Here is a 221,309-nt window from a genome sequence, read left to right on the forward strand (position 1 = left end):
CTCTCTTATTTCAAGGCTGTCTCTAAAGGTCTCCCTTTTGCCCTTTACCTCAACCTCCTTTAGCAACACCTCCTGTGCGAAGGCTGGAAAGCTAAGAACCGCTCCTAAAAGAAGTGTCTTCTTCATGTCTTACCTCCTTACCAAGATATAATTCTCACTCTTTCCTCAGAAAGTAGCCCAAAAACCATGTCAGGCTTGCCAAACTCCGCACCCTTTACAAGCTCTTTAACTCCTAACATATTGGCACAGTGCGGACACACATAGACCTTTCCACCCTTTGAGATAAACTCTTGTAGTGCCTTGCTTGCCTCAGAAGATTTTGCCTTTGCGTCCGCAAGCCTTACGCCCTCAGAGTTAAGCCATATTACAGTGGGATTACCCCTTTCAAGGGATATGGTAGCAAACCTTATAGCCATAACTGCAGAAGGTGCTCTGTCCCTTGTTAGGTTAACTACCACGGTTATGTTATCCTGAGCCTGAACTTGATGTTGATGCATATGTCCCTCGTGAGCCCATGAAGGCATACCTACAAGAGGCATAAGCCCGACAAATGCAGTAAATATTAGGTGTTTCATTCTCATGAATTTACCTCCAATTTAGCGTTATAATTAACATTATAGAATAGATCATGACCTTTGTCAAGTTTGAAAGGGTTAACGATTACTTATAGACCTTCCTTCTAAATAGGTCTTTGGAAGAGACAAGCCTTTCAATAAAAACCTTACCATCAAGATGGTCTATTTCATGTTGAATAACCACCGCCTCAAAGCCTTCTGTATCAAACTCCACAAGGTTTCCCCTTTGGTCAAGGGCCCTAACCCTTATCCAATAATGCCTTTTTACGTTGCCTGTGTAGTCTGGCACGCTTAGGCAACCCTCTCTTACCACAAGCTCGCCATCACGCTGGACTATCTCGGGGTTTATTAACACCATCAGCCCATGGCTTAGCTTGTTTTCCTTATGCTTAGAATTAGAGGTGTCAACCACTATTATCCTTTTGTGAACACCTACCTGCGGAGACGCAATACCAACGCAACCTGGAGAGGTTTTCATGGTGTATATTAGGTCTTCAACAAAACTATCCAACTCCTTGTCAAAGGATACAACCTCAAGGGAAGGGACTTTTAACCTCTCATCGGGATAGGTTATTATAGGTAGTTTTCTCATAGCCTTTCCTCTTCCTCCCTCTCTACGCTTATGTCAACACCCAACAAATCCTTTAACTTCTCAAGCTCAAGTCTCAAAATATCCTCTACATCCTCTTGCCCTTCCGCTTCTATAACCATCACATATAGGCTTCCCCTCTTTTCCGTTCTAAGGTCGCTTATATTTAAGCCAAGGTCTGCAAGGATTGAAGAAACCCCATAGACTATCCCAGGCTTATCAGAGCCAAAGACTACAATCCTATAAATAGCCTCCGCCTTAGGATAAACCACTTTTTCCAACTCCCTACATACCATAAAAAGCTCGTATTCCTGCCCTACCTCTTGAAGGTTTTGGAGTATATCCTCCGCACTTATATCCCTTTCGGAAGCTACTATGAGCATTATGGTAAATTCACCGTTGAGCCTTGTCATTGAGGAATCTTCAAGGTTCAAACCCATCTTGTATAGGGCTTTTGAAACCCCTGCCACTATGCCAGGTCTGTCTTTGCCAAAGAGGGAAAGGATAAAAAACCTCATGCTAAGATTTTAATATGGATGAGTTAGGATTTCACATATCACAGGTAGCAAAAATCCTCGGTCTTGCACAGCCTATGGGTTTTATGCTCTCCTATGAGTTTGGAGATATATGGATAGATGTTTATATGGAAAAAACTCCCGAAGGTTGGACTGGTAGAACCTATACCATAAGCGTCCCTAAGGAAAAATTTGGAAGACTCACAGAACTTGTGGAAAGTATGGGTGGACTGGCTGAAGATGTATTTTTGGATTTTGAAAGGGCATATGTAAGTCTTTCACAGGAAGACTGGGAATCCGCGAGCCCTGTTATAATGAACTTACTATGAGAGTAGGTTTTATAGGACTTGGAAGTCTTGGAAAGGCTATAGCAAGGAGGCTTTCAGAGCAGGGTGTAGAGCTTTTACTTTGGAACAGGACAAAAGAAAAAGCCCTTGAGCTTGGTCTTCCCGTTGCGGACAGCCCCGCACATCTAATAAGTCAAGTGGACAGGGTTTTCCTTATAGTTTTTGACTCTCATGCTTCTGAAGAAGTAATATTTGGAAAAGATGGGCTTGTTGAGGGTGGAGTAGAGGGTAAAACCATAATAGACATGACTACAAACCACTACGCTTATGCAAAGCTCGCATATGAGGAGCTAAAGAAAAGAGGAGCTTATTATCTTGATGCACCCATCTTAGGTAGCATAATACCCGCACAGAAGGGAGAGCTTACAGTCCTTGTGGGAGGAGACAAGGAAAAGTTTGAAGAAAACAAAGCCATATTTGAGAAGTTTTGCAAGAAGATTTTTTACGTGGGTCCTTCAGGAAATGCAAGCAAGCTAAAGTTGATAAACAATATGGTTCTTGGTGGCTTCATGCAGGTGCTTTCTGAAGCTATAGCTATTGGAGAACTTGCAGGCTTTGAGAGAGAACTTCTCGTGGATATCTTAGAAAGTGGTGCTGGAAAATCTTACCTTTTAGAGGTGAAAAAGAAAAAGCTCCTCCAGAGGGACTACTCGGTTCACTTTTCCGTTGACCTCATACACAAGGACCTCCATTATGCGGAGGATATGGTAAAGGATTTGGGAGCTTTCAGCCTTAGTCTTCAAAATGTTAAAAATGCATACGCCCTCGCCAAGTATTTAGGTATGGGAGGCGAGGACTTTTCGGTCCTCGTGGAGCTATATAAAAGGCTTAGAACTCAAAGTCCTTGAGATACTTAGCCCTTGCTGGATGTCTTAGCTTTCTTATGGCTTTTGTCTCAAGTTGACGAATCCTCTCTCTTGTTACATTGAACATCTTACCTATCTGCTCAAGGGTATACTCTATGCCATCCACAAGCCCATACCTATACATGAGTATTTCCTTCTCCTTCTCTCCGAGAGTGCTTAAGACCCTTATGAGCTGTTCTCTGAGAAGTCTTCTTGAAACTTGTTCCTCCGGTGATGGGACGCTTTTGTCTTCTATAAAGTCTCTCAGGTGTGTTTCCTCGTCATCTCCTATAGGTGTCTCAAGGGATACAGGCTCTTGGGAGACTCTCATTACCTTTCTGGCTTTTTCTGGTGATATACCAAGATACTTGGCTATTTCCTCTGCGGTTGGCTCTCTACCCAGCTCTTGGAAGAGCTTTTTGTGTGCCTTTGTTATGTCGTTTATGGTTTCTATCATGTGAACAGGTATGCGTATGGTTCTCGCTTGGTCTGCTATAGCCCTCGTTATTGCCTGACGGATCCACCAAGTGGCGTAGGTTGAGAACTTGTAGCCCTTTCTGTAGTCGTACTTATCCACTGCCTTCATAAGCCCTATGTTGCCCTCTTGAATAAGGTCAAGGAAGTGAAGACCTCTGTTCACATACTTTTTGGCTATAGATACCACAAGCCTTAGGTTGCACTTTACCATAACTTGCTTTGCTTGAGTCACCTTTGTCCTTCCTTCTTTTATTATGTGTATAACCCTTTGAAGCTCCTCAGGAAGTATACCCATCTCTCGCCTAAGGTCCTCTATTTCCTTTTTGAGAGTAAGGTATTCATCCCTTAGCATTTGAAACCTTGCAAAGCCATAACCCGCCCTCTCTGCCTTTTTCTGTAAGGTGGCGTCTTGGTCATATTTTTCTATAAGCTCCTCTATATCTGGATGTATACTCTCTAACTTCTTTTTCCTTACCTCAAACTCCTTTGACTTTCTTGTGTATTTGTTATAAAGGTTTAAAAGCTCGTCCGCTATGCGTTCAAACTTGGAATGCTTGAGTTTCATATCCTTGAGGATTCTGTTCATCTTAGCATGTCTTCTTAGATATTCCTTTTTGTATTCTGGCGTTGCGTAGAAAAGATAAGAGTCTCTCCAATAGATTGCTTCCTTGTATGCCTTTGCTAGTTCAAAACCCTTTTCTATAAAGTATCTTTCCAAATGTTCGTGGCTTTCTTCGTATTCTTCTATGGTCTTACTGTCATCTACCGTATCCATAAGGTCTGTAGCCTTGAGCTTGCCATTGCATACCTCTCCCCAGTCTCTCAAAACCCTGTCAATGAGAAAAGAGGTTCTCAAAAGCCCCCTTCTCATCACCTTTCTTCCCATCTCTATCTGCTTTGCATACATTATCTCCTCTTCTCTCTTGAGTAGCGGTATCTTACCCATGTCTTTAAGATATAGCCTTACCGGATCTCCATCTTTACCCGTAAGGAGTAAGCTCTCGGTGGAAACTGTAAAGGCATCTTCCTTTTCCATCTCCTCCACAGACTCTTCCGTTTCCACTATCTTTACTCCTCTCTCCTGAAGAAAGTCCATTATCTCTTCGTAGAGCTCCGTATCCACAAGCTCAGGTCCAAGAAGCTCGTTGATTTCGTCGTAGGTTACATAGCCCTTTTCACTTACATCAATTAGCTTTTTCATGAGCTGTTTGTATATCATCCAAAACCTCCTGTATGTATATTCTTCTCAGATGTTGTGCATTCCTTGGGATTTGGAAGCTGACCCGCTATAATGTATGTTTCAGCGACTATATTCAAACTCCTAAGCTCAGACCCCATAACTTTCTAAAATATATTTACCACTCTCCCCTCTGGCAACCTAAATTATGGTGAATATGTCCTCTATGCTTCTCCTTGGTATTGGTATTGGTTCTTCTGCTGGATATCCAACTGTAAGGATAGCTATGGGCTTCCACTCCCTGGGTGTGGAAAGGGAGGTTTTCAGTCCAGCTTCTTCAAAAGCACCCACCCAACAGGTGCCTAATCCAAGTGCTACCGCAGAAAGCTGAGCGTAAGCACAGGCTATGGTAGCATCTTGTATGCAGTAGAGCTCCGCACCCCTTTTGCCATACTTTACCGCACTTCTTGAAGGATTGGCAAAGAAGACGAAGACCGCAGGAGCTTCCGCTATAAACCATTGGCTCAGAGCCCAGCGGGCAACCTCTGTCTTTTTAACTTCATCAAGAACCACCAACACCTCATAAGCCTGAAGATTCCCCGCAGAGGGTGCACTCCTTACTGCTTCCATTATAGCCCTTATCTTTTCTTCTTCAACGGGTCTCTTCTGGTAACTTCTTACAGAATGTCGTCTTCTTAGAACCTCAAAGAACTCCATCTTTCAAAAGCTCCTCTACTTCTGAATCCTCCACTTGCCTGAAGTCTCTATAGAACATGCCAACCGCAAAGCTACCCCTCTCGGAAGTATGCAGACAATAGACCTCATCCGCGTGTTCCTTTAGCCTCTTAATGCTTTCCAGAGGACATACGGGCACAGCTACTAAGACCTTCTTAGCACCTTTTCCTTTTAGATACTCCACTCCAGCTATAACCGTCTGCCCTGTAGCAATCCCATCATCAACTACAAGAACCGACTTATCCCTCACATCCACTTCCTTACCCTTTAAAAACTTTTCTTCCCTTTCCCTTATCTTTTTTAGCTCCTCCTCCGCCACTCTCTTTATTTCTTCCTGGGAAAGCCTAAAATATTCTACGGTCCATCTGTCCGTGTATATGCGACCTTCTGGGTCTATGGCTCCAAAGGCTAGCTCAGGATTTGAAGGAACCCCGAGCTTTCTCACTATTAGAAGACTCATGGGCACATGGAGAACCTTTGAAACCTCCTTTGCCACTACAACACCACCCCTTGGAATGCCAAGAACTAAGTCAACTTCAAGCCCCTTCACCTTGAGGTACTCTCCAAGAACCTTACCTGCTTCTTTCCTGTTTGAGAAAACCACCATATAATTTTAAACTATGGCAAAGCACAGAAAAGCCAAAGTAAAATTAGAACACCACCTCTTAGAGGGCTTGGAGGAGTATTTAGAAAGGCTATCTAGCATGGACTGTGTAAAGTCCATAATACCTGGGAGGATAAGCAGGCAAAACGGAGGAAGAGGCTCAAAGGGGCTTTTTCTAAAATACAGAACCAATTCAGGCTACAAGCTCCTTTATAAGATGGGCACTTCCGTGCAAGAAGTTTTTGTGGTTTGCGAAGACCCACAAGCCTTTGAGAAAGCCTTTAAGGAGAGTATGACACTATGAGGACTTTGACCCTGCTTCTGTTTTTCATAAACCTTTTGGTGGCTCAGGAGGTAAGGGTCTCCGCTATAGTGCAGGGTAAAGTAGAGAAGGTTTTTGTGAGGGAAGGTCAGAGGGTAGAGAAGGGAGAAGTGCTCGTGCGGATAGACCCCGTTCTTTACACAACTCAGAAAGATACCCTACAGGCTCAGGTCAACTTTCAGAGGATAAATCTTGAGAAGGTGGAGAGGGATTTCAAAAGGTATGAGGAGCTTTTTAACAGAGGGCTTCTTTCAAGGAGCGAATACGAAGACTGGAAAAGCAAATATGAAAAGGAGCTTGCACAATACGAAGCCCTCAAGGCTCAGCTTCAGAGAACAGAAAAACTAATAGAATATTGCAGTATAGCGTCTCCTGTGAGGGGTGTAGTAAAAAGACTTTTTGTGAGAGAAGGTGTTTTCATAAACGGTAGTCTCACCCCCGAGGTGCTTCTTATAATTGAAGAGAAGTAGCTATTTGACCACTTCCCACTCAGTTATGAGATGGCTACCTCTTCTAAAGTGAGACCTTAGTCTTAGGTGTAGCAGGTTCTTTAGGCTCTTAAAGCCCTCACCACCCACAAGAGTAGGAACATTCTCTCCACCCACTATCACTGGCAGGTGTATGAGCCTTATCTCATCTACAAAGCCTCTTCTGATAAACTCCCAGTTAATAGAAGCACCGCCTTCCACCATAAGGCTTCTTATGCCCTTCTCATAGAGAATAGGCATAAGCCTCTCAAAGTCTACAAGGTCTTCACCTACCACAAGCACCTCTGCACCCGTTGACCTTATCTTTTGCACTCTCTCTTCTGGAGCTCTGCTTGTGGTAACTATTATGGTTGGTGCATCCTTTGAGAAAATGTTGGCATCCAGTGGCATGTTGGCAGTGGAGCAAGGTATTATCCTTGTGGGGTTTTTGCCCTCTACATACCTGACTGTCAAGCTGGGATTGTCCGTCCTGACAGTCTCACACCCTACCATTATGCCATCCACCTTTGCCCTTATTTCATGAAGATATCTATAGGCTTCTTGGTCCATAAGGGTCATTAGCTCCTTACTGGAAGCACCTCTATACAGGGTTAGCTTTCCGTCAACGCTAACTTCAGAGACAATTATCACATAGGGTCTCATTCGTATTCCCTCCCATAGTGCTTATACAGGTATAAAATTCTTAAAAGTAGGGAAGCCATGGTAAGCACTGCTATGAGCTTTATCCCAAACTCAAGACCGAGGGGCGCATGAAATCTTTCCAAAATCGTAAAGATAATAAGCGTAATGTGAGTTTCTGGTCTTCCAAAAAAGCCTACACCTTCAAGGGGGTCTCTTATCTTGCCCTTGACCTTTTCCTCATAGCCTATTTCTGCGTATACCACTGGCTTTATAAAGGAGTGGAGCATGGATGCGGTCACCACAGTAATTGCAGTAAGGGGTCCTGCGTAAAAGTATCCCACGGTTCCCAATACAAAGCCGTCCACCCATTTGTCCGCAAGCCAGTCAAAAACCGCTCCAAACTTTGACGCCTTGTCTGATAGCCTTGCCACCATACCATCCGCAAGGTCAAAGAGACCAGAAAGCAAAAGAAGGCTCGCAGCGGTGAGAAACTTCCCGTGATAAAAGGCATATGCAGAAGCCATACCAAGGGCAACAGACATAAGGGTTATAAAATTAGGGGGAAGGTGGAGCCTATAGAGGGCAACACCCACCGGCTGATAGACCTTTTTTAGGCTTTCCCTTTTCTTTGTGAGGTTCATTTAAGCTCCTTTCCTGTAATCCAAGGCATCATGCGTCTTAACTCTTCACCCACCCTTTCTATAAGATGATGCCTGTCCCTTTCAAGCAAGGCATTAAAGACTGGTCTTCCTGCTTGATTCTCCAGAATCCACTCCCTGGCAAACTCACCCTTCTGTATTTCCTCAAGTATGCCCTTCATGAGAGGCTTGACCGCATTGTATATCCTGTCTCCTCTTGTCACATCTCCATATTTGGCGGTGTCAGAGATAGAGTATCTCATACCTGCTATTCCATATTGGTATATGAGGTCCACGATGAGCTTTAGCTCATGGAGGCATTCAAAGTAAGCTACCTCTGGCTGATATCCAGCCTCTACAAGGGTCTCAAAGCCTGCCTTTATAAGTGCAGTAACTCCACCACATAAAACTGACTGCTCTCCAAAGAGGTCTGTTTCTGTTTCTTCTTTGAAGGTGGTCTCTATTACACCTGCCCTTGTGGCACCAAGACCCTTTGCGTATGCAAGGGCTTTTTCTTTGCAAGTGCCGGAGGCATCCTGATAGACCGCAATTAGGGCTGGAACTCCCTTGCCCTCTTCATACATCCACCTTACAAGGTGTCCTGGACCCTTTGGTGCTACCATAAACACGTCCACATCCCTCGGTGGGACTATCTGTCTGAAATGTATGTTGAACCCATGAGCAAAGGCAAGGCTCTTTGAGCTGTCAAGAAAAGGCTCAACACTTTCTCTGTATAGCTGTGGCTGGACTGTGTCTGGGGTTAGGAACATTATTATGTCCGCCTCTTGGGTTGCTCTCTCTGGTGGCAAAACAGGAAAGCCATCCGCTATAGCCTTTGCCTTAGACCTACTGCCCTCATAGAGACCTATAACAACCCTTATACCGCTATCTCTGAGATTGAGTGCATGGGCATGCCCTTGGCTTCCATAACCAAGTATGGCAACAGTTTTTCCAATTAGAGGTTCAAGGCTTGCGTCTTGGTCATAATAAACCTTTGCCATTCTTGTCCTCCATCGCTTTTAAGAGCATTATACACTACTTTTCAAACTTGAAAAACACAGAAAGGTAGTCCTTTCCTATCTTGTATCTGTTTATTAGGAGCTTCTCTCTAAATTGCTTGGGTATCTTTTCGTAAGTTTCAGTAAGAACTACCGCAGGCATTACATCCAAACCCAAATACTCACCATTCCAGCTAAAGGCTTCTAACTTCTGTAAATCCTCAATACCATTCCTTGAAAGCACCTTGAAAAAGACCCATTGCCTTGAAGTCTCCCTATCCTTTTTAACTTTACGGTCAACTTCAGAAAGTCTTATCTCCTGAGTCTTATTGAAAAAGAGCACCTTCTTTCCCTTGAGAATCCTTAGGATACCGTCTCTTATGTCAAACTCAAAACCCGAGTATGCCCTACTTAGCTCTTCTGCACTTAGCTTTATTTCAAGCTCGGCGTCTATTAGGTTGCCAAAGTTCAGTAGGTCTTCAATGAATATGCCCATGGATATAAAATATATCTAAGGGGGGAAAAATGGATAAGTGCAAACTCTATAGAAAAATAACGAGAGGGCTACCTCTCAATGACGATGAGGTCAAGTTACTCGGGGAGATAATAAGGGAGGAGTTAAAGTTTCTTATAAGAAATAACATACTGCCCACGCCAAGAAACTATGAAAGGTGGTTTTTGGTCTTCTGCCATCTGATTGAAAAGGGTAAACTTCCTCCAGATGCGGAGCTCGTGGAGATATATCATACCATATACAACGGTGAAAAGATAAGCGATGTGAAGTTTGATGTGGAATTGACCCTTGAGGTGCTGAGCAAGCTAATTGAGGAATTCCATAGGCTTATAAGGGAACACAAAGAGTATGCGGATAAGAAGGAAGAGGAGCTTTCCAACATTGAAAAGAAGGCCATCGAGGGCGAGCTTACACCACTGATACTGGAACTCCTCATACACATAAGGGACATAAAGGCTCAGAATGAAAGGTTCCTTAAGAGGATAGAAGAACAACAACATATGATAGAGGAACTTAAGGAAAGACTACAACAAGCAGAAACAGAAGCTAATATAGACTATCTTACAAATACCTTTAATAGAAGGTCCTTTGAAAGGGCACTTAGGGAAGCTTTTGAGGAGTATAAAAAAAGACAAGCCATATTTTCCCTTGTCCTTATTGACCTTGATGGATTCAAAAGGGTAAACGACCTCTACGGGCATTCCGCTGGGGATTTGGTGCTTAGACGCGTAGCCCAACTACTGAGGCAGAGCCTCAGAGCTAAGGATATATTGGCAAGGTGGGGTGGTGATGAGTTTGCTGTGCTTATGTCTGGGACGAGGAAAGAGCAGGCGATAGCGGTAGCGGAAAGGCTCAAAAAAGCTGTAGAGGACTTAGAAATAGTTGTTGAGGGTGAAAAGGTTAGTTTATCCTTTAGCTATGGAGTGGTTGAGTCAGAGGACAGGTTTTCCAGCTTGGAAGAAATGATAAAAGAGGTGGACTACCTTATGTATCAGCGAAAGAAAAGCAAAAACTCATAAGTTTTTCTTTATCTCTCTCTTGTAAGCCCAGTAGAAGATTATAGCTCTGAGGGTAGTTTCAATACTCATGAACACCCAAAGGATTATTGGGCTGGGTAGCAATTTCAGAAATATAATAGAGGGGATTATTCTAAAGAACCAGAAGGAAGATAGGTTTATCACGAGGGGTATGTGGGTTTTACCCATGCCTTTTAGAGAGCCTGAGAATATGCTGGCGTAAGCCATCTGAGGTTGAGAGAGGGCTACTATAACAAGATAGTAAACCGCATAGCTTATCACCTCTTTGTCTCTTGTAAATATGAGGGAAAAATACTGAGGAAACAGGGCTATCAGAAGTCCTATAAGCCCCATTATAAGGGCGGTAGTGTGTGCACTTACTTTAACTCCATAGTCAAGCCCCTTAAAGTTCTTTGCACCGTAGTTCTGTCCTGCTAAGGTGGTGGAAGCTATCATCATACCAAACCCTATCATAAAAGAAACGCTTTCTACTCTTAGTCCTACTTGATGAGCTGCAAGAGCCTTGTCTCCAAACTGGGCAACAAGACCCACAAAGATGTTAAAGGAAAGGCTTGTAAAGCCTCTCTCTATGGCTGTAGGTGTGCCTATGCGGAGCATCTGAAGAAGTATGTCTTTTCTTAGGCTTAATTTGACAGGAAAGGGTTTTCTATGCTTTGCGTAAAGGTAAATATAGAACATAAGACCCACTACTTCTGATAAGGCTATACCCCAGCCTGCACCTGCAACTTCAAGTCTTGGAAAGCCAAACTTACCGTATATGAGAAGGTAAGCAGAGCTTATGTTTACCACGTTCATAAGAAGGGCAACCTTGAAGGGTGTTTTTGTGTCTCCGTATCCGTTATAGCCTGCATATATGGCGTTGGTGATAAAGCCAACGGTTATAAAGAGAAAAATAGGTTCTAAATATTCCCTCGCAAGGTCTACTACATTCTGAGATGCTCCAAAGGTAAGCATAAGATAGGAAACCAAGTCCTTACCCCAGAAGGTAAGAGGGAGTGCTATAAGGAAGGAAAGGATAATGCCCCAAAGGAGTGCAGGTGATGGGTCTTTGCCAGCTCCAACCCTTTGGGCTACAAGCACAGATGTCCCTGTATAGGCAAGGGACATAAGGGAGTATATGAACCAGAGCATGCTGGAGGAATACCCAACTGCAGCGACCGCAGAGGCGGATAGTCCGGAAACCAAAATTACAGAGAAGGCACTCTCTACTGTGTATAGCAAGTTTGACAAAATTATGGGGAATGCCAGCTTTAGAACTTTACGTGCGACCTTTAACTTACCTTCTGAAGGGTCTATGAGCACTCTGTTATGGGACATAGGTTCTCATTACCTGCATGGTTTTTTCGTAGCCAAGCTTATATAGCTCATCCGCTTTCAAAAGGCTAAGTGGCGAATAAGAGTATAGTTCAGGCTCTATTAAAACATTACATAGCTCCTTTCTTTTGTCTGCGTTAGACCTAACCGCCAAAAGGAAACTCCGCACAAGAACTTGAAAGATATTTCCCACCTTTTCCAGTGGCGTATTTGGGTTCACATCAACACCCACGAGCAACCCTTCCATCCCAAGAAGAGGTTCAACAGGTAAGTTGTTGGTTATGCCACCATCTACGAGAAGGTAATTCTTATACCTTATAGGTTCAAATATGCCAGGTAAAGCACAGCTACCTAACAAAACTGGAAACAGGCTCCCACTTTTAAAATACAAGGTTTTACCACTCTTGAGGTCTACCGCACCGATAAAGAGCCTTTTCTTTAACCCTTCTATACTGTCTGTAGAAAGCATATTTCTAAGATACTTTTCCGCATCCCTAAGGGATATTAGCCCAAGCCTCGGCACAGTGGGTCTAAGGTATCTGAGCCAGTCCCTTGACTTTACAACCCTTAGCATTTCTTCTGGAGTGTATCCATCGCAGTAAAAGGCACCCACCAAAGCTCCAGCACTTACACCGCTCACCGCAGATATCTCAAAGCCCAGCTCCTCAAGAGCCTTTATTACGCCTATATGTGCTATGCCACGAGATGCTCCACCAGAAAGTGCAAGGTTAACCTTCATGTATTAAAAGGATAGTGCAAAAACAGGCAATCCCGTCTTCTCTACAAAACCCTTCTCTTGTCTTTCCCTTTATTGAAATGTTCTCCGGTGCTATTTCCAGCATCCTTGAGAGGTTTTCCTTTATGGCATTCTTGTAAGGTGCTATCTTAGGTTTGTCCGCCACAATAACACAGTCAAGGTTTATAAGGCGATAACCTTTTTGCCTCATTCTATTTATAGCCTCTTGGAGAAAAACCTTAGAATCCGCCTTTTTCCACCTTGGGTCCTTATTGGAGAATATCTGCCCTATGTCGGGTTCACCCAATGCACCAAGTATGGCGTCAGTTATAGCGTGGAGCAAAACATCTGCGTCTGAATGTCCCTTTAGTCCAAGAGGGAAATCAATAACTACACCACCGAGCTTTAATGGTTTGCCTTCTTCAAAAGCATGTGAGTCAAAGCCAAGTCCTATTCTTATGTTCATCGGTTAAGGAACTGCATAAAGTAGAAGATAAGCCAACCCGTCACAGCCACGTATATCCAAACGAAAGCGGTTATAGGAGCAATTTTCTTGTGCCTCTCAAACAGCCCCTTAAAGGCATATCTAAGGGTTATAACCGCAAGAGGAAAGTTTACTATAGCGAGGGCGGTATGAGACCAGAGAATAAAAAGAAACAGCTCTTTGTACGGACCTTCGTACTTTCCAATGGGCACAAGCCCTTGAGCCTGAAGCATATTTCTGAGGATATAGAGGAAAACAAATATAAGGGCAAATACTGAAGCGGTTATCATAGCCTTTTTGTGAGCTTCTCTTTTGCCAGACTTTATGAGAAATATGCCAAGAACTATGGCAACTCCACTTACAGATATGGTAAGCATACTCAAAAGAGTTATAAAAGTGGTAAGCATGGTTTCTATTATACAACTACTTGGTGCTTTCTTCAGCTTATGTTAAAATCTTAGCATGTTTCATATAGAGCTAAACGGTAAGACCGCCCTTATAACTGGTTCTACTCGTGGAATAGGAAAAGCCATAGCCCAGTATCTTGCAAAGGCAGGTGCAAGGGTAATAATAACAGGGAGAGACCAAGGCAGAGCGGAAGAGGTAGCTAAGGAGATAGCACAAACTTACAGAGTAGAAACTCTTGGTGTTGCCATGGATATGTCCGAAAAGGACTCCATAACCTCTGCCTACGAAAGGATAGAGTCCCTTTTTGGTGGAGTAGACATACTCGTAAACAACGCAGGCATAACAAAGGATAAGCTCTTTTTGAGAATGTCCCTTGAGGACTGGGAAGAAGTCCTTAGAGTAAACCTTACGGGAACTTTTCTTATAACCTCCCTTGCGATAAAGGGTATGCTTAAGAAAAGATGGGGTAGGATAGTAAACATATCCTCTGTGGTAGGCTTTACCGGCAACATAGGGCAGGTAAACTACTCCTCTACAAAATCTGCACTTATTGGGTTTACCAAAAGCCTTGCCAAGGAGCTGGCAAGCAGGAACATAACTGTCAATGCGGTAGCACCAGGCTTTATAGAAACGGACATGACTTCAGTGTTAAACGATGAGCTAAAGCAAGCCTATCTAAAGAGCATACCACTTGGCAGGTTTGGAAAGCCAGAGGATGTGGCGGGTGCGGTGGTGTTTCTGTGTTCAGACTATGCCAGCTATATTACCGGTGAAGTTCTGCACGTAAATGGTGGTATGTATTAACCTTTTTTTATGCCTTTATGCTATATAGCCTTTGGGAGCAACGTAGAGGACAGGGTCAATCACATAATAAAAGCCTTGGAGCTTCTAAAGGGCTATGGCTCAATAAAAAAGGTCTCCACACTATACCTTAGCCAGCCATGGGGCAAGACAGACCAGCCAGTTTTTATAAATGGCGTCCTTGAGTTTGAAACAGAGCTTAACCCTATAAGGCTTCTTGAGGTTTTGAAAAACATAGAAAGACAGGCTGGTAGGAAACCAAGAGAAAGGTGGGGACCAAGAGAGATAGACCTTGATATATTACTCTATGAAAACCATATTTTGATGCTTAGCTTTCTCCGTATCCCGCACCTCTACCTTACAGAAAGAGACTTCTTCCTATTTCCACTTCTTGAGCTAAAACACGACCTTATACATCCCGTAAGCAAGGTCAAACTTCAAGAATACGCAAGTAGGCTTGAAAACAACCTTACTCCCTTTGCCTGCCTTTTACCATTTTAATTCACTCCTTTTGGCATAAGTCTGAGGTTTTGCTTGGAAAAAGTCCGTCTTTGTGTCATTTATAGTCCTAAACTGGTCTATCCATTTCATAGGGTTTTCTGTAACTTCGGGATAGAGTGGCTTGTAGCCAAGTTGAGTAAGCCTAAGGTTAGAGAGATACTTTATATACCTGTCTATAAGATAGTCATTAAGACCCAGTATCTGGTTCTGGGTGACATACTTACCCCACTCTATTTCCTTCTCTGTGGCAAACTTGAAAAACTCATAGACCCACTTTTCAATCTCTGGAGTGAAAAGCTCAGGCTGTTCTTCTTTGAGGGTTAATATGATATTCCTAAAGAGGGTCACATGGGTTAGCTCGTCTCTGTTTATATACTTTATCTGCTGAACGGTGTTTCTTACCTTTCCCTGTCTTCCAAGGGTATAGAAAAAGGCAAAGCCAGAGTAAAAGTATAGGCTCTCAAGCACATAGTTGCCAAAAACCGCCTTTATAAAGTTTTCCTCATTGGGTTTTTTTATAAACTCGTTATAAAGCTCTGCGACTACACTATTTCTCTCCATAAGAACCTTGTCCTGTCTCCAGTAGTTGTATATCTCGTCTGCAACCCTTGGGTCCACAACGCTTTCGAGGATAAACTGGTATGAATAGCTATGCAGTGCCTCCTGAAACTCTTGAGAGGTGAGAGCCATAACGAGCTCTGGTGCGGTAATATAGCGTGCAAACTCCTTTAACATGTTTACCTGATAGGAGTCAAGAGCTATCAGAAAGGACAATACCATTTCGTAGGCTCTCCTTTCATACTCAGAGAGCTCTTTTTCATACTGCTTCCTATCCTCGTGCATAGGAATCTCTTCTGGTATCCAGAAGTTGGTAAAGCCCATGGTCTTATAAAGGTCAAAAGCCCACTGATACTTGACGCTGTTTAGTTCCATTATGTTGGTAGGGTTTCCAAAGACCATTTTCCTTCTTGATGGTTCTCTGTCACCTTCAGGGTTGAAGATTATAGTCCTCTCCATTTTTTTACCTCCTTAGGTGGAACAGCTTTCGCACTCTTCTATATCGGTCATAGACTTGCTCCTTGTGTAATAAAGGGTTTTCAAACCCAGCTCCCATGCAAGCTCGTAAAGTTTAGAGAGCTTAGGACCATCTATGTTCTCTGGGTCAATGAAGAGGTTAAGAGATTGTGCTTGGTCTATCCACTTCTGCCTTACCGCACCAGCTCTTATGACCCACTCCTGGTCTATGTTGTAGGCACTTTTGTAGTGCCAGAAGTACTTATCTATCTCTGGTGGCACCTGAGGAAGTATTCCAGACATGTTCTCTTCCTTGTAATACTTGGCGAATATGGGGTCTACCGATGGTGTTGCTCCCACGATGAGGGAGGTAGAGCCTGTGGGCATCACCGCAATAAGGTAGGCGTTTCTCATACCGTAGCTTTTGACCTCCTGTGCAAGACCTACCCAATCAAAGCCATTCTTAGAAATCCTTGTATTTTCCTCCGCACTCCTGCCAAAGAACACTCCTTTACTCCATTCTGAGCCTTCAAAAAGCTCATACCTTCCTCTTTCCTTTGCCAACTGCATTGAACCCTTTATAGCATAATAAGCCAACCTTTCAAATAGGGTATCTGCAAACTCAAGGTGCTCCTCTGACTCCCATTGTATGCCATGCTTTACAAGACAGTAATGGTAGTTGCTTACCCCTATGCCTATTGACCTGTATCTTTTATTTGTCCATTCCGCCTCTTTTATGGCGTAGAAGTTCATACTTATCACATTATCTAACATCCTCACAAGCAGTGGCACAACCCTTTCCATGTCCTCCTTTGTGTAGACCTTGCCAAGATTAACAGACCCAAGATTACAAACTACCACATCTCCAGCCTTTTTCTTGTGAACTATAATTCCATCCTCTGTAAGCGTATCCTCTATGTGGATAGTTGTGGACATGTTTTGCACTATCTCATGGCACAGGTTAGAGCTGTATACCATACCACAATGCTTGTTGGGGTTTAGCCTATTTGCAGTATCTCTAAAGAATATGTATGGCTCACCAGTTTCAAAAATCACCGTCAAAAGCCTTTTCCAAAGTTCAAAGGCGTCCACTTCCTTCTTTGCATGTGCTGGCAGTTCCCTTTCTAATTTCTCGTAAAGCCTTTCAAATTCCTCTCCATAAAAGTCCTCAAGATTTTTCCCATCCTTTACATTTTTACAGTAATAGGGGTCAAGTAAGGTCCAATTTTGCCTGCTTTTAAGCCTTTTCATAAAAAGGTCTGGTATTGAAATGGCAGGATGTATATCGTGAGCCTTTTTCCTCTCATCCCCTACGTTGGTCTTCACCTCAAGGAAATCCAAAACATCCTTATGCCATATATCAAGGGTTATGGAGGCAGAGCCCTTCCTCATACCAAGCTGGTCTACATATATCATCACATCGTTTAGAATCTTCACCACAGGAAGCACTCCAGAGCTTGCACCTTTGAACTTTCTAATAGGAGCACCCGTTGCCCTTATTTTGCCCAGGTATATACCAAGACCGCCTGCAAACTTGGATATCTGCCCCGCCTTTTGCACATTGTCAAAGATATCATAAAGGTCATCGTCTACAGTTAACACAAAGCAAGAGCTAAGCTGTGTATGTGTCCTGCGTGCATTCATAAGAGTAGGAGTTGCCAGAGATATCTCATGCTTACTCATAAGGTCATAAAAGAGCTTTGCATACTTTAGCCTTTCCTCCTTCTTCTCCGGTATAGCCAAGGTCATAGCCACAAGCATATACATTTCCTGAGGAAGCTCCACTATGTTTCCCTCCTCGTCCCTTACCAAATACCTGTCTGCGAGCACCTTTATGCCCGTGTAGTTGAAAAGCAGGTCTCTATCAGGGTCTATATACCTTGCAAGTTGATTGAAGTCTTCTTCTGTGTATTCTCTTAGGAGATAATCTCCGTATATACCCCTATCCGCATAGGTCTTAACAAGCCTGTAAAAGCTATCTGGGTTATAGGGTTTGTATTTACCGTTTATCTTGTCCTTTACCTTATAACCTCTGAGATGCCCCACGTCTTTGTAAAGGTCGTAAAGAAGTAGCCTTGCCGCTACATATTGCCACTGCGGTGTTTGAGGTGAAACCTTTTCTGCTGCAGTCCTTATAAGGAGCTGTTGTATCTCCTTTGTGCTTATTCCATCTCTGAACTGTATCTGTGCATCCAGTTCAAGCTCCATAGGGTCTACATCTATCTCCTTGCAAGCAAAGTCAATAACTATGCGTATCTTGGATATGTCCAAGGATTCCTTCTTTCCGCTCCTTTTGAGGACGTACATGAGTTTACCTCCTTTCCTTGTATTCTTCGGATAGCAAAGGTCTTAGTTTACGACCAAGGATAACACATGGCAAGCTCAGAGGTCCTTGAAAAGTCATAACCTCCTTTTCCACGCTCTTAGTATGGGTTCTTCCATAAAAACGTTTCCAAGGTGCTTCATTCCAGCCTAAGGTAAGCTATAGCCTCAATATGGTAGGTATTGGGAAAATTATCCACCATCCTTACACCAAGCAGGTTATAACCACCTTTTACCAAAACCTTTAGGTCTCTTGCCAAGGTCGTAGGTTCACAGGAGACGTAAACCATCTCCTTAGGTTTATTCTTCAAAATAATCTTTGCCTCGCCTTCAGAAAGACCCGACCTTGGAGGGTCAAGAAAGAGCAAATCTATAGGCTCTCCCGCATGCTTTTTTAAGGCTTCAAGACCGCTTTCGTGCTGAAAGCTCACATTACCTACGGAGTTTATCTTTGCGTTGTATTCCGCATCTCTTATAGCAGATCTGTTAGTGTCGTAAGCAAGAAGGAAGTTAGACCTTTCAGACAAGAAAAAGCTAAAAAATCCTATACCGCAGTGTAATTCAAGCACATGGTTATATCTTTCTTTTGGCACTGCAGAGCTAACAAAGGCTTCCCAAAGAAAGTGGTTAACCTGAATAAAGGAATCCATACTTACCCTATACTTGTATGGACCTACCTTTACAAAGGTAAAATCCCTACCAAGGCTGTAGAGTCTATTCTCTATATACACACCTACACCTACCACTCTTTTAGGAAGGATGTTATCTGTGAGCTTTTTTAGTTTTTCCTTTGGAAAGGGCTTTTCTAAGAGGAGTTTTATCAGAAATTCTCCTTCATGAGGAGAGTAAAAAACGTGTATCTCCTTTAGACCATCCACTTTCTTCACGAGCTCTTTGAGAGAAGGGACAAGGTCATTTATGGCAGGATGAGCAACAAGGCATTCTTTTATCTCCACTATATTATGGCTTCTCCTTTCAAAGAATCCCAACTTCCCCTCAGAAACCTTAAACTGAACCCTTACCCTATAGCCAAACTCCTCAGAAAATAGAGAGGGTTCAAGCCTCTTTAGCTCCAGTTTGCCTATTCTGTTTAGAGTCTCAAGAAGTATGTCTTCTTTTGACCTTACCTGAGCTGGATATTCCATATGTTGAAGTTGACAACCTCCACAGACTCCAAAATAGGGACATGGCGGTTCTCTTCTTGTGGAAGACTGGAGTATTACCCTCTTTGCCTTTGCAAGAAGATAGTCCTTCTTTTCCTGAAGGGTTTGAATTTCCACTATCTCACCAGGAAGGGCATAGTCCACGAAAATGGTTTTTCCTTCCTTTTGTGCAAGACCATAACCGCCATAAACAAGCTTCTTTATGTAGAGGCTTTCCTGTAGGTTCATTAGAGTCTCATGAGGGCTTCAAAGTCTTCCTCAGACATAACATCTATATGCCAGCCTGTAATCCTGTTTGCCAATTTCACATTTACACCATGCCTACCTATAGCAAGAGAGAGCTTTTCTTTTGGCACTGCTACCTCAGCTTTCTTATTCCTTCTGTCAAGCCTTATCTTTGACACAGGGGCAGGAGAAATACTTCTTCTTATTAGCTCTTCATCGTCTGAGGTCCACTTTATCACATCTATTCTCTCACCAGAAAGCTCTTCGGAAATAGGAACTATCCTTGAACCTCGTATACCCACCACCACACCCACAGGGTCTATCTTGGAGTCCTCAGAATGTACAAGCACCTTTGCCCTCTCTCCTGGCTCTCTTACTATGGCTTTTATTACCACATCACCTCTTGCAACCTCTGGAACCTCATGCTCTATGAGCTTTTTTAGAAACTTAGGATGGGTTCTGGAAAGTATTATCTCGTATTTACCCTTTCTTCTACTTACGCTTAGAAGCAAAGCTTTAAGCCTACTTCCTTGCTTGTATTCTTCCTTTCTAATTTGCTCCCTCTTGGGTAATATTCCTAAAACCTTGCCAAGGTCTACTATTACATCTCCTTCTTCTGTTATTTTTCTCACTATACCAAATACTATCTCTCCTTCTCTTTCTAAATATTCAAGGTATCCCCTCTCTTCCTCTGCCTTTTCCAACTCCCTTAAGAATTCTTCCTTAGCTGCATAAGCTGCTATTCTGTTTACATCTTCTGTTGATATATCCAAGGGGAGTTTTACTATCTCACCGTTTTTCTTTCTCACTATGCACACTCTTATGTGGTCATCTTCAAGGTGCACCTCAAGGTCTTCCCTTACTCTTCTATCCTTTTTTATTGCGAGGGCTATGGCGTTTTTGAGAGACTTTTCCACAACCCACTCTGGAAGGTTCTTGTCCTTTGCCACCTGTTCTATGAGTTTCTTGAGGCTCTTTACCATCTTTCTATCTCCAAGTTAGCCCTTGCAATTAGGGAAAGAGGAATATAATATTCCTTACCCGTTTCCTTTTCTCTAAGTTGAAGAATGCCTTCTTTAATACCCTGTATGTATCCCTTCATATCCCTATTACCTTCTATAGGCTCTCTTAGGATAACCCTTATAAGCCTTCCTTGGAAAAACTCAAAGTGAGAGGGCTTGGTAAGCTCCCTAGTGAGCCCAGGCGAAGATACTTCAAGCACGTAAGACACAGGTATTATATCCTCCACGTCCAGCAAGGCACTTATTCTCTTGCTCACTTCCTCGCAATCCCCGAGGGTTATGCCGCCTTCTTTGTCCAGGATTACCCTTAACACCCATCCCCTTTCAGACTTGAACTCTACATCAAACAGTTTATAACCCATGTTTTTCACTATAGGCTCTATCATCTCCTTCACCTTTCCCGCTATGAGCTTTTCTTGTAAATGCATGATTCTACAATTATAGCACTGTATAATGTTCTTAGTATGGAAGTTGAAGCAGTTATATCAGAAGTAAGGAGGGTGCTCAAGGGGAAGGACGAAATAGTAAAATACTCTCTGGTATGCCTTCTCTCTGGTGGACACCTTTTGTTGGAAGATGTGCCGGGCGTTGGAAAAACCACCCTTACCCTTTCTATAGCAAAAGTCTTAGGCTTGTCCTTTGCAAGAATTCAATTTACAAGTGACCTACTACCCTCAGACATACTCGGCGTGAGCCTTTACGATCAGTCAAAGAAGTCCTTTGTTTTCAAAAAGGGACCAATATTTAACAACCTCATACTTGCGGATGAGATAAACAGAGCTACACCTAAAACACAGAGTGCATTGCTTGAGGCAATGGCGGAAGGAAAGGTTTCTGTTGATGGAATAACTTACGAGCTTCCTCAGCCCTTCTTCGTAATAGCTACCCAAAACCCCGTGGAACAGCATGGCACGTATCCCCTACCCGAGTCTCAGCTGGACAGATTCAGCATGAGGCTTAGCCTCGGATACCCAGACATGGAAACGGAAGCCCAGATACTTAGAGGAGAAAACCCTCTTGAAAGAGTTGAAAGGCTAAAAACGATGATAAAGACAAATGAACTTATATCTTTTATGGAAAACATAAGAAACTGTTATGTATCTCCAGAAGTGGCCTATCTTGCAGTAGAAATAGCCTATAATACTAGACATCATCCAAATATACTTCTCGGCGTTTCCACAAGGGGTCTGATACACCTAATAAACTGTGCCAAAGCACTGGCTTATACCAAAGATAGGGATTTTGTAGTTCCAGAGGACATCTTTGAGCTTGCACCTTTCTGTCTTTCTCATAGGATAGTGACAAGGGACGGACAGCAGGCAGACCAAATCATAAGGAGTATAGTTGAAAGCCTCAAAGCAAGGTTTAAACCTTAACAATTTTTTCATGAAAAACGATGTATAATATAAACATCAAGAAAAGGAGGTGGCGACATGAGGAAAATTGCACTTGCTATGGCATTAGCTTCAGGCTTTGTAATGGCTCAAGACAAGCAAAAGCCCATGGACCCCTGTGGAAGTCCAAAAGAGGTGTTCAGCAAGTATATGTTGGACAAGTGCTATAAGAACTATTTTGATGCCATAGTGGAGAGTAAGAGGCTGGCAGAAGATGCAAGCAAGAAGGTTAATGACCTTGAAGGAAGGGTTAAAAAGCTTGAAAACACTGCAGAAGACCACGAGAGACGTCTAAGGGCTCTTGAAGGCAGAGCATCACCAACACCCGCACCAGCACCTGCTCCTAGGAAAGAAGATGGTGTCGGTCCATATAAGTGGCAACTTGAAGAAGTAGGTGTTGTTTTCTTTGACTTTGACAGGTTCAACATAAGACCTTCTGAGGCAAGAAAACTTGATGATATGGTTGGAAAACTAACAGGAGATAACCGAGAAATACTAATAGTAGGCTTTGCGGATACAAGAGGAAGTAGCAGATACAACTTCAACCTCTCCATGTGGAGAGCACAGATGGTTGCCAGCTATTTAGCAAGGAAGGGTGTGGATATAGGAAGAATAAGGATAGCAGCTTACGGTAAGGAAGTTGCGGACCTTCTTGGTCCAAGCCATGCACAACAGAGAGCTGTAAGGATTTATCTCATAAAGTAATCTCTTATCCTTCTGGCACCCTCTTGCAGGGTGCCCCCATCTTTTGCAAAGGATATTCTTATAAATTTATCTGTATTGTTATTCCCGAAATCTACGCCAGGTGTAACAGCAACTTTAGCTTCCTTTAAAAGTTTCTGTGATAGACTATAGCCATCAAGACCATACCTTTCTACCCTTGCCCAAAGATAGAAGGCTCCCTCCGGATATGCGTCAATATCAAAAATATCCTTCAGCTTTTGGTATAGAAGGTCTCTTCTTCTTCTGTAGGTTTTCCTAACCTTTTCAAGGTATTCGTAGTCAAAGGCTCCAAGGGCAGAGTATTGACTTAGCGTGGGTGCGGATATGAAGAGGTTTTGTATAATGAGCTCTGCCCTTCTTACCATACCTTCATCTGGAAGTATAACCCAGCCAAGCCTAAAGCCTGGCATACAAAAGGCTTTTGAAAAGCCATTTATAACTATAGCCCTATCACTGAACTCAAGAGCGGTTCTTTCTTTTCTATCGTAAACAAGCCCGTGGTATATTTCATCGGATATAAAGTATTTACCTCTCTCCTCGCAGTATTCTATCAAGGACTTTAGGTTTTCATCGCTATAAAGAGTGCCTGTAGGGTTCGCAGGAGATGATATATGAACTGTGGTAAAGTCTCCGACTTCTCTAAGATGGTCTACAGTTATCTGATATCCTGTGCTTTTGTCTACCCTTATAAAGACTGGTTCTGTGTTAAGCAAATAGGCGAAGTTTTTATAGCACGGATAGGAAGGGTCAGAGAGCACAACCTTTTGCCCTGCGTCCATCAATATGGCATAGACTACGAGGAAAGCCCCCGATGTTCCAGTAGTTATAACAACCCGAGAGGGTGAGACATTTACTCCATAATACTGGTAATAGTGCTGTGCTATACGCTCTCTTAGCTCCCATATACCAAGACTGGGTGTGTAGTAGAACCTCTTTTCTTTGATAGCTCTCTCTAAGGCTTCCATAACTGAGGGTGGAGGCTCAAGGTCTGGTTCACCTATCTCCATGTGAACCACATCGCCCATGACTTGGGCTTCTTTAAGAATGTCCATAACTATAAACGGGCTCACTCTATCAAGTCTTCCCATCTCTCACATTATCAAGTATAAACTTTGCTATACCCATACCTCCAGCCTCTGCCAGTTTCCTGCTAATGTTTTCAAGGAATATATCGTAGTATAGCTTAGTATCAAAGGTTTTCCCTTCAAGCATAGGTCTAAAGGCTTCTTTCAGAACTTCTTTTAGAAGTATCGCCTCAAACTCAACTGCGACAGCCTTCTTGTCTCTTTTTATAGTATCTATGTAATTCATCCCTTGAGTAGAAAATAGTACCTTTTTGTCAAGCCCCATTGCTAAAATTATACTATGCTCTTACTTATTCTTTTCCTCTTTTTACCACTAAGCCTCTCCGCACAGGTTTTTATAACGTCCAACTACCCGTTGAGGAAGAGCAATATGGAAAAGGTCATTAACGAGCAAAATTACAGGGAAATGGTGGATATCATAAGAAATATAGAGGATGTGAAGGATGTCTACCTTATGGAAAGTGAAGAAGGAATATACATCTACGTGGAAAGATTTCCTATAATGAGGTCTATACGCGTAGAGGGAAATGTGGCACTTATCAGAGATGAGATACTATCTTATCTTGGCTTTTATGAGGGAATGCCGGTGAGAGGTCCAGAGTTCAATGAATTGGATGTAGAAGAAAGGGTCAAAAGGTTATACATGGATAGAGGCTTTCTTGACGCGTCTGTAAGGGTTACATTAATAAGGGATGAAGATGGCTACATAGACCTATATATGGGAATAGATGAAGGACCTGTCTACTTTACAGATGGAGGGGTATATAGAGGATCAAGCTATCCATATTCCATCTTGGATGAAGCTATAGGACTTGTAAGAGGTAGGGTAATAAAGGAGAGTTTTTTCAGAGAAAGCGTGTTTCAGCTTCAGGACTTCTACATTGAGGAGGGCTTCTGGGACAGCTTTGTGTATTACGAAGGGCTGGAAAAGTTAAGACTAAACAGACCCTTCTACCGTGTCCTTATGCCTATGGATGGGAGGATAAAAAGAAGCCCCTTTAGGCTTCTTGGTTCTCTCTCTGAGGGTATTTCAAACCTTTTCAGTCATCCCATTGCCACCTTCAGAGCCATAACGGGAAGGGGCTTTGTTGCGAGACCTGTATTTCAGATAATTGAAGGCAGGAGATACAAAATTAACCAGGAAGGAGCAAATTTCTTTACAGAAAAAGAGCTTACCGCTATAAGCGGTCTACAAAGCAAGGGCGTTGACCCCTTTTCCCTTGAGGAGGCAAGAGAAAACATAATAAGAGCGTATCATAAAAAGGGTTTCTTTGATGTGAAAGTTGAATACGAAAGGATAGGAGAGGTTATAAATTTCAAAATACATGAAGGATATAGATATAAAATCCTCGGAGAAGGCTTTGAGGAAGAGTTTTATGATGAGGATATGTTAGAAAGCCTCCTTAAGTCTAAACTGGAAAAGTTATACAAAGAAGGCTATACACTTGTGGATGGTAGATTAAAAAAGGAGGTCCTTAGGGACAAAAAAGAGGTAAAGGTAGAGTTTGATATAAATCCGGGAAAAAGACAGATACTAAAAGATGTAAAGTATGAAGGGGAAAACAAGGATATAAAGAAACTATTTAGCAAACATAAAGATAAACTGCCTGCTATATTTAATACAAACCTGATTGAGGACCTAAACATAGACTTACAAAACTACTTCCTCAAAAAGGGTTTAATGGATGGCAATTTTGACATAGATGTTAAGGTTCAAGAGGACGAAGAAAACATCCTTTACACATACATATACAGAGTGGAAGAGGGACAGGTCTACAAGCTTGGTGATACTATTTACTACGGCTATGAAAAGACGTCGTCCAGAGAGCTTTCTTATATGACAAAAAAGGCACAGAATTACTCACAGAATCTTGATGATGAAACATTACACAACATGTTGACAAGTGGTATATTTAACGGTGTATCCATAGATACCTTTGTTGACAAGGAAGAGAAAGTGGTCCACCGTCTAATTCAGTTATCAGAAGATAAAAGAGGCATTCTTGACCTCTCTATTGGATACAACACGGAAGAAAACATATCTCTCGAAGGTTTTATCGGTTTAAAGAATTTGTTTGGAGTAGGTCTTTCTTCTGGCTTAAAATATAGAAAAACTGGTAAAAGAGAGCTCTATGAACTTAGCCTTTCTGATAACTTCTTGTTTTCAAGCAAATACTGGTTCAAATCTAATCTGTTTAAAACCTACGAGGAGCATAAAAGCTATAGCCTTGATTCATATGGCTCTAACCTTCAATTAGGCTATAGGATAACGAGGAATACATCTGTAGGTCCTGTTTTTAGCTTGCTCAGAAACGAAGTTGATGGGCAAAAGTATAACATCAGAAAATATGGAGTTTTTCTGCTTAGAGAGTTCAAGGATGACATCTTCTCACCGAGCAGAATACATTACGATAGCGTGAACTTTAGCCTCGCAGAAGGCGATGCGCGTTATTCTAAGTTTGACCTGTCTACCTTTTATCTCATACCATTGCCAAAAGATTTCAAGCTTAGCTTCAAGGTAGCAGGAGGTGCAGTTTGGGGCGATGCACCTATATTTGACAGGTTTTTCTTAGGTGGTCTTAGAGACCTAAGGGGCTACTCCTACGAAGAAATAGGTCAGCCCAATGGTGGTAAATACTATACCTTTGGAAGGCTTGAGTTCATATTCTCTTTAAGAGAGTCCTTTGTGGGAGCTTTTTTTGGAGATGCTGGAAGTGTTGCTAATAAACCCAAGGACTTATTCAAGGATGTTAAAGCTAACGCAGGTGTAGCATTAGGCGTAAACACACCAATAGGGCCTATAAGAATTGATGTAGCCTTTCCCTTTGAGAATAATTGGCTAAGTAGATTTAAAGTGTATTTGTCTGTAGGCTACTATTATTGAGGTCTTCTCTTTTCAATTTTATGCTTGTATTGGTCTATCTTCTCCTTTCTGTATTGAGGGTTTGTAAAGTAGAGGGCACTTATAAGAAAGGAGGCAACCGCGAGTAAAAAAAGTGCTAAAAGGGCTACTGTTTTTTTCATGTTTTTAAAAGGGGCGAAAGCCCCCATAAGATTTTATTGTTTTTTGTGCTGTTTTTCAAGCCACTCGTAGTTGTAGGGGTCCCAGTCTTCTGGCATGTGAGGTGTCTTGTCAAAGTTGTGAGGCGGTGGAGGAGAAGGAATAAGCCACTCAAGAGATGGAGACTGCCAAGGGTTGTCTTCTGCCTTCTTGCCAAATTTTGTAGAAAAAACCAAGTTTAGAACAGCCACTGCTATGCCTATACCAAGAATCATAGCACCTACGGTTTGGAGCTCATGCAGTCTCACCCAGCTTTCTATTGCAGGATAGTCCGCATATCTTCTTGGCATACCCTCAAGACCTACTATAAACTGAAGGAAATAGAAGAGGTTCGAACCTATCATTATGAGCACAAGAGCAACCTTTGCCCAGAGCTCGCTATACATCCTACCTGTATACTTGGGATACCAGTAGTAAAAGCCTCCAAAGGCTGCAAGGGTAAGAGCCATACCAAGCACATAGTGGAAGTGTGCTACAACAAAGTGGGAGTCATGAACTGCAATATCAAAGGCAGGAAGACCAAGAGGTATACCAGTAAGACCACCTATGAGGAACATGAATATGGCACTTAGGATATATAGCATTGGTGTAGTAAACCTAATAGAACCCTTATACAAGGTAAATATCCAGTTGAATATCTTTATACCTGTTGGCACACCTATGAGAACTGTAGTGTAAGAGAAGACTATTCTTATCCAATCTGGCACACCGCTGGTAAACATATGATGTATCCAAACCATAAAACCGAGAATAGCAATTCCCCATATGGCAAATATCATAGATGTTCTTCCGAATATCTCCCGTCTTGAGAAGGTTGCCACTATCTCAGATATAACACCAAAGGCAGGCAGGATCATAACATAAACCACAGGATGAGAATAAAACCAGAAAAGGTTTTGATACAGAAGGGGGTCTCCTCCCCTTGTGGGGTCAAAGAAAGCTGTGTGGAAGTATTTATCCATAAGGAGCATAGTTACCGCACCTGCAAGGGCAGGCACGCCCAAGATTTGAATTACGTTCATTGCCAAGAAGGAATGCAAAAAGAGGTTCATCTTCTTAAGGGTTATACCCGGTGCCCTCATAGTAAGGTTTGTTACCACCAAGTTTATAGCACCCGCCAAAGAAGAAGCACCAAGAAGGTGGATTATAAGAGCGTAAAAGGCTACAGGTCCAGCGTTTTCATTGAGGGAGAAGGGTGGATAACCCGTCCATAGCATTCTTATGTGATTGCCCGGGAGGAGTGTTATAAGGGCTAAAACGCTCGCAGCAAAGAAAAACCAATAGCTAAGAGCATTAAGCCTTGGAAAAGCCACATCTCTTGCTCCTATCATTAAAGGCAGAAGATAGTTTCCAAAGGAACTCCATATGCCCACCGCCCACCAAAATTGCATGAGAACGCCATGAATAGTAAGAGCCTTATTGTAGGTGTCTTCTCCCATATATTGAAGCCCGGGCTGGTAGAGCTCCATCCTTATGGCAAGAGCGGAAAGACCGGCTATAAGGAAGAACACAAGGCTGGTCACTCCATACATAATGCCTATCTTTTTGTGGTCTGTGGTGAATATCCATTCCTTAAGACCGGCACTGAAATACGGCCTATAGCTTATAGCGGCCATGGTGATGCACCTCCTTTAAAGGTTTTGTTTATATGAAGTGTTGTTTGTTTGCATACCTTCGTTAAGCCACTTTTCAAATTCTTCCTTTGGAACTACCTTTAGCACTGCGGCCATTTTTGAATGCTGCGTTCCGCAGTATTCTCTACAAAATGCCCAGTATTCCCCGGGTTTGTTTATCTGAAACCACATATGGGTTATCCTACCTGGGACACAGTCTTCTGTAACCTTTGCCGGGTGCACGTAGAAGGAGTGTATCACATCCCTTGAGGTACAGAGAACTTTAATAGGCGTGTCCGCAGGTATGTATGCCTTAAACATATCGTTCACCTCTTCTGGCTTAAGATATGCATTAGTCTCTGGGTTTATCACACTGTTGAAGAAGGAAAATACTTTTTTACCATTTGGATACTCAAACTCCCAACCCCACATGAAAGCTGTGACCTTTATTTCCATGGCATTTTCAGGAGCATTTCTTTGGATTCTATAAAAGGCAAAGCTCTGTGTTGCTAAGTATATGACAACTATTGTGGGTATTATAGTCCAGAGAACTTCAAGAGCTTTGCTTTCGTGCACATGCTGTGCCTTTTCGTTAACACCTTTTCTGTAGCGGTATTTAACGAGAAAATATGCTCCGGGTATGAAAACCACAAGGTAGATAACCACCGCTATAAACAGCCATATCTCATACATGGTCTGCCAATAGTTGGCAGGATAGGCAAGCACTTCTTTCATGGGTGCACCTCCTTTTTATTTCTACTATAAAAATATGCAAGAGTAAAAGTCCCTATAACACCAAGTATACCAATGCCTGCAAATATTAGCGTTGGGTCTATAACATACCTACTTCTCGTATGGTCATATCTATAGCATGCAAGTATAGCAAGGTCTACGATATTGTTAACAGAAGGCTTTTCTCTCTGAGCGTCCACAAAGGCAAGGCTTATGTCCTTGTCTCTAAGGAAAGCACCGTAGAGGTAACGCATGACCTTTCCATCTGGAGATAGGAATATGGTGACGTTTGGATGTATGAAGATTCTGTCCCTGTCTATGTAGTAGAACTTATAACCTACAGACTGGGTTATTTTCCTTATGTCTTCTTTGGAAAGCATTCCTACAAGCCAGTTATCGGGTAAGTTAGTCGTGCCAAAGTTCTTTTGCACAAAATCCTTCATGGTGTTAAGGTTATCCTTCTCGTCAAAGGAGAGAATCACATACCTGTAGTCTTTGGAGAGATTTTTTGATTGTTTATAGAGATTTTCCGCAGTTATGGGGCAAACCGTATCACAGGTATAATAGGCAAAGAGCAGAGCAGTGGGCTTGCCTTTTATGAATTCCTTGAGCTGAGTCTCCCCATTGAGGGTTTTTACCCTAACATCCGCAACTTCCTTACCGATGAACAACTCCTCTTGAATTTTTACCACGCTAACGTCCTGCTCTCCATAATAGCTTGTATATCTACCATATTCGTAAGGCTCTCTTGCAAAAATCATAGAAAGAATCATCATGGAAAGCAAAAGCAGACTCATGCTAAGCTACCGATAAGATATGCACTGCTTGCCACGAGAAGCCACATGATGTCCACAAAATGCCAATACATGGTTATGGCTTTGATGTAAGTATGACCCTTGTGTTCGTTCGCTTTACCACTTAGGAGCAAAAATACCGCAACCAGCATAGTAAGTAGACCAACCACTATGTGAGAAGTGTGTATACCAGTAAGCATATAAAAGCCAGTACCATACATGTTGGAGCTTAGGGTAAAGCCTTCATGCCATAGATGTAGCCACTCCATAATGTGTATGACCATAAAGGCAGAGCCCAAAGCTATTGTAAGTAAAACGAAGATAGCGGATAGCCCATTCTTACCCTTCTCAAAAAACTTCTCTGCAAGGGCTATTGTGGCACTTGAAGCCCAGAGGATAAAGGTAAGTATTACGGGTATTGTTAGGTTCATACCCTTTGGAACCCACTGGGACCATACATCTGCATGGGTCACCCTTGCCATGTAAAACCCAGCAAAGATCGTCCCGAATATAACTACCTCAGACACTATGAAAAACATCATGGCAGGCATACCAAGCCCTTCTTCGTGACCCTTGGAGAAGAACTCATGAACCCAGCCAGCTATACCAAGCACAAAAAGGACAAGACTTACACCCCCAAAGATAAGAGCCAACATGGGCTTTTGCCAAACGAAAAAGGCTATAAAGGTAAGAGGGACAAGAAGCACTGCAAGACCCACAGGCAGGGGCCAGTAGCTATACTCGTGCTCTCCTAAATGGTGGTGCACCTCGTGCTGTGCCATTATTTACCTCCTCTTATGCTTCATAAGAATAAGAAGAAAATTTAATAATTCTGGAGGGGTGAAATCAATAAACAACTGCTTATATGATTATAAGAAAAATTTATACTATTTGAGCGTCATCTCCTTTATCTTCTCCCTTTCCTCTTTCCAGCTTAGCTTCCTTTGAATGCTTAGTTTTAAGCTCTTGACCTCATGCCAAGGAAGTTCAATGTAAGTGGGGACTCCATATACTAGAGCATTCCTTGCCTGATAGGACAATACTCTGACTATTTTAGAGGACTCTCCATTGGGCAATTCTGCATCTACTATGATATATAGCTTGGGGTCTCCTTGGTCGGCGGTGGGGAGGTTGTGAGGAATTCCTATGTTGGTTACTTTTAACCTGAGGTTCTCTTCCCTTTCCAGCTCAATTTTTATGTCTTCTGATTTTGCTATGCCTACTGGAAAGCTGTGGTCATGTCTTGGCTTTTTACTGTGGAAGTATTCAAAGGGAAACTTCTGGACAAGCCTTTTATCTCCCATAGAGGGCATATGGCAATCCTGACAGGACTTTTGAACCTTCGTCAAATGCCATTCTTTGTATGTTTCCTGATGGCATCCAGCACAGAAAAAGGATTTCGTATAGTTAAAGTCTTGCTTTGAAGGATGGGGTGGAGACCATACCTTGTGTGGTCCGTGCATGGCTTTTGTTTGTTCCTTAAAGTGGCATGCGACACAAGAAACTCCATCTTCTCTAAACTCAACTCTAAGTGATGGTTTTATTTCTGGGTCAACCTGATGTGGAGCATGACAGGAGAGACATTTTGTCTTGGTGTATTCCTCACTTTCAAGCTTGAACTTTTCGCTCTTCCACGCCATAGCATGCCTACTCTTTTCCCACTCCTTGAATATCTCCGCATGGCAGTCGGAACACCGTTTCGCTTGTGGCCTTTCAAGCAAGTCCTTTTCCACAAACACATCTCCACAGGAGCTTATAAAGGCAAAGAGGACAAAAAGAATTATCATTTTTCCCTCCTTGGATATATAATATTATCTTCATAGGCCCGGTAGCTCAGTTGGTAGAGCACCCGGCTGAAAACCGGGGTGTCGGCGGTTCGAATCCGCCCTGGGCCACTTTCAAAAGCTCAACCCTTATCCTGTAGTCTATGAGTATATCCAAGGGTTTGCTTTTGAGTGTGGGGTCAAGAAAGGGTATGGCATAGGGAGAGGTGCTTAGCTTTCTTTTCTCTTCTTCTGATAGGCTCTCCTCACACAGAAGGCAGGCTTTTGTTCCACCTCTTTTCCTTCCCACACTTTTAGTGGTGCGTATTCTAAAGCCGAGCTCCTTTAAGGCTTTTCTCACAGGCAGTGATGAGGTGTAAGAGACCCAAACGCCCTCTGGGCTGATAAGCCTCTTTATCTGAGACAGAAAGTCAAAGGTCCAAAGCTCGGGGTTTCTGTAGGGAGAAAAGCCATCGTGAAAAACCGCATGTGCAGAAAACTCAGAAATCTCTAATATGCTTTGCCTTGCATCTCCAAGGTATAGCCTAAAGCGTATGCCATCCCTTTCAAACTCTGGAAGACTGTCCCACAGAAGCCTGTGATACTTGGTAAACTCCTCTGGGAGGGGTGGGAGGCTTTGAGGAAGTTCTCTTTCAAAGGAAAGAACCTTTATTTCCACAGATGGGTTTATGTCTTTTAACCTCTTTATGGCTACTGCCACGTTGTAGCCAAGTCCAAAGCCTATGTCAAGAATACGAACCTTTTTGAGGTTTTCTGCCCTTTGCAGTAGACCAGAGGGCTCAAGGAACTTTTCAAGACATTCTCTAACAGCACCTGCGGATATGCTATGGTAGGGCTCTCCATATAGAGGGTGAACAAGCGTATAGTCACCAGAACTGGTCTGAACTACACCCTTTTCCTCAACAGAGGGCTGTAGCCAAGCCTTTAGCTCAAGGACTATGTGCCTTATGTTATCCTGAGATAGACCAACTGCCCTTAGTCTTATACGCTCCTCTAAGAGGTCATTCAGATCCACAGTATAAAATTTAAGGTAAGCATGCGAGGTTTTGAATGGACGCCTCACAGAATACTCCTCGTTTCCTACCTTGGGGTCATACTCGTTGGGTCTTTCCTCTTATACCTTCCACCTTCTACCACAAGAGATATAAGCTATCTTGATGCTCTGTTTACCGCAACCTCAGCTACTACGGTCACAGGACTTGTTGTTTTAGATACAGAAAAGGATTTCACCCTTTCGGGAAAGTTCATTATCTTTCTTCTCGTACAGCTTGGTGGGTTAGGTTATATGACCTTTACTACCTACTTTCTCATAGCACTAAGGAAAAAATTAGGGTTGAGGGAGAGGCTTATATTAGCCGAATCCTTTAACTATCCTGGTATGCACGGGCTTGTAAGGTTTGTAAAGAGGATGATTCCTGTAGTTTTCCTCATTGAATTTCTTGGTGCTCTTGCCCTGTTTCCTTCCTTTCTTTTTAAACTAAAAGACCCTGTGGATGCTCTCTTTGCCAGTGTTTTTCATGCCATTTCCGCCTTTAACAACGCTGGCTTTTCTACTTTCTCGGAAAACCTTATGAGCTTTAGGAGAGACCTCTGGGTCAATATGGTAATAAGCCTTCTTATTGTAATTGGAGGTATAGGCTTTTATACTATCTATGAGCTAATACTTTACAAAAAAGGAGAGGTCAAAAGACTCTCCACCCACACAAAGCTCGTCTTTTTATCCTCCACAGTGCTTATAGTCCTTGGGTTTATGGTGCTCCTTTTTGATATATGGAGGTTTAAAGATTTACCGATGGAGGAGAAAATATTGGCAAGTTTGTTTCGTAGCATATCTGCAAGGACTGCAGGCTTTAACACCATAGACATAAGCAAACTGTCGGAAGCTTCCCAGTTTGTGCTTGTAAACTTAATGTTCGTGGGTGCATCACCCGGTGGGACAGGAGGTGGTATAAAGACCATAACCGCAGTGGTTGTATTTCTTGCTGTTCTCTCTTACGTTAGGGGTAGACCAGATGTGGTGGTCTTTGGTAGGAGGCTTATAGATGCACAGGTGCACAGGGCGATGGTGGTGCTCAGTCTTGCCTTTGCTTACAACACCTTAATGGCAACACTTTTGGCTGAGCTTGAAAACATAAGGCTTCTCCCAGCTCTTTTTGAGACGGTTTCTGCCTTCTCCACCGTTGGGTTTTCCCTCGGTAATCCCAAGGGACTTAGTCTCTCCGCAGACTTTTCACCGCTTGGTAAATTCCTTATAATTCTAACCATGATAGCAGGAAGGGTGGGCGTGCTTGGCTTTATGCTTGCACTTGTTGGTAAAGAAAAGCCAAGTCATGTGAAACTTCCCGAGACGAGGCTCTTGCTATGAAAAAGGTCTTTGGAGTTATAGGGCTCGGTAGGTTTGGTTTTAATGTGGCAAAAACCCTTGCAGAAGGCGGTGCGGAAGTTATAGCTTGTGATATAGATGAGGAGAAAGTCAAACAAATATCGGAGCTTGTTCATCAAGCCTTTATATTAGATGCAACCGATGAGAAAGCCCTCAAGGAGTCTGGTATTGCCAATGCAGACACGGTGATAGTGAGCATCGGAGAGAATATAGAAGCGAGCATATTGGTGGTAGTCCAGCTTATGGAGTTAGGAGTAAGGGAGATAATAGCCAAGGCGGTAAACCCTCTACATGGAAGAATACTTGAAAGGCTTGGAGTAAGCAGAGTTATACACCCTGAAAGGGATATGGCTGTAAGACTTGCCCATTCCCTTCTTGTGGGCGGGTTTATAGAGGAGATACCCATAGCGGAAAACTACAGTATATTTGAGATGAAACCTCCACAGAGATTGCATAACAAAAGCCTTAGAGAGCTTGACTTAAGAAGAAAATACGACATGACAGTCCTCGCCATAAAGAGAGGAGACAAGTTCATAGTAAACCCATCAGCGGAAGAGGTGATAGCTCAAGACGACATTTCAGTGGTGTTAGGCAGAAGAAAAAAGATAGGAGTTTTATGATAATATAACAAGCATGAAAAAAGTTCTCATGGCTCTTCCTTTTATTTTTGGTGCGGTGTTAGTGCTTTATTTTGCGGTAAGGGTAAATAAAGAAAATTATGCGGTGGTTAAAGAAGAGGAGGTTAAAACCCTTGTGTATGGCTCTGGCTATGCAAAAGCGGAAAACTACGTGGTAGTAAGGGCGGAGGTCTCTGGCTACATAAAAGAAGTCTTCGTAAAAGAGGGGGATTTTGTAAGAAAAGGACAACCCCTCACCACTATTGATTCAAAAACCATAGACGCAAGCATAAAAGAAGTGTCCGAGAGGATAAACCTTGTGCGTGAAAGGTTAAGAGAAGGCTCTCCATACCTAAAAAGCCTTGAAAGTGGTATTGAATCTGCAAGGATAAACATGGAAAACAGCAAAAGCCTTTTTGAAAGAAGAGAAAGGCTTTTCTCTCAGGGTCTTATACCAAAAGAAGCATACGAGCAGAGTAAAACTCAGTATGAGGTAAGCAGGAGAGAATATGAAAGATTAAAGAGCAACTATCAGGATGTCATAGTTTCTCTTAGGTCTGAGGAAAGGGTGCTGTTGGCGGAAAGGGAAAAACTATTGAGAGAAAAGGAAAAGTATGTTATAAGAAGCCCTGTAGAGGGATATGTCCTCAAAAAGTTTGTAAACCCAGGGGACTACATAAACCACATGAGCCAAGAAAACAGGCTTTTCTCAGTAGGCTCAAAAGGTTGGGAGGTTTGGCTTGAGGTGGACGAAGAGTATGCAGGCATGCTAAGGGAGGGACAAAGGGTTATCCTTAGAGTAGACGCTTACCCTAATGAGAGGTTTGAGGGGAAAGTCCTTCAAGTAATAAGGGAAGTGGACAGAAATAGAAAACTTATTACTGTGAAAGTTTATGCTGAGCTACCTGAAGGCCTTCCCAACGGCTCAACGGTGGACGGTCAGATAGAAGTAGAAAGCAAGAAAGCAGTCCTTATCCCAGCAAGTGCTTACCAAGATGGTCATGTGCTTTTGTATGATGGTGTTAGAAGAGTCAAAGTCCCTGTAAAGGTTGGCAGAAGATACGGAGAATATCTTGAAGTCTTGGAGGGGCTAAAGCCCGGAGACAAAGTAGTAATGCCATGACGCATGTGCTTTTTGTGGCTTTTAATCTTCTACTTCAGAGGAAAAGGCAGACCCTCGTTTCTGTGCTTGGCGTTTCCATAGGTGTCTCTGCCTTTATAGTTATGAGTTCTCTCATGCTTGGCTTTCAAAACTACTTTATACAACAAGTGATAGACCTTGAGCCACACATAAAGATAAAGCCAAGAGAAGAGACACAGCAGGTAGAAGCCAAGGCAGTTTTACTTGGAGAAAAGCCAAAGGAAAAGGACAGGATACTGGGCTGGCAGGATATAGTGCAGGAGGTAGAAAAACATCCAGAGGTCTTAGGTGTATCACCAAGACTTGTAAGCAGAGGCATCCTAAAGTATGGAGTAAAGGACAAGCCAGTAACCCTTTTGGGCATTGACCCTCAGAGAGAGCCAAAGGCATCCATAATAGAGAAGTTTTTGGTGCATAAAAACCTACACAGACTGGAGACAAACAGAACGGGAGTTATCATAGGAGTCCTCGTGGCAAAAAGTCTTGGTATAAAGGAGCTTGGCAAAAAACTTCTCTTAGTGGCACCCAACGGACAGACTCTTTTAGTTACAGTAGAGGACTTTTTTGAATCTGGCATAACCAACATAGATGACGCAAGGGTATACATAAACATAAAGACCCTACAGAGCCTTTTGGAAAAGCAAGGGGAGGTCAACGAAATAGTGATAAAAATAGTAGATGTAAACCATGCGGAAAAACTCTCAAGAGAACTCCAAGAGTCTATACCCTACGAGGTAGAAAGCTGGCAGAGGGCATACAGGAACTTCCTAAGCATCTTCAAAATACAAAACACTATAACCTACATGATAGTCTTTGCCATATTGACCGTGTCCGCCTTTGGTATCTTTAACATAATAATGATGACAGTTTTGGAGAAGAAAAGGGACATCGCCATTCTGATGGCTATGGGTTTTTTGAGGAGAGATATCCTTTTTATCTTTATGGTAGAGGGCTTTGTAATAGGTATTCTTGGGGCTATAATTGGGTCTTTGCTGGGCTTTGGGCTTCAGGAATACCTTGAGTCCATAAGGCTTGATGTGGAGGGGCTTGTAAGGACAAAGGGCTTTGTGCTTGACAGAAGTCCCATATTTTATGTGTATGCCTTGGTCTTTTCTCTCTTCTTTTCCCTTCTGGCAAGCCTATACCCATCCTATAGGGCAAGTAGACTAAACCCTGTGGACATCTTTAGAAGCCAATGAGGATAATAGAGTTAAGAGGTGTAAAAAAGTCTATAGGTCAAGAACAGATACTTAAGGGCATAGACCTTGAGGTATACAGTGGAGAGTTTGTTGCCATAATAGGGGCAAGTGGCTCTGGAAAAAGCTCCATGCTTTACATTATGGGGCTTCTTGATAAACCTACAGAGGGAGAGGTCTTATTTGAGGGTCAAGTGGTTGACTTTTCCAACGAAAGAAAGCTATCAGAAATAAGAAACAGAAGGATAGGCTTTGTTTTTCAGTTTCATTATCTCCTTCCTGAGTTTACCCTTATGGAAAACGTCATACTACCTGCCATAAAGATGGGCATGGAAAGAAAGGAAGCGGAAGAGAGGGCTTATGAGCTTTTGAAGGCTTTGGGGCTTGGTGGAAAGGAAAGGAGAAGGATTTTTCAGATATCTGGCGGTGAGATGCAAAGGGTTGCCATAGCAAGGGCTCTTATAAACAAGCCTTCTGTAATACTTGCGGACGAGCCGACGGGAAACTTAGACAGCAAAAACACTCAAGCGGTTATGGAGATATTCAAGGAGATAAACTCTCAGGGCACTACCATAGTGATGGTAACCCACGAGCTTGAATTGGCAGAGCAAGCTCATAGGATAATAGAGGTAAAGGATGGGCTTATTCTAAAATATTCTTGAGTAAGCAAGGTAAGGTGAGGTCAAGCATGAGAGGATTGATAGCTATGGCGGGATTGGTGTTTGTTGTGGGTTGCGGAGCGGTAGCAGACAGTCCAGAGGATGTAAGGTCAATAGCAGGAGGCTTAGGCACAATAGCGGGAGAGGCTGCAGGAGACAGGGATAAGGGTGCTGCCCTTGGTAAAGCGACAGGAGAGGTAGCCTATGGCACTGCTAAATTGTCAAAACAATTAGAGCTATCAAGGGTAAAAACGATATTCTACTACGATGGCAACTATATGGAAATAGTGCCCACAGGTAAGCCCAGTGACAACTGTGTTTCTGTGGAGCTTTTTCACTACAACCTCAAGGGGGAGCTTGTAAAGAGAGAGCAAGCGATGGAGTGTTTTATGACTAAAGGGAAGTAGGGTGAGCCGAGTTTGACCAGAGTGGTGCATTTATTCTAAAGCAGGTTCGTTAATTCTTGAAGGGGAAGTTTCAACTCCACACGGTAGATTAGCAACCCGATAATGCAAAATTCAGTGTGCCATTGTCAAGTTTAAATCTTTGAGAGACAAGGCTTTAAAGTACCCATCATCAAAACATCAGAGCATCAAAGCATCTTGATGCCAAAACATCAAAGTATAATGGCATTAAAAATAACTCAAGCAAACTATCATATCTCCACTTTACAACCTTTGGGAGAGCCTACAGATAGAGAGCATAAAGGAAAACACCTCAATGGGTGAGCTGATAGCAAGTAAGCTAAGAGAAAATACCACCGTAATGGAAGTTGAGGATGATTGGCTTCTCAAGCCTCTTGAGTGAATACTGCCCTCTTAACTTCAAGAAGTAAAAACCCTATTCAGTTGCCAAGATGTCATGGGAGCAAGAGCTCCCCAAAAACCTCTATATGCATTATAGCATACTGCAGGTTCTATTCAAAAAGTGCAACCGCACTCTTTATTAGTCTTTCCAGATCTGCCTGTGTAGGCATTTCTGCGTAGACCCTTATGAGTGGCTCTGTCCCAGATGCTCTAAGAAGTAGCCAACCGTCATTTTCAAATATCAGCTTAAGACCGTCAAGAGTTATAACCTTTGAAACTTTTAGGTCTCCCACCTTATCTGGTGGGTTTTCTGTAAGTTCTTTCAGTCTTTGCTTTTTGTCCTCCTCCGCATGAAAGTCTACTCTCTTGAAGTGTGCTTCTCCGTATTCCTTGTATATCTCTGAAATTATCTTAGAAATAGGTTTGTCCATAAGGAGCATAAGCTCAAGTATGTTAAGACCTGCAAAAAGCCCATCCCTTTCCGGCAAAAAGTCCACAATGCCATAGCCTCCGCTCTCTTCTCCTCCAAAGATCACCTTTTCCCTTAAGATAACCTCGTTTATGTTCTTAAAGCCCACAGCCACCTCTCTTAGCTCAACGCCTTCTTTCCTGCATATCCTGTCCGCCAGGTATGTGGTGGACACGGTCTTTACTACCACGCCATCCCTTTTGCCCTTGTTTTTCAAAAGGTGATAGAGCAAAAGCACATAAATAAGTTGTGAGTTTATAAAGTTCCCTTTTTCGTCCACCAAGGCTATACGGTCTCCATCTCCGTCATTGGCTATGCCAAGGTTTGCACCCACAGCCCTAACTTTCATAATGAGAGGTTCAAGGTGTTTTTCCACTGGCTCTGGTGCATGTCCTCCAAAGAGTGGGTCTCTATAGCTTCTTATACCGCTTACTGAAACTTTTGTTCCAGATAGCACATGTGAGTATGTGCCAAGAGCAGAGCCATACATGGCATCGTGCACCAGAGAGAGGTCTTTTTGACTAAAAAGCTCCATACTTACCCTTCTCTTTATCTCTCTCATATACTCTCCCCAGATGTTTACATACTCTGGTTCAAACTTCTCTGGTTTTATATCCTCTGACCTTTTTATCTCATCCTCTACCTGTGCTATAAACTCTGGAGTAGCAGAGCCACCAAAGGAGTCCTTTATCTTATATCCGTTATATTCTGGTGGATTATGCGACGCAGTTATCATAACTCCGTTTTCAAAGCCCATATACTTAACCGCAAAGGAGACCATAGGAGTGGTGCAGGACTTTATGCTAAGATAACACTCAAAGCCAAGGGTTTTAAAAACCCTGTAGACCTCAAGAGCAAACCTTTCAGACATAAAACGATTATCGTATCCCACTACCACCTTCTTTTTCCCTTGCCTTTCTAAAACCTTTGCATGTGCGTAGGCTACCTTTCTTACGTTTTCAAAGGTAAAAGCATCACCTATTATGGCTCTCCATCCGTCTGTGCCAAACTTTATCATCTTTGACCTCCCTGAGGGACATTTATTATAGGCGTCATTCTCGTATCGTAAGGTAGGAGTATTATAGTGTTGTTCTGGCTTCTGGCGTATTCTTGGATGTTTTCTATAAACTTCCACATGAGGTATTCCCTTGTTAGCGAGCCTGCTATTATTCTGTTGGCTTCCGCTATGCCTTGAGCCTCTACCTTTTTCCTCTCCGCTTCAAGCTTTTCCTTCTCTAAAAGAAACTGCATCCTTTGAGCTTCCTCATAAGCCTTTCGCTTTTCCTCTATTGCCCTAACCACGCTTTCTGGAAGCCTTATATCCCTTATAAGCACATCCTCAAGTATTAAGTATCTTCTTGTAAGTTGCTCGCTCACCTCCCTTTTTATCTTCTCTTGCAGTTTTTGTCTTTCTTGATAAACCACAGAGCTTTCCATCTCCGCTATAGCGTCCCTGACCGCAGTCCTAACTACTTGCTTTATTATCTTCTCCTCATAGTCTGGTCCATATTCTCTTATAAGCTCTGGAGCTTTGTTAGCATCCACCCTGTAGAGAATTGCCACATCCATGCTAACAGGCAAGCCGTCCTTAGAAAGACTGCTTATGGGGTTTTGCTTTTCTTTTGTGAACTCCACAGCCCTTGTCCTTATCTCTATCTTTTCCACTGTCTGCAAAAGAGGAATTCTAAGGTGCAGACCCTCCCTTAGTGGCACTGGGTCAATTTTTCCTAAGGTTCTCTTTACACCCACAAAGCCAGACTGGACTATCACTAAAGGGTTGCCAGCGAGAATGAGAAAAAAAAGAACTCCAAGGAAAACCGCAAAGTATCCCAAGGACTTAAGTCCTTCAAGTTGTGAGCTTTTCATCTTCAGCCTCCTCCTGAAAAGAAATTATAATTTAAGTTCATATATGATTGCACAAGACAGCTTAAAGGAAGCATTACGGAAAAACAAGCTAAAAAGCGAGATCTTCGGAAATCTTGAATACTTAAGGTTTACCGACGACTTTAAGGATATCCCACGAGGCACCGCTCTTTTCAAAGACATGGTAATGTGGGGCTATCCTCATATAGGTAGGATATTTCAGCTTTCCACTGGCATTCCTGAGCAGTTTTCTGCTCCCTTTTGGGTTGAAGAGAAGGTTGATGGATACAATGTGAGAGTTTTTATGCACCAGGGAGAAATTTATGCTCTCACGAGAGGCGGATATGTTTGTGCTTTTACTACAGATAGGGTTCTTGATTTTGTAGAGCCTGCCTTTTTTGAAGACAATCCCGACCTTGTGCTATGCATGGAAGTGGCAGGACCTGAAAACCCTTACGTGGAAGAGAGCCCTCCCTATGTAAAGGAAGATGTGAAGTTCTTCCTTTTTGATATAATGCGGAAAAACCATCAAGGCTTTCTGCCCTACAGGGAGAAGTTGAGGCTTATTGAAAAATACAACCTTCCCAGCGTAGAGCGGTATGGACTATACACTCCAGAGCAGATAGAGGACCTAAAGGCTCTTCTCAGGAAGCTAAATGAGGAAAGAAGGGAAGGTGTGGTTTTAAAGGAAGATTCAGAGAGGGATAAGAGAGTGAAGTATATTACAAGCTACGCCAATCTTAACGATATAAGGATAACATCTCTCAATATGCTTGGACTTCCTGCGGACTATTACACCAACAGACTCTTACGACTTGCTCTGTTTATAGAAGAGGAAGAGTTGGAAAAAACTCAAGAACTTTTCAGAGAGCTTGGAGAAGCCTTTTTGAGTGGTCTATTTGAAGCATGCAAAATGGCAAGGGAAGAAGGCAAAGTCCGTAGGGTATTTAGGTGTAGGTTCAGAAGAAAGGACAATGCTCTTATATTCATGGAGCAGATGAAACATGCATCCGTTCACATACAGGTAAACCAGCTATCACTAAGGCAAGAAGGAGAGTTTTGGCTTTTGGAGTTTGAAAAGGTTTTCCTTAATATGACAGGGCTTCTGGGACACCTTTTAAAAGGTGGCTCTCTTATAGATTAGGTTCTAAGAGTGTAGCTTTCAAGTATTACTCTAAAACTCCTTGGGTCTATGAGCTTTATGCCCACTTTGTCCGCCCAGTTTCTAAGACCCTCATCACCAGAAACTAACACACCATCAAGCTCGTAAGCCAAGAGCAAAACATCAAGGTCTTCTTTACTGTCTATTATACCTGTTCTGAGAGCTTCTCTGTATTTTTCTCTTAGCTTGTTTATGAGTTTTCCCACATCTTCTTGGGTTAGCCTACCTGCTTCCTTTGTGTGCTCCTCTGCAATACGCAGACCCTTGTTTATCCTATAACGCACTTCCTCTATAAACTCGTAAAGAAACTCCGCAGGAACCATAAGGTTATATCTTCTTGGAGAGCGAATCCTCACCGTAAGCTCAAACCTTGGCTTTAGGCTTCCAAGCTCTACCATTTTGTTAAACTCTTCATAAACAGAAGTGGGCATAAAAAACTTTGCCCTACTGTGAGATGCAAGTGTTATAAAATTTTCTATAGCACCGAGCTGGTCTTTCTCAAACTGTGAGTATACGTCTGGATTGGTAAATACGCTTGTATCTAAAACAAAAGATTCCATCCTTTCATATTATATATTCAAGCACAGAGTCTTTCACCACCTCATAAGGCACATCATAGCCCGTCCATATCCTAAAGCTCTCCATACCCTGATATAAGAGCATGTCAAGACCATCCTTGTAAAGACATCCCTTTTCCTTGGCAGACCTTAAAAGTGGAGTTTCTCTGTAGATGATGTCCATCACCTTATGTCTTGGCTTTAGCTCCTTGTAATCAAATATGGGTGGGTCTTCTTCCTTTAAACCGAGAGATGTGGTATTGACGATAAGCTCTGCTTCCTCTAAGGCTTCCTCTGGCTTTTTTACATGTATGCACTTAAACTCCTCGCAGAGCCTTTTGGCTTTTCCCTGTGTCCTGTTCCAAAGGAATACCCTTGCACCTTCAAGTTTTAGGGCGTATAGCACTGCCTTAGCAGAGCCACCTGCACCAAGGACTAAAACCTTAAGGTCTCTGAGGTTGGGCGTTAGCTCCCTTACTGCCTTGAGAAAACCAATCCAGTCCGTATTATACGCATACACGCCATCCTCTGTAAACTTCAGAGTATTGGCAGACCCTATAGCTTGTGCGTGGCTGTCTTTGAAATCCGCAAGTTCAAGGGCTTTTTCCTTGTGAGGCAAGGTTATGTTAACACCCTTTACACCAAGGGCTTTTAAACCTCTAAGGGCTGTCTCAAAGTCTTCTGGTTTTACTTCAAAGGGAACGTAGACTGCATTTAGTGAGAAATATCTAAAAGCTCTGTTTTGGAAAACTGGAGATAGGGAATGTTTTACAGGATAGCCCAGAATACCGTAAACCTGGGTCTTTCCGTCAATGGTCATCCAATCTGATACTTGGGTTGAAGTATCTCTACCCTTTTGACCCAGCTAAGGTTACCCTTTATTGCCATATCCACCACGTTTTTGACGCTCACGTCCGCTATTGGGCAATCAGTGCAACCACCCTCAAACTGAAGATAGACCTCACCCTCTCTTATGTCCACAACTTTTAGGTCTCCATGATGCTCTTTTAGGGCTGGTCTTATCCTCTCTAATATTTCTTCCACTTCCTTTAGCTCCTTTTCTTTCATGTTATATCCTCCAGCTGCCTGTATAAATCTTGTATCTCCTGCCAGAGATTTCCCTGAGCTTCGTCATCTAAATCCATCAACCTGCAAAAGCCCTTGAGAGTTAGCTTGTCCGCAACCACATCCTCTATATCCTCCTCAATGAGGACTCTGTAGCCATACCTCATTAGTATTTCCCTTGCCTGAGGAAAGTTTTTTAGAAGCTCCATAAGATTTGTGTCTAAAGTTATCCTCTCCTTCATGTTTCCTTTACCTTTTTAACAAAGAGATGGTATTCACCTTCTTCCTCATAAAGCCCCAAAAACTCCTGACCTGTAGCCTTACACCACGCAGGTATGTCCTCTACCACACCGGGGTCATCCGCCACCAATTCAAGCACCTGTCCCACTTGCATTGTCTTTATCATCTTTGCAGTCTCGGCCACTGGCACAGGACAAAAAGTGCCTACCACATCGTGAACCACATCTGGCTTTATATCCTCAATTTCCATGATTTACCCCCTGTCTATTGTATATTTTAAGAGACTCCACAAGCTCTTCCGCTGGAGGCTCTCCCAAAAGGCTATATTCCACGCCTCCAAGGTTTAGCACAACCTCGCAGGGTTCGTTTTTTGAATACCTTGCTATAAGGTCTGCGACAAGTTTTTTCTCCTCTCGACTTAGGCTACCCTTTATTATGGCAAAAGTGCCTTTTAGGTCTTTTCTATAGGCATAATCGTATCTGCTTTTAAATCCCTGAAGAAACCTCACTTCTCCCTCATTCCTTGCCATTATTAGCTTTGCACCAGAAGGAAGTCTAAAGTGTCTACCCACAGAGAAAAGCACCAGGTCATCCCTCGTTATAACACCTTCCACTGCAAAGGCTTCTTTAAACCTATAGGCATAATTTTCGTCTGTAAGATAACAACATCCACCTGCAGGTTGTTCGTAGTCAATACCATACTTCTTTACCAGTGCTATCTGCTTTTTCCTACCTCTTCCACTTATGGCTAAAAGCCTTTCCCTGTCTACCCACCCAAGCCTTTCAGGTATAGTTTCAGGGAGCAGTTTTGCAGAAAGGGGTCTGAGTATATATCCCTCAAGCCCAGACTCCTTTTCTATAAGCATAAGCCTTTCGTAGGTCTGGCTCATAGGTCTTTGACCGAGCACCTCACCGGTTATAACGAAGTGATAATCTTCTTTTTCCATAATCTCCTTAGCTTTTTTGAGCATAAATATTCTACAATCTACACAAGGGTTTACGTTTTTGCCGTAGCCATGTCTTGGATTGAGAATTATCTCAAAGTATTCTTCAGATATATCCACTATTTCTATAGGAATTTTAAGATGGGCTGCTGCCCTAAGAGCAGGGTTAACATAGTGCGACCCGTCTTCTCTCCTCAGTCCAAGGCGTCTTTTATGCTCAGTGATGCAAAAGCCAGTATAAAAGTGCAGTGCCTTAACCTCAACGCCTTGGTCCTGAAGGAGGCGGACCGCTAAAGAGCTGTCCAGCCCTCCAGAGAAAAGAGCAACAGCCCGCACTTTCATGTGGATAGGAATTCAAACTCTCTGCTTTCTTCCTCTTCCTCTTCGTAGCAGTCAGGTATACGCGTAGCCTCTTCTATTCTTCCCTGCTTGAGAAGGTAGTCCTTTATAGCCACATGCAGTGTTTCAAGCCCAAGATTTGTGCAGTGTATCTTCTGTGGAGGAAGACCGCCAAGCTCGTCAAAGATGTCCTTGTATGTGAGGTTTAGAGCGTAGCTTATAGGCTTCCCTTTTATCATCTCTGTAAGTTGAGAGGAGACCGCTATGGCGGAGCCACATCCAAAGGTCTTAAATCTCACATCCTCTATAATATCGTTTTCTGGATTGACCTTGAGGGTAAAAAGCATGGCATCACCACAGGCTGGATTGCCACACTGCCCTATGGCGTTGGCATCCTCAAGCACGCCCACATTCCGTGGGTTCAAAAAGTGGTCAAGCACCTTCTCGCTGTATTCAAACATCTTAACACCTCCTTAACATTGATGAAATAAAATATGACAGTTTTGACCGAAGTTGCTATGACCTTTATCAAAGATATGGCTTACATATATTTTTCCACAAGCCACTTGAAAGTCTTGCTAAGCCTATGGTCATCCTCAAGCTCAAGAAACTCTTTAACCTTCACCTTGCTTATAAAAAGCTTTGAGTGTTCTATTGGCACCGTGCTGTCTTGCCTGCCGTGGAATACATAAATCTCATAAGGAACTTCTGAGGGAAAGTCTACATGGCTGTCTCTTAGTATTTCATAACCCTTTTTGAGTATATCTACCGCAAACTCTTTGTTTATGGTAAGTTCAAGACCAGTTTCGCACTCTGTAAAGTTCAGGTCTTCCTTACCCTCCAGCCAATTTTTGCACCTTGCCTCTCCCACCTCCTTTACAGTAAGAGCAAGTGTTGAGTAAGAAGGGGCAAAGAGGAAAACCCTTTTGACCTTTTCTGGTTTGTAAAACTTGAGATAGTTTAGAGAGGTATATCCACCGTGAGAACTTCCAGAGAGCCAAACTTGGGAAAACTTTTGAGAAAAGCCCTTTACAAGGGCATCCAATACCTCCAAGACCCTGCTCGTGGTAGTAGTCTGATAGTCCATATCCATAGCAAAGAGGGAAAACCTGCCTTGCAAACTCCTCTCCCTTAGAATGCTTACCTTAGTGCCTTTGATATCGCTGGCAAATCCATGAAGGTGTATTAAAATAACCTCAGGGTTGGTAGACTCATAAATGAACATAAGAGAAATTATAGAGGATTTAGAGACCAGAAGAAAGGTCTTTCATCTTTTTGCACTACTCCTTTGGCTTTTACCTTTGAACTATCTTCCAAGCATTATAACTCTACTGGTTTTTTCCCTTGTGATAGGGTTAAACCTGCTAACTGTCCTGGGCGTTGGCAAGGAAAGGCTGACTTTTTACTATAGGTTTGTTTACAAACTTGAAAGAGAGAAAAACTACTCAAGACCAGGAATACAGGCTCTGTGGGCAAACCTTGGAATATTTTCTGTATTTCTACTCTTTGGAAAAGAGCCTGCTATGGTATCTGTGGTAGTGCTTGCAGTAGGAGACGCCTTTGCCAGCGTGGTAGGAATGAGATACGGTAGAACAAGGATGGGAAGTAAAAGCCTTGAGGGAAGTATAGCCTTTTTCCTTTCAACCTTTCTGGTCCTTTTGCCCTTCTTAGGTTTGTGGAAGGCTTTTTTGATATGTATATTTTCTGCAATTGTTGAGGCTTTACCAATTAGTGTGGATGACAACTTTAGCGTGCCACTCGTAGCTGGTGTTTTATACTATATGTTATGAAGATAAAAGTAGAAAACTTAGCAAGAATAAGGTCTGCAGAAATAGAAATAAAGCCTCTAACTGTATTTCTTGGAAAAAATAACACTAATAAGAGTTATCTATCTTATGTGGTTTATGGTGTTTATAGATATATGGCGGAAGTATTGATGGAGTTTTTAAAAGGACAAGATGCGAGAAAATTGGATAAGATAGGTGTCAAGCATCCAGATTTAGTTAGAATACTACAAGAAAGGATAGAGAAAATGTTTAGAAGTGAAAGTTTTAGCTCATTTAAACTTGACATAGAATTTTCAGAGGAAGAAAGTGAGATGATAAACAAGATTATAGATAATATGTTAGTCATAAGAAAACAGGAGGGAAATGATAAATCTTTATCTATGACTTTAATTAGGAACTTTTTAGAGTTAATAAACACTTGGGTAGATGTTTTTTATTTTCCTGCAAGTAGAACTGGATTTGTCTTGGCTTTGGATGCTCTTGTAATAGGTGTTCTCAGAGAAAGGTATGAAGGGAAGTATTATGAAAAACTAACTGAGCCAGTAGTGGACTTTATCGCTGATTTTTATAGAATAAAGTCTCAATCTGAAGACCTTAGAGGCTTGAGTAGGGAAAAGGAATTACTCAGAAAATTAAGTGATATGATAGATGGAGAAATATGGATAGATAAAAACACAAAACAACTACTATGCCACCCAAAAGGCATTAGGGGACAGAAAAAGATAGAAATGCATCTCGTTTCTTCTTCTATTGCGGAGTTAGCTCCGATATATGTTTTCCTTGCAAACATTGAAAAACTTGAAAACCACATTTTTATAATAGAAGAGCCTGAAGCACACTTGCATGTGGAGAATCAAATCAAGATAACAGAACTAATAGTTAGCATGGTAAATTCTGGTGCTAAGGTGCTTATAACTACTCACAGTGATTATATAATCAACGCTTTAAATATATGCTTGGGAAGATATTGGGTAGGAGACTATGAGAAAGAAAGTTTAGACCCTAATAAAATTGCGGTATATCTTTTTAAGGAAGAGGGTAGACATATAAAGGTTTTACCCATACCTATAGAAGAGCATGAAGGAATATCCTTTGAAAACTTCTATACTGCAACAGATAGACTTATGGAAGAGGAAGAAAGAATAAGAGATTTATTGAAAAGCAAAGTAAAGGCAAATGTGTAAGAAACTTTTACCTTGCAATAAGCAAAGTGGACAAGATTGTAAAGAATGCTACAAATACTGGAAAAAAGTTCTTTCGCCCGAAGCCTCTTTCCAACCAATTAAGGGAAAACTTTGTGATTGTATCATTCAATGTGATGGTTCTTATATAATTGTAGAGATCAAAAACTGCAAAGTTACCTCTGGAGAAGCTAAGGATGTTATAGAGCAGTTAAAGAATTGTGAAGACGGACTTAGAGGGAAATGTGGTGCAAACTCACAATATAGTAAGGTTTTATTGTATGAAAAGTTTGATATACCTCCAGCTAAGAGTGAGCAAATTAAAAGTCTACTAAAAAAGGAACGCATAGAATACTACTCTATCAAGAACCTTAAAGGGAAGAAGATATGTCAATACAAAAAAGCGTAAAGCTCTCACCTTTTACCACCATAAAAGTTGGTGGTATTGCAAAATATTTTAGCCAACCTACGGATGAAGAAGAGCTAAAGCGTGTGATATTCTTTGTACAGGATAAGAGTCTTGAGGTTTTTCCTCTTGGTAGAGGAGCAAACACTATTTTTGGAGACTTTGAGGGTTTAGTCTTGAGCACTGTTAATTTTAGAGGAATTGAGGTAGAGAAAAAGGAGCAATACTTTTTAATAAGGGCTAAAGCTGGCACGCCTTTGTCTGAGCTTGTTAAATTTTCCCTTGAAGAGAACCTTGAAGGTTTTTATAGGCTTGGGGGCTTTCCAGCTACAGTGGGCGGTGCGGTTGCCATGAACGCTGGAGCTTTTGGATACGAAATAAGCCAGCATCTTGTGGAGGTGGTCTTTATAGATTGGGAGGGAAGGCTTCAGATTGCAAAGAAGGAAGACCTGCACTTTTCTTATAGAAAATCTCCCTTTCCTGAGCTTGGAATAGTGCTTATGGCTACCTTTGAAGTGCCAACTGCTAAGCACAAAGTAGAGGAGGAGTTTGAGAGAATAAGGAAGAAAAGAAAACAGACCCAGCCTATAAACATGCCAACGAGTGGCTCTACCTTTAAGAACCCTCAAGGCGAATATGCGGGAAGGCTCTTAGAGAAGGTAGGAATGAGGGGCTATAGAATGGGCAATATTGCCTTTTCTGAATTGCATGCTAACTTTCTGGTGAACTTAGGTGGTGGCACTTACCAGGAAGTTGTTAGAATAGTACAAGAGGCAAAGAGAAGGGTGTTTGAGAATTTTGGTATAGTCTTGGAAGAGGAGGTAAAGCTCGTTGAGGGTTGTAGTGCTTATGGGCGGAAGGTCTGCGGAGCGTGAAATATCTCTCAAAAGTGGTCAGGCGGTATTAAGGGCACTCCAAGAGCTCGGACACGAAGCCATAGCCTTAGACCTAACAGAAGACCTTTGCGAAAAGCTGAGAGAAATAAAGCCTGATAAGGTATTTATAGCTCTTCATGGTCCTTATGGAGAGGACGGAAGGGTGCAAGGGATTCTTGACATGCTTGGAATTCCTTATGTGGGTTCTGGTGTTCTTGGAAGCAGTATAGCCATGGATAAGGATATAACAAAAAAGGTCCTTTCCTTTCATGGTATAAAAGTGCCTAAGTGGGTATGCATAAGAGATGAAAAGGAGGAGCTAAGCTGGGACACTTATCCTGCGGTTGTAAAACCTGCGGACCAGGGTTCAAGCGTCGGTCTCTTCGTAGTATGTGGTGAAGAGGAAGCAGAGGAAGCCATAAAAAAATGCTTTGAAATCTCAAAAAAGGTTATGGTAGAAGAATACATTGAAGGTAGGGACATTACGGTGGGAATCTTAAAAGGAAAGCCACTTCCACCTATAGAGATAAAGCCCAAGAAGGGAATTTATGACTACGAAAGTAAGTATACAAAAGGTATGACGGAATATGTCTTTTTAGAAGACAAAGAACTTGTTGAAAAACTCCAAGAAATTGCATTTCTCACTCATAAGTTTCTCGAACTCAAAGACCTTTCAAGAGTAGACTTTAGAGTAGACAAGGATGGGACTCCATACCTCTTAGAGGTTAACACTATACCTGGCTTGACGGAATTGAGCCTTTTTCCCATGGCTTGTAGAAAGATAGGACTTGATTTTAAGGAAATGATAGATATGTTATTATTTTAACCATGCAAAAGGTTGGGAGACGGGGAAAATGGCTCAATTATATTCTTTCCGCTCTATGGATTTTTTCAATGGCTCTTTCTGGGTTCTTTTTCCCTTATTTCACCGACAAGATAGACTTTTTCAAAATAAAGGCTCTACACATAGAGGGTCTAGAAACCATTCCATCTGAAGTTGTGGTTAATGAAATTAAAAGGTTTAAAAATAATTGGTTATTCATTAACAACACAAATCTATTAAAAAACCTTAATAGTGTAACCGGAAATGCAATTGGTAGAGTGAAAATAGACAGAATTTTTAGCAACGGAGGAGTGACATTAAAAGTATCTATCGAGGAAAGGAAGCCAATCTTCACAGTAATTAAGGATGATGCAGTATACTTCTTTGACAAAGATGGGATTATATTCCAATCACAATATATGAAATTTGTCAAACCTCTGGTATATACACATGATATTGAACTTGTAAGGAGAAACTTTAATAAATTAACTATGCTAATTAATTCACTGGGGAAAGGCTTGGGAGAAATCTACGTAACAAATCTTAATACGGTGGTTTACACTGGAGAGGGCATAAAGATAACTATGCCTCCCATATTTCTTTTGAACGAGCAGGTTGTGGAAAATGTGATCAATACCTTTAAAGTTTATAATATTGATATGAACACAAAAGAGTTAGATTTAAACATAGAGGGTTTAGTAATAATAAGAGAGGTGAAAAGGTAAGATGAAGCTCATAACAGCCCTTGACATAGGAACCAGTAAAGTAGTAGCCCTCGTGGGCGAGATGGATAGCTACGGAGATGTTCATATTATTGGCATAGGGGAGAGTCCCTCAAAGGGCATAGACAGGGGATATGTTACGAGGCTTGACCTTGCTGTAAACTCTGTCCTTAGTGCAGTTAAAGAAGCTCAAGAAATGGCTGGTGTAAAGCTCTCAAAAGTTGTGCTGGGTATTTCTGGTCCGACTCTGAAAAGCCAAAACGAGAAGGATACGGTAAGCATATCCTCTCAGTCCGTAGAGATAGACTATACGCACATAGAAAGGTTGATAGAGAGAGCAATAATGCGTTCAAGGGAGGAGGGCTATGAGATAATTAGTGCTATACCAAGAAGGTTTGTTTTGGACGAGCAAGAGGGCGTTATAGACCCAGTGGGACTTCTTGGTTCAAAAATTTCCGCAGAAGTGCATGTGGTGAAGATAGGGACAAGTCTTTTGAAAAATACAGAAAAGGTAGTAACGAATGCTGGCATGGAAATAGTGGGTAGATTTTTGTCTCCTCTTGCTTCAGCGGAAGCGGTGCTTAGCCACGAAGAGAAAGAGGAGGGGGTGCTTATGATGGATATGGGTGCAGGGCTTACCAATTTTGTGGTTTTTTCTGAGGGTTCTATACTTGTTACTGGCTGCATTCCTATGGGCGGTGTTAATATAACAAAGGACATTGCACATTTTATGAAGATAAATATAGAACAGGCTGAAAGAATAAAGATAGAAAATGGTTATGCCTTAGCGGATGCAGTAAACGAGACAGAAAGGATAAAGATAAAGCCCAGGGGTGAAGAAAAGGAAGTTACGGTAAGTAGAAGACAACTCGCTGAGGTTATACAAATAAGACTTGAAGAGATTATGGAAAAGGTGGCGGATTATCTGAACGCTCAGGGAGTAAACTTAGACTCACTTCATGCGGGCGTAGTTATAACAGGTGGTTCTGCAAAGTTGGCAGGCATGCGAGAATTTCTTGAGAGATACTTTGACCTTCCTGTAAGGATAGGCTATCCTATGGGTGTAATAGGTCTAAAGGAAAAGGTGCAAGACCCAGCTTATGCGGTAGCGGTGGGGCTTGTTAAGTTGGCTCACAGGGAGTTTGCTCTTGAAAAGAGAGGAACATTGCAGAAGGGACAGGAGAAAACCACAGAGAATAACTTTAACCTTTCAAGCCTTATAACAAGGTTCAAAGCCTTTTTTAAGGATATAATGTGAACTAAGGAGGAGATGAATGGAGACGTTAAATCCTACCAGAATAAAGGTCTTTGGAGTCGGGGGTGGTGGCTCCAATGCGGTAAACAGGATGTATCTTGAGGGTATAGAGGGTGTGGACCTTTTTGTGATAAACACAGATGTCCAACATCTCGCTTCTCTTGCAGTTCCCAACAAAATACAGATAGGGGAAAAGGTCACAAAAGGTCTGGGTGCTGGTGCAAAGCCAGAGATAGGAGAGCAGGCAGCACTTGAAGATGCGGATAAGATAAGAGAGATCCTAAGAAACACGGACATGCTCTTTATAGCCAGTGGTCTTGGTGGAGGAACGGGGACAGGTGCCGCGCCCATAATTGCAGAGATCGCCAAGGACATGGGTATACTCACGGTGGCAGTGGTTACAAAACCCTTTAACTTTGAAGGACCAAAGAGGATGCAGGTAGCCAATGAAGGTTTGGAAAAGCTTAGGGATGTGGTGGATACCTACATAGTGGTGAACAATCAAAAACTGGTAGAGATGGCGGATAGAAACTTTAGCATAAGGGATGCCTTTAAGATGGTGGATGATGTGCTCTCTAAGGCGGTAATGGGTATAACCAGCATAGTGGTTACTCCAGCTCTTATAAATGTGGACTTTGCGGATGTGAAAACGGTTATGGAAAAGGGTGGTCTGGCTCTTATAGGTATGGGTGAAGGCAAAGGAGACGGAAGGAGAGACTACGCAGTAGAGCAAGCCATAAGCAGTCCTCTGCTCGAAGGAAACAGCATACAGGGGGCGAGGAGACTTCTTGTAACCCTTTGGGTAAGTGAAGATGTACCTTTCAGAGAGGTAGAAGAAACTATAGGCAAGATAAGAGAGACCGCTCATGAGGATGCTCTAATAATCTTTGGTGCTATGCTTGAAAACAGCAAGGAGAACTTTATGAGGGTGGCTGTGGTTGCCACAGATTTTGAAAACGCCCAAAGCCTTGGACAGCTCAAGGTGGTAAAAAAACCTGAGTTCAAAGAACCTATAAAGAAGGCAGTCTCAGAAACCACAATAGAACCCGTCCAGCCAGAAATTGAGGAAATACCAGCCTACCTTAGGAGAAAGAAGAAAATATAAGCATGCAAAGAGTAGACACAAAGGGCGATAAGTCCATCGCCTTTATCCTTGGGCTTGTTTACGGATACAGAAACGCACAGTTTGAACTAAAGGTTTTTGATATCAAAGAGTTTTGCAAAGAAGATCACGCTAAGGATAAGGTTTATTACATAAACAGAAAAAAGGGAGAGGTCTATGAATACTACACGGAGGATACTACGCATATATGTGTTTTAAAAGAGGATAAAGTTAACGGTAAAGTTGTGCTTTTTGTATACAAAAATAAAGTGAAATAAAAGTCTTGAATTAAAATATTCTCAAGCCTATAATACCAAACATGCTTTTAATGATATTCACTCTCCTTATTATTTCCTTATCCAGAGCGGGAGAGCTTGAAGAACTTATAAAACATGCCCTTGAGGATTCACCAATACTAAAAACTTATAAACATATGAAAAGGTCTTCAGAATACAGAGAAGTATACTCAAAGAGCCTTCCAAACCCGTCTATTTCTCTTGGCTTTAACAACATCCCTATAAATAGACCCTATCCAAGCAAGTATGAGCCCATGAGTAGTTTTTCTATAGGAATAAGCCAGATGTATATACTTCCTGTAAAAAGGGAGAGAGAATCTTTTACTGCAAGGATGGAGGGTGAGGTTTTCAAACTTCAGGAGGAGCTGGCGAGAAGAGAGCTTATAAGGGATATAAAGTTGAAATACCTTGAATGGCTATACGCAAAAAAGAAAGAAGACCTTTTAAGGAACATACTTTCTGAGATAAGGTCTATTGAAAAACTTACTGAGGAAAACTACAAGCTCGGCAGGGCGAGCCTCTCTGACCTTCTTTCTCTAAAGGCGGAAGCTCTCAGAGTTGAAAGGGAAATAAAAAATCTGATGGAAGAAAGGAGGCTTATAAAAACGGAAATTGATAGCCTTGTGGGGAAAAATATAGAGCTTAGAGGCGAAGAACCTAAGATTGAAGAGATTGACCTGAAAGAAATTGATGAAGATAAAAGCCCTTACCTAAGAGTAATATGGGCTGAGATGGAAAGGCTTAAGGCTGAGGTGGAAAGGAGGAAGGTGGAATATTTGCCAGACTTAGAGCTTATGGCGGAATACATGATAAGACCGAGGCTTGACAATATGTTCAGTCTCAAGGCGAGCGTGAGCCTTCCTCTTAGAAGGTCTCGAAGGGAGAACCTTATGGTGCTTGAGAAGTTAGAAGACCTCAAGGCAAAGGAGCAAGAGCTGGGGAAGGTAAGACTTCAAGTCAAAAGGGATATAAACTCGCTAAGGATTGAGGAAGAAAGGATAAGGGAGTTGCAATCCTTAACAGAAGAGTTAAGGAGAGAAAAGGAAAGAGAACTCAAAGCCCTTCAGATTTCCTATTCCTTTGGAAAGGCGGACTTTAGGGACATACTCAGGCTCTACAGAGAACTGTGGGAGCTTAGGATGAACCTTATTGAGCTTGAACTTTCTAAAAAAAGTCTATACATAAGGGCGGAGGTTTACCGATGAAGAAGGCACTTTTACTTATATTTTTTGTGAGCTTCTTGATAATACCCATTTTTCTATATCTAAAGAAAAGCTCTGGAGACCACAGACATGAAGTAAATGTGGCTTTGCTTAGCCTTGAGTCAGAGGGGATAAGGCTTACGCTTTATTCAAAGGATGGCACTCTCAGAGTAGGCAAGAACCACCTAACCCTTGAGGTCAGTCCAGAGGGGAAACTCCAGAGCCTTTATTTTTATATGCCACCCATGCCTGGAATGGGTGAGATGAGGGAGGATGCTATTCTTAAGGAGGTTGGAAAGGGAAGGTATGAGGGCACTGTAAACATAAGCATGGCTGGTTCATGGCAGATAGTCGCTCAAGTTGAGGGAAGGCTTCTAAAGAAGGAAGTTTCCATACCTCTTTATGGAGGAGAAGGAAGTGGAACTTCTGCTGAGGATGGCATAAGGATAAGCCCAGAAAAACTTCAGCTGATTGGAGTGCAAACAGAGGAAGTGAGAAAGGTTGACCTTATGGAGAGCTTTAGCACCATTGGGTATGTGTCCTACGACCTTTCAAGGACTTATGAGATTACTCTTAGGTCTGACGCATGGGTCTTAGATACCTTTGGAAGGTTTGAGGGAGAGCTTATAGGAGTAGGCACACCTCTCATGAAGGTCTTGAGTCCAGAGGTAGAGATAGCAAGGGAGGAGCTAAAGCTTGCAAAGGAGATGGGAAAGGGTGAGCTTGAAGGGATTGTAAAGGAAAGGCTTTCTTACCTAAAGGCAGGTGAAGTGATAACCTCTCCTCACTCTGGAGTAATCATAGAAAGAAAGGTTTCACCTGGAGGGTTTGTAAAGGCTGGTGATACCGCATACCTAATAGCGGATATATCAAAGGTATGGGTAATTGCGGAAGTGCCTCAACAATACGCAGGAAGCGTAAAGAGAGGTATGAGGGTTATACTAAGCCCTGTGGGAAGCAATGAAACCTTCTATGGTAGGGTGGAATACATCTTTCCGGAGGCGGATAAGGAAGCAAGAACGCTGAAGGTTAGAATAGACCTTCCAAGAAGAGACTTGAAGATAAATCAACTTCTTGAAGTTTACTTTGAAAAGCCCTTAGGAAACATTCTTGCAGTGCCAGAAAGTGCTGTGGTGGATACGGGAAGAAGGCAGGTGGTCTTTGTGGAAAAGGAGCCAGGGCTCTACGAGCCAAGAAGGGTAAGGCTTGGAAAGAAAGCGGAAGGCTACTATGAGGTGCTTGAGGGTCTTAAAGAAGGTGAGAAGGTGGTGGTCAAGGGAACCTTTCTTTTAGACTCAGAAGCACAACTAAGGGGCTTTTACGGACAGGAGGTAAGAGGTCATGAACACCATCATTGAGCTACTTTTTACCCATAAACCTACCATAGAGGAGGAGAAGGTATATCATCAAAAGGGTCACGAAAAAAAGCCCAAGAAAATACAGAAAAACATCCATAAGAAAAATTATAAGGAGGTTCTGCCATGAAAAAATCCATGTCTTTGCTACTTGCCCTTAGCTTTTGTGCCTTTGCTTCTGAAATAACCGCCTACTATAGCCCAAGTTGTGGCTGTTGCAGTAAATATTTTTCAAAGCTGGAAAGAGATGGCTTTAAGGTCAAAAGGGTAGAGGTAAGCCCAGAAAGGCTTATGGAAATTAAAAGTCAACTTTCCGTTCCACCACAGCTCAGGTCATGCCACACAATGGTTTACGAAGGTAGGTTCATAGAAGGTCATGTGCCTCCAGAGGGTATAAAAAGGGTCTTAAGGGACAAAAACCTGAGAGGTGTAGCTTCTACTCATGGCAAAGCCAGTGCTATAGGAGATTACGAAAAACAGTATGAAATTGTAAGGAGGTAGAGACATGAAGAAGTTTTTGCTGTCAGCTACTTTGAAGTGAAAAGGCAGATGGAGTAAATACTAAAATGATAGGAGGTCAAGCCATGAAAGTTTTGGTTCTTTTACTTTTCATCTTAAACCTTTCCGCCTTTTCACAGCCTAAGGAACCGCCAAAGGGTGAAAGGTGTGTAGTCTGCGGTATGGATGTCAACATTGACCCAAAACTAACATCGCAGGTAAAGCTCAAGGATGGGTCATACAAGTATGCAGAGTCTCCTAAGCACATAATTAGATACTACTTGGATAACAAAGATAAGGTGGCAGAGCTTTGGGTAAAGGACTATAAAAGTGGCAGATGGATAGAAGGCACAAGAGCCTTTTATGTTCCTATAAAAGAAGGACCTATGGGTTATGACCTTGTGCCTTTTAGAAGCAGGATTGACGCTCAGGAGTTTGCCAAAAGTCCAAGGTCTGCAAAAAACAGAGTTTATCAATTTAGGGAGATAGATAGGACTTTCCTTGAGCATCTTGACACTGGACATGTTCATTAAGGATGTTAAATGAGTAGATTTGTAGAGCTCCTGCTGAAATACAGATTGGCAATTCTAATACTCATCGCCTTTATCTTAGTATACGGCTTTTATGCAATAAGGAAAACTCCCATAGACGCACTTCCTGACCTAACAGATACACAGGTAATCCTTTACTCCGAGTGGATGGGGCAATCTCCGCAGGTCATTGAAAACCAGCTCACTTATCCCCTTAGCTCCGCCATGCTGGGGCTTCCAAGGGTGAAGGCGGTAAGAGGCTACTCGGTGCCTAACTACTCGCTTGTGTATGTGATATTTGAAGATGGCACAGACCTCTATTGGGCTCGCTCAAGGGTTCTTGAAAAGCTGTCCTCCATAAGAAGTCAGCTACCATATCAGGCAAGGGTAGAACTTGGTCCTGATGCCACTGGTCTTGGCTGGATATATCAGTATGTGGTCTACTCGGAAAAAAGAAGTCTCGATGAGCTTTGGAGTTTGCAGAACTTCTACATAAAGTATGCCCTCCTTTCAGTGCCTAATGTGGCGGAGGTAGCCAGTGTAGGCGGTTTTGAAAGAGAATACAGAGTTACCCTAAAGCCTGAGCTTCTCACATACTACGGGCTCTCTCTACAAGATGTAGCAAAAGCGGTAGCAGGCTCTAATCTTGAAACAGGTGGTAAGTATTTAGAGCTAAATGGAAGGGAATTTATCATAAGGGCAGGGGGTTATGTGCGGGAAAAGGAGGATATAGAAAGGGCTGTTATAAAGGAAGTGGGAGGCATACCCATAAGGGTGGGGGACGTGGCTAAGGTGGTGGAAACTCCAGCCTTTAGGATGGGGACTGCGGACTACAACGGGATGGGTAATGTGGTGGGTGGCATAGTGGTAATGCGATATGGTGCGGATGCCTACAAAACCATACAGGAAGTTAAAGAAAAGCTAAAAGATATAAAAAGAGGACTACCAGAGGATGTAAATATAGTCCCAGTTTACGACCGGTCAGAGCTAATAGAGAGTGCGATAAAGCACCTTTGGAGAGTTCTCATTGAAGAGTCCGTTGTGGTAGTTCTTGTTATAGCGGTCTTCCTTCTAAACCTACCCCTTAGCTTTGCGGTGGTGGTCTTTTTGGTGATTTCCCTTCTTGGAACTTTTATACTCATGAACCACATGGGCGTCAATTCTAACATTATGTCCCTTGGTGGAATAGCCATAGCCATCGGGACTATGGTGGATGCGGGTATAGTGCTTGTGGAAGCCTTTTCAAGAAAGAGAGAAGAGGGCAAGGCTTTAAAGACAGCCATAGTTGAATCTGTCTCTGAGGTAGGGAAACCCATATTCTTTGCTTTGCTTGTAGTTGCGGTTTCCTTTGTCCCTATGTTAGCTCTAAAGGGTCAGGCGGGAAGGCTCTTTGAACCTCTTGTGATAACAAAAACCTTAGCCATGCTCGTGGCTTCTTTTCTCACTATTCTACTCTTTCCTGTCTTTCTTTATTACCTTGGGCGGTGGAAGGTTTTACCCGAAGAAAAAAACCCAGTGGTAAGGCTCCTCATAAGACTTTATACACCCCTTTTCCATCTCTCTATTAGGCTTAGGTATGCTCTTTTAATAGTTGCCCTTCTTTCAATACCAGCCACTTATCTGCTCTACAAAAACATAGGCAGGGAGTTTATGCCAGACCTAAGAGAGGGCACACTTCTTTATATGCCCATAACCGCACCGGGCATTTCCATACAAGAAGCTCAAAGGCTACTAATTCTTCAGGACAGGATAATAAAGAGCTTTCCCGAAGTGGAAAGCGTCTTTGGTAAGGTAGGAAGGGCAAACACCGCCACAGACCCAGCTCCCCTCTCTATGGTAGAGACCACCATAGTGCTAAAGCCTCAAAGCCAGTGGAGAGAGGGAATGACCTACGAAAGGCTTATATCTGAGCTTGATAAGGCTCTTCAGTTTCCTGGAGTAGTGAACAGCTGGACTATGCCCATAAAGGGTAGGATAGATATGATAACCACAGGCATAAGGACGCCCCTTGGTATAAAAGTCTACGGGAAAGACATTGATGAGCTTTCAAGACTTCTTGAGGAGCTGGAAAATGCCCTTCAAGGCATGGAAGGCGTTATGAGCCTCTATGCGGAAAGACTAAGCGGTGCCACATACATAGAGATAATTCCCCTCAGAGACAAGCTCGGCTTGTATGGGCTTAGCCTTGAAGAGCTAACCTCTGCGGTGGAAACCCTCTTAGCCAATAGTCCAGTGTCTGTCTATGTATCTGGCAGAGAAAGATACAACATAACCCTTGGAGTCCCAAGGGACTACAGAGAAAACCTTGAAAGCCTCGTCCTACCCTTAAAGGATAAACTCATTCCCCTTAAGGCGGTCGCAGAGCTCAGAAAGGTTGAAGGTCCTATGGAAATAAAGTCGGAGAAGGGCTTGCTGGTAGCCTATATTTACATATCACCAAAACCCGGTTCAGACCTTTTAAAGATAATAGAGGAAGGCAATAGACGAATACAAGAAAGCGTAAGCTTGCCTGCAGGCTACTATTACGAATGGAGCGGTCAGTTTGAATACTACAAAAAGGCTATGGAAGACCTCAAGGTAATAATTCCTCTTGTGCTTTTGAGCATAGTGCTTCTGGTCTATCTAAGTCTTGGAAGGCTCTTTGAAACCCTCTTGGTTCTCTTCATACTACCCTCTTCCCTATTTGGTGGCTTTTTTCTTATGTATCTTCTTGACTACAAACTGTCTGTGGCTTCCATAGCAGGCTTTCTGGCACTTCTTGGCATATCCGCAGAGATGGGTATAGTAATGGTAGTCTATATAATGAAAGCTCTTGAAGAAGACAAAGGGAAGAACCTCTACCAAGCCATATACGAAGGTGCGGTAAAGAGGATTAGACCAAAGAGTATGACCATGCTTACTATAGTAGCCGGCTTGCTACCAGCGGTATATCTTCAGGGAACGGGTGCGGAGGTGATATCACGCATAGCCCTTCCCATGCTTGGAGGCGTTATATCCTCCTTCTTCACTGCTCTTTTTATAGTGCCAGCACTGTATACTTTTAAAAGATGAAAGGTAAGGACTTTCTCGCACTCAATGTGGGTTTTAACCTTCTTGGTGGGATAATTGCTGGTCTTTTAGTGGGCTATGCCTTTGACAAGTGGCTTATGGAGAGCCTCTTTGGGCTAAAAACCTTTCCCTTCGGAATGCTCTTTTTCTTCTTTGTAGGCATAATCTCAGGCTTTAGGAATGCTTACAGGGATTTGAAAAGAATTGAATGAGCCTTTCTTTGACTTGTGTAGGTATGGAGCATATCTTCCCTCCCTTTACGGTGCAGTGCTTTGTGCTACCCTTTGCCTTTATCGTTTCTGAAGACCTAAGAAGGTATTGAAAAGAAAAGGTAAAGCGGTCTAAATGTGAAAGCGTGATCTCAATCTCAAACTCCTCATCATAACGCAAAGGTTTTATAAAGTCGCAGTTTGCAGAAAGCAAGACCACATCTATGCCTTCCTCTCTTAGCTTTGAGTAAGGATAGCCCAAAGACCTCAGGAGCTCTCCTCGTGCTTCTTCAAAGTATCTAAAGTGGTTAGAGTGGTGCACTATCCCTTGGGCGTCTGTTTCGTAAAACTGAACCCTTCTGCGGTATATAAACACAAAGATATTTTATCCAAACCTTCCTGTTATGTAGTCTTCTGTGAGTTTCTTCTCAGGCTTTGTGAAAATCTTCTCTGTGGGTCCAAACTCCACAAGCTCTCCAAGATACATAAAGGCAGTGTAGTCCGATATCCTCGCAGCCTGTTGCATGTTATGGGTCACTATCACTATGGTAACCCTCTGCTTTAGCTCCACTATAAGGTCCTCTATTTTGGCGGTGGATATTGGGTCAAGGGCTGAGGTGGGCTCGTCAAAGAGAAGGACTTCGGGCTCTACCGCTATGGCTCTGGCTATACAAAGCCTTTGCTGTTGACCTCCAGAAAGGGAATAGGCGTTTGTATGAAGCCTATCCTTTACTTCATCCCAGAGAGCTGAACCTACAAGAGCCTTTTCTACCGCTTCGTCAAGTAGCTTTTTGTTCTTTATACCCCTTATCTTAAGACCATAAGCGACGTTTTCGTATATGCTCTTGGGAAAAGGGTTAGGCTTCTGGAAAACCATACCTATACGCATTCTAACCCTTAGTGGGTCTGTCTTTGAGTCTACAAGGTTCACACCGTCAGGATGTATTATTATCTCACCCTCATAACGAGCTCCCGGATATAGGTCGTGCATACGGTTAAAGGCTCTCAGAAGGGTAGTTTTGCCACAGCCAGAGGGTCCTATTATGGCAGTTACTTTCTTTTCATATATGGGAAAGTTTATGTTCTTTAGAGCGTGAAAACTACCGTAGTAGAAGTTAAAGTTTTTCGCTTCAAGTTTAACCTTAGCTGGTCCTGCACTTTGCACCGCTTTCCGCTCCTCTAACATTTTAGCAGGATTTACCATTGGTATTTCCTCCTTACTTTAAACCTTAAATAGAAGGCTATGGAGTTCATTAAAAGGGCTATCACAAGCAGGATAAAGCCTGCGGCAGCTGCGTTGGTGTGAAAGGCAGCCTGAGGTCTTGAAACCCAGTTGAACATTTGTATGGGTAAAACCGTAAAGGGAGACTTAAGCATTCCAATGAAGTCTTCCCAAGGTGCTGGTGGCAGGAAGGCTATAAAGGTTAGAGCTCCTATGGTTATGAGTGGTGCGGTCTCTCCTATAGCCCTTGAAGCTGCGATTATAAGCCCAGTGAGTATTCCACCAATTGAGTAGGGCAGTATATGGTGGAAAAGGGTTTCCCATCTTGTAGCTCCTAAGGCGTAGGCGGCTTCCCTTATGGAACGCGGAATTCTCCTAATAGACTCTCTTGTGGAGACCACCACAACGGGTAACATGAGAAGACCAAGAGTAAGACCTGCGGTAAGTATGCTTTCTCCGAACTCAAACCTGTATACGAATATTCCTAAAGCTAATAGACCGTATACTATAGAAGGCACTGCGGCGAGGTTTGATATGTTTGCCTCTATTATTCTTGCTATCTTTCCCTTACCTCCATACTCCTCAAGGTATATGCCCGCTGGAATGCCTATAAGGACAGCCCAAAAGATTGCCCCTGCCATGACTAAAACCGTTCCAACCCAAGCGGAGAGTATTCCCGCCTGGTCTGGAAACCTTGAGGGAAAAGAGGTGTAGAAGTTAGGGTCTTTTATTCTCACCCATCCGTCAATGAGAAGGTCTACAGCTATAGCAAAGAGGAAGAGTAGAACCAGAAAGGTTGCAATAAGTCCAAGTATTTCAAAAAGCTTATCCCTCTTCTTTACGCCCTTTGTGTAGCCTTCTATGTCAAACTCTTTTAGCCTTGTCTCTAACTCTCCTCTAACTTCGATACCCTGTTCCATCTTAATACCCCACTGTTTTGGATTTTAAGTAAACCGCTATGGAGTTTAGTATCAGGGTTATACCAAAGAGCATAAAGCCTGCAGCAAATATGGATAGATACTCAAAAGAGCCAAAGGGCAAGTCTCCAAGAGCTACTTGAACTATGTATCCTGTTATAGTCTGAACTGGCTCAAGAGGGTTAGCGGTTATTTGAGGATACATACCAGCTGCTACTGCCACCACCATAGTTTCACCTATCGCCCTCGAAAACCCAAGAAGGTACGCGGAAAGCACTCCGGACTTTGCAGCAGGAAGAACTACAAACAGAGCGGTTCTGAGCTTAGAAGCTCCAAGGGAATAGGATGCCTCCCTTAGGTATTGGGGGACACCCTTAAAGGCGTCCTCTATCATGGATGCGGTGTAGGGAAGTATCATTATACCTATGACTATGCCAGGGGATAGGGCATTCATACCTTCCACGTATATACCGAAGGGCGCAAGAAGTTTGCTAAGTATGGGGGTGACGAACAATAGGGCAAAGTAACCATAAACCACTGTGGGAACTGCCTCAAGAAAGTCAAGCCAGGGCTTTACCGTTTCTCTAACCTTCCAACTTGCGTATTCGCTCAAGTATATGGCTACTACTATCCCAAGAGGAATAGAAATCAACATTGATATAAAAGCAATAATAAAGGTACCGTTAACCAAAGGCCATATACCTATCTGCTTATAGTAGAATGTGGGAGTCCATTGAGTTTCCGTAAAGAACCTTATAAGTGAAGTGGGAAAGCCACCCCCTTCGGGGTGGGTGAAGAACCTTACGGTGTCTACCAACAAAACCCAGACTATGGCAAAGGTTATGAAGATGGACACAGCCCCCATAAGCATCAAGAAAAGATACAGGGCTATGTCTATTGACTTTTTAACTCCTATGGAGAGTGTCATTGCTTGGCTTCCCTCTTAAGAAGTTCATCTATGGTAAGACCAACCTCTGGCTCACCACCAAAGACGGTGCCGAGCACTCTCTTGTTGAACCTTTCTTCTGCCATCTTGTAAGCCCTGTCAGGAAGGGCTATGTATCCCACTTGTCTGGCTATCTTGCCTGCGTTTTTGAGATAAAACTCTACAAACTCTCTTACCTCAGGTCTTTCTTGCACAGCCTTTGCGTTTACATATATAAAGAGTGGTCTGGAGAGGGGTTGGTATGTGCCGTTTTGGACTGTTTGGTATGTGGGTGCTACACACTGACCAGTCTTAGGGTTTCTTATCTGTATAGCCTTTACCTTACCCTTGTTTTCTTCCACATAGGCAAGTCCAAAGTAGCAGAGAGCACCCCTTTCTCTTTGGGCAAACTGCACAAGCACATTGTCGTCTTCAGATGCAAGGTAGTCACCTCTTGAAGACTTTGCCTTACCCACTATTGCTTCGGTAAAGTAGTCAAAGGTTCCAGAGTCAGAACCAGGTCCACAGAGCTTTATTTCCTGTCTGGGCCAATTGGGGTCAAGGTCTGACCACATCATCCTTTTGCCCTGAGATTCAGGCTTCCATACTTCTTTGAGCTGATCTACTGTCATGCAGGTTGCCCAGTTGTTTCTTGGGTTTACAACCACCGCAAGACCGTCGTAGGCTACAGGAAGTTCAATATACTGAACGCCGTTCCTTCTGCACTCTTCCATTTCCCTTGCAAGTATGGGTCTTGAGGCGTTGGATATGTCCGTTTCGCCTCTGCAGAACTTCTTAAAGCCACCACCTGTGCCAGATATACCCACGGTGACCTTTACCGCACCCCTCTTTGCCTTTTGGAACTCTTCCGCTACACCCTCTGTTAAGGGATAAACGGTGGAAGAACCGTCAACCCTGATTATCTGCTGTGCCTTTGCGGGCACGGACAAGAGAGCCAAAGCTCCCATTGAGAGGACAGCACTTTTTAGCATCCTCTTTCTCATTTTACCACCTCCTTAAGGATTTTGCTATAAGTTTACAGGTTAATTGTTAAGATTTCGTTAAGAAACTCCACCAATAGCACGCTTCCTCTGTAGGACTTTGCCTTTTTCTTCAGTTGTGCGGACCTCTTGGATACATCGAGAGGGTCCTTAGACCCCTTTAAAAGAACCGCAGAGACTGAAGCCACCGGAAACTCCTTAAGCTCATCATCCCTGCCTCTTGCAAGATAGTAGCCTCTTTCTCTATCCTCGGGACTATAAAACTCAAGAAGCTTTTCCTGAATTTCTCTTATTAGTCCCAGAAGCTTTTCCTTTGCGGTTTCCAAACTCATATCCCACAGAAGAATTACAAAGTCATCACCCCCTATATGACCTACGAATACACGATCTGTGTTTAACCTGCGCAAGTCTTCCAATAGAAAACCAACCCTCTTTATCATCTGGTCTCCAGCATAGAAGCCGTAGGCATCATTAAAAGCCTTAAAGTTATCAAGGTCCATGTAGCAAACCCAAAACTCTTCTTTAGAGCCGAGCTCTTTTATCTTCTCTTCTATAAGCCTGTTGCCAGGAAGATAGGTAAGGGGGTTTACATCCGCAAGCTCTTTTGCAAGGGTTCTATAAAAGTAGTCAAGAAGGTTGTTTCGCTCAACAACCTTTATATGGTCGCTCTCTTCCAAGAGGAACAGCTGGTATTTTGAATTTATTATAAGGTCAAAGAGGTTTTTCGTATCTGCCTTCTCTGGTCTAAGTATGGGAAGGCTTTGAAAACTCAAGAAAAGGTCTTTTTCTTTTTCTATGACCTCTATTAGGTCTTTGTAGTGATAAAGGTTTCTTTTTTTTGTGTCTACTTGGCTTTTGAGCCTCCAGAGGTCTACCATGTATCTATCTTCTCCTACCTGTAAAATTACATACCTATCTACACTATTCTCCACACTTTCCATGAAAATGTGAAACTTTTCCGTAGGCTGAAACCTTAGGCTATTAAGTCTTCTACCATTTAGGCAATTGCCATTGCATATCTTAGCTAATTTTACATTGGGTGTAAAATCTCTTGCCTTGGAGGCTGTAAGAGGCTCTGAAAAGTAAAAGCCCTGGACAAGTTGAACACTAAAGTCGTGGTATATGGTCATAAGGTCTTCTTCCTTTTCCAGTCCTTCGTATATGGGTTTTGCGCCTATGTTTGTGCATACTTCAGAAAGAACTTTTATAAGGTTGTATTTTATCTTGCTTTTCGAGACACCGTCCACCAATTCTCTGGGTATTTTTACATAATCCAAGAGACCTTCAAGCTCCAAAAGCTGGTTTATGGAGTTAAAGCCCGTGCCTATGTCATCTATGGCTATTCCGAAACCAAGTTCTCTGTAGTATTTTATAGCCTTTTGGAGAAGGCTCATATCCTGTACCCTGACCGCCTCATTAAGCTCAAGAACCACCCTTGAGGGGCTAAGACCTGCATTTGAGAGATATGAAAGCGTATGCCCCTTTCCTATGTATTCGGAAACCAAATAATCAGGGAACACGTTGATGAATAAATACCCTTTCATACCTGAAAAACTTTCTATAGCCAACTTCCTGCACATGAGGTCAAGCTCTGGTAGAAAGCCAATGTTCTCAGCCATTTTGAATACTTTGATAGGCTTTACTGGAACATTTTCCAATCTAAATCTACTCAAAGCCTCATAGGCAAATACATCAGACTCCACAAGGTCCACAATTGGCTGGTAATAGGGTTCTATGCTTAGCTGTGAAAGAAACTCCCTTTTTGCGTAGGTTTTTAGCTCATTCTGAAGCATCTCTTAGCCTTTTATGAAGATGCATATTGGCCCTTGACCTAACCACGGGATAGCGGTGTTTGGCAAGCTCTCTGAGAAGCCTCACTGCTTCTGGCGAGCTCATCCTTGAGAGGGCATCCGCTATCTCCATAAGGATTATAGGATCTGTTTCTCTGTTTATCATAATTTCAAGGTGGGGCAAAGCCATCTCTAAGTCCTTCCTGCCTACGGTATATATGACGTTCTTTTTCATATCCTTGACGGGATGTTCCAAAGCCATGATGAGTTTGTATTCGTAAGGAAGCTCATGAAATTCTGTGAGGTCATAAGCACAGTTGGGGCAGACCTTGTCATCCTTTGAAACCACGCTCCAGCAAGCGGGACAAAAGTATAGAATTGGATGGTCTGGGTCGTATTTTACAACCTTGAGCTTGTTTTTTTCTTCTATGATAGAAAGCACATCAATGGGTTCTAAGTTGGTATTTCCAAAGGATACCACATAAAGCTCGTAGAAGGGTGAATCCTTCTCAAAACCTTCTGAGTAGACCTCCTCTTCCTGCATGAGGACCTTATAGCCATATTTTTCTGCGGAGACGCTTACGAGCAGAAGTGTGGAGTTTAAGGCTCTTAAGGGGACTGCCTGATATTCTTCGTAAACACCTGCAAGCTCTGGCTCAAGAATCATTAAAGACAATAGCTCCTCAGAAAGCTCGTAAACTCTCAATATGCATGTATCTTTACTTAGGTCTTCAATGAGGGTTTTGAGGGCGTCCAAACCCTTTAGACCTGCATAGTCCACATAAAGCACAAATCCCTTTTGGAGAAGCACTATACCTTTTATGAGTTTTACCCTGTTTTCCACCACCATGTAACCTGTTACCTCAAAGTCTATGAGCTTTTTGAAAAACTCCCTTATGTTGAAGTTTATACTTTCAAGGTTTATCCAAAGAGGTCTGTCGCTGTAGAGGGGTATTCTATGTCTTTCATACATTCCGAAGGCATGTATAAGGAAGTTCTCTGTAGCTTGATAGAAACTTATAAGCTCAAAATCCTCAGGCAGTTCTCCATAGGGCTTTCCCTCAAGCACAGGCAAGAAGCCAAGGTCTTGTAGCTTTTGCACCATAAAATAACCGCTTTTGAGAGAGCTTCTAACAGACTCCAAGAGCCAAGAGAGGTTTAGCATATCCCTATGAAAGGGCCCATATAGAGGCTTGAGCCTAAGGCTTTGGTCAGCCAGCAGTAGCTTTTGCATTCAAAGCCTCCTTAAGGACTGCCCTGAAGGTCTCCGCCACACCCATGCCCGCTGTAGCAACCGCTTCCACAATGGGAAGGTTGCCAAAAGCCACCATTACCTCTTCTGGACTTAGCTTTCCTATGTCTCGTTTATTTAGCTGAAGCACCATTGGCACACCGTTTAGTCCGTATTCTTTGACTTCTTCATAAGCCCTAAGGTTTTCCTCAAGGCTTCTTGTGGAGTCCAGCACAAGCACCAGCCCGTTCACATAGCCAAATATCCATTTCCTAAGAATCTTAAACCTCTCTTGACCTGGGGTGGTAAAAACCTCCACACTTAATTCCTTTCCTCCTGACTTTGTCTTTATCTTGAGAGATAGTATGTCAAGGTATACTGTCCTGCCTTCAGAGGTCTGCTGATGGATTCTGTCTAAAACATAATTGGAATATATCTCACGCAGTTTTTCAAGGTTTGTGGTCTTTCCCGCCATACCAAGCCCGTGGTATAGGATGCGTAATGTCATAGAGCCAGGTCCTCAAACCTTACTACCCTGTTTTCACCTCTTGCGAGGGCGTTTTCCAAAAGTGTGGTCAACTCCCTTGATAGCTTTTCCTTAAAGAGCTTTACACTTCCCAGGGGGACCTTATGATTAAACACCGAGGCTAACATAAACTTGTGGCTTAACATATGCACATACATATTCTTTTCCTGTCCTGAGAAAAACATGCTTCTCTTTGAAGAAATAATGTTTTCAAGCTGGTCTACCGCACCCACCACCGCAGCACCGATAAGGGCAACTCTCTGAGCAACAGACTTGTAAGTGTCTACAAAGGGAGCAAAGCTCACAAGCCTTCCTCCGTCATCCATAAGCACCACAAGGTCTAAAAGCAGGGAGTTCTTAAAGTCCTGAAGTTTCTTGCTTATTTCCTCCAACTCCTGTTCCTTGAGGCTGTAACCAATAAGGTCCATCTTCTTCACCTCCAAAAGTGAATTGACAGCGACCCTCCACCTCACCCACTCCCTTTAGCTTTCCAATCCCTATAAAGTTAGCAATGCCGTCTATATATCCCTTGCAAAAGGAACATACTATAGATTGCGTAGGCTTTAGCTCGGGGATATCCCAAAGGGGACAAGCGGAGACCTCGATAACCGCCTTACCATCGGGCAGGTTTATACTGTTTAAGTTTAACTGTCTTTCCCTTGCATACCTCCTGCCTATGTGGTTCATAAGAATATGTCCAGATTGGTCAAAGGCATAGCTCACAGCCCGTTCTACCGCCAAAAGAGCATTGCGGTTCTTTAACTCATCCACTAACCTGCTAAAGGTTTTGTAAGCTCTTTCACCACCCACTTCCGCAATACCCTGAGCCAAAGCTCTCAAAAGCTCTTCTTCCTCAATAAACCACATGGCTCACCTCCTAAGGGAGAAATATAACGAGTTTGTGTTAAGAATTTGTTAAGGAGAGACCTATGAGATAAATTCTTATACTATGCAGGAGCTTATCTTTGAGAAAGGTATAAAGCATACCGCGCACGGACTTAACTTTTATATGACCTACTTTGACGATATTGCAAGGGTTCTACCGAGGGAAGCCTACTGTTTTATAGTGGGTGGTTGGGTAAGAGATAGGTTTCTGGGTGAGCCTGTGGGATACCATATAGATGTAGACCTTTTGGTAACCTGCGACCCAAGAGAAACCGCCAAAAAGCTCGCAGAGAGGATAGGTGGCTCTTACTTTGAATTTGAGAAAAAGGGACTGCTTAGGAGACCTACCATAGCGACAGTGGTTCTGAGACTTCCACCCTACAAGTATCGTTTTGACTTTGCTCAGATAAAGGGTAGAGACTTAGAAAAGGCTCTGGTGGAAGACCTGCTTTCAAGGGACTTTACCGCCAACGCTATGGCGGTTAGCATAGATGATGTGCTTAGCATAGGTGCAAAGCAAACCCTAATCTACGACCCAGCTCATGGCGTAGAGGACTTAGAGCAGGGGCTTTTGAGACCTGTTTCTTTCAAAAACCTTGAGGAAGACCCAGTAAGGATACTACGGGGCTTTCGCCTTGCGGTAGAAAAGGGGCTTGAGCTTACCGAAGATTTTTACGAGTTTGTAAAGAAAAAGAAGCATCTTGTAAAGAAGGCACCAGCCGAGAGGATAAATCTTGAGCTTTTCAAAATCCTTAGACATCCTAAAAGCTATAGGGTGCTCAAAGACCTATACGCACATGGAGTTTTGCAGGAGCTTTTCCCAGACACAGACCGTTGGAAGGAGATAAGAGACCAGGGGGAGCATCACATATACCCTCTTGAAGAGCATGTCTTTAGGGTGCTTGAAGCCCTTGAAGGGGTTATACAGGAGAGGGACATATACCTGCCTGCGGAGCTTTTGGAAAACTTTGGGGAAATGGAAGTGCATGGTGAGTTCTCTGACATTGAGCTACTTAAACTTTCCGCACTCTTTCATGACATTGCCAAGCCTCATACCTTTGAGGTGAGAGAAGGTAAGATAACCTTTTACAACCACGATAAGCTGGGTGCGGAGCTGGTAAGGGGCTATGGCAAAGCCTACAAATGGGGTGAGCTAGCAACAGAGTTTGTGGCAAGGCTTGTGAGAGAGCACCTAAGACCCTTCTACCTGAGGGAGTCCCTCTCTAAAGGACAGCTTACGGACAGAGGAAGGGCGAACTTTTGGAGAGAGTGTGGAGACATAGCAGGTCATCTCTTTTTGCATGCCATTGCGGACGCTATAGGTAGTGGTGACCAAGAGGTGGAGATAAAGAAACTTCTTGAGACTATACATGACTTGGTGAGCTTTAAAAGAGAAAAACTTTCAAAAGTCTCAATAGAAGCCCTGCTTGATGGAAGGGAGATAATGCAGACCCTTGGTATAGCTCAGGGTCCTCTTGTGGGAAAGCTCAAGAAAGCTCTTGAGGAAGCACAGTTGGAGGGTAAGGTAAAGACCAAAGAGGAAGCCCTTGAGTTTATAAAGGCTTACTATAAAAGCCTAAAAGAAGAAGCATAGCCTTGTGGATAAGAAGAGGTTCGTATATGCCAAGCTCCTCGAAGAGCCATCCGTCGCCACCAGTTAGCACAAGACTAAGGCTCTTGCCATAGGCTTTTTGCCATTCTCTCAAACATCCCTCAAGGAAATAAAAATACTGCTTATAAAACCCACCGAGAATTGCAGTCTCTGTATCTTTACCTATGGTGGCTATGGTCTTTTTTAACTCTAACTTTGGAATTAACTCCGCCCTTTGAGAAAGGCATTCAAGCCCAGTGCCCACACCAAGAGTTATAAAGCCACCTTGAAATACACCATCTATCGCCAAGTCTAAGACTACCGCAGTGCCAAAGCTGGCTACCACTACGTCCTTTGAAAAGAGCTGGACCGCTCCGTAAAGGTTGAGCAATCTGTCTATGCCCACTCTCTCCTTTCCCTCAAAGGCACTTTGAAGTGGCACATCCTCCGCCCTTATAAACCTCGCATGGGGGTATTTTTCAAGGATGATATTGTTCGCTGAGGGTTTAACAGAGGACACGAGCACAAGGTCTGCACTCAAGAGTGGCACGTCCTTATGGCTGTGTTTACCCACATACTTCAAAGAACCCTCAAAGAGGCACACGTCCACTGAGGTATTTCCCACATCAAGGGTTAAAACTCTCACATCTTGCACCCTCTTTGGAGGCTCGGAGCGTTATATACCTTGAGTTTATACCCTCCTCTTTGAAGGCTTGAACCATGGCAGAGCCCACCTTTTCCGCCTCGTCAATACACAGACTTGCCACAGAAGGACCCGCACCGCTCAGAAAGACCGCCAAAGCACCAGCCTCGTAAGCCTTCTGGAGCACTTTCCAAAAGCCTGGTATTAGCTCAGACCTGTAGGGTTGATGAAGTTTGTCCTTAACTGCCTCTTTCAAAAGTTCAAAGCTCCTCGTAAGAATTGCACCCACAAAAAGAGCAGACCTTTGCAGGTTAAAGACCGCATCCTTTAAAGAGACCTCTTTTCTTAGCACCTCCCTTGCCCTCTGGGTGGAAAGCTCAAAGTCTGGCACACATACCACCACCTTTAGCTCCTCTGGGAAGTCAAGCCTTAGAAACCTAACACCCTCCTCAGAGCTTGCACAGACCACAAAGCCACCAAGAAAGGCAGGAAGCAGGTTGTCCGGATGTGGCTCAAACTCAAAAGCAACCCTTAGCTTTTCCTCAAGACTTAGACTAATGCCATGTAAAGACTCGCAGGCTAAGATGCCACCCACTATGGCAGTGGCAGAAGAGCCAAGCCCTCTTGCGGTAGGGACTCGGTTTACCTGCCTGAGTTTAAAAGGCTTTTCCTCAAGAGCAAACACCTCACAGACTCTTTTGTAAACTCTTACAAACAGATTGCTCTCGTCTTTTGGCAGACTTACACCCTCACCCTCTATATCTATCGTATATACCTTAGAAGGCTCTATATAGAACTCGTTGTATAGGCTGAGGGCAAGACCAAAGGCATCAAAACCAGAACCAAAGTTGCTGGTGCTTGCAGGGACAAGAAGGCGTAGCATGAGAAAGATTATAATCCTATACCTGAAGTGTTAGGGTCAAAGATTAAGTGTAAACATTTTCACATATTTGTCAACAATTTTACCTACATTGCAAAACAGAGGAACGGCAGAAAGTCTTAATTATCAGGCTTTTATTTAGCTTCTCCTTATGGCACCTTTTTTGCAAAAGAGTATTCATGGCTTTTGTAAACAACTTGAAACCTACGAAAGGTATGTGCTATTTTTACGGAGGAGAGGCATAGCATGGTAGACGTGAGATTTTACATGGCTCAGCACGAGCTTTATATCAAGAGGCTAAAAAGGGCTATAGAGTCAAGAGGAGATTTCGCCCACAAGGAGTGTTGTAGGGATACAAAGGAAAACTGCTGTGCCTTTGGTCAAACCTTTTATAGGGATATAATGCCAAACCTTGAGGATTTTCCAGAGCCAATAAGAGAGGTTATATTGCAGGTAGAAAAAGTCCACTGCGAATTCCATGAAATAGGCAAGCAAATAGACACCGAAAACCCAGACGAAGCCCTTGTTAAAGAGATGCAGGATACTTCCTTAACCCTTTATCAGCTTTTGATGAGGTTGGAACGCATGCTTATTGGGGTTAAAAAAGTTTAACATGCTTAACCAAATCTTAACAATTATCTTCTATAATCTTCTGCAATGATTGAGTATGTATCTCTCAGAAAAGGTGAGGCAAGGCTCTACTTTTCAAGCACTGCGGAAAGGGAGCTTTTTCTCCGTGGCATGAACGGGGTGGAGGGGGTTGAGGGGGTGGAATACAAGGAAAATACAAGGACGCTTCTGATTAGGTTCAAAGAGGGTAGTTTTGCCCACTATCTTATAGAAAATCTTAAACGCGAAAAGGACTATCAAAGATTGGAGGGTGAGGATGTAAACTTCTACCTTCAGCCTTTCCTCAAGCATCCAGTGATAAAGCTCGCCTTTAGCACCGCACTGCTTGGCTGGAAGGTAGGCTTGATTTCCTTTGCGGTTTGCAGTATGTTTTTAACTCCATACCTTAAAAGTAATCTCTAAGGAGGTAAGGCATGTTTAATGTGAGTATTCCAAGCACCATAGGTGGATGCCTTTCCACCAACATGATGTTGTACGGTTTTGGTGCCCTTGCGGGGCTCGTGGTCCTTAGTAGGCTCATGAGGGATGCAAGACCTTTTCTTGTGTCTACTACTAAGGAGGTTATAGCCTTTCAGCAGTGGCTCAGCGGAAACCTTGAAGAGGGCAAAGAGTTCTGGGAGGACGTGGTCTCTGAAGCCAAGCACCTCTATAGGCTTGAGGTGGAGAAAAAGTTAGAAATTCTCCAAAAACAGCAGGAGATACTACAAAGAATAAAAGAAAGACTGTGAGGAGGTAAGGACATGAACCAGATAACTTCTATTCTTGGAAAGGCAGTATGCTCTGGTCCCTTTAGTTTTGCTTTCGGCTTTGGTATTGGCCTATTAGCCTTTTATATGCTCGATAGGGCAAAGGAAAGGAGAAGGCTTGAAGAAACACAAAGAGAGATAGAAGCTATGGTTAAAGCCCTTGAGCTAAAGCTCCAGCAGGAGAGCAAGACAGAATGACCTACAAGGTAGAAAAGCTATCTCCTGGAAGACTGAGGCTTACCTCATACCTCTTTCAGTATCTACATCATCCTGACGAGACCTTAAGGGCTTACTTTTCAAGGTTTGGTGGTGTAAGGAGGGTGAGCTATTCAAGATCTTCTGGAAGGCTTATCCTTGAGTATGACACAAAGAACTTTGACCTTATAGAGTTTCTAAGCCATATTGAAAACACACCTCGTGATGTCTTTCTTGAGGACCTATCAAGGGAAAAGCAAAGCAAACAAAAAGAGGCTAATGGAGCTTCTCGTTGGCTTATGCTTAGCACCTTGGGCTTTCTGCCCTACCTTATGAGGGGTCTTCTGCCCACCTCCTTGCTCGCAGGCATGACCCTGCTCCTTTCCAAGCCTGTTTTTGAAAAGGCGATTAGCTCTCTTAGAAAGGGTAAACTGGACGTGCATATGCTTGACTCCTCTGCCATAGCATTGGCAAGCCTTACAGGCAGTCCACTCTCTGCCCATACCATGGTCTTTCTCCTTGCCCTCGGTGATTACCTCTCTGAAAGGGTGGAAAGGAAGGCTTATGAGAAGATTGAAAAGCTCTTTTCTTACAAAGAGGACACTGCTTGGCTTATGATAGGCAACGGTCAGGCGGTAAAGGTAAAAGCCCTTGACCTCAAAAGGGGAGACCTTATAGCGGTCTACGCAGGGGAGAAGATACCAGCGGACGGTGTAGTGGAAGAGGGAGATGCCCTTGTAAATCAAGCATCTCTTACAGGAGAATCTAACCCTGTCCACAAAAAGACGGGAGACAAGGTCTTTGCAGGAACCTTTGTGGAAGATGGCAAGCTCTACATAAGGGTGGAAGAGGTAGGAGAAGAGACGGTAGTGGCAAAGATAGCCAAGATAGTGGAAGAGAGCATAAAAGAGCCCATAAACATCCAAAGGATGGCAGAAGAAACAGCCAATAGATTGGTTATGCCCACAATAGGTCTTGGTGCTCTCTCTTATATCACAAGCGGTCAAATAAGCAGGCTCACTTCAACACTAATAATAGACTATCACACCGGCATTCACCTTGCCACACCTCTGACAGTGCTCTCCAGCGTGGCACAGGCTTCCACCTATGGCATCCTCATAAAGAGCGGTGGAAAACTTGAGGCTCTCTCAAGGGTAGACACCTTTGTGATGGACAAGACGGGCACTCTAACGGTGGGGCATCCAGTCATAGAAGATGTGGTGGGTCTTGAGGTTTCAGAGGATGAGACCCTTCTGTATTCTGCTTCTCTTGAGCAGAGGATAACTCATCCGGTGGCAAGGGCTATAGTAAAGCTCGCAGAAGCAAAAGGCTTGGAGCTCCTGCCAAGAGAAAACTCTCAATACCACATAGGTCTTGGAATAGAGGGTGAGCTAAATGGCACGAAGTTTATGCTTGGAAGCACGCGCTTTATGCAGAAAAAGAAGATAAGGATAAGCCAAGAAATAAGAAGCCTTGTGGACAAGTTTCACTCAGAGGCAAAGTCTGTGCTGTATCTTGTGAGAGAGAGAAAGATAGTAGGGCTTCTTACCTTCAGAGACCCTCTCAGGGAAGATGCAAAGGATGTGGTGGCGGAGCTAAAAAGAAGGGGCAAAAGGGTGGTGCTTTGCACGGGAGACAATGAGGGCATAGCCAAGTATATGGCAAAGGAGCTTGGTATAGAGGAGTATTATGCAAGGGTATTCCCTGCGGAGAAGGCAAAGGTGGTGGAAAAGCTCAAAAAACAGGGAAGGGTGGTAGCCTTTGTGGGTGATGGTGTAAACGATTCGCCTGCTCTTTCTGTTGCGGACGTGGGTATTTCTCTGAGGAGCGGGACGGATATAGCTATAGAGGTGGCGGACGTGGTTATAGGGGACAGCCTTTGGCATCTTGTGGATGTGGTGGACATAGCGGAAAGAACTATAAGAAAATTAAAGACCATATACAGATTAAACGGTCTTGCAAACACGGTGGGTCTTATTGGGTCCGCCTTGGGACTCTTTGGTCCCTCAGTTTCAACGCTTATAAACAACGGCACTACAGTGCTGTTGGGCTTATATTCCATAAAAAACCCTAAGGAGGTGAAAAGCCATGGAAGAGAAGAAGGACCTTGCACAAGAGCTTGAAAGGATTAAGACAGAGCTTGAGGAGCTAAAGAAGAAGATGGGTATTGCGGAGGAGGAAAAGAGCCTAAAGGACCTCCCTGCGGAAGCCCTCTCAAAGGTTATGGAAGTTAGCAAAGAGATAGTCAAAACCACTGCGGAGATCGGAGAAAAGGCTCTCAAGGTTGTAAAGTATTCCGTTGAAGGTGCAGTAGAAGGTGCAAAGAAGGCTCTAAAGGAAGAGGAGAAGAAGGAACAAGGATGAACTTTATAAGGACAAGGAGCGGAAGGTATCTTAATACTCTGCATGTTATATCCCTCTCGGTAGAGGAGGCAAAAATAGAGATAGAGGGCAAAAAGAGGCTGGTTTACAAGGTGGTTGCCTACATGAGCCAGCCTCTCCTTCCTGCGGTTTTGGGCATATACTCCACAGAAGAGAAGGCTTTTGAGGTCCTGGAGGACATCATTAGGAGGCTATCTCAGGATGAAAGGGTCATACACATTGAAAGCGAATACTGAAGACTACATAAGGGAGCTTAAACTTCTTGCTCATCATATACAGGAGACGCACGGAGAAGTTCTCAAAAACATACAAGAACCCATCTTACTTGAAGTGGAGCTTCCTGAGAGAGAGATCGCACTATTTATCATAAGCTCCGAAGGAATTCGTCAAGCCATTAGCACTCAGGAAGCTAAAAATGTGGTAAAAGTAAACTACAAAGACCTTATGAGGCTCGTGGAAAAACCCTCAAGGATAATCCGCTACATCTTTGAAGGGAGGGTAAGAATAAAGGGAGACTACCAAAGAATTCTCTCCATCCTACAAAATCTTCTCTAAAGAAGTCTGTTTATTGCCTTGGTTATGAGGTTTTCTATTAGCCCACCCACCACGAAGGACTCAATTAGTATGGTTCTGTCCTTTTCGGTAAGGAAGGTATCCCTTTCGCGTTTTCTGAGTTTCTCCCCCTTCTTAAGAAATCTCCTGTAGCAGTCCTTCTCCCTCTCAATCTCTTGGATTAGTGCCTCTATCCTCTCCTTCATGTTAGATAGTTTAACTGAAAAGTGTTAAGATTTTGTTAAGATTTATGTTTTCTTCTTTGTGCTACACAAGGCAAAACTTATTAAACAAGGACTCCTTGGTAAACATCAAGAAGTTTTTCAAAAGTAGCATTCCAAGAGAAATTACTAAGCACAAAGGAGCTGACCTTTTCTTTGTTAACCAGACTCACCTCGTTGCAGGCACGGACTATGGCGTGGTAGAAGGCTTCCAAAGTGAGCTCTTTTACCAAAAACTCCTTAAAAGGTTGTGTTTCAAGACCCATATCATAGGCAACCAGCAGACAACCACAAGCCTGAGCTTCAAGAAAGGCAAGCCCGTAGGTTTCTCCTGTAGAGGTGCTCACAAAGATATCACAGCTTGCATAAACTTTTGCCAAATCCTCTTCTCTTTGGAGGTATCCAAGATAGGTGAGGTTAGGAAGTTTCTGAGATAGCCTTTCTACTCTTTTCCTTAGAGGACCGTCTCCTACCACCACAAGATGGAAAAGGGTAGGGTCAAGGTGTTGAAAGACTTCTAAGAGAAGGTCTAAGTTTTTCTCTGGCGAGAGCCTACCAGCGTATATTAGCTTAAATCTACCAGCATATATGCCAAGGGCTTTTTCAAAGTATGGGTCTCTTTTAGAGGGGTTAAAGACCTCCGTATCCACTCCGAGGTTTACAGTGATTATGTTTTCAAGACCGCAGGCCATTAAAAACTCCTCCTGCACCCTTGAGGGGGTTATTATAAGGTCTGCCTTTGCGAGCTTTTTTCTTATGGTATGCTCCAAAAGCACCCTTTTGAGCCTTTCTGGAGCGGGCAAAAGCGAAAGGTCCGTCCTTATGTCAGAATGGTAAAAGACGCTTAGTAGATAGTTGTCAGACTTTAAATGATTTATGGGTTGATAGGTGCCACCCAGCTCTACTACATCAGGCTCCTCTATTTTCAGTATTTCCCTTATCTCCGCAAAGGAGGAGAAGAACCTATAACCACCTGTTAAAGGCAGAGGAAAGGAGGGAAGCTCGTAGACCTTGGTGGAGTTAATATGGTATGTTCTTCTTTCCTTTCCGGGTATTATAAGCACATGCTCTATACCCTTTTTCTGCATATACTTGCTTTTTTCAAGAAGGTATCTCCTTATACCTCCGCTTTTGCTATGAAAGTATGGGGTTATGTCAACAAGTTTCATGGACAAGCCTCCCAAGACCAGCTATGGCTAACATGTAGTCTATGTAAGTTTTTCTCATATCAAGGCTTCTTGCGTAGTATAGGGCTTCTTGAGACATACTTCTCCTTAGGCTTTCATTGGATAGAAGAAGGGAGAGCTTTTCTACAAAGTCCTCGGGCTTTGTGGCTATAAAGCCATTTACACCCTCTTGAACATGCTCGTGAGATGCACCCTTTGAGCTTACTACCACAGGAAGACCGCTTGCCATAGCCTCTAAAACCACTTGCCCATAGGTCTCTGTTTCAGAGGGGAATAAAAACGCGTCAGAGCTTGCGTAAGCGGTAGCCAGCTCCTCTCCCACCATATAACCCACAAGGTGCACATTCTTTGGTTTTTTGTTCTCTATCTCTTTCCTATAGGGTCCATCTCCCACTATCACAAAGATGTCTTCGGGGAAGCATTTGGCAGTGTAAAGGAAAGTATCCAAACCCTTTTCTTTGGAAACCCTACCCACATATAGGATAACTCTTTGGTGCTTTTTAACTCCGAGCCTTTTAGACCAGAAGTCCTCATCTCTTTTGTAAGGAGAGAAGAGCTCTGTATCCACACCGCGTTTGAAGGTGCTTATCTTACTGTTATGTAATCCCTTATTTATAAAGGTCTTCATGTAGTGTTCTGAAGGGACAAAAAACTTGTCTGAAATATTACCAAGAAAGACAAAGGCTTTCCATAGAAGACTTTCCACTTCGGGGTCTCCCGTATATGTTCTTGCGTATGTGGGTATGTCTGTGTGGAAGGCAGAGGTAATCCTAAGACGGAGAATCTTACCCACAAGAAATCCCATAAGTCCAAGAGGACCTGGCGTGGCTATGTGAACTTGAGTAAAGCCTTCCCTCTCAAGAAGGTCCATAAGCTCTATCAGGTTTGGAAGACCCATTTTTAACTCTTCGTAAAAGGGTGTGGGTATCTCCACAATAGGCTCTAAGTTTATGAGCTTTTCCTCTTCCTTCACCTGTGAGTTAGAAACTATTATTGTGAAGGGTAGGTCTTCCTCAAGGGCTATCTGTCTTATGAGCTTAGCACTTCTTGCAACGCCGTTTATATGGTGGTAGGTGTCTGTAAGGTAGGCAACCTTTGGAGACCTTCCGTTGAGTATACCAAACTCTTTTCCAAGAACCTTTATCTTTTCCTCTTCCCTTTTTTGGGCGTATTTTAAAAAGGCGGGGAAGCCATGAGCCATGAGGGACAGGCATAGCTCCCCAAGGGTTTGCGGTGAGGGGCTTTTCAAAAACCTTTCCAAAGTAAAAGAGGGCAGTTTTTTTGCTATTTCCCTCAATAGGTCTGACCTCTCGGACTTTATACCGAGAAAATTTCTCAAAAGCATACCCACCAGTGGGTTGTCTGAGTGCATAAAGACATAATCGGTTATGGGTCTCACTTCAGAGGGTATATGGTTTTTGCTCTTTAAGAAGTCATAGCCTACTCTGCATATCATGTTTAGAAGCCTTTTGTCTCCCAGCTCTTCTGTATCCACATGCGTTCTCCCTTCCCATAGACCCCTTAAAAAGTCCTCTTTGCTTACCGCACCCTCAACCGCAGTCCAAGTCTTTCCCACGTCCATTCCACCATGGTCATCTGAGCCTGCGGTGAAGGCTATTCTATCTCTTATCCTCTGAGGCTCTATCCTGTGTCTTTCCGCAAGGGCATGTATCTTATCCCATCCATCGTAGGCACGGGCTATGGACTCTTCCACATACCTAACATTGTCTCCCCTTGTCCCGTTTATCACCTCCCAGTTGTCAAAGAGTAAAACCAACTTTTCTAAAAGGCTACGGGTTATCTTAGTTCCCTGAACAGAATATAGAGGATGGGCAAGGGAGTGGGCTATTCTATGAGACTTTAGGTATTTGACAAAATCGTAAAGGTTGTTTCTTAGCCTTAGAAGGTCTTGATGTTGAGCCTCCGTGATGCCGTATACCAGCACATGAACCTTTCCCTTCTCTTCGGGAATTTCCACCGTATACTCACAGCTTATAAAGACCTCAGGAAGATGTGCCAGCTCAAGGACTCCGTTTATGGTGTTGTGGTCTGTAATGGTTATAAAGCTCATACCCCTGTCTTTGAGCCTTTTGTATATCTCCATAGGCTCTGTGAAGCTCTCTGGACATCCCACCAGCCTACTAAACCAACCCCCCGGCAGGTTGGAAGCCTTTGAATGAAGGTGCAAGTCCGCTTTTGCTAAGTAATTCCCCATAGCTTATTAACCTCCTTTCCTTTTTTATATTGCTTAGTATTTCTTTCCAAAGCCTGACCTTTCTCTCGTCTCTAAAGTCTGTCATATGAAGTGCAAGCCTGAGAACTTGGTGGTCTTTGTAGAGCCTTTGCATGCTGGGAAGAGCCTTTAAGCTAAGCCAAGACAGAAGATTTCTACTGCTAAAGCTAAGAACGGGAGAGCTTATGCTTTTTTCATTGCCTAAGTCTTTTATATGCCACCTGTAGGCTACGCCTTCAAAACCAAGAGAGTAAAGCACATCCTCAAGGTAAGGATTTCCTATCCATGCGGGTGGGACAAAGATGGTGGTTTTTAGACCGAGGTATTCCATAAGCTCCAAGCCTGAGCGAACCCTCTCATAGGTTTCAATTAGGTCAAGTCCTCCAAACTCTCCCTCCCCGTCCGTCCAAAGCAGGTCTTGAAGCCTTTTTTTGCCTTTGTGTGTATAACCGTGCAATACTAACTCCGCTCCGAGGTTTTTTATGAGGTTCAAAAAGTTCCCATCTCCTCTCAGTGGTGCATATTCCCAGAAGTAAGGCACTACCAAGAGGGAAAATCTATTCAATTCCACATCCTCTAAAAGCTCAAGGGCACTTAAAAACTCCACCCTATAGTAAGGGCTCACATCATGCAGTTCCACTATTGCGAGCTTCATGAGAATAAGGATAGGTTGGAAAAGTTAAGATTTCTTTAAGGTTTGGTTAAGATTTGGTTAAGAAGGGGGCAAAGCCCCCAAAAGGTCTTATGGAGCTATCCAGTTTTCAAGATGAAGGACCTCTTCCATCTTAGAAGAGACATTTTGAGATATCTTATAGGCACAAAACTCAGGACCGCACATGGAGCAGAACTTGGCGGTCTTGTAGCCTTCCTGTGGTAGTGTTTCGTCATGGTATGCCCTTGCGGTCTCTTGGTCAAGGGCAAGCTCAAACTGCCTGTTCCAATCAAAGGCGAAGCGAGCCTTTGACATCTCAAGGTCCCACTCCCTTGCACCGGGCCAGTTCTTAGCCACGTCTGCAGCGTGTGCAGCGATCTTGTAGGCTATAACTCCCTGCTTTACGTCTTCAAGGTTTGGAAGACCAAGGTGCTCCTTTGGAGTCACATAGCAAAGCATCGCCGCACCATACCAGCCTGCCATCGCTGCGCCTATGGCAGAGGCTATATGGTCATAACCCGGTGCGATATCTATCACAAGCGGTCCAAGCACATAAAAGGGTGCTTCGTGGCACACCTTTTGCTGCACCTTCATATTGAACTCTATCTGGTCCATAGGCACGTGCCCTGGCCCTTCTACCATCACCTGCACATCGTGCCTCCAAGCCCTCTCTGTAAGCTCACCGAGGACTTTGAGTTCTGAAAGCTGTGCCTCATCTGACGCATCCGCTATAGCCCCAGGTCTTAGACCATCTCCAAGGGAAAAGCTCACATCGTATTTTTTGAATATCTCACATATCTTGTCAAAATGCTCATATAGTGGGTTTTGTTTTCCGTGTTCTACCATCCACTGTGCCATTATGGCACCACCACGAGAAACAATACCCATAACCCTGTGTTGAACCATAGGCAAGAACTCCCTTAGCACACCGGCGTGGATGGTCATATAGGAAACACCCTGTTGAGCCTGCTCTTCTATCACATCAAGAATAAGGTCTACAGTCATATTTTTGACATTACCCTTTGCCCTCCTCAGGGCTTCGTATATGGGGACAGTGCCAACGGGGACAGTGCTTGCAGCTATTATGGCTTCCCTTGTTTCCTTTATGGCTTCGCCAGTGGATAGGTCCATTATGGTGTCCGCACCATACTTTATGGCTACCCTTGCCTTCTCTACCTCTGTAGGTATATCAGAAGCCAAGCCAGAGTTTCCTATGTTGGCGTTAACCTTTACCCTTGAGTTTATACCTATACACATGGGCTCAAGGTGCAGATGGTTTATGTTGGCAGGTATTATCATCCTCCCGCGTGCAACCTCTTGACGAACAAACTCAGGGTGTAAACCTTCCCTCTTGGCAACATATTGCATTTCCTCTGTTATGATACTCTGACGGGCAAGGTGCATTTGGGTTTTGTTTTTGTATTTCCTTCTACCCTCTATCCATTCCGCTCTTAGCATACCGCACCTCCTTAAGGTTAATAAAGTGTGTTTATAAGATAATCACAAAGGGATTTAGTTCAATATGATTTTTGTAAGGGTTATAATCTTAATAAGACTTTTGGGGGATTAGAATGAAGGATAGGATTACAATAACAATTTTATGGCATGACCACAGGAAACCACTCAGTCTTAGCGTAAGAAAGTCCTTTTTGAGGAATTTGGCTATCTTGCTTTCCCTTGTGCTTTTGCTCCTTATAAGCCTTAAGGCTTGGGCTCTTTGGAATTATGTAGAGAAGTGGAGGTTATTGGCTAAGAAGGAACAGCTCATACAAAGGGTTGCTGACTTAGAAGAAGAGTGGAAAAGGCTTGACGAGGAAAGGCGGAAGATAGAAGAGAAAAAGCACAGGCTTAGTCACTTGGAGAAAAAGCTGTTGGATATACAGAAATACCTCTCAGAAAGGGGGGTGAAAATAAACTTAAGGGGTGCGGTAGGTGGTGGAAGGGCCTTTGAACCTGCACATTTAGACTACCTTGAAGCCCTAAATCTTTTTGCAGAAGAGACTTACAAAAGCTTGAAGGGTCTACCCATAGGTTATCCAGTCTCAGGAAACATAACCTCCACCTACGGACTTCGTAAAAATCCCTTCGGCAGGGGATATGAGTTTCATACAGGTATAGACATAGAAGCACCACAAGGCACACCTGTTAGGGCTACTGCGGATGGTGTTGTGGTGCTTGCGGACAGGTTTGGGAATTATGGGAAAACTGTAATAATAAGGCATCCTACTGGTTATTCTACCCTATACGCTCATCTGTCTCGTATTGAGGTCCATAATGGTCAACGCATAAGGGCAGGTCAGACAATAGGTAGAGTTGGCTCTACAGGCAGGTCTACTGGACCACACCTTCATTATGAGGTTATATTGGACAACAAGGCTTTAGACCCCATGAAGTTCTTAGTTTGGAGGTAAAACATGCTCGGCCCAAAGAAACAAGATAAACAAGCTCCAGAAAAGGTTGAAACCTTTATAGCCCATGGAGTGGAGTTTGAGGGTAATATAAAACTTACCGATGGCACGGTGGTAAGGGTAGATGGCAAAGTTATAGGAGACGTAAAGGGTAGGGCAAGCCTAATAGTGGGGAAAAGTGCTGAGATACTGGGTAATTTGGAGTTGGAACGCGTGGTTATATATGGCAAAATTGAGGGTAATATAAAGGCTAAGGATGTAGACCTGCAGGGTGGTGTAGTAAAAGGAGATATAACCGCAGAAGTGCTTCACATAGAAAGAGGGTCTATCTTTAACGGAAAATGTGTTATGGAGGAAGCAAGTAAAGGGGGGCAAAGCCCCCAATAATTTAGTCTTCCAGCGTTGAAACATCTCCCACAGGAAGCCCGAGCTCCTGAGCCTTTAGCACCCTTCTCATTATCTTTCCGCTTCTTGTCTTGGGAAGTTTTTCCACAAACTCTATCTCGTCTGGGACTGCTATAGCACCGAGTATCTGTCTTACGTGCTGTTTTATCTCTTCCTTGAGGTGGTCTGTGGGTTCAACACCCTTCTTTAGAATTACAAAGGCCTTTATAGACTCACCTTTTATCTCATGAGGCTTTCCTATAACCGCTGCTTCCGCCACCGCTGAATGGTCTACAAGAGCACTTTCCACTTCCATAGTTCCTATCCTGTGTCCTGCCACGTTGAGCACATCGTCCGCACGACCCAGTATCATTATGTAGTCTTCTTCGTCGTAAGAGGCAAGGTCTCCTGCAAAATAGTATCCTTGGATGGTGTTCCAATACTTTTCATACCTATCTGGCTCACCCCAGCAGGTTCTAAGCATGGAGGGCCATGGGGTTTTTATAACCAAGTTGCCCACTGTATTAGGTGGAAGCTCTTTCCCAGAGCTGTCTACGACCGCCACCTCTATGCCAAAGTAGGGTTTTCCTGCCTTTCCGGGCTTAGCAGGGTATGCGGGAATAGTAGTTATCATATGCATACCTGTTTCTGTTTGCCACCAAGTGTCTACTATGGCACAGTTTTCCCTGCCTATGTGCTTGTAATACCAATGCCAAGCCTCTGGGTTTATGGGCTCACCCACAGAACCCAGTATTCTCAGAGAAGAAAGGTCATACTTGGCAGGCCACTGCTCTCCATATCTCATAAACATCCTTATGGCAGTGGGTGCGGTGTAGAAAACATTTACCCTATATTTTTCTACATAGCTCCACCATCTTCCGGGGTCAGGGTAGTCTGGTGCACCTTCTGTTATCAGGGAAGTAACTCCGTTGGCAAGGGGTCCATAGACTATGTAGCTGTGTCCAGTTATCCATCCTATGTCCGCGGTACACCAGTAAATGTCATCCTCATGAAGGTCAAAGGTTATCTTTGTAGTAAAGTATGTACCCACCATGTAGCCACCGGTGGTATGGAGCACACCCTTGGGTTTACCTGTAGTTCCAGAAGTGTAGAGTATAAAGAGAGGGTCTTCCGCATCCATTTCCACGGGTTCACAGTTTGGAGAGCTGTTTTTAACAAGCTCATCAAAGCTCACAAAAAGTCCTCCAGAGCCATTTAACACATCACCGTCCCTGTCCCAGACCACCACCTTTTCCACAAAGCCAAGACCATCTATAGCCCTTTGCACTGTGGCAAAGAGGTCAATCTTTTTACCTCTTCTTTTCGTATAGCTGGCGGTTAGCACCACCTTTGCCTTTGCATCTTCAATTCTGAGCCTGAGAGCCCCTTCGCTAAAACCTGCAAAAACCACGCTATGTATTGCACCAATTCTGGCACACGCAAGCATACAAGCTATAGCTTCTATGGTATTAGGCATGTATATGGAGACCCTATCTCCTTTTTTAACACCAAGGGACTTAAGACCATTGGCTATACGGTTTACAAGCTCCAAGAGCTCGCCGTAGGTTATCTTTTTCTCCCTTCCATCCTCGTCCACAAAGATGTAAGCGACCTTGTTTCTTTTGCCTGCCTGCACGTGCCTGTCAAGGCAGTTGTAGGTTATGTTGGTTTTGCCGTTTACAAACCATTTGGCGTAGGGGTAGTTCCACTCAAGCACCTTGTCCCACTTTTTAAACCAGTGTAGTTCCTCTGCCACCTTCGCCCAGAAGGCTTCTCTGTCCTTGATGGACTCTTGGTATAGGCTGTCGTAGTCCTTGACCCATGCCCTCTCCACTATGTGGGCTGGAGGACTATACTTTTCTTCCACCTTGAGGTGAACCTCTTCCCTTACTTCCATGTTAAACCTCCTATGTGGGTTTATTTAAAAAGTATAACCCAGCAATGTCCTTGTGTAAATGTAAGCGTTAAAAATAGGCGTTTGTTGTTTAAAATCCTTAGCAATACAATCAAAAACATACGACTTTTATCACATATTTTTGAAATACAGGCATAAATATATGCTAAAGTTAATACACTCTTGACACGAAACAAAAAACCTGTAAAATAAATCACAAACTTTTGAAAGGAGGTAAAACCATGCTGTCAAAAGAACAGCTGGAAAGCTATTGGCGGGAGAACCGAAACCTTATGATTCTGGTTCTCCTAATCTGGGCTCTTGTCTCCTACGGTGCAGCCCTTATATCAGGCTGGCTCAACAAAATAGTTATATTTGGCTTCCCTCTTGGTTATTACATGGGGTCTCAGGGTGCTTTGATAGTTTTCCTTATTCTTATCATCTTTTATGCAAAGAAAATGGACAGTGTAGATAAAAAATACGGAGTAGAGGAGGAATAATATGGTGGATAGGAATTTTATAGAAAGGCTAAGAAAGGTATACGCCATCTACACTGGTGGTCTCATATTGCTTCTTATTCTTCTTTACATTGGTGAAAAGTTCTTTGGACTTTCTCCCACCTTTATAGGCTATGTTTTCCTTTTCGGAACTATAGCGGTATACGCTGCCATAGGTATTATTTCAAGAACGGGTCAAGTTGCGGAATACTATGTGGCAGGAAGAAGAGTGCCTGCGGTTTTTAACGGAATGGCAACTGCAGCGGACTGGATGTCCGCAGCCTCTTTTATAGGAATGGCTGGAGCTCTCGCACTTCAGGGTTATAACGGTCTTGCTTTCATTATGGGATGGACTGGAGGATACGTGCTTTTGGGTGTCCTTATAGCACCCTATCTGAGAAAGTTTGGTGCATACACCATTCCAGACTTCTTGGATGCCCGATATGGTGGCAAGTTTCCGAGGTTTGTAGGTATAGTGGCAACTCTTATAGTGTCCTTTACCTACCTTGTTGCACAGATAACTGGTGTTGGAATAATCGCCAGCAGGCTCTTGGGTCTCCCCTTTGAAGTGGGTGTCTTTGTGGGTCTTGTAGGTATTCTGGTTTGCTCCTTTCTCGGTGGTATGAAGGCGGTTACATGGACGCAGGTCGCTCAATATATAGTGCTAATAATAGCCTATCTAATACCAGTGACCGTTCTCTCTTATAAATACACAGGCAATCCCATATCTCAAGTCTCCTACGGCTTTGCTCTTCAGGGTATAGAGCAAAAATTTGCACAGCTAAGGGAAGACCCAAAGGAGCAGGAAGTTAGAGAGATATGGAAAAAGAGGGCAGAAGAGCTAAAGGCAAAAATAGAGACACTGCCTCAGAGCTGGGAGCAAGGCAAAAGGGAGCTTGAGGAAAAGCTAAGGGCTCTGCCTGCGGATGACCCCCAAAGGGCGGAGATAGAAAAACAGCTAAAAGAGTATCCTAAGTCTCCTGAGGAAGCCAAGGAAAAGTGGACTGATGCCATGAAAAAGGCAACTGAGGCTTCTAAACCTCCAAAATCCTACATAACTCCTCCTTCTGATGCAAAAGGCATGGCAAACTTTCTTGCACTCACGCTTATGCTTATGCTCGGAACCGCAGGACTTCCACACGTTATAATGAGGTTTTACACCACACCAACGGTAAGGGAAGCAAGAACCTCTGCAGGATGGGCTCTCTTCTTCATACTTCTTCTATACATAACCGCACCAGCTTATGCAGCCTTTGGAAGGTATGAGATGCTAAACTTGGTAGGCAAAGCCTTTAGTGAACTTCCTGACTGGGTCCAAAAATGGGCAAAGGTAAACCTAATAACCATAAGGGACCTAAACGGAGATGGTATAGTGCAGTTTGCAGAGATATCCATACATCCAGATATGATAGTGCTTGCTACTCCAGAGATAGCTGGTCTTCCTTATGTTATAGCTGGCTTTGTGGCAGCGGGAGGTCTTGCTGCAGCACTTTCCACTGCGGACGGATTGCTTATTACCATCTCTAACGCCATATCTCACGACCTTTATTACAAGATGATAAACCCTAACCTTTCACCTTCTACAAGGGTTAAGATAGGAAAAGCTCTACTGCTTGTGGTTGCCCTTATAGGTGCCTATGTTGCCAGCTTCAGGCTTGCTATAATCGTTGAACTCGTTGCCTGGGCTTTCTCTCTTGCCGCAGCTTCTCTCTTCCCAGCTCTCGTGCTTGGTATATGGGACAAGAGGATGAACAAGCAGGGAGCTATAGCGGGTATGATAGTGGGTCTTACTGCAACCATCATATACCTATACCTTAGCAGGTTCAAAGGCATAGAGCTTTTCGGCATAAAGCCCATAGCATCCGGTATATTTGGCATGCCTCTTAACTTCCTCGTTGCCCTTGTGGTCTCAAGGCTTACACCACCCCCGCCTCAGAAGCTCCAAGAGTTTGTAGACAGCATACGCTATCCAAAGGGTGCAGTAAAGGCTGGAGCTCAGGAGTAATGGAGCAATTCCTCAATTACACCCTTGCCTTTTATATGTGGCTCGTCCTTGGGCGAGCCGCCCTATCCTTCTTCACGACAGATAGAAGAAACTTCTTCTACAACATGCTTTATATGCCTACAGAACCCGCATACAGGGTCTACAGGAAGTTTCTTCCCTGTTGTCATACCCTTGCCATAGTCATAACCCTTTTACTACTTAGGTATGCGGTCATAAAGTTACTCTAATGTTAGACGCAGAAAGGTTTCTCTCGGAGATTGAACCCTTTAACCTTCTCAGTGAAAAGCAGAGAAGAGCTATAGCCCATAACCTATTGGTGGAATGCTACAAAAAAGGTGAGGTAATATTTAAAGAAGGCTCAAAACCTTTAGAGTTTCTATACATACTTAGAAGTGGCAGTGTTCTGCTTGAGAGAGAAGGAGAGCCAGTAGAATACCTCCATGAAGGTGAGTGCTTTGGATATGTGTCTTTGATGAGCAAAAACCCACCAACTTCAACCGCAAAGGCTGTAGAAGATAGTGTGGTTTTTTTACTTAATAGAAAGATTTTTAGCTCCCTGATGGGAGAGCACGAAGGATTTAGAGAATATTTTACTCAAAAATTGGCAAGAAGGTTGGTTGCCTCAAAAAAACAACATACCTCCACGGTAGAAAAACATATGGAAGTTCTTCTTGAAGACCTAAACCTAAGACCACCACTTACCCTTGATGGCTCTAAGACAGTTGAGGAAGCTATAAGAGAAATGGTGGCAAAGGATAGCACCTATGTTCTTGTAAGACTTCAAGAGGGTCTGGGAATACTAACCGAGAGGGATGTGCTAAAGAGGGTATTAGCCAAAGGGCTAAAGCCAGAGGAAGTAAAACTGAAAGATGTTGCCACCTTTCCAGTAGTTTCTATAGAAAGCAATAAAACCCTTTACGAAGCCATGGTGCTTATGGCAAGGCATGGCATAAGGAAGATACTCGTTCTCAAAAACAGCACACCCATAGGCTTGCTTGAGGACAGAGATATTATAGCCTATGAGAGCAAGAATGCGGTTCTACTTATAAAGGAGATAGACAAGGCAAAGACAGTGCAAGAGCTAAGATACCTTTACGGACTTGTAAGGGAGCAGGTGTTGGATTTGGTCTTTCATGGCACAGACCCAGAAAAACTTGGAGAATACATATCAGAGATAAACGACCGCTTTATGAAAAGGGCGGTTTACATAGCTTTGAATAGGCTTGGAGAAGAACCCCTCGTTCCCTTTAGCATAATGGTCTTAGGAAGCGAAGGCAGGAAGGAGCAAAGCCTAAAAACAGACCAAGACAACGCACTTATATATCAAGACTATCCACTTCTTGACTTTGAGCCAAGAGCATATTTTGAAAGGTTTTCAAAAGTCTACATAGAGGTTCTTCTTCAGATAGGCTTTCCGCCGTGTCCTGGTAATGTGATGATATCAAACCCCTTCTGGAGAAGGTCTGCAGGAGAATGGGAAAGGGTGGTGTCAGAGTGGATTGAAAAGCCAAAGCCAGAAAACATACTTAACGTGGCGATTTTCTTTGACTTCAGAAATGTGTTTGGTGACCAAACTTTGGTGCAAAGACTGTGGCAACACGTGAAAAATAGCATAGAGAAAAACCCGGGCTTTATTCCCTTCCTTGCGGTAGATGCAGTAAGGTTTAAGCCACCTCTTGGATTTTTTAGAGACTTTGTAGTAGAAAGAAGTGGAGAGCATAAGGGCGAGATAGACATTAAAAAGGGTGGCATATTCCCCATAACTCAGGGTGTGCGAGCCTTAGCACTTGAAAAGGGCATATCTCAACAAAACACCTTTGAGCGTATAGAGGAGTTAAGTAAAAACGGAGTTTTAACACCAGAATATGCAAAAGACTTAAAAGAAGCCTACAGATTTCTCCTCGGTATAAGGTTCAAGTTTCAGGCACAAAAGATAAAAGAAGGCAAAGAGCCAGACAACTACATAAACCCTGACCAACTATCAAAGGCAGAAAAGGGAACGCTTAAGGATGTATTCAGGATAATAAAAGAGTTTCAAGAGTTTCTATATGAAAGATACAACTTGAGGTATTTTGAATGATAAGGGCTCTCATAGATAAACTCTTAGGGAGCAGGGAAGAGCTTAGCTGGGAGGTAAACAAAGAGACAAAAATTGAGGACCTGTGCTTTGTAGTCTTTGATACAGAAACTACTGGGCTTGACCTTAAAAAGGACGAAGCTCTAGGTATTGGTGCGGTAAAGATAGAAAACCTCAGAATAGACCTAAGCAAAAATTTCTATGCCCTTCTAAAGCCCACAAAGGAGTATAACGAATCAATAAAAGTGCACGGCATAACCCCAGAGGATTTACGCAGTGCAAGAGAGAGAAAAGAGATATGCATGGAGTTTTTAGAGTACGCAAAGGGATATATACTTGCAGGATACTTTCTTCAAATTGACATAGCCATGCTCAAAAGGCTTATAAAAGAGGAGTGTGGGTTTTCCCTGAAAGCCTACGCCCTTGACCTGCTCGACTTAGTGGAACACAAGGGTAAAGTGCCAACCCTTGAAGAACTTCTAAAAATCTTTAAACTTCCCATATCAACCCAACACAACGCCCTTGAGGATGCATATATGACCGCCCTCCTATTGTTAAGACTTCTGAAAGATGGAAACTACAAGAAACTCAAAGACCTTCCCGTTAGGAGATTTTAGCTCCTTATTTATCCCTTAAGTTATACGAGGGTTGCTTTTCTCAAGGCTTTGATTTATAAGGGTTTTAACTTGCGGGGGGAGGATTTGAACCTCCGACCTTCGGGTTATGAGCCCGACGAGCTACCAGGCTGCTCCACCCCGCGTAGGAATGTATTATTATAGCATCACAGCTCCACCAAGTCAAGAGGGATTTCCGATAAAGGCTCTGCATATCCACCCTTTACAACCACTATATTCTCAAGCCTTATGCCAAACTTTCCAGGCAGGTATATACCCGGTTCCACAGTAAAAACCATCCCCTCTTCTATCTTCACATCCTTGTCTTTGCCCTTGTAATAAACCCTTGGATATTCATGTATTTCAACACCCACACCGTGTCCAAGAGAATGGTTAAAGAACTTGCCAAAACCCTTCTTTCTTATGTATTCCCTTGCGGTCTTGTCAATCTCTCCCAGTTTCTTTCCTACTTTTATCTTCTCAAGTGCAAGGAGATGAGCATCTCTTACCACAGTGTAAACCTTCTTAAACTCGCTATCCGCCTTTCCCAAAAAGATTGTTCTTGTGAAGTCCGTGCAATAGCCTTTCCACAAAAGCCCCATGTCTATGAGAATTGGCTCACCGTGTTTTATAGTCTTTTGAGAGGTCTCGTAGTGAGGTATAGCAGAACCCTTACCACTTGCCACTATGGCAGGAAAGCTCTCACCACTTGCCCCTGCTTTGAAAAACTCCCCCACAAGCCAAGACCTTACCTCAAGCTCAGTCATTCCTTCTCTTAGCTCATGCAAAAGCCTTTTGTATATCTTGTCGCTAATTTTCACCCCTTCCTTCATTATCCTTAGCTCTTCCTCATCCTTTATAGCCCTCACTTCCTTTAGAATGCCCGAAACGCCCTTCCATATAAAGCTACCCTTTAGAGCCTTCCTAAACTCACAACTCACCCTATCCTCTTCATAGCCTACCTTGGAAACCTTTAGTCTTTTTAGGAAGTTCTTTATCACCCTTATGGCATTTTCTTTAATGAGCACCACATCCCAGTCTTTTAGAGTAGACCTGGCTTTTTCGTAATACCTGCCATCGGTCAAAAGATGATAAGAGTCCCTTGTAATGACCACATAGGCATGGCTTGACCTAAAGCCAGAGAGATAGAAAACGTTAGCCTGCGAACTAAAAACAAAAGCGTCAAGTTTATGCTTTTTCAAAAGCTCCTGAGCCTTTTCTATCCTTTTCATGACCTGCCCTCAAGGATTCTTCTGTATTTGTTTACAGTCCTCCTTGCTATGTGTATGCCTCTATCTTTTAGTAGCTTTGAAATCTCTTGGTCAGAAAGCCTGCCCTTTTCAGATTGAAGTATCTCCTTTATGGCTTTCATTATCTCTTCTTTGCTATAGCCTTCCTTTGTCTCCCTTAGGAAAAAGGACCTAAGAGGGAACACTCCTATGGGAGTTTTTGCATACTTTCTGCTAACTATCCTGCTTACCGTTGAGAGGCTAACCTCTGCCCTTTGGGCTACTTCACTGAGGGTCAGGCTCTTTAGAGGTTCTTTCCCCAGCATAAAGCCTGCCTGTCTTTCCAAAATTAGGTCTCCAACCACACGCATAACCCTCCTTCTCATTTCCAATATAAAAGTTATAGGCTTTAGACTCCCTACCGCCTCCACATCCCAAAAGTCTTCCATAAGAAAAACATACCACTGACTTCCATCGTATTCAAAGACCACATCCACACTACCGCCTTTATACGCCGCTTGACTACCTTCAAAGGGGCTAAGTTTTAACCTTGACAAAACCTCTCTTGCTCTAAGGTCTTTGCTTTTACCCTTTAGCACCTTTAAGACTTCTCTGTGAAGCTCTTCCTCCTTAGGGTATAGCTCCTCAAGTTGGACAAGTATAAACTCCTCAAGGTTTCTACTGGCAGCACCCAAAGGTTCAATCTCTTTCATTATAAACTCTCTTATCTCCTCCACATACTCAGGGCTAACTCCGTAGTGTTTGGCTATTTCTCCTATGTCTCCGAGGAAAAATCCCTTGTGGTTAAGTCCAGATATTATCTCAAGGGCTATGTCAAGGTCAAGACCGTCAAACTCATACCTTACTTGTTCTTCAACCTTACTTATTTCGCTTTGTGTAAAGATAGGTTGACGTTCTGTGTATTCCTCATAGAACCATCTTGGTTTTGTCTTTAGTGTCAGCTTTATCTGAGGGTTTTCTTCTTGTTTTAGCTCAAGCTCTTGCAGAAGTTCCTCCGAGGTCTTTAAAAGTAATTCAAGGCTGTTTTCTATTTTCAGTAGCATGCTCGTCTTTACTTGTGGCAAAACCCTTATGGGCTTATCCTTCAACCTTCTCCTCCTGCTTTGCAGTTATAAAGATGCTCACAATTCTGTTTCCTTCCATTTTATCCACCACAAACTTAAACCCATCGTAGAAAAACTCATCTCCTTCCTCTGGAACCTTTGAAAGTTTTGCCATTACAAAGCCACCTATTGTATCATATTCGTAGTCTTCTGGAAGTCCAAAGCCTATTCTCTTCGCCACCGTTTCCACATCTACCCATCCGCTTACCATGTATGTATCCTTGGAAACTTTGACTATGTCCTCTTCCCAGCTTTCTGGCACGTCTCCAAAGAGATACTTCATTATGTCGTATACGCTCACAAGACCAGAGATCTCTCCATGCTCACCCACCACAAGGGCAGTTTGAGTTCCATGAGCCCTCATCTCCTTTATAAGTTCTGTTATGCTAAGTATCTCTGGCACAAAGAGTGCCTCCCTCTTGAAGTCCTTCAGAGGTCTCCGCAGATTTTTTGAGATGGGAACCAAGTCCTTTACGTACAGCATACCCACTACGTTGTCAGGGTTTTTTGAAAAAAGTGGTATCTTACTATGCTTTCTTTGGATTATCTCCTCAATCACCTCTTCTAAGAGGCTATCTTCTGGTAACATAAATATGTCTGGTCTTGGGGTCATAATCTCCTTCACTGTGGTATCCTTTAGGCTTATAGCCCTTTCCACAACTTCCAAATCCTTCTTATCAAAATATCCAATAGACATACCTGTTTCAAGTAGCTCCATAAAGGTATCTCTGGAATCTTTACCCTTTTCTTCTACCTCTACAAGACCTATAAGTTTGCTAACTGGTCCTATAAGGACTGTGCGAATAGGCTTTATAAGTCCATGGATGAGGATAAAGGGCACATAGTATATGGGAGCAAGCCTTGTGGTAAAGGGTAGAACTGTGTTTTTTGGAAGCACCTCACCAAAGACAAATATTAGCATGCTTGAGAAAATAACCGCAAAGCCTGCACCCTTTGGACCCATAAGGTCCACAAATAGCTTTGTCCCATACGAGGATATGAGTATGTTTACCAGCTCGTTTCCAAGCAGGATGGTAAGGAGCACTTCTCTAGGTTTTGAAAGCAGTCTCAGAAGAGCCCTGTATATCCTTTTCCTTTCTTTGAGTTTGAGAAGATACCTGTTTGCACCAAAAAAGACCACCTCTGAGGAGCTAAAAAAGCCAGACATGAATAGTAGAAAAAGAAATATAAGCACCTCAGTATAGATTGCATGAGACGAGCCGTCCATTCCGCTTTACCTCCCTAACTTCCTGCTCACACTCTTTTATTCTATACTTGCATTGAGAGAAAAAGGGACAAGGGCTTGGCAGGCTTTCCTCCACAAAATCCTCAAAGACCTCCTTCCTCTGGGAGGGATGCCTTGCTGGGACTGTGTCTAAAAGATACTGGGTATAGGGATGTAGAGGATTTTTGAGCACCTCCTTTGATAGACCAAGCTCCACAAGTTTTCCTCTGTATAGAACGCCTACCCTATCTGAAACCCTTTCAACCGCCCTTATATCGTGGGTTATAAGCAGGGTGCTTATTCCCTCTTCTTTTAGCCTGAGAAAAAGCTCTAATATGCCCGCCCTGTAGCTCATATCAAGGGCTGAGGTAGGCTCGTCCGCCACTATCAGCTTTGGTTTCAAGACTATAGCCCTTGCTATAGCAACCCTTTGTCTTTGACCTCCAGAGAGCTCTTCTGGTCTTCTTTCTATGAAACCCTCCTCAAGCCCAGCCATAAGCAAGGACTGAAGCACCTTCTCTTCTTTGTCTTTTTCTCCATGAACGAGCAGTGGCTCTTGTATTATTTCCTTTACCTTCATGCGTGGGTTTAGAGAGCTCCTTGGGTCTTGGAAAACCGCTGAAACAAGCCTTGTGTATTCCCTTCCCATTTGGAAAGGGTCTTTACCTTCAAAGAGAACTCTCCCTGAGGTTGGTTTTTCAAGTCTGAGAATGACCTTACCTATAGTGCTCTTGCCAGAACCAGACTCCCCCACAAGAGAGAGTATCTCTCCGTATCCCATCTCAAAGCTCACCTCTTTTGCCGCCCAGATAGACCTTTTGGAGAATAGACCAATGGTAAAGACCTTGGAAAGTTTTTCTATACGAAGTAGCTCCTCTTTCATATAGTCCTGGAAAACCTCTGCTCCTTTTTTGTCTTTATATACTGGTCAAAGACCATAGCGATGTTTCTTATCAAAAGCCTACCTTCTGGCAAGACCTTTATACTTCTGTCCTCTATCTTTAAAAGACCATCCCTTTCCATATCCATGAGCTCCTCTAACTCTGAAGAAAAGTGTTCTTCAAACCTTATACCAAAAGACCGGTCTATTTTCTCAAAGTCACAACGGAAATTGCACATAAGCTCCATTATAACCTCACGCCTTATGAAGTCCTCTTCTGTAAGGATGTAGCCTCTCATGGTGGGTAGTTTTCCTGAGTCAAGGGCAAGGTAATATTCTCTTATGGTCTTGTAGTTCTGGAAATATCCCTCATGGAGCATGCCTATAGAGGTTGCACCTATACCTATTAGGTCTACACCTTTCTTGGTAGTGTAGCCTTGGAAGTTCCTCCAAAGAGTCCCATCTCTTTGGGCTTGAGCCAGCTCGTCTTCGGGCTTAGCAAAGTGGTCCATACCTATAAAGACATAACCTGCCTTTTGGAAAAGGTCTATGGTCATCTCCAATATGGTTAGCTTGTCCTCTGGTGGTGGCAGTGTGGAGGGGTCTATTTTCCTTTGCAAAGGCTTAAGCCAAGGCACGTAGGCAAAGTTAAAGACCGCTGTCCTGTCTGGGTCAAGCTCTATGGTTTGAAGCAGGGTCTTTCTAAACTTCTCTGGTGTTTGATAAGGCAGTCCATATATAAGGTCTATGTTTATACTCTTAAAGCCCAGACTTCTTAGGTCTTTCATAACCTTCCGCATAAGTTCGTAGGGTTGTATACGGTTTATAGCCCTTTGCACTTCTGGGTCAAGGTCTTGAAGTCCCATACTTACACGGTTAAAGCCCACCTCCCTTAGGGTTTCCAGTTGACCTTTTGAAAGGTATCTGGGGTCTATTTCTACGCTTATCTCCGCATCCGGTGAGATATTAAAGACCTCTCTTATTTTGCCAAAAAACTCTCTTATCTCCTCATTGCTTAAGAAGTTTGGAGTGCCACCACCCCAGTGGAGTTGAACCACTGGTCTTGAAGTATCAAGGTAGCCCTTGAGCATTTCCATTTCTCTGTAGACATAGTCCAGGTATCTTTTAGTAACATCTTTCCTGTGGGAGATTATCACATTACAGCCGCAGAACCAGCAGGCACTTTCGCAAAAGGGTATATGAAAATAGAGAGAAAGGGGTCTCTTAGAAAAATTGCTCTGAAGAAGCATTCTCTTGTAATCCTCTTCCCTTACTTCCTCGTTAAACTCTGTAGCAGGGGGATAGCTTGTGTATCTTGGACCAGGACGGTCATACTTTTTTATGAGGCTTTCGTTAAAAACAGTTTTCATAAGATATAAATATAGTCTCTTTTCAAGTGGGGGCATTGCCCCCAGAGGAATTTACTTCACGTATTCTGTCGCAGCCCTTCCCACCTCTTTTGCAAGTTCTGTCATACCACCCCTGAATTGAAAGGCTTTGTCAAAACCTAAGGCTCTGAGTGCGGTAACCACCGCTGCAGCCCTGTCTCCCGTATGGCACACCACCACTATTTTCCTGTCCTTTGGAAGCTTGTTTAGGTTTTCTTCTTTGAAGAGTTCATGCATGGGTATGTAGAGGGTGTTTTTCCATGTGGGTCCTACCACTGCAATCTCCGCAGGAGTTCTTACATCAAGAATCACAAAGTCTTCGCCCTTTTGTATCATCTGGAGAAGCTGTTGAGTGGTTATTTGGCAAGGTCTTTGCCTGAGAACCTCTGGCGTCATCTGAGAAAACATGCCATTGAAACGTTTTGCAAGCTCCTTATCGTAAGAAAGGGCTGTCCCCACAAGGCTCAAAGCTCCCAAGGTTAAGGTAAGCAGTATTTTTTTCATGGCTTTCCTCCTTTGATGATTTTAGTCATTTATTCAATTATAAGTATATTCTAATACTTTGTCAATGCTTATCATAAAGGGCTATTAACCTCTGCCTATGTTATACTTTTGTGTTAGCAACTTTTAAAGGAGGTAGCTAAGTGGCAAACATAGTGATAACCCCTATGACCTTTAGACCAACCTATGAGCTTGATGCGGAGATAGTGGAGCGTAAAGGCACTGGACATCCAGACACCATATGCGACTACCTTGCGGAAAACCTTTCAAGAGAACTGTGCTTGTGGTATTTGAGAGAATACGGTGCGGTTATGCATCATAATGTGGATAAGGCACTTCTTGTGGGTGGTGTTGCAAGGGCGGAGTTTGGCGGTGGTGAGGTTATAGAACCCATAGAGATATACCTTGTGGGTAGAGCAATATTAGAAAAAGATGGCAAAAGGCTTGACGCTCATGACCTTGCGGTAGAAAGTGCAAAAAGATGGTTAAGGGAAAATATAAAGAATTTGGATGTGGAAAAACATGTGGTTATACACACAAAGATAAAACCTGGAAGCAAAGACTTGGTGGAGCTTTTTGAAAGATTTCAGAAAAAGGGCGAAGTGCCACTGGCAAACGACACCTCCTTCGGCGTAGGTTATGCACCCCTTGATAGCTTAGAGAGGGCTGTATTTGAGGCGGAAAGGTTTCTAAACTCAGAGGAGATGAAAAAAGAGCATCCGGAGATAGGAGAAGACATAAAGGTTATGGGCGTGCGTATAAAGGACAAGTCTAGGCTCACTATAGCACTCGCCTTTGTAGGTAAGTATATAAGGGACATCCAAGAGTATTTCCAAAAGAAAGAGGAAATACACAGAAAGGTCAAAGAAAGGGTAGAATCCATCGTATCCAAAGAGGTGGATGTTTTCATAAACACAGCAGACAGCAGGGAAAATAACTCTGTCTACATTACAGTGACTGGCACATCCGCAGAGCAAGGAGACGATGGTCAGGTGGGTCGTGGCAATAGGGTAAATGGTCTGATAACTCCCTACAGACCCATGAGCCTTGAGGCAGCAGCAGGTAAAAACCCAATCTCTCACATAGGCAAGATATACAACAGGGTTGCAAACCTCATAGCCCAGAGGGTAGTGGAGGAAGTGGAAGAGGTGGAGGAAGCCTGCTGCTATATAGTCTCACAAATAGGAAAACCCATAAACGAACCTCAGGTCTTGGATGTGAGCGTAAGAACCAGGAAAGACCTCAAAAGCCTTGAAGAGCTTGTGAGGAAAATAGCACAAGAAGAGCTTGATAAGATGCCTGAAGTTTGGAAAGGCTTTGTGGAGGGTCTATATCCAGTAGCCTGATTAATATCATAAACTTTTGAAATAAAAAGGCAAAGATGGTAGAATAAAAACATGGAATACGTAGGCATTTTGCTGTTTTTCTTTATCGCCTTGTTTATAGGGCTTGCCTTTAGCTTTCTTAATGACCTGCTTGGTCCAAAGACAAAGGAAAAAATGGAAGGCTATCCCTACGAATGCGGTGTTCCTCTGTATGACCCAGAGGCAAGAGGAGTCTTTAAGCAAGGTTATTATCTGTTAGGTATTTCTCTTATTCTTTTTGACATTGAGGTAGCCTTTCTCTTTCCATGGGTAGTTGTCTTTGAAGAGGTAGGTCTTTATGGACTTGTGGGGGCATTGCTGTTTATCTTTATTCTTACCCTTGGTCTTGCTTACGAGTGGAAGAAGGGGGCTCTCAAGTGGCAGTTTTAGACAAAAAGGATATCTTATAAGAGGCTATGACAATCTTGTTATATGGAGTTAGCAAACCCTTTATGAAGTCAGAGACTAAGGAGGAGCTAACTAAAGAACTTGCAACAAAGGCAGATATCGCAGAAGTTAGAACGGAGATAGAAAAGGTTAGGGCGGATCTCAGTGCGGAAGTAGAAAAAGTCAGGGCAGAGGTAAAAGTGCTTGAGGTAAGGTTTACTGCGGAGCTAAGGCTTATCAAGTTATGGCTTATTATTCTCACGGTGCTTGTAGCGGTCTTTAACAGAGACGCTTTGGGCTTAATTTTAGAGATAATAAGACTTTTAAAGTAAGGAGGTTTGAGATGGCTATGCTTAATTCTAACGGCTTTGTTTTGACAACGGTGGATGAGCTACTAAGCTGGGGCAGACGCAATGCCTTGTGGCCGCTTACCATAGGACTTGCCTGTTGTGCTATAGAGATGATGCACGCTGCGGCCTCAAGATTTGACCTTGATAGGCTTGGTGTCATATTCAGGGCCTCTCCAAGGCAGGCAGACCTTCTTATAGTGGCTGGCACTGTGGTTAACAAGGTGGCACCCATGCTAAAGCTCCTTTGGGAACAGATGCCAGACCCTAAGTGGTGTATAACCATGGGAGGCTGTGCTTCTGCAGGTGGTCCTTTTCCTACCTACTCAACACTGCAGGGTATGGATAGAATAATACCTGTGGATGTTTATATACCCGGTTGTCCTCCGCATCCTCAAGGGCTTCTCTACGGCATCCTACAGCTTCAGAAAAAGATAAAGGAAAAGGGCGTCAAGAAATATGACAAAGCCTTTGAAGAGTTTAAAAAGGATATAGAGCGTCAAGGACTTGTCCCAAGAGAAATAACCGTATGAGGTGAAACATGCCTTGGATGAACAAAGCGGTAGCGGACAGAGTAAAGTTTGAGTTTAAGGATGTGGAGATAGAGTTTACAAGACACACAACCAACCTACATGTCAAGCAAGAAAGGCTTATAGACCTGCTAAGGCACCTGAAAGAGAAAGAAGGCTACAAGCTCTTTATAGACCATACATGTATAGACTTTCCTGATAAGAAGGAGAGGTTTCAAGGTTTATATATACTCTATAACCCAGATACCAATGAAAGGGTCATAGTCAAAACCTGGGCAAGGGACGGAAAACTTCCATCTCTTAGTGGGCTATGGCAGTGTGCCAAATGGGCAGAGAGAGAAGCCTACGATATGTTTGGTGTGGTTTACGAGGGGCACGAAAACCTTAGAAGGATGTTTATGTGGGAGGGCTACCCATACCATCCACTTAGAAAGGACTTTCCCATGGAGGGCTTTCCGGAAGTGGAGCTCCCATCGCTTACGGAGCTATATGCAGGCAGGACAGAGCCACCAAGTCACGACTATGAGCTTATGCACACAAGGGTGGCAACCATTGAGGACCTTGAGAGAACAGAAAAGTCAAGGCTTCAAAAGAAGGCACAGCTTGTGTTAAACTGGGGACCACTGCACCCTGGGACTCACGGCACCATATGGTTTTTATTTGACTTAGATGGCGAAAAAGTAGTCCAGTCAGACGTCATTCTTGGACAGCTCCACAGAGGAATGGAAAAGATAGCAGAGAACGTATATTACTTCCAATTCTTGCCTTACACAGACCGTATGGACTATATTTCTGCAGTCTGTAATGAACTTTCCTACGTGACCGCAGTAGAAAAACTGCTGGGTGTGGAAGTGCCAGAGAAGGCGCGCTACATAAGGACTATGTTCGCAGAGCTTCAAAGGATAAACTCTCATCTGCTGTGGCTTGGCACTGGTGCCCTTGACCTTGGAGCGTTGACTGTTTTCCTATACGCTTTCAGAGAAAGGGAAAAGATAATGGATATTATAGAAGGAAACGCTGGCTTTAGGCTAACCTCTGCCTTTTTGAGGATAGGTGGAGTCCACTATGACCTTGCGGAAGGCACTTTGGATGTGGTAAAAGCCTTCATAAAAGACTTTCCCAACAGACTTAAGGAGTATCACAACCTGCTCACGAGAAATCGTATATGGCTAAGAAGGACAAAGGACATAGGTGTTATAAGTAGGGAAGATGTGTTTAGTTACGGTCTTACTGGTCCTGTAGCCAGGGGCTCTGGAGTGCCTTACGATATAAGGAAACTTGAACCCTACGCTGCCTACGATGAGGTGGAGTTTGATATTCCTGTAGGTGAGGTAGGGGATGTCTACGACAGGTATTTGGTGCGTATGGAGGAGATGGTCCAAAGCCTAAGAATAATAGAGCAGTGCGTGGCAAAGCTGGAAAAACTTCCCAAGTCCGCACCCTACGTAAACAAGGAGCATCCAGCGGTAATGGCACCTAAGGAAGATGTCTTTATGGACCTTGAGGACATGGTAAAGAACTTCCGTATAGTAGTGCATGGAGAGTCCGCACCAGTGGGAGAGGTATACTCCAGCGGAGAAAACCCAAGGGGAGAACTTGGCTTTTACATATACTCCACAGGAGGCTCAAAGCCCTATAGACTAAGGATTAGGTCAGGAGCTCTTTATAACCTTTCCATATTCCCAAAGCTCATACAGGATGGAACTATTGCGGATGCCATAGCCCTATTGGGAAGCCTTGACCCAGTGGTGGGAGAAACAGACAGATGACTACCAAAGACCTACTTACCTACAAAGACCTAAAGGATTTGCCAAAGGAAGGAAGATACGAAGTGGTAGAAGGGAGGCTATTGGAAATGTCTCCAGCAGGAGGTTGGCATGCTTATATGGTTGCGGAGTTATCCTCAAGGCTAAGAGAAAAGCTAAAAGATATAGGCTATGTGCTTGCAGGTGAACTGGGTCTTGTGATACAAAAAGAGCCTTTAACTTTGAGGGCTTCCGATATTGCCTTCTATTCAAAAGAGAAATTAAAGAAAGTCCCAAGAGGTCTTTTGCACGAACCACCAGACCTTGTGGTAGAGGTAATAGCAGAAGAAACTTCAATGGAATACTTTGAGGAAAAGTTGAGAGACTACATAAACTTTGGAGTAGGCAGGATGGTTTTTGTAGACCTCATTAAAAGGCTTGTCTTGGTGGTGGACGAAGAGAGAAAGATTGGTGTTCACTCCTTTGAGGAAGAAGTGGAAGTTTACAAGGGAGTTAAGATAAACTTTGCAAGAACCATAGAGGAGGCGGGCTTGTGAAGGTTTTGGAGGTAATAACATACGCTGATGTGGAATACCTGCCAAAGGAAGGCAGATACGAAGTGGTAGAAGGGAGGCTATTAGAAATGTCTCCAGCAGGAGGTTGGCACTCAAGGGCGGTAGCAAAGATAACAGAAAGGTTAATAAGGTCTCTTGAAGACACTAAGAAGGGCTATGTATTTGCAGGAGAGCTTGGACTTCTCATAAAGAAAGAGCCTCTGACCCTGAGGGCTTCCGATATAGCCTTCTATTCAAAGGAAAAGTTAAGCCACATTCCAAAGGGCTTTTTGCACGAACCACCAGACCTTGTGGTAGAGGTGATAGCAGAAGAGACTTCAATGGAATACTTTGAGGAAAAGTTAAGAGATTACATAAACTTTGGAGTAGGCAGAATGGTTTTTGTAGACCTCATTAAAAGGCTCGTCTTGGTGGTGGACGAAGAAAGAAAAATCGGTGTCCACTCCTTTGAGGAAGAGGTGGAAGTTTACAGGGGAGTTAAGTGGGAATTTTCAGAAATTTTGGAGGTAGTGTGATGGAGTTGTGGCTTTCTCTTTTGATAACTCTCATTAAAATCCTTGTGGTTCTTGGTGTTTTTCTTGGAGTAGGTGCATACCTTACGTGGTTTGAGAGAAAGTTGGCGGGGCATATTCAGGCTCGTATGGGTCCAAAATTGGTAGGTCCCTTTGGGCTTTTGCAACCCTTGGCGGACGGCATAAAACTCTTAACAAAGGAGTCTGTTATTCCTCAAAATGCGGACAAGCCAGTGTATTACTTAGCGGTAGTTATGGCGGTAGCTCCTGCCATACTTCTTTTCTCTGTCATACCCTTTGGTCCTGAGTTTACCCTTTTTGGTTATCAGATAAAACCCATGATAGCGGATGTAAACATAGCTTTGCTTTTGGTCTTCGCTTTTGGTTCTCTGGCGGTATACGGAACCATATTCTCTGGATGGGCTTCTAACTCCAAATATGCCTTTCTTGGTTCTCTTAGGAAGGCCTCGGTGATAATAAGCTACGAAGTGGTGCTTGGTTTTTCTGTGCTTGGTGTTATTCTCCTCGCTGGCACTATGAGCACCACAGGTATAGTGCAAGCCCAGATAGAAAGGGGTGTATGGTTTATAGTCTACCAACCAGTTGCCTTTATTCTATACCTTTTCTGTATGCTTGCGGAATCTGGAAGAGTTCCCTTTGACATCCAGGAGGCAGAGGCGGAGCTCGTTACAGGTTATAACGTGGAATATGGCGGTATGAGGTTTGGAGTGTTTCCATTAGCGGAGTGGTATTTAAATGTTATGGCACTGTCTGCTATAGCTGTAGTGCTTTTCTTTGGTGGATGGTCAGGACCGTATATCTTTGGACCCTTGTCTCCTTACCTATGGTTTCTCATAAAGATGTTTGCCCTTGTCTTTTTTGTGCTGTGGCTACACTGGACACTGCCAAGGTTTCAAGCAAAGGATATAACTGAAATAGGCTGGAAGATAATGCTACCCATATCCATAGTGAACGTGGTTTTGACCGCAGTGTTAGCCTATATTCTATAGTTATGGAAAAACTTGAAGAAAGATTTGAAAGACTTGAGAGGCTCGCTGAATACTTTATAGAAGAAATGGCTGACTTCAAAAAATGGGTGGTGAGGTTTCTGTCCGAATACAAAAGGGAGGTGGATAGACAGATAAGAGAATATAAGGAGGAAACAAATAAGAGGATAGAGGAATATCGTAGAGAAAACAACAAACGCTGGGGCGAGCTTGCCAACAAATTGGGAACAATCGTGGAGGACATCATATATCCAGCCTTTAGACCTGTGATAAGGAAATATTTTGGCTGTGAGCCAGAGAAAACCTTTATGAGACTTGAATACATCAATCGTGAAAAGGGTATATATGAGGAGTTTGATGCGGTAGCGGTCTGCCAAGACAAGGCTTTTCTTCTTGAGGCGAAGTCTACTCCGAGAGAAAAGCACATAGAAGAGTTTAAGGAAAAGGCAAAGAGGTTTCTGCAATACTTTTCTGAGTTTGGAGATAAGAAGCTAATCCTCATCATGGCAAGTCTTAGCTTTAAGGAAGACTTTGTTAAGCAGTTATCTAAGACTAACATATACGCTATGGCTTATAGAGAATGGGAATATATGGATATTCTGAACTTTGAGGAGGTGAAAGGTGCTTAGAAGTGATAAGGTTAAGAAGGGAATAGAGAGGTCGCCTCATAGGGCACTTCTCAGAGCCTGTGGGCTATCTGATGAGGATTTTGATAAGCCTCTTATTGGCATAGCCAACTCTTACATTGACATAATTCCAGGACACGTGCATCTGAGAGAGTTTGTCCAGCCTATAAAGGAAGAGGTTCGCAAGGCGGGTGGCGTTCCTATAGAGTTTAATGTGATAGGTGTGGACGATGGCATAGCGATGGGGCATTACGGTATGCATTATTCTTTACCTTCAAGAGAACTTATAGCGGACTCCATTGAAACAGTGGTGGAAGCTCATCAGCTGGATGCTCTCATATGCATACCTAACTGTGACAAGATAGTCCCAGGTATGCTTATGGCGGTTGCAAGACTAAACATCCCTGCCATTTTCATAAGCGGTGGTCCTATGCTGGCGGGAGAGGTAAATGGCAAAAAAGTAGACCTCATAAGCGTATTTGAAGGCATAGGTCAGCTCAAGGCTGGGAAGATCACAGAAAGAGAGCTAAAGGTCATAGAGGAACATGCTTGTCCTACTTGTGGAAGTTGCTCTGGTATGTTTACCGCAAACTCCATGAACTGTATTACAGAGGTTTTAGGTCTGGCTCTGCCTGGCAATGGCACTATTCCTGCGGTAGACCCAAGGAGAGAGCTCCTTGCCCGCAAGACTGCAAGGCAGATAATGGAGCTACTTAGAAGAGATATAAGACCGAGAGACTTGCTAACACAAGAGACCTTTGACAACGCCTTTGCGGTAGATATAGCTATGGGAGGTTCATCCAATACCATATTGCACCTTTTGGCTATAGCAAGGGAGGCAGGCGTTGAATACGACCTTGCACGCATAAACGAAATATCAAAGAGGACACCCAATATATGCAAAATATCACCTGCATCTCATTACCACATACAAGACCTTGACAATGTAGGTGGAATACCTGCCATCCTAAAAGAGCTTATAAGAGGTGGATATCTACCCTACCCAGATAGACCAACAGTGAGCCTCAAGACCCTTAGAGAAATAGCCCAAGAAGCACCAGACGCGGACGGTGAAGTCATAAGGAGAATAGAAGAGCCATACTCCAAAGAAGGTGGTATAGCCATACTCTTTGGAAACCTTGCACCAGAAGGTGCTGTGGTAAAGACCGCAGGAGTTGACCCTAATATGTTGGTCTTTAGGGGCAAAGCCATATGCTTTGATTCAGAAGAGGAAGCCATAGAAGGTATACTTGGGGGTAAGGTAAAGCCTGGTCATGTGGTGGTCATACGTTACGAAGGACCAAAGGGCGGACCTGGTATGAGAGAAATGCTTTCACCCACCTCTGCTATAATGGGTATGGGTTTGGGAGATAAGGTTGCTCTTATAACCGATGGTAGGTTTTCCGGTGGTACGAGGGGGGCTTGTATAGGACATGTTTCTCCAGAGGCTGCGGCAGGAGGACCTATAGGGATAGTGCAAGATGGTGATGAGATACTTATAGACATTCCCAACAGAAGGTTGGAGCTTCTCATATTAGAGGAAGAGTTCACAAGGAGGATGGAAGGATTCCTTCCTAAGCAAAAGCCTATAAAAAGCTCATGGCTCAGGAGATATACAAAATTCGTAGCCTCTGCTTCAAAGGGTGCTATCCTTGAGGTATGATATAATTTAGAGCATGAAGCCTATTTTGGACCTTTTGCCCTTTTTGTTGTTTATAGCAGTAGTTCTTGCCAGCATAGCGGGAGGCGACATACTTAAATTTATAGGAGGTATTGCCATGGGTTTTTCTCCTCTGATAGTTATAGCTATTGCAGTAATCGTATTTCTAGTCACTGCGGTGAAAATAGTGCCAGAGTATCAAAGGGCGGTTATCTTTAGGCTTGGAAGGGTAATAGGAGCAAAAGGACCTGGTATTTTTATACTTATACCCATAATTGACAGAATGGTAAAGGTGGACCTTAGGACCGTCACCCTTGATGTGCCTACACAGGACATAATTACCAGAGATAATGTGTCTGTTAGTGTGGATGCAGTAGTATATTTTAGAGTGGTTGACCCTGTTAAATCTATAGTGCAGGTTGAAAACTATCTGTATGCCACATCTCAGATAGCACAAACCACTCTAAGAAGCGTGTGCGGTGCTGCAGAGCTTGATGAACTACTTTCTGAAAGAGAAAAACTAAACCTTCAACTTCAGGAGATTATTGACAGACAAACAGACCCTTGGGGTGTGAAGGTGGTAGCTGTGGAGTTAAAAAGAATAGACTTGCCTGAGGAACTTCGCAGAGCTATGGCAAGACAGGCAGAGGCGGAAAGGGAAAGAAGGGCAAAGATAATTGCAGCAGAAGCGGAATATCAGGCAGCACAAAAGCTGGCAGAGGCGGCACAAATACTTGCAACCCAGCCTATAGCCATCCAGCTTAGATACCTTGAAACCATACAAAACGTAGCCACAAAGCCAGGCAATACGGTTCTTGTGCCAATACCTACAGAGCTTTTCAGAGTTTTCTTCGGTGAAAACAAGATACAAGGTCAGGGTTAACAGGGTTGGAGTTATATTTATAGGCATAACCATATTTTTAGGCGTGGCAGCGGTAAATACCGCCAACAATCTACTATATCTTGTAGTATCCTATATGCTTTCCTTTATGCTACTTTCTGGCATTCTGTCCCTTTACAACCTAAGGGAGCTTGAGGTTGTCCTTATCCCACCAGAGGAAGTTTACGCTGGCACCATGACTGAGCTTAGAGTTTTGGTAAAAAACAGAAAGAGGCTTCCTGCCTTTCTGGTAGGTGTAAGGATAGGAGAGGGGAGCTATGTGTTTCCCCTTATACTTGGGGGCAAAGAAGTAGAGGGTATGGTTTCTACAATCTTTGAAAGAAGGGGGCATTACTCAAGTATAAACCTTGAGGTGGCTTCTTCCTTTCCTATAGGTCTCTTTGAAAGGTTTTACAGCGTAGAAGTTCCTGTGAATCTGGTGGTGTTTCCAAAGCCTTTGGCGGTGGCGGAGACATATCTAAGTGCCTTTCAGAGGGAAAAGGGTCAAGCCAAGTTTCAAAGTAGGAGTCGCGGTTATGAGGAGCTCTACGGGGTTAGGGAATATTCTAATGAACCTCTAAAGCTAATCCATTGGAAGATTTCCGCAAAAACGGGCAGTTTATACGTAAAGGACATGGTGGAAGAGTCCGCACCGCCAGTAGTCCTAAGTTTGGACATGGTGGAAGGAACCTTAGAAGAGCGTGTATCAAAACTTGCGTACTTAGTGAGAAGGTTTACTTCAGAGGGAAGACAAGTAGGGCTAAGGCTAACAGACAGGACTATACAGCCCTCAACGGGAGTATCTCACAAAAGGAGACTGCTAAGCGAGTTAGCCCTCCTGTAGAAGTGCCTTTGGATATGAGCCGAGGACTTTGACCATCTGAGACCTCTCCTGCAAAAGCTCCAAAGCCTTTTTTACATTCTCCTCTTCCGCATGTCCCTCCAAGTCCACAAAAAACACATAATCCCAAACCTTCTTTTTTGATGGTCTTGAGACTATCTTTGTGAGGTTGACACCATGTCGGTAAAAACTCTCCAAAGCCTTATAGAGAGCCCCAGCCTCATCCCTTATGGCAAATATCAGGCTTGTTTTGTCTTTTCCAGTAGGCTTCATCCACCTTTTCCCTATCACCAAAAACCTTGTGTAATTGTTAGGGTTGTCTTGTATATTTTCCGCAAGTATGTTAAGGTGATAGGTGTATGCGGCAACTTCACTGGCTATAGCACCTGCATCCTCAAGCTCCATAACCAGCTCACAGGCTTTGGCGGTGCTTTCAGTTTCTATTAGGCTTGTCTGTGGGAGGTTTTTCCTTAACCACTCCTTACACTGTGCGAGTGCATGTCTATGAGAGTATATGGTTTTTATATTTTCTAATCCGTTTGCAGTAGATAGAAGATTGAGCTTTATGGGTATTACCACCTCTCCTACTATTCTAAGGTCAGACTCTAAAAACATGTCAAGAGTATAGTTGACAACTCCTTCTGTGGTGTTCTCCACTGGAACCACACCGTAGTCAACTCTACCCGTCTCAACTTCCCTAAAGACATCTCCTATGGTGCTTACTGGCACATAATGGGCGGAGAAGCCAAAGTATTCAAGTGCAGCCTGGTGTGTAAAGGTTGCCTTTGGACCCAAATAGGCTATTTTAAGCTCCTTTTCCAGCGATAGGCAGGCAGAGATTATTTCTCTATATATATGGACTACCGCCTCGGTGGGAAACTCTTCGCCGTAAAGCTCCCTATTTAGTCTTATGATACGGTTTATTATTTCCCTTTCCCTTTCTGGAACATGAACCTCAAGACCCATACCCTTTTTTATCTCACCTGCCCTTTTGGCAAGCCTTGCCCTCTGATTAAGAAGCCTTAAAATCTCCTCGTCAATGGCGTCTATTTCTCTTCTTAACTCTTTTAGGTCTTCCATTATCTGTCTGCAAGATGTAGGTGTTGAAGTTGATAATTGGTGGAATGTCTTGTGGGGTATAAACCCTTTTCCCGGACTTTCCAATACTTTCTGCGCTTTCTATAAACTTCTCTGAGATACTCTTTTAACATGAGGCTTGGATACTTACCCTTTGCTATTTTGTGAAGATGCCACCACCACTTTTCTATGGGTTGACTATCGTCATCTTCCATTGGCTCATCAGACCTTTCAAGAAGCTCAAGAAAATAATGCACATTTTGAAAGAGCTTTCTGTCCGCCTTTTTCACATAAAGGCTTTCTTCAAGCCCTTCTTGATAGACCTTCTCCCTAAGTTTGATTATTAGGTCTGGGTATCCTACACCATAGTTAAAGAGCAGTTCAACCTCCGCAAAATAAATATAATCTGTATCAAGTTTCCTTTTAAGTTCACCCATAACGAATTAAATTATATACCATGATGAAAATCATTGTAGTGGGAAGTGGAGTAATAGGTTTGAGCTGTGCCTTGCTTCTTGCATCCGAAGGCTATAAAGTTCAAGTCATAACAAGAAACCCAGAAGAAGCTACCTCTTGGACCGCTGGAGGGATGTTAGCACCTTTCTCCGAAGGCTTAGAGGGTGAGCTTTTTGACTTCTCTTATCAGAGCCTTAAGGAGTATCCAGATTTTATAAGGTTTTTGAGTGATGTTTCTAAACAAAGGGTTGACTTTTGGCAAGAGGGTATATACAGGGTAGTATTAGAAGGAGAGGAGGAGCTTCTCAAGGTGGCAGAAAGATACAAAAGGGCAGGCTATGGTGTTGAACTTTTACAGAAGGGAAAGGACTTGTCAAAGGATGTTATATCCCTTATACACTATACAGAAGAGGCGTGGGTGGACGCAGAGATGCTAATGGATGCTTTGCTTTTTGCTATGAATAGGCTTGGTGTGGACTATGTGGTGGATGAGATAACCAGCGTGATGAAAAAAGAGGATGAGATAGAAAGCATAAAGGGTATTAGGTCAGAATATAGAGGTGATTTTTATGTTTTTGCCTTAGGTTCTTGGACGAGAGAGCTTTTTGACCTTCCTGTTTATCCAATAAAGGGGCAAGCACTTAAACTCAAAGGGGTAAGCCTCTCAAGAGTTCACTACTCCTCTATTTCTTACCTTATACCCAGAGAAAAATACCTTTATGTGGGTGCCACTTCTGAAGATGTGGGCTTTATGGGTGGCAACACCCTTGAAGGTTTAAAGCAACTTTCAGAAGGTGCTATACGTATTGTTCCTACTTTATCTAAGGCTACATTAATGAACACCCTCTACGGCTATAGACCTGCCACGCCTGATGAGAAGCCTATCTTTCAAGTTGGAGAAAACTACTTTATAGCAACAGGGCACTATAGAAATGGTATCCTACACGCACCTATTACTGCAAGGGTTGTAAAGGACCATATGAAGGAGGAAAGCTCTCCTTTTATTGACCCTTTTTCACACAGAAGGTTTGCTTAAAGTCTTAATGAAATCTTAACAGTAATACCTTATCTTTAGAAACCATGGGAGAATACTTTGAAGAGATTTTGGAAAGGGCGATTAGCCGTAGAGATGTTCTAAAAGGGATGCTGTTGGGTAGTGTTGTGCTGGGACTATCTCCTAAAGTTTCCTTCTCAAAAAGTTTGGGCTTTAGAAGCATTCAACCAAGCACAGAGGATAGGATAATTCTGCCAGAAGGTTTTGAATATGTGGTGCTCATACGCTGGGGTGATGCCTTAGACAAAGGACCATCTCTTGACTGGAAGAGGATTTACGAAAAAGGTCCTTCATGGGAGGATGTGGAGCGTCAAAAATTTTCCTTTGGATATAACTGTGATTATGTAGGTTTTTTCAGACTGTCGGATGATAGGGCACTGCTTGTGGTAAACCATGAATATACAAATCCAGAGCTTATGTTTTCCAATTTTGCTCCCTCGGGGCAAAGACCAACCAGAGAAGAAGCTATGCTTATGTTAGAAGCACATGGCGTGTCTGTGGTAGAAATAAGAAAGTCCAATGGTAAGTGGCATTATGTGAAAGGCTCACCTTACAATAGAAGGATAACAGGCTCTACCAGATGTGAAATAAGCGGTCTTGCAAAAGGGCACACACTCATGAAATCCTCCTACGATAAGGAAGGTGAGTTCGTATATGGCACTCTAAATAACTGCTCTGGTGGTAAAACTCCTTGGGGAACGGTGTTAACCTGTGAAGAGAACTTTCATAGCTACTTTTGGGGAGACGAGTTTAAGATAGAACACCCTAAAGCAAGGTTGATACAGGAACTTCACTACCGTTATAGGGTTCCCAGTGAGTGGGCTATGGTGTATGGTTTTTATAAATACAGTGAGCGTTTCAATATAGAAAAGGAGCCTACAGAACCACTTCGTTTCGGTTGGGTGGTAGAGGTTGACCCATTTAACCCTACAAAACCACCTATAAAGAGAACCGCTCTCGGAAGGTTCAAGCACGAAGCAGCAAACTGTGTAGTAGCACCAGATGGTAGGGTGGTGGTCTATATGGGAGATGACGAAAGGTTTGAGTATGTCTATAAGTTTATTACAAAGGGTAAATATGACCCTAACAACAGGCAAGCAAACATGGACCTTCTTGATGAGGGTGAGCTATATGTGGCAAAGTTCAAGGATGACCTTACTGGAGAGTGGATACTTATAGCCAAGTGCGAAAAAAAGCCAGATGGCACTTATGCTATAACACCCAATCCAGACCTTCCTGAACCTTTCAAAAGCGACCCAGTCCTTTGTTTCATAAACACAAGAGGCGCTGCGGATGCACTTGGAGCTACCATGATGGACAGACCAGAAGATATAGAATGGAATCCGTTGACAAAAAGTGCATGGGTAGCTCTAACCTTTAATGAAAGAAGAGGGGCAAGCGGGCAACCGGGAACTGACAGAGCTAACCCCAGAGCGAACAATGTAATGGGGCACGTGTTAGAGATAAAAGAGGCAAACGGTAATCCTGCGTCAACCACATTCACGTGGCAAATACCAATACTTTGTGGTGATCCCAACGCTTCTGAAGAAAACAAGAAATTGATAATTTACGGTCAACCTGCAAGCTCCTCAACGCCTGCTATTTCTGCACCAGACAACTTTGTGATAGATAGGCTCGGAAACGTATGGATAGCCACAGATGGCAATCCAAACTCCTCAAGACTCAAGAAGAACGACGGAGTTTACGTGCTTAATCCCTTTACTAAAGAATTTAAAATGTTCCTCTCTGGAGTGCCTGGCTGTGAAATATGCGGACCTGAGTTTTCGGATGACTGGAAAACCTTTTTCTGTGCCATACAACACCCAGGAGAGGGTGGTTTAGGGGGTCAACTAACAAGATGGCCATATGAGAGCGATATTCCAATTCCAAGACCTTCGGTAATAGCAGTCTGGAGGAAGGACGGAGGAGAAATATTTGCATAAAAACTCATGCCTTGCCTCCTTCCCCTCTTTTTAATTTCTTATGACAAAAAACATCACTTTTTGGAAACTTAGCTTATAATTATTAACCACTTTTTGGTAGGAGGCAGGCATGAAAGTAAGGGTGGTTCAAAAGGAAGACTTTCACTTCATAGGTACAGGTGAGTCTGGCAGAGAGGTGCCAATAGACGCAGCGGGTTATGTGGGTGGTAAGGGTAGAGGTATAAGACCTCCAGAGCTTCTCTTTCATTCCATAGCGGGTTGTGTGGGTATACATCTCTACGAAGCTCTGCATAAAGAAGGCAAGCACACGGAACACATAGAGATAGAAACGGATGCAGAGAGGATAACAGAGGGATATCCAAAGGTTTTTACCAAGATATACCTCTTTGTAAAGGTAAAAGGCGATGTCTCTGAAGAAGATGTGAAAAAAGCCTTAGATAAAACCATATACGACCCTGGAACCTGTTCCATAGCCTACATGATAAACAAGGTGGCACCCATAGAATACAAAATAGAGCTCTTGTAGGAGGCGGTGCATGTTTAAAAAGGTTCTCATAGCAAACAGGGGTGAGATAGCCTGTAGGATTATAAGAGCCTGCAAGGAGCTTGGCATAAGAACCGTTGCCATATACAATGAGATAGAGTCCACCGCAAGGCATGTGAAGATGGCGGATGAAGCCTATATGATAGGGGTAAACCCCTTAGATACATACCTTAATGCGGAACGTATAGTAGACCTTGCTTTGGAAGTGGGTGCGGATGCCATCCATCCGGGCTATGGCTTTTTGGCAGAAAACGAACACTTTGCGAGGCTCTGTGAGGAAAAGGGAATAAACTTTATAGGTCCTCATTGGAAGGTTATAGAGCTTATGGGAGACAAAGCGAGGTCTAAGGAAATAGCCAAAAAGGCAGGACTTCCCACTGTGCCCGGAAGCGATGGTATTCTAAAGGATGAGCAAGAAGCCAAACAGATAGCGAGAGAAATAGGCTACCCTGTGCTTTTGAAGGCTTCCGCTGGTGGCGGTGGAAGAGGTATAAGGATATGCAGGAACGAGGAAGAACTGCTGAAAAACTACGAAAACGCCTATAACGAAGCCCTAAAAGCCTTTGGCAGGGGAGACCTTTTGCTTGAAAAATACATAGAAAACCCACACCACATAGAGTTTCAGGTTCTTGGGGACAAATACGGTAATGTTATACATCTCGGTGAGAGGGATTGCTCCATTCAAAGGAGAAACCAAAAGCTCGTAGAAATAGCACCATCTTTGCTCCTTACTCCCGGTCGGAGGGCATACTATGGAGAGCTTGTAGCTAAGGCGGCAAAGGAGATAGGATACTACAGTGCAGGCACTATGGAGTTTGTAGCAGACGAGAAGGGAAACATATACTTCATTGAGATGAACACAAGGATTCAGGTAGAGCATCCAGTCACGGAGATGATAACAGGCGTGGACATAGTAAAGTGGCAGATTAGAATCGCTGCTGGTGAGCCTCTAAGATATAAGCAGGAAGACATAAAGTTTAATGGCTACTCCATAGAGGTGAGGATAAACGCAGAAGACCCCAAAAAGAACTTTGCACCAAGCATAGGAACTATAGAAAGGTATTATGCACCCGGTGGCTTTGGTATAAGGGTGGAGCATGCAGCGTCAAGGGGTTATGAGGTAACCCCCTACTACGACTCTATGATAGCCAAGCTCATAGTCTGGGCTCCTCAGTGGGAGGTTGCCATAGACCGTATGAAGGCAGCTTTGGAGACCTACGAGATTACTGGCATAAAGACCACTATACCCTTGCTTATAGAGATAATGAAGGACCCAGACTTTAGGGCTGGTAAGTTTAACACCAAGTATTTAGAGACCCATCCTCATCTCTTTGAGTATGAGGAGGTAAGAAACAAGGAAGATTTTGTAGCCTTTATATCTGCGGCGATAGCCGCATATCATGGACTATAAAAGGAGGTAAGGCATGCAGGCCGTGGAGATAATGGAGGAAATTCAAGCACAGCTCAAGGAAATGGAGAGGTCTGGCTTTAGGAAAAAGATACTTATCACAGACCTCACGCCAAGGGATGGTCAGCAGTGCAAACTTGCCACCCGTGTAAGAACCGATGACCTTCTACCTCTGTGTGAGAAGTTAGACAAGGTAGGTTTTTATGCGGTGGAGGTCTGGGGTGGTGCCACTTATGACGTGTGCCTTAGATATCTCAAAGAAGACCCATGGGAGAGGCTAAGACGCATAAAGGAGGTTATGCCCAACACCAAACTTCAGATGCTCTTTAGGGGTCAGAACATTGTAGGATACAGACCCAAGTCTGACAAGCTGGTTTACAAGTTTGTAGAAAGGTCTATAGCTAACGGCATAACTGTTTTTAGGGTCTTTGATGCTCTTAATGACAACAGGAACATCCAAACTGCAGTAAAGGCTATAAAGGAGCTTGGTGGAGAAGCCCATGCGGAGATAAGCTACACAAGGAGCCCCGTGCATACCATAGAGAAATGGGTAGAGTATGCCCTTGAGATAGCGGAGATGGGTGCGGACTGGCTGTCCTTCAAAGATGCCACTGGTATTATTATGCCCCTTGAAACCTACACCATAATAAAGAGGATAAAGGAAGCCACAGGTGGAAGACTGCCGGTTTTACTTCATAACCACGACATGAGTGGAACTGCTATAGTGAACCACATGATGGCAATACTTGCGGGTGTGGATATGGTTGACACTGTTCTATCTCCACTTGCCTTTGGCTCATCACACCCAGCAACGGAGTCCGTGGTGGCAATGCTTGAAGGCACACCCTTTGACACAGGTCTTGACCTAAAGAAAATAGAAGAGTGTGCGGAGATTACTAAACATATACGCAAGAAATATAAGAAATACGAGACTGAATACGCAGGAGTTAACGCCAAAGTGCTTATACACAAAATACCGGGTGGTATGATTTCCAATATGGTGGCACAGCTCATAGAGGCAAACGCTATAGACAAGATAGAAGAAGCCCTTGAGGAAGTTCCAAATGTAGAGAGAGACCTTGGATATCCACCACTTCTCACACCCTCCTCTCAAATAGTAGGCGTGCAGGCAGTCCTTAATGTTATATCTGGTGAGAGATATAAGGTGATAACCAAGGAGGTAAGAGACTACGTTGAAGGAAAATACGGAAAACCACCAGGTCCTATTTCAAAGGAGCTTGCGGAAAAAATTCTCGGATCTGGCAAAGAACCAGACTTTTCAATAAGAGCTGCAGACCTTGCAGACCCCACAGACTGGGACAAGGCATACGAGGAGACAAGCACACTGCTCGGAAGAGAGCCTACAGACGAGGAAGTGCTTTTGTATGCTCTGTTCCCGATGCAAGCCAAGGACTACTTTACCGCAAGGGAAAAGGGAGAGCTAACCGCAGAGCCGATAGAGGAGTTGGCAGAAGCTACAGAGGTAAAACCCGGCACGGTGCCCGGTGCTGCACCTGTGGAGTTTGAGGTTATATATCACGGGGAAAAATTCAAGGTGAAGGTGGAAGGTGTGAGTGCCCATGCGGAGCCCGGTAAGCCGAGAAAATATTATGTAAGGGTAGATGGAAAGCTGGAAGAGGTGCAATTAACACCTCAACTTGAAGCTGTGCCTTCTGGTGGTGTTCCTCAAGCGGTGGTTCAGGCGGAAGGAAAAGGTATACCAAAGGCAAGCCAGCCAGGAGATGCAACAGCACCTATGCCCGGAAGGGTTGTGAGGATTTTGGTAGAGGAAGGTCAACCTGTTAATGAAGGTCAAACGGTAGCTATAGTGGAAGCCATGAAGATGGAAAATGAGATACACGCACCCATTACTGGCGTTGTAAAGAAGATATTCGCAAAACCGGGTGATAATGTGACTCCTGACGATGCACTTTTGAGGATAGAACCCGTTAAGCCAGAGGGCGATACTTACGGATGAAAACTCAAAAGGTGGTCATAAACGGACCGCCCTCTTCTCTAAGACAAAAGTAGTATAATTGTTAATATGCTAAAAGAAGGAGAGCTTGCACCAGACTTTTGTCTTGAAGGGATAGACCATGAGGGGAAAGAGGGTAAGTTTTGTCTAAAGGACTTGCTTTCCTCTCCTCTTATACTTTATTTTTACCCCAAAGATGATACCCCTGGTTGCACGCAAGAAGCCTGCGACTTTAGGGATAATCTCAACATACTCAAGTCAAAAGGCTTTGTAGTTATAGGCATAAGTCCTGACAGTTTGCAGTCTCACAAAAAGTTCAAGGAAAAGTATGGACTTAACTTTATATTGCTTAGCGACCCTCAAAAGGAAGTTATGAAAGCCTATGGTGCCTATGGCAAGAAGAAGATGTATGGGAAAGAGACAGAGGGGGTAATTAGGAGCACCTTCGTGATATCTCCAGAGGGAAGGATACTAAAAACCTTTTACAATGTCAAGGCAAAAGGTCATGTGGAAAGCCTCCTTAGAGAACTTGACATAACCCCTTGACAGGTTGTATAATGATAGCTTAATATAATCAATAAAGGAGGTAGCTAAAATGAGGAAGTTTATAGCACTTGGAGTTGCGAGCTTGGCACTCCTTGCAGCATCCTGCCAGCAAAAGCCTGCGGAGCAACCAGCAGAACAACCGCCTGTAGAAGAGCAACAGCAACCTGCTGAACAGCAGGAACAACAACCTGCAGAGCAACAAGGATCTGAAGAACAGCAACCTGTAGAACAACAACAGGGCGGAGAGTAAAAGCAGTAAGCACATTCGGGGGTTTTGCCCCCATTTAAATTCTTTACTGAGGGGAAGAAGTTATGTATGCAATTATAGAAGCTGGTGGAAAGCAGTATAAGGTTGAAAAAGGAGCTAAGTTAAAGGTAGAAAAACTGCCCAGTAATGTTGGTGCGGTTCTTGAATTTTCCCCTGTGCTTTTGAGAAGAGAGGATGGTTCTATAGAGTTTGGCAAGGGTAAAGTCCTTGCTGAGGTCTTATCTCACGGGAAACACAAGAAGGTTATAGTGTTTAAGTTTAGAGCAAAGAAAAACTATAAGCGTTGGAGAGGACACAGACAACCCTACACAGAAATATTGATAAAGGATATACAGGAGGTATAATATGGCGTCCAAGGCAAGTGGTGGTTCAACGAGGAACGGTAGAGATAGTAATTCCAAAAGGCTTGGTGTAAAAAGGCATGATGGTCAGATAGTCAAGGCAGGAAACATAATAATAAGACAGAGAGGGACAAAGGTTTATCCCGGCGTAAATGTGGGAATGGGTTCGGACTTTACCCTCTTTGCTTTGATAGATGGTGTGGTGAAGTTTGAAAATAGGAGAAATAAGAAGGTAGTAAGTGTCCTGCCCCTTGAGACCGCTACAGCCTGAGCTTTTTGTCTGTCTCTCTGTAGCCTACTAAGTCTTTTATGGCTTCTGCGAATTCTCTTATTTCTTTTTGAGCTCCTTCATGGGTTCTTAAGGTTATGAAGTTATCCAGAGCCACTCGTGGCACCGTCCAATAAAACCTTGTCTTCATAAACTGAGGCAGAATACCCCTTGCCAGTTCTTTGGCGACTTCCTTTTCCGTCATAGCCTTGTATAGGTCTTGTAGGTCTTGCACATACCAGTTTATCTTTTTCAGAAATAGTGAGTTCCAGGGTTCTTCTACTGGTTCTTCAATTGACGCCTGCTTGTTGCTCTTTGCCTGCTTTCTAAGATAGCCAGGAGTGTAAAAGTCTGGCTCGTAGCTCACATATCTTCTGCTAACTTCGTTATATGAGCCAAACCTATGCCTATGCCACTGGCGGGCTACAAAGAGCGGGCATTCCACTACAAAGGTATAGTAGTCCATATCTGTCCCGAGCTCAAGACTATCAACCAAACCAAGCCAGCCAGAGGAAGTCTCTATTTTATCTTTCACGTAGGCGTGGTCTGTAGAGTAGGCTTGTGGCTCTTGACCGAATATTATAGCAGTGGTAGCAGGCAGTTTTTCCTCTAAAGCTTTTTTTACCTCTGATGGGAATAGCTCCATGGCGTTTATGTAGTTCCTTAGGTTGAGCCATATGTATCCTTTAGAATAGTAAACTTGCACTGCAGGGCTTGGTAGGTTTTTAAGGATTTCAAGCCAAAGCCCTTTATCAGCTTCAAAGGCTATTATTACATGCTCAAAGGGTGAGGCATGCTTGTGCTGGAAGAGATATCTTATAAGCCTTGTGTCCCTTTCTTTGTCAACCTCTTCGTCCTTTGCAAAGGATACACGAGCACAGCGGACTATTCTTTGGTCAGAACCCATTATGTAGACTTTCATAAGACCTCCAGTAGTTTTTTCACACCACTGCTTGCTGGTTCTCTTATTATAACATCTGCAATGGGAGAGACAGGTGTGCTTTCTGGGTTTATCTCTATAACCTTTGCACCATGCTCCTTTGCAAGGTATGGAAGCTCACCCGCAGGATACACCACTGCGGAAGTGCCAATAACCACAAACACATCGCAACTCCTTGCCCACCCTATGGCAAGCTCTAAGGCATCCTCAGGCAGAGCCTCTCCAAACCAGACCACGTCTGGTCTAATATGCCCACCACATTCCTTGCAGGCAGGTGGAAGCTGTGCGTAGCTTACAGAATAGTCATAATAAACCGCACCACAGGAGAGGCATTTGACCCTCCATATATTCCCATGAAGCTCCACAAGTCTTTTTGAACCAGCCCTTTGGTGAAGCCCATCCACGTTTTGGGTAATAAGCAGGAAGTCTTCGCAGTATTTTTTCTCAAGCTCCACAAGTGCAATGTGCCCAGCGTTAGGCTCTGCTTTTGCTATTACGCTCCTTCTCCAAAGATACCACTCCCACACCAAAGCTGGGTTTCTTCTAAAAGCCTGGGGAGTGGCAAGATCTTCTGGTCTGTAGCTTTTCCAAAGACCACCTTGCCCCCTAAAGGTGGGAACACCACTCTCTGCGGATATGCCAGCACCAGTGAGGACTGCTAACTTCATAGGTAATTAGTTTATAGCTTTTTGGATGTGTAGTTTCAACTCCACACGATGGATTGGCAACGAGCAAAAGCATAAAGGTAAACACTTCAATGGGATAGCCAATAATATAGATGCTGAGGCACTCTGAAAAGCTCAAAGAAAAGACTGCCATATTGTAAGTTAACAATCATAGACCTTTCAATCCTCTTTGGTTAATACTACCCATTAACTTCAATAGGTAAAGGAGCTATTCAGTTGCCAGAAGGTCATGGGAACAAAAAAATCCCTAAGAGTCCTTTAGCTTATAATTATTACTATACCATGAAGAGGGTAAACAACAGAATTCTCTTTTCTTCTCCACAAGTGGATAGGCTTTTGCTCGGTTTTCTTTTGAGGCTCTTTGGTCTGTTTCTTAAAAGGGAAAGGATTTGCCATGTCGCTCTTGCAGGTGGGAAAACTCCAATAGAGCTTTACAGAATGCTTTCTTCTCAAAAGCTACCTTGGGATAGGCTTAGGTTTTATCTTAGTGATGAGAGGTATGTGCCTTTTTCTTCCGAGTTAAGCAACTATAGGGTGGTAAAAGAGGCGATAGGTAATAGAGGCAGGCTTGCCTTTTTTAAGACGGAGATGCCACTGGAAGAATGTGCTATGGATTATAGTTTTCAACTCCCAGATAGACTACATATAGCACTTCTTGGCGTGGGTGCGGACGGACATACTGCCTCTTTGTTCCCGGGTGTGGAGTGCCAAGATGTTAGTCCGAAGGTTTGCATAAGCAGGTCTCCTGATGGACTTCTTAGGCTGTCTCTAAAAGAAGAGTATCTCAATGAATCCTGTGTCCTTGTTTTTTTCCTAAAAGGTGAAGAAAAGAGGCAAGCTCTTGAAGCTATTATCAAAGGAGAAGATATTCCTGCCAGTAGGCTCGTGGGTAAATTAAAGAGCTACATATTCACTGACATAACCTATCCCTTGAAGTGAGAATCCATGCCTACTGCTATGTCCAAAAACCCTTTTTCAGGAACACATCTTCGACTTACCACAAGCATACAAGTTAACTCATCATACCAAAATAGAGGTTTAATATCCATAGCTTAAACACCACCTCATACCTTATGTTCTCAAACTTCACACTAGGGAGCGTTTCATTCACTGTGTAAAAATAAAGTAAGGAGCTCTTAACATTAAACAGCCAAGCAAAGAAAGAGTAAAACAATACCGCAAGGATTTCAACGAGCCACTCAAAGACCTGATGGCTCAAACTATAGTCAAAACGCTACAGGCAGAATTGTATCAATTCCTCAGCTACAAAAACACAAACGCTACTATAACACTAACTCCACAAATGGCTCATACAAAAAACCATAAATACACCCTCAGGTCAAATCAAAGTCTCTATACCAAGAGACAGACTATCCGAGTTTGAACCCACGCTTGTCCCAAAAGGTGAAAAAGTCCTGCTTAAAGAACTCCAAGAAAAACTCTTCCTACTATACTCTAAAGGCTTATCCACAAGAGATATACAAAACATCCTTGAAGACATATACCGCACAAGACTTTCTGCAAGCACCATATCAAGGTTAACTGACAGAATAATGCCAGAGGTCAAAGACTGGAATAGACACAGATGGCTACAAAGAGATACTTGGCTTTTGGCTTTCAAGACAGGAAAGTGCCAGCTTTTGGGTAAATGTTTTCAATGACCTCAAGGCAAGAGGAGTAGAGGACATACTTGTAGTGGTAAGCGACGAGCTAAAAGGTATACAAGAAGCAGTAAGGAGCGTATATCCCATAAGTGACCATCAGAAGTGTCTGGTTCACAAGGTAAGGAACAGTCTAAAGAAGGTCAAATACAAAGACAGGAAGAGAGTAGCCAGTGCATTGAGGGCAATATACATGTCTACCACGCAGATGCAAGCTAAGGAGAACTTTGAGAGGTTTAGGAGGGAATACCAAGTAGAGTATCCACAGGTAGTGAGGGACTGGGAAAGAGAGCTTGAGGAGATATTGACCTTTTACAGATATCCCTATGAAATAAGGAGGATGTTGGCGACTACGAACTTTGTGGAGAGTATAAACAGCAAGATAAGGAAGGTAATATATGGCAAGAGGATATTTCCAACGGATGAGGCGTTGTTGAAGGTGTGTTATGGAGTAGCTATGGACTTAGAGGAGGGTAAAGCCTTTGAGGGATTGGGAGAGGATATATGCTCAGCTGATAATTCTTTTTGAGGGTAGGCTATGAGGTGTGGTAGAATTTATACAAATTTTGAAATGGCCTCAATATTGCTACTTTATGGGTCAATAAGAGCTCCAAGTGAATTAGGGACATAACTTGATTATCATATACAGCATGGTTGAAAACATAAAGGAGTTGGAAAGCAAAAGGGCACGGGTAAGGCTTTTAATTATTCTTTTTCTCCTCTCCTTATGCTTTTTCTGGTAGTTAACGCCCTTTATTACTACACTGCAGTGAAGCCTCTAATTGAATATGCAAGAATTAAAGACAATGTGGAACATTTAAATCAAGTGCTTGATTCTGTAGGAGAATTACAAATAGAGAGAGGGCTTTCTCTTATTACCCCAAGTGAAAATAGCAAACTACAAGAACAAAGAGAAAAAGTTAATCTTAATCTTTTGAAAAACCTAATAGGGCAAGAAGCAGTTGAAAGCCTGTTACATTTTAGAGAAAAAGTTGATAACAAAAAAGTAAACAGGCTGGAAATATACTTATTCTATACTAATATAATAGCTAAAATCCTTGAAGATATACGCGTATACTATTGGTATTACCCTCAAAATGTGGAACTGTACAGACACATGCTTGTAAAAGTTACTCTCCTATATATCATAGAGTATGCAGGTAGGGAAAGAGCACTTTCAGTGTTTTGCGCATCAGAATCCTTAGAGAATCGTGCAAGGGCATGTCCTAAGGAAATATATGAAGAATATATTGAAGTAATTAAATTTCAAGAAGTTTATACTAAAGGACTTTTGAAGTTTTTGGACACAGAGACAAGTCGTAAAGCAAAGCGGGAAATTTACCAATTAAGTGACGAACATGAAAAGATAAGACATATTATTAGTTCTGGCTTGCCCCTTAAAAACTACGAACCTATGAAGGTCTACGATATTATAACAGGAAGAGTTGGAAGGATAAAAGATTTTTACAGATATTATGATCATATTTTTCAGAATTATTTGGATGAATACAGGGAAGAAGCTGTCCTTAATCTTGTAAAAATAACTCTGATGGGTTTTCCCCCCTTTTTATTTTTCTTATGGCTCGTTTTTCAGTTCAGCAGACATTACAGGACTATTCTTGACTTGAGTATTAGAGATACTCTCACGGGGCTTTATAACAGCAGATTTTTCTGGGAAATTTTTAGAATAGAGGTGGAAAAGGCAAAAAGATACAACCGTAGTCTTGCTCTTCTAATCCTTGACCTTGATAACTTCAAGCCCATAAACGATTTGCACGGACACACTATAGGAGATATGGTTTTAAAAGAGTTAGCTAAAATTATAAGAAGGAGAATAAGGAGCTCCGATTTTGCAGCTCGCTACGGTGGTGATGAGTTTGTTATAGTACTTTTAGAAGTTAAAGAAGAGGAAGCTCTAAAATTTGCGAACACTCTAAAAACCATGATAGAAAACACAAGGATTAAGACCAGTAAAGGACATGTAAGCCCAAAGGTTTCCATAGGAATAGCTCTATATCCAGACCATGGCAAAGACCATCTTGAAGTTTTTTCCTGTGCGGACACAGTTCTTTTAAACATAAAAAAGCACAAAAAGGGCAGTGTTGAAGTTTTTAAGCCTCAATCACCTTACCGGGATTAAATAGGTTCTTAGGGTCAAAAAGCCTCTTTATACCCTTGAGAAGCTCATACCCCGCTGGTCCAAACTGCCACTGGAGAAACTTTTTCTTTGTAAGACCCACACCATGCTCTCCAGTTATAGAGCCATTGTATTTGAGAGCTATTTCAAACACCTCATCCACAGCCCTTTCTGCTCTTTCTTCCTCTTCCCTGTTTGCCTTATCATAGAGAAGGTTCACATGCAAGTTCCCATCGCCTATATGACCGAATATAACCATCATAAGGTCATACTTCTTTGCTACTTTTCTGAACTCTGGTATGGCTTCTGAGAGGTATATCCTTGGTATTACTATGTCTTCGTTTATCTTACCTGTTTTGAGATTTCCCAAGGCTGGACCAAGGCTCTTTCTGGCACTCCATAGTTTTTCTTCCTCTTCTTTGCTTTGTGCGGTTTTCACTTCAATTCCCATAGGCTCAAGAAGGTTTTTTATATCTCTTATGTCTTCTTGGACGCTTGAGGGTGAGCCATCTACTTCTATAAGGAGCAAGGCGGATACCCTTGGCAGACCCACTGGCTTGTAGTCCTCCACAGCCCTTATGGCGTCCTCATCCATAAACTCAAGGGCAGAGGGAAATATGCCTGAGGTGAAAATTTTGGTGACCGCCTTGCCCACATCCTCAAGCCTGTTAAAGAGAGCCAGCGCGGTTGCCCTTGCCTTTGGCTTTGGTATGAGCTTGAGGGTTGCGGAGGTAATAAGACCTAAGGTCCCTTCTGAGCCTACAAGGAGCTTTGTAATATCGTAGCCTGCCACATCCTTTATAACAGGGTTGCCTGTCCTTATGGTCTGTCCCTCCTTTATGACTGCGGTAAGTCCAAGCACATACTCACGAGTGACCCCATACTTTAGACATCTTGGACCGCCTGCGTTCTCTGCAATGTTGCCTCCAAGGGTGGAATACTTAAAGGAGGAGGGGTCTGGTGGATAAAAGAGCCCAAGTTTCTCCACATACTCCTGAAACTGGGAGGTTATTACCCCGGGTTGGACCTCTGCAGTGGCATTGTCTACGTTTACCTCAAAGCTATTCATCCTCTCAAAGGAAACCACCACACCCCTTTCTGAGGTAGGCACAGCACCACCAGTTAGACCAGAGCCAGCACCCCTTGGAAATATAGGTATATCCTCTTCGTAGCAAACCTTTACCAGCTTTACCACATCTTCATGACTTTCTGGAAAAACCACAGCAGAAGGGAGAGCCCTCTCAATAGGTATAGGAGTTGCATCGTAAGAATAGAGTTTTCTCTCCACAAGAGAGGTGTTTACCTTTTCCTTTCCAAGAACTTCCACAATCTTATCTATAGGTTTTTTTCTAAGCACTCCAAACATGCCATAAAATATAAACCCAGCCTATATTTATAACAATGCCCCTTGTCAGTATGCTTTGGGGAAGTCAGGAGGGACATAGCTTTTATCCTTGGAAAATATTCTGGCTTTTGGAGAACCCTCACCCACATTGGGTAGAGACAGTAAAAGACAACCTAAAACTTGACTTCAGAGAAAGTGGCTTTAGGCAGTTTGTCTCCTTGTCCTCTAAACATCTTATTACCGATGCCATGCTCATGTTTGGGCTTGAGTATTCTCTGGAAAGAGAAAGGCTAATAGAAAGCCTCAATCCCATAAGGCTCACCGTCAGGGTAAAACCTGGTAGTTTTTTAGGCATTAGCCACCACTTTCTTGGAGCACCCTTCGAGATAGAAAATGACGAAGTGCTTAGGGAGTTCCTTTACACTTCAAGAAGACTGCTTGAGGAAGGTGGCTTTGGGTTAAGTGTTGTGGTTATATCATACAATCCCTTTGTGGAGGATATAATTTTAGAAAACTTGGAGAAGATACGCGGTCTTAACTACAGGTTTCATGGAGCAAGGCTATGATGGAAAAGGGCTACAAGGGTATTTTTAGCAAGATGGGAGAGGGTCTATTGGAAAAGTTCATAGAGGACCTAAAAAGGGAGATAGAAGAAAAGCCACAAGACCCAGAGCTTCTTTTTAAGCTGGGAGTTGCCTACACAAGAGCTGGAAAGGTTTCACAGGCAAGGGAGGTATACAAAAAGCTAAAGGAAATAGACCCCCAAAAAGCTGGCGAGCTTCTTGACATCATATACGAAGTGTAGGTTCACTTGGTGGGTTTATATATCACCGTTATGGTCCTTGCACCCACAAGAAGGGCTATACCTAAAGTCCAAAAGATCACATCAGTCCCCTTAATATTCCCGGCGAAGATATATATCATAAACTCTCTTATCATAAAGGCTATGGCTATTTCTATTAGTATTTCAATTCTAACCCTTTCGTGCTCAAAGTAGTCCACAAAAGCCCTCACCAGTTCAAGGAGTATAACTATAGACAGCACGTTGGTGACCAACTCCTTTATGCTAAGCCTCACCGTTTCTTCGGTGAACACAAAACCAAGCTCCATAATGGTCCTTCCCAAGCCCACAAAGAGCGAGAAGAGAAGTATTACTATGGCTATGTTGAAGACTATTCCAGTAAAAAACTTGTAGAGCTTTAATATCTTCTCCTGCGGGTTCATATCCTCTTGAGCTCTGAGGGAAGCTCCCTTGGTGGCACGCCCGTATATTCGGTCTCCGTTTCCTCATCAAGCCTTTTGGAGAAGGGCTTTTCCGTGGTGAGTTCTTCATAAACGTGTGCCACAAGCCCTGGCACCCTTCCTATTATGAAAAAGCCCTTTCCGAGCCTCCAATCAAAGCCCATCTCCGAGGTAACTGCAGCAATGCCTCCGTCCACATTGAGAACCAGCCTTTTACCCTTTTGCCTGCCAATTTCCTCTTGGACAGCTTCTGCAAACTCACAGTGCTTGCCATAAAAGCCAAGCTCTTTGGCTATATCCATAAGCCTCTTTGTTCTTGGGTCAAAGTCTTTGTAGTATCTGTGTCCATATCCTGGTATGGGTCTTTTTGCCTCAAGATACTCTCTTACTATATCTTCCACACTCCTTTGACTTGCCACACCCTCTTGGATAAACTTCATGGCATCCTCAAGAGCACCACCGTGAGCAGAGCCAAAGGCAAGCACACCTGCCGCAACACCCACATTGAGCGAGTTTCCACCAGAAGCGACCGCCCTTGCGGATATAACAGAAGGTGGTGCTATGCCATGGTCTATTACAGATACAAACATGGCTTCCATCATCTTGGATTCTTTCTCGTTGGGAAGCTCACCTTTGAGAATGAGGTATATAGCCTGAGCAAAGCTCAAGTTTCCCACAAGGTCCAAAAGTCTATAGCCCCTTATATAGGTCTCATGACCCACATGCTGGGTTATGGCGGTTCTCCACTTTTTCTCCATCTTATCCACCTCCAAGAAGTTCTTTGTTTATGCGTATTTTCGTGTTCTTTTTCAAATATTCCACATACTGGTTTAGCATAGCCTGAGATTTAAGACTAAGTATGTCTCCAAAAGCTTCTTCCTTTTCTTCTGGCTTTAATTCCCTTTTGCTTCTATTTTCCACAAGTATTACGCCATAGCCCTGTATGAGAGGATAAGGGCCAAAGACTCTATCTTGAGATAGCACTATACGAACCATATCCTTTTGGTCTATGTTGACCACTGCATTAAGCTGAAGGGCTGGCGTATCGGAGAAGTTGAGAAATCTCACCTGTGGTTTTTTACCCTCCTTCAAGAGCCCAGCAACTTCCTGTGCCTTTTGCTCTACCAAAGATTGGGACTTTTCCTCTATGAGTTTTTCTCTTACCTTTTCCTTTACCTTTTCAAAGTCCTCATAACCTGCAGGAATAACCTGTTTTAGATACAGAACCAAATAATCCTCACCCTCCTTTGTAATGCTTACCCTTTCCTGAGAGGTGAGCCTTTGAGCTTCTTTCTCAAGAAGACCGCCCGTCTTCTGAAAGTCCTCTGGCAATTTGTATTCTTGATAGCCTTCTGCTTCTTTTCCAGCTTTTAGATTGTTATAAATAGACAGTGCCTTCTCCTTATCCTTTTCTCTCCACACCCAAACCACTTTTCCTTCTGGTCTTTTGAAAAGCTCTTTGTTCTTCTGGTAATACTCCAATAGCTCCTGTTCTGTAGGTTTGTATTTTTGGGATACATCCGCAGAGGTTATAAGGTAGAGACTACCGCTCAGAAGAGTGCTGTCCGCAAGAAGGTTTATCTCTAACTCCTTTTCTGTAAGGTAAACGCCGTTGGTTAGAAAACTAAGGAGTTTTTGAATGCTAAGCAGTTTTCTTATGTATTCCTCGTATTCCTCTGGCGTCAAACCTATTCTTGAGAGCACCTCTCTGTATTTGGAAGAGCTAAAGAGCCCACCCTCTTGAAAGGATGGGTCAGACTTTATAACTTCAACCACCTCTTCATCGCTTGCAATAAAGGATAGACTCTTTGCCTTTTGATAAAGTAGCTCTTGGGCTATAAGGTTAGAGATAACTTGCTCCCTTATTAGCTCTTCCATCTGTGGGTTTTGCAGAAGGTCAGAAAACCTCAAAAGCTCTCTTCTATAGTCCTTAAGGGTTATACACCCTGAACCTACCTCCACCACACACCTCTTAGAAGGAGAAGTTATATCGCTGACACCTCCTGCAAAGAAGAGCCAAAGGAAAAACCCACCAGTAGCCAAAGCTACGATGGCTACGGTTATGTTCTTGTGCTTGTGCAAAATGGAATACATGGGAGAAAATTTTAGCATATATTATTTTGAATTCCTTTTTCAGGAGGGCTAATATGCTAAGCAAAGAACAGCTTGAACTATTGAGAGAGAAACTTCTGGAGGAGAAGGCAAAATTTCTTGAACGTTACAAAAAGAAAGAAGACACACAGGCACGCATAGGAGAGGAGGTAAAGGAGCCTGGGGACTTGGAAGACATAGGTCAGATGACCTACACGCAGGAGCTCCTTGATACCCTATCCTCAAGGGAGTTTTTCATCATCAAGGAAATAGACCACGCCCTTAGTAAAATGCAGGCAGGAACATACGGCATATGTGAATACTGCAACGAAGAGATACCCTTTGAGAGACTCTTGGCTATACCTTGGACAAGATACCATGCACACTGTGCAGAGAAGGCAGAAGAAGAGGGCATAGTGCCCACCTACCCAGCCTTTACCTTTGAAGCAACCATACCGGAGGAAATGGAAATTCAAAGAGAAGATATAACAGAAGCATGAACTTTGAGTTTTATCTACCCGTTGAGATAATCTTTGGTGTAGGTTCTGTAGACAAGATTGGAGAGGTTGGTAAACGCTTTGGCTACAGAGTCCTCATAGTCACTGGAAGGAAAAGTTCAAAGGAGAATGGCTCTCTTCAAAGGGTGATTGAATCCCTTAGAAGAAACGGTGCGGAAGAAGTTCTGGTATTTGACGAGATTGAACCAAACCCAACAGACAAGAGCGTAAACAAGGCGAGCGAGTTTGTGGTAAGGGAAAAGATAGACTACATTGTGGGTCTTGGTGGAGGGAGCAGTCTTGACAGTGCAAAAGCCATATCCATAGTCTCTTCCAACGAGGGCTACGCCTGGGACTATGTGAACTATCCTGAGGGTCCAAGGCTCATACCCTTCTTGAATAGACCTGTGATATGCATTCCAACCACTGCAGGCACGGGAAGCGAGGTAAACAGGTATGCGGTTCTTTCAAACCCCATAAGAAGGGAAAAGCTGGTTATATCTCACTCCTTAAACTACCCAAAGGTAGCCCTAATAGACCCATCCCTGACTGTGAGTATGGACAGAAGGCTTACAGCCATAACAGGCATAGACGCCCTTATGCATGCCCTTGAGTCTCTTACCAACAGGCTCTCCAACACCCTTGCAGAAGAGCTTGCCATAAGAGCCATAAGCCTTATAAAGCAGTGGCTACCTATTGCCATAGAAGAGCCAGAAAATCTTCAGGCAAGGTCTTATATGAGTTATGCGAGCATGCTTGCAGGCATTGCCATAGACAGAAAAAGGGTAGCCCTCATACATGGCATGGAGCATCCTGTGTCCGCCCACTACCCTCAGGTAGCTCATGGAGAAGGTCTTTCCGCTTTGGCACTTGCCATCACAGACTTTAATTACAAAGGAAATCCACAAAAATACGCCCTCTTTGCAGAGCTTATGGGTTATGAGCCAAAGCCTCACATGGCAGTAAAAGTTCTTGAGGATTTCTTAGAAAGGCTTGGCATGAGACTTAGCCTAAAAGACCTTGGCGTGGAAAAGGAAAAACTTGAAAGGCTTACAGAGGATGTGTATATGCTCTCAAGAGGCTTGTTTGCCATAAACCCCGTAGAGCCTACCCTTGAGGACGTGCAAAGGCTCTATGAAAGGGCATATGAGGGATATTGAGTGTCAATATTTATGATTTAACGCATAGTAATCCTTTAAGAATTTCGTTATATTGTAATTTACTTAAAAACTCTTAGGAGGTGCTAACATGTATGGAAACTATATAGTGGATGTTCCAGAGGATGCAGTGGTTAATATTAACTACGTGGTGCTCAAAGAGGGTGTTACCCTTGACGATGTGGCGGAAAAGGTGGCATATTTGTGCGAGCACGTAAAAACTTACCACTCAGACACAGGCTTTTACGGAGGCTTTGTGGCACTCAACACTGGCGGTGTCTCCCTTGAGGGTTCAACCGCAGGTCAGACCACAGAGCACCCACTCAAAAACAGAGAAGTGCTTATCATTACCTTTTGGAGGTCCTTGGAAGACCACGAAGAATCCCACAGAAGCGAAGGCTTTAACAAGCTCTTTAAGGAGCTAACAGAGCTTGCAGAAAGCACCCACGAAGTGGTATATCAGATGCTCTGGCAGGGCAAAGCTTACGACCCTGAAATGGCAAAGAAGGCAAGGGAAGCAAAAGAGGCAAACTGCATTAACTGTTAATCCTCCCAATACTCTGCCCCACAGTCTTCTTTTTCCCAAACTACCACTTTGGAGACTGTGGGGTATTTCTCCTTGACCTTCTGGTATATCCATCTTGACATGTTCTCCGCACTAGGAGAAAAGTCCACAATGTCATTGAGAAGCCTGTAGTCTGGCAGGAGCTCTTTCAAAAAGCCTTCCACCTCCAAAAAGTCGTAGCCCATACCACCTGCATCCACCTTGTCCGCCCTTATGTGAACCTCTACAAGCCATGTGTGACCGTGCACAGGCTCTGGAGCACCATGATAGTCTGTTAGAAAGTGTGCCCAGCTAAATTTTTTCCTCACTATCACATTCCAAGGCATTAGTCTATCTCCTCTCCTCTTATTAGCCTCTGTGCATAGTTTACACAAGCCAAGACCATAAACCACAAGGCGTGATTGTTGATATCCTCAAACTCTTCTTTGACCCACAGACTTCCATCTTCCCTTTTGACTAACTTTATGTATTCAAAGGCTTTTAGAGCCAAGGCTTTGTTTGAAACCTTTTGTAGGATCTTCTCCTTTATCTCCTCAGGAAGCGGTAGCTCCTGCATGTTTATCCTCCCTAAAAGAAAATATAAAAAGTGGCACGAGCCCAAAGTAAAAGTTCCATAGTCTGAATTTATAAGTATAGCCGAGAAATAGGCTATTTTCAGAGGGAATTGGTAGCTCAAAGTATGAGCCTAAGTATGACTTTTCCCTTTCCTTTTCCAAAACTAAAAGTAAGCAGTTAGTTGGTGGAAGGACTTTGAGCCACGAACCCTCCTGCCAGAAAAGGGTGGACTTTTTACTAAAGGAGATTATACCTTTACCTCTCTTGAGCTCCTTAAGGAAGTCCTCTTTGCTTTCTATCCTTTTACTGCTTATGAGAAAGTTGCGTAGAATCCTAAAACTGTGCGTATAGTTTGGAAACAAAAACCTTATGCCCACTTCCCTTATGTATACCTTTACATGATGGTCAAGCCCCGCAACTATTGGATTTTTTATACCCATCTTCATATACATAAGAGCGTATCCTTTTATGTCCACAAGCCTCTTTATACAGTTCAAAGCCAAGTTTATGGAGATTAAAGACCTTAGAGCTATGTAAGGCAGGAGAAAGAAAAGGAGCATTTTTCTCTCAAGCAGAGCATCCTTTAGGTCTATTAGCTCAAAAAGATAATCTTCTGGAAGAGGTAGACGCCATTTATATTTTTCCTTGAAGGGATGTGCTACCACTTTTAGGTCTCCCACTTCAAGAATATCTCCGAGCACTTTACCCTTTTCATCTGTAATCTTTACTTCCTTACCCGCTATTATGCCCCCATCCGCAAAGTATTTTATATGGTCGTTGTCGTGGTCTGTAATTACGAGAAAATCTATATCTTCTTCCCTTGAAGCCTTTTTTAGGTCCTCTGGTTTTCCAAGAGAGTCGTAGGAAAACTGTGTATGGATATGGAGCTCAAAAGAATACAGATATACAGGTGGTAGGTCTGGGAAACTCGTCTTATTTACCTTTTCAACCTTAAAAAACCTTACAGGATAAAGCTCTGCAACCAGTATATATACTACAAGGAGAAGGATTACCAAAAGTATGTAGGTCATCCCACTCTTGTTTTTAATCTCACTTCTTCCATAGTTTCTTTGGCTATCTGTCTTGCCTTTTCTGAGCCTTCCTCAAGTATATGTATAAGAAGCTCCCTGTCTTTGGCAACTTGTTCTCTTTTTTCTCTGATAGGTTTAAGAAAAGCCTCAAGACCCTCAAGCATGATTTTTTTACAGTCCACGCATCCAAGTCTACCGCTTTTGCATTCCCTTTCTATTTCTTGAGTTCTTTCTGATGGAGAGAAAACCTTATGGTAGAAAAACACAGGGCATATCTCTGGTCTTCCGGGGTCTCCCTTTCTTAGCTTTTGAGGATCTGTATAAAAGCTCATGACCTTTTTCTTTACCTCCTCTTCGCTGTCTGCAAAGTATATGGCGTTGTTGTAGGATTTGCTCATCTTTCTTCCATCTGTGCCTGGAAGTCTTGGAGTTTCTGTGAGCATAGCTTGAGGTTCTGGAAAGATTTCTCCGTATAAGTGGTTAAACCTTCTTGCTATTTCTCTTGAGAGCTCTATGTGAGGTAGCTGGTCTTCTCCTACAGGGGCTGCCTGAGCCTTGTATATGAGTATGTCCACTGCCTGAAGCACGGGGTAGCCTAAAAAGCCGTAAGTGTCCGTGTCGTAAAAGTCCCTCTTTGAGACATTGAGTTCCTTAAACATTTCCTTATCCAGATATCCCTCAAAGAGAGCGGTTATAAGAGCGTCAGATATGGTGTCAAGAAGTAGCTCCTCAAGAGCGTCAAAGTCTTCAACCTTGTAAGGAAGTTTTGCTACAAAGGTCTTTATGTGGTCTCTAAGACCGCCTTTAAACATAAGGCTAAGGTCTGCAATCCTAAGGAGGTTATACTTAGTGTCCTTGTAAGTGGGGTTCCACTCAAGCCAGCTCTTGGGGGTTATCATGGAAAATATGAGGAAAAGCTCCGCATGTTCCTTTACCTTTGATTGTTGAAATACCACACTCTTTTTTGGGTCAATGCCTAAAGTAAGCCAGTCTATGAGCATATCCTCTATGTTCTGAGGTATCTCATCTACCTTTTTGTAGCCTGTAGTGAGGGCATGCCAGTCCGCTACCATATAAAAGGTCTCGTGTTCCTCTTGGAGTTTTACCCAGTTTTTTATCACGCCAAAGTAGTGCCCAAGGTGCAATTTCCCTGTAGGCCTCATACCGCTTAAAACTCTCATAGTCTAAATATTAAAACACAGCTAACGATTATAATAATTATCATGGACCTTCTTACGGTTATAGGTGTTGTGGGAGGGCTTGTAGCTCTTCTTATAGGTGCGGTTCTTAAAGGAGCGAGCATTCTTTTTCTTATTCAGCCTGCTGCCTTCGTTATAGTGGTACCAACCACCCTGTTTGCAAGTTTAGTAACCGTGCCTTTGGCAAAGTTTTCTCTAATTATAGAAGGACTTAAACTGGCTTTTAAGGGCGGGGGCAACGAGGTTCTTGAGACAAAGACTCAGCTTGTCGAACTGGCAAATATTGTAAGGAAGGAAGGTATGCTTGCCCTTGAAACCCGTGCGGAGGAGATAGAGGATCCCTTTCTTAGAAGGGCTATAGACCTTATGGTTCTTGGTGTGGACGAAAACGTGCTTGTGGAAAGTCTTGAGGCGGAAATAGCAAAAAAGGAGGAAGACTTTGAAATAGCGGTGGAATACTGGAAAAACTCCGCAGAGAGTGCACCTACCTTTGGGCTTGTGGGTGCGGTTTTTGGGCTCATGAAGGCTCTAAAGAGCCTTGACAACGCTCAGGAACTTGCTTATGGAATATCATCCGCATTTGTTGCAACAGTTTACGGTATAACCTTTTCTTACTTAATCTTTGGTCCTATCTCCAAAAAGATCAAGATAAAGTCAAAGGAGGAAATATTGAGAATGTATATGATATTGGATGCCTGCAGGATGATGGTGAGAGGCGAAAACCCAAGGCTAATAGAAGAAAGGCTTAACTCCTACGTTGAGGTCAAATAATGGCAAGGAAAAAGAAGTGTCCAGAGGAAGTATCAGAGAAATGGGCTATACCCTATGCGGACTTTCTAACGCTACTTCTTTGTCTTTTTATAGCCCTCTTTGCTATGGCTCAAGCTGGCAAGCAAGCTGCTCTTGAATACGCTCAGGCTTTTGCGAAGGCTTTTGGTATGAGGCTTGTTCCCTTTCAGGAAACTCTGCCAAAGCAAATACTTCCAGAACCAGTGCTTAAAAGGGCGGAGCCAACAGAAAGGGGTAGAAGACTTCAAAGACAGCTTCAGGAGCTCCAAGAGATGCTAAAAGGTATGGGGCTTGAGGGAGAGTTTAAAATAGCCTACGAAGCAATAGGCATAAGGCTAATACTTCAGGAAAAGCTACTCTTTGAATCTGGAAGGGCAGATATAAAGTCAGAGATGAGACCTGTGCTTGACAAACTTTACGAGATAATCAAAGACCTACCAAACCCCGTGGAGGTAGAGGGGCATACAGACAGCATACCCATATCCACTGAAAGGTTTCCTTCTAACTGGGAGCTGTCTACCGCAAGGGCGAGCGCCATTGTAAGATACTTCATAGCTAAAGGTATAAACCCAGAAAGGTTAAAGGCGTCAGGTTATGCGGACACCAGACCTATAGCTCCCAACACCACTCCAGAAGGCAGAGCCCAAAACAGAAGAGTAGAAATAGTTATTCTCAACATAAGGGGTTCGGAGCTAACCCAACCTCAACCATAAGGCTTTCTGTGATAAAGTTTATCTCTTCCTCGGTAAGGTAAGGATGGACTGGTATGGAAAAGACTTCTTTTCTGAATTTTTCTGCGTTTGGTGTGGGTAAGTGCTCCGCACCTCTTAGCTGGTGCAAAAGATAGCTATAATAGACCCTTGCGTCCACACCCTTTTCTCTTAGTTTTTCCACTATGGCGTCTCTGTTGGGATGCCTTAGGGTATAAAGATGGTATACGTGGTATGCTCCTTCTCTTGCCACAGGATGGACAAAGCCACCGTTTAAGGATTGCATATACTTAGAGGCGTTCTCCCTTCTTTTTTTGTTGTGCTCTTCAAGCCTTTTTAGCATAAGGTATCCTATGCCTGCTTGAAACTCGGTTATCCTAACATTAAAGGCAGGGTGGTCTCCAAAGTCTATCCACTTTTTAATCTCTTTAGCGAGTTTGTCGCTGTTTGTGGCTATTGCACCACCTTCTCCCATAGGTAGGTTCTTGGAGGCATAAAAGCTAAAGGCGGAGATATGCCCGAGAGAGCCAGCCCTTTTGCCCTTCCAAAGAGCTCCGTGAGCTTGAGCAGAATCTTCAAGCACATAAAAGCCATACCTTTCAGAGAGCCACATAATGGCGTCCATATCCGCAGTCTGTCCGTATAGATGCACGGGTATAACCACCTTTGGTCTGTATTTTTTTACCGCATCCTCAAGTTGCTCAGGGTCCATGGTATAGTAGCTGTCCACATCCACTACCACTGGCACACCACCCGCAAGATAGACCGCATCAATGGTTGCCATAAAACTCATAGCAGGGACTATTACCCTTTCTCCCTCAACACCAAGAGCCTTCAAAGCTATAAAGAGAGCTACAGTCCCAGAGCAAACAGTAAACATATGCTTTACGCCAAGGTATTGGGCAAACTCCTCTTGAAAAAGAGAAGTCCACTTACCCCTCGTTATCTGCCCACTTTCCAAGATCTCAAGCACAAGCTCCTTTTCCTCTTGTGTAAACCTCTGCTCAATAATTTTAATCATAATCAAACCAATATACGCCTAATACCATTGCAAAGTTGCGAAAGGTAAAGTATAGCAGGTCTATAGCCAATGCAAATTTTCACAAGACCTTAAGCAAAGTTTCCAATCTCTCTGCGTCAGTGAAGCTGGTGGACAAGTCCGCTGTAGGATGCCCATATAGACCGCAAAGGGAGACCACCTTTGTGTCTGTGTGCTTTTTCAAAAGCCTTATTACAAAGTCCGTTCTATAGCAATGGACTCCCACAAGCACCGTTAGGTCATGTTTCCCGTGCAGGACCGCATGGTGTGGGTTTGGTGGGTCCATCTCCACCGCAGGGTCATAATTTTTGAGCTTTGGTCTGTAGTCAGGCAAAGCCTTTATGTTAAACTTCCCTACCTTTTCTATCAGTTCCCTTACAAGCCTTGCCTTATTTTGTAGCTCCTTATCTCCAAAATCCCAAAAGAGCAAGGGTCCCACCACCAGCGTGGGTTTTTCCGATTCCCTTATCCACTTTGCAAGGGTTTCAAAGGCTTGCTGGTAGCTAAGGACTTCTTCTCCTATGGTTGCCTCTCCGAGGAAAACCTCCCTTTGCATAGAGGTTCTTGTCCTGTCCTCCTCAGGCGTCGGCACTGCCTTAGGCTTTTTGTAATAGGAGGGTTTAAAGTCCGCAAGGTAAGGTGAAAAGTCAAAGCTAAGCTCTCTTTTGCCAAAATCCTCTTTCACATCTTCCTTTATGGAGAGACTGCTATAGAGGTCTTCTTTTATGAGGTCAAGCTCCACTGTAAACTCTCCATGATATGCCTTTTCTTCCTCTTCCACTCCAAGACTGTAGCAAGTGGTCCCTACTATATCAAAAAGCACACCCTTGGCACCTTCTTGAGAAGCCTTTCTGAATATCTCATACCGCTTTTCGTAAAACTCATAACAGCAGTGTCCTATATAGGTGTATCCATTCTGAGCACACCAAAGGAGCGTATCCCTCAAAAGCTCAAAGGAGGTTATAGTAATAGGTATCATGCCCTTTTGGTAGGCGAGCCTGTAGGCATCTCCCACCGTGCAACCTCCACACTCCCCACAGTCATCAAGATGTCTGTAGTCGCACCAGCGAGGCTTGGCGCAATAAGGCAGAAGCATAACCTTAGCCTTTTCTATGTTTTCTATAAGCCCACCACCTATGGACGCTATTATGTTATTCAGTCTTTTTTTTTCTATACCCAAGTCTATTCCCTCTATTTTCCGCAGAGGGAAAAGCACAGCCTCTACAAGGTCATCCACTGTAAGGTTTAGCCCTTCCCAGTCCCTTTGAGAGAAAAACTCCCTTATTCTCTTTTCCACATCCACTATGGGTGTGTGCTTTAGATAAGCCTCAAGGTCGTATATGAGCCTTTGAGGTCTCACGAAAAAGTCTCCGTTTATTATTACCTGTTGGAGGACCTTGCTCTGCAGGTCCACCTTGGCAGAAACCCTAAAGGTTCCACCAGGGCATCTGTATATGCCATAGAGCATTTCACTATCTTCAGGTGCTTTCTTTACATGATAGACCCAATCATCACTTCTAAAATAGTCCCTTTTTTCTTCAAGTAGCCTTATCTCCTCCTGTGTAAGGTCTCCCCACTCAAATTCAATGTTGAGTTCTTCCCTTAGACCCTCAAGAAGTGCGGAAAAAACCTCTTCCTTGGGAGGCAAATACCCCAAAGCCCTCTTTACCCACTCAACCCTGTCCTCTGCGGATTTTATACCCTTTGAAGTGAGCTTTTCTACAGGAATCTGCAGGGACTTTAGCATCCTTTCCACGTTAAAGTCCATAAGCACCGTTCCTTGATATAGGAAAGCTCTGCCTTCAAAAACTCCACCTGTGCCAGATATCTTTCTGCCCTCCACCTCTATGTCATTTCTTGGTCTAAACTCCGCCCTTATTCCAAGTTTTTGAAGTCCCTTTGCCACACCGGTGCATATTTTCCTTGTAAGCTCTTCGTAGCTAAGGTTTCCAAGCTGGTCGGTGGTGGCTATAACCTCCCAACCTATCTGCGTTTCGTCAAAGTATATGGCACCACCGCCTGTTATCCTTCTTCCTACCTCTATGCCCTCTCTTTGTGTATATTCAAACCTTACCTCTTGCTCCACAGCTTGATGAAAGCCCACAAGCACGCACTCAGGTTTAAACTGCAAAAACCTTATAGTGGGTGGAATTTTACCTTCGGACATTAAGTCCAGCATTATCCTATCAAGTGCTATGTTCTCATAGTGAGGTCTTTGACCTGTATACAAAACTCGCCACATACCTGCCTCCTTTTTAAGTTCAAGTAAATTTTAGGCTTTTGTGTGGATTGTTTTTGTGATATGCGTCAGATTATCTCAAGAAAGGTTGTGGTAGGCTTTTAACAGGTTATGAGTTTTCTTGTCAAGTTTCAAAGCCTTTGGGTCATCTTTGCTGTCCTTTTGGGTTTGTATTTGAGTAGGTTTGAGGCTATAAGGGAAGTCTCTGGCTACCTTATAACGCCCTCCTTGGTTCTCATGCTCTTTGGTCTATTTCTTGGCATGCCCCTTAGGGAAGTGTTAGATGCTTACAGAAACCGTAGGTTTTTCCTTATAAGCCTGATGGTTAACTTTCTCATTACCCCTGCGGTTGCATATCTTCTTGGGTATATATTCCTAAGGGAAAATACAGCCCTCTGGATAGGCTTTGTGATGCTCTTAGTCACTCCTTGCACTGACTGGTATCTTATCTTCACCGCCATGGCAGGTGGAAACCTACCCCTTAGCACCTCTATACTACCCGTAAACTTTTTTATGCAGGTAGCCCTTTTACCTCTTTATCTGGAGCTGTTCTTTTCTAAGGAAGGTTTCGTTAACTTCTGGTCCATTTTGGAAAGCATAGCCTTTGTGATAGTGTTGCCCCTTCTTACTGCCCAAGCTCTCAGAAGGTTAAGGTTTTCGGAGAGGCTTTCCTTCTTAGTGAATTTTCAAAGCCTTTTTCTCTTTATTGCCATCGTATCCATGTTTGCCTCTCAAGGTCAGGCTATAACCCACAACCCCTTTTTGCTTTTGAAAATGCTTCCACCTCTTCTTATCTTCTTTCTCTTTGCCTTTTTATTAGGTATTTTTCTTGGACGCCTTTTACTCAGGAGCTACCAAAACACTGCCAGCTTGACCCTTACCCTAATGGCAAGGAACTCACCCATAGCTTTGGCTATAGCCCTTACCGCCTTTGAGAACGAACCCCTTATAGCCCTTGCCTTGGTGATAGGACCCTTGGTAGAACTGCCCGTGCTCTTTTTAGCAGTAAGAGGGCTTTTACTCTTAAAGAAATTGAGCTTATAATTTTCCCATGCAAAAGCCTTGGGAAGGCAGGTTTAAAGAAAAAACAGAGGAGTTTGTGGAGAGGTTTACCCAGTCGGTAAGTTTTGACAAGGAGCTTGCCCTGTGGGATATAAAACAAAGCAAAGCCCACGTAAAAACCCTACAAAAGGCTGGAGTGCTTACAGAAGAAGAAGCCCAAAAACTCCTTCTTGGTCTTGAAGACATAGAAAAGGACATAAAGGAAGGAAGTTTTGACTTCAAGCAGGAGCTGGAAGATGTGCATATGAACATAGAGGCGGAGCTCATAAGAAGGCTTGGAGAAGTGGGAGGAAAGCTACACACCGCAAGAAGTAGAAACGACCAAGTGGCTACCGACGAAAGGCTATACATAAAGGACAAGCTAATAGAGGTCATCCAAAGCCTAAGGGCTCTCAGAAGAGAGCTCGTGAAATTAGCGGAAAGGTCTGTGGATATCCTACTGCCTTCCTACACTCACCTTCAGAGGGCTCAACCCATAAGGCTTGCTCACTACTTTCTTGCCTACAGAGAGATGTTTCTAAGCGACGAGCAAAGGTTTATGAACGCCTATAGAAGTGCGGACTGTTTGCCCCTTGGCTCTGGAGCGTCCGCAGGTGTGGACTTTCCATTGGATAGGTTTTATACCGCAGAGCTCTTAGGCTTTGGTAGGCTTTGCAGAAATTCCCTGCAGGCAACTGCAGAGAGGGACTTTATCCTTGATGTGCTGTATGCTTGTGCAGTCTGTGGCATGAGGCTTTCAAGGCTTTCAGAGGACCTAATAATCTGGTCTACGGAGGAGTTTGGCTTTGTAGACCTGCCCGACAGGCTATGCACTGGAAGCTCCATAATGCCTCAGAAGAAAAACCCAGATGTGCTTGAGCTAATAAGAGGCAAAACTGGAAGGCTTTATGGAAATCTTATGAACCTTTTGGTGGTCCTAAAGGGTCTTCCTATGGCATACAACAGAGACCTACAAGAGGACAAAGAACCCCTCTTTGATAGCTTAAGGACTATAAAGGACTGTATTGAAGGTATAACACTTGTATTAGAAGGCATGAGTATAAGGGCAGACAGGATGGGAAAAGCAAGTGGAGGCTTTACCCTCATGACAGACCTTGCCAACTACTTGGTCTTGAAAGGAATCCCCTTTAGGCAGGCACATAAGGCCGCAGGCTCAATAACCGCCTACCTTCTTGAAAAGGGCAAAAAACCAGAGGAGCTTACACTTGAAGAGCTAAGGAGTTTTTCTGAGCTTTACCAAGAGGATGCCTTGGAGCTTTTTAGACCAGATAGGGTAGCAGACAGGAGAAAAACCTACGGCGGGACCGCCAAAGAGGAAATCATAAAAAGACTACAAGTAGCCAAAAGGGAGGAAGGTATGCCATGAAGATGCTTTTGGTTTTTCTTTTGCTTATAATAACTGCAGGGATATCTGGAACTATAGTATTCCTCAATCAGGAAAGGGTTGTGCTTGTGCTTACGCCAACCTTTAGAGATGTATACTACATAGTCCCTCCAATGCCTCTGGGGCTTTTGGTGGTTTTGAGTTTCTTTATAGGTCTTCTTGTGGGATATATCACTGGAGTTATATCTAAATTCTTTAAGTAGAGTTATAGATTGAAGCTATTCCTTTTAGGTGTGGAGCAAGTCTTGAGCAGATAAGATGTTTTAAACAAAGCATATAGAAACTGCCTGTCCTTTATCCGCTTTACCCTATAAGCCACTCTCTTTGGTACATAGCAAGCCTAACTTCTATGGGATATAAAGCTATCTCTTGTATGGACTTTAAAAGACCTTCCTCAATACCGATTTACTTACCTTCCTCAAGATCAATCTGTTTACCCTTTTCAATGCCAATAATCTCAACCTCTTTCTCTTTGGCAATTTTATGTCCTCAGGTCTAACCATTATAGGCATGTGTCTGATCTCCTCTGTTAGCCTTATCCTTAAGTTATGCATTCAGTTCTTGTTTTAAGACTTCCAATATTCTATCAGAGCTTATTAGCTTTTTAATCAAAGCATGTAGAAACTCTCTATCTTTTATTTCTCTTACCTTTTCTGCCAAACCCTCCGGCACATAGCCAAGTTTGCCCTCTACGAGAGTTATAACTATCTCCTGTGTGGATTTCAAAAGTCCCTCCTCAAGACCAACCCGCTTACCCTTTTCAATACCAATAATCTCACCCTCCTGAAAGCCGATCTGTTTGCCTTCCTCAATACCAATCTGTTTACCTTCCTCAAGCCCAAGCCTGTATAAAAGATCCTTCTTCAACTTCCTCTTCGGCAATCTTATATCCTCAGGTCTAACTACTATAGGCATGTGTTTGACCTCCTCCGTGAGCCTTGCCACTATGAGTTTTGAATTAGTCTATGAAATTCTCAGTTCAGTAGACAAAACCTGCATAACGTCCTCAGAAGTAGAAGCCAACTTCTTGGCTAAAGACCTCAAAAACTCCACGTCTTTTATTTCCCTTATCCTATTTGCTATTTCTTCAGGCACATAGCCGAGTTTACCTTCAATTATGGCTATAAGCATCTCTTGTGCGGACTTTATAAGACCTTCCTCAAGTCCGATGTGTTTACCCTCTTCAAGTCCAATCTGTTTACCCTCCTCAAGCCCAAGCCTATACAGAATATCCTTTCTCAACATCTTCTTTGGCAACCTTATATCCTCAGGTCTAACCACTATAGGCATGTGCCTAACCTCCTCTGTTAGCCTTATCCTTAAGTTAGGTCTTAGTTCTGTCAACGTCAAGGCTTTCAAAAGATAGTCTTTTCTCTCTTCCTCGTTCATACCTTCCATTGTCTTTATGAGTTTCTCTATCAGATATGCCTCGTCCTCTACCTTACACAAACATGCCAGTAGCCTATCCATAGGGTCTGGACTTTCCAAAAGCACCTTGCAGTCTATCTGCCTTATGTCAAGTATTTCATAGCTAAAGGTAAGATTTCTAAGCCTTAGCCTTGACTTCATTCTGAGCTTTCTGTTTCCCACATACACAAGGAGCTGTTTTATTGGAGTGTTAGGATATCTCTCCAATATGGCAAGGTAATAGCGTAGCATTCTGAAGGGCATGTTAGGGTCGTTGAAGGATTGGAATTCTATATGCAATACGCTTTCATCCTCAAGCCTTGCCAAGAAGTCCACTCTTAACTCTGTAGAAGGGAAGTTTGTGGGTAGCAGTTCCTTTATGGGTGCTGGTGCAAGTATTTTGCTTAGCCTGTGTGGGATTTCTTCAAAGATGTCTTTTAGAGCTATGTCTTTTGAAGGCACTTAAGGATTATAGCATGTTTTAAGCCTTTGCTAAACTACTCTGGCTTTATTACATCCACACCTAAATAATCTCTCAAGGCGGGAGGCACTATTACAGAGCCATCTTCTTGTTGGTAGTTTTCAAGAATGGCGGAAAGCGTCCTACCTACCGCAAGTCCAGAGCCGTTTAGTGTGTGGACGAAGTGTAGCTTGCCCTGTGAGTCTCTGTATCTTGTATTCATCCTCCTTGCCTGAAAGTCCTCACAGTTGGAGCAAGAGGATATTTCTCTGTATCTTCCCTGAGAGGGAAACCACACTTCAATGTCGTAGGTCTTGGCAGAGGCAAAACCCATATCACCAGTGCACAAAAGCACTACCCTGTAAGGAAGTCCAAGAGCTTGCAAAACATCCTCTGCGTCTGCAGTAAGTCTTTCAAGCTCTTCATAAGAGTGCTCTGGCTTTACTATCTTTACAAGCTCCACCTTGTCAAACTGATGCTGTCGTATTAGACCCCTTATGTCCTTTCCGTATGAGCCTGCCTCTCTTCTGTAGCAGGGAGTGTAAGAGACCATGTATATGGGAAGCTGGTCTTCTGAAAGTATTTCATCTCTAAAGAGGTTTGTAAGTGGCACTTCTGCGGTGGGTATTAGGTATAGGTCATCCCTTTCGCATCTGTATAGCTCCTCTTCAAACTTGGGAAGCTGACCAGTGCCTACCAAAATTTCTGGTCTTATAAGGTGTGGTGGCAAAATCTCCTTGTAGTTCTTTTTTGAGTGCAGGTCTAACATAAAGTTTATAAGAGCCCTCTCCAACTTTGCACCCCAGCCAAGAAGCACGGAAAACCTGCTTCCAGAGAGCTTGCTTGCCCTTTCAAAATCAATGATGCCAAGCCTTTCTCCAATTTCCCAATGAGGTTTTGGTTGAAAGTTAAACTTCCTTGGCTTCCCCCACCTACGGACTTCCACGTTCTGACTTTCATCCTCACCTACAGGCACGCTTTCGTGTGGAAGATTTGGAATGGAAAGCATCACCTCTCTTAGCTTTGTCTCCAGCTCAAATAACTCCACCTCATATTTCTCTATACTTTCCCTTAGGTTCTTCACCTCTGCTTCAAGCTCTGCAGTGTCCTTTCCCTCTTTTTTTAGCTTGCCTATTTCCTTGCTCTTTGCGTTTCTTTCCGCTCTTAGCCTTTCAATCTCTTTTAGAATAGCCCTTCTTTCTCTGTCAAGCTCAAGGGCTCTGTCTACAAGCTCCGCATAAGCCTTATCTCTTGTGGAAAGCCTTTCCCTTACCCACTCTGGGTCTTTACGCAGGAGTTCTATATCAAGCATAGAGAGATATTTTAATAGCTTTCATGGATTTAACTCCAAAGACCTTCTTTTTGCACTCGCTTTGCGAAGATATTCAGTGAGCTCCTCTTCTTTCCCTTCCCTTATGGCTTCCCTTAGTCTTTGCAAAGAAGACATAAACACCTCTATAGCTTTGACCACCTCTTGGGAGTTTTCCAAGAAAATATCCCTCCACATAACTGGGTCAGAGCCAGCTATACGAGTAAAGTCCCTAAAGCCACCGCCAGGGTATCTAAAGAGGTCTATCTCTTTGCTTAGCCTATCTACCGCATCCATCAGGGCAAAGGCTACCGCATGAGGCAGGTGAGAAACCACCCCAAAAACAAAGTCATGCACGTATGGGTCCATTTCTTCAACCAAAGAGCCTATTTTAGTCCACAGGTCTTTTATCTTTTCCTTTGCTTCCCTGTGAGTTTTTTCTGTAGGTGTGAGGATAAACCGCTTTCCTCTAAAGAGGTCTTTTAGAGAGTTTTCCACTCCTGCCTTCTCTGTGCCCGCTATAGGATGTCCTCCCACGAACCTTTCGCCAAGTATTTCTTCCAACCTGTAAACAAGCCTTCCCTTTACCGAGCCAAGGTCGGAAACCACACACTCCTTGCTTATATGGTCTTTTATAACCTCTGCTATTGGAAGAAAGGTCCTCACAGGCGTTGCCAACATCACCAAGTCTGGCTCAAAGAGTCTTACGCTTTTTAGGTCAGTTGAGCCCTCTTGAATAACACCCAGTTGCTTGCCCTTCTCTACCGCTTGAGGATTTATATCTATCCCAAAGACTTCACAACCTATCGCTTCCCTACAAGCAAGAGCAAAAGAACCTCCCATAAAGCCCACACCTACTACCGCTACCCTCTTAAACATCCTTGTAAACTATCCTGCCTTCAAAGATAGTATAAAGAACCTTCCCTTTTAGCCTTTTACCCCAGAGGGGTGTGTTTTTGGACTTTGAGAGGTTTGTCTCTTCATTGAGAACCCACTCCTTTTCTGGGTCAAAGAGCACCAAGTTGGCTTTTGAGCCCTCCCTTAGGCTTCCACAGTCTGTAAGACCGAGTATTCTTGCGGGTTTGCAAGACATTAACTCCACCATCCTTGAGAGGCTTATATGCCCTTCTCTTACAAGCTGGAGCATCATTGGCAAAGCGGTCTGCAATCCTATCATGCCAGGCATAGCCTTTTCTATCTGTCCCTTTTCCCAAATTGCATGAGGTGCATGGTCTGTAGCTATGCAGTCTATTGTTCCCTCTTTGAGTGCCTCCAGTAGAGCCTTGCAATGTTCCTGACCTCTTAGTGGTGGGTTTACCTTTGCATTGGAGTAAGACCTGAGAATTTCTTCTTCTGTAAAGAGAAGATGGTAGGGGTTTACCTCGCAGGTTATCCTTGCCCCCTTTTCTTTGAAAAACCTTATTATCTCCACGCTCAAGGAGGAGCTAAGATGCTGTATATGGATGTGCCCGCCCGTGTGGTAGGCAAGTATGCAGTCCCTCGCCACCAAAAGGTCTTCCGCACCTGCAGGTCTTGAGGCTATACCAAGCAAAGAGCTCACATAACCTTCATTTATATGCCCATTGGCAATCCTGTCATCCTCGCAATGGTTCATTATAAAAGAGCCAATCTGGGCGGTGAGCTTTAAAGCCTTCTCCATTAGCCTTGAATCCATAAGAGGAGCACCATCATCTGTAAAGGCAACGCACCCAGCCTCTTTTAAGGCATAAAAGTCTACAAGCTCTTGCCCCTTTCTTCCCTTAGTTATAGCACCAGAGGGTAAAACTCTACAAAGACCTATGTCTTCTGCCTTTCTAACTATATACTGTGCGGTCTCTGGCGAGTCTATGGCTGGCTTGGTGTTTGGCATGCATACAAGGGTGGTAAAACCTCCAGCAACTGCACATTTCATACCGCTTTCCAAGTTTTCCTTGTATTCTTGACCTGGGTCTCTAAGATGCACATGCAGGTCTACAAAAGAAGGACAAGCAATAAGACCCTGACCTTCTATAAGCTGAGCTTCAAGCTCAAATAGGTCATCGCCTATGGCTTTTATCTTTCCCTTTTCTATGAGAAGGTCCTTTGTGCTATCGAGGTTTTGAGAGGGGTCTATGAGCCTGACCTTCTTTATGAGAATCTTTGACATTGCATAAATTATAAACCACCTCTTTGAGAGCTTTGTAGGGGTTTTTCTCCTCTGTTTCCCAGACAAATACGCCCCTTTGGCTTAGAATTCCCTTCGCCTTTGAGGATTCTGGGTGATGCCCGCAGATGACCAATAGTAAACCCTTATCGCATATAAGCCCAGATATACCCACTTCGTCCTTTGGCAGGTCCCTTATCCTCTCTGGAGAGCTACCAAAAATAAGAAGCTCCCTTGCCCTTTCAAACTTTTGGCTTATATCTCCCTTTTCATCTACAAGCACACCTACTCTTAGGTCTTCACCATCCACGGGCTCATAGTGTATGAAGACCATATCAAGCTCCCTTATCTCTTCCTTTAGCCTCTGCTCTATCAGGTCAACGAGCTGATGCATTCTTATAAAGTCTCTACCCTCCACTGCAATCACCAGGTCCGCAAAGAGCTTTCCACCAGAACTTCTCACAAAAAGACCCTTTATCTCCTTGACCTCTGGAAAAGAGAGAAGCACCTGCCTTATTCTGTCAAGGGTCTTTTCATCCGCAGACACATCCAAGAGCACCGATACCTCCTTCCAGAGTATGCTAAAGGCGGTATAGCTTATAAGCAAGGCAACACCAAAGGCAAAGTATCTGTCAAGCTGATAGCCCATGTAAACTCCCAAAAGGCTCATAAGCACCAAGGAAGAGCCAAAGGCATCGGTGAGAGTATGGTAAGAGTCCGCTATAAGGGTAGGAGAGTTGAGCCTTTTGCCCGCCCTTCTTTCAAGAAAGGAAAGGGTCAGAGAGCTAAGGAGAGAAAAGACCACCACACCAAGACCAAAGCCAAGATACTCTTCCTTTATTACCACCTCTTTGCTTATAGCCCTCCTTATCATCTCATAGGCGGTCAAAAGCAGGAAGAAGGCTATGACTATAGAGCCTATGTTTTCCAGCTTGTATAGACCATATGGAAACCTCTTAGTTTTTTTGTCGGAGAGCTTTATGGTAATAAAGGCTACCACAGAGGCAAAAGAGTCGGAAAGAGAATGAACCGCCTCTCCAACCATAGACAGGCTTCCTGTCAAAATCCCCGCTATGAACTTAAGAAGTGCTTGAAGCAAGTTAACAGAAAGAGATATCAGAGCCCAGTGATGCTTCTTCATCGGTTAAAGGGTTGCTTACAGCCTTGATAGCTTCCTCGTCTTACAAGCTCTTCTTCTATGGCTTTTACAACCTCTTGCTTCTTAGCATAGGTGCAATAATCTGGTGCTATTAGCCTTTCTGGTTCTACTTCTCCAGTGAGCCTGTGAATAACCATATTGGGTGGCAGTATTTCCAAGATGTCTACCACCCTTTTTGCATACTCCTGGAGGCTAAGCACCTCAAACTCACTCCTTAGATACTGCTCCGCCATCTTTGTGTTTTTTATTATATGTAGAGGATGAATCTTTATACCATCCACTGGCAAACTTGCTATGAGCTTGCCCGTTTCAAGCATGTCTTCTTGGTCTTCGTAAGGCAGTCCCAAAATTATGTGAGCACAAACCTTTAGGTCTCTTCTCTTTGTCCTTAGCACCGCATCCACAAAGTCAGAAACTCCATGAGCCCTGTTTATAAACCTTAGGGTTTTGAAGTTAGCACTCTGCAGTCCATACTCTACCCAGACCTCAAGACCCTTCCTTGAATAGCTCTCAAGAAGCTCAAGCACCCACTCTGGAACACAGTCTGGACGAGTCCCAATATCTATGCCTACCACCTCTTCAAATTCAAGAGCGGTATCATAGACAGACTTGAGGTATTCATACTCTCCGTAAGTATTAGAGTAGGACTGGTAGTATATGAAAAAGTAGAGCCTTTCACCGTATCGGTTTTTTGCCCTTCTTATGCCCTCCTCTATCTGTTGACGCAGAGGAATGTATGGCTCAAGGTGTGCGGGTCTTGTGCCAGAAAAACAGTAGGTGCATCCACCCCTTGCCTTTGTGCCATCTATGTTAGGACAGGTAAAGGGTAGTGCAACGGTTATCTTTTGCACTCGCCTGCCATACTTTTCCTTTAGATAGTCCTTTAAAGAATAGTAAAGTCTTTGCGTGCTTACTGATTGCACAAAGCCCATGGGATAAATTATAAGTCCCTTTCTTAAAATTGTGCTATAATATATAAACTTAAGGCGCGTAGCTCAGTTGGCAGAGCGCCTCCCTTACAAGGAGGAGGTCGGCGGTTCAAGTCCGCCCGTGCCTATTTTTTATACTTCTTGACTAAAAGCCTAAAAGGTGATATGATTTAATATTGCCTTTAAGCTGGCGTAGCTCAGTGGCAGAGCGCGGGATTTGTAATCCCGCGGGCGTGGGTTCGACCCCCACCGCCAGCTCTGAGGCTTAGGAGGGGTGGCCGAGCGGTCAAAGGCAGGGGACTGTAAATCCCCCGGGCTCCGCCCTACGCAGGTTCGAATCCTGCCCCCTCCACCAGCGGGCGTAGCTCAGTGGTAGAGCAGCTGCCTTCCAAGCAGCAGGCCGTGGGTTCGAGTCCCATCGCCCGCTTTTTTATTAAAAACTCGCCCAGGTAGCTCAGTAGGCAGAGCACACCCTTGGTAAGGGTGAGGTCGCCGGTTCAAGTCCGGTCCTGGGCTTAAACAGGAGGTAAAGGAATGGCAAAAGAGAAGTTTGTAAGAGAAAAGGAACACGTTAACGTAGGCACCATAGGACACGTAGACCACGGCAAGTCCACGCTCACATCCGCCATAACCTGCGTTCTTGGTGCAGGAGTAATGCAAGGCGGTAAAGCCAAGTGCATGAGATACGAAGAGATTGACAAAGCACCAGAAGAAAAAGAAAGAGGCATAACCATAAACATCACACACGTAGAATACGAGACACCCAAAAGACACTACGCACACGTAGACTGCCCAGGACACGCAGACTACATAAAGAACATGATAACAGGTGCAGCACAAATGGACGGTGCTATCCTTGTGGTCTCTGCAGCAGACGGTCCAATGCCACAAACAAGAGAACACGTGCTCTTGGCAAGACAGGTTAACGTGCCATACATAGTGGTTTTCATGAACAAATGCGATATGGTAGATGACCCAGAGCTTTTAGACCTTGTGGAACTTGAAGTAAGAGAGCTACTATCCAAGTATGAGTTTCCAGGAGATGATGTGCCAGTGATAAGAGGTTCAGCCCTTGGAGCATTGCAAGAGTTAGACGCAGGCAAGCCAGACCAGTGGTGCAACGCCATAGTGCAGTTAATGGAAGCCCTTGACCAGTATATACCCACACCACAAAGAGAAGTGGACAAACCTTTCCTGATGCCCATAGAGGATGTGTTTACCATTTCAGGACGTGGAACAGTTGTGACAGGAAGGGTAGAAAGAGGCGTGCTAAAGCCTGGAGAGGAAGTGGAGATAGTAGGATTAAGGGAAGAGCCACTAAAGACAGTGGCAACCTCCATAGAGATGTTTAGGAAGATACTTGACGAGGCACTACCAGGAGACAATGTGGGAGTATTGCTAAGAGGAGTAGGCAAGGACGATGTGGAGAGGGGACAAGTATTGGCAAAGCCTGGGACAGTAAAGCCTCATAGGAAGTTTAGGGCACAGGTGTATGTGCTAAGCAAGGAAGAGGGTGGAAGGCACACGCCCTTTTTCGTGAACTACAGGCCACAGTTTTACTTCAGGACTGCGGATGTGACGGGGACGGTGGTGAAACTGCCAGAGGGTCAAGAGATGGTGATGCCTGGTGACAATGTGGAGATAGAGGTGGAGCTTGTCAAGCCAGTGGCTATGGAAGAACAGCTTAGGTTTGCCATAAGGGAAGGTGGAAGGACTGTTGGTGCTGGTGTGGTCACAAAAATCATTGAGTGAGGTGTAAAAGATGGCGGCGGTTAGAGAAGTGGTGGTGCTTGCGTGCACTGAGTGCAAAAGAAGGAACTACTCCATAACAAAGAACAAGCAAAAGCATCCTCAAAGGATGGAGCTCAAGAAATACTGCAAGTGGTGCAAAAAGCACACACTTCATAGAGAGGTCAAATAGGGGCGCTAGCTCAATTGGCAGAGCGCGGGACTCCAAATCCCGCGGTTGGGGGTTCGAGTCCTCCGCGCCCCGTAGGAAGAAAGATGGAAAAGCTAAAGGAGTTTATAAAGAGCGTAAGAAAGGAGCTTGACAAAGTTTCTTGGCCAAAGAGAAATCTGGTGGTAAAGGCGACGATTAGTGTTATAATATTTTCTTTGGCGTTTGGTATAAGCCTGTGGGTCTTTGACCTTGTGTTTACCAGGCTTATACACTTTCTGCTTTCTTTGAGGGGCTAAAGATGGATGACTTTAAGTGGTATGCATTGCAGGTAGAGGCAGGAAAGGAGGCTACCGCAAGGGAAAACCTGCTAAAAGTCCTTGAGCTTGAGGGACTGCTTGGGCAGGTAGAGGATGTTATCGTTCCTGCGGAGGAAAAGGTGGTCATAAAGACCATGGGGAAGGAAAAGTATAGACTGTCTCTGCGTGGCAACAACAGAGATATAAGCGTGCTTGGTAAAAAGGGTGTTACTACCTTTAGGATAGAGAACGGAGAGGTAAGGGTAATAGAGAGTGTGGAGGGTGATGTATGCATAGAAGCACCTCCCATATCAAAGCCTGGTCAGAAGATAACCTGTAAAGAAAACAAGACAGAGGCAAAGATTATTCTTGAATCAAAGATGTTTCCTGGTTACCTCCTTATAAAGGCGATCATGAACGATGCGCTTATGCGTGCCATAGAAAAGACGCCTCACGTTTATAAACCTGTGTTAGTGGGTGGAAGGGTTGCACCTCTTGATGAGAAGGAAGTGGAGAGGATAGTTGCCTTTGTGAAGAAGGGTGTAAAGCCTGTGAGAATTCTCTTTGAAAAGGGTGACCAAGTTAGGGTTATAGAGGGTCCTTTTATGAACTTTACTGGCACGGTGGAAGAGGTGCATGCAGAGAAGGAAAAGGTGGTTGTTTTGGTAAGCATTTTTGGAAGGCTTACGCCCGTTGAGTTAGATTATTCTCAGGTGGAGAAGTTATGAGAGAATGGCTAAGTGGTGCAATTAAAAAGGTGACTCTTGAACTTATATACAACATAGTAGATGAAAGAACTGCCGCCATACTGGAAAAACAGGAAAAGGACAAACAGGAACTGCTCGGATACATAAAAAGGTTAGAAGACAGGCAGGAAAGGGATAAAGAGGAACTGCTTGGGCACATAAAGGCACTTAGAGATGAATTTACAGAACGTCTTAATAGGATGGAAGACAGGCAGGAAAAAGACAAAGAAGAACTACTTGGACACATAAAGACATTCAGAGATGAATTCACGGAGCGTTTCAATAAGATAGAAGAGAGGCAGGAAAGGGATAAAGAAGAACTACTTGGACACATAAAGGCACTCAGAGATGAATTTACAGAACGTCTTAATAGGATGGAAGACAGGCAGGAAAAAGACAAAGAAGAACTACTTGGACACATAAAGACATTCAGAGATGAATTTACAGAACGTCTTAATAGGATGGAAGACAGGCAGGAAAAGTATCAAGAAGAGACAAGAGCTGAGCTCAGGCATATAAACCAAAGACTTGACACTCTTATGAATATGCTACTTACCCTCTTTGTGGAAAGAAGAAAGGAGGAAAGAGGATGAAGAAGGTAACCGCAAAGGTTGAGCTTATGCTACCTGCCCAGCAGGCAACACCTGCACCACCGGTGGGTCCTGCCTTGGGTCAGCATGGTGTTAACATAATGGAGTTTGTAAAGCAGTTTAACGCCGCCAGTAAGGATTTTGAACCTGGGACTGTAGTGCCTGTGGTTATAACCATTTACCAAGATAGGAGCTTTAGTTTTATACTTAAGACTCCACCTGTTTCTTATCTCCTAAAGAAGGCAGCAAACCTCAAAAGTGGTTCTTCCGACCCCAAAAAGCAAAAGGTGGGCAAGGTAAGCCTACAGCAGGTGGAAGAGATTGCAAAACTTAAACTAAAGGATATGAACACAAGAGACCTCAAGGCTGCCATGAGGCAGGTGGTGGGAACTGCAAGAAGTATGGGTATAGAAGTAGAAGGATGGAAGGAGTAAAGCCATGAAGAGAGGAAAGAGATATCAAAAGTGTCTTGAGCTTTATGACAAGGATGCCTTTTACACAGTAGAAGGAGCAGTAGAAGTTCTTAGAAAGCTCCATGCAGGTTGTGGTCCCAAGTTTGACCAGACGGTGGAGCTTGCCATGAGGCTCGGAGTTGACCCCAAGTATGCAGACCAGATGGTAAGAGGTTCGGTGGTATTACCTCATGGTCTTGGCAGGGAGCTAAAGGTGTTGGTGCTTGCAGAGGGTGAATATCAAAAGATAGCAAAGGACGCAGGTGCGGACTATGTGGGTGGCGAAGACCTCATAAACAAGATAGCCAAAGAAGAGTGGGTGGACTACGACGTGGTCATAGCTACTCCCGAGATAATGCCTAAGGTGGCAAAGCTTGGTAAGATACTGGGTCCAAAGGGTCTTATGCCAAATCCTAAAACCGGAACGGTTACCACAAACCTAAGGCAGGCTATAGAAGAAGCCAAAAAGGGAAGAGTTGAGTTCAGGGTTGACAAAACAGGAAACCTGCATATGCCCGTGGGTAAGATATCCTTTGAGGAGCAAAAGCTACTTCAAAACATATACACCGCCATAGACGCAGTTGTGAAGGCAAAGCCCCCAGGTGCAAAGGGTCAGTATGTGAAGGGGATAGCCCTTTCTCTAACTATGGGCCCATCGGTAAAGCTGGATGTGTCTACCACTCTCAAGAGACTTCAGGAGCTTGTAGCATGATAAAAGTGCTCGTGCCTCTGCTATTAGTGTGCTTTTCTTTTGCCTTTACTCCTCAAGAAGAAAGGCAAATAATCAAGGATATAGCGGAGATAAAAGCCACTTTGGAACAACTAAACAAGAGGATAGAGGATACAAACAAAAGGATAGAGGATGTGAACAAAAGGATAGATGACCTTATGAACTTCCTTTGGATGCTTGCGGGTATTTTTTCTGCCATAACCGCAGTTACAATAGGTTTTGCTTTATGGGATAGGAGAACTATGATAAGACCCTTTGAGGACAAGGTAAAATCTATGGAGAAGGACATACTTGAGAACAAGGAAAAGGTCCAAAAGCTCATAGAAACTCTTCGTGAGCTTGCGAAGGAAGACGAAAAGGTAGCAAGACTGCTCAAGCATATGAACTTAATGTAGGAGGTAAAAAATGAGAAGAAGCTGGGAAGAGAAGGGTAAGCTAATAAGCTCATACGCTGAGAGAATACAAAGGTCAAACCTTGTGGTCTTTTTTGACTTTACTGGCATTGACGCTCAGGCTGTTACAAAGCTCAGAGCGGACTTAAAGGATGCAGAGGGAGAGATGCTTGTGGGTAAAAATACCCTTTTTTACAGAGCCTTTATGAACACGGTTGTGGCAGACCATAGGGAAGTCCTTACTGGTCCCACTGCCTTTGCCTTCGCGTATGGCGACCCTGTTAAGGTTGCAAAAATCCTCTTTGAATTTATGAAAGAGCTTGATAAGGAAAAGCCCCTTGGGAGGATAAAGGGTGCATACATGCAGGGAAGGTTTTTAAAGCCTGTAGAGGTGCAGGCTCTTGCGGAACTTCCGCCCAAAGAGGTGCTTATCTCCAAGCTCATGGGAGCCATTCAGGCACCTATATATGCTCTGGTTATGGCTCTCAAGTCCGCACCTCAAAAACTTGTGCTTACACTTAAAGCTATAGAAGAAAAGAAATCTTAAGAAGGAGGTATAGACATGGCAACACTTACCATCGACGAAATCGTTGAAGCCATAGGCAGTATGACACTGCTTGAGGTGGCAGAGCTTGTTAAAAAGCTCGAGGAGAAGTTTGGCGTGTCCGCGGCTATGGTAGCTGCAGCACCTGTGGCTGCAGCTGGAGCACCTGCCGCTGGAGCACCTGCCGCTGAGGAAAAGACAGAGTTCGATGTTATCCTCAAGTCCGCTGGAGCTAACAAGATAAACGTGATAAAGGTGGTAAGGGAGCTCACCGGACTTGGTCTCAAAGAGGCAAAGGACCTTGTGGAAGGTGCTCCAAAGCCTGTCAAAGAGGGTGTTCCAAAGGAAGAGGCGGAGAAGATAGCCGCGAAGCTCAAGGAGGCTGGTGCGGAAGTAGAGATAAAGTGAACTTGGTTCTCTTATGGGAGAGCTTTACATTGCTCACCCCCTGTGGATACAGGGGGTATTTTGTTTTTATTGACAATCTACGCATAATCATGTATAATTATAGGTTTATCCTATCTTAGAGGGTTGAGAGATGAGAAAAAATATGCCCTTACCAAGAAAGTTCTTTGGTAGAAGGGAAGAGCTTGTCAGTCCGCCAAACCTTCTTTTCCTTCCAAAGGAGTCCTTTGAGTCTTTTCTACAGTTTTATACCACACCCTCTCAAAGGGAGCAAAAGGGTCTTGAGTATGTATTCTCCACATCCTTCCCCTTTAAGGACCCAGACGAGAAGATAACCCTTGAATACTTAGGCTACGAGATAGGAGATTGGGAATGCAATAGGTGTGGGTATAAGGCTTATACAGACCAAAGCTTTTTGGGTGGTTATGGCGTATACTGTCCAAAATGTGGGACCTTACTGGTGCATAAGGAAAAGTATACAGAAGAGGAATGCAGGATAAAGGGCTTTACCTACTCTCTACCTCTTAGGGTTATGGTAAGGCTAAGAACTAAGACCAAAAAGGGTGAAAGGGTGGGAGAGCCTAAAAAGGTCTACTTTGGCGAAGTGCCTATGATGACCAAGACTGGTTCTTTTATCATAAACGGCAGTGAAAGAATAGTGGTGAGTCAGCTTATTCGCTCTCCAGGTGTCTTTTTTGAGGAAAAGGAGGAGCGTCAAAAGGAAACCACTATAATCCGTATGATTTATAGAGCAAGTATTATACCAGACAAAGGACCCAGAGTTGAGTTTGAGCTTTCAAGCACTACTGATATACTCTCCTCAAGGATAGATAGGCGAAAGGTGGGTGGAACCTTTGTGCTTAGGGCTCTTGGTCTTGAGACCGCCTACGATATACTTAAACCCTTCTATCCAGATGCGAGGGCCTTTTTTGTGCAGAAGGGAGTGATATTTGACAGAGATACAGGCGAAGAGTATAAGGTGGAAGACTTAGAAGGTTTTTATCTCTTTGCAGTCCTTCGCTACAAGGCAAAGCTGGAAGATAAAGGCGTGGAAGAGGAAATGCTCGAAGAGAGGTTCCTTGAAGACCTTGAGCAGCTTGAAAGACTCTTGAAAGACGAGAGGATAAAGATAGACCTTATATCTGCAGTTCCCAAGGAGAGTGCGGTAAAGAGTCCATACGGTAAGATACTTATAGAAACCCTTGTGGCGGAGACCTCTCCAAAGGATCAGGACAAAAAAAGCCCTCTCAAGATACCTGCAAAGTTCACCCTTAGAGACTTTGCCCTTGTGGATATATACAAAAAGCTCAGAGCAGTAGAGCCTATGGTGATGGAGCTTGAACATCTTATAAGCAGGGCAAGGTCTCATTTTGACCTATACTTTAAGGACCTTACCCGGTATGACCTTTCTAAGGTGGGAAGGGTAAAGCTCAACGCAAAGGTTCACAGAGTGCCAAAGGAGCTAAAACCTGCAGACTTTGAGAGATTATCAAGCCTTCCATCCCTTGCCCTAGCAGAAGATGTGGGTAGTTTTAAGGTTGGAACTTTGATAACAGAGGAAGTGCTTTCTGAAGTCTTTAAGATAAAAGACAGCGTAAAGGTGAAGGACTACACAGAAGGTCAAGCAAGGTTCCTCAGTGCCCTTGACCTTGTAAACACCATAAAGTATCTCATAAACCTCAGATACGGAAGGGAGAAAAAAGACGATATAGCTTACCTTGGCAACAGAAGAATAAGGGCGGTGGGTGAGCTTTTAGAGAATCAGGCAAGGATTGGTATAGCCAGAATGGAGAAGTTTTTCAGAGACAGGTGTACTGTGGCAAACCCAGAAGACCCTAACTTAAAGCCTCAAGACCTTATAAACCCCAGATATCTAACTAGCTCCCTCTATGAGTTTTTAAAGGGTGGTATGCTCTCTCAGTATCTTGACAATACAAACCCACTTTCCGCTCTTACTCACAAGAGGAGGCTCTCTGCCCTTGGACCAGGCGGTCTAACAAGAGAGAGTGCCAAGTTTGAAATAAGGGACGTGCACCCCTCTCACTACGGAAGGATATGTCCCATTGAGACGCCAGAGGGTCAGAACATAGGTCTTGTAACCTCTCTAACCGTATACGCTCAAACTAACGAGTATGGTTTCATCGTCACTCCCTACAGGAAAGTGGAGAATGGAAAGGTTAGTGACAAGGTTGAGCATCTCGCCGCTTATGAGGAGGAAAACTTTGTTATAGCTCAGTATACTCCAACCGATGAGGAGGGTAGAATCCTTAGTGACAGGGTCTATGTGCGATACAAGAATGACATACAGATAGTAAAGCCAGAGCAAGTTCACTATATGGATGTCTCTCCAAGACAAGTTATATCCGTGTCCGCATCTCTCATACCCTTCCTTGAGCATGACGATGCTAACAGGGCTCTTATGGGTTCTAACATGCAAAGGCAGGCAGTCCCTCTCATGTTTACCTCCTCTCCTCTCATAGGCACTGGCATGGAGAAGAAGGTTGCCTTTGACAGTGGTGCGGTGGTAGTGGCAAAAAGAGGCGGTATGGTGGAAGAGGTGGATTCCAAGAGGATAATAATAAGGGTTAACCCAGAAGAGATAAACTTTGCAGACCCCACAGACATCGGCATAGACATTTATGAGCTTAAGAAGTTTGAACGGACAAACCAGAACACATGCGTAAACCAGAGACCTCTCGTGGTCAAAGGTCAAAGGGTAAAGGTAGGCGAGCTACTGGCGGACGGTCAGTCCACATTCAGAGGAGAGTTAGCCCTTGGTAAGGATGTGCTAGTTGCCTTCATGCCATGGAGAGGTTATAACTTTGAGGACGCCATTGTCATTTCAGAAAGGCTTGTCAAAGAAGATGTGTATACTTCTATACACATAGAGGAGCTTGAGGTAGAGGCAAGGGAGACAAAGATAGGTAATGAGGAGATAACCCGTCAGATACCGGGTGTTCCAGAAAGGCTCCTTTCCCATCTTGACGAGTTTGGCATAGTAAAGGTGGGAACCTACGTAAAGCCTGGGGATATACTTGTTGGCAAGGTAACTCCCAAGGGCGAAGCCCAGCTCACACCTGAAGAAAAGCTCCTTCAGGCAATATTTGGTGAAAAGTCCAGGGATGTTAAAGATTCCTCGCTTAGGTGTCCTCCGGGTGTGGAAGGTGTAGTGGTGGATGTAAAGGTATTTGTAAGAAAAACTGGAGAGAGAAGAAACTACCTTGCGGAGCATGTGGAAAGGACCGAAAGGGAAGAGCTGGAAAGGGAGCTGGAAAAGAAAAAAAGCCTCATCGTTGAAGGTAGGAACAGAATGGTAAAGGCTTTGGTGCTTGGCAGGAAGTTAGATAAGGAGATAACTGTTAAGAAAAAGGTATATAAGGCGGGCACAGTAGTAGACGAGCAAGTTTTTGAGGCACTGCTCAATTACATAATAACCAAGCCAGAAAACCTCTTTGAGGATGAAGAGCTATGCAAAAAGATAAATGAGCTAAGAGAAAGAACGCGATTCCAAGTAGATATGGTCTCAAAGGTCTACGAAGATAAGATAGAGTCCATAGGCAAAAGGAGTGAGCTTCCGGCTGGCATTACAACCCTTGTAAAGGTATACATAGCCCAGAAGAGAAAGATAAAGGTGGGAGACAAGATGGCAGGTCGTCATGGAAACAAGGGTGTTATATCGGTTGTGCTTCCTGTGGAGGATATGCCTTTCCTTGAGGATGGAACTCCTGTGGACATAGTGCTAAATCCACTTGGTGTGCCTTCTCGTATGAACGTGGGACAGATATTAGAAACACACCTTGGCTGGGCTTCTAGAGAGCTCGGCAAAAGGCTTAGGGAGCTTATAGAAGAAGGAGCGGAAAGACAGGAGCTTATAGACTTTCTCAAGAAGGTCTATGCGGTGGGTGATGTGAAGGGTCAAAACCAAAAGCACGTGGAAGATTTTCTGCAAAACCTTGACGAAGAGAGCTTTGAGGAGGTTATTGACCTTTATGCAGAGAGAGGCGTGCCAATGGCAACCTCAGCCTTTGAAGGTGCAAGTGAAAAGCATATAAAAGAACTTCTCAGGATGGCAGGGCTTCCAGAGGATGGCAAAACAGTCCTTTACGATGGAAGAACAGGCGAGCCCTTTGATATGAGAGTCACCGTAGGATACATGCATATGCTCAAACTCATACACATGGTAGACGACAAGATACACGCAAGAAGCACAGGTCCTTACTCTCTAGTTACTCAACAGCCTCTCGGTGGAAGAGCCCAGTTCGGAGGTCAAAGGCTTGGAGAAATGGAAGTTTGGGCTCTGGAGGCTCATGGTGCTGCACACACCCTTCAGGAGATGCTTACCGTCAAGTCTGACGACATAGAGGGAAGGACAAAGGTCTACGAGTCCATAGTCAAGGGTAAATACATCTATCAGCCTGGAGTGCCAGAATCTTTCAGGGTTCTTGTGCGTGAGCTAAAGGCTTTGGGACTTGATGTAAGATGTGAAAACGGGGCGGTAATGCCCTGCGACCAGATAGAAGTTGAGGAGGAGCAGTGATGAGAAAAGGTCTTTTACCCTTTGAAAGAATAAAGCTCATGCTTGCCTCTCCAGAGGAGATAAAAAACTGGAGTTATGGGGAGGTAAAAAAACCAGAAACCATAAACTACAGAACCCACAAACCTGAAAAGGATGGTCTTTTCTGTGCTAAGATCTTCGGTCCCATAAAGGATTACGAATGTCTTTGTGGAAAATACAGAGGCAAGCGTTTTGAGGGGACCATATGTGACAGGTGTGGTGTGGAAGTTACAAGGTCTTATGTAAGACGCAAAAGGTTTGGACATATAGAGCTCGCAGCTCCTGTAGCCCATATTTGGTTTCTTAAAAGTACGCCCTCAAAGATAGCCACGCTTTTGAGTCTTTCTGTTAGAGATGTGGAAAGAGTCATATACTTTGAGTCCTATTTGGTTATAGAGTATCCCATGAACGAGGAGGAAGAAAAATCCTTTGCTCAGCAAGAAGACACCCTCCCCCTCAAAGACGATATGGGTAATACGAGGTTTGTAAAGCTACACGTGGTGGACGAGGATACCTACAACGCAGAGTTTGCAACCAGCTTGGAGCATAAGTATGAAGGGGGTATGGGTGCGGAGATAATAAAGAAAGTGCTTTCCTCTCTTGACCTTGAAACCTACGCCAAGAAGCTCAGAGAAGAGATAAGACCTTATAGCTTGGGTTATGAGGACCTTTCCGAGGAGCTATACAACAAATACAGAAAGCTCTATGAGCGTATGGTTAGAGTTCTTGCGGAAGATTTTAGGCTATACGGTATTGACATAAAAGTCCCAGAGGGTGCAACCCTTGAGCAGGTGCTACACGGAATTATATGTGGCGAGCTTTATCTCAATACAGACACAGGAGAGCTTTCAGAGGAATCCCTTGAGAGCTTTATGACAGGAAAGGAAGTCATCCAATCTTATTATGAAAGGGCTCGCCAGAAAAAGAAAGACCTACCAGTTTTTGAGAAGATAAAGGGTGATATACGCAATGCGGTTCTTAAAGAGGTTTCAGAATCAAAGGTCAAAAAGGTGCTAAGAGTCCTAAAGCTTGTGGAAGACTTCATAAAGAGCGGAAACAAACCCGAATGGATGATATTGGAGGTTCTTCCTGTTCTTCCACCAGAGCTAAGGCCCCTTGTTGCCCTTGATGGTGGAAGATTTGCAACCTCAGACCTCAATGACCTCTATAGAAGGATAATAAACCGTAACAACAGGCTAAAAAGACTTATAGAGTTAGATGCACCGGAGATAATCATAAGAAACGAGAAGAGGATGCTCCAAGAGGTGGTCTCTGCCCTTATTGACAATGGAAAACGCGGAAGGGTGGTGACCCAAAACGGAAGAGCCCTCAAGTCTCTCTCAGACTACCTTAGGGGTAAACAGGGACGCTTTAGGCAAAACTTACTTGGTAAAAGGGTGGACTATTCGGGTCGTAGCGTTATAGTGGTAGGTCCTGAACTTAAGATGCACCAATGTGGTCTTCCAAGGATTATGGCTCTTGAGCTCTTTAAGCCCTTTGTTTATAGAAGGCTTGAAGAGAAAGGCTATGCTACTTCCATAAAGAACGCTAAAAAGCTTGTAGAGCAGAAAACTCCAGAAGTGTGGGAGTGCCTCGAGGAAGTAGTAAAACAGCATCCTGTGCTTCTTAACCGCGCACCAACACTGCACAGGATGTCTATTCAGGCTTTTGAGCCAGTGCTTGTGGATGGCAAAGCCATACAGCTACATCCTCTTGTTTGTCCACCCTTTAACGCGGACTTTGACGGAGACCAGATGGCAGTGCACGTGCCCCTTGGCATAACCGCACAGCTTGAGGCTTACATACTCATGCTCTCTACCCAAAATATCCTCTCACCAGCACACGGTAAGCCTATTACCATGCCTTCTCAGGATATGATATTAGGCGTTTACTACATGACCCAAGAAGTCTCCGGTGTAAAGGGTGAGGGCAAGCTCTTTTTCAGCAAGGAAGATATCCTTCTTGCTCTTGAGAATAAAAGGGTTGATATGCATGCACGAATAAAATTCAGGCTTGAAGATGGAAAACTTATAGAAACAACCCCTGGTAGAGTCCTCTTTAACAGCATACTGCCAGAGGGTCATCCCTTTGTAAATGAACCCTTAGACAAGAAAAAGGTCTCCAAGTTAATAGCTAACATCTACAACAAATATGGAATGGAAAGAACTGCAAAATTTCTTGATGAGCTCAAAGAGCTGGGATTTAACATAGCCACAAGGGCTGCGGTATCTATAGGCATAGAGGATTTGCAGATTCCAAAGGTAAAGAAAGAAGTTCTTGCAAAGGCTTTTGAACAAACTGACGAGATAGCGGAATTACACAGAAGGGGTATAATAACCGCAAAGGAGCGTTATAACAGGATAATTGACCTTTGGTCTGAGATAACGGACAAGGTCTCAAAGGCTATGTTTGAGGAGATAGAAAAGAGCACGAGAAAGGAGGGAGAAAAGGTCTACACGGGCATTTTCAACCCCATATACATGATGGCAAACTCTGGAGCCCGTGGAAACAGAGACCAGATAAGACAGCTCGCTGCTATGAGAGGTCTTATGGCAAAGCATACGGGAGAGTTCATAGAAACGCCTATTGTGTCCAATTTCAGAGAAGGTCTTTCTGTGCTTGAGTATTTCATTTCCACCTATGGTGCAAGAAAAGGTCTTGCGGATACCGCCCTAAAGACCGCCTTTGCAGGATACCTCACCAGAAGGCTTGTGGATGTGGCACAGGATATAACCATAGTGGAAAGGGACTGTGGAACCCACAGAGGCATTGTCATGGAAGCTATAGTAGAGGGTGGTGAAGAAAAGGTCTCTCTCAAGGACAGGATAATAGGAAGAACCCTTGCAGAGGATGTAGCAGACCCATACACGGGAGAAGTTATTGCCAAGAGAAATCAGATAGTGGATGAGGAACTTGCAGACAAGATAGTGCATGCGGGTATAGAAAGGGTAATGGTTAGGTCTCCTCTTACCTGCGAATCTCAGCATGGTATATGTGCCATGTGCTATGGATGGGACCTTTCTCAGAGGAAGTTGGTGGACGTAGGAGAGGCTGTGGGAATAATTGCAGCACAGTCTATAGGAGAGCCAGGAACCCAGCTCACCATGAGAACCTTCCACATAGGCGGTGCTGCGGTGGCGGAGAGGGTAAAGGGTGAGCTCTTTAATGAAAAGCAGGGAACTGTCAAATACTACAACATAAAACTTATCACCAACAGGGAAGGCAGAAAGATAAACATCTCCAAGGACGGAGCTATTGGAATACTTGACGCAGAGGGTAGGATGGTGGAGCGTCATGCGGTGCCTTATGGGGCGAGCATACTCGTGGAGGAAGGAAAAGAGGTTTCAGAGAATAACCTTCTGGCGGAGTGGGATCCTTTCAACACCTTCATCATAGCGGAGGAAGCAGGAAGTGTTGAGTTCAAGGACATAGCCCTTGACATAACGGTAAAAGAAGAGAGAGACCCACTTACTGGCAAGACCTCCACCATTGTCTCCTTTACAAGACCCAAAGACGCTATGCTTCACACTCCAAAAATAGTAGTTCATACAGAGGATGGAAGAGAGGTCTCCTATGACCTTCCTGTAAACTCCATACTAAACGTGCCAGCGGAGAGGGTGAGCTTTGAGTGGATGGTGTGTCCTACCTGCAGCGAGTCCGAAGGCACGGAAATACAGCATAAGTATTATGTGGTTAAAGAATACATAGTTCAGCCCGGAGATGTGCTCGCACGCATTCCAAAGGAAATGGCAAAGGTCCGTGATATCGTAGGAGGTCTTCCAAGGGTTGAAGAACTATTTGAGGCAAGAAGACCCAAAAACCCAGCAATACTTACAGAGATTGATGGTATTGTAAGGATATTTGAGGATGCGGACGAGGTGATAGTCTTTAACCCAAGGACTGGAGAAACCAGAAAGTATGATATAAAGAAAGACGAATACATCCTTGTGAGCCACGGACAGTTCGTGCAGAAGGGAGCTGAGATAACAGACCGCGTAAAGGCGGAAGTAGAAGGGCAAGTTAGGATAAAGGGAAGAGGCTACAGGGTTGTGGTATACAATAAAGAGACAGGTCTGCAAAAGGAATACTTTGTGCCTAAGGGCAAACACCTACTTGTAAAGAACGGTGATATGGTAAACGCAGGAGACCCTCTCACTGACGGCACACCCGTGCCAGAAGAGATACTCAAAATAAAGGGCGTGGAAGAGCTTCAAAAGTTCCTGCTTAAAGAGGTTCAAATGGTCTATAGATTGCAAGGCGTGGATATAAACGACAAGCACTTTGAGATAATGATCCGTCAGATGCTTAGGCGCAGACGCATAGTAGACCCAGGAGACAGCAGGTTCTTAGTAAACGAAGAGGTAGAATTAGAAGAGCTACAGCAAGAAGTGGAAAGGATAAAAGCAGAAGGTGGCAAAATACCAAAGGCAGAGCCTATACTTGTAGGCATATCAAAGGCTGCACTAACTTCAAGAAGCTGGATATCCTCTGCCTCCTTCCAGGAGACCACAAAGGTGCTAACCGACGCATCCTGCGAAGGTAAGGTGGATGACCTCAGAGGTATAAAGGAAAATGTGATAATAGGTAATCTCATACCTGCAGGAACTGGTTTGTGGGAGTATGCGGAGGTAGAGGTGATTGAAGAAGAGAAGGCAAAAGTTCTCAAAGATGTGTTATAATATTCAGCTTAGGAGGTTTAGCGTATGCCTACCATAAACCAGCTTGTAAAACAAGGTAGGGAAACAAGGAAGAAAAAGAGCAAAGCACCTGCACTGCAGGGCAATCCTCAAAAAAGAGGAGTCTGCGTGAGGGTCTACACGGTTACACCCAAAAAACCCAACTCCGCCCTGAGGAAGGTTACAAGGGTAAGATTATCAAACGGTATTGAAGTGACCGCATATATACCCGGCGAGGGGCACAACCTCCAAGAGCACTCTTTGGTTTTGGTAAGGGGTGGAAGGGTAAAGGACCTTCCGGGTGTTCGTTATAAGGTGGTGAGAGGTGCCCTTGATACCGCAGGCGTTGCCAACAGAAGACAATCCAGGTCTAAATACGGAGCTAAGAGACCAAAGCCTGGTCAACAAGCACAGGCAAAGGGAGGTAAGAAGTAATGCCAAGAAAGGGTCCAGTTCCTGCAAGAGAAATCTCTCCAGACCCAAAGTATGGGGATGTGATAGTCCACAAGCTCATCAACAAGGTAATGGAAAGTGGTAAGAAGTCCGTGGCAGAGTGGATAGTTTACACTGCCCTTGAATCCGCCGCAAAAGAGGTAAATATGCAACCTGTGGAGCTACTTCACAAGGTGGTGGAAAAGCTAAAGCCTGAGTTTGAAGTGCGTCCAAGAAGGGTGGGTGGTGCCACCTATCAAGTCCCCGTGGAAGTTCCACCCCGTAGACAGATAAGCCTTGCCCTTAAGTGGCTGGTGCAGTCCGCAAGAGAAAGGTCAAAGCACAGAGGAAGCTACACTATGGTGGAAAGGCTAAAGGCGGAGCTTCTTGACGCTCTAAATGAAAAGGGTGGTGCCATAAAGAAGAAGGAAGATACCCACAAGATGGCGGAAGCCAACAAGGTTTTCGCACACTTTAGATGGTAAGGAGGAAGTCATGCCAAGGCTTGTGCCTATAGAAAGGCTCAGAAACATAGGAATAGTCGCCCACATAGACGCCGGAAAGACTACTACCACAGAGAGAATACTCTACTACACGGGTAAAACCTACAAGATAGGTGAGGTGCACGAGGGTGCTGCCACAATGGACTGGATGCCCCAGGAGAGGGAAAGAGGCATAACCATAACCGCAGCAACCACTGCCTGCTATTGGAAAGACCACCAGATAAACATCATAGACACGCCCGGTCACGTGGACTTTTCGGTGGAAGTAGTCCGCTCTATGAAGGTCTTGGACGGTATTATCTTTATCTTCTCTGCGGTAGAAGGTGTCCAGCCTCAGTCAGAAGCCAACTGGAGGTGGGCGGACAGGTTTGGAGTGCCAAGGATAGCCTTCATAAACAAATTGGACAGGCTTGGTGCGGACTTTTACAGGGTATTTAATGAAATAGAGAAAAAGCTAAGCATAAAACCTGTGGCAGTCCAGATACCCATAGGTGCGGAAGACCAGTTCAAGGGTGTGGTAGACCTTATGGAGATGAGGGCTATAATCTGGCTTGAGGAAACCCTCGGTGCCAAATATGAGATAGTGGATGTGCCTGCGGACTACATGGATAAAGCTCAAGAGTGGCGCGCTAAGATGGTGGAAGCCATCGTAGAAAAGGATGACGAGCTTATGATGAAATACCTTGAGGGAGAGGAGATAGCTACAGAGGACCTAAAGAGGGTTCTCAGAAAGGCAACCATAAACAAGGAGCTTGTTCCAGTTCTGTGTGGCTCTGCCTTCAAAAACAAGGGTGTCCAGCCCCTTTTGGATGCGGTTCTTGACTATCTTCCTTCTCCCCTTGATGTTCCGCCGGTGCGTGGAATAAATCCCAAAACAAACCAAGAAGAGGAAAGGAGACCTCTTGATGAAGAGCCCTTCTGTGCATACGCCTTTAAGGTTATGAGCGACCCATATGCGGGACAGCTTACCTACTTTAGAGTGTTCTCAGGTAAAGTTGCCGCAGGCTCTTATGTATACAACGCTACAAAGGACAAGAAGGAAAGAGTTGGAAGGCTTCTGCTTATGCATGCTAACTCAAGAGAGGATGTGCAAGAAGCCTCTGCAGGTGAGATAGTTGCGGCGGTCGGTATGGATGCGGCCACTGGAGATACTCTTTGCGATGAAAAGTTCCCCATACTCCTTGAGAAGTTGGAGTTTCCAGAACCCGTTATCTCTATGGCGATAGAGCCAAAGACGAAAAAGGACCAGGAAAAGCTCTCTCAGGTGCTTAATAAATTTATGAAGGAAGACCCCACCTTCAAAGCAAGTGCAGACCCAGAGACTGGGCAGACCCTCATCCACGGCATGGGAGAGCTGCACCTTGAGATAATAGTGGACAGAATGAAGAGGGAATACGGTATTGAAGTGAACGTGGGCAAGCCTCAGGTGGCTTACAAGGAGACCATAAAGGGCAAGGCAACCGCAGAGGGCAAGTTTATTCGTCAGACAGGTGGTAGGGGTCAATACGGACACGTGGTTATAGAGATAGAACCCCTTGAAAGGGGTCAGGGCTTTGTCTTTGAAAACGCTATAGTGGGTGGAGTAATACCAAAAGAGTTTATCCCTGCGGTTGAAGAAGGTGTAAAAGAGGCTATGCAGAATGGCGTTATGGCAGGTTATCCCGTGGTGGACTTAAAAGTAAAGCTATTTGATGGCTCTTACCACGAGGTGGACTCTTCAGAGATGGCTTTCAAGATAGCAGGTTCCCTTGCTTTCAAAGAAGCGGCAAAGAAGGCAGGTCTTGTGCTCCTTGAGCCAATAATGGAAGTAGAGGTGGAAACTCCCGAGGACTATGTGGGTGATGTGATAGGAGACCTAAACTCAAGAAGGGGCAAAATAATGGGAATGGAAAACAAGGGCATAATAACCGCCATAAGGGCCTATGTGCCTCTTGCGGAGATGTTTGGCTATGCAACCACACTTAGGAGCTTGACACAGGGAAGAGGAACCTTTATAATGAAATTTTCTCATTACGATGAGGTTCCCCACAGCATAGCAGAGCAAATAGTTGGGGAAAGAAGTGCTGTAGCAAAATAAGGAGGTAAGGCGATGGCAAAAGAGAAGTTTGTAAGAGAAAAGGAACACGTTAACGTAGGCACCATAGGACACGTAGACCACGGCAAGTCCACGCTCACATCCGCCATAACCTGCGTTCTTGGTGCAGGAGTAATGCAAGGCGGTAAAGCCAAGTGCATGAGATACGAAGAGATTGACAAAGCACCAGAAGAAAAAGAAAGAGGCATAACCATAAACATCACACACGTAGAATACGAGACACCCAAAAGACACTACGCACACGTAGACTGCCCAGGACACGCAGACTACATAAAGAACATGATAACAGGTGCAGCACAAATGGACGGTGCTATCCTTGTGGTCTCTGCAGCAGACGGTCCAATGCCACAAACAAGAGAACACGTGCTCTTGGCAAGACAGGTTAACGTGCCATACATAGTGGTTTTCATGAACAAATGCGATATGGTAGATGACCCAGAGCTTTTAGACCTTGTGGAACTTGAAGTAAGAGAGCTACTATCCAAGTATGAGTTTCCAGGAGATGATGTGCCAGTGATAAGAGGTTCAGCCCTTGGAGCATTGCAAGAGTTAGACGCAGGCAAGCCAGACCAGTGGTGCAACGCCATAGTGCAGTTAATGGAAGCCCTTGACCAGTATATACCCACACCACAAAGAGAAGTGGACAAACCTTTCCTGATGCCCATAGAGGATGTGTTTACCATTTCAGGACGTGGAACAGTTGTGACAGGAAGGGTAGAAAGAGGCGTGCTAAAGCCTGGAGAGGAAGTGGAGATAGTAGGATTAAGGGAAGAGCCACTAAAGACAGTGGCAACCTCCATAGAGATGTTTAGGAAGATACTTGACGAGGCACTACCAGGAGACAATGTGGGAGTATTGCTAAGAGGAGTAGGCAAGGACGATGTGGAGAGGGGACAAGTATTGGCAAAGCCTGGGACAGTAAAGCCTCATAGGAAGTTTAGGGCACAGGTGTATGTGCTAAGCAAGGAAGAGGGTGGAAGGCACACGCCCTTTTTCGTGAACTACAGGCCACAGTTTTACTTCAGGACTGCGGATGTGACGGGGACGGTGGTGAAACTGCCAGAGGGTCAAGAGATGGTGATGCCTGGTGACAATGTGGAGATAGAGGTGGAGCTTGTCAAGCCAGTGGCTATGGAAGAACAGCTTAGGTTTGCCATAAGGGAAGGTGGAAGGACTGTTGGTGCTGGTGTGGTCACAAAAATCATTGAGTGAGGAATGGCTATGGAGCAGGAACTAATACGGATAAAACTTAGGTCTTATGACCACAGACTTCTTGACCAGTATGTAAAGCAGATAATAGACACGGTCAAGAGAACCGGTGGCGTGGTCAAGGGTCCCATACCTCTTCCCGTTAGGAGAAGAAGGTGGGTGGTTCTTAGGTCTCCACACAAGTTTGACCAGTCAAGGGAGCACTTTGAAATGAGAGAACACAGAAGGATATTGGATATAACCAGAGCGACCTCTCAAACCATAGAGTCCCTGAGGGACCTGACCCTCCCTGCAGGGGTTGATGTGGAGCTAATAATAGGGAGATAGCCATGGCGATAGGGCTTATTGGTAAGAAGATAGGGATGACAAGAGTTTTCCTAAAGGATGGCACTTCTGTGCCCGTAACGGTTATAGAGGTAAAGCCTAACTATATAACTGCGGTAAGAACGCCTGAAAAGAATGGTTATACCGCCATACAGGTGGGTGCCTTTGAAGACAAGGAAAAACATCTAACAAAGCCAGAGCTTGGACATCTCAAAAAGGTGGGTAAAGTTCTAAGGGTGCTAAAGGAGTTTAGGGTAGACTCGGTGGAAGGCTATCAGGTAGGTCAGGAGTTAAGGCTTGAAGAGGTCTTTCAGCCAGGAGAGCTTGTGGATGTGGTGGGCAAGAGCAAGGGAAGAGGCTTTGCGGGCACTATGAAAAGGTGGGACTTTGGTGGTTTTCCCAAGTCTCACGGACACAGATATCACAGAGCGGTTGGTTCTATCGGAAACAGGTCAGACCCAGGTAGAGTATGGAAAAGCAAGAGGATGGCTGGGCATTGGGGTAATGAGCCTATAAGGGTTCAGTCCCTGCTTGTGCTTGATGTTGTTCCTGAGCATAATATCCTTTTGGTCAAGGGTTCTGTGCCAGGACCCAACGGTGGAATAGTTTTTGTAGAAAAGAGCAGGATAGTAAGCAGAAGGTCTCAGAGACTTAAGCTAAATAGAATAAAGGGTATGGTGGAAGCCTTGGTTAAAGGAGAGGTCTCATGAAGGTGCTTGATGCTGAGCTAAAACCTGAAGTCTTTAATGTGGAAGTGAAAAAGCATGTGCTGTGGGAAGTGGTAAAGTGGCAACTTGCCAGCAGAAGACAGGGAAGCCATAGCACCAAGACAAGGGGTGAAGTATCCTATAGTGGAAGAAAGCTCCTACCTCAGAAGGGCACAGGTAATGCAAGACATGGAGACAGAGGTGCCAACATATTCGTAGGCGGTGGCGTGGCTCACGGTCCAAAGCCAAGAGATTACTACTATCCTCTCCCTAAGAAGGTAAGAAGGCTTGGGCTTAAAATGGCTTTGAGCTTGAAGGCTAAAGAGAATAACCTGCTCTTAGTTGACAGCTTAGATTTGGGAGAGGTGCCAAAGACTAAAAGGGCTGTGGAAGTGCTTAAAACCCTTGGCATATATCCTCAAAAGGTGCTCGTGGTTCTGCCTCAAAAGGAAGAGGTTATATATAAATCCTTTAGAAATCTGCCTTATGTGAGGGTTCTGCCTGTTGAAGGTTTGAATGTTTATGATATCCTTTGGGCGGATAAACTACTTATAACCTCCCAAGCCTTAGAGAAGATATATGAGAGGTTGTCATCATGAAAAGACCAGAAGAAGTGATAATAAGACCTATAATAACCGAAAAGAGCAACAGGCTTATGGAAGACCATAAAAAGTATACCTTTGAAGTGGCTATGGACGCCACAAAGCACGAAATAAAGCACGCAGTGGAAAAGCTCTTTGGTGTAAAGGTGCTAAAGGTAAACACCCTCATAGTAAAGCCAAGAAAGAAGAGAATAATAGGAAAGTTTAGGAGGTATGGCTATACAAGGGCATACAAAAAAGCCATAGTTACCATACCTCCCGATAAGGAAATAGACCTAACAGGAGTGTAAAGATGGGTGTAAGGAAGTTAAAGCCTGTTACCAACGGTCAGAGACATGCGGTTCTGTATGACTTTTCTGAGATTACTAAGTCTGAGCCAGAAAAGTCCCTGCTTGTGCATTGGCATAGGGCAAAGGGAAGGTCCCGTCAGCAGGGTAAGATAACCTCAAGGGGCAGAGGCGGTGGCAACAAGAGAAGATACAGGCTCATTGACTTCAAAAGGGACAAAAGACTTGTCCCTGCAAAGGTGGTTGCCATAGAGTATGACCCTAATAGATCTGCACGCATAGCATTGCTCCAGTATGCGGATGGCGAAAAGAGGTATATTCTTTGGCCTGAGGGGCTAAAGGTAGGAGACACGGTCTTGTCCATCTCTTACGAAGATGCAGAAAAGGGCAAGGAGCTTCCCGAGATAAAGGTAGGCAATGCCTTACCTCTTAAGTATATGCCTGTGGGAACGGTGGTTCACAACGTAGAGCTTCATCCTGGTAAAGGTGGGCAGATAGCTAGGTCTGCGGGTATGTCTGCTCAGATATTGGGTAAAGTGGGAGATTATGTCCAGCTTAGAATGCCCTCTGGCGAGATAAGGCTTGTTCACCAAAGGTGCATGGCAACGGTGGGCGTTGTGGGTCTTGCGGAGCACGAGCTCGTCAAGTATGGAAAGGCAGGCAGGTACAGGTGGCTCGGCTGGAGACCAAAGGTTAGAGGAACTGCTACAAACCCTGTTGACCACCCTCACGGTGGTGGTGAAGGAAAGACAAAGGGTAAACACCCAGAGTCGCCCTGGGGCTGGAAAACGAAAGGCTACAAGACTAGAAGAGGCAAGAAGTATTCCGATAAATTTATACTGGTCTCAAGAAAGGGTAAGCCTCTCAGAGGAGGTGTTAAATAATGGGCTTTAAGGGTGCATGGAACAAGAGAAACAGACCTGTTGAAGACCTTGATAGTTTTCTAAAGCTCTACAAAAAGACCCAGAGGATATACAAAAAGGTCAGGACGGTTCAGCATACACCACAGCTATACCAGAAGGCTCTTGAAAAGTATCAGAGAGTGTGGGATGAATACAGAAAGCTGGTAAACAAAAAGGCATGGGTGGATCCAAAGCTCTGGGTAAGGATAAAGAAGATGAACCAAACTGGCGATAGAAAGGTTATAAAAACCTACAGCAGGGACACTACTATAATTCCTGAGTTTGTGGGACACACCATAGCAGTGCATAACGGAAAAACCTTTGTCCCAGTTTATATAACCTCAGAGATGGTGGGTCATAAACTGGGTGAGTTTGCTCCCACAAGAACCTTTAAGGGTCACCCAGAAAAGTCCGCAAAGGCTACAAAGAAGAAGTGAGGTGTAAAAATGGAAGCAAGGGCGGTTTTAAGGTATGCAAAGGTTTCACCCACGAAGGCAAGACAAGTGCTCAGGGTTATTCAAGGTATGAAGGCGGGCGATGCCCTCTATCAGCTCAGGTTTATACCCAAAAAGTCCGCACGCATAGTGGAGGGCGTCCTAAAAAGCGCTCTTGCCAACGCGGAACAAAAGGGTATGGACTTGGAAAAGCTATACATTCAAAAGGCGGTGGCGGACGAGGGTCCTATGTATAAAAAATGGCTTCCAAGAGCTCATGGTAGGGCTACTATGTTAAGAAAAAGAACCTCTCACATAACCCTTGTGCTTATAGAAAAGGAGGAAGACTGATGGGTCAGAAGACGCATCCCATAGGTTTTAGGGTTGGAGTTATCAGAGATTGGACTTCCAAATGGTTTGCGGGAAAAAGGGACTATACAGAGCTACTTCATGAAGATATAAGAATAAAAGACTACATAAAGAAAAGGTATGCATCCGCTGGGATATCTAAGGTTATAGTAGAAAGGATGGCGGACAAGGTAAAGGTGAGAGTTCTTGCCTCAAGACCGGGTATCATCATAGGTAGAAAGGGTGCAGAGGTAGAGCAGTTAAAAAAGGATATAGAATACATAACCCGCGGCAAAGATGTGATTATAACCGTAGATGAGGTAAGGGTCCCAGAGTTGGACGCACAGCTTGTGGCGGAAGAGATAGCCCTTCAAATAGAAAGAAGGGTTTCTCACAGAAGGGCTATGAAAAGGGCTATAGATAACGCCTTTAAGGCAGGTGCAAAGGGTGTAAAGGTGCAGGTAAAGGGTAGGATAGGTGGTGCGGAGCTGGCAAGGGCGGAGTGGTTTCTTGTAGGAAGGATGCCTCTGCAAACCTTGAGGGCGGACATAGACTACGGTTATGCAGTAGCCCAGACCAAATATGGAGTACTTGGCATAAAGGTGTGGATATACAAGGGAGATGTGCTAAAGGGTGGCAAGGAAGAGATAGTTAAAAAGATAGAGGAAGACCTCAAAAAAGCTGAAAAGGAGGTATAAAAGATGTCCTTCTTAGCACCTAAAAAGACAAAGTTTAGAAAAATACAGAGAGGGACACTAAAGGGAAAGGCTCTTAGAGGTAATAAGGTCTCCTTTGGTGAATACGGTATACAAGCACTTGAGTCCTGCTGGCTCACCCAGAGACAGATAGAAGCTGGCAGGATAGCCTTAGTGAGGGCTCTTAGAAAGGGTGCAAAGGTATGGATACAGGTATTTCCAGACAAGCCCTACACAAAAAAGCCTAACGAAGTTCGTATGGGTGGTGGAAAAGGCGACCCAGAGGGCTTTGTGGCAGTTGTGAAACCAGGAAGGATACTATATGAATTTTCTGGAGTTCCTAAGGAGGTAGCGGAAGAGGCTCACAGGCTGGTGGATGCTAAACTTCCTATAAAGACAAGGCTTGTAAAGGCTGGAGGTATGAAGGGATGAAGACCAAAGACCTAAGAAAGCTAAGTCTTCAGGACCTTATTAAAAAGGAGCAAGAGCTTAGAAGGGAGCTTTTTAGACTTAGGATTAAGAAGAAGGTAGAAGGGCTTCCAAACCCCATGCAAATAAGAAACACAAGAAGAGACCTTGCAAGGGTCCTCACCCTTATAAAAGAAAAACAGCTGAGAGGTGAAGGATAATGGAAAAGCCTTGGCATCTGAAGAGAAAAGAACTTGTGGGTTACGTTGTGAGCGATAAGATGGATAAGACGGTGGTTGTAAAGGTAGACAGAAGGGAGGCTCACCCTATATACAAAAAGCACATAATAAAGAGCAAGAAGTATCATGCTCATGACCCCAATAACGAGTGCAAGGTTGGAGACCTTGTGGTTATAAGAGAGACAAGACCTCTTTCTAAGACCAAGAGATGGGTGGTGGTGAAGATACTACAAAGAGCTAAATCTCCGGAGGAAGCACTTAAGGAATAAGTAAAATAATTTCATGTTCTCTTTTCTATTCCTTTTCCTTTTCTTTTCCTTTTCTTTCTCTTTGGAGATTTTTTCCGGAAGGCTTGAGAAATTGCCAGATGGAAGATTCAAAGCTACTGGCAATGTAGAGGCTTACTACAAAGAATACTACATTAAAGCTGAGTTTATGACCTACGACCCGCAAAAGAGAATCGTTTACGCAAAGGAAGAAGTATACATAAAGTCTGTAGATGGAAGGTTTGAGGTAAAAGGAAGCGAAGCACTCCTTGACCTTGAAAGAGATGTGGGATACTTCCTTGACGCAGAGGGCAGGTTTGAGAAGTTTAACTTTACCGCAAAAAGGTTTGAGAAAGAGGGAGAAGCCTACTCTATACAAGAAGGCTCAATAACCACATGTCCACCAGACAGAAAAGAGATGAAGCTGTGCTTTTCAAGGGCAAGGGTATCTCAAAGGTATGTGTTTAGTGAAAACAACACCCTACAGCTTTTCAGAGTGCCTATAGCCTACCTGCCTATAACCCTCTTTCCTGTAGGAGAGAGAAGGTCTGGGCTTTTGCCTCCTACTATCGGTTCAAACACGTATAACACTCTTATATACCAACAACCCATATATTGGGCTATATCAAAGAACAAGGATGCTACACTAACCCTTGACCTAAGAGATAAACAGGCAAAGGGTCTTTCCCTTGAATACCGTCATTCTATGAAAAAGAACCTTGACCTCACTGGAACTCTCTCTTTTTACAAAGAACCTACTCCGCCTGACAAATGGTGGCAAGGTAGAGATCCATCAACTTTTAGGGAAAACCGCTACAGAATAAAGGCTGACATTGACCTTGGAGACTTAAAGGTTGGCGTGGACACTATTTCAGACCCATACTTTATGCAGGATGTGTACTTCACCACGAGAGATAGGACCGTGCCTTATCTTACCTCTTACATAACCTATAAGAGGGAATGGGAAAGGTTTCTTTTTACCTTTGATGCAAGGAGGTTTTACGATACTACCTCTCCTAACAATAAAGAGACTCTCCAGAGACTTCCTGAAATAGGGTTTTATCTTAAGGATACTCCTGTATTGCAGAACCTCTACTTTAACTTGAGTGCTTCTTACACAAACTTTTATAGAGAAGAGGGGCTTAGAGCCCAAAGACTTATTCTTTTTCCGGAATTTTCAATACCAAAGCACGTTTTTGGTCTTAACCTGCTTTCCACCCTTACCTTTGAAAACATAGCCTACATGGACGTAAAAGGAGGGAGATTTGAAGATAAAAGCATATTTGGAAGTATTCGCTACAGAGAAAGTCTTCCATATTTTTATAAACTTCATCTTGGAGGGTTTGACCTTAGGAACACCTTTGAGCTGTCATACTCTTACAGACCCAAGGGCTTTAAAAATCCAAGGTTTGATGACCTTGACAGTATAGACAAGGAAAGCCTTTTGTCTTATACCCTTAAGAGCTACGGTTATCACAAGGAAAAGCTTCTCTATAGCCTATTTCTTGCTGGCGGATATAACCACCTTGGTAGGTTTACCTATGCAGGGCAAGAGGTGAGAGAAAAATTTTTACCAATTAGGGCTATACTCTGGCTCTATCCCACAGACTGGCTTAGGCTTTCTTCAGACAGTCTCTATGACCCAGTTCATGGACGTCTTCTGAGGTCAATAGGTTCACTTACCATAAGCGGTGAGGGTAAGAGTATAACTTTGGGTAGAACCTTGGAGAAAAATTACGATGGTAGCGTAGTCAACGACCAGTATAACCTGTCCGCTTCCGCACTCTATAGAAACGCAAGCCTATTCTTTGGTATCATTAGGGACAGCAAGGTTAACAAAGACCTTCAAAGGCAGGTGGGTATGGAATACAAGGGGGCTTGCTGGAGTTTGGGGATATTGCTAAGGGATATATACGACGGAACAAGACAAAAATATCTCAAAGAGGTTTTTTTGACCTTTAATGTCTTTGACCTTCAGAGGTTTACAGTGCCTCTGAAAAGATGAGCATATCTTTCAACTTATTGGTCTGTGCCTTTATATCTTCTGAATGAAATATGCCAGAGCCTACCACCAATATGTCCGCACCAGCTTTTGCTACCTCTACGATGTTGTCTTCTTTTATCCCACCGTCTATTTCAATAAGGACTGATGGGTTTATATCCTGTAAAAGGGCTTTTAGCTTCCTTAGCCTCTCAATAGACCTTTGTATGAACTTTTGTCCTCCAAAACCTGGGTTTACAGACATCAGGAGCACAAAATCCGCATAATGTACCACTTCTTCCAATGCACTAAGGGGTGTGCCGGGGTTTATAACTACTCCAGCCTTTGCACCAAGGCTTTTTATGAGCTCAAGGGTGCGGTGAATATGGGGTGTGTTTTCAACGTGGACGCTCACCATCTCTGCACCAGCTTTTATAAAGTCAGGAATGTATTTATCTGGGTTTTCTATCATAAGATGTGCATCTAAGGGAAGGGGGCAGTGCTTTTTTATGCTTTCCAAAAGTACAGGACCAAAGGTTATGTTAGGCACAAAGTGTCCATCCATTACGTCAAAGTGTATAAGGTCCGCACCACCCTCCACGCAAGCCATCACCTGTTCGCCCAGCCTCCAAAAGTCCGCAGAGAGTATGGAGGGAGCAAGAAGCTTCATTCCGCCTCCTCTTCAACTCTTATGAGAATAGGCTTTCCCATAACCACAGGCAGAGTTTGCATCTCTTGCAAGGCTCTACGCATGGAGCTTTCGTAAGCCTTATGGGTCAGGACTACCAAGGGCACTATATGTTCGCCTTCTCTTCCTGCCAGCTTGCAGACCTTTTCCTTTTGCAGGACACTGGCTATGCTTATGTGGTGGTCTGCCAGGACTTTTGCTATGCTTGCCAGCACGCCCGGTCTGTCTGGCACATCAAACCTAAGGTAATACCGGCTGTAGAAATCCTCCGTGAGCTTTATCCTTTTGTCTTCCCAATTTATGGGATAGGTGCATACTTGCCCTGACTGTAGTCTGCAGGCTATGTCCACTATATCTGAGACCACCGCAGAAGCAGTAGGATGAGAGCCTGCACCTCTACCGTAAAACATGGTTTTACCCACAAAGTCTCCCTCTACCATAATAGCGTTAAAAACATCAGAGACCTTTGCCAAGGGGTCTTCCTCTGGTAAAAAGGTAGGGTGGACCCTTACTTCAAGCTCCTCTTCCCTCCTCTTTGCTATGGCAAGGAGCTTAAGGGTGTAGCCCAGCTCTCTTCCGAGCTCCACGTCCAAAAGCTCAATGTTCCTTATGCCCTCCACGTGGATACGAGAGAAGGGTAAAAAGCTACCAAAGGCTATAAAGGATAGTATGGCTATTTTATGGGCACTATCCCAACCATCTATGTCAAGAGATGGGTCCGCTTCTGCGTATCCTTTACTTTTAGCTTCTTTTAGGGCGGTTTCAAAATCCACATCTTCTTGAAGCATCCTCGTTAGTATATAGTTAGTTGTCCCGTTGAGTATGCCGTAGACCACTTTTATATTGTTTCCCACAAGGGCTTCTCTTACCGCCTTTATAATAGGTATGCCACCACCTACAGAAGCCTCAAAGCCTATGTGCAGACCTCTTTCTTGAGCGAGGCTAAAAAGCTCTTCTCCTTCCTCCGCAAGTAGATGCTTGTTGGCGGTAACCACGTGTTTTCCTTTTAAAAGAGCCTCCTTTATAAGCTCCTTGGCAAAACCCTTTCCGCCTACAAGCTCAACCACTATGTGAGAGTTTTCTATGACCTCTTTGTAATCTGTGGTTCTTAAGCCTTCTGGCACATGGAAAGCTCTTTGTCTCTCCCAATCTCTGTCTGCAACCTTTGAAAGCTCAAGCTCTACACCAGTCTTCTTTTTGATAATTTCTGAGTTTTTCAAAAGAAGTTCCACTACACCAGTGCCAACCACACCACAACCCACAATTCCAACTTTAACCTTCAAGGTTTACCTCCGTGATTTGTCCTGTAGGGAACTGGAATATATTGCACAGAAGGCACCTGTGAGCCCATAGGTTGCGGAAAGAGCTCCATAAGAGCATAAACCTCTTCAGGCACATCAGTGCTAACATTTAAACCGAGCTCCTTTAGATACTCGACGGTAAGAGGATAGTCATGAGTATATTTACCTGTGGCTAACTCTTGGGCTATCCTTTCTGCCTTTCCCTCTTCCATACCGTTCTGGGTGAGAAGCCAAAGAAGGTAGGACTTCATTTGGTCTATTGCTTTCCGAGCTATATCCGCCATTATGAGGGTTTGGTCTTCTATATCCTTTATATCTTTTTGTTCCAACACTTTTAGTATAGAGGCGGCAGGCATTTGACCTATTTGTGGGTCTACTGGTCCAAGCACTGCGTTTGGGTCCATTATAATCTCATCTGCGGAAAGTGCAAGAAGCGTGCCTCCAGACATGGCATAGTGAGGAACAATAACCCTTACGGGACCCTTATGTCTTACCAGAGCGTTAGCAATCTGAGTGGATGCAAGGGCGAGCCCACCGGGTGTATGCACTATAAGGTCTATAGGCATCTCTGGAGGGGTCATCCTAATTGCCCTTAGAACCTGCTCCGAGTCTTCTATGTTTATGTATCTGAATATGGGAATTCCAAAAAAGCCAAGACTTTCCTGTCTATGTATTAAGGTTATTACCCTGCTACCTCTTTTTCCCTCAAGCTGTCGTATAAGTGCTTCCCTAGCCTTTGATAATAAAAACCTTCTCCAAAAAGGTATAAGGAGGAAGGCTAATAGTAAAAAGAGCCACAGAAAATTAACAAGGGGGAAAAGGGGGTTATAAAAGGGCTGTTCCATAGGAAAAAATTATATCATGCTGTGAGATAATAGAATAGCTATATGTCAAGGGCAGAGCTAAGGATAGGAATTAGGAGTCTTGAGGGTAATATAAAAAGCCTTTACCGCTTTTCCCAGAAGCCTATAATAGCTGTGCTGAAAGCTAACGCTTATGGCGTGGGTGCTTTGCAGGTGGCTTTGTTAATGGATAAGTTAGAGGAAATCTCCGCACTTGCGGTAGCCTGCGTAGAAGAGGGTATAGACCTAAGGAAGGTTGGTGTGAGAAAAAAGATACTCGTGCTTGGAGGGGTGCTAAAGGGTGAGGAAAAAGCCTTTGTGGAATATAACCTGACACCCGTAGTGTCCCATAAGGAGCATCTAAAGGCCTTGGCTGGGTTGAACATACCTATACAGATAAAATACGACACAGGCATGGGGAGATTGGGTTTTCTGGAAGAGGTTATAAAAGATGACAGAGTTGAAGGAATCCTTAGCCACCTTTCAAGCCCACTTGACGAAGAATACTCAAAACTCCAAATTGAAAGGTTTGTCAAGATATTAAACCACTACAGAGGTCTTAAGTATGTGCATATGGAAAGCTCCGCAGGAGTGGTATATCGCATCCCCTTTACCACTCATATACGCGTAGGACTTGCCCTCTATGGAGAAAAGCCCATGCCAAACTACCTAGTTTCTTTAACTCCAGCTCTTGAGCTTAGGGCAAAGATATTATCCGTAAAGACCTTACCTGCAGGCTTTTCTGTTTCTTACTCAAGGACATATATAACAGAAAAATCCACAAGGGTAGGTGTGGTCGCCTTTGGCTATGCGGACGGTCTTATGAAGAGCCTATCCAACAAAGCCTATCTTTTCTACAAGGGCAAGCCTGTAAAAATAATAGGAAACATAACTATGGACATGACCATGGTAGACCTTACCAATACGGACGCTCAGGTGGGAGACTGGATAGAAATAGTGGGACAAAATCAGAGTTTTACAGACCTTGCGAAACTTGCTGGAACTATACCCTATGAGCTTATGACTAACCTATCAAGTAGGATAAGGAGGGAATTATGCTTATAACCTTTGAAGGTATAGACGGCTCTGGCAAGAGCACTCAGGCAAAAAGGCTTTATGAATACCTTAAGGCAAAGGGTTATAAGGTTTCCCTATACAGAGACCCAGGGTCTACGCCTCTTGCTGAAAAGATAAGGGAGCTTTTGTTAAGTTTTGAAATGGACCCAACCACGGAGCTTTTACTTTTTGAGTCCGCAAGGTCAAGCCTTGTGTGGGAAAGAATATTTCCAGACCTAAAAGAAGGCAAAATAGTAATTCTTGACCGCTTTATAGATTCCACAACCGCCTATCAGGGCTATGGCAGAGAGATAAACCTTGGCACGGTAAGTATTCTAAACCATATAGCCATCAGAGGTAGAAAGCCTGATATAACCTTCTTGCTAAATGTTCCCCTTGAAGTAGCCTTAGAGAGGATTGAGGGCAAAAAGACTCGCTTTGAAGACAAAGATTATCTCAGAAAAGTGAGAGATGCCTACATACTTATGGCAAACCAAGAGAGGGAAAGGATAGTGCTATTAGATGGAAACAGAGATGTGGAAAGGGTTTTTGAGGATATCCTTAAGGTTCTCAGAGAAAGGTTTGGGCTTGATATATAATTTTTGAGAGGAGGCTTTGCCATGCAAGACTGCATATTTTGCAAGATAGTAAGAAAGGAAATTCCCTCAAAGGGTGTTTATGAGGATGAGCTGGTTTATGCCTTTCATGATATCAATCCCGTTGCACCCACGCACATTTTAATAATTCCCAAAAAGCACATAGTTGGTATTCAAAGCTTTGAGCCTGAGGATGCGCCTTTGGTGGGTCATATGTTCTATGTGGCAAGAAAACTTGGAGAAGAGCTGGGCTATGCACCCGATGAGGAGTTAAACAAGGGCTATAGGTTGGTTTTTAACGTGGGAAAGGATGCAGGGCAAAGCGTCTTTCATCTTCATCTTCACTTCATCGCAGGGAGGAGCATGTCCTGGCCACCAGGTTGATATCCTTCCGAGATTGGATGTCTCAAAAGGTAAAGGAGTATTATCAGAGAGATTTTAGAAAGGATTTCTTCACTGCACCAGAGCTTGACAGAGTCTTTGGTCATGCACTGGCAGAGCACCTTTCAAAGCTGGTAGGAGACTTTGAAAAACCAGTTTTCCTTGAGCTGGGTGGAGGAAGCGGTGTCCTTGCCTATGATATTCTCCAATACTTAAGGGAAAAAAATCCAGAGCTGTATGGCAGGCTTAAATATTACATTTACGAATTTAGTCCTACGCTTATAGAGATACAGAAGAGGAGGCTTGAGGAATTTAGAGATAAGGTTTTTTGGTGTAATAGCCTTTTTCCCCTTGAGGGTGTGGTCTTTTCCAATGAATTCTTTGACTGCCTACCGGTGCACGTATTGAAAGAAGGAAGGGAGCTATTTGTGGAAGATGGCAAGGAAGTATGGCTTGAGGTCAAAGACCAAAGGCTCAAGGAGGTGATAAGGAGAATGGGCTATGAGAAAATCCCTCATGTGTTAGAGCTTTGCATAGACTGTATAGACTTTTTGAGAGAAATATCTAAAAACTTGGTAAGAGGTTATCATCTTGTAATAGACTATGGCTACACTTCTGAGGAAATAAGCAGGTTTCCTCAAGGCACGGTTGTTGGTTATAGCTCTCATAAAGTGGACATAAACCCACTGAAAAGCGTAGAACCTGTAGACATAACCGCACACGTAAACTTTTCTCTTTTAGAGGAGTATGGAAAAGACTTTGGCTTGGAGAGGGTTTATTTGAAAAGTTTGAGAGATTTTCTTTTAGAGAGCAGTGCCTTTGTGGAGGAGTTTTATAGGCTTTCTGAGTTTGAAAATCCCGAGGACATAGAAAGACTTTCACGTCTAAAAACTATGCTTGTGAGTATGGGTGAGCGTTTTAGGGTATTACTTCAAAGAGCCCTAAGCTCCAACTCGTAGACTTCCCCTCTGTTCTGTATGGCAAGCGTTCCAGTCCTTCCAGTAAGAACCAGCACCCTTCCATCCTTTGTGGTAAGCACCGCCTGCACAGATTCTTCAAAGTTTCCACCCCTTATGGGTCTTATAAACACAAGGTCTTTACGCCTCTCTCCTATAACAAAGAGCTCACCTCTGCTGTATTTGACTATGTCTAAAAATCTTTGCACTATACCTGTATGGTTTTTCACCACAAAAGCCATGTTGAAGTTTAAAAACCTTGCCCCTGTGCCCGGTGGGTTAAAGATGAAATTGACCTTTCCTTGCTCAAGAGGGATTTCCACAAGGGTATAAGAACCACCAAAGCCCTCTTCTGTTGAAAAGACCTCCGTATCTCCTCTATAGACCCTTACCCTACCAATGCTATCTGTAAAAACAAGATAGTCTCCAAAATAGAAGGCACTGTCTATCCTAAAGCCTCTTGGAGCGAGAAAAGCCCCCGTCTCCCTTAAGTTTTCTCCCTCTAAGGACAACCTCACTGTTTGACCAAACCTATCTCTGAAGTTAAACCTTTGACCTATAAAGGTCTCCTTTGGTCTGCTTTTGTCAAGAACGCTCATTATGTAGGGAATATTTCTCCTTACAGGAACAAGGCTGTCGCCCACTGACCTCAAAATGAGAGAGTTTGCTGAGTCCCCAGATACCATGTTTACAAGCACAAGGTCTCTGTCATCAGTGCCTATCTTTCCACACCTGAGGCCTACAGGAACACCTGCAGGCAAGCTGTAGTCAAACCTCTTTACTAGGTCGTTTTTCAAAAGCTCATAAACCTCAACCCTTCCTGAGAAGAGCACCACAAGGAACTCTTTACCGCTTTCAGTAAGGTCGCAAAGGTCCGCAGATAAGGGTAAAGAGGGCAAGGGTCTGAGAAGCCTTGGTCTTGCCAGCAGGTTTATGTCCTCAAGGCTTGCCCTCTCTATGCCCTGCACTACCGCCTGCTGTGTTTGGAAAAAGGCTACAGGAGAGTTTCTATACTCCACGCCTATGCCATCCTTTAGCTCCTTTATAGTGTATGTGCATGCTTTTTCCTTTTTCAATTCTGGTAGGACTGAACGGAGTTTGAAAAACCACTCCTCTGAACCCTCAAAGCACACATCCCTTGTCAAAAGCCTTATTCTGTCTCCTTCCCTTGGAGACCCTTCAATAAGTTTTGCGTAAGAGAAGTTATCCTGCACCTCTTCCACTCTGAGAGTTCCCACTTGTTGGCTTTCTCTTCCTATAACCTGCTTTGTAATGGGATGGACTATCTCTTTGCCCTCTCTAAGGATTGTAAACTCCTCACCAACCCTTACCTTTTCTCTGCCAAGGTCTATAATCACTCTGTTTCCTTCCACTTTTACCACATAGCCTTCCCTTTGGAAAAAGTCCTTTAAGCCTTGCAAAGCATCCTGAGCCCATACACTTGAGATAAGGATTGTTAGGATTAAGACAAGCCTTCCCATAGTTCCTCCATGGCTTTTATTATAGCGTCAGTCATAGCCTCTGTTCCCACTTTTATACAACCCTCGCTGTATATGTCTGGAGTTCTGTAGCCCCTTTCAAGCACCAATTCCACTGCTCTGTCTATTAACTCCGCTTCTCTTTTTAGTCCAAAGGAATATCTGAGCATCATGCTTGCGGACAGTATTGTGGCTATTGGGTTTGCTACGCCCTTGCCTGCTATGTCCGGTGCAGAGCCGTGCACGGGTTCATAAAGGGCGTACTTGTCTCCAAGGCTTGCAGAGGGTAGCATTCCAAGACTACCCGTTATAACCGCCGCCTCGTCAGAGAGTATGTCTCCAAAGATATTGCCCGTCACTATCACGTCAAAGGAAGAAGGTCTTCTCACTATCTGCATGGCACAGTTATCCACATAAAGGTGCTCTAACTCCACGTCTGGATAATTTTTTGCTTCTTCCTCTACTACTCCCTTCCACAAGCCGCTAACCTCTAAAACATTAGACTTGTCAACACTTGTAAGTTTTTTTCTTCTCTGGCGAGCTATTTCAAAGGCTTTACGCGCAACGCGTCTTATCTCATCCTCTGTATACCTCATAGTGTTTATGCCTACCCTCTTACCCTCATACAGAAAAATACCCCTCGGTTCTCCATAGTAGACATCGCCAGTGAGCTCTCTAACCACGATAAAGTCTGTTCCCCTTGCGACCTCTTCCTTTAGAGGAGAGGAGCTAATAAGTGGCTCGTAAACCTTTGCAGGTCTTAGGTTTGCATAAAGGTCAAGAGCCTTTCTTATACCCAAAAGACCCCTCTCTGGTCTTTTGTCTGTGGGAAGGCTGTCCCACTTGGGACCTCCCACCGCACCAAGGAGCACCGCATCCGACCTAAGACAGAGCTCTACCGTCTCCTGTGGTAGTGGCGTGCCCTTCTGGTCTATGGCAGAGCCCCCTATGAGAGCCTTTTCAAAAACAAAGTCCAGATTAGAGAGCTCACCAAGCCTTTTTAGAACCCTAAGGGCTGAGGCAATGATTTCTGGACCTATTCCGTCTCCCTCTAAAACCGCTACCTTGAAAGTAGGCATACACTGTATTATACTAAACCTTATGCTGGAACTGCTTACTGAAAAGTTTAGTAAGGCTCTTGGTAGGGTAAAAGACACGAGAAAGCTAACAGAAAAACAGGTAAATGATGTGCTAAGGGAAGTAAGAGCCGCTCTAATAGAGGCGGATGTGGACTATGAGGTGGTGAAGGGTTTTCTAAAGAGAGTTCGGGAAAGGGCTTTGACCGAAGACCTCACCAACAGCCCATCGCCACAAGATAGCTTTTTGCTCACAATATACGAAGAGCTTGTCAACACTCTTGGCGGTCAAAAGCAAGACCTAAAAAAGGGTGTGGTGCTTTTTGTTGGACTTCAGGGAACTGGTAAGACCACAAGCATAGGCAAGATAGCCAACTATCTAAAGGAGCAAGGCTTTAAGGTGTCTTTGAGCTCCACAGACGTGAGAAGACCTGCGGCGATGCTACAGCTTCAAAGGCTTGCGGAGAAAATAGGCATCCCTTACTACGGCTTTGAAGAAGGTCTTACTGCGGTGGAAATAGCCAAAAGGGCACTCCAAAAAGCCAAAGAAGAAGCTGTAGACTACCTTCTCCTTGATACCGCAGGAAGGCTTCATGTAGACGAGGAGCTTATGGAAGAGCTAAAGCAGATAAAAGAGGCAGTCAAGCCTTCAGAAGTTATATACGTCGCAGATGCCATGCAGGGTCAGTCCGCCCTTGAATCTGCAAAAACCTTCCATGAGCTTCTTGGACTTACTGGAGTAGTGCTTACAAAGATGGATGGTGATGCAAGAGGTGGTGTTGCACTTTCTGTAAAGGAAGCTCTTGGTGTTGGCGTCAAGTTTATAGGAGTGGGTGAGAAGATTGAGGACATTGAACCCTTCTATCCCGATAGGATAGCTCAAAGAATACTTGGTCTTGGTGATATACAGACCCTTGCGGAGAAGGTGCAGAAGGTAATTCCAGAGGATGAAGCACAAGCACTCGCATACAAGGTTCTCAAGGGAGAGTTTGACCTTGAGGATATGCTTAAACAACTTAGGTTCATAAAAAACATGGGACCTCTTGACAAGCTCCTTGGTATGCTCCCAGGCATAGGAGCACAGCTCAAAGGTTTAAAGGTAGAGGAAAGTAAGTTCAAGAAAACAGAAGCCATAATCCTCTCCATGACAAAGCAAGAGAGGAGAAATCCGAAAATAATAAACATGAGTAGGAAACAAAGGATAGCTAAAGGTAGTGGGACAACGGTCTCTGACGTAAACAAAGTCCTCAAAGATTACGAGGAAATGAAAAAGATGATAAAAAAGCTAAAAAACATGCAGGGCATGCCACAGCTACCAAAGTTCCCCTTCCCTTTCAAAAGATAAACACTCTACTTTTTTCCTCTCTATTGTATTTTTTATCTCTTCCTTTGTTTGCATATATTCTGCTCTTTGTGCCTTGATTAAGGCTTCTTCTATGAGCTTTAAAGCCAAGCAATGGTCTCCTTTCTTGTTAAGCACATAGGCTAAGTTATTCAGAAGGTCTGGGTCTCTTTTTATCTCTAAAGCTCCTAAGTATAGCTCCTCCGCCCTTTCCCAATTTTCTTCTTTTGCGTATATGTTTCCAAGATTATAGTAGGCTATCCAGTTTTTTCTGTCCTTTCTTATAGCCCTCTTGTATTCTTCTCTTGCCAGTTCTATCTTACCCTGTTTTTCGTATATGTACCCAAGATTTACGTGTTCTTCAGAGGTAAGTGGGTCAGTATAGACTATAATTCTGGCACAGGAAGAGAGTAGTAAAAGAAGGGTAAACAAGACTAATATCATTCTAATATCCCCGCGAGGAGAGTTTCACTTCCGAAGAAATATCCATGCCCCACATCTATGCCTAACTTGAGAGCTAAATTAAGCTTCTTTAATGAATCTATGTTTTTAAAGCCAAGTTTTACTTTGAAAAGTTTAAAATTGGCTATTAGACGCTCCAGATTTGACATTTTTGTGTTTGTGTAGAAATCTTCACTAAAAAACACATAATCAAAAGTCCCTACTCTAAATTCTTTAACCTCATAACCAATTGTGCTGTATCCATCAAGGGCAGATTTTAACCCGCTCTTCCTTAGGAAACTTATGGCTTCAGCTAAATCTGCTAGTTTCATATCCTGAGGAAGGCAAACAACGAAGTTTTTACTGATAATTGGAAGATGCTCAAGGTCCATAGCTATTGGTTTTTTGATAAAGATAGGCTTTGTGAGAACCTTTTTTGCTACCGCTTTTAGCACCATTGTTTCCGCTTGTGCCTTCAAGTCTTTGTCTACAATATCTTTGAAGCTAAGTTCTGAACTTCCAGAAAGTATCCTTGTCAAAACCCAGTATCCATGGAGGCTCTGATCCTTGAGATTTACTACACTCTCAAGGTTGGCGTAAACTTTTATACTTTTACCCTCCATCGGAAAATATGTTATAATAAGTAAGGAGGTCTTGCAATGGCTATAACTGTGAGAGTTCCCACACCTTTGAGAAGGATAACCAACGGTCAAGGTGAAGTTCAGGTGCAAGCAAGCACTATAAGAGAAGCAATAGAAAAACTTGAAGAATCCTACCCGGGCTTTAAGGAAAGGCTTGTAGACGAGCAAGGTGAAGTAAGAAGGTTTGTAAACCTCTACCTTAATGATGAAGACATAAGGTTTCTCAAGGGTCTTGACACAGAACTAAAGGATGGAGATGTGCTGTCTATAGTCCCTGCCATTGCAGGCGGTCATAGATGAAGTCTCTCAATACTTAGCAATATATCCTCAAAGAGTGCAAGGGCAAGCCCTTGGTGAGGTAGCTGTATAACGAGCCTTTCTATACCGCCTGTATAGACTATAACCGTATCTTCTTTTAGTTCTATAGTTCTGATATGAGAGTAGGGCACCGCTATAACTTTGTCTTCTCTTCTGTATATGAAATAACTTGATTCTATTTCTATGCCATAATTTCTAAGCTCTTCTCTCCTGCTTTTCATACCAACCCAGGTGGTATCTTTATTGGGCTTTCAAACCTTTCTGGCTCTTGTTTTAGCACCATGGCGTAAACGCCAAAGCAGTATTTTCCAAGCTCTACCACCCTCCCTACTCTTAAGCCCGCCTCTTCAAGCATAAGACCTATTTCCCACTCAGAGTAAACTTCTTCTGGCGGAGGACCCTTGTCCCTTTCTTCCTTCTTCCAGTCTATTATAGAAACATATGCCAAGGGTTTGCAAACTCTTTTTATCTCCTCCATATAGCCCACTGGCTCTTCAAGTTCATGAAATACAAAGGTCATAAAGACAAAATCTACCAAGTTATCCGAAAGGGGTATGCGGTTCTCTTCCGAAAGTAATACCTCCACGTTAGATAGCCCAAGCTCTTTTACCTTTTTGCTTGCATACTCCACTGCCAGAGGTTCTGTGTCTATGGCATATACCTTGCCCTCTGAGCCTACCGCCTCTGAAAGGTATGGCAGGTAAAAGCCTGCACCAGTGCCCACATCAAGCACCTTCATACCCTTTCTTAGCCCAAACTCCCTTAGGACCTTCTGAGGGTCAAAGAGCTCAAGCCTGCTGGGGTCGTCAAGTTTTTGCAGTTTTGAGGGGTCAAATTTATGTCCCATGAGAAAATTATATTAGCTTTAGAAGTTCTCTGAGCTGTTTTATCTCATCTCTTAGCTTTGCAGCCTTTTCAAACTCCCACCTTTTGGCACATTCCCACATTTCCTTTTCCAACTTGCTTATCCTCTGTATTAGGTCTTCCTCTGAGGATATGCCTTTGGGTAGCTTTAGGGGGAGCTTTACATAGTCCAGCTCCTCTATAGCCAAAAGCTCCTTTATAGGCTTTACTATACTCTTTGGAGTTATGCCATGTTCTTGGTTGTATTTCTCTTGAAGCTGTCTTCTTCTGTTTGTCTCTTCTATTGCCCTTCTCATAGACTCTGTAATCCTGTCCGCATAAAGGATAGCTTTGCCGTTTATATTTCTTGCGGAGCGACCTATAGTCTGAATAAGAGAGGTGTAGCTTCTGAGAAAGCCTTCCTTGTCCGCCTCAAGTATGGCAACAAGGGAAACCTCTGGTAGGTCAAGCCCCTCCCTTAGTAGGTTAACGCCCACTATAACCTCAACAGTGCCTTCTCTTAGCTCCTTTACCACCTTTGCCCTTTCTATGGCGTCAAGGTCTGAGTGCAGGTATTTTGCCTTTATACCTCTTTCGTTTAAATACTCGGAGACCTCCTCCGCAAGTCTTTTGGTAGTAGTCAAAACCAAAGCCCTTTCTTTTCTCTTTTTCCTTTCTTGAATTTCTCTTATCAAGTCTTCAAGCTGGTTTCTTGTGGGACGCACTTCTACCACAGGGTCAAGAAGCCCAGTAGGTCGGACAATCTGCTCCACTATTACACCCTTGCTCCTTTGGACCTCCCAATCTCCAGGGGTTGCGGACATGTATATAACTTGGTTGAGCTTTTGCAGGAACTCCTCAAACTTAAGAGGTCTATTGTCAAGGGCGGAGGGAAGTCTCCAGCCGTATTCTACGAGTTTTTCCTTTCTTGAACGGTCTCCGTTATACATGGCTCTGACCTGAGGAATAGTCACGTGGGATTCATCCACTATAAGCAGAAAATCCTCAGGAAAATAGTCAAGAAGGGTAAAGGGTGGCTCTCCCGGTTTTCTACCCTCAAAGTATCTGGAATAGTTTTCTATTCCCTTACAATGTCCAAGTTCCCTTATCATCTCCATATCGTGCATGGTTCTTTGATAGAGCCTTTGGGCTTCCACAAGTTTTCCATTAACCTTAAACCACTCAACCCTTTCCTTTAGGTCCTTCTCAATCTCTCTTAGGGCTTCCTCTATGGTATCCCTTGGTGCCACATAGTGGCTTGCGGGAAAGAGAACAACCTTTTTGAGGTCTTTTATCTTATGTCTGTTCAAGGCATCCATCAAGCTAATGGAATCTATCTCATCATCCCAAAACTCAATCCTTATAAGCTGGTCTTCCATATCTGAAGGGACAACCTCAAGGGCACTGCCTTTTACCGTAAAGGTTGCCCTTCTTATGGCATAGTCGTTCCTTTCGTAGCCTATTTCTACCAGCTTCCTTGTGAGTTTACTTAGGCTATACCTCTGACCCACCTCAAGGGATATCCTCAAGGAATAGTAAGCCTGTGGCGAGCCAAGACCATATATGCAAGAAACAGAGGCAATCACTATAACATCTCGCCTTTCAAGAACCGATACAGTGGCAGAATGTCTGTATCTCTCAAGAATCTCATTTATGCTCGCATCCTTTTCTATGTAGAGGTCTTTTTCTGGTATGTATGCCTCTGGCTGATAGTAGTCGTAATAGGAAATGAAGTATTCTACTGCGTTTTCTGGAAAGAGTTCCTTTAGCTCCCTGTATAGCTGTGCGGCGAGTATTTTGTTATGGGCTATTATAAGAGTTGGCTTGTTATACTTCTCTATTACATTTGCTATAGTAAAGGTTTTGCCTGTGCCGGTGGCACCCAAAAGCACCTGCTCCTTTACTCCAGACTCCAAGTTTTCAAGAAGCTCCTTTATAGCCTTTGGTTGGTCTCCTGCAGGTTTGAGAGGAGCCTTAATGCTAAAGCCAGTAAGAGTTTTCATAACTTATAATTTAAACCTGTGAAAGCACTCCTGCTAACAGAAGGCTCCTCTTCCATCGGGCACGGACACATAACAAGATGCCTCTCTTTATATCAGGCTTTTGAAACCCTCGGGCATGAACCCTTTTTACTCGTGGCAGGAGACAGCTCTGTGGAGAGCCTTTTGAAAGATAAAAACCATAGGGTCTTTGACTGGCATAAAAACTGGAAAACCCTAATTGAGAATATAGAAGACTATAATGTGGTAGTAGTGGACTCTTACCTTGCAAGTGAGGAATTCTATCAAGAAATATCCAAAAGGGTAAAGCGTAAACTTTACATAGATGACTACAAGAGGATTGACTATCCTTCAGGCATCGTGCTAAACGGAGGCGTATACGCTCATGAATTGGCATATCCTCAGAAAAAGGGTCTTAAATACCTTCTTGGACCCAGATATATACCTCTCAGAAGTGCCTTTTGGAAGGTAAAGAGAAGGAACATAAGGCAAAAAGCTAAAAGGATACTCATAACCTTTGGCGGAGACGATTCAAGAAACATGACGCCAAAAGTTTTAAAATCGCTTAAGGAAAACTTCAAAGACCTTGAGTTTTTGGTTGTTGTTGGCAAGGGCTTTCGCAATGTTGAGGAGATAAGGGCTTTGGCGGACAGGCAAGTTAGGGTTTTTGAGGGTCTTAATGCAGAGGGCATGAGGGAGCTTATGCTTTTGGCGGACATAACCATAAGTGCGGGAGGGCAAACAACCTACGAGCTTGCGAGGATTGGCACGCCTGCAGTCCTTGTGGCAGTAGCAGAGAACCAGCTGTTAAACTGCAAAGGGTGGCATAATACAGGCTTTGCCCTTTACACAGGCTGGTGGGAGGATAAAGATATAATTGAAAAGGTTATCCTCTATACAGAAAGCCTAATGGACTATAAGGTAAGAGAAAGGATGGCAAAAGTAGGCAAAAAGACTGTAGATGGAAAGGGAGCTTTGAGAGTTGTAAAAGAGCTTACAAAGGATTAATATTATCCCTATGGAACAGCTGGAACTTCAAAAAAGCTATCAAATAAGGAACTTCTATGACCTATTGCAGGCTCTCAGAGAACATCCCGAGTGGCTTGAGGAACTGAGAACTCTTATACTGACCGCAGACCTTATAGAGCTACCCAAGAAGTTTGACAGGTTTGTAAAGGAAAGGTTTGAGCCCTTAGAGGAAAAGGTTGCCAAAATTCAAGAGGACGTGGAGGCAGTAAAACAAACCACTGCACGAACTGAAAAAAGGGTTGAAGTCCTTGAGAAAGATGTCGCATGGCTAAAAAAGGAGGTAAAATCTTTAAAGGTGGATGTGGCATCTTTGAAAGGCGATAATCTTGAAAGAAAGGTTAGAGAAAAAGCACCTGCGTATTTTGGTAGATTTTTCAGAAAGATAAAGGTCATAGACATACAACAATGGGCAGAAAAACTTGACGATGCGGAAGAACAAGGCTTGATAACTCCCGAAGAAAGAGAAAAAGCCTTAAACCTTGATATTTTGCTAAGGGCTAAAAAAGGAGAGAAAGAATTCCTTCTTGCTGTTGAAGTGTCCTATACTGTAGACGAAAAAGATGCATTAAGGGCTTTGGAAAGAGCAAACATTTTCTATAAACTCTATCAAATAGAAACTATACCAGTAGTGATAGGTGTTGAAATCCCTCCAGAGCTTGAAGAAAGACATAAGGAAGTGCTCTTTACAAGGGTTGTTCAGGAACAGAACCCTTCTTAATAATCCCCATCACTATCACATCCTTCCATCTTCCATCCTTAAAAACAAACTCCTTTAGCCTACCCTCCTCTTCAAAGCCCATCCTTTTGTGAAAATTTATAACTCTTTCATTATCTTCTATAACCTCAAGTTTTAGAGTATGCAACTGTGCAACATCAAAAGCAAGACTTATGGCACTCTTTTCCAAAATAAGACCCGCTCCATGAATTTTCTCTTCTGGGTTTGCGTATATGCCAAAATAGGCATTGCAATTGCGAAAATCTACCTTTGTCAAGCTAAGCACACCAACAGCCTTATCAACCTTGTAAACAAGGTAGTAAAAATTCCTTTTGTCGTGCCTTAGAGTTTCTATAAAACTAAGATGTTCTTCTTTGCTTATCTCATGGTCTGTATACATCCACCTTCTAACCTCTGGATGATTTCTCCACCTTCTGACCATTTCAATCTCTTCCTCATTCAGGTTCACGAAGTTCTTCAATAGCACATCTCCAAGCTCTATATTTCTCCTTAAGTTCTCTGATGGGTGTATCCCATCCTTTTTCTCTGATAAAGGGCTCAAATATACTGTATTCTTTTCTGTAATGCTTTGACCCCCCCCCATGTTGTTTAATGGGCTTTATTTTCAAGGTTTTTATACTTTCCCAGTTTTCTTTAAAAAGCTCTTGAATTTCTCTATGGAGTTTCAAGTATGAACTTCTTAGTGTTTCCTTTTCCTCATCTATAAAAACCTCTTTTTGCACCAATATGTCTCCAGTATCCACACCTTCATCCACAAGATGAATAGTCACACCCTTTGGTGTGTCTTCCAAAAAGCTCCATACATTTGGATAAGCACCTCTATTATAAGGAAGAAAGGATATGTGAAGATTTATTATTCTTGGATAGTAAGCTCTTACTACTTCCTTTGGTATTATGTGCTTGTAGTTGTAGCTTATTATGAAGTCTGGGTTTATTTTTTTGACAATATCCAAATCTATCCTGTCTTGTGTATAAACCACTTCCTCCTCGATACTCTTCAAAAACTCCACAAGCTCAAGACTGAAAGAATTGCCTCCAAGAAATAAGATTCTCATTCAACTCTCCTTATCAAGCCATGCTCTTTGAGTAAATTTGCCACACCGATTAGTCTATATGCAGGCTTTCTTATGTGGTTGGCTATGTCTATCAGGTCATTCTTACCATCCGCATAAGCTAGAAAATCCAGTATGGTTTTATAGAAATCTGATATAGTTCCGTCAGATATGTTATGGTATAAACCTCTCTTTCCTAATTGTGGTTCACATGGTTGACTTGCTACATAAACAAAGTTGCTTTCCAAAGTGTCTATTATATTACTATAGAAATTATAGCTTTCTTCTAAAGCGTCAGGTGTTATAAAGTTCAAATCGTCAAGAGATGTATGGTATTCTTTGTATTCCCCATATTTAGTCCTTGTTATAGAGCAAAAAGGCAAGTCTACACCCGGAGAACAATATTGCCTTTCATCTGAACCCCTATCAAGGTATGTATACCTTCTATAATCTACAATTTCATAATCAAGAAGATTAAGGGCTACTTTGTCTGCCAAGGTGTTACCATACCTGCTTGGTATATAGGAAAATTTGCCAGGATCACCCACGCAAGTTATTACAAAACCAGCTATAACTTTATTTTTCAGCCTCTCAAGGTTTTTTGAAATATAACATATTGAACCTATCGTCTCTGGAAGAAATAAAAACCTATAACTTAGTCTATTTTCTCCTCTTTTGTCCAATACTCTTTTTGCCAGAAAAGTTGTTAACGAGGGACCAGAAAGCTCATTGTTTCCCATAGATGGATGACAAACATATGTAGAAAAAACTACTTCCTTGTCCTCCTTACCAGGCACATATAACTCTCCGTAGTTTACATATCCCGGATAGTGTTCACTTTTTATTACCACTCTATATTTTGAATTTCTGTTTAATCTTTTATACTGTTCGTAGCTTATGCAAAAGCCCCAGTATGGGCTATAGTATGAGGTTATGTATGGGATTGCGTTTGGTAAGTCTTCCCTATAGTGTAGGCGTTTTTCCAGCTCCTCAAAAGTTAAAACTTGGTCTACTGGTATGGAATAGTTTACTATATGCAGGTTATGGTTTTTTAGGTCTACCACTATCTTCCCAGTTTCAAGCTCTTGAATGTATGCCTCATCTATCTTCCACTCAAGAGGCACAGTCCAGTCAAAGCATTCGCTACCGCTTGGAAATCCACCTATCTCAAGCTGTGGTATGTGAGATTTTATGGTCTCCAAAAACTTTCTAAGTCCAGGACCGCTTATGCTGGTAAGTATAGGATAAAGCTCCTTAGCCAGTTTGTATATCTCCTCACCTACCATGGATTATTCCCTCCTCAAGTATATGTTTGATAAACTCATAGCTTTCTTTTATAGCATTAAAATCTATGCTCCTATCCGTATCAAGACCGCTGTAAGGCTGTGGAAAGTTATGGGAAAACGGCTGATAACCTCTTAGTAGGACAGCCATATCTATGCTTGGATATGCCACCTTATCAAGCACTGGGTTATTACCCACACCAAAGAAAAATTCTTCCGACATCAAGTAGGATGGATATCTTATAGACTTTCTGTTATTTGTTATGAAAGAAAAGTTAAGACTGTTTCCGAGAAATTTAACAAAAAGCATAAAATCTAGTTTATTTTCTAAATCAAGCAACCACTTTAAGACTCCAACTACACCTGAAGATAACAATATAGTCAAATTATATACAGGTTTTATGTTTCCCTCAATTATATTTTTATTCAATCTACCTAAAACCATACAAGCAGAGATGTGTTCATCAATTCTATAAGGACCTTCCATAAGTCCTACTAAAGCTATCCTTTTGTAGCTGTCCTTAAAGTTATAGGATTTTTCCAATAGCTTTAAAGTTCCCAAGCTAAAGTCAGACTCTATGTATACCCTAAATTCTCGCTTGTTTTCTACAGTATTAAACTCCTCTGGCTTAAGCACAAACCCCCAGTCTCTGTTGTTCCAAACTGATATATGTTTTAAACCAAAAGCAGATAGGTGAAGGTGTCTTCTCAGCTCATCTTCATGCACCACAGCATCAATATTGAGTGAATATCTAAAAATACGATTATGTAAACCCTCTTTCTTAGAAAACAGCACCCTTTCACCAAAGGACAATAGATAATCTTTGACTATCCAACGCTCAGGCACTATATATGGTCCTACCTCTTCCCCACTCTTCCATTCATAGAGACATGAATTTTTGAAGTTATAAAACGTTTGCAAATCATCCAAGAACTCATCTAAAGAATCACTAACTATATCTCTTGGAAGTATTATAGCTTTTTTTACAAGGTCTTCTTCGCTTTGCAATCTCTGTTTAGTGTATACCTCTATGCCTGTTCTTCTTTTCTCTTCTTCTAAAACATCCACCATTGGACCTTTTGCCAACAGCCATGGCTCTTTTTTTGCTCTTTCTAAGACATAATCAAAGTAATCTTTAGCAATGCAGGAATATATGTATATGTTGCCAAGTTTAGTTTTTTTGTATATTCCTTCTTTAAGTGCGTCATAACCCACAGAGTCGTCAGGGTTTGAATTTTCTATCAAAGCTCTTACATGGTATAGCCAAGGCATATTGAGGTTGTAGTTATCATACCTTAAAACACCATTGAAAACCTTGCCATATCTATAATCCACTCTTAAAAGCCAGTCCACATAGTGTATAAAAGGCATCCAATTAGGTCCTATACCTATATTCAGAAGTTTTATATTACTTTTTGCTAATTTTGACAAAAAACCACCCTCACAATAGGAACATTGTTTATCAAGTTCTATTAAATCGTAATCCTTACCAACTACACACACAGAAAGCATTGGGTCTATGCTTGCCTTTTTATTAGGCAAAGAATGTATAAACTCTGGAAAAGCCCCTATCTTTGGCTTGGTATTTTGCGGGTCAAATACCCCAGGAGAGGAGGCACTACTTTTTCCAAAGGAGTAAGAAAAACATGGAACGTATAAAGTTCCGTCCTCTCCTATGGTCTCCATAATAGCATCAAAGAAAAGTTTACACAGATCCCTTGTGCTTTTTATTCCCTCAGGCGGACTTCCTATAACTCCTAAGCTCGTGCTAAGGTATACACTGTCTCCTTTCTGAATTCCAAGCTCTCCCAAAGCCCTAAGTATATCCTGGTAGCTGTAGCTTTTCATTTTTCACTTAGTTTGTTGGTTATTTTTTCCACTAAGCCCTTAAGCGTTTTTATATTTCTGTCTTCCATATCTTCTTCACTAAAACTTATACCAAACTCCTCTTCTATATAAAGCAAAAGTTGAGTAAAGCCAAAGGAGTCAACTATACCCGTATGTATAAGGTCTTCTTCAAGATAATTACTTAGGTCTTTACCTAAAAAATCTTGTAGCTTCCCTATTATTTCTCTTTCCATAGCAAGTCCTCACTTAATTTTTTCATAAATTGGAAATTCTTTTTCTCCTTTTCAAAATCCCATATAATTGGCTCCGATTGCATCTTCTCAGTTTGTTTGTAAATAGTATAAGCACTATGAATATGCGAATATAGATTAGCAAAAGCCTCTATAAAGCCAGCAGGATGCCCAGGTGTCATCCGATTATATATTCTAACACCACCTATACCTATGTTAGAACCTCTGTCAATTATTAGCTTTTCCCCATTGCTTTTTGCTACAAACAGTTTTTCAGGCTCTTCCTGAACCCAACATACGGACATTTTTGTGCCATACACACAAACCCTTAGACCGTTCCTGTTTCCAAGGGCAACCTTACTAACCCACATAAATCCAGGCTCACCACTTTTGTATTCAAAGAGACATTTTACGTCATCAACTACGCCGTAGGGCGAAAAACTCCTATGTATACTTTTAAGCCTCTTTATATCCTTTTCTGTTATATAGTAGCTAATAGAAAAAAGATGTGATGCGAGGTCAAGAATTATTGTTGGTATACTCTCATCCTTTTTCCTCCACCAAGGTGGGTAATCAATAACTTTTGGAGGTCTCAAAAAACTTTCCTGAGGCATTTCTAAATGCATACTAATAAGCTCACCCATTTCACCAGATAAAAACATATTCCTGAGTTCAGTCAGCATGGGATAGGCTATATAGTTATAAGTTATACACAGAAAGTAGTTAGAATTTCTAAACTTCTCTTCAAAGGCTATAATCTCTTCGTATGACTTAAAAAGCGGTTTTTCACATAGAACTGGATAACCCATTTCTATAGCCTTTGCCACATGTTCATAGTGAAGTGGAGTGGGAGTAAGAACAACCACAAGGTCTATCTGACCTTTTACAGTTTTCAGCATGGTATCCACATCCCCAAAAGCATCCGCTCCATAAAAATCCGCACTTTTGAGGTTTATTTCCTTGTTTCTACTAAAAACCCCTGCACTGACCTCAAACAAACCATCTAACCTACTTGCACAAAAATGCACATAACCAGCAATTGAGTTTATTCCACCACCAATAAAGGCAACTTTATATCTAACCATGGCTTGGCAACGCATACAGAACGGTTTCCATAAAGAATGTTCCATGCACCCTTACATAAAGCCTGTATGTTGGGTCTATCTGCTTAATAAACTTTGGTATTTCATAGAGGTCTTCAGGTTTGTGATACAAGGACACCATAAGTATAGGCTTGTATTCTCTTATTATACTTTGCATGCCTTTCAGACAAGGAAGTTCATAACCTTCAGTGTCCATCTTTATTAAATGAAATCCCAGATTAATAAAAGTATCGTCTGGCTTCATTATAAAAACTTTCTGTGTAAAATCAAATTCCTTTAGGTCTATACCAGGAATTTGAGTCAACCTTGAAATGGAACCATTATCTACATCACAATACAGGTTTAAAACGTCAAAACAATCGCCACAACCAGCCATTATAGGAATGTATACAGTATCTGGAAAATCTTGTCTGAGAGTTTCTATCCTTTTTAATAAATTGGAGAAATTCCTCTTATCTGGTTCAAAACCCACATAAATGTTCATGTTCTTACCAAAATTCTTGCCTTTACTTAGGAAAAGTTCAAGCGTATCACCGTCGTAGGCACCCACATCAATAAAGTTATAGGGCCCTGGTAAAATGTCCATAATGTTTATATCTTCTGGTATATATTGCCCTCTTTCTGGATCTTCTATAAAATCAGCGTCGTGCGTTTTTCTAAACTCTATCCAGTTATTAACTATTCTTTTGGATTTATCTTCTTCAAACAGCTTCAATATATCCTCTTTGCATTCAATCTTGTAGTTATTATCAAACCAGTAATGATTGTCTATAGCACTGAAAACCTCTTTGAATTCTTTATAAACCTTCTTGTAATCCCACCACTCAAACTTTTCACCCAGCTGTGCCTTTATCTTTTCAAGCACCTCTACAAGAGGGAATGTAAACAAAAAGAGATAGTTCTCTGGGTCTTTTATGTATTCCCCCACCTCATCCGGTTTTATGGTTTTTACTTTTGGATGGTGAGTATAAGAGTCTATGTAAAATTCAACCTTGTTCCCTCTGTTCTCTATAACGTCAACTAATAATTTTCTCCATAGATGATGTGTAGTTCCAATAATAACAATCTTTTTATTCATACTCACGCTCCCTAAAATAACACTCCAACGCTCTTCTATCTATCTTACCCACATGGTTTTTGGGCAACTCTTCCAATTGTATAAACTTGTAAGGCACTTGATAGGTTGCTAACTTTTGAAAGCAGAACTTTCTAAGCTCGCTTTCTCTTATCTCATCCTCTGCAGAATAAAAGGCTATGAGTTTTGTCTCTCCACCCTCTTGCACTCCCACCACTGCACACTCCTTAATACCATTATAACTTAAAATCACAGATTCCACATCCTCAGGAAAAACGTTTATAGCACCCACTTTATAGAGGAACTTTTTCCTACCTTTGTAATAAAGAAATCCGTCCTCATCCATATAGCCCAAGTCTCCAGTAAGGAAATAGTCTCCCAGAAAGGCTCTTTTTGTCTCTTGCTCCATATTGAGATAACCGCTAAATATAAGTGGTGTTTTTACCGCTATCTCTCCAACTTCCTTAGGTTTCAATTTGTTTCCTTGATGGTCAATTATAGCTACTTCAACATTTTTCAATGGATAGCCTACGCTTTCAATTTTTGCTCTAAATTCTCGTAAGTTTATATCAGAAACAGTAGAAGTCTCGGATGTTCCATACATTTCATGAAAATCACAGCTTAATAGGTTTAAGATTTCTTCTTTTTCAACTTTGCTTAAACTGGATGAAGAGGATACTAAACACCTGAGACTGCTAAGGTCATATTCTCCTTTCCTTATGTAAGGTAGTATACTTCTTATCTGCGAAGACACCAATATAGAAAGGCTTACCTTTTTAATTGAAACTGTATATAACCAGTCTTGAGGTTCAAACTTGTCAATTATTACAGCTTTACATCCAGAATAGATTGGAATTAATGAAAGTCTAAATCCAAGCGTATGATACATAGGAGTTGAAACTATTAACACATCTTCATCTTTTACCTTGTAGAGGTCTATAACAGTTTCAAAAGCTCTTTTAATCTTTGTGCTTGTGGATAACACTATGGGCTTAGGTTTGCTCGTTGAGCCCGATGTTGTTGAGATAAGAAAAGGTTCATCGGGACTGCATTTTTGAATGTCCACTTGTTTTAAGTATCCCTCTTTTATAGTTTCTAAGTCAAGGTGTATCAACTCTGTATCTGTGGAAGTTAACTGAATGCTTAGGTTTGTAAGCAGAAATTTAGGTTTTAATTCTTCAAGTATTTGTAAGATCTGCTCTTTAGATAGTTTAGTATTTATTGGTATAGTTCTTAGGCAGAGAACATCAGATGCGAGGACACTTAATATAAACTCAGGCGAGTTATCAAACAAAAGTGCGATGGTATCCTTTGGCTTGATGCCCTTGCTTAAAAGGATATTAGCTGTCTTTATAGTTAAGTTGTAAATCTCATTAAAAGAAAATGTTTTATTACCAAATTCGTAAGCAACCGCTTTTGAATGTTTTTTGTCTAAAAGAAAGTCAAAGATTCTGATTTCTTTCATAACAATATCTCCGCAAAGCCTATACACGCCCTATATTCTTTATCGTAAGGTTTTTCGTATTCTCCACATCCGTGGCTACCATTACCACCTGAGTAATATATGATTAACCTATCTTGTCCAGAAAGTGGTTGATTTGCTGTGCTCAATGTTCCACTATCCCACTCACCCTCCTTTCCAAGTGGTATTATAGGCTCATCTGAAACAAGCTCCCATTTTCTGCAGTCCTTACTGTAGGCTAAATAAACCTCTATTTTCCCATCGTGCGTTCCTTTTTTAAACTCATGGTCTATCATAAAAAGCCACAAAAAGCCAAGATAATGGTCTTTGTAGTTAAAGGGACACAAGCCATAAAAGTCTGCCCAGTTAAAGCCTCTTTCTTGTGCTATTCTGTCTTCCCTTTCAGATGGTATCCATACTGTTTTTGGCTTGCTCCAGTTTATAAAATCCTTACTTATTGACATTCCCACACAGCGTCTTGTCCTGCCTTGCTTGTCTATCTTATAGGTTTTTACCATAGCCCTGTAAACCCTTTTCCTTTTATCGTAAAAAACTGGTGCAACATCGCTATACCATATCTTCTTCGTCTTTTTGTTTGGAAATTTTAGCAGAGGAATTACAGGGTTGTTTTCGTATTCCACGAAATTTATACCATCCTTTGAAAAGGCAACGCAATAGCCTTTGTCTGTGTAGCCAAAGAGTTTGTATGGATACTCATCCTCTGGATTGTGTATAACAGATGGAATGTGATAGCTTGCTACCACGTTGCTCATACATTCAAGATGTTGAGTTTTGTGGTAAAAGTCCAATACCCTGCCTTCTACTTCCACAGTAGGATAAATATGAGGGATGCTTTCCTTGAGAGGTCTTATGAGAGGTTTCTTCCAGTTTATGCCATCTTCTGACTCCGCAAGGCACACAAAAAAGCCAATCCCATCCACATAACTTTGATAATACATCCTCAACTTGTCCTGTAGCTCTATAACAGAACCATAAAGGTATGTATGCTTTTCTTCCCAAGGATACTCAGGGCAAAGAACAGGTTTTGGATGCTTTATAGATTTAAACATTTACCTCCTCAAAGTTCAAAATATCCATATACTCCCACTCTCTGTAAGCCATAGCGTATATATTAGCCTTAGACAATTGCTTGACAAAGCCCTCATTAAAGCTAAGGCTCGCCATGATAAGAATTAACTTCTTTCCTGCAAACTCAGGAAAGTATTCCAGAAACCTCTTGGCTTTTTCTTTAAACTCCTCTATGTGCTTTTCCCTTGGAGTGGACTTTACCTCAAGCAAAAACACCTTGTCCTCACACACTGCCACCGCATCAAACTCTTCGTATATGCCCTTTTGACGATTAGTATACTCAAGCCTCATAAAGGTTTTCTCTGGCTCACATCCAAAGTATTTCCTTACCACAGGTCTAAAGGCTGGATATATGATGTCTTCCACTATAGTTCCTAACTTGTTGGCAAGCTCGCCCCAGCGTTTGTTGTTTTCTTGCTTGTATTCCCTTATTTGTTTGTCTGTCTCAGCCCTATACTCTGCTATCTTCCTGTCAGTCTCTTCCTTGTATTCTCTTATCTGTCTGTCTGTCTCTCGCTTGTATTCTTCCAATCTCCTCTCACCTTCTGCTATCATCCTACTTGCCCAGAGTTTAAAGTCCAGCATCTCTCTGACAAGTAATTCTCCGAGTTTTTCCAGTCTTTCTACTCTGTCCTCAAGTCTCTCCATAGATTTAAATATAAATCACATCTTTCTAAACACAGGCTGTAGTATTTGTCCCTCTATCAATTCATCTACCATATCGTATTCCATTGCAAACTTTACAATATCAAGCACCTCGTCGTATACTTCAAGAGTTTTTTCAATTATCTTATCATCATGAGGTAGAGCCATGTTATGAGAACCTGTGAAAAGAATTCCTCTTTTTGCACATTCTTGTTGGAAAAGAGTTTTTAACTTTAGACTGTTGTCTCCTACAAAATCCAGTAAAAACCTAACATCATAGCCCTTTACAAAGGCTATATCCTCCATTTCTTTATCTTCTATTAGCTTTTGAATGCCTTGTTTTAGCTTTTTTCCTTGCTCCCAAAGGTAGGGTATTACCTTTTTGTCTCTTAGATATTGTATGGTTGCGATGGCGGATGCTATGCTTGCGGTTTCTCCCCCAAAGGTAAAAGAGAAAAAGACCTCCTCAAAAAGCTCCATAATCTCCGACCTTCCAACTATGGCGGATATAGGTATGCCATTGCCCATGGCTTTGCCAAAGCAGGCAAGGTCTGGAACTACTCCAAAATATTCTTGTGCACCTCCCAAGGAAAAGCGAAAGCCACTAACCACCTCATCAAATATCAATAAAGCACCACGTTTCTGTGTAAGCTCTCTGACCTTTTGTAAAAAGTCTTCCTTTGGCTCTTCTACGCCCATAGGCTCCATTATTACGCAGGCTATCTGGTTTTTGTATTCCTCAAAAAGCCTTTCAAGACTTTGTATATTGTTATACTCAAAGGTAAGGGTAAGGCTTTTTACCTCTTCTGGAATTCCCCTATCCCTCGTGGTTGTCCCTATATACCAATCTTGCCAGCCGTGATATCCACAACAAGCTATGTATTTCCTGCCCGTGTATGCCCTTGCAAGCCTAACGCCCGCAGAGGTCACGTCAGAACCATTCTTCCCAAAACGCGCCATCTCACAGCATGGTATGGTCTCTCTCAAAAGCTCCGCAAGCTCTGTCTCAAGATAGCTCGGCAAGGTAAAAACTGTTCCCCTTCTTAGCTCCTTTTCCACTCTTTCAATAACAGGCTCAAAGGCATAGCCTAATATACAAGCACCAAGCCCCATAGTGTAGTCTATATAGGTATTCTCGTCAAGGTCTGTAAGATAACAACCTTTTCCTTCTTTCACAAAAAGTGGAACCGCCCCCACAGAAAACTGTAGGTACGATTTGCTAAAGGTTTGTGAACAGTTAGGTATTAGGGTTTTGGTTTTCTCAAAATGCCTTAGGCTGTTTTCAAGTTTTAAAGGCTTTGCCCTTAGAGACCTTATAAAATCCCTATCTTGCCTTAGGGACTTGAGATATCCCTCGTTTACAGGAATTTCTTTCTCCCTTTTCAAGATTTCTGGCTTTTCCTTTATAAGTTTTACCACCTCTTCGTAGGTAAAGTCTTCCTTTCCAAGAGCTTTTATTATTCTTTCTATAATCACCAAATCCTCTGGATAGTCAAGGCTAAGATGTATGTGCGAGAGGTCTTCTTCATGTATTCTGTAAAAGAGCTTTTTAGCTTTCTTTGACTTTCTTATGTATGGGCTTACATGCTCTCTTTCTGACGGAAGTTTAGCCCTTTGATAAGCCCTTAGTATCCATTCTCCCTTTATAACTTCCACATCAAAACCGTCTATTATGCCAGTAAGCACGAGATAGTCTACATTTTCTTCAAGTGCTTTACTAAGAGCCTTTTGGACAAGTTCAGGGTCTATTAGAGGACAATCTCCAGTTATTCTCACTACTAAGTCAAGGGAAAAATCTTCTACCGCCTTTGCATATCTACTGAGGACATCAGTTGGATGCCCTGCTAAAGCATACCAAACAAACCTTTTTGCTATATTTATAAGCTCTTTGTCTTCTTCAAGTATAGAAGTAGCCAAAACTTTAACATCTACTTTTAGCTTGCTTAGTCTTGTAAAAACCCACTCTATTGCCTTTTTACCAACAAGGTCTGCCATCATCTTTTTAGGGAATCTTGTAGAGCCATTCCTTGCCTGTACCACTAAGCCTGTCCTCATGTTTTGACCTTTTCCATAATTATTTCATCAACATAATTACCTTTGTAAAACCTCCTTTTGGTAAACCTACCTACCTCTCTGTAGCCAGCTTTTAAAAATGCTTTGTAGGATGCTATATTGTTTGCGTAAATACCTGCCATTATGTGTTTTAAATTTAGCTCTGTAAAAGCATATTCTGTAGCAAGTTCTATGGCTTTTGTTCCATAACCTTTCCCCCAACAACTCTTGTCTCCTATTATTATGCCAATATCTGCATACCTATGAATCCAATTTATATTACCTAATTTTACATTTCCTATATGCTTACTATCTTGCAAGAATATTCCAAATAGGAAATTATTTGAGTTATTAACAGACTTTACATAGTTCCGCAAATCTTCCAGAGTATATGAGCTCCATCTTGACTCTAAATACTGGTTTATATCAGGATCACTCAACCATTCAAGATACTCAGGCGTCACATCATCTGGTGTTAAGAGTTTTAGTTTTATATTCATACCTATATCTCCTTTATATTATACAACATCATGACATTATATAATATCATGTAGGCTTTGTCCACATATACGGCAGGATTATATTTTCATCCTCCACTCGCATACCCCGCCAATCCACCGATAACTCAGGTGCATGTCTTGTGCAGTTAACTATTTCTTCTAATTGCTCTCTACTATCCACACCTATGACTATATAGTCCACTGGTTGTTTAATAGCAAAGAGAAGACAAAGGCAGGGAAGTGTAAGCCCTTTCTCTAAGGATAGCTCTCTAAGTTCTTTTATCTTATCCTTCACTTTTTCAAACGCACCCACAAGTTTATGTTCCTCTATAAAAAATAGCCCTTGTAGAAATATGGACCTTGCAATAATTTTTATGCCTTTAGACTTCCATTCATTAATATGAGAGGTAAATCTTTGGTCAAAAATGTTAAGCGGCAATTCCACAGTAAAATATCCTCCTAACGCCTCAATAAATTCTAAAAATTCATACGGATGATATACAGAGATGCCAAAATTATCTATCAAGCCTTCTGTTTTTAGTAGTTCAAGTGATTCTATTGTTAGATTTTTATTTCTTTTAAATGTGTCGAAAGAATGAATAAGAAGATAGTCTATTCTATCTACTCTAAGATTTTCTATGCTTTTAATAGTAGCCATTTTAAAATCTTCATAGCACTCATATTCCTTATTTGGTAATTTTGTCACTATCCTTAAAGACCTTCCTTTTTTCCAAAAATATTCACCTAATATCTTCTCTGCTGTACCATAAGCTTGAGCAGTATCTACTCCATAAAAACCTTCCTCCACCGCAAGGTCAAGTATCCTGAAAACCTCCTCTTTAGGAACTTGTCTACCAAAGGCAATGCCGTAATTCATGCCAAAGTTTGCAGTGCCAAGTATAAGTTTGTTAACCATCTATCAAGCTCCTCAACCTTTTCACCACCAACTCAAGCTCCTCTTCCTTTAGTGCAGGATACATGGGCAGGCTTATCTCTCTTTGGTAAAAGTCCTCCGCAGTAGGGCAAAGTCCCTTTTTGTATCCAAGTTTTTCCATAAAGGGATGCCAGTAGATGGGAATGTAGTGAACCTGAACTCCTATGCCTTGTGCCCTGAGGTTTTTGAAAACTTCCCTCCTCCTTTCTTTGTCAGTTAGCTTTATAGGATAGAGATGATAGGAATGGTATGCGTATGGCTTTTCTACCAAAAGACTTAGGCTTTCTAAAGCTCCAAGTTTTTCTTTGTATAGCTCCGCTAAATGTCTTCTCCTCTGGACAAAGTGGTTGAGTTTTTTTAGCTGTGAAATCCCCAAGGCACACTGAATATCCGTTATTCGGAAGTTAAAGGATGGAAACTCTATAGCATACTCCCAGTCTTCACCTCTTACCATTCCGTGATTTCTGCACCTTAACATCTTTTCGTAGAGTTCATAACTTTTAGTTAGCACCGCACCCCCTTCTCCTGTGGTTATGTGCTTTACCGGATGAAAGCTGAAAACCGTAGCGTGCGAATACTTGCAAGAGCCCGTTTTATGACCCTTATAATCAGAACCAAGAGCGTGGCAGGCATCTTCCACCACATAAAGCCCGTATTTCTCAGCCACCTGCCAGACCCTTTCCATATCCACAGGATGCCCAGCGTAGTGAACAGACACTATGAGCTTTGTCCTTTCTGTTATCAGACTCTCCAATAGGTTTACATCCATGTTTCCCGTATCTGGTTCTATATCACAAAAGACTGGCTTTGCACCAAGCATAACCCCCATAGAGACCGTAGCAGTAAAGGTTATAGGAGTAGTTATAAACTCATCCCCCTCCTTTAGCCCTAAGGCTTTGTAAATGCAATACAAGGCAGAAGTGCCAGAGTTAAAGGCTACCGCATAGTCCACACCGCAATAGCTTGCCAAAGCCCTCTCAAAGGCTTCTATCCTTGGACCCTGCGTGATATAGTCAGACCTCAGAACCTCCACAACCGCCTCTATGTCCTCTTGGTCTATATACTGCCTACCGTAAGGAATCATTCTTCAAAGTCATAGCTAAAGTAAATTCTTACACCCTTTTGTTTTGCATATCTTTCTGTATGTGGTGATGCAACCATGTGGGTTACCATAACAGGTATAACAGGTGCGTTAAGGTATTCTTGCACTCTTTGCAGTTTTCTAAGAAATTCATCTATATGTTTTTTGTTAAGTTGAGTTTTTGACTCACCTATTATGAAAACCTCTGAGCCATCTACTTTTGCCTTGCCAAATATGTTAACTTCGTCATAGCTAAACTCGGAATATTCTATGAAGCCTCTTTTTAGTCTTCCTATAACTTCTATGTTTTCCTCTTTCATAAGTCTTGGCAGGTGTTTGTAAGCCTTGTTTTCCAGTATATACCCTACAGTGTGTGAGAGGCCTCCTAATTGTTCTCTTGTTTTCTTGTGGTCTTCTTGTAGTTTTTTCACAGATTCCGCTAAACTCTCAACTACCTTTGATAGCTCTGCAACTGTAGCTCTGAGATCCTCTTGATCCTTGGCAAGCTTAGCTACTGTGTTCTTCAGTTCAATCATCTCTTGAGATAGCTGAGCCACAGTGTTTTTTAGCTCAATCATCTCTTGAGATAGCTGAGCCACGGTATTTTTCAGTTCAATCATCTCTCGAGAGAGCTGAGCGACAGTTTTCTTAAGCTCCTCTTGGTCTTTTGAAAGCTGAGCTACAGTGTTTTTCAGTTCAATCATCTCTCGAGAGAGCTGAGCGACAGTTTTCTTGAGTTCCTCTTGGTCTTTTGATAGCTGGGCTACTGTATTCTTTAGCTCAATCATCTCTTGAGATAGCTGGGCTACAGTTTTCTTAAGTTCCTGCTGGTCTCTTATAAGCTCTGCAACAATTTTCTTAAGTTCCTCTTGGTCTTTTGAAAGCTGGGCTACAGTGTTCTTCAGCTCAATCATTTCTTGAGATAGCTGTGCCACTGTTTTCCTAAGCTCCTCTTGTCCTTTAGCAAGCTCCGCAACTATTTTTCTTAGCTCCTCTTGATTTTCTGAAAGCCTATGGACAGACTCTGAAAGGGCGTTTAGCTTTTCTGTAAGAGCTTGCAGATTAGTCCATATCTTTTTACGCTCTTCTGTATCCCACATTTGCATGAGGGCGAGGGCAAACTCCATTATGGAAGCAACCTGCTCTGGCTCAAACTTCCCTTCAAGTAGACTTTTTAGCTCTCCAAACTGCATAGTTTAAATTTTATACCCTTTATATTACATTTCCACGTCTTTCATAGCCTTCTGTATAAAGACCTTTAGCTCCTCTCCTTCAAGCCACCAGTCGTTTTTATCGCTTCTGTAGAAAAAGCCTTCTTGCATCTTTGGATAGTCTTTCCAAACCTCCAAAGCCCTTGCTTCAAAGCTGAACTGAGGAAGGATAACAAAATACTCTTTTTCTTTGTGCTTTACCAGTCTTACATCCCGTGCTTCGTCTTCTGCTATTAGGCTCTCATGGAGTTTTTCTCCTGGTCTTATGCCTATTATCTTGTAGCTACAGTCTGGGCATAGGGCTTTTGCCAAGTCAACCACTCTAACGCTGGGTATCTTTGGCACAAAAACCTCACCACCTTCTGACCTTTCAAGGGCAAAAAGCACAAGCTGGACACCTTCTTCAAGAGTTATCCAAAAACGCGTCATCCTTTTGTCTGTTATAGGAAGCTCCTTACAACCTTCAGAGATTAGCTTGAGGAATAACTGCACAACGCTCCCTCTACTTCCTACCACATTACCATATCTAACTATGGCAAAAGATGTATCCTTTGCACCTGCATAGGCGTTGCCTGCAATAAAGAGTTTTTCCATAGTTAGCTTAGTAGCACCGTAGAGGTTAACTGGATTTACCGCCTTGTCGGTAGAAAGGGCTATTACCTTTTTCACTCCCTTCTCTATAGCGGTCTCAATGATGTTTTGAGCTCCTATGATGTTGGTCTTTACTGCTTCAAAGGGATTGTATTCAAGGATTGGCACATGCTTGAGGGCTGCAGCATGCACCACATAGTCCACACCGTCAAAGGCAAGCCTTAGCCTGTCTTTATCCCTTATGTCTCCAAGGAAAAACCTAAGCTGTGGAAACCTATCCTCTGGAAACTCCTTGCTCATCTGCCACTGCTTGAACTCATCTCTGCTGAGGATTATTACCTTTTTTGGCTTGTAATGGCTAAGCACATACCTCACAAAGGTTTTTCCAAAAGAACCCGTGCCACCAGTAATAAGTATGGTTTTGTTATCCAAAAAGCTCATTCTACAAGCTCCCAAGAAAGTGGAGTTCCAGCCTTTATGTCAAACCTTGCCCTTCTACCAAGGATATCCCTTAAATACTTGGGATGCAAACCCACTGCCGGTCTTACGCTTCTTACAATTTCCTCTGTAAATACCTCGCCTTCTTTTATGTCCTTGGCAACAAAAAGACTTCTTGAAAACTTTCTCATGGCTTTTTGCCTTTCTGTTAGCTCGTAGCTCACTTTTCCAAGTGCCTTTTCCACCTGTCTTATGGCAGAGACCATAGCCTTGAACTCCTCTGGTTCAAGAGAAAAGGCACTGTCTGGTCCTCCAAGATTTCTGTCAAGTATAAAATGCTTTTCCACCATAACCGCACCCAAAGCCACAGAGGCAATAGGCACTGCTATACCAAGGGTGTGGTCAGAAAGACCCACTAACACTCCAAAGGTTTCTCTCATGTTGGGTATTGTCCTTAGGTTGGCATCCTCATAGGGTGTAGGATACTCAGAAACACACTTTAGAAGTATTATCTGCTCATTTCCTACCCTTTTGCAGGCCTTTATGGCTTCTTCTATGTCAGAAAGGGTGGCAATGCCCGTGGAGATTATAACTGGCTTTCCCTTACTGGCTATATACTCTATTAGAGGAATGTCCACTATTTCAAAGGATGCAACCTTATAAGCTGGTGTTCCAAGCCCTTCCAAAAAGTCAACCGCAGTTTTGTCAAAGGGAGAAGAAAAACACACAAGCCCAAGCTCTCTGGCAAAGTTAAAAAGCTTCTCGTGCCACTCCCAAGGTGTGTAGGCTTTTTTATAAAGGTCATACAGATACTGACCATCCCAAAGCGTGCCCTCTCTTATCATAAAGTGTTCGTTTTTTACATTTAAGGTTATAGTGTCTGGTGTGTAGGTTTGGAGCTTTACCGCATCCGCGCCAGATTCTTTTATTGCCTCTATGGTTTTCAGTGCAAGGTCAAGGTCTTGCAAATGGTTAGCGGAAAGCTCAGCCACCACAAAGACAGGCTCACCCTCTCCTATCCTTCTCCCACCTATTTCTATCATCCAAAGTCCTCCAAAAGCTCTCTTATCTCCTTAACAGCATCCTTAAGAAAGTTATGGTATAAACCATAAAACTCCCTTAGGAATTCCTTCCTTTCCTCATCTTCCAAACTCAAAGCATGCCCGAGGGCTATCTGACTCCAACGATGGGTATTGTGGTAGAGGAGGTTATACAGGAGAGGGTTTTTAAAGGAGACGAGCTTTCTAACCAAGTCTTGAAAACTGTAGACAGCGTGGTTTAGCTTTGAAAAGTCATAGTTCTTTGGATAATCCCGTATGTATTCAGAAAGGGTTTCAAAGTCTGTCTGTAGTCTTTTGAGGACTTCTGGGACGTTTACCATGTTTATATATCTTGTATCAAAGTTTTCTTCTATGGATGCTATGACTTCTTCCTTGTTTGCGGAGTTTTCCAGTCTAAAGAACTCTATGGGTAAAGGTATGGCACCTTCTATTTTTGCACCGTCAGAGGTGTTGCAGACCTTTATACCCTTCTTTTTTATGGTCTGCTCTATGCCGTATTTGGTATTTAGAAACCATAAATGGGTCTTTACCTCACCTCCAAAGTTTCCCGGCACGGTAATGTCAAAGTCTATTTTTGACCTATAGAGCGAGCTTTTAGGGTTGTAATAGTTTGTTAGTTTTGAGTGATGACTCTCCACATTTTTTGAGCCAAGGTCTACACCAAAGAGGTATACCTCCTCAAAGCCAAACTCTCCTGCAAGGGCAACGCCTGCTGCGGTCACAGTGGGTCCCGTGTGCCATATGATGGGTGAGCCAGTAGGTTCTAAAAGAAGTGCACCAGTGTCGTTTAGCTTTAGAAACATGTATCCTCTCTTGAAGAGCTTAAAACAATCTGTCCATAGAGGGTTGTTGGCTATAAGCCTTGTCTGCTTGAGATAGTTTCTGTCAAGCTCTATAAGTGTGTCGTAAGTATACTTTGTCCTTTCTATCTCCACATGAAAGTCTGGCACTATGCCTGCCCTTTGCAGTGCGGATATAGCTGTTCCGCAGGAGAATATGACCGCCTTGTCCTTATATTCCTTTATCTTATCTATGGCGTAGTCCAAAGAGGGACCTGCACCCACCACAAAGGCGACCGAACCCTTTGGCACTTTTTTCTTAGGATAATAGAGTGGTATCTTCTTCTTAAACTTTTCAAGGGTCCACCTCAAAGACCAAAGCTCATCGTCAAAGTATCCATGAAAAAGCTCCTGAAAGGCAGGAGAAGAAGAAAACCACTCTATAAGCCTCATGGGTGGGTTATATTCAAGATGCTGGAAGTAATAGCCCCAGTAGAAAACCCCTGGGTTTAGCTGTTGAGCAGTCCTCAAAAGCTCTTCAAAAGCTATATTAAGGTCTTGCTCCAATATGAGCTTATCATGGACTATGAAGTTTAGGCTTCTGCCCGGCTTTGAGTAATACTCAAAGAGCTTTTCCCAGTCAAGGTAATAAAGGCTTAGCCTAAAAAAGGCAGGCACATCAAGTATTATGAGGTTCTGTATTTCATACTTTTGGAGCAAAAGCTCAAGATGTATGCCAAAGCCAAGACCCACCATAAGGAGAAGCGGTATATGCCTTGTATCTCTGATGGGCTTGGGTTCTACCTTGTTGCCTATAAGACTTTGTATCTTGTAATCATACCTATGAGCTATAACATCCGTTTGAGTGGAAACCTCTAAAAGGTTGATATCTGGAAACAGCCTCATAGGTTTTTCCTCAAAAGCCTGTACTTGAGATAGGCTGAGCTGGTAGGCATCGCCCTTATATATGCCACCACCCCCAAAATCCGCATCCAGCTTTCCATCCTTGACTATCACACTAAAATTGGGAGGTAGGCTTGATATGAGCTGGAGTATACCCGGTGCTTTTTTGCGGAGAAATTCGTGGTTTTTGTATACCCTCTCTTTAAGAAACTCCTCTTTTATTTCCATGTTCTATAAAATTTTACCACCATCCATAAAAAGCTGACAAGCTATCAACCGTTGGCAGAGGGTGTAAGTTTAGGTGTCTTAAAAAATTTTTCCACTATCCGATAAAAACATACAAGAAACTTCAAAGGAGGTACAAACCATGGCACTAAGAGTGAACTTCAACTTTGAAGCGGCGGCGACACACACTGCCATCCTCTCCAATGAGAGGGATATGAACAAATCTTTGCTTAGGCTCTCAACGGGTCTGAGGATACTTAATGCTGCAGACGACTCTGCAGGTCTCTTTATTGCAGACCAGCTCATGGTGGTTGGGTCTGGCTTAGAAGAGGGCAACAGGAACATCCAAACTGGTCTTTCTGCCCTTAGGATTGCGGAAAGCTCCGCAGGTCAGATATTCAATAGGCTAAACGAAATATATAAAAGGACGATCCGCGCAGCAAACGACATAAACGACCCCAACGCAAGGGCGAGCCTTCAGAGAGAGATAGACAATTTCATTGACGCTATTAAGAAGATAGGCACAGATACAGAATATAACGGTATAAAACTTCTTGATGGAACCTTTGCGGGCAAGGCAATCCACTACGGAGCAAGAAAAGACCAGATACTAGAAGTGGACATAAAGAGCGTTCTCCCTAACGACATAGGTGCCTACATGGTAAAGGCACAGGGTGCAAGGTTTACATCAGGAAATACTGCAGTAAGCGCAGGAACCTTTGCTGCACATCTTAGCACCACATCCTACTGGCTTGTAGATTCGGGAGATTATGTAGATATAGCTGGCATAAGAGTGTTGTCTTATGACGGAACCCAAAGATTTGTGGACGCTGCAACTCTTGCTAAAAACATAAACAGTGATAAGGACCTTCAGGCTCTTGGTATTGAGGCTGTAGCAAAGAACACAAACCACGCGAGCGCTACATATACTGGTTTTGCTAACTTTGCTAGCATTGTTAATGATACTACTGGGACAGCAACTCTTAGCTCTGTTACACTTGACTTTTATATCGGTAACGCCAACGCAGGCGGTCCTGCAAGCTTCTCTATCACTATAAACAGCAGTATAACCAGTTTGCAACAGCTCGCGGATGCTATAAACACAGCAGCTTCTGGAGCGGGTTCTCCTATAAGTGCAAAGGTTGTGGATGGCAGACTTTTCCTTGAAACTAACAATGGAGAAACTATAGCGGTGAGGACGAGCATAACTGCTACCTTGGCTGGTAATGCTACTGTCGACGTAAGGCTCGGACAGATATTAGAGGGGGCTGGCACGGTTAACTTTACAACAGCATCTAACTATTCTTACTACATAGACGTAGGCACAGTGGACATAGCAGGTATAGACACCTATAAACTTGAATACAGTGGTGTTTCTGCTTCTAACCAAGGCTTTAACTTCAATGTAGCCAACGGTTCTGACGCTACCGCCAAAAACCTATATGCGGTGAGCGTGCTTACCAACGAAAGGGCAGAAGAATCCATGCTCATAGTCAAGAAAGCCCTCCAACGCGTTGATACTGTGAGAGCCCAGATAGGTGCGGTTATGAACAACCTCCAGTCCATATACGACTCTCAGAGGGTAGCCCTCGACAACACAAGAGAAGCTGAGAACGTCATACGCAACACAGACTACGCAGAAGAGATGACCAACTTTACCAAGCTCCAGATTAAGATGCAGGCTTCTATGGCAATGCTGGCACAGGCAAACCAGCTACCTCAATTGGTGCTTCAGCTCCTCAGATAATAGATTAGTAGGGGAGGTTCCACCTCCCCTTTTTTAAGTGAGGGGAGATATGAAGATAGGACCTGTTGGACACGATGTTAATGTTGAACAGCAGAGGTCAATTCAAAAGCAGGTTAAGAATGGAGCACTTGAAGGGATGAGAAAACAGGTGGAGAGGGAGATACAGCAAGCTCAGCAGGAAGCCCAAGAAAATAGAAGTGTTAAGTCAGAGGAGCTTCAAAAGCTACTTGAAGAACTTAAAAGGAAGTTTGATATGCTTAGCAAGTATCTGAAAATAGAAATAGACACAGAGCTTGAAATACCGGTTGCTAAAATTATAGAAAAGGATACAAATAGGGTTATTCGCCAGATACCGCCTGATTACCTTCTTGACCTTATGAAAAGAATTGACCAGATGCTTGGTATACTTTTACAGAAGGAGGTATAAGCCTTGGCTGGAGAAATATACTTCAACAACCTTACTGGTAGGTTTGACTGGGGCTCAATAATAGACCAGATAATAAGGCTTAAATCTATTCCCATACAGAGGCTTTCCCAGGAAGCCCAGCAGGTGCAGGCAAGGCAGTCCGCCCTTCAGGGTCTTACTAATGCTGTGGGAGACCTTTCAAAGCTCTTTGAAAACCTCAACGTGGATGACCTCTTTAGAGGTAAGAGGGCTAACTCCTCAGATAGTTCTGTGCTTACAGCTACCTCCACAGAAAACACTCCCAACGTAACTATTAACCTTTCTGTCTCAAAGCTCGCTCAAAAGGAGGTTCTCGTTACGAACGAAGGTATATCTGACATAAATTCTTCCATAAGCTGGAGTGCTTTTCAGATAGCATACAACACCGGGAACTCTTTCCTCTATTTTGATGTTCAGGCAGGTTCTGGCAAACTTTCGGACCTTGTAAGTGCCATAAACAGTGCCGCTGGTGGCAAGATAGTTGCCAGCACCTTCTACGATGGAAGCCAATACAAGCTAATGCTTTCTGAAAGGGATGAGGCTTCTTCTACTGCAGAAACAGGTGAAGGAAACACAGTCATATCCTTCAATCTTCCACCAGTTATAAACGGAAACACATGGAACTTAGATACCACCAATCCCCTTCAAAGCGCTCAGAACGCACAAATAAGCATAGGCTCAAACACCCTCACGAGCCCCAGCAACAGGTTTGAAAACATAATAGATGGTCTTAGTGTTGAGGTAAAAAAGCAAGGAAATGCCACGATTACAGTAAATGAAGACTACTCTGCAGTCTCAAAGTTTCTGGGAGATTTTGTAAGGAGCTACAATGCGGTTATATCTCAGGTAAATCAGCTTACAGGTAGGGGTGCACTCTTTCAGGGTGACTATACTATAACAGGTATAAAGACTGAACTCTCAAGAATGTTAGACAAACTCTTTGCCAATGACCTTGTAAACGTAAAAGAGGATGGCACCCTTGAAATAAACAGCTCTGCGGTCAATTCCTTAGCCAGCTCAAACCCTCAAAGGCTAAGGGAGGTTATTACGAACCTAAAGGATACCATGGGAGGCTATTCTCTCAGAACTAATACTACGCTCCAGACTTTCAGTAACGACCTTCAAAACAGGTTCGATGCAATAAATAGAAGGGCTCAAGACTTAGGGCAACAACTAATAAGAGAAGAGGAAAGGCTAAGACTTGAATATGCAAGAGTTGAAGCCTTTATAAACAAGGCACAGGAAACAATGGCGAGGTTACAAGCTTTTATAGTAAGCCTGTCAGAAATGCAAGGAGGTAATAGAAGATGAACGCATATCTTGAAAACATGGTTCTTACCGCAAATCCAGTAAGGCAGGTAATACTTCTGTATGAAAAAGCTATTTCATGCCTTGATGAAGCGGTAGAACTTATGGAGAAGGGTTCAGTAGAAACAGAAGAAATAAGAAGAAAGTATGAAGCTATGGGTAGAGCAACGGAGATACTCACAGTGCTTGATACCACTCTTAATATGGATCAGGGCGGAGAAATAGCGAAGACTCTACGTGAAGTGTATCAAGCTCTTATAAATGACCTAATAAGGATTACGGTGGAAGGTGATGAGCCACAAACGCTTCGTAAAGTGGTAAGAATCCTTACCGAGCTAAAAGAAAGCTGGGAAGAGGTGGAGAAGAAGATCTATGGAAGACCTGAAGCAACTGCTCCTGCGGTGTGAGATATATTTGCAACAGGAAGATTGGGACAAGCTTATAGAAACCTTGAGTGGTATAAAAGAAGAACATATAAACAACCTTGACGCTCAGAGTGCTCAGGAATGCTTAAGAATTCTTGAGTATCTTATAACACAAGGAGAAGAGGTCAGAAATAGATTGTCAGAGGCTCTGGTGAACATTAAGAGGTTCAGAGGAGGCTACGGAACTTAACTTTCTCTGTATATCAGCCTTGTCATAAGGTTCTCTATAGCACCAGTTCTGTCCCAGCCCTTTAAGAACCGCAAAACCCTTTCAAGCTCCCCTCTGGCTTTTTCTTGAGTCTTCTCTACACCACCGTATTTCAAAACGAGACTCCTGAGATTTTCATGTTCCCCTTTGTAAAAGAGCTGTTTTTCTTCCTCAGTTAGTTTATCAAGCACGCTAAGAAGGGGGTAGGTGCACTTTCCTTCCGCAAGGTCAGAACCTACGGGCTTGCCTATTTTTTCCTCAGTGCCTGCATAGTCCAGAGCATCATCAATAAGTTGAAAGGCTCTACCCGCAAGAAGACCCATTTGATAAAAATCCCAATGGTCTTTCCTTTCAGCCATAAGAGCTCCGACAGCCATACAAGCTCCAAAGAGTGCACCCGTTTTATAGTCTATTATTCTAAAGTAGGTTTCCTGATCAATAATTTTCCCAAGACTTTTAAGTTCAAGAAGCTGTCCCTGAGACATTTTCATCACCGCATCACTAAGGACCTGTATGCTTTCAAGGTTTCCATACTGTGCGTACAGAGAGAGTGCCTTTGCATACATATAATCGCCTGTTAGCACGCATGCCTGATTGCCAAAGACAAGGTTAGCACTTTTTTTGCCCCTTCTCCTCTGTGCACCATCCACCACATCGTCATGAAGCAAGGAGGCTATATGCACGTATTCTATGCCAACCGCCAAGGGGATAACCCTTTCCACATCACCACCCAAGGCTTCGCATACCATAATGGTAAGAAGCGGTCTTACACCCTTACCTCCAGAGGATATTATGTATGCTCCTATGTCGTAAACTTCTCTTACCTCTGGGTCAAGATAAGATACTATCCTTTCTCTTATATCCTGAGTGTTTACCATAGGGTAAAATAGTATAAAACAGCTTTACCACTGGGCGGTAATCTTTGCTTTTTTGTTAAGGTATTTGTCCACCGCAAGGGCAGCCTTTACTCCATCCGCAGCAGCTATCACAGCCTGCTTTATGTTAGTGCAGAGCACATCGCCTGCAGCAAAAACGCCCGGAACGGAGGTCATCATTTCCTCGTTAACTACTATGCAGTGGTCTCCTGTCATTTCCACTTGGTTCATCAAAAAGTCCACAGAAGGCTTGTTGCCACCCAGAAAGATAAAAACCCCATCCACCTGTAAAAGTTTTCTCTCCTTTGTATTTACATTCTGAACCCATAAGCCTTCCACAAGAGATGTGCCAACTATCTCCAAAACCCTGTGATGCAAAAGAATTTCTACCTTTGGGTTAAATTGTATCTCGGAGACCATTTCGTGAGGAGCTTTTATCCTGCTTGAGGGCACAACCAAGTAAATTTTATTTGCAAAGCGGGCTATAAACTCAGCCTCCTCAAGGGCATAGTCATCCTCTCCTATAACCGCCACAGGTCTATCTTTGAAAAAGGCAGCGTCGCAGACTCCACAGTAGGATACACCCTTGCCAAGAAACTCTTCCTCACCCTTATACTTGTTTGTTCTCTCCATAGCACCAGATGCTATTATTACCGCTTTTCCCTTAAACTCTCTTCCATCTATGGTATAGACCTTTTTTATTTCACCGAGAAGGTCTGTGGCTATCACCTTGCCCCTTACAAACTCCGCACCAAAGGCTTTGGCATGCTCGCGGATGAGCTTTAGAAGTTCATAACCAGATAAGGGACCTCTTATGCCTGGGTAATTCTCTATCTGCTGCGTCACTCCTAACGCTCCATCTGCCTCAGCTCTGTATAGCACCAGTGTGGAGAGCCCAGCTCTTGCGGTATATATAGCCGCAGAGGCACCAGCAGGACCACCACCAATGATGACAACATCGTAAATCTTATCCGTGCTAAAGTCCAAAGTCAGCTCCATTTTTTTATCCTCCTAAGGAATAATAAAAATATATCCCCCCGAAGGGGGGGAGCTCTCAAGTTTGGAGAGCTTCGTAAACCCTACCCACAATTTCCTGAGAAGGCTTGAGGGTCTTATCTCCCTCTTTCCACCTTGCCGGGCATGCCTCATCTGGGTGGCTCATAAGGTAGGCGTTTGCCTTCATTTTCCGCACAAGTTCCTCTGCGTTCCTTCCCACATTGTAGAAGTTTACTTCAGAGCCAACAAGAATACCGTCAGGGTTTATTATAAAAGTTCCCCTGAGAGCTAGCCCCGTATCTTCGTCATAAACACCAAAAAGCCTCGAAACCTTTCCCGTAGGGTCCGCACCCATAAGGTATTTCACCTTTTCCAAGAGCTTTTCTGTCCTTTGCCAAGCAAGGTGGGTATACTTGGTATCTGTGGAGACGGATATTACCTCCACACCCATCCTTTGAAGCTCTTCGTAATGCTCCGCAAGGTCTGCAAGCTCTGTGGGACATACAAAGGTAAAGTCCGCAGGGTAGAAAAATAGCACTACCCATTTTCTTTCTCTGAGAAGGTCCTCCAAAGAAACTTTCCCAAAGCCAAGGGTTTTGGGGTCATAGACCTCCATCTCAAAGTTTGGAACCTTTTGCCCAACTCTTAGCATCTTACAACCTCCTTTCCAAGTTTTGTTATTGAGTATTATAACCTATTGAGAAAAATTTGCAATATGATTTGGGTCATATTTATATATTCCCCCTTCCATCTCCTCCATTACTTGAAGAGGCTGTAGGACCACCTTCTTATCATCTCTTCGTCACTATCGGATATGTCTTCAAACTGTAAGCCTATACAGGTTTTGTCTTCGGTTATGTAAAGGTTTCTTACAGTAGAAGGTATACGCAAAGTATGTTTACCAAGAGAAAACTCCACAGTAAGACTTGCCCCTGGGAAAAGGTGTATAGCCTCATCGATGCATATTCTTACACCTCTTGTGCTTATATCGGTAATCCTTCCCTCATATACCCTATCTTCCTTTAAATGGCATTTCCCTGGGAGGTTTGCCTTCCATCTTGGTGTCTCCCTTAGATCTATCCTTTTCAGTGGCTCAATATGTGAAAGCCTGAGTATTTTGTGCCCTGCCTCCTCCGAAACCTCATCTATTAGCTGGTAAAACTTGTATTTACCGTCATCTTCTCTAAAAACTTGAAACTCAAGCCTTGAACCGGGCACTATATCCGCGGGAATGTTGTCAAAGACCATAACAGAAAAGCTATCCTTATCCTTTTTCCACAGGATGGCTTTGTATTCTTTTCCTCCTAAGATTAGAGATATGGGTTGATAAACATCTAAGTCCCTCGTGCTGTGAAGTGGCAGAAACTTGGGAACAAGCTCAAATCCAAGTTTTTTCCTTATACTATAGAGCTTGTTTGCCACTTCATAGGAAGTATCTTTTCTGATAAGCTTTTCTATGCAGTTTTCAAAGGAGCTTCTGCTCCAAAAAACATTCTCCTCACCGCATCCCTCTAAGAAACTCTTCTCCTCTTGTGTAAGTGGGTTTTCAGTCCAATTCATGACACACTACCAGTATAATTTAATATCTTGGAGATTGTCAAGAACCTTTATAATATTATCGGGAGGGTACAATGAAAAGAGCAATACTTGTAAGACTATTTGTTGTTCTAACAGTGGTCTTCCTCGTAATACTTGCGGTAGCCCTATATACCTTTAGGTCTCAGGCTCTTGGAGACTCAAAGCAGAAGGCTTACATCATATCGGAGCTTGTCAGGGATACACTTACCTCCTATATGGTCATGGGGGTAATGGATAGGAGAGACGAGTTTTTGAGCAGAATAAAGGAAATAAAAGGTGTAGAAGAGATAAGGGTTATAAGGGCAAAAAGTGTAGTAGAACAGTTTGGCACAGGCACAAGGTTTGAAGTGCCGAAGGATGAGTTGGAAAGGGCTGTTCTTGAAAGTGGTAAGGCTATGGAAAGGCTTGATGAGTCTTTAACAAGCGTAGTATATAAAATTGTAATACCCTATAAGGCAGTGCCGATAAAAGGGATAGACTGTCTTCAATGTCATAAGGCTCAGCCAGGAGAAACATTGGGTGCCATAAGCCTGACTATGGACCTCACCCACATAAGAAAAAACTCTGCGGAGGTTTTTTTCTGGCTAACCGTTGTGTTTATGCTGTCTCTTGGGGGTGTTGCCTTCTTTGTAAATCTGTTTATAACAAGAATATCTAACTTTATAAGAGAGCTTGCCTGCGCCATGAAGTCCGCAAGTGAGGGGACTTTTACCTGTGATGTGAAAACAGACCCAGGTTATGAAGCAAGCTTTCTAAAAAACACTCTTCAAAGTTCCTTTTCAACCCTCCAAAGCACGCTTAGCTCAATAGAAGAAAAGGTGAGAACCATGATAGGTTATGGTGTTCTCAAGACGGGCAATGTGCTATCGGACACATCCAAAATAGTGGATGAGCTCTTGAATATATACAAGTTCAAGAGGGTCATTGAGAAAGATAAGCGTAAAAAGGATGTTTATACGAGAATAAGGGAAGTGCTTGAAGACTATATGAGTCTTGATAGATATTCTTTATATGAGGTAGACCAGGGCAGGAACAGGATTAGCATAGTTTATGTAAAAGGTCAGGACTGTTGGTGCAATGAGGTTATCTTTGAAAACGCAGACGAATGTAGAGCAAAGAGGACTGGTGTGGATGTGGACTCAAGAGAGTTTCCCTGCGTGTGTCCCAATTTTTCAGATAACACTGCCTGCAAAGAAGGCAGTCTGCATTACTACTGTATGCCTGTCTATGTGGGTGGTGCAGTTGGCAATGTGGTGCAGTTGGTTTATGAACCAGAGATGGAGCCTTTTATAAACCTCATCATTCCCTACATAAAGGGCTATCTAAACGAGGCAGCACCAGTGCTTGAAGCCAGAACCTATATGGACATTTTGAGGGAGCAGTCTCTAAAAGACCAGCTAACAGGTCTTTACAATAGAAGGTTCCTTGAGGAAACAATTGATAAACTATCCGCTCAGATAAAGAGACGCGGGTCTACGCTCGGAATACTTATGATAGACGTGGATTACTTCAAACAGGTAAACGACACTTACGGACACGATATGGGAGATAAGGTTCTCAGGGAGGTGGCGAACATTCTTATAAAGTCTGTAAGGGAAGCGGACATGGTTATAAGGTATGGTGGTGAGGAGTTTATGGTGCTTCTTATGGATGTGCAGGCGGGCAAATCGGAGGAGGTGGCAGAGAAGATAAGAAAGGCTATGGAAAACCATACCATAGAGGCACCGGGTGTTGTTCTTAAAAAGACAGTAAGCATAGGTGTTTCAGAGTTTCCCGTAGACAGTGATAGAATATGGCAATGCATAAAGTTTGCGGACGTTGCTCTTTACAAGGCTAAAGAGATGGGCAGGAACAGGGTTGTAAGATTTAGACCTGAATTTTGGCAAGAGGAGAGTTACTAAAATATTTTACTGATGAGAGAAAGAGACCTCATAAGGCTTGAGTTTTTTCAGGTTTTGGAGAGGATAAAGACCTATGCCAATTCAAAGGCAACAGAACGTTTCATTGACCAAATAAGACCTATAAAAGACCCAACACTTCTCAAAGAGAACATCACCCTTGTTGAAAATTTCCTTAAAGTTTCAGACAGGCTTTTGCTATACCCCTTTGAGGATGTAGAAGACCTTATAAAGAAGACCACTATAAGAGATTACGCCCTTAGCGTAGAAGAGGCTCTTTCCCTTTTGAAGGTTATAAAACTTATCAAAGAAGTCAAACGCTCTCTTGGTGAGGTGGTGCAAAACTACAAGACTCTTATCCCCCTCGTGAAGGGCTTACATCTTTTTAATAGCCTTGAAACCCTTATTGAATCTACCATAGACTTAAGAGGCTTTGTGAAGGACTCTGCCAGCGAAAGCCTTAGAGAAATAAGGCAGAAGATAAGAGAAACAGAAAAGGAGGTGCTAAAGAGATTAGAGGCGGTCTTTTCAAGACCCGATGCTGACAGGGTATTCTCTGATAAGTTTGTAGCCTACAAAAACGGCAGGTATGTCCTGCCAGTAAAGACTACAGAAGTTAAAAAGATTATAGGTGTGGTTCATGGAACTTCCTCTTCTGGCTTTACCACCTATGTGGAGCCTCAGAGTATTATAGAGCTTAACAATAGGCTCATCACTCTGCGAGAGGAGGAGGAGGAAGAAGTAAAAAGAATACTAAGGAAATTATCTTCCATGATAGGTGAACAGGCACAGAGGCTCATGGAAGCCTTCAAAACCCTTATAAAGGTGGACTATCTAAAGGCGGTAGCACAGTTTTCTGAGTCTTACGGAGGTAAGTTTCCAAAAGTTGGAAACCACGTAGAGCTTCTGGAAGTGAAGCATCCTCTTTTGGTGTTTCTAAAGGAAGAGGTAGCCCCCCTTGATATAGTGATAAAGGATAAAAAGGGTCTTGTGTTGACAGGACCCAACACGGGGGGTAAGACGGTAACTCTCAAGACTCTTGGGCTTTGCTCTCTTCTCTTCCAGTCAGCTATACCCATACCTGTGCAGGAAGGCACGCTACCGGTTTTTGAAAATATCTTCGTAGACATAGGAGACGAGCAAAGTATAGAGCAGAGCCTTTCTACCTTTTCTTCTCATATCACAAACATAGCTGAGTTTTTGCCACATGTAAACACCAAAAGCCTTGTGCTTCTTGACGAGCTCGGTGCAGGCACGGACCCAGTGGAAGGCTCAGCCCTTGGGATTGCTCTTCTTGAATACCTTAAGGAAAAGGGTTCCTTCGTGCTTGTAAACACCCATCACACACCCATAAAGGTCTACGCTCTAAACTCCGACTACTACACACCGGCTACTACCCTCTTTGACAGAGAAAGCCTTAGACCCCTTTACAAAATAGTCTACGACGCAGTAGGTGAAAGTATGGCTCTTTTTGTGGCACAGAGATGTGGTTTGCCACAAGAACTCGTAGAAAAGGCGAAAAGGTTTCTACCCGCTGGCTTTGAGGAATATTTCACCGCAAGGGAAACCCTTGAGGGTTATATAAAGGAGTATAATGAGAGGCTAAGAGAACTGCAGGAGGAAAAAGAAAGGCTTGAAAGATTAACTATGGAACAAGAAGCTATGTTAAAAGAGCTTGAAAGTAGAAAAAGAGAGGAAATAAAAAGAGCGGTGGAGGAAGTAAGAGAGCGTTTTGAAGAGCTTCTATTTGAAGCGGAAAAGCATATGAGAAGTCTCAAGGATAGGCAAAAGCTGAGAGAACTCTTTAGAGAGAAGATAGAAAGCGTATACCTGAGAGAACAAGAAGAGGGTATAAAGGTTGGTGATTGGGTGGATATGCTTGGCTCAAAGGGTAAGGTGCTTGAGATAAAAGATGATAGGGCATGTGTTTTGTCTGGAGGTGTAAAGGCTTGGGTAAGGCTTTCAGAGCTAAAAAAGATAGAGCAACCATCAAAAGAGGAGCAACCTGAGAAGATCTTTGAGATAAGGAAAAGTTCACCATCGGAGATAAACCTTATAGGCTTTAGCGTCCAAGAAGCCCTTACAAAGCTTGAGCTATTCCTCCAAGAAGCTCACAGCATGGGACTAAAGGCGGTAAAGGTTATCCATGGGTATGGAACTCTAAAGAAGGCGGTTCAGGAATTCCTTTCCTCCTCACCCCTTGTGGTTTTTCACAGAGAGGGATACCCAAAGGAGGGAGGTGCTGGGACCTCCCTCGTATACCTAAGCAGGGATTAACATGCACTTCCTGGTGAACCTGAGCAGTCAGAGCAAAGATGTATGGGATGCACCTTTAGGAGAAACTCAAGCCCTTTCTCCTCAAACCACGGCGCCACATCTCCATGTTTTACCTTCCACATAAAGTATTTTTCAAAGGCGGACTTTATGTAGTGCATTATTGCACCCTTTCTATACAACACTGTTGACCTCGGTGGAAGCACGGGAGAGGCAAAAAAGCCCATGGCATCTCCACCCATATCTGCAATGCATATGGCGGATAGCTCTGGTGCATATCTGTCTGGGTTGTTTCTAATGTCGTTAACTATATTATGGGCAACCGCCATTGCCATCTGCTCTATCATCATACCCGTCTTTGGTGCACCTGTTGGTATGGGTGTTTGCTCTACCGGAGGTATGGCGGTAACCACTCCAACTCCAAAGATGTTTTTATA

The 221,309-nt window shown here is 43.3% G+C and carries 241 protein-coding genes, 8 tRNA genes and 2 pseudogenes (2 of these 251 cut by a window edge); 133 read left to right on the forward strand and 118 right to left on the reverse strand.

Translation table 11 applies throughout. The features are described 5' to 3' along the window. The 4 genes from IAE16_RS00330 to IAE16_RS00345 form a co-directional block, all read right to left on the reverse strand. Positions 1 to 126: the 5' end (the start) of a TonB-dependent receptor domain-containing protein gene (locus IAE16_RS00330; protein ID WP_323700710.1), read on the reverse strand. Its footprint begins 1,941 nt before the window's first position; 126 of the gene's 2,067 nt are visible here — the first part of the coding sequence; the start codon lies at positions 124 to 126; the stop codon falls past the left edge of the window. Positions 127 to 137: 11 nt separating this feature from the next. After that, positions 138 to 575 carry a DsrE family protein gene (locus tag IAE16_RS00335; protein ID WP_323700711.1) on the reverse strand — a complete coding sequence of 146 codons (438 nt, stop codon included), beginning with the start codon at positions 573 to 575 and terminating at the stop codon, positions 138 to 140. An 85-nt stretch (positions 576 to 660) separates the two neighbouring features. Further along, a complete protein-coding gene (gene def / locus IAE16_RS00340) occupies positions 661 to 1,167 on the reverse strand; it encodes a peptide deformylase (protein ID WP_323700712.1) in 507 nt (168 codons plus the stop codon). Continuing rightward, positions 1,164 to 1,682, reverse strand: a complete 519-nt coding sequence (locus tag IAE16_RS00345) for a glycine cleavage system transcriptional repressor (protein ID WP_323700713.1) — start codon at positions 1,680 to 1,682, stop codon at positions 1,164 to 1,166. The genes def and IAE16_RS00345 overlap by 4 nt, the downstream gene beginning before the upstream one ends. A 14-nt stretch (positions 1,683 to 1,696) precedes the next feature. On the opposite strand from IAE16_RS00345, the gene IAE16_RS00350 reads away from it, so the two are divergent. Then, on the forward strand, positions 1,697 to 2,008 hold the full coding sequence (locus IAE16_RS00350) for a hypothetical protein (protein WP_323700714.1): 312 nt from the start codon (positions 1,697 to 1,699) through the stop codon (positions 2,006 to 2,008). After that, on the forward strand, positions 2,005 to 2,874 hold the full coding sequence (locus IAE16_RS00355) for an NAD(P)-dependent oxidoreductase (protein WP_323700715.1): 870 nt from the start codon (positions 2,005 to 2,007) through the stop codon (positions 2,872 to 2,874). Before IAE16_RS00350 ends, IAE16_RS00355 begins: the two co-directional genes overlap by 4 nt. Here IAE16_RS00355 and rpoD read toward each other — a convergent pair. The 3 genes from rpoD to IAE16_RS00370 all read right to left on the reverse strand — a co-directional run bounded on the left by rpoD (position 2,855) and on the right by IAE16_RS00370 (position 5,867). Continuing rightward, on the reverse strand, positions 2,855 to 4,567 hold the full coding sequence (gene rpoD / locus IAE16_RS00360; protein ID WP_323700716.1) for an RNA polymerase sigma factor RpoD: 1,713 nt from the start codon (positions 4,565 to 4,567) through the stop codon (positions 2,855 to 2,857). The genes IAE16_RS00355 and rpoD overlap by 20 nt on opposite strands. A 159-nt stretch (positions 4,568 to 4,726) precedes the next feature. Continuing rightward, the gene (locus IAE16_RS00365) at positions 4,727 to 5,242 is read right to left on the reverse strand and encodes a nitroreductase family protein (protein WP_323700717.1); all 516 of its coding nucleotides are present in this window, start codon (positions 5,240 to 5,242) and stop codon (positions 4,727 to 4,729) included. After that, positions 5,229 to 5,867 carry a phosphoribosyltransferase gene (locus IAE16_RS00370; RefSeq protein ID WP_323700718.1) on the reverse strand — a complete coding sequence of 213 codons (639 nt, stop codon included), beginning with the start codon at positions 5,865 to 5,867 and terminating at the stop codon, positions 5,229 to 5,231. The genes IAE16_RS00365 and IAE16_RS00370 overlap by 14 nt, the downstream gene beginning before the upstream one ends. A 13-nt stretch (positions 5,868 to 5,880) precedes the next feature. On the opposite strand from IAE16_RS00370, the gene IAE16_RS00375 reads away from it, so the two are divergent. After that, on the forward strand, positions 5,881 to 6,168 hold the full coding sequence (locus IAE16_RS00375) for a DUF2103 domain-containing protein (protein WP_323700719.1): 288 nt from the start codon (positions 5,881 to 5,883) through the stop codon (positions 6,166 to 6,168). After that, a complete protein-coding gene (locus tag IAE16_RS00380) occupies positions 6,165 to 6,656 on the forward strand; it encodes an efflux RND transporter periplasmic adaptor subunit (RefSeq protein WP_323700720.1) in 492 nt (163 codons plus the stop codon). The genes IAE16_RS00375 and IAE16_RS00380 overlap by 4 nt, the downstream gene beginning before the upstream one ends. Here IAE16_RS00380 and IAE16_RS00385 read toward each other — a convergent pair whose 3' ends face one another. From IAE16_RS00385 to IAE16_RS00400, 4 genes are read right to left on the reverse strand one after another with little or no spacing between them, the layout of a single operon-like run. Beyond that, a complete protein-coding gene (locus IAE16_RS00385) occupies positions 6,657 to 7,316 on the reverse strand; it encodes a 2,5-diamino-6-(ribosylamino)-4(3H)-pyrimidinone 5'-phosphate reductase (RefSeq protein WP_323700721.1) in 660 nt (219 codons plus the stop codon). It lies immediately after the preceding gene. Continuing rightward, a complete protein-coding gene (locus IAE16_RS00390) occupies positions 7,313 to 7,936 on the reverse strand; it encodes a CDP-alcohol phosphatidyltransferase family protein (RefSeq protein ID WP_323700722.1) in 624 nt (207 codons plus the stop codon). The genes IAE16_RS00385 and IAE16_RS00390 overlap by 4 nt, the downstream gene beginning before the upstream one ends. Next, on the reverse strand, positions 7,933 to 8,934 hold the full coding sequence (gene ilvC / locus IAE16_RS00395; RefSeq protein WP_323700723.1) for a ketol-acid reductoisomerase: 1,002 nt from the start codon (positions 8,932 to 8,934) through the stop codon (positions 7,933 to 7,935). Before ilvC ends, IAE16_RS00390 begins: the two co-directional genes overlap by 4 nt. A 34-nt stretch (positions 8,935 to 8,968) precedes the next feature. After that, positions 8,969 to 9,427: a hypothetical protein gene (locus IAE16_RS00400; protein WP_323700724.1), complete on the reverse strand. Its 459-nt coding sequence runs from the start codon at positions 9,425 to 9,427 to the stop codon at positions 8,969 to 8,971. A gap of 29 nt (positions 9,428 to 9,456) precedes the next feature. Here IAE16_RS00400 and IAE16_RS00405 point away from each other — a divergent pair, with 29 nt between their 5' ends. Beyond that, positions 9,457 to 10,464 carry a GGDEF domain-containing protein gene (locus IAE16_RS00405; protein WP_323700725.1) on the forward strand — a complete coding sequence of 336 codons (1,008 nt, stop codon included), beginning with the start codon at positions 9,457 to 9,459 and terminating at the stop codon, positions 10,462 to 10,464. Here IAE16_RS00405 and IAE16_RS00410 read toward each other — a convergent pair. Genes IAE16_RS00410 through IAE16_RS00425 form a run of 4 tightly spaced genes read right to left on the reverse strand, consistent with a single transcriptional unit; the run spans position 10,459 to position 13,423 of the window. After that, positions 10,459 to 11,799, reverse strand: a complete 1,341-nt coding sequence (locus IAE16_RS00410; RefSeq protein WP_323700726.1) for an MATE family efflux transporter — start codon at positions 11,797 to 11,799, stop codon at positions 10,459 to 10,461. The two genes, IAE16_RS00405 and IAE16_RS00410, sit on opposite strands and share 6 nt — an antisense overlap. After that, positions 11,789 to 12,535, reverse strand: coding sequence for a patatin-like phospholipase family protein (locus IAE16_RS00415; protein ID WP_323700728.1), 747 nt, complete (start codon positions 12,533 to 12,535; stop codon positions 11,789 to 11,791). Before IAE16_RS00415 ends, IAE16_RS00410 begins: the two co-directional genes overlap by 11 nt. Next, a complete protein-coding gene (gene ispF / locus IAE16_RS00420) occupies positions 12,525 to 12,998 on the reverse strand; it encodes a 2-C-methyl-D-erythritol 2,4-cyclodiphosphate synthase (protein WP_323700729.1) in 474 nt (157 codons plus the stop codon). The genes IAE16_RS00415 and ispF overlap by 11 nt, the downstream gene beginning before the upstream one ends. Next, a complete protein-coding gene (locus tag IAE16_RS00425; protein ID WP_323700730.1) occupies positions 12,995 to 13,423 on the reverse strand; it encodes a DUF420 domain-containing protein in 429 nt (142 codons plus the stop codon). The genes ispF and IAE16_RS00425 overlap by 4 nt, the downstream gene beginning before the upstream one ends. Positions 13,424 to 13,478: 55 nt before the next feature. On the opposite strand from IAE16_RS00425, the gene fabG reads away from it, so the two are divergent. Further along, positions 13,479 to 14,228, forward strand: a complete 750-nt coding sequence (fabG, locus tag IAE16_RS00430; RefSeq protein ID WP_323700731.1) for a 3-oxoacyl-[acyl-carrier-protein] reductase — start codon at positions 13,479 to 13,481, stop codon at positions 14,226 to 14,228. A gap of 9 nt (positions 14,229 to 14,237) precedes the next feature. Then, positions 14,238 to 14,726: a 2-amino-4-hydroxy-6-hydroxymethyldihydropteridine diphosphokinase gene (gene folK, locus IAE16_RS00435; RefSeq protein ID WP_323700732.1), complete on the forward strand. Its 489-nt coding sequence runs from the start codon at positions 14,238 to 14,240 to the stop codon at positions 14,724 to 14,726. Here folK and IAE16_RS00440 read toward each other — a convergent pair. The 5 genes from IAE16_RS00440 to rimP form a co-directional block, all read right to left on the reverse strand. After that, complete coding sequence (locus IAE16_RS00440; RefSeq protein ID WP_323700733.1) at positions 14,715 to 15,743, reverse strand: ribonucleotide-diphosphate reductase subunit beta; 1,029 nt, start codon at positions 15,741 to 15,743, stop codon at positions 14,715 to 14,717. The two genes, folK and IAE16_RS00440, sit on opposite strands and share 12 nt — an antisense overlap. A gap of 12 nt (positions 15,744 to 15,755) precedes the next feature. Next, entirely contained in the window at positions 15,756 to 18,047 is a 2,292-nt protein-coding gene (locus IAE16_RS00445; RefSeq protein WP_323700734.1) for a ribonucleoside-diphosphate reductase subunit alpha, read from the reverse strand. A gap of 155 nt (positions 18,048 to 18,202) precedes the next feature. After that, positions 18,203 to 19,453: a class I SAM-dependent RNA methyltransferase gene (locus tag IAE16_RS00450; protein ID WP_323700735.1), complete on the reverse strand. Its 1,251-nt coding sequence runs from the start codon at positions 19,451 to 19,453 to the stop codon at positions 18,203 to 18,205. After that, positions 19,453 to 20,433 (reverse strand): transcription termination factor NusA, encoded by a 981-nt coding sequence (gene nusA, locus IAE16_RS00455; RefSeq protein ID WP_323700736.1) that lies wholly within the window; start codon positions 20,431 to 20,433, stop codon positions 19,453 to 19,455. The genes IAE16_RS00450 and nusA overlap by 1 nt, the downstream gene beginning before the upstream one ends. Next, complete coding sequence (gene rimP / locus IAE16_RS00460; protein ID WP_323700737.1) at positions 20,427 to 20,900, reverse strand: ribosome maturation factor RimP; 474 nt, start codon at positions 20,898 to 20,900, stop codon at positions 20,427 to 20,429. The genes nusA and rimP overlap by 7 nt, the downstream gene beginning before the upstream one ends. A 36-nt stretch (positions 20,901 to 20,936) precedes the next feature. On the opposite strand from rimP, the gene IAE16_RS00465 reads away from it, so the two are divergent. Together IAE16_RS00465 and IAE16_RS00470 are read left to right on the forward strand one after the other, a co-directional pair. Then, positions 20,937 to 21,848, forward strand: a complete 912-nt coding sequence (locus tag IAE16_RS00465) for an AAA family ATPase (protein ID WP_323700738.1) — start codon at positions 20,937 to 20,939, stop codon at positions 21,846 to 21,848. 57 nt (positions 21,849 to 21,905) lie between these two features. Further along, entirely contained in the window at positions 21,906 to 22,571 is a 666-nt protein-coding gene (locus tag IAE16_RS00470; RefSeq protein ID WP_323700739.1) for an OmpA family protein, read from the forward strand. On the opposite strand, the gene IAE16_RS00475 is transcribed toward IAE16_RS00470, so the two are convergent. Continuing rightward, positions 22,556 to 23,641 carry an aminotransferase class I/II-fold pyridoxal phosphate-dependent enzyme gene (locus IAE16_RS00475; RefSeq protein ID WP_323700740.1) on the reverse strand — a complete coding sequence of 362 codons (1,086 nt, stop codon included), beginning with the start codon at positions 23,639 to 23,641 and terminating at the stop codon, positions 22,556 to 22,558. The genes IAE16_RS00470 and IAE16_RS00475 overlap by 16 nt on opposite strands. A gap of 22 nt (positions 23,642 to 23,663) precedes the next feature. After that, entirely contained in the window at positions 23,664 to 23,900 is a 237-nt protein-coding gene (locus IAE16_RS00480; RefSeq protein ID WP_323700741.1) for a hypothetical protein, read from the reverse strand. A gap of 144 nt (positions 23,901 to 24,044) precedes the next feature. Between IAE16_RS00480 and IAE16_RS00485 the strand changes: the two genes are divergently transcribed. Next, positions 24,045 to 26,558 carry a BamA/TamA family outer membrane protein gene (locus IAE16_RS00485; protein WP_323700742.1) on the forward strand — a complete coding sequence of 838 codons (2,514 nt, stop codon included), beginning with the start codon at positions 24,045 to 24,047 and terminating at the stop codon, positions 26,556 to 26,558. Here the strand turns inward: IAE16_RS00485 and IAE16_RS00490 are convergent. From IAE16_RS00490 to IAE16_RS00515, 6 genes are all read right to left on the reverse strand, one after another. Further along, positions 26,552 to 26,698: a hypothetical protein gene (locus IAE16_RS00490; RefSeq protein WP_323700743.1), complete on the reverse strand. Its 147-nt coding sequence runs from the start codon at positions 26,696 to 26,698 to the stop codon at positions 26,552 to 26,554. The two genes, IAE16_RS00485 and IAE16_RS00490, sit on opposite strands and share 7 nt — an antisense overlap. A 33-nt stretch (positions 26,699 to 26,731) precedes the next feature. Then, positions 26,732 to 28,267, reverse strand: a complete 1,536-nt coding sequence (locus tag IAE16_RS00495; RefSeq protein ID WP_438617124.1) for a cytochrome c oxidase subunit I — start codon at positions 28,265 to 28,267, stop codon at positions 26,732 to 26,734. A gap of 99 nt (positions 28,268 to 28,366) precedes the next feature. Then, positions 28,367 to 29,083: a cytochrome c oxidase subunit II gene (gene coxB, locus IAE16_RS00500; RefSeq protein WP_323700745.1), complete on the reverse strand. Its 717-nt coding sequence runs from the start codon at positions 29,081 to 29,083 to the stop codon at positions 28,367 to 28,369. Continuing rightward, positions 29,080 to 29,877, reverse strand: a complete 798-nt coding sequence (locus tag IAE16_RS00505) for an SCO family protein (protein ID WP_323700746.1) — start codon at positions 29,875 to 29,877, stop codon at positions 29,080 to 29,082. Before IAE16_RS00505 ends, coxB begins: the two co-directional genes overlap by 4 nt. Further along, entirely contained in the window at positions 29,874 to 30,656 is a 783-nt protein-coding gene (locus IAE16_RS00510) for a cytochrome c oxidase subunit 3 (RefSeq protein ID WP_323700747.1), read from the reverse strand. Before IAE16_RS00510 ends, IAE16_RS00505 begins: the two co-directional genes overlap by 4 nt. Positions 30,657 to 30,761: 105 nt before the next feature. Next, a complete protein-coding gene (locus IAE16_RS00515) occupies positions 30,762 to 31,661 on the reverse strand; it encodes a multiheme c-type cytochrome (protein WP_323700748.1) in 900 nt (299 codons plus the stop codon). A gap of 35 nt (positions 31,662 to 31,696) precedes the next feature. On the opposite strand from IAE16_RS00515, the gene IAE16_RS00520 reads away from it, so the two are divergent. Then, positions 31,697 to 31,769 (forward strand) — tRNA-Phe (locus IAE16_RS00520). Between the two features lie 95 nt (positions 31,770 to 31,864). Then, complete coding sequence (locus IAE16_RS00525) at positions 31,865 to 32,017, forward strand: hypothetical protein (RefSeq protein ID WP_323700749.1); 153 nt, start codon at positions 31,865 to 31,867, stop codon at positions 32,015 to 32,017. On the opposite strand, the pseudogene IAE16_RS00530 reads toward IAE16_RS00525, so the two are convergent. Further along, positions 31,975 to 32,358: pseudogene (locus IAE16_RS00530) on the reverse strand (MnmC family methyltransferase); the annotation flags it as partial. The gene IAE16_RS00525 and the pseudogene IAE16_RS00530 sit on opposite strands and share 43 nt — an antisense overlap. A gap of 336 nt (positions 32,359 to 32,694) precedes the next feature. On the opposite strand from IAE16_RS00530, the gene IAE16_RS00535 reads away from it, so the two are divergent. From IAE16_RS00535 to IAE16_RS00560, 6 genes are read left to right on the forward strand one after another with little or no spacing between them, the layout of a single operon-like run. Further along, on the forward strand, positions 32,695 to 34,023 hold the full coding sequence (locus IAE16_RS00535; protein WP_323700750.1) for a TrkH family potassium uptake protein: 1,329 nt from the start codon (positions 32,695 to 32,697) through the stop codon (positions 34,021 to 34,023). After that, a complete protein-coding gene (locus tag IAE16_RS00540; protein ID WP_323700751.1) occupies positions 34,020 to 34,661 on the forward strand; it encodes a potassium channel family protein in 642 nt (213 codons plus the stop codon). The genes IAE16_RS00535 and IAE16_RS00540 overlap by 4 nt, the downstream gene beginning before the upstream one ends. Before the next feature lie 13 nt (positions 34,662 to 34,674). Then, positions 34,675 to 35,781 (forward strand): efflux RND transporter periplasmic adaptor subunit, encoded by a 1,107-nt coding sequence (locus IAE16_RS00545; protein WP_323700752.1) that lies wholly within the window; start codon positions 34,675 to 34,677, stop codon positions 35,779 to 35,781. Further along, positions 35,778 to 36,998, forward strand: a complete 1,221-nt coding sequence (locus IAE16_RS00550; protein ID WP_323700753.1) for an ABC transporter permease — start codon at positions 35,778 to 35,780, stop codon at positions 36,996 to 36,998. Before IAE16_RS00545 ends, IAE16_RS00550 begins: the two co-directional genes overlap by 4 nt. After that, a complete protein-coding gene (locus IAE16_RS00555; RefSeq protein WP_323700754.1) occupies positions 36,995 to 37,657 on the forward strand; it encodes an ABC transporter ATP-binding protein in 663 nt (220 codons plus the stop codon). The genes IAE16_RS00550 and IAE16_RS00555 overlap by 4 nt, the downstream gene beginning before the upstream one ends. A 26-nt stretch (positions 37,658 to 37,683) precedes the next feature. After that, positions 37,684 to 38,061: a hypothetical protein gene (locus IAE16_RS00560; RefSeq protein ID WP_323700755.1), complete on the forward strand. Its 378-nt coding sequence runs from the start codon at positions 37,684 to 37,686 to the stop codon at positions 38,059 to 38,061. A gap of 509 nt (positions 38,062 to 38,570) precedes the next feature. Here the strand turns inward: IAE16_RS00560 and IAE16_RS00565 are convergent. Both IAE16_RS00565 and IAE16_RS00570 read right to left on the reverse strand, forming a co-directional pair. After that, the gene (locus IAE16_RS00565; RefSeq protein ID WP_323700756.1) at positions 38,571 to 39,947 is read right to left on the reverse strand and encodes a phosphoglucomutase/phosphomannomutase family protein; all 1,377 of its coding nucleotides are present in this window, start codon (positions 39,945 to 39,947) and stop codon (positions 38,571 to 38,573) included. Further along, positions 39,944 to 40,795: a prohibitin family protein gene (locus IAE16_RS00570; protein WP_323700757.1), complete on the reverse strand. Its 852-nt coding sequence runs from the start codon at positions 40,793 to 40,795 to the stop codon at positions 39,944 to 39,946. The genes IAE16_RS00565 and IAE16_RS00570 overlap by 4 nt, the downstream gene beginning before the upstream one ends. Before the next feature lie 43 nt (positions 40,796 to 40,838). Here IAE16_RS00570 and IAE16_RS00575 point away from each other — a divergent pair, with 43 nt between their 5' ends. Continuing rightward, positions 40,839 to 41,936 carry an RNA ligase gene (locus IAE16_RS00575; RefSeq protein ID WP_323700758.1) on the forward strand — a complete coding sequence of 366 codons (1,098 nt, stop codon included), beginning with the start codon at positions 40,839 to 40,841 and terminating at the stop codon, positions 41,934 to 41,936. On the opposite strand, the gene IAE16_RS00580 is transcribed toward IAE16_RS00575, so the two are convergent. The 8 genes from IAE16_RS00580 to IAE16_RS00615 form a co-directional block, all read right to left on the reverse strand. Then, entirely contained in the window at positions 41,933 to 42,514 is a 582-nt protein-coding gene (locus IAE16_RS00580) for an RNA ligase partner protein (RefSeq protein WP_323700759.1), read from the reverse strand. The genes IAE16_RS00575 and IAE16_RS00580 overlap by 4 nt on opposite strands. A gap of 4 nt (positions 42,515 to 42,518) precedes the next feature. Continuing rightward, positions 42,519 to 43,331: a shikimate dehydrogenase gene (aroE, locus tag IAE16_RS00585; protein WP_323700760.1), complete on the reverse strand. Its 813-nt coding sequence runs from the start codon at positions 43,329 to 43,331 to the stop codon at positions 42,519 to 42,521. Further along, on the reverse strand, positions 43,328 to 43,579 hold the full coding sequence (locus tag IAE16_RS00590; RefSeq protein ID WP_323700761.1) for a NifU family protein: 252 nt from the start codon (positions 43,577 to 43,579) through the stop codon (positions 43,328 to 43,330). Before IAE16_RS00590 ends, aroE begins: the two co-directional genes overlap by 4 nt. After that, complete coding sequence (locus IAE16_RS00595) at positions 43,576 to 43,818, reverse strand: DUF1858 domain-containing protein (RefSeq protein WP_323700762.1); 243 nt, start codon at positions 43,816 to 43,818, stop codon at positions 43,576 to 43,578. Before IAE16_RS00595 ends, IAE16_RS00590 begins: the two co-directional genes overlap by 4 nt. Beyond that, positions 43,815 to 44,066 carry a sulfurtransferase TusA family protein gene (locus IAE16_RS00600; protein ID WP_323700763.1) on the reverse strand — a complete coding sequence of 84 codons (252 nt, stop codon included), beginning with the start codon at positions 44,064 to 44,066 and terminating at the stop codon, positions 43,815 to 43,817. Before IAE16_RS00600 ends, IAE16_RS00595 begins: the two co-directional genes overlap by 4 nt. Then, a complete protein-coding gene (locus IAE16_RS00605) occupies positions 44,056 to 45,102 on the reverse strand; it encodes a hypothetical protein (protein ID WP_323700764.1) in 1,047 nt (348 codons plus the stop codon). The genes IAE16_RS00600 and IAE16_RS00605 overlap by 11 nt, the downstream gene beginning before the upstream one ends. Further along, positions 45,099 to 45,560: an iron-sulfur cluster assembly scaffold protein gene (locus tag IAE16_RS00610; RefSeq protein WP_323700765.1), complete on the reverse strand. Its 462-nt coding sequence runs from the start codon at positions 45,558 to 45,560 to the stop codon at positions 45,099 to 45,101. Before IAE16_RS00610 ends, IAE16_RS00605 begins: the two co-directional genes overlap by 4 nt. A gap of 80 nt (positions 45,561 to 45,640) precedes the next feature. After that, the gene (locus tag IAE16_RS00615) at positions 45,641 to 46,324 is read right to left on the reverse strand and encodes a YqiA/YcfP family alpha/beta fold hydrolase (RefSeq protein ID WP_323700766.1); all 684 of its coding nucleotides are present in this window, start codon (positions 46,322 to 46,324) and stop codon (positions 45,641 to 45,643) included. On the opposite strand from IAE16_RS00615, the gene IAE16_RS00620 reads away from it, so the two are divergent. The 15 genes from IAE16_RS00620 to IAE16_RS00690 all read left to right on the forward strand — a co-directional run bounded on the left by IAE16_RS00620 (position 46,317) and on the right by IAE16_RS00690 (position 60,391). Then, positions 46,317 to 46,889, forward strand: a complete 573-nt coding sequence (locus tag IAE16_RS00620) for a diacylglycerol/polyprenol kinase family protein (protein ID WP_323700767.1) — start codon at positions 46,317 to 46,319, stop codon at positions 46,887 to 46,889. The two genes, IAE16_RS00615 and IAE16_RS00620, sit on opposite strands and share 8 nt — an antisense overlap. Further along, positions 46,886 to 48,070, forward strand: coding sequence for an AAA family ATPase (locus IAE16_RS00625; protein WP_323700768.1), 1,185 nt, complete (start codon positions 46,886 to 46,888; stop codon positions 48,068 to 48,070). The genes IAE16_RS00620 and IAE16_RS00625 overlap by 4 nt, the downstream gene beginning before the upstream one ends. Positions 48,071 to 48,454: 384 nt before the next feature. Beyond that, complete coding sequence (gene murB, locus IAE16_RS00630; protein ID WP_323700769.1) at positions 48,455 to 49,348, forward strand: UDP-N-acetylmuramate dehydrogenase; 894 nt, start codon at positions 48,455 to 48,457, stop codon at positions 49,346 to 49,348. Then, positions 49,305 to 50,174 (forward strand): D-alanine--D-alanine ligase family protein, encoded by an 870-nt coding sequence (locus IAE16_RS00635; protein ID WP_323700770.1) that lies wholly within the window; start codon positions 49,305 to 49,307, stop codon positions 50,172 to 50,174. The genes murB and IAE16_RS00635 overlap by 44 nt, the downstream gene beginning before the upstream one ends. 2 nt (positions 50,175 to 50,176) lie before the next feature. Continuing rightward, a complete protein-coding gene (locus IAE16_RS00640) occupies positions 50,177 to 50,896 on the forward strand; it encodes a cell division protein FtsQ/DivIB (RefSeq protein ID WP_323700771.1) in 720 nt (239 codons plus the stop codon). 1 nt (position 50,897) lies between these two features. Continuing rightward, a complete protein-coding gene (ftsA, locus tag IAE16_RS00645) occupies positions 50,898 to 52,151 on the forward strand; it encodes a cell division protein FtsA (protein ID WP_323700772.1) in 1,254 nt (417 codons plus the stop codon). A 16-nt stretch (positions 52,152 to 52,167) separates the two neighbouring features. Next, complete coding sequence (gene ftsZ, locus IAE16_RS00650; RefSeq protein ID WP_323700773.1) at positions 52,168 to 53,253, forward strand: cell division protein FtsZ; 1,086 nt, start codon at positions 52,168 to 52,170, stop codon at positions 53,251 to 53,253. A 2-nt stretch (positions 53,254 to 53,255) separates the two neighbouring features. Then, a complete protein-coding gene (locus IAE16_RS00655) occupies positions 53,256 to 53,528 on the forward strand; it encodes a hypothetical protein (protein WP_323700774.1) in 273 nt (90 codons plus the stop codon). Positions 53,529 to 53,578: 50 nt separating this feature from the next. Beyond that, positions 53,579 to 54,751, forward strand: a complete 1,173-nt coding sequence (locus IAE16_RS00660; protein WP_323700775.1) for a TolC family protein — start codon at positions 53,579 to 53,581, stop codon at positions 54,749 to 54,751. After that, positions 54,748 to 56,106: an efflux RND transporter periplasmic adaptor subunit gene (locus IAE16_RS00665; protein ID WP_323700776.1), complete on the forward strand. Its 1,359-nt coding sequence runs from the start codon at positions 54,748 to 54,750 to the stop codon at positions 56,104 to 56,106. The genes IAE16_RS00660 and IAE16_RS00665 overlap by 4 nt, the downstream gene beginning before the upstream one ends. Next, positions 56,090 to 56,233 (forward strand): hypothetical protein, encoded by a 144-nt coding sequence (locus IAE16_RS00670; RefSeq protein WP_323700777.1) that lies wholly within the window; start codon positions 56,090 to 56,092, stop codon positions 56,231 to 56,233. The genes IAE16_RS00665 and IAE16_RS00670 overlap by 17 nt, the downstream gene beginning before the upstream one ends. Next, on the forward strand, positions 56,230 to 56,604 hold the full coding sequence (locus IAE16_RS00675; RefSeq protein WP_323700778.1) for a DUF411 domain-containing protein: 375 nt from the start codon (positions 56,230 to 56,232) through the stop codon (positions 56,602 to 56,604). The genes IAE16_RS00670 and IAE16_RS00675 overlap by 4 nt, the downstream gene beginning before the upstream one ends. Before the next feature lie 83 nt (positions 56,605 to 56,687). Then, on the forward strand, positions 56,688 to 57,134 hold the full coding sequence (locus tag IAE16_RS00680; RefSeq protein WP_323700779.1) for a nitrous oxide reductase accessory protein NosL: 447 nt from the start codon (positions 56,688 to 56,690) through the stop codon (positions 57,132 to 57,134). Between the two features lie 9 nt (positions 57,135 to 57,143). Continuing rightward, positions 57,144 to 60,182 carry an efflux RND transporter permease subunit gene (locus IAE16_RS00685; RefSeq protein ID WP_323700780.1) on the forward strand — a complete coding sequence of 1,013 codons (3,039 nt, stop codon included), beginning with the start codon at positions 57,144 to 57,146 and terminating at the stop codon, positions 60,180 to 60,182. Further along, positions 60,179 to 60,391, forward strand: coding sequence for an AtpZ/AtpI family protein (locus IAE16_RS00690; RefSeq protein WP_323700781.1), 213 nt, complete (start codon positions 60,179 to 60,181; stop codon positions 60,389 to 60,391). Before IAE16_RS00685 ends, IAE16_RS00690 begins: the two co-directional genes overlap by 4 nt. Here the strand turns inward: IAE16_RS00690 and IAE16_RS00695 are convergent. From IAE16_RS00695 to IAE16_RS00740, 10 genes are read right to left on the reverse strand one after another with little or no spacing between them, the layout of a single operon-like run. Beyond that, positions 60,354 to 60,764 (reverse strand): acyl-CoA thioesterase, encoded by a 411-nt coding sequence (locus tag IAE16_RS00695; RefSeq protein WP_323700782.1) that lies wholly within the window; start codon positions 60,762 to 60,764, stop codon positions 60,354 to 60,356. The two genes, IAE16_RS00690 and IAE16_RS00695, sit on opposite strands and share 38 nt — an antisense overlap. Positions 60,765 to 60,773: 9 nt before the next feature. Next, positions 60,774 to 61,574, reverse strand: a complete 801-nt coding sequence (gene pstB / locus IAE16_RS00700; protein WP_323701651.1) for a phosphate ABC transporter ATP-binding protein PstB — start codon at positions 61,572 to 61,574, stop codon at positions 60,774 to 60,776. A gap of 11 nt (positions 61,575 to 61,585) precedes the next feature. Continuing rightward, positions 61,586 to 62,530, reverse strand: coding sequence for a phosphate ABC transporter permease PstA (gene pstA, locus IAE16_RS00705; RefSeq protein WP_323700783.1), 945 nt, complete (start codon positions 62,528 to 62,530; stop codon positions 61,586 to 61,588). A gap of 1 nt (position 62,531) precedes the next feature. Then, positions 62,532 to 63,455, reverse strand: coding sequence for a phosphate ABC transporter permease subunit PstC (gene pstC, locus IAE16_RS00710; protein ID WP_323700784.1), 924 nt, complete (start codon positions 63,453 to 63,455; stop codon positions 62,532 to 62,534). After that, a complete protein-coding gene (locus IAE16_RS00715; protein WP_323700785.1) occupies positions 63,452 to 64,456 on the reverse strand; it encodes a PstS family phosphate ABC transporter substrate-binding protein in 1,005 nt (334 codons plus the stop codon). Before IAE16_RS00715 ends, pstC begins: the two co-directional genes overlap by 4 nt. Before the next feature lie 32 nt (positions 64,457 to 64,488). After that, positions 64,489 to 66,246, reverse strand: coding sequence for a GGDEF domain-containing protein (locus IAE16_RS00720; RefSeq protein WP_323700786.1), 1,758 nt, complete (start codon positions 66,244 to 66,246; stop codon positions 64,489 to 64,491). After that, positions 66,233 to 67,477 (reverse strand): HEAT repeat domain-containing protein, encoded by a 1,245-nt coding sequence (locus IAE16_RS00725; RefSeq protein WP_323700787.1) that lies wholly within the window; start codon positions 67,475 to 67,477, stop codon positions 66,233 to 66,235. Before IAE16_RS00725 ends, IAE16_RS00720 begins: the two co-directional genes overlap by 14 nt. Continuing rightward, positions 67,455 to 67,982, reverse strand: a complete 528-nt coding sequence (locus IAE16_RS00730; RefSeq protein WP_323700788.1) for a GTP-binding protein — start codon at positions 67,980 to 67,982, stop codon at positions 67,455 to 67,457. The genes IAE16_RS00725 and IAE16_RS00730 overlap by 23 nt, the downstream gene beginning before the upstream one ends. Beyond that, positions 67,979 to 68,428 (reverse strand): hypothetical protein, encoded by a 450-nt coding sequence (locus IAE16_RS00735; protein ID WP_323700789.1) that lies wholly within the window; start codon positions 68,426 to 68,428, stop codon positions 67,979 to 67,981. The genes IAE16_RS00730 and IAE16_RS00735 overlap by 4 nt, the downstream gene beginning before the upstream one ends. After that, positions 68,358 to 68,867 (reverse strand): hypothetical protein, encoded by a 510-nt coding sequence (locus IAE16_RS00740; protein ID WP_323700790.1) that lies wholly within the window; start codon positions 68,865 to 68,867, stop codon positions 68,358 to 68,360. The genes IAE16_RS00735 and IAE16_RS00740 overlap by 71 nt, the downstream gene beginning before the upstream one ends. Before the next feature lie 82 nt (positions 68,868 to 68,949). Between IAE16_RS00740 and IAE16_RS00745 the strand changes: the two genes are divergently transcribed. Continuing rightward, the gene (locus IAE16_RS00745) at positions 68,950 to 70,479 is read left to right on the forward strand and encodes an HDIG domain-containing metalloprotein (protein WP_323700791.1); all 1,530 of its coding nucleotides are present in this window, start codon (positions 68,950 to 68,952) and stop codon (positions 70,477 to 70,479) included. Here IAE16_RS00745 and IAE16_RS00750 read toward each other — a convergent pair. Both IAE16_RS00750 and thrB read right to left on the reverse strand, forming a co-directional pair. Continuing rightward, positions 70,439 to 71,122 carry a type III pantothenate kinase gene (locus IAE16_RS00750; RefSeq protein WP_323700792.1) on the reverse strand — a complete coding sequence of 228 codons (684 nt, stop codon included), beginning with the start codon at positions 71,120 to 71,122 and terminating at the stop codon, positions 70,439 to 70,441. The two genes, IAE16_RS00745 and IAE16_RS00750, sit on opposite strands and share 41 nt — an antisense overlap. Further along, a complete protein-coding gene (gene thrB, locus IAE16_RS00755; protein WP_323700793.1) occupies positions 71,103 to 72,002 on the reverse strand; it encodes a homoserine kinase in 900 nt (299 codons plus the stop codon). Before thrB ends, IAE16_RS00750 begins: the two co-directional genes overlap by 20 nt. 243 nt (positions 72,003 to 72,245) lie before the next feature. Between thrB and IAE16_RS00760 the strand changes: the two genes are divergently transcribed. Genes IAE16_RS00760 through IAE16_RS00795 form a run of 8 tightly spaced genes read left to right on the forward strand, consistent with a single transcriptional unit; the run spans position 72,246 to position 76,507 of the window. After that, a complete protein-coding gene (locus IAE16_RS00760; RefSeq protein WP_323700794.1) occupies positions 72,246 to 72,611 on the forward strand; it encodes a CZB domain-containing protein in 366 nt (121 codons plus the stop codon). Positions 72,612 to 72,656: 45 nt separating this feature from the next. After that, a complete protein-coding gene (locus IAE16_RS00765; RefSeq protein ID WP_323700795.1) occupies positions 72,657 to 73,031 on the forward strand; it encodes a hypothetical protein in 375 nt (124 codons plus the stop codon). 11 nt (positions 73,032 to 73,042) lie between these two features. Next, complete coding sequence (locus IAE16_RS00770; protein WP_323700796.1) at positions 73,043 to 73,357, forward strand: hypothetical protein; 315 nt, start codon at positions 73,043 to 73,045, stop codon at positions 73,355 to 73,357. Between the two features lie 12 nt (positions 73,358 to 73,369). Further along, a complete protein-coding gene (locus tag IAE16_RS00775) occupies positions 73,370 to 73,573 on the forward strand; it encodes a hypothetical protein (RefSeq protein ID WP_323700797.1) in 204 nt (67 codons plus the stop codon). Further along, positions 73,570 to 75,693 (forward strand): heavy metal translocating P-type ATPase, encoded by a 2,124-nt coding sequence (locus IAE16_RS00780; protein ID WP_323700798.1) that lies wholly within the window; start codon positions 73,570 to 73,572, stop codon positions 75,691 to 75,693. Before IAE16_RS00775 ends, IAE16_RS00780 begins: the two co-directional genes overlap by 4 nt. Further along, positions 75,659 to 75,934 carry a hypothetical protein gene (locus IAE16_RS00785; RefSeq protein WP_323700799.1) on the forward strand — a complete coding sequence of 92 codons (276 nt, stop codon included), beginning with the start codon at positions 75,659 to 75,661 and terminating at the stop codon, positions 75,932 to 75,934. Before IAE16_RS00780 ends, IAE16_RS00785 begins: the two co-directional genes overlap by 35 nt. Continuing rightward, entirely contained in the window at positions 75,931 to 76,188 is a 258-nt protein-coding gene (locus IAE16_RS00790; protein WP_323700800.1) for a hypothetical protein, read from the forward strand. The genes IAE16_RS00785 and IAE16_RS00790 overlap by 4 nt, the downstream gene beginning before the upstream one ends. After that, entirely contained in the window at positions 76,172 to 76,507 is a 336-nt protein-coding gene (locus IAE16_RS00795) for an SCP2 sterol-binding domain-containing protein (RefSeq protein ID WP_323700801.1), read from the forward strand. The genes IAE16_RS00790 and IAE16_RS00795 overlap by 17 nt, the downstream gene beginning before the upstream one ends. On the opposite strand, the gene IAE16_RS00800 is transcribed toward IAE16_RS00795, so the two are convergent. The 5 genes from IAE16_RS00800 to thiC form a co-directional block, all read right to left on the reverse strand. Beyond that, positions 76,504 to 76,710, reverse strand: a complete 207-nt coding sequence (locus IAE16_RS00800; protein ID WP_323700802.1) for a hypothetical protein — start codon at positions 76,708 to 76,710, stop codon at positions 76,504 to 76,506. The two genes, IAE16_RS00795 and IAE16_RS00800, sit on opposite strands and share 4 nt — an antisense overlap. A gap of 80 nt (positions 76,711 to 76,790) precedes the next feature. Continuing rightward, positions 76,791 to 77,894, reverse strand: coding sequence for a glycosyltransferase (locus tag IAE16_RS00805; protein ID WP_323700803.1), 1,104 nt, complete (start codon positions 77,892 to 77,894; stop codon positions 76,791 to 76,793). Then, complete coding sequence (locus tag IAE16_RS00810; RefSeq protein WP_323700804.1) at positions 77,881 to 80,127, reverse strand: glycosyltransferase; 2,247 nt, start codon at positions 80,125 to 80,127, stop codon at positions 77,881 to 77,883. The genes IAE16_RS00805 and IAE16_RS00810 overlap by 14 nt, the downstream gene beginning before the upstream one ends. After that, the gene (locus IAE16_RS00815) at positions 80,054 to 80,800 is read right to left on the reverse strand and encodes a DUF2334 domain-containing protein (protein ID WP_323700805.1); all 747 of its coding nucleotides are present in this window, start codon (positions 80,798 to 80,800) and stop codon (positions 80,054 to 80,056) included. Before IAE16_RS00815 ends, IAE16_RS00810 begins: the two co-directional genes overlap by 74 nt. 87 nt (positions 80,801 to 80,887) lie before the next feature. Next, complete coding sequence (thiC, locus tag IAE16_RS00820; protein WP_323700806.1) at positions 80,888 to 82,255, reverse strand: phosphomethylpyrimidine synthase ThiC; 1,368 nt, start codon at positions 82,253 to 82,255, stop codon at positions 80,888 to 80,890. 113 nt (positions 82,256 to 82,368) lie between these two features. On the opposite strand from thiC, the gene IAE16_RS00825 reads away from it, so the two are divergent. Continuing rightward, the gene (locus tag IAE16_RS00825) at positions 82,369 to 83,208 is read left to right on the forward strand and encodes a peptidoglycan DD-metalloendopeptidase family protein (protein ID WP_323700807.1); all 840 of its coding nucleotides are present in this window, start codon (positions 82,369 to 82,371) and stop codon (positions 83,206 to 83,208) included. Positions 83,209 to 83,211: 3 nt separating this feature from the next. After that, positions 83,212 to 83,592: a bactofilin family protein gene (locus IAE16_RS00830; RefSeq protein ID WP_323700808.1), complete on the forward strand. Its 381-nt coding sequence runs from the start codon at positions 83,212 to 83,214 to the stop codon at positions 83,590 to 83,592. 1 nt (position 83,593) lies between these two features. Here IAE16_RS00830 and acs read toward each other — a convergent pair whose 3' ends face one another. Further along, on the reverse strand, positions 83,594 to 85,486 hold the full coding sequence (acs, locus tag IAE16_RS00835) for an acetate--CoA ligase (RefSeq protein ID WP_323700809.1): 1,893 nt from the start codon (positions 85,484 to 85,486) through the stop codon (positions 83,594 to 83,596). 239 nt (positions 85,487 to 85,725) lie between these two features. Between acs and IAE16_RS00840 the strand changes: the two genes are divergently transcribed. Genes IAE16_RS00840 through IAE16_RS00860 form a run of 5 tightly spaced genes read left to right on the forward strand, consistent with a single transcriptional unit; the run spans position 85,726 to position 90,679 of the window. Further along, positions 85,726 to 85,983: a DUF4212 domain-containing protein gene (locus IAE16_RS00840; RefSeq protein ID WP_323700810.1), complete on the forward strand. Its 258-nt coding sequence runs from the start codon at positions 85,726 to 85,728 to the stop codon at positions 85,981 to 85,983. A gap of 1 nt (position 85,984) precedes the next feature. After that, positions 85,985 to 87,985 (forward strand): sodium:solute symporter family protein, encoded by a 2,001-nt coding sequence (locus IAE16_RS00845; RefSeq protein ID WP_323700811.1) that lies wholly within the window; start codon positions 85,985 to 85,987, stop codon positions 87,983 to 87,985. Then, positions 87,985 to 88,212: a YggT family protein gene (locus IAE16_RS00850; protein ID WP_323700812.1), complete on the forward strand. Its 228-nt coding sequence runs from the start codon at positions 87,985 to 87,987 to the stop codon at positions 88,210 to 88,212. Before IAE16_RS00845 ends, IAE16_RS00850 begins: the two co-directional genes overlap by 1 nt. Continuing rightward, positions 88,212 to 90,065, forward strand: a complete 1,854-nt coding sequence (locus tag IAE16_RS00855) for a putative nucleotidyltransferase substrate binding domain-containing protein (RefSeq protein WP_323700813.1) — start codon at positions 88,212 to 88,214, stop codon at positions 90,063 to 90,065. Before IAE16_RS00850 ends, IAE16_RS00855 begins: the two co-directional genes overlap by 1 nt. Then, entirely contained in the window at positions 90,062 to 90,679 is a 618-nt protein-coding gene (locus IAE16_RS00860) for a 3'-5' exonuclease (protein WP_323700815.1), read from the forward strand. The genes IAE16_RS00855 and IAE16_RS00860 overlap by 4 nt, the downstream gene beginning before the upstream one ends. A gap of 69 nt (positions 90,680 to 90,748) precedes the next feature. On the opposite strand, the gene IAE16_RS00865 is transcribed toward IAE16_RS00860, so the two are convergent. The 7 genes from IAE16_RS00865 to IAE16_RS00895 all read right to left on the reverse strand — a co-directional run bounded on the left by IAE16_RS00865 (position 90,749) and on the right by IAE16_RS00895 (position 97,026). After that, a tRNA-Met gene (locus tag IAE16_RS00865) sits at positions 90,749 to 90,822 on the reverse strand. A 21-nt stretch (positions 90,823 to 90,843) separates the two neighbouring features. Then, positions 90,844 to 91,908: a M24 family metallopeptidase gene (locus tag IAE16_RS00870; protein ID WP_323700816.1), complete on the reverse strand. Its 1,065-nt coding sequence runs from the start codon at positions 91,906 to 91,908 to the stop codon at positions 90,844 to 90,846. Beyond that, positions 91,905 to 93,014, reverse strand: coding sequence for an RNA polymerase factor sigma-54 (locus IAE16_RS00875; RefSeq protein ID WP_323700818.1), 1,110 nt, complete (start codon positions 93,012 to 93,014; stop codon positions 91,905 to 91,907). The genes IAE16_RS00870 and IAE16_RS00875 overlap by 4 nt, the downstream gene beginning before the upstream one ends. Further along, positions 93,004 to 94,257 (reverse strand): hemolysin family protein, encoded by a 1,254-nt coding sequence (locus tag IAE16_RS00880; protein ID WP_323700819.1) that lies wholly within the window; start codon positions 94,255 to 94,257, stop codon positions 93,004 to 93,006. The genes IAE16_RS00875 and IAE16_RS00880 overlap by 11 nt, the downstream gene beginning before the upstream one ends. Next, positions 94,226 to 95,137, reverse strand: coding sequence for an oligopeptide/dipeptide ABC transporter ATP-binding protein (locus tag IAE16_RS00885; RefSeq protein ID WP_323700820.1), 912 nt, complete (start codon positions 95,135 to 95,137; stop codon positions 94,226 to 94,228). Before IAE16_RS00885 ends, IAE16_RS00880 begins: the two co-directional genes overlap by 32 nt. Next, on the reverse strand, positions 95,134 to 96,504 hold the full coding sequence (gene hemN / locus IAE16_RS00890; RefSeq protein WP_323700821.1) for an oxygen-independent coproporphyrinogen III oxidase: 1,371 nt from the start codon (positions 96,502 to 96,504) through the stop codon (positions 95,134 to 95,136). The genes IAE16_RS00885 and hemN overlap by 4 nt, the downstream gene beginning before the upstream one ends. 51 nt (positions 96,505 to 96,555) lie before the next feature. Beyond that, positions 96,556 to 97,026, reverse strand: a complete 471-nt coding sequence (locus tag IAE16_RS00895; protein WP_323700822.1) for a rhodanese-like domain-containing protein — start codon at positions 97,024 to 97,026, stop codon at positions 96,556 to 96,558. A 140-nt stretch (positions 97,027 to 97,166) separates the two neighbouring features. On the opposite strand from IAE16_RS00895, the gene IAE16_RS00900 reads away from it, so the two are divergent. The 12 genes from IAE16_RS00900 to IAE16_RS00955 all read left to right on the forward strand — a co-directional run bounded on the left by IAE16_RS00900 (position 97,167) and on the right by IAE16_RS00955 (position 107,500). Then, positions 97,167 to 98,369 carry a methionine adenosyltransferase gene (locus tag IAE16_RS00900; RefSeq protein WP_323700823.1) on the forward strand — a complete coding sequence of 401 codons (1,203 nt, stop codon included), beginning with the start codon at positions 97,167 to 97,169 and terminating at the stop codon, positions 98,367 to 98,369. A 51-nt stretch (positions 98,370 to 98,420) separates the two neighbouring features. Further along, a complete protein-coding gene (locus IAE16_RS00905; RefSeq protein ID WP_071212165.1) occupies positions 98,421 to 98,777 on the forward strand; it encodes an NADH-quinone oxidoreductase subunit A in 357 nt (118 codons plus the stop codon). A gap of 62 nt (positions 98,778 to 98,839) precedes the next feature. Further along, on the forward strand, positions 98,840 to 99,106 hold the full coding sequence (locus IAE16_RS00910; RefSeq protein ID WP_323700824.1) for a hypothetical protein: 267 nt from the start codon (positions 98,840 to 98,842) through the stop codon (positions 99,104 to 99,106). Between the two features lie 11 nt (positions 99,107 to 99,117). Next, positions 99,118 to 99,654, forward strand: a complete 537-nt coding sequence (locus tag IAE16_RS00915; protein WP_173834324.1) for a NuoB/complex I 20 kDa subunit family protein — start codon at positions 99,118 to 99,120, stop codon at positions 99,652 to 99,654. 8 nt (positions 99,655 to 99,662) lie between these two features. Then, a complete protein-coding gene (gene nuoD, locus IAE16_RS00920) occupies positions 99,663 to 101,420 on the forward strand; it encodes an NADH dehydrogenase (quinone) subunit D (protein WP_323700825.1) in 1,758 nt (585 codons plus the stop codon). Next, positions 101,417 to 101,953, forward strand: a complete 537-nt coding sequence (locus tag IAE16_RS00925; protein ID WP_323700826.1) for a Uma2 family endonuclease — start codon at positions 101,417 to 101,419, stop codon at positions 101,951 to 101,953. The genes nuoD and IAE16_RS00925 overlap by 4 nt, the downstream gene beginning before the upstream one ends. Next, positions 101,950 to 102,486 (forward strand): Uma2 family endonuclease, encoded by a 537-nt coding sequence (locus IAE16_RS00930; protein ID WP_323700828.1) that lies wholly within the window; start codon positions 101,950 to 101,952, stop codon positions 102,484 to 102,486. Before IAE16_RS00925 ends, IAE16_RS00930 begins: the two co-directional genes overlap by 4 nt. Next, entirely contained in the window at positions 102,486 to 103,493 is a 1,008-nt protein-coding gene (nuoH, locus tag IAE16_RS00935; protein ID WP_323700829.1) for an NADH-quinone oxidoreductase subunit NuoH, read from the forward strand. The genes IAE16_RS00930 and nuoH overlap by 1 nt, the downstream gene beginning before the upstream one ends. Positions 103,494 to 103,495: 2 nt before the next feature. Continuing rightward, complete coding sequence (locus tag IAE16_RS00940; protein WP_323700830.1) at positions 103,496 to 104,119, forward strand: hypothetical protein; 624 nt, start codon at positions 103,496 to 103,498, stop codon at positions 104,117 to 104,119. Next, positions 104,112 to 105,779 carry a dihydroxy-acid dehydratase gene (gene ilvD / locus IAE16_RS00945; RefSeq protein ID WP_323700831.1) on the forward strand — a complete coding sequence of 556 codons (1,668 nt, stop codon included), beginning with the start codon at positions 104,112 to 104,114 and terminating at the stop codon, positions 105,777 to 105,779. Before IAE16_RS00940 ends, ilvD begins: the two co-directional genes overlap by 8 nt. A 13-nt stretch (positions 105,780 to 105,792) precedes the next feature. Beyond that, entirely contained in the window at positions 105,793 to 106,659 is an 867-nt protein-coding gene (locus IAE16_RS00950; RefSeq protein WP_323700832.1) for a slipin family protein, read from the forward strand. Next, positions 106,631 to 107,500, forward strand: a complete 870-nt coding sequence (locus tag IAE16_RS00955) for a DUF58 domain-containing protein (protein ID WP_323700833.1) — start codon at positions 106,631 to 106,633, stop codon at positions 107,498 to 107,500. Before IAE16_RS00950 ends, IAE16_RS00955 begins: the two co-directional genes overlap by 29 nt. Here the strand turns inward: IAE16_RS00955 and pheA are convergent. Continuing rightward, positions 107,486 to 108,577: a prephenate dehydratase gene (gene pheA / locus IAE16_RS00960; RefSeq protein ID WP_323700834.1), complete on the reverse strand. Its 1,092-nt coding sequence runs from the start codon at positions 108,575 to 108,577 to the stop codon at positions 107,486 to 107,488. The genes IAE16_RS00955 and pheA overlap by 15 nt on opposite strands. After that, positions 108,577 to 109,011 carry a hypothetical protein gene (locus IAE16_RS00965; protein WP_323700835.1) on the reverse strand — a complete coding sequence of 145 codons (435 nt, stop codon included), beginning with the start codon at positions 109,009 to 109,011 and terminating at the stop codon, positions 108,577 to 108,579. Before IAE16_RS00965 ends, pheA begins: the two co-directional genes overlap by 1 nt. Positions 109,012 to 109,031: 20 nt before the next feature. Here IAE16_RS00965 and thiO point away from each other — a divergent pair, with 20 nt between their 5' ends. The 9 genes from thiO to rpmA all read left to right on the forward strand — a co-directional run bounded on the left by thiO (position 109,032) and on the right by rpmA (position 117,380). Then, the gene (gene thiO / locus IAE16_RS00970; RefSeq protein WP_323700836.1) at positions 109,032 to 110,066 is read left to right on the forward strand and encodes a glycine oxidase ThiO; all 1,035 of its coding nucleotides are present in this window, start codon (positions 109,032 to 109,034) and stop codon (positions 110,064 to 110,066) included. A gap of 44 nt (positions 110,067 to 110,110) precedes the next feature. Continuing rightward, entirely contained in the window at positions 110,111 to 112,027 is a 1,917-nt protein-coding gene (locus IAE16_RS00975) for a PhoX family protein (protein ID WP_323700837.1), read from the forward strand. A gap of 109 nt (positions 112,028 to 112,136) precedes the next feature. Further along, complete coding sequence (locus tag IAE16_RS00980) at positions 112,137 to 112,553, forward strand: OsmC family protein (protein WP_323700839.1); 417 nt, start codon at positions 112,137 to 112,139, stop codon at positions 112,551 to 112,553. A gap of 10 nt (positions 112,554 to 112,563) precedes the next feature. Next, positions 112,564 to 113,982: an acetyl-CoA carboxylase biotin carboxylase subunit gene (gene accC / locus IAE16_RS00985; protein ID WP_323700840.1), complete on the forward strand. Its 1,419-nt coding sequence runs from the start codon at positions 112,564 to 112,566 to the stop codon at positions 113,980 to 113,982. Positions 113,983 to 113,995: 13 nt separating this feature from the next. Next, positions 113,996 to 115,957: a 2-oxoglutarate carboxylase large subunit gene (gene cfiA, locus IAE16_RS00990; RefSeq protein WP_323700841.1), complete on the forward strand. Its 1,962-nt coding sequence runs from the start codon at positions 113,996 to 113,998 to the stop codon at positions 115,955 to 115,957. A gap of 66 nt (positions 115,958 to 116,023) precedes the next feature. Then, positions 116,024 to 116,500 (forward strand): peroxiredoxin, encoded by a 477-nt coding sequence (locus IAE16_RS00995; protein WP_323700842.1) that lies wholly within the window; start codon positions 116,024 to 116,026, stop codon positions 116,498 to 116,500. 49 nt (positions 116,501 to 116,549) lie between these two features. After that, on the forward strand, positions 116,550 to 116,750 hold the full coding sequence (locus tag IAE16_RS01000; protein ID WP_323700843.1) for a hypothetical protein: 201 nt from the start codon (positions 116,550 to 116,552) through the stop codon (positions 116,748 to 116,750). Positions 116,751 to 116,812: 62 nt separating this feature from the next. After that, the gene (gene rplU, locus IAE16_RS01005; RefSeq protein ID WP_323700844.1) at positions 116,813 to 117,112 is read left to right on the forward strand and encodes a 50S ribosomal protein L21; all 300 of its coding nucleotides are present in this window, start codon (positions 116,813 to 116,815) and stop codon (positions 117,110 to 117,112) included. A 1-nt stretch (position 117,113) separates the two neighbouring features. Further along, positions 117,114 to 117,380: a 50S ribosomal protein L27 gene (gene rpmA / locus IAE16_RS01010; RefSeq protein WP_323700845.1), complete on the forward strand. Its 267-nt coding sequence runs from the start codon at positions 117,114 to 117,116 to the stop codon at positions 117,378 to 117,380. On the opposite strand, the gene thyX is transcribed toward rpmA, so the two are convergent. Both thyX and IAE16_RS01020 read right to left on the reverse strand, forming a co-directional pair. Further along, complete coding sequence (thyX, locus tag IAE16_RS01015; RefSeq protein ID WP_323700846.1) at positions 117,370 to 118,299, reverse strand: FAD-dependent thymidylate synthase; 930 nt, start codon at positions 118,297 to 118,299, stop codon at positions 117,370 to 117,372. The genes rpmA and thyX overlap by 11 nt on opposite strands. Next, a complete protein-coding gene (locus tag IAE16_RS01020; RefSeq protein ID WP_323700847.1) occupies positions 118,296 to 118,985 on the reverse strand; it encodes an SIR2 family NAD-dependent protein deacylase in 690 nt (229 codons plus the stop codon). Before IAE16_RS01020 ends, thyX begins: the two co-directional genes overlap by 4 nt. Positions 118,986 to 119,285: 300 nt before the next feature. Between IAE16_RS01020 and IAE16_RS01025 the strand changes: the two genes are divergently transcribed. The 3 genes and pseudogenes from IAE16_RS01025 to IAE16_RS01035 all read left to right on the forward strand — a co-directional run bounded on the left by IAE16_RS01025 (position 119,286) and on the right by IAE16_RS01035 (position 122,804). Next, positions 119,286 to 119,942, forward strand: a complete 657-nt coding sequence (locus tag IAE16_RS01025) for a 6-phosphogluconolactonase (RefSeq protein ID WP_323700848.1) — start codon at positions 119,286 to 119,288, stop codon at positions 119,940 to 119,942. A 416-nt stretch (positions 119,943 to 120,358) separates the two neighbouring features. Next, positions 120,359 to 121,193, forward strand: a pseudogene (locus tag IAE16_RS01030) (IS256 family transposase). 198 nt (positions 121,194 to 121,391) lie between these two features. Further along, positions 121,392 to 122,804 (forward strand): diguanylate cyclase, encoded by a 1,413-nt coding sequence (locus tag IAE16_RS01035; RefSeq protein WP_323700849.1) that lies wholly within the window; start codon positions 121,392 to 121,394, stop codon positions 122,802 to 122,804. Here IAE16_RS01035 and IAE16_RS01040 read toward each other — a convergent pair. Continuing rightward, entirely contained in the window at positions 122,776 to 124,167 is a 1,392-nt protein-coding gene (locus tag IAE16_RS01040) for an FAD-binding oxidoreductase (RefSeq protein WP_323700850.1), read from the reverse strand. The two genes, IAE16_RS01035 and IAE16_RS01040, sit on opposite strands and share 29 nt — an antisense overlap. Before the next feature lie 35 nt (positions 124,168 to 124,202). Here IAE16_RS01040 and IAE16_RS01045 point away from each other — a divergent pair, with 35 nt between their 5' ends. Beyond that, the gene (locus IAE16_RS01045; RefSeq protein ID WP_323700851.1) at positions 124,203 to 124,712 is read left to right on the forward strand and encodes a hypothetical protein; all 510 of its coding nucleotides are present in this window, start codon (positions 124,203 to 124,205) and stop codon (positions 124,710 to 124,712) included. After that, positions 124,709 to 124,951 carry a tetratricopeptide repeat protein gene (locus tag IAE16_RS01050; protein ID WP_323700852.1) on the forward strand — a complete coding sequence of 81 codons (243 nt, stop codon included), beginning with the start codon at positions 124,709 to 124,711 and terminating at the stop codon, positions 124,949 to 124,951. Before IAE16_RS01045 ends, IAE16_RS01050 begins: the two co-directional genes overlap by 4 nt. A 2-nt stretch (positions 124,952 to 124,953) precedes the next feature. Here IAE16_RS01050 and IAE16_RS01055 read toward each other — a convergent pair whose 3' ends face one another. The 3 genes from IAE16_RS01055 to IAE16_RS01065 are packed head-to-tail and all read right to left on the reverse strand — an operon-like array spanning position 124,954 to position 127,500. Further along, positions 124,954 to 125,370 (reverse strand): phosphate-starvation-inducible PsiE family protein, encoded by a 417-nt coding sequence (locus tag IAE16_RS01055; protein WP_323700853.1) that lies wholly within the window; start codon positions 125,368 to 125,370, stop codon positions 124,954 to 124,956. Next, complete coding sequence (locus tag IAE16_RS01060; protein ID WP_323700854.1) at positions 125,367 to 126,146, reverse strand: citryl-CoA lyase; 780 nt, start codon at positions 126,144 to 126,146, stop codon at positions 125,367 to 125,369. Before IAE16_RS01060 ends, IAE16_RS01055 begins: the two co-directional genes overlap by 4 nt. Before the next feature lies 1 nt (position 126,147). Next, the gene (locus IAE16_RS01065; RefSeq protein WP_323700855.1) at positions 126,148 to 127,500 is read right to left on the reverse strand and encodes a peptidylprolyl isomerase; all 1,353 of its coding nucleotides are present in this window, start codon (positions 127,498 to 127,500) and stop codon (positions 126,148 to 126,150) included. Between the two features lie 35 nt (positions 127,501 to 127,535). On the opposite strand from IAE16_RS01065, the gene IAE16_RS01070 reads away from it, so the two are divergent. The 3 genes from IAE16_RS01070 to IAE16_RS01080 all read left to right on the forward strand — a co-directional run bounded on the left by IAE16_RS01070 (position 127,536) and on the right by IAE16_RS01080 (position 129,680). Beyond that, complete coding sequence (locus IAE16_RS01070; protein ID WP_323700856.1) at positions 127,536 to 127,979, forward strand: TraR/DksA family transcriptional regulator; 444 nt, start codon at positions 127,536 to 127,538, stop codon at positions 127,977 to 127,979. Beyond that, entirely contained in the window at positions 127,976 to 129,136 is a 1,161-nt protein-coding gene (locus IAE16_RS01075) for an iron-containing alcohol dehydrogenase (RefSeq protein ID WP_323700857.1), read from the forward strand. Before IAE16_RS01070 ends, IAE16_RS01075 begins: the two co-directional genes overlap by 4 nt. Before the next feature lie 88 nt (positions 129,137 to 129,224). Next, the gene (locus IAE16_RS01080) at positions 129,225 to 129,680 is read left to right on the forward strand and encodes a ligand-binding protein SH3 (protein WP_323700858.1); all 456 of its coding nucleotides are present in this window, start codon (positions 129,225 to 129,227) and stop codon (positions 129,678 to 129,680) included. Here the strand turns inward: IAE16_RS01080 and IAE16_RS01085 are convergent. Genes IAE16_RS01085 through trpS form a run of 4 tightly spaced genes read right to left on the reverse strand, consistent with a single transcriptional unit; the run spans position 129,677 to position 132,465 of the window. Beyond that, the gene (locus tag IAE16_RS01085; protein WP_323700859.1) at positions 129,677 to 130,024 is read right to left on the reverse strand and encodes a 6-pyruvoyl trahydropterin synthase family protein; all 348 of its coding nucleotides are present in this window, start codon (positions 130,022 to 130,024) and stop codon (positions 129,677 to 129,679) included. The genes IAE16_RS01080 and IAE16_RS01085 overlap by 4 nt on opposite strands. Beyond that, positions 130,024 to 130,254 carry a hypothetical protein gene (locus IAE16_RS01090; RefSeq protein ID WP_323700860.1) on the reverse strand — a complete coding sequence of 77 codons (231 nt, stop codon included), beginning with the start codon at positions 130,252 to 130,254 and terminating at the stop codon, positions 130,024 to 130,026. Before IAE16_RS01090 ends, IAE16_RS01085 begins: the two co-directional genes overlap by 1 nt. Then, positions 130,232 to 131,284, reverse strand: coding sequence for a PHP domain-containing protein (locus tag IAE16_RS01095; protein ID WP_323700861.1), 1,053 nt, complete (start codon positions 131,282 to 131,284; stop codon positions 130,232 to 130,234). The genes IAE16_RS01090 and IAE16_RS01095 overlap by 23 nt, the downstream gene beginning before the upstream one ends. After that, positions 131,281 to 132,465 carry a tryptophan--tRNA ligase gene (gene trpS / locus IAE16_RS01100; protein ID WP_323700862.1) on the reverse strand — a complete coding sequence of 395 codons (1,185 nt, stop codon included), beginning with the start codon at positions 132,463 to 132,465 and terminating at the stop codon, positions 131,281 to 131,283. The genes IAE16_RS01095 and trpS overlap by 4 nt, the downstream gene beginning before the upstream one ends. Positions 132,466 to 132,507: 42 nt before the next feature. Between trpS and IAE16_RS01105 the strand changes: the two genes are divergently transcribed. Beyond that, complete coding sequence (locus IAE16_RS01105; protein ID WP_323700863.1) at positions 132,508 to 133,254, forward strand: motility protein A; 747 nt, start codon at positions 132,508 to 132,510, stop codon at positions 133,252 to 133,254. Then, positions 133,254 to 133,985: an OmpA/MotB family protein gene (locus tag IAE16_RS01110; protein ID WP_323700864.1), complete on the forward strand. Its 732-nt coding sequence runs from the start codon at positions 133,254 to 133,256 to the stop codon at positions 133,983 to 133,985. Before IAE16_RS01105 ends, IAE16_RS01110 begins: the two co-directional genes overlap by 1 nt. Here the strand turns inward: IAE16_RS01110 and IAE16_RS01115 are convergent. After that, positions 133,945 to 135,003 carry a DegT/DnrJ/EryC1/StrS family aminotransferase gene (locus IAE16_RS01115; protein ID WP_323700865.1) on the reverse strand — a complete coding sequence of 353 codons (1,059 nt, stop codon included), beginning with the start codon at positions 135,001 to 135,003 and terminating at the stop codon, positions 133,945 to 133,947. The genes IAE16_RS01110 and IAE16_RS01115 overlap by 41 nt on opposite strands. 79 nt (positions 135,004 to 135,082) lie before the next feature. After that, positions 135,083 to 137,263 carry a lipoyl protein ligase domain-containing protein gene (locus IAE16_RS01120; RefSeq protein WP_323700866.1) on the reverse strand — a complete coding sequence of 727 codons (2,181 nt, stop codon included), beginning with the start codon at positions 137,261 to 137,263 and terminating at the stop codon, positions 135,083 to 135,085. Positions 137,264 to 137,371: 108 nt separating this feature from the next. Between IAE16_RS01120 and IAE16_RS01125 the strand changes: the two genes are divergently transcribed. Genes IAE16_RS01125 through IAE16_RS01135 form a run of 3 tightly spaced genes read left to right on the forward strand, consistent with a single transcriptional unit; the run spans position 137,372 to position 139,909 of the window. Next, positions 137,372 to 138,304: an arsenic resistance protein gene (locus tag IAE16_RS01125; RefSeq protein WP_323700867.1), complete on the forward strand. Its 933-nt coding sequence runs from the start codon at positions 137,372 to 137,374 to the stop codon at positions 138,302 to 138,304. Positions 138,305 to 138,311: 7 nt separating this feature from the next. Further along, positions 138,312 to 139,688, forward strand: a complete 1,377-nt coding sequence (gene argH, locus IAE16_RS01130; protein WP_323700869.1) for an argininosuccinate lyase — start codon at positions 138,312 to 138,314, stop codon at positions 139,686 to 139,688. Next, positions 139,685 to 139,909, forward strand: coding sequence for a hypothetical protein (locus tag IAE16_RS01135; protein WP_323700870.1), 225 nt, complete (start codon positions 139,685 to 139,687; stop codon positions 139,907 to 139,909). Before argH ends, IAE16_RS01135 begins: the two co-directional genes overlap by 4 nt. 343 nt (positions 139,910 to 140,252) lie before the next feature. Here IAE16_RS01135 and IAE16_RS01140 read toward each other — a convergent pair whose 3' ends face one another. The 7 genes from IAE16_RS01140 to mnmL are packed head-to-tail and all read right to left on the reverse strand — an operon-like array spanning position 140,253 to position 147,116. Further along, on the reverse strand, positions 140,253 to 140,621 hold the full coding sequence (locus IAE16_RS01140; protein WP_323700871.1) for a FliH/SctL family protein: 369 nt from the start codon (positions 140,619 to 140,621) through the stop codon (positions 140,253 to 140,255). Positions 140,622 to 140,669: 48 nt separating this feature from the next. Then, the gene (locus tag IAE16_RS01145) at positions 140,670 to 141,575 is read right to left on the reverse strand and encodes an RpnC/YadD family protein (RefSeq protein ID WP_323700872.1); all 906 of its coding nucleotides are present in this window, start codon (positions 141,573 to 141,575) and stop codon (positions 140,670 to 140,672) included. Positions 141,576 to 141,610: 35 nt separating this feature from the next. Further along, positions 141,611 to 142,885 carry a serine--tRNA ligase gene (gene serS, locus IAE16_RS01150; RefSeq protein ID WP_323700873.1) on the reverse strand — a complete coding sequence of 425 codons (1,275 nt, stop codon included), beginning with the start codon at positions 142,883 to 142,885 and terminating at the stop codon, positions 141,611 to 141,613. Positions 142,886 to 142,906: 21 nt separating this feature from the next. Next, positions 142,907 to 143,761 carry a prephenate dehydrogenase gene (locus IAE16_RS01155; RefSeq protein ID WP_323700874.1) on the reverse strand — a complete coding sequence of 285 codons (855 nt, stop codon included), beginning with the start codon at positions 143,759 to 143,761 and terminating at the stop codon, positions 142,907 to 142,909. After that, complete coding sequence (locus tag IAE16_RS01160) at positions 143,754 to 145,028, reverse strand: dihydroorotase (protein ID WP_323700875.1); 1,275 nt, start codon at positions 145,026 to 145,028, stop codon at positions 143,754 to 143,756. The genes IAE16_RS01155 and IAE16_RS01160 overlap by 8 nt, the downstream gene beginning before the upstream one ends. Then, positions 144,970 to 146,166 (reverse strand): cation diffusion facilitator family transporter, encoded by a 1,197-nt coding sequence (locus IAE16_RS01165; RefSeq protein ID WP_323700876.1) that lies wholly within the window; start codon positions 146,164 to 146,166, stop codon positions 144,970 to 144,972. Before IAE16_RS01165 ends, IAE16_RS01160 begins: the two co-directional genes overlap by 59 nt. Beyond that, on the reverse strand, positions 146,163 to 147,116 hold the full coding sequence (gene mnmL / locus IAE16_RS01170) for a tRNA modification radical SAM protein MnmL/YtqA (protein ID WP_323700877.1): 954 nt from the start codon (positions 147,114 to 147,116) through the stop codon (positions 146,163 to 146,165). Before mnmL ends, IAE16_RS01165 begins: the two co-directional genes overlap by 4 nt. 52 nt (positions 147,117 to 147,168) lie before the next feature. Here mnmL and IAE16_RS01175 point away from each other — a divergent pair. The 34 genes from IAE16_RS01175 (at position 147,169) to IAE16_RS01340 (ending at position 173,855) form a co-directional block, all read left to right on the forward strand. Continuing rightward, positions 147,169 to 147,241, forward strand: a tRNA-Val gene (locus tag IAE16_RS01175). A gap of 58 nt (positions 147,242 to 147,299) precedes the next feature. Then, a tRNA-Thr gene (locus tag IAE16_RS01180) sits at positions 147,300 to 147,371 on the forward strand. A 10-nt stretch (positions 147,372 to 147,381) separates the two neighbouring features. Next, a tRNA-Tyr gene (locus tag IAE16_RS01185) sits at positions 147,382 to 147,468 on the forward strand. Beyond that, a tRNA-Gly gene (locus tag IAE16_RS01190) sits at positions 147,469 to 147,540 on the forward strand. It abuts the tRNA gene before it with no gap. A 16-nt stretch (positions 147,541 to 147,556) separates the two neighbouring features. Then, positions 147,557 to 147,629 (forward strand) — tRNA-Thr (locus IAE16_RS01195). Between the two features lie 18 nt (positions 147,630 to 147,647). Then, complete coding sequence (gene tuf / locus IAE16_RS01200) at positions 147,648 to 148,865, forward strand: elongation factor Tu (protein WP_323700878.1); 1,218 nt, start codon at positions 147,648 to 147,650, stop codon at positions 148,863 to 148,865. 10 nt (positions 148,866 to 148,875) lie between these two features. Further along, a complete protein-coding gene (gene rpmG / locus IAE16_RS01205; RefSeq protein WP_323700879.1) occupies positions 148,876 to 149,034 on the forward strand; it encodes a 50S ribosomal protein L33 in 159 nt (52 codons plus the stop codon). Next, a tRNA-Trp gene (locus IAE16_RS01210) sits at positions 149,034 to 149,106 on the forward strand. The genes rpmG and IAE16_RS01210 overlap by 1 nt, the downstream gene beginning before the upstream one ends. Before the next feature lie 11 nt (positions 149,107 to 149,117). Beyond that, complete coding sequence (gene secE / locus IAE16_RS01215; RefSeq protein WP_323700880.1) at positions 149,118 to 149,309, forward strand: preprotein translocase subunit SecE; 192 nt, start codon at positions 149,118 to 149,120, stop codon at positions 149,307 to 149,309. A 2-nt stretch (positions 149,310 to 149,311) separates the two neighbouring features. Beyond that, positions 149,312 to 150,037 (forward strand): transcription termination/antitermination protein NusG, encoded by a 726-nt coding sequence (nusG, locus tag IAE16_RS01220; RefSeq protein WP_323700881.1) that lies wholly within the window; start codon positions 149,312 to 149,314, stop codon positions 150,035 to 150,037. Then, positions 150,034 to 150,648 carry a hypothetical protein gene (locus IAE16_RS01225; RefSeq protein ID WP_323700882.1) on the forward strand — a complete coding sequence of 205 codons (615 nt, stop codon included), beginning with the start codon at positions 150,034 to 150,036 and terminating at the stop codon, positions 150,646 to 150,648. The genes nusG and IAE16_RS01225 overlap by 4 nt, the downstream gene beginning before the upstream one ends. Then, positions 150,645 to 151,079 carry a 50S ribosomal protein L11 gene (gene rplK, locus IAE16_RS01230; protein WP_323700883.1) on the forward strand — a complete coding sequence of 145 codons (435 nt, stop codon included), beginning with the start codon at positions 150,645 to 150,647 and terminating at the stop codon, positions 151,077 to 151,079. The genes IAE16_RS01225 and rplK overlap by 4 nt, the downstream gene beginning before the upstream one ends. Before the next feature lie 4 nt (positions 151,080 to 151,083). Continuing rightward, positions 151,084 to 151,809, forward strand: a complete 726-nt coding sequence (rplA, locus tag IAE16_RS01235) for a 50S ribosomal protein L1 (protein ID WP_323700884.1) — start codon at positions 151,084 to 151,086, stop codon at positions 151,807 to 151,809. Beyond that, complete coding sequence (locus IAE16_RS01240) at positions 151,806 to 152,222, forward strand: coiled-coil domain-containing protein (RefSeq protein WP_323700885.1); 417 nt, start codon at positions 151,806 to 151,808, stop codon at positions 152,220 to 152,222. The genes rplA and IAE16_RS01240 overlap by 4 nt, the downstream gene beginning before the upstream one ends. Positions 152,223 to 152,232: 10 nt before the next feature. Further along, the gene (rplJ, locus tag IAE16_RS01245) at positions 152,233 to 152,766 is read left to right on the forward strand and encodes a 50S ribosomal protein L10 (protein WP_323700886.1); all 534 of its coding nucleotides are present in this window, start codon (positions 152,233 to 152,235) and stop codon (positions 152,764 to 152,766) included. A 15-nt stretch (positions 152,767 to 152,781) separates the two neighbouring features. Beyond that, positions 152,782 to 153,171 carry a 50S ribosomal protein L7/L12 gene (gene rplL / locus IAE16_RS01250; protein ID WP_323700887.1) on the forward strand — a complete coding sequence of 130 codons (390 nt, stop codon included), beginning with the start codon at positions 152,782 to 152,784 and terminating at the stop codon, positions 153,169 to 153,171. A 130-nt stretch (positions 153,172 to 153,301) separates the two neighbouring features. Next, positions 153,302 to 157,705, forward strand: coding sequence for a DNA-directed RNA polymerase subunit beta (gene rpoB, locus IAE16_RS01255; RefSeq protein WP_323700888.1), 4,404 nt, complete (start codon positions 153,302 to 153,304; stop codon positions 157,703 to 157,705). Beyond that, on the forward strand, positions 157,705 to 162,402 hold the full coding sequence (gene rpoC, locus IAE16_RS01260) for a DNA-directed RNA polymerase subunit beta' (RefSeq protein WP_323700889.1): 4,698 nt from the start codon (positions 157,705 to 157,707) through the stop codon (positions 162,400 to 162,402). The genes rpoB and rpoC overlap by 1 nt, the downstream gene beginning before the upstream one ends. Positions 162,403 to 162,426: 24 nt before the next feature. Beyond that, entirely contained in the window at positions 162,427 to 162,834 is a 408-nt protein-coding gene (gene rpsL / locus IAE16_RS01265) for a 30S ribosomal protein S12 (RefSeq protein ID WP_173833301.1), read from the forward strand. Next, positions 162,834 to 163,316, forward strand: a complete 483-nt coding sequence (rpsG, locus tag IAE16_RS01270) for a 30S ribosomal protein S7 (RefSeq protein ID WP_323700890.1) — start codon at positions 162,834 to 162,836, stop codon at positions 163,314 to 163,316. The genes rpsL and rpsG overlap by 1 nt, the downstream gene beginning before the upstream one ends. Positions 163,317 to 163,326: 10 nt before the next feature. Continuing rightward, complete coding sequence (fusA, locus tag IAE16_RS01275) at positions 163,327 to 165,411, forward strand: elongation factor G (RefSeq protein WP_323700891.1); 2,085 nt, start codon at positions 163,327 to 163,329, stop codon at positions 165,409 to 165,411. A 12-nt stretch (positions 165,412 to 165,423) separates the two neighbouring features. Further along, positions 165,424 to 166,641 (forward strand): elongation factor Tu, encoded by a 1,218-nt coding sequence (gene tuf, locus IAE16_RS01280; protein WP_323700878.1) that lies wholly within the window; start codon positions 165,424 to 165,426, stop codon positions 166,639 to 166,641. A gap of 9 nt (positions 166,642 to 166,650) precedes the next feature. Then, the gene (gene rpsJ, locus IAE16_RS01285; protein WP_173833297.1) at positions 166,651 to 166,965 is read left to right on the forward strand and encodes a 30S ribosomal protein S10; all 315 of its coding nucleotides are present in this window, start codon (positions 166,651 to 166,653) and stop codon (positions 166,963 to 166,965) included. 2 nt (positions 166,966 to 166,967) lie between these two features. Next, complete coding sequence (rplC, locus tag IAE16_RS01290) at positions 166,968 to 167,672, forward strand: 50S ribosomal protein L3 (RefSeq protein WP_323700892.1); 705 nt, start codon at positions 166,968 to 166,970, stop codon at positions 167,670 to 167,672. After that, positions 167,669 to 168,268, forward strand: a complete 600-nt coding sequence (rplD, locus tag IAE16_RS01295; RefSeq protein ID WP_323700893.1) for a 50S ribosomal protein L4 — start codon at positions 167,669 to 167,671, stop codon at positions 168,266 to 168,268. Before rplC ends, rplD begins: the two co-directional genes overlap by 4 nt. Next, positions 168,265 to 168,561, forward strand: a complete 297-nt coding sequence (gene rplW, locus IAE16_RS01300; protein ID WP_323700894.1) for a 50S ribosomal protein L23 — start codon at positions 168,265 to 168,267, stop codon at positions 168,559 to 168,561. The genes rplD and rplW overlap by 4 nt, the downstream gene beginning before the upstream one ends. Positions 168,562 to 168,563: 2 nt before the next feature. Beyond that, entirely contained in the window at positions 168,564 to 169,442 is an 879-nt protein-coding gene (gene rplB, locus IAE16_RS01305; RefSeq protein ID WP_323700895.1) for a 50S ribosomal protein L2, read from the forward strand. Between the two features lie 158 nt (positions 169,443 to 169,600). Further along, positions 169,601 to 169,897 (forward strand): 30S ribosomal protein S19, encoded by a 297-nt coding sequence (rpsS, locus tag IAE16_RS01310; RefSeq protein ID WP_345785539.1) that lies wholly within the window; start codon positions 169,601 to 169,603, stop codon positions 169,895 to 169,897. Positions 169,898 to 169,906: 9 nt separating this feature from the next. After that, a complete protein-coding gene (rplV, locus tag IAE16_RS01315; protein ID WP_323700896.1) occupies positions 169,907 to 170,245 on the forward strand; it encodes a 50S ribosomal protein L22 in 339 nt (112 codons plus the stop codon). After that, positions 170,245 to 170,940 (forward strand): 30S ribosomal protein S3, encoded by a 696-nt coding sequence (gene rpsC, locus IAE16_RS01320; RefSeq protein WP_323700897.1) that lies wholly within the window; start codon positions 170,245 to 170,247, stop codon positions 170,938 to 170,940. The genes rplV and rpsC overlap by 1 nt, the downstream gene beginning before the upstream one ends. A gap of 3 nt (positions 170,941 to 170,943) precedes the next feature. After that, entirely contained in the window at positions 170,944 to 171,369 is a 426-nt protein-coding gene (rplP, locus tag IAE16_RS01325) for a 50S ribosomal protein L16 (protein WP_323700898.1), read from the forward strand. Then, a complete protein-coding gene (gene rpmC / locus IAE16_RS01330) occupies positions 171,366 to 171,566 on the forward strand; it encodes a 50S ribosomal protein L29 (protein ID WP_323700899.1) in 201 nt (66 codons plus the stop codon). Before rplP ends, rpmC begins: the two co-directional genes overlap by 4 nt. Continuing rightward, the gene (gene rpsQ, locus IAE16_RS01335; RefSeq protein WP_323700900.1) at positions 171,566 to 171,853 is read left to right on the forward strand and encodes a 30S ribosomal protein S17; all 288 of its coding nucleotides are present in this window, start codon (positions 171,566 to 171,568) and stop codon (positions 171,851 to 171,853) included. Before rpmC ends, rpsQ begins: the two co-directional genes overlap by 1 nt. A 13-nt stretch (positions 171,854 to 171,866) precedes the next feature. Then, positions 171,867 to 173,855 carry an LPS-assembly protein LptD gene (locus tag IAE16_RS01340; protein ID WP_323700901.1) on the forward strand — a complete coding sequence of 663 codons (1,989 nt, stop codon included), beginning with the start codon at positions 171,867 to 171,869 and terminating at the stop codon, positions 173,853 to 173,855. Here the strand turns inward: IAE16_RS01340 and rpe are convergent. Genes rpe through IAE16_RS01355 form a run of 3 tightly spaced genes read right to left on the reverse strand, consistent with a single transcriptional unit; the run spans position 173,833 to position 176,665 of the window. Further along, a complete protein-coding gene (rpe, locus tag IAE16_RS01345) occupies positions 173,833 to 174,501 on the reverse strand; it encodes a ribulose-phosphate 3-epimerase (RefSeq protein ID WP_323700902.1) in 669 nt (222 codons plus the stop codon). The genes IAE16_RS01340 and rpe overlap by 23 nt on opposite strands. Further along, positions 174,498 to 175,802, reverse strand: a complete 1,305-nt coding sequence (locus IAE16_RS01350) for a homoserine dehydrogenase (protein ID WP_323700903.1) — start codon at positions 175,800 to 175,802, stop codon at positions 174,498 to 174,500. Before IAE16_RS01350 ends, rpe begins: the two co-directional genes overlap by 4 nt. Then, entirely contained in the window at positions 175,799 to 176,665 is an 867-nt protein-coding gene (locus tag IAE16_RS01355) for an SDH family Clp fold serine proteinase (protein ID WP_323700904.1), read from the reverse strand. Before IAE16_RS01355 ends, IAE16_RS01350 begins: the two co-directional genes overlap by 4 nt. A gap of 42 nt (positions 176,666 to 176,707) precedes the next feature. On the opposite strand from IAE16_RS01355, the gene alr reads away from it, so the two are divergent. The 4 genes from alr to IAE16_RS01375 are packed head-to-tail and all read left to right on the forward strand — an operon-like array spanning position 176,708 to position 179,654. Continuing rightward, complete coding sequence (gene alr / locus IAE16_RS01360) at positions 176,708 to 177,727, forward strand: alanine racemase (RefSeq protein WP_323700905.1); 1,020 nt, start codon at positions 176,708 to 176,710, stop codon at positions 177,725 to 177,727. Continuing rightward, complete coding sequence (gene tmk / locus IAE16_RS01365; RefSeq protein ID WP_323700906.1) at positions 177,718 to 178,317, forward strand: dTMP kinase; 600 nt, start codon at positions 177,718 to 177,720, stop codon at positions 178,315 to 178,317. Before alr ends, tmk begins: the two co-directional genes overlap by 10 nt. A 21-nt stretch (positions 178,318 to 178,338) precedes the next feature. Further along, positions 178,339 to 178,698 carry a histidine triad nucleotide-binding protein gene (locus IAE16_RS01370; RefSeq protein ID WP_323700907.1) on the forward strand — a complete coding sequence of 120 codons (360 nt, stop codon included), beginning with the start codon at positions 178,339 to 178,341 and terminating at the stop codon, positions 178,696 to 178,698. 17 nt (positions 178,699 to 178,715) lie between these two features. Next, positions 178,716 to 179,654 carry an SAM-dependent methyltransferase gene (locus tag IAE16_RS01375; protein WP_323700908.1) on the forward strand — a complete coding sequence of 313 codons (939 nt, stop codon included), beginning with the start codon at positions 178,716 to 178,718 and terminating at the stop codon, positions 179,652 to 179,654. Here the strand turns inward: IAE16_RS01375 and IAE16_RS01380 are convergent. Then, positions 179,627 to 181,132, reverse strand: coding sequence for a hypothetical protein (locus tag IAE16_RS01380; protein WP_323700909.1), 1,506 nt, complete (start codon positions 181,130 to 181,132; stop codon positions 179,627 to 179,629). The two genes, IAE16_RS01375 and IAE16_RS01380, sit on opposite strands and share 28 nt — an antisense overlap. Next, complete coding sequence (gene leuB / locus IAE16_RS01385; protein WP_323700910.1) at positions 181,114 to 182,208, reverse strand: 3-isopropylmalate dehydrogenase; 1,095 nt, start codon at positions 182,206 to 182,208, stop codon at positions 181,114 to 181,116. Before leuB ends, IAE16_RS01380 begins: the two co-directional genes overlap by 19 nt. A gap of 22 nt (positions 182,209 to 182,230) precedes the next feature. On the opposite strand from leuB, the gene ffh reads away from it, so the two are divergent. After that, positions 182,231 to 183,550, forward strand: a complete 1,320-nt coding sequence (gene ffh, locus IAE16_RS01390) for a signal recognition particle protein (protein ID WP_323700911.1) — start codon at positions 182,231 to 182,233, stop codon at positions 183,548 to 183,550. Here ffh and IAE16_RS01395 read toward each other — a convergent pair. Both IAE16_RS01395 and IAE16_RS01400 read right to left on the reverse strand, forming a co-directional pair. Continuing rightward, complete coding sequence (locus IAE16_RS01395) at positions 183,518 to 183,991, reverse strand: tetratricopeptide repeat protein (protein ID WP_323700912.1); 474 nt, start codon at positions 183,989 to 183,991, stop codon at positions 183,518 to 183,520. The two genes, ffh and IAE16_RS01395, sit on opposite strands and share 33 nt — an antisense overlap. Continuing rightward, a complete protein-coding gene (locus IAE16_RS01400) occupies positions 183,988 to 184,611 on the reverse strand; it encodes a diguanylate phosphodiesterase (RefSeq protein ID WP_323700913.1) in 624 nt (207 codons plus the stop codon). Before IAE16_RS01400 ends, IAE16_RS01395 begins: the two co-directional genes overlap by 4 nt. 36 nt (positions 184,612 to 184,647) lie before the next feature. On the opposite strand from IAE16_RS01400, the gene IAE16_RS01405 reads away from it, so the two are divergent. Continuing rightward, the gene (locus tag IAE16_RS01405; RefSeq protein ID WP_323700914.1) at positions 184,648 to 184,929 is read left to right on the forward strand and encodes a ubiquitin-like small modifier protein 1; all 282 of its coding nucleotides are present in this window, start codon (positions 184,648 to 184,650) and stop codon (positions 184,927 to 184,929) included. Here the strand turns inward: IAE16_RS01405 and IAE16_RS01410 are convergent. The 3 genes from IAE16_RS01410 to uvrB are packed head-to-tail and all read right to left on the reverse strand — an operon-like array spanning position 184,920 to position 187,793. After that, on the reverse strand, positions 184,920 to 185,168 hold the full coding sequence (locus tag IAE16_RS01410) for a hypothetical protein (protein WP_323700915.1): 249 nt from the start codon (positions 185,166 to 185,168) through the stop codon (positions 184,920 to 184,922). The genes IAE16_RS01405 and IAE16_RS01410 overlap by 10 nt on opposite strands. Further along, positions 185,165 to 185,794 carry a class I SAM-dependent methyltransferase gene (locus IAE16_RS01415; protein WP_323700916.1) on the reverse strand — a complete coding sequence of 210 codons (630 nt, stop codon included), beginning with the start codon at positions 185,792 to 185,794 and terminating at the stop codon, positions 185,165 to 185,167. The genes IAE16_RS01410 and IAE16_RS01415 overlap by 4 nt, the downstream gene beginning before the upstream one ends. Positions 185,795 to 185,801: 7 nt before the next feature. Beyond that, positions 185,802 to 187,793: an excinuclease ABC subunit UvrB gene (gene uvrB, locus IAE16_RS01420; protein ID WP_323700917.1), complete on the reverse strand. Its 1,992-nt coding sequence runs from the start codon at positions 187,791 to 187,793 to the stop codon at positions 185,802 to 185,804. Positions 187,794 to 187,811: 18 nt separating this feature from the next. Between uvrB and pseG the strand changes: the two genes are divergently transcribed. Both pseG and IAE16_RS01430 read left to right on the forward strand, forming a co-directional pair. Beyond that, on the forward strand, positions 187,812 to 188,798 hold the full coding sequence (pseG, locus tag IAE16_RS01425; protein WP_323700918.1) for a UDP-2,4-diacetamido-2,4,6-trideoxy-beta-L-altropyranose hydrolase: 987 nt from the start codon (positions 187,812 to 187,814) through the stop codon (positions 188,796 to 188,798). A 10-nt stretch (positions 188,799 to 188,808) separates the two neighbouring features. Continuing rightward, positions 188,809 to 189,537 carry a hypothetical protein gene (locus IAE16_RS01430; RefSeq protein WP_323700919.1) on the forward strand — a complete coding sequence of 243 codons (729 nt, stop codon included), beginning with the start codon at positions 188,809 to 188,811 and terminating at the stop codon, positions 189,535 to 189,537. Here the strand turns inward: IAE16_RS01430 and pseH are convergent. Genes pseH through IAE16_RS01520 form a run of 18 tightly spaced genes read right to left on the reverse strand, consistent with a single transcriptional unit; the run spans position 189,503 to position 209,121 of the window. Then, entirely contained in the window at positions 189,503 to 190,021 is a 519-nt protein-coding gene (gene pseH / locus IAE16_RS01435) for a UDP-4-amino-4,6-dideoxy-N-acetyl-beta-L-altrosamine N-acetyltransferase (RefSeq protein WP_323700920.1), read from the reverse strand. The two genes, IAE16_RS01430 and pseH, sit on opposite strands and share 35 nt — an antisense overlap. After that, a complete protein-coding gene (locus IAE16_RS01440; RefSeq protein ID WP_323700922.1) occupies positions 189,990 to 190,610 on the reverse strand; it encodes a formyltransferase family protein in 621 nt (206 codons plus the stop codon). Before IAE16_RS01440 ends, pseH begins: the two co-directional genes overlap by 32 nt. Beyond that, on the reverse strand, positions 190,607 to 191,893 hold the full coding sequence (locus tag IAE16_RS01445) for a DUF4910 domain-containing protein (protein ID WP_323700923.1): 1,287 nt from the start codon (positions 191,891 to 191,893) through the stop codon (positions 190,607 to 190,609). Before IAE16_RS01445 ends, IAE16_RS01440 begins: the two co-directional genes overlap by 4 nt. After that, positions 191,883 to 193,739 carry a DUF2172 domain-containing protein gene (locus tag IAE16_RS01450; RefSeq protein WP_323700924.1) on the reverse strand — a complete coding sequence of 619 codons (1,857 nt, stop codon included), beginning with the start codon at positions 193,737 to 193,739 and terminating at the stop codon, positions 191,883 to 191,885. The genes IAE16_RS01445 and IAE16_RS01450 overlap by 11 nt, the downstream gene beginning before the upstream one ends. Further along, entirely contained in the window at positions 193,736 to 193,972 is a 237-nt protein-coding gene (locus IAE16_RS01455; RefSeq protein ID WP_323700925.1) for an acyl carrier protein, read from the reverse strand. Before IAE16_RS01455 ends, IAE16_RS01450 begins: the two co-directional genes overlap by 4 nt. Continuing rightward, positions 193,957 to 195,054 (reverse strand): Gfo/Idh/MocA family protein, encoded by a 1,098-nt coding sequence (locus tag IAE16_RS01460; protein WP_323700927.1) that lies wholly within the window; start codon positions 195,052 to 195,054, stop codon positions 193,957 to 193,959. Before IAE16_RS01460 ends, IAE16_RS01455 begins: the two co-directional genes overlap by 16 nt. Next, positions 195,047 to 196,150: an FkbM family methyltransferase gene (locus tag IAE16_RS01465; RefSeq protein WP_323700928.1), complete on the reverse strand. Its 1,104-nt coding sequence runs from the start codon at positions 196,148 to 196,150 to the stop codon at positions 195,047 to 195,049. Before IAE16_RS01465 ends, IAE16_RS01460 begins: the two co-directional genes overlap by 8 nt. Further along, positions 196,143 to 197,612: a class I adenylate-forming enzyme family protein gene (locus IAE16_RS01470; RefSeq protein WP_323700930.1), complete on the reverse strand. Its 1,470-nt coding sequence runs from the start codon at positions 197,610 to 197,612 to the stop codon at positions 196,143 to 196,145. The genes IAE16_RS01465 and IAE16_RS01470 overlap by 8 nt, the downstream gene beginning before the upstream one ends. Next, positions 197,609 to 198,679 carry a glycoside hydrolase family protein gene (locus IAE16_RS01475; RefSeq protein ID WP_323700931.1) on the reverse strand — a complete coding sequence of 357 codons (1,071 nt, stop codon included), beginning with the start codon at positions 198,677 to 198,679 and terminating at the stop codon, positions 197,609 to 197,611. The genes IAE16_RS01470 and IAE16_RS01475 overlap by 4 nt, the downstream gene beginning before the upstream one ends. After that, on the reverse strand, positions 198,672 to 199,346 hold the full coding sequence (locus IAE16_RS01480; protein WP_323700932.1) for a hypothetical protein: 675 nt from the start codon (positions 199,344 to 199,346) through the stop codon (positions 198,672 to 198,674). Before IAE16_RS01480 ends, IAE16_RS01475 begins: the two co-directional genes overlap by 8 nt. A gap of 15 nt (positions 199,347 to 199,361) precedes the next feature. Beyond that, entirely contained in the window at positions 199,362 to 201,398 is a 2,037-nt protein-coding gene (locus IAE16_RS01485) for an aminotransferase class III-fold pyridoxal phosphate-dependent enzyme (RefSeq protein ID WP_323700933.1), read from the reverse strand. Then, positions 201,395 to 201,895, reverse strand: coding sequence for a GNAT family N-acetyltransferase (locus IAE16_RS01490; RefSeq protein ID WP_323700934.1), 501 nt, complete (start codon positions 201,893 to 201,895; stop codon positions 201,395 to 201,397). The genes IAE16_RS01485 and IAE16_RS01490 overlap by 4 nt, the downstream gene beginning before the upstream one ends. A 46-nt stretch (positions 201,896 to 201,941) precedes the next feature. Beyond that, positions 201,942 to 202,811, reverse strand: a complete 870-nt coding sequence (locus IAE16_RS01495) for an aldo/keto reductase (protein ID WP_323700935.1) — start codon at positions 202,809 to 202,811, stop codon at positions 201,942 to 201,944. Then, a complete protein-coding gene (pseC, locus tag IAE16_RS01500) occupies positions 202,804 to 203,913 on the reverse strand; it encodes a UDP-4-amino-4,6-dideoxy-N-acetyl-beta-L-altrosamine transaminase (protein ID WP_323700936.1) in 1,110 nt (369 codons plus the stop codon). The genes IAE16_RS01495 and pseC overlap by 8 nt, the downstream gene beginning before the upstream one ends. After that, entirely contained in the window at positions 203,910 to 205,103 is a 1,194-nt protein-coding gene (locus IAE16_RS01505) for a coiled-coil domain-containing protein (RefSeq protein ID WP_323700937.1), read from the reverse strand. The genes pseC and IAE16_RS01505 overlap by 4 nt, the downstream gene beginning before the upstream one ends. Positions 205,104 to 205,127: 24 nt before the next feature. After that, positions 205,128 to 206,153, reverse strand: a complete 1,026-nt coding sequence (gene pseB / locus IAE16_RS01510) for a UDP-N-acetylglucosamine 4,6-dehydratase (inverting) (RefSeq protein WP_323700938.1) — start codon at positions 206,151 to 206,153, stop codon at positions 205,128 to 205,130. Then, complete coding sequence (pseI, locus tag IAE16_RS01515; RefSeq protein WP_323700939.1) at positions 206,150 to 207,193, reverse strand: pseudaminic acid synthase; 1,044 nt, start codon at positions 207,191 to 207,193, stop codon at positions 206,150 to 206,152. The genes pseB and pseI overlap by 4 nt, the downstream gene beginning before the upstream one ends. Continuing rightward, positions 207,190 to 209,121 carry a motility associated factor glycosyltransferase family protein gene (locus tag IAE16_RS01520; protein ID WP_323700940.1) on the reverse strand — a complete coding sequence of 644 codons (1,932 nt, stop codon included), beginning with the start codon at positions 209,119 to 209,121 and terminating at the stop codon, positions 207,190 to 207,192. Before IAE16_RS01520 ends, pseI begins: the two co-directional genes overlap by 4 nt. Positions 209,122 to 209,260: 139 nt before the next feature. Here IAE16_RS01520 and IAE16_RS01525 point away from each other — a divergent pair, with 139 nt between their 5' ends. From IAE16_RS01525 to IAE16_RS01545, 5 genes are read left to right on the forward strand one after another with little or no spacing between them, the layout of a single operon-like run. Further along, positions 209,261 to 210,865, forward strand: coding sequence for a flagellin N-terminal helical domain-containing protein (locus IAE16_RS01525; protein ID WP_323700941.1), 1,605 nt, complete (start codon positions 209,261 to 209,263; stop codon positions 210,863 to 210,865). 49 nt (positions 210,866 to 210,914) lie between these two features. After that, positions 210,915 to 211,292 carry a flagellar protein FlaG gene (locus IAE16_RS01530; protein ID WP_323700942.1) on the forward strand — a complete coding sequence of 126 codons (378 nt, stop codon included), beginning with the start codon at positions 210,915 to 210,917 and terminating at the stop codon, positions 211,290 to 211,292. A 3-nt stretch (positions 211,293 to 211,295) separates the two neighbouring features. Then, the gene (gene fliD / locus IAE16_RS01535; protein ID WP_323700944.1) at positions 211,296 to 212,621 is read left to right on the forward strand and encodes a flagellar filament capping protein FliD; all 1,326 of its coding nucleotides are present in this window, start codon (positions 211,296 to 211,298) and stop codon (positions 212,619 to 212,621) included. Next, entirely contained in the window at positions 212,618 to 213,025 is a 408-nt protein-coding gene (locus tag IAE16_RS01540) for a flagellar export chaperone FliS (protein WP_323700945.1), read from the forward strand. Before fliD ends, IAE16_RS01540 begins: the two co-directional genes overlap by 4 nt. Next, positions 212,991 to 213,233, forward strand: coding sequence for a hypothetical protein (locus IAE16_RS01545; protein ID WP_323700946.1), 243 nt, complete (start codon positions 212,991 to 212,993; stop codon positions 213,231 to 213,233). The genes IAE16_RS01540 and IAE16_RS01545 overlap by 35 nt, the downstream gene beginning before the upstream one ends. Here IAE16_RS01545 and IAE16_RS01550 read toward each other — a convergent pair. From IAE16_RS01550 to IAE16_RS01565, 4 genes are all read right to left on the reverse strand, one after another. Further along, a complete protein-coding gene (locus IAE16_RS01550) occupies positions 213,230 to 214,129 on the reverse strand; it encodes a polyprenyl synthetase family protein (RefSeq protein WP_323700947.1) in 900 nt (299 codons plus the stop codon). The two genes, IAE16_RS01545 and IAE16_RS01550, sit on opposite strands and share 4 nt — an antisense overlap. Positions 214,130 to 214,153: 24 nt before the next feature. Further along, positions 214,154 to 215,125: a thioredoxin-disulfide reductase gene (gene trxB / locus IAE16_RS01555; RefSeq protein WP_323700948.1), complete on the reverse strand. Its 972-nt coding sequence runs from the start codon at positions 215,123 to 215,125 to the stop codon at positions 214,154 to 214,156. A gap of 55 nt (positions 215,126 to 215,180) precedes the next feature. After that, positions 215,181 to 215,774: a peroxiredoxin gene (locus IAE16_RS01560; protein ID WP_323700949.1), complete on the reverse strand. Its 594-nt coding sequence runs from the start codon at positions 215,772 to 215,774 to the stop codon at positions 215,181 to 215,183. 107 nt (positions 215,775 to 215,881) lie between these two features. Further along, a complete protein-coding gene (locus IAE16_RS01565; RefSeq protein ID WP_323700950.1) occupies positions 215,882 to 216,682 on the reverse strand; it encodes a flagellar brake protein in 801 nt (266 codons plus the stop codon). 71 nt (positions 216,683 to 216,753) lie between these two features. Between IAE16_RS01565 and IAE16_RS01570 the strand changes: the two genes are divergently transcribed. Both IAE16_RS01570 and IAE16_RS01575 read left to right on the forward strand, forming a co-directional pair. Next, positions 216,754 to 218,601 (forward strand): GGDEF domain-containing protein, encoded by a 1,848-nt coding sequence (locus tag IAE16_RS01570; RefSeq protein WP_323700951.1) that lies wholly within the window; start codon positions 216,754 to 216,756, stop codon positions 218,599 to 218,601. A 12-nt stretch (positions 218,602 to 218,613) separates the two neighbouring features. Beyond that, positions 218,614 to 220,875 (forward strand): endonuclease MutS2, encoded by a 2,262-nt coding sequence (locus tag IAE16_RS01575; protein ID WP_323700953.1) that lies wholly within the window; start codon positions 218,614 to 218,616, stop codon positions 220,873 to 220,875. Here IAE16_RS01575 and IAE16_RS01580 read toward each other — a convergent pair. Further along, positions 220,872 to 221,309, reverse strand: the end of a protein-coding gene (locus IAE16_RS01580) for an NAD(P)/FAD-dependent oxidoreductase (RefSeq protein ID WP_323700954.1). Its footprint extends 855 nt past the window's final position; the window shows 438 of its 1,293 coding nt (coding positions 856-1,293); the start codon falls outside the window, past its right edge — the gene reads right to left on this strand; it ends in the stop codon at positions 220,872 to 220,874. The genes IAE16_RS01575 and IAE16_RS01580 overlap by 4 nt on opposite strands.

The organism is Hydrogenobacter sp. T-2, from assembly GCF_033971325.1.
Taxonomy (GTDB): Bacteria; Aquificota; Aquificia; order Aquificales; family Aquificaceae; genus Pampinifervens; species Pampinifervens diazotrophicum.

Bases quoted from the DNA above. Each gene is read 5' to 3' on its own strand.
- IAE16_RS00335 (WP_323700711.1), bottom strand. From the start codon at position 575: ATGAAACACCTAATATTTACTGCATTTGTCGGGCTTATGCCTCTTGTA.
- def (WP_323700712.1), bottom strand. From the start codon at position 1,167: ATGAGAAAACTACCTATAATAACCTATCCCGATGAGAGGTTAAAAGTC.
- IAE16_RS00345 (WP_323700713.1), bottom strand. From the start codon at position 1,682: ATGAGGTTTTTTATCCTTTCCCTCTTTGGCAAAGACAGACCTGGCATA.
- IAE16_RS00350 (WP_323700714.1), top strand. From the start codon at position 1,697: ATGGATGAGTTAGGATTTCACATATCACAGGTAGCAAAAATCCTCGGT.
- IAE16_RS00355 (WP_323700715.1), top strand. From the start codon at position 2,005: ATGAGAGTAGGTTTTATAGGACTTGGAAGTCTTGGAAAGGCTATAGCA.
- rpoD (WP_323700716.1), bottom strand. From the start codon at position 4,567: ATGATATACAAACAGCTCATGAAAAAGCTAATTGATGTAAGTGAAAAG.
- IAE16_RS00365 (WP_323700717.1), bottom strand. From the start codon at position 5,242: ATGGAGTTCTTTGAGGTTCTAAGAAGACGACATTCTGTAAGAAGTTAC.
- IAE16_RS00370 (WP_323700718.1), bottom strand. From the start codon at position 5,867: ATGGTGGTTTTCTCAAACAGGAAAGAAGCAGGTAAGGTTCTTGGAGAG.
- IAE16_RS00375 (WP_323700719.1), top strand. From the start codon at position 5,881: ATGGCAAAGCACAGAAAAGCCAAAGTAAAATTAGAACACCACCTCTTA.
- IAE16_RS00380 (WP_323700720.1), top strand. From the start codon at position 6,165: ATGAGGACTTTGACCCTGCTTCTGTTTTTCATAAACCTTTTGGTGGCT.
- IAE16_RS00385 (WP_323700721.1), bottom strand. From the start codon at position 7,316: ATGAGACCCTATGTGATAATTGTCTCTGAAGTTAGCGTTGACGGAAAG.
- IAE16_RS00390 (WP_323700722.1), bottom strand. From the start codon at position 7,936: ATGAACCTCACAAAGAAAAGGGAAAGCCTAAAAAAGGTCTATCAGCCG.
- ilvC (WP_323700723.1), bottom strand. From the start codon at position 8,934: ATGGCAAAGGTTTATTATGACCAAGACGCAAGCCTTGAACCTCTAATT.
- IAE16_RS00400 (WP_323700724.1), bottom strand. From the start codon at position 9,427: ATGGGCATATTCATTGAAGACCTACTGAACTTTGGCAACCTAATAGAC.
- IAE16_RS00405 (WP_323700725.1), top strand. From the start codon at position 9,457: ATGGATAAGTGCAAACTCTATAGAAAAATAACGAGAGGGCTACCTCTC.
- IAE16_RS00410 (WP_323700726.1), bottom strand. From the start codon at position 11,799: ATGTCCCATAACAGAGTGCTCATAGACCCTTCAGAAGGTAAGTTAAAG.
- IAE16_RS00415 (WP_323700728.1), bottom strand. From the start codon at position 12,535: ATGAAGGTTAACCTTGCACTTTCTGGTGGAGCATCTCGTGGCATAGCA.
- ispF (WP_323700729.1), bottom strand. From the start codon at position 12,998: ATGAACATAAGAATAGGACTTGGCTTTGACTCACATGCTTTTGAAGAA.
- IAE16_RS00425 (WP_323700730.1), bottom strand. From the start codon at position 13,423: ATGCTTACCACTTTTATAACTCTTTTGAGTATGCTTACCATATCTGTA.
- fabG (WP_323700731.1), top strand. From the start codon at position 13,479: ATGTTTCATATAGAGCTAAACGGTAAGACCGCCCTTATAACTGGTTCT.
- folK (WP_323700732.1), top strand. From the start codon at position 14,238: ATGCCTTTATGCTATATAGCCTTTGGGAGCAACGTAGAGGACAGGGTC.
- IAE16_RS00440 (WP_323700733.1), bottom strand. From the start codon at position 15,743: ATGGAGAGGACTATAATCTTCAACCCTGAAGGTGACAGAGAACCATCA.
- IAE16_RS00445 (WP_323700734.1), bottom strand. From the start codon at position 18,047: ATGTACGTCCTCAAAAGGAGCGGAAAGAAGGAATCCTTGGACATATCC.
- IAE16_RS00450 (WP_323700735.1), bottom strand. From the start codon at position 19,453: ATGAACCTACAGGAAAGCCTCTACATAAAGAAGCTTGTTTATGGCGGT.
- nusA (WP_323700736.1), bottom strand. From the start codon at position 20,433: ATGGTAAAGAGCCTCAAGAAACTCATAGAACAGGTGGCAAAGGACAAG.
- rimP (WP_323700737.1), bottom strand. From the start codon at position 20,900: ATGCATTTACAAGAAAAGCTCATAGCGGGAAAGGTGAAGGAGATGATA.
- IAE16_RS00465 (WP_323700738.1), top strand. From the start codon at position 20,937: ATGGAAGTTGAAGCAGTTATATCAGAAGTAAGGAGGGTGCTCAAGGGG.
- IAE16_RS00470 (WP_323700739.1), top strand. From the start codon at position 21,906: ATGAGGAAAATTGCACTTGCTATGGCATTAGCTTCAGGCTTTGTAATG.
- IAE16_RS00475 (WP_323700740.1), bottom strand. From the start codon at position 23,641: ATGGACATTCTTAAAGAAGCCCAAGTCATGGGCGATGTGGTTCACATG.
- IAE16_RS00480 (WP_323700741.1), bottom strand. From the start codon at position 23,900: ATGAATTACATAGATACTATAAAAAGAGACAAGAAGGCTGTCGCAGTT.
- IAE16_RS00485 (WP_323700742.1), top strand. From the start codon at position 24,045: ATGGAAAAGGTCATTAACGAGCAAAATTACAGGGAAATGGTGGATATC.
- IAE16_RS00490 (WP_323700743.1), bottom strand. From the start codon at position 26,698: ATGAAAAAAACAGTAGCCCTTTTAGCACTTTTTTTACTCGCGGTTGCC.
- IAE16_RS00495 (WP_438617124.1), bottom strand. From the start codon at position 28,267: ATGTATGGAGTGACCAGCCTTGTGTTCTTCCTTATAGCCGGTCTTTCC.
- coxB (WP_323700745.1), bottom strand. From the start codon at position 29,083: ATGAAAGAAGTGCTTGCCTATCCTGCCAACTATTGGCAGACCATGTAT.
- IAE16_RS00505 (WP_323700746.1), bottom strand. From the start codon at position 29,877: ATGAGTCTGCTTTTGCTTTCCATGATGATTCTTTCTATGATTTTTGCA.
- IAE16_RS00510 (WP_323700747.1), bottom strand. From the start codon at position 30,656: ATGGCACAGCACGAGGTGCACCACCATTTAGGAGAGCACGAGTATAGC.
- IAE16_RS00515 (WP_323700748.1), bottom strand. From the start codon at position 31,661: ATGATAATTCTTTTTGTCCTCTTTGCCTTTATAAGCTCCTGTGGAGAT.
- IAE16_RS00535 (WP_323700750.1), top strand. From the start codon at position 32,695: ATGCGAGGTTTTGAATGGACGCCTCACAGAATACTCCTCGTTTCCTAC.
- IAE16_RS00540 (WP_323700751.1), top strand. From the start codon at position 34,020: ATGAAAAAGGTCTTTGGAGTTATAGGGCTCGGTAGGTTTGGTTTTAAT.
- IAE16_RS00545 (WP_323700752.1), top strand. From the start codon at position 34,675: ATGAAAAAAGTTCTCATGGCTCTTCCTTTTATTTTTGGTGCGGTGTTA.
- IAE16_RS00550 (WP_323700753.1), top strand. From the start codon at position 35,778: ATGACGCATGTGCTTTTTGTGGCTTTTAATCTTCTACTTCAGAGGAAA.
- IAE16_RS00555 (WP_323700754.1), top strand. From the start codon at position 36,995: ATGAGGATAATAGAGTTAAGAGGTGTAAAAAAGTCTATAGGTCAAGAA.
- IAE16_RS00560 (WP_323700755.1), top strand. From the start codon at position 37,684: ATGAGAGGATTGATAGCTATGGCGGGATTGGTGTTTGTTGTGGGTTGC.
- IAE16_RS00565 (WP_323700756.1), bottom strand. From the start codon at position 39,947: ATGATAAAGTTTGGCACAGACGGATGGAGAGCCATAATAGGTGATGCT.
- IAE16_RS00570 (WP_323700757.1), bottom strand. From the start codon at position 40,795: ATGAAAAGCTCACAACTTGAAGGACTTAAGTCCTTGGGATACTTTGCG.
- IAE16_RS00575 (WP_323700758.1), top strand. From the start codon at position 40,839: ATGATTGCACAAGACAGCTTAAAGGAAGCATTACGGAAAAACAAGCTA.
- IAE16_RS00580 (WP_323700759.1), bottom strand. From the start codon at position 42,514: ATGGAATCTTTTGTTTTAGATACAAGCGTATTTACCAATCCAGACGTA.
- aroE (WP_323700760.1), bottom strand. From the start codon at position 43,331: ATGACCATTGACGGAAAGACCCAGGTTTACGGTATTCTGGGCTATCCT.
- IAE16_RS00590 (WP_323700761.1), bottom strand. From the start codon at position 43,579: ATGAAAGAAAAGGAGCTAAAGGAAGTGGAAGAAATATTAGAGAGGATA.
- IAE16_RS00595 (WP_323700762.1), bottom strand. From the start codon at position 43,818: ATGAAGGAGAGGATAACTTTAGACACAAATCTTATGGAGCTTCTAAAA.
- IAE16_RS00600 (WP_323700763.1), bottom strand. From the start codon at position 44,066: ATGGAAATTGAGGATATAAAGCCAGATGTGGTTCACGATGTGGTAGGC.
- IAE16_RS00605 (WP_323700764.1), bottom strand. From the start codon at position 45,102: ATGAAAGTGCGGGCTGTTGCTCTTTTCTCTGGAGGGCTGGACAGCTCT.
- IAE16_RS00610 (WP_323700765.1), bottom strand. From the start codon at position 45,560: ATGTTTGAATACAGCGAGAAGGTGCTTGACCACTTTTTGAACCCACGG.
- IAE16_RS00620 (WP_323700767.1), top strand. From the start codon at position 46,317: ATGAACATAAGAGAAATTATAGAGGATTTAGAGACCAGAAGAAAGGTC.
- IAE16_RS00615 (WP_323700766.1), bottom strand. From the start codon at position 46,324: ATGTTCATTTATGAGTCTACCAACCCTGAGGTTATTTTAATACACCTT.
- IAE16_RS00625 (WP_323700768.1), top strand. From the start codon at position 46,886: ATGAAGATAAAAGTAGAAAACTTAGCAAGAATAAGGTCTGCAGAAATA.
- murB (WP_323700769.1), top strand. From the start codon at position 48,455: ATGTCAATACAAAAAAGCGTAAAGCTCTCACCTTTTACCACCATAAAA.
- IAE16_RS00640 (WP_323700771.1), top strand. From the start codon at position 50,177: ATGCAAAAGGTTGGGAGACGGGGAAAATGGCTCAATTATATTCTTTCC.
- ftsA (WP_323700772.1), top strand. From the start codon at position 50,898: ATGAAGCTCATAACAGCCCTTGACATAGGAACCAGTAAAGTAGTAGCC.
- ftsZ (WP_323700773.1), top strand. From the start codon at position 52,168: ATGGAGACGTTAAATCCTACCAGAATAAAGGTCTTTGGAGTCGGGGGT.
- IAE16_RS00655 (WP_323700774.1), top strand. From the start codon at position 53,256: ATGCAAAGAGTAGACACAAAGGGCGATAAGTCCATCGCCTTTATCCTT.
- IAE16_RS00660 (WP_323700775.1), top strand. From the start codon at position 53,579: ATGATATTCACTCTCCTTATTATTTCCTTATCCAGAGCGGGAGAGCTT.
- IAE16_RS00665 (WP_323700776.1), top strand. From the start codon at position 54,748: ATGAAGAAGGCACTTTTACTTATATTTTTTGTGAGCTTCTTGATAATA.
- IAE16_RS00670 (WP_323700777.1), top strand. From the start codon at position 56,090: ATGAACACCATCATTGAGCTACTTTTTACCCATAAACCTACCATAGAG.
- IAE16_RS00675 (WP_323700778.1), top strand. From the start codon at position 56,230: ATGAAAAAATCCATGTCTTTGCTACTTGCCCTTAGCTTTTGTGCCTTT.
- IAE16_RS00680 (WP_323700779.1), top strand. From the start codon at position 56,688: ATGAAAGTTTTGGTTCTTTTACTTTTCATCTTAAACCTTTCCGCCTTT.
- IAE16_RS00685 (WP_323700780.1), top strand. From the start codon at position 57,144: ATGAGTAGATTTGTAGAGCTCCTGCTGAAATACAGATTGGCAATTCTA.
- IAE16_RS00690 (WP_323700781.1), top strand. From the start codon at position 60,179: ATGAAAGGTAAGGACTTTCTCGCACTCAATGTGGGTTTTAACCTTCTT.
- pstB (WP_323701651.1), bottom strand. From the start codon at position 61,574: ATGTTAGAGGAGCGGAAAGCGGTGCAAAGTGCAGGACCAGCTAAGGTT.
- pstA (WP_323700783.1), bottom strand. From the start codon at position 62,530: ATGGAACAGGGTATCGAAGTTAGAGGAGAGTTAGAGACAAGGCTAAAA.
- pstC (WP_323700784.1), bottom strand. From the start codon at position 63,455: ATGACACTCTCCATAGGAGTTAAAAAGTCAATAGACATAGCCCTGTAT.
- IAE16_RS00715 (WP_323700785.1), bottom strand. From the start codon at position 64,456: ATGAGAAAGAGGATGCTAAAAAGTGCTGTCCTCTCAATGGGAGCTTTG.
- IAE16_RS00720 (WP_323700786.1), bottom strand. From the start codon at position 66,246: ATGCTTCAGAATGAGCTAAAAACCTACGCAAAAAGGGAGTTTCTTTCA.
- IAE16_RS00725 (WP_323700787.1), bottom strand. From the start codon at position 67,477: ATGCAAAAGCTACTGCTGGCTGACCAAAGCCTTAGGCTCAAGCCTCTA.
- IAE16_RS00730 (WP_323700788.1), bottom strand. From the start codon at position 67,982: ATGACATTACGCATCCTATACCACGGGCTTGGTATGGCGGGAAAGACC.
- IAE16_RS00735 (WP_323700789.1), bottom strand. From the start codon at position 68,428: ATGGACCTTATTGGTTACAGCCTCAAGGAACAGGAGTTGGAGGAAATA.
- IAE16_RS00740 (WP_323700790.1), bottom strand. From the start codon at position 68,867: ATGTGGTTTATTGAGGAAGAAGAGCTTTTGAGAGCTTTGGCTCAGGGT.
- IAE16_RS00745 (WP_323700791.1), top strand. From the start codon at position 68,950: ATGCAGGAGCTTATCTTTGAGAAAGGTATAAAGCATACCGCGCACGGA.
- thrB (WP_323700793.1), bottom strand. From the start codon at position 72,002: ATGCTACGCCTTCTTGTCCCTGCAAGCACCAGCAACTTTGGTTCTGGT.
- IAE16_RS00760 (WP_323700794.1), top strand. From the start codon at position 72,246: ATGGTAGACGTGAGATTTTACATGGCTCAGCACGAGCTTTATATCAAG.
- IAE16_RS00765 (WP_323700795.1), top strand. From the start codon at position 72,657: ATGATTGAGTATGTATCTCTCAGAAAAGGTGAGGCAAGGCTCTACTTT.
- IAE16_RS00770 (WP_323700796.1), top strand. From the start codon at position 73,043: ATGTTTAATGTGAGTATTCCAAGCACCATAGGTGGATGCCTTTCCACC.
- IAE16_RS00775 (WP_323700797.1), top strand. From the start codon at position 73,370: ATGAACCAGATAACTTCTATTCTTGGAAAGGCAGTATGCTCTGGTCCC.
- IAE16_RS00780 (WP_323700798.1), top strand. From the start codon at position 73,570: ATGACCTACAAGGTAGAAAAGCTATCTCCTGGAAGACTGAGGCTTACC.
- IAE16_RS00785 (WP_323700799.1), top strand. From the start codon at position 75,659: ATGGAAGAGAAGAAGGACCTTGCACAAGAGCTTGAAAGGATTAAGACA.
- IAE16_RS00790 (WP_323700800.1), top strand. From the start codon at position 75,931: ATGAACTTTATAAGGACAAGGAGCGGAAGGTATCTTAATACTCTGCAT.
- IAE16_RS00800 (WP_323700802.1), bottom strand. From the start codon at position 76,710: ATGAAGGAGAGGATAGAGGCACTAATCCAAGAGATTGAGAGGGAGAAG.
- IAE16_RS00805 (WP_323700803.1), bottom strand. From the start codon at position 77,894: ATGAAACTTGTTGACATAACCCCATACTTTCATAGCAAAAGCGGAGGT.
- IAE16_RS00810 (WP_323700804.1), bottom strand. From the start codon at position 80,127: ATGGGGAATTACTTAGCAAAAGCGGACTTGCACCTTCATTCAAAGGCT.
- IAE16_RS00815 (WP_323700805.1), bottom strand. From the start codon at position 80,800: ATGAAGCTCGCAATAGTGGAACTGCATGATGTGAGCCCTTACTATAGG.
- thiC (WP_323700806.1), bottom strand. From the start codon at position 82,255: ATGCTAAGAGCGGAATGGATAGAGGGTAGAAGGAAATACAAAAACAAA.
- IAE16_RS00825 (WP_323700807.1), top strand. From the start codon at position 82,369: ATGAAGGATAGGATTACAATAACAATTTTATGGCATGACCACAGGAAA.
- IAE16_RS00830 (WP_323700808.1), top strand. From the start codon at position 83,212: ATGCTCGGCCCAAAGAAACAAGATAAACAAGCTCCAGAAAAGGTTGAA.
- acs (WP_323700809.1), bottom strand. From the start codon at position 85,486: ATGGAAGTAAGGGAAGAGGTTCACCTCAAGGTGGAAGAAAAGTATAGT.
- IAE16_RS00840 (WP_323700810.1), top strand. From the start codon at position 85,726: ATGCTGTCAAAAGAACAGCTGGAAAGCTATTGGCGGGAGAACCGAAAC.
- IAE16_RS00845 (WP_323700811.1), top strand. From the start codon at position 85,985: ATGGTGGATAGGAATTTTATAGAAAGGCTAAGAAAGGTATACGCCATC.
- IAE16_RS00850 (WP_323700812.1), top strand. From the start codon at position 87,985: ATGGAGCAATTCCTCAATTACACCCTTGCCTTTTATATGTGGCTCGTC.
- IAE16_RS00855 (WP_323700813.1), top strand. From the start codon at position 88,212: ATGTTAGACGCAGAAAGGTTTCTCTCGGAGATTGAACCCTTTAACCTT.
- IAE16_RS00860 (WP_323700815.1), top strand. From the start codon at position 90,062: ATGATAAGGGCTCTCATAGATAAACTCTTAGGGAGCAGGGAAGAGCTT.
- IAE16_RS00870 (WP_323700816.1), bottom strand. From the start codon at position 91,908: ATGAAAAGGATAGAAAAGGCTCAGGAGCTTTTGAAAAAGCATAAACTT.
- IAE16_RS00880 (WP_323700819.1), bottom strand. From the start codon at position 94,257: ATGGACGGCTCGTCTCATGCAATCTATACTGAGGTGCTTATATTTCTT.
- IAE16_RS00885 (WP_323700820.1), bottom strand. From the start codon at position 95,137: ATGAAAGAGGAGCTACTTCGTATAGAAAAACTTTCCAAGGTCTTTACC.
- hemN (WP_323700821.1), bottom strand. From the start codon at position 96,504: ATGAAAACTGTTTTTAACGAAAGCCTCATAAAAAAGTATGACCGTCCT.
- IAE16_RS00895 (WP_323700822.1), bottom strand. From the start codon at position 97,026: ATGAAAAAAATACTGCTTACCTTAACCTTGGGAGCTTTGAGCCTTGTG.
- IAE16_RS00905 (WP_071212165.1), top strand. From the start codon at position 98,421: ATGGAATACGTAGGCATTTTGCTGTTTTTCTTTATCGCCTTGTTTATA.
- IAE16_RS00910 (WP_323700824.1), top strand. From the start codon at position 98,840: ATGAAGTCAGAGACTAAGGAGGAGCTAACTAAAGAACTTGCAACAAAG.
- IAE16_RS00915 (WP_173834324.1), top strand. From the start codon at position 99,118: ATGGCTATGCTTAATTCTAACGGCTTTGTTTTGACAACGGTGGATGAG.
- nuoD (WP_323700825.1), top strand. From the start codon at position 99,663: ATGCCTTGGATGAACAAAGCGGTAGCGGACAGAGTAAAGTTTGAGTTT.
- IAE16_RS00925 (WP_323700826.1), top strand. From the start codon at position 101,417: ATGACTACCAAAGACCTACTTACCTACAAAGACCTAAAGGATTTGCCA.
- nuoH (WP_323700829.1), top strand. From the start codon at position 102,486: ATGGAGTTGTGGCTTTCTCTTTTGATAACTCTCATTAAAATCCTTGTG.
- IAE16_RS00940 (WP_323700830.1), top strand. From the start codon at position 103,496: ATGGAAAAACTTGAAGAAAGATTTGAAAGACTTGAGAGGCTCGCTGAA.
- IAE16_RS00950 (WP_323700832.1), top strand. From the start codon at position 105,793: ATGAAGCCTATTTTGGACCTTTTGCCCTTTTTGTTGTTTATAGCAGTA.
- pheA (WP_323700834.1), bottom strand. From the start codon at position 108,577: ATGGAAGACCTAAAAGAGTTAAGAAGAGAAATAGACGCCATTGACGAG.
- IAE16_RS00965 (WP_323700835.1), bottom strand. From the start codon at position 109,011: ATGGGTGAACTTAAAAGGAAACTTGATACAGATTATATTTATTTTGCG.
- thiO (WP_323700836.1), top strand. From the start codon at position 109,032: ATGATGAAAATCATTGTAGTGGGAAGTGGAGTAATAGGTTTGAGCTGT.
- IAE16_RS00975 (WP_323700837.1), top strand. From the start codon at position 110,111: ATGGGAGAATACTTTGAAGAGATTTTGGAAAGGGCGATTAGCCGTAGA.
- IAE16_RS00980 (WP_323700839.1), top strand. From the start codon at position 112,137: ATGAAAGTAAGGGTGGTTCAAAAGGAAGACTTTCACTTCATAGGTACA.
- accC (WP_323700840.1), top strand. From the start codon at position 112,564: ATGTTTAAAAAGGTTCTCATAGCAAACAGGGGTGAGATAGCCTGTAGG.
- cfiA (WP_323700841.1), top strand. From the start codon at position 113,996: ATGCAGGCCGTGGAGATAATGGAGGAAATTCAAGCACAGCTCAAGGAA.
- IAE16_RS00995 (WP_323700842.1), top strand. From the start codon at position 116,024: ATGCTAAAAGAAGGAGAGCTTGCACCAGACTTTTGTCTTGAAGGGATA.
- IAE16_RS01000 (WP_323700843.1), top strand. From the start codon at position 116,550: ATGAGGAAGTTTATAGCACTTGGAGTTGCGAGCTTGGCACTCCTTGCA.
- rplU (WP_323700844.1), top strand. From the start codon at position 116,813: ATGTATGCAATTATAGAAGCTGGTGGAAAGCAGTATAAGGTTGAAAAA.
- rpmA (WP_323700845.1), top strand. From the start codon at position 117,114: ATGGCGTCCAAGGCAAGTGGTGGTTCAACGAGGAACGGTAGAGATAGT.
- thyX (WP_323700846.1), bottom strand. From the start codon at position 118,299: ATGAAAGTCTACATAATGGGTTCTGACCAAAGAATAGTCCGCTGTGCT.
- IAE16_RS01020 (WP_323700847.1), bottom strand. From the start codon at position 118,985: ATGAAGTTAGCAGTCCTCACTGGTGCTGGCATATCCGCAGAGAGTGGT.
- IAE16_RS01025 (WP_323700848.1), top strand. From the start codon at position 119,286: ATGAAGAGGGTAAACAACAGAATTCTCTTTTCTTCTCCACAAGTGGAT.
- IAE16_RS01035 (WP_323700849.1), top strand. From the start codon at position 121,392: ATGCTTTTTCTGGTAGTTAACGCCCTTTATTACTACACTGCAGTGAAG.
- IAE16_RS01040 (WP_323700850.1), bottom strand. From the start codon at position 124,167: ATGTTTGGAGTGCTTAGAAAAAAACCTATAGATAAGATTGTGGAAGTT.
- IAE16_RS01045 (WP_323700851.1), top strand. From the start codon at position 124,203: ATGCCCCTTGTCAGTATGCTTTGGGGAAGTCAGGAGGGACATAGCTTT.
- IAE16_RS01050 (WP_323700852.1), top strand. From the start codon at position 124,709: ATGATGGAAAAGGGCTACAAGGGTATTTTTAGCAAGATGGGAGAGGGT.
- IAE16_RS01055 (WP_323700853.1), bottom strand. From the start codon at position 125,370: ATGAACCCGCAGGAGAAGATATTAAAGCTCTACAAGTTTTTTACTGGA.
- IAE16_RS01060 (WP_323700854.1), bottom strand. From the start codon at position 126,146: ATGGAGAAAAAGTGGAGAACCGCCATAACCCAGCATGTGGGTCATGAG.
- IAE16_RS01065 (WP_323700855.1), bottom strand. From the start codon at position 127,500: ATGCTAAAATTTTCTCCCATGTATTCCATTTTGCACAAGCACAAGAAC.
- IAE16_RS01070 (WP_323700856.1), top strand. From the start codon at position 127,536: ATGCTAAGCAAAGAACAGCTTGAACTATTGAGAGAGAAACTTCTGGAG.
- IAE16_RS01075 (WP_323700857.1), top strand. From the start codon at position 127,976: ATGAACTTTGAGTTTTATCTACCCGTTGAGATAATCTTTGGTGTAGGT.
- IAE16_RS01080 (WP_323700858.1), top strand. From the start codon at position 129,225: ATGTATGGAAACTATATAGTGGATGTTCCAGAGGATGCAGTGGTTAAT.
- IAE16_RS01085 (WP_323700859.1), bottom strand. From the start codon at position 130,024: ATGCCTTGGAATGTGATAGTGAGGAAAAAATTTAGCTGGGCACACTTT.
- IAE16_RS01090 (WP_323700860.1), bottom strand. From the start codon at position 130,254: ATGCAGGAGCTACCGCTTCCTGAGGAGATAAAGGAGAAGATCCTACAA.
- IAE16_RS01095 (WP_323700861.1), bottom strand. From the start codon at position 131,284: ATGACCTACATACTTTTGGTAATCCTTCTCCTTGTAGTATATATACTG.
- trpS (WP_323700862.1), bottom strand. From the start codon at position 132,465: ATGAGAGTTTTAAGCGGTATGAGGCCTACAGGGAAATTGCACCTTGGG.
- IAE16_RS01105 (WP_323700863.1), top strand. From the start codon at position 132,508: ATGGACCTTCTTACGGTTATAGGTGTTGTGGGAGGGCTTGTAGCTCTT.
- IAE16_RS01110 (WP_323700864.1), top strand. From the start codon at position 133,254: ATGGCAAGGAAAAAGAAGTGTCCAGAGGAAGTATCAGAGAAATGGGCT.
- IAE16_RS01115 (WP_323700865.1), bottom strand. From the start codon at position 135,003: ATGATTAAAATTATTGAGCAGAGGTTTACACAAGAGGAAAAGGAGCTT.
- IAE16_RS01120 (WP_323700866.1), bottom strand. From the start codon at position 137,263: ATGTGGCGAGTTTTGTATACAGGTCAAAGACCTCACTATGAGAACATA.
- IAE16_RS01125 (WP_323700867.1), top strand. From the start codon at position 137,372: ATGAGTTTTCTTGTCAAGTTTCAAAGCCTTTGGGTCATCTTTGCTGTC.
- argH (WP_323700869.1), top strand. From the start codon at position 138,312: ATGCAAAAGCCTTGGGAAGGCAGGTTTAAAGAAAAAACAGAGGAGTTT.
- IAE16_RS01135 (WP_323700870.1), top strand. From the start codon at position 139,685: ATGAAGATGCTTTTGGTTTTTCTTTTGCTTATAATAACTGCAGGGATA.
- IAE16_RS01140 (WP_323700871.1), bottom strand. From the start codon at position 140,621: ATGCCTATAGTAGTTAGACCTGAGGATATAAGATTGCCGAAGAGGAAG.
- serS (WP_323700873.1), bottom strand. From the start codon at position 142,885: ATGCTTGATATAGAACTCCTGCGTAAAGACCCAGAGTGGGTAAGGGAA.
- IAE16_RS01155 (WP_323700874.1), bottom strand. From the start codon at position 143,761: ATGTTTAAGAGGGTAGCGGTAGTAGGTGTGGGCTTTATGGGAGGTTCT.
- IAE16_RS01160 (WP_323700875.1), bottom strand. From the start codon at position 145,028: ATGTCAAAGATTCTCATAAAGAAGGTCAGGCTCATAGACCCCTCTCAA.
- IAE16_RS01165 (WP_323700876.1), bottom strand. From the start codon at position 146,166: ATGAAGAAGCATCACTGGGCTCTGATATCTCTTTCTGTTAACTTGCTT.
- mnmL (WP_323700877.1), bottom strand. From the start codon at position 147,116: ATGGGCTTTGTGCAATCAGTAAGCACGCAAAGACTTTACTATTCTTTA.
- tuf (WP_323700878.1), top strand. From the start codon at position 147,648: ATGGCAAAAGAGAAGTTTGTAAGAGAAAAGGAACACGTTAACGTAGGC.
- rpmG (WP_323700879.1), top strand. From the start codon at position 148,876: ATGGCGGCGGTTAGAGAAGTGGTGGTGCTTGCGTGCACTGAGTGCAAA.
- secE (WP_323700880.1), top strand. From the start codon at position 149,118: ATGGAAAAGCTAAAGGAGTTTATAAAGAGCGTAAGAAAGGAGCTTGAC.
- nusG (WP_323700881.1), top strand. From the start codon at position 149,312: ATGGATGACTTTAAGTGGTATGCATTGCAGGTAGAGGCAGGAAAGGAG.
- IAE16_RS01225 (WP_323700882.1), top strand. From the start codon at position 150,034: ATGAGAGAATGGCTAAGTGGTGCAATTAAAAAGGTGACTCTTGAACTT.
- rplK (WP_323700883.1), top strand. From the start codon at position 150,645: ATGAAGAAGGTAACCGCAAAGGTTGAGCTTATGCTACCTGCCCAGCAG.
- rplA (WP_323700884.1), top strand. From the start codon at position 151,084: ATGAAGAGAGGAAAGAGATATCAAAAGTGTCTTGAGCTTTATGACAAG.
- IAE16_RS01240 (WP_323700885.1), top strand. From the start codon at position 151,806: ATGATAAAAGTGCTCGTGCCTCTGCTATTAGTGTGCTTTTCTTTTGCC.
- rplJ (WP_323700886.1), top strand. From the start codon at position 152,233: ATGAGAAGAAGCTGGGAAGAGAAGGGTAAGCTAATAAGCTCATACGCT.
- rplL (WP_323700887.1), top strand. From the start codon at position 152,782: ATGGCAACACTTACCATCGACGAAATCGTTGAAGCCATAGGCAGTATG.
- rpoB (WP_323700888.1), top strand. From the start codon at position 153,302: ATGAGAAAAAATATGCCCTTACCAAGAAAGTTCTTTGGTAGAAGGGAA.
- rpoC (WP_323700889.1), top strand. From the start codon at position 157,705: ATGAGAAAAGGTCTTTTACCCTTTGAAAGAATAAAGCTCATGCTTGCC.
- rpsL (WP_173833301.1), top strand. From the start codon at position 162,427: ATGCCTACCATAAACCAGCTTGTAAAACAAGGTAGGGAAACAAGGAAG.
- rpsG (WP_323700890.1), top strand. From the start codon at position 162,834: ATGCCAAGAAAGGGTCCAGTTCCTGCAAGAGAAATCTCTCCAGACCCA.
- fusA (WP_323700891.1), top strand. From the start codon at position 163,327: ATGCCAAGGCTTGTGCCTATAGAAAGGCTCAGAAACATAGGAATAGTC.
- tuf (WP_323700878.1), top strand. From the start codon at position 165,424: ATGGCAAAAGAGAAGTTTGTAAGAGAAAAGGAACACGTTAACGTAGGC.
- rpsJ (WP_173833297.1), top strand. From the start codon at position 166,651: ATGGAGCAGGAACTAATACGGATAAAACTTAGGTCTTATGACCACAGA.
- rplC (WP_323700892.1), top strand. From the start codon at position 166,968: ATGGCGATAGGGCTTATTGGTAAGAAGATAGGGATGACAAGAGTTTTC.
- rplD (WP_323700893.1), top strand. From the start codon at position 167,669: ATGAAGGTGCTTGATGCTGAGCTAAAACCTGAAGTCTTTAATGTGGAA.
- rplW (WP_323700894.1), top strand. From the start codon at position 168,265: ATGAAAAGACCAGAAGAAGTGATAATAAGACCTATAATAACCGAAAAG.
- rplB (WP_323700895.1), top strand. From the start codon at position 168,564: ATGGGTGTAAGGAAGTTAAAGCCTGTTACCAACGGTCAGAGACATGCG.
- rplV (WP_323700896.1), top strand. From the start codon at position 169,907: ATGGAAGCAAGGGCGGTTTTAAGGTATGCAAAGGTTTCACCCACGAAG.
- rpsC (WP_323700897.1), top strand. From the start codon at position 170,245: ATGGGTCAGAAGACGCATCCCATAGGTTTTAGGGTTGGAGTTATCAGA.
- rplP (WP_323700898.1), top strand. From the start codon at position 170,944: ATGTCCTTCTTAGCACCTAAAAAGACAAAGTTTAGAAAAATACAGAGA.
- rpmC (WP_323700899.1), top strand. From the start codon at position 171,366: ATGAAGACCAAAGACCTAAGAAAGCTAAGTCTTCAGGACCTTATTAAA.
- rpsQ (WP_323700900.1), top strand. From the start codon at position 171,566: ATGGAAAAGCCTTGGCATCTGAAGAGAAAAGAACTTGTGGGTTACGTT.
- IAE16_RS01340 (WP_323700901.1), top strand. From the start codon at position 171,867: ATGTTCTCTTTTCTATTCCTTTTCCTTTTCTTTTCCTTTTCTTTCTCT.
- rpe (WP_323700902.1), bottom strand. From the start codon at position 174,501: ATGAAGCTTCTTGCTCCCTCCATACTCTCTGCGGACTTTTGGAGGCTG.
- IAE16_RS01355 (WP_323700904.1), bottom strand. From the start codon at position 176,665: ATGGAACAGCCCTTTTATAACCCCCTTTTCCCCCTTGTTAATTTTCTG.
- alr (WP_323700905.1), top strand. From the start codon at position 176,708: ATGTCAAGGGCAGAGCTAAGGATAGGAATTAGGAGTCTTGAGGGTAAT.
- tmk (WP_323700906.1), top strand. From the start codon at position 177,718: ATGCTTATAACCTTTGAAGGTATAGACGGCTCTGGCAAGAGCACTCAG.
- IAE16_RS01370 (WP_323700907.1), top strand. From the start codon at position 178,339: ATGCAAGACTGCATATTTTGCAAGATAGTAAGAAAGGAAATTCCCTCA.
- IAE16_RS01375 (WP_323700908.1), top strand. From the start codon at position 178,716: ATGTCTCAAAAGGTAAAGGAGTATTATCAGAGAGATTTTAGAAAGGAT.
- IAE16_RS01380 (WP_323700909.1), bottom strand. From the start codon at position 181,132: ATGGGAAGGCTTGTCTTAATCCTAACAATCCTTATCTCAAGTGTATGG.
- leuB (WP_323700910.1), bottom strand. From the start codon at position 182,208: ATGCCTACTTTCAAGGTAGCGGTTTTAGAGGGAGACGGAATAGGTCCA.
- ffh (WP_323700911.1), top strand. From the start codon at position 182,231: ATGCTGGAACTGCTTACTGAAAAGTTTAGTAAGGCTCTTGGTAGGGTA.
- IAE16_RS01395 (WP_323700912.1), bottom strand. From the start codon at position 183,991: ATGATATTAGTCTTGTTTACCCTTCTTTTACTACTCTCTTCCTGTGCC.
- IAE16_RS01400 (WP_323700913.1), bottom strand. From the start codon at position 184,611: ATGGAGGGTAAAAGTATAAAAGTTTACGCCAACCTTGAGAGTGTAGTA.
- IAE16_RS01405 (WP_323700914.1), top strand. From the start codon at position 184,648: ATGGCTATAACTGTGAGAGTTCCCACACCTTTGAGAAGGATAACCAAC.
- IAE16_RS01410 (WP_323700915.1), bottom strand. From the start codon at position 185,168: ATGAAAAGCAGGAGAGAAGAGCTTAGAAATTATGGCATAGAAATAGAA.
- IAE16_RS01415 (WP_323700916.1), bottom strand. From the start codon at position 185,794: ATGGGACATAAATTTGACCCCTCAAAACTGCAAAAACTTGACGACCCC.
- uvrB (WP_323700917.1), bottom strand. From the start codon at position 187,793: ATGAAAACTCTTACTGGCTTTAGCATTAAGGCTCCTCTCAAACCTGCA.
- IAE16_RS01430 (WP_323700919.1), top strand. From the start codon at position 188,809: ATGGAACAGCTGGAACTTCAAAAAAGCTATCAAATAAGGAACTTCTAT.
- IAE16_RS01440 (WP_323700922.1), bottom strand. From the start codon at position 190,610: ATGAGAATCTTATTTCTTGGAGGCAATTCTTTCAGTCTTGAGCTTGTG.
- IAE16_RS01445 (WP_323700923.1), bottom strand. From the start codon at position 191,893: ATGGTAGGTGAGGAGATATACAAACTGGCTAAGGAGCTTTATCCTATA.
- IAE16_RS01450 (WP_323700924.1), bottom strand. From the start codon at position 193,739: ATGAAAAGCTACAGCTACCAGGATATACTTAGGGCTTTGGGAGAGCTT.
- IAE16_RS01455 (WP_323700925.1), bottom strand. From the start codon at position 193,972: ATGGAAAGAGAAATAATAGGGAAGCTACAAGATTTTTTAGGTAAAGAC.
- IAE16_RS01460 (WP_323700927.1), bottom strand. From the start codon at position 195,054: ATGGTTAGATATAAAGTTGCCTTTATTGGTGGTGGAATAAACTCAATT.
- IAE16_RS01465 (WP_323700928.1), bottom strand. From the start codon at position 196,150: ATGAATAAAAAGATTGTTATTATTGGAACTACACATCATCTATGGAGA.
- IAE16_RS01470 (WP_323700930.1), bottom strand. From the start codon at position 197,612: ATGAAAGAAATCAGAATCTTTGACTTTCTTTTAGACAAAAAACATTCA.
- IAE16_RS01475 (WP_323700931.1), bottom strand. From the start codon at position 198,679: ATGTTTAAATCTATAAAGCATCCAAAACCTGTTCTTTGCCCTGAGTAT.
- IAE16_RS01480 (WP_323700932.1), bottom strand. From the start codon at position 199,346: ATGGAGAGACTTGAGGACAGAGTAGAAAGACTGGAAAAACTCGGAGAA.
- IAE16_RS01485 (WP_323700933.1), bottom strand. From the start codon at position 201,398: ATGAGGACAGGCTTAGTGGTACAGGCAAGGAATGGCTCTACAAGATTC.
- IAE16_RS01490 (WP_323700934.1), bottom strand. From the start codon at position 201,895: ATGAATATAAAACTAAAACTCTTAACACCAGATGATGTGACGCCTGAG.
- IAE16_RS01495 (WP_323700935.1), bottom strand. From the start codon at position 202,811: ATGGTTAACAAACTTATACTTGGCACTGCAAACTTTGGCATGAATTAC.
- pseC (WP_323700936.1), bottom strand. From the start codon at position 203,913: ATGATTCCTTACGGTAGGCAGTATATAGACCAAGAGGACATAGAGGCG.
- IAE16_RS01505 (WP_323700937.1), bottom strand. From the start codon at position 205,103: ATGCAGTTTGGAGAGCTAAAAAGTCTACTTGAAGGGAAGTTTGAGCCA.
- pseB (WP_323700938.1), bottom strand. From the start codon at position 206,153: ATGAGCTTTTTGGATAACAAAACCATACTTATTACTGGTGGCACGGGT.
- pseI (WP_323700939.1), bottom strand. From the start codon at position 207,193: ATGATAGAAATAGGTGGGAGAAGGATAGGAGAGGGTGAGCCTGTCTTT.
- IAE16_RS01520 (WP_323700940.1), bottom strand. From the start codon at position 209,121: ATGGAAATAAAAGAGGAGTTTCTTAAAGAGAGGGTATACAAAAACCAC.
- IAE16_RS01525 (WP_323700941.1), top strand. From the start codon at position 209,261: ATGGCACTAAGAGTGAACTTCAACTTTGAAGCGGCGGCGACACACACT.
- IAE16_RS01530 (WP_323700942.1), top strand. From the start codon at position 210,915: ATGAAGATAGGACCTGTTGGACACGATGTTAATGTTGAACAGCAGAGG.
- IAE16_RS01540 (WP_323700945.1), top strand. From the start codon at position 212,618: ATGAACGCATATCTTGAAAACATGGTTCTTACCGCAAATCCAGTAAGG.
- IAE16_RS01545 (WP_323700946.1), top strand. From the start codon at position 212,991: ATGGAAGACCTGAAGCAACTGCTCCTGCGGTGTGAGATATATTTGCAA.
- IAE16_RS01550 (WP_323700947.1), bottom strand. From the start codon at position 214,129: ATGGTAAACACTCAGGATATAAGAGAAAGGATAGTATCTTATCTTGAC.
- trxB (WP_323700948.1), bottom strand. From the start codon at position 215,125: ATGGAGCTGACTTTGGACTTTAGCACGGATAAGATTTACGATGTTGTC.
- IAE16_RS01560 (WP_323700949.1), bottom strand. From the start codon at position 215,774: ATGCTAAGAGTTGGGCAAAAGGTTCCAAACTTTGAGATGGAGGTCTAT.
- IAE16_RS01565 (WP_323700950.1), bottom strand. From the start codon at position 216,682: ATGAATTGGACTGAAAACCCACTTACACAAGAGGAGAAGAGTTTCTTA.
- IAE16_RS01570 (WP_323700951.1), top strand. From the start codon at position 216,754: ATGAAAAGAGCAATACTTGTAAGACTATTTGTTGTTCTAACAGTGGTC.
- IAE16_RS01575 (WP_323700953.1), top strand. From the start codon at position 218,614: ATGAGAGAAAGAGACCTCATAAGGCTTGAGTTTTTTCAGGTTTTGGAG.